Origin of the sequence: Curtobacterium sp. WHRI 8282 (assembly GCF_040223925.2) — a bacterium.
GTDB lineage: Bacteria > Actinomycetota > Actinomycetes > Actinomycetales > Microbacteriaceae > Curtobacterium > Curtobacterium flaccumfaciens.
Map to the genome: position 1 here is coordinate 224544 of NZ_JBEHCD020000003.1, position 229235 is coordinate 453778.

The following is a 229235-nucleotide window of genomic DNA, read 5'->3' on the forward strand; positions in this document are numbered from 1 at the left end:
AGGCCGCCGGCCTCGTACATCGCGGTCGTGAGCTGTGTCGTCGTGGTCTTGCCGTTCGTGCCCGTGATCGTGATCCAGGGGGCGGCGACCGGGCCGCGGACGACCTTGTCGCGCACGCGCCAGGCGAGCTCGATGTCGCCCCAGACGGTGCTGTTCGTCACCGACCACCGCACGGTGGCGTTGTGCGGGGGCAGTCCCGGCGACACGATGACGACGTCGGGTGCCTGCTGCACGAGCGCGTCCGGCACGGTGTCGAGCGGCGTCTGCAGGAACCGGGCACCGATCACGTCGAGCAGCTCGACGCTGTCGGCGGGGGCGTCGGAGGAGTAGACCGTCACCTCGCTGCCGAGCTCCACGAGTGTGTCGGCGACCGAGAACCCGGTGGCTCCGAGGCCGAGGACGGCGACGTTCAGCCCCTTCCACCCCTCGGAGTACCAGCTGTCGAGGGACTGGAGGCGGGACGGCGAGGACACCGGGTCAACCAACGCGTGCGATCCATTCGAGGTAGAAGAGTCCGACCCCCGCCGCGACGAAGAGCCCGGCGATGATCCAGAAGCGGACGACGACGGTCACCTCGGCCCACCCCTTCAGTTCGAAGTGGTGGTGCAGCGGACTCATCAGGAAGATGCGCTTGCCGTGGGTGATCTTGAAGTAGGCCCGCTGCAGGATGACGGAGCCGGTGACGATGAAGAACAGGCCACCGATGAGGATGAGCAGCAGCTCGGTGCGGCTGAGGATCGCGAGGCCGGCCAGGGCGCCGCCGAGGCCGAGCGAACCGGTGTCACCGAGGAAGATCTGCGCCGGCGAGGTGTTGTACCAGAGGAACCCGATGAGCCCACCGCAGACCGCGGCCGCGACCACGGCGAGGTCGAGCGGGTTCGACACGGTGTAGCAGGCGTGTGCGGTGTTCGAGTCGAGGCGGGCGCCGCCGCAGATCTGGTTCGACTGCCAGAAACCGATGATGACGTACGAGCCGATCGCCAGGATGCTCGACCCGGTGGCCAGGCCGTCGAGCCCGTCGGCCACGTTGACGCCGTTCGACGTCGACACCGTCAGCAGGACGATCCAGGCGAGGAACAACACGGTGCCGATGACGGTGCCGAGCGCCATGAAGTCGAGCCACGGCACGTCGCGGATCGCCGAGATCATCGTCGATGCCGGCGGCTTGCCGTTCGACGTCGGCACGACCAGGGCGATCGTGGCGAAGATGACGCCGACGATGACCTGGCCGAGGATCTTGGCCCAGCCGCCGAGCCCGAGGCTCCGCTGACGCCGCACCTTCAGGAAGTCGTCGATGAAGCCGACGAACCCGAGCCCGACCATCAGGAACAGCACGAGCAGGCCGGACAGCGTGATCGAGTCACGCCCGATCAGGTGGCCGACGAAGTACCCGATCACCGCACCGATGATCAGGACGATGCCGCCCATGGTGGCGGTCCCGCGCTTGGTGTGGTGGGACTGCGGACCGTCGTCACGGATGAACTGCCCCCACCCGAGACGGTGGAAGAGCTTGATGAAGAACGGGGTGAGCAGCAACGTGAACACCAGCGACGTGGCGCCGGCGACGAGGAGCGCGATCATTCGGTGACACCTCCGAGGCGGTCGCCGAGGAATCGCAGTTCGGCAGACTTCGAGGACTTGACGAGGACGACGTCGCCGGGGCGGAGCATCTCCTGCATGGCACGGACGGCGTCGTCGACGTCCTCGATGTACACGGACTCGCCGTCCCACGATCCCTCGAGGGTGGCGGCCTGGTGGATGGGCATCGCGCCGCGGCCGACGACCACGAGCTGTCCGATGCCGAGGCGGACGACGAGCCGACCGATGCGGTCGTGCTCCTCGACGGAGAACTCACCGAGCTCGGCCATCTCACCGAGCACGGCGACGGTCCGCTCCCCCGGGCGCACGATCTGCGCCAGGGTCCGCAGCGCCGCCGCGGTGGAGTCGGGCGACGCGTTGTACGCGTCGTTGATGACGGTGACGCCCTCGGGGCCGCCCTGGAGCAGCTCCATGCGCCAGCGCTCGGCGCGCGTCATCGACGCGAGCGCCGCGGCGCCGTCGGCGAGCGGGACGCCCCACAGGTGGGCCACCGTGAGCGCGGCGGACGCGTTCATCGCGTGGTGCTCGCCCAGGATCGCGAGGCGCACGTCGACGTGATCCGGGCCTCCAGTCAGGGTCGCGTCCGTCGGACGGTCGCCTTCGGGGCGGCGGGGAGGCGCGGTGAGGGTGAAGCGGGTGCCGCTGCGGTCCGTCTCGATGCCGGTGATGCGGTAGTCGGCCTCCGCCGACGTGCCGAAGCCGACCACGCGCGCGGCCGTCAGGTCGCGCATCGACGCGACGCGGTCGTCGTCGACGTTGAGCAGGGCCGTCGCGGTCTCGGGAAGGTCGGTGACCATCTCGGACTTCGCGCGCTGCGTCGCCTCGATGCCGCCGAACTCGCCGGCGTGCGCGAGGCCCACCTTGAGGACGACACCGAGGTCGGGCTCGGCGATCGACACGAGCTTGGCGATGTGGCCGACGCCGCTCGCGCCCATCTCGACCACCAGGTACCGGGTGTCGTACGTGATGCGGAGCATCGAGATCGGTGCGCCGACGTGGTTGTTGAACGAGCCCTCGGGCGCGACGGTCGCACCGTGCTGCTCGAGGATCGTACGGAGCATGTTCTTCGTGCTCGTCTTGCCGTTCGAGCCGGTGATGCCGACGACCCGCAGGGGTGCCGGGCGGCCATCGGCGTCGACGCGGTCCGCGGTGCTCATCCGGACGCGCGTGACGACCTCGTGCGCGAGCGCGGCGAGGGCCTCGTACCCGTCGGTGACGACGATCTGCGGCGCGGTCGTGTCCACGCGCTCGGGCGTGATCACCAGGGCGGCACCGGCGTCGACCGCAGCGGGCACGAAGCGTCGGCCGTCGGTGACCTCACCGGGCAGGGCGAAGAAGACGCTGCCGGGGCGGACCAGGCGCGAGTCGGTCTCGACCGAGCCCTCGACGACCAGGTCGCCGGGCTCGGCGACGTCGGTTGCCTGCGCGCCGCCGATCAGCTCGCCGCCGACCGCGGTGGCGATCTCGGCGAGGGTCATGGCGATCATCGGACGTCCTCCGCCGGACCGGAGTTCGGCTCCCAGCCGGCCTCGCGCAGGGCCGCGCGGGCCTCGTCACGGGCGGAGTAGGGCGTGCGGACGCCCTGGATGTCGCGGTAGTCCTGGTGACCCGGGCCGGCCCAGAGGATCGAGTCGCCCTCGCCGACCAGGCTCACGGCCGTGCGGATCGCCGCCTCGGGCGGGCTGACCTCGTGGATCTCGTGGTCCGGGTAGGCGGCACGTGCTGCGTCGACCAGGGTCTTCCGGATCGACGCGGCGTCCTCGAAGCGCGGGTGGTGGTCGGTGACGACCAGGATGTCGCTGCCGGCCGCGGCCACGCGGGCCATGTCGCCGCGCTTCGTGGTGTCGCGGTCGCCGTCGGCGCCGAACAGCATGAGGACCTTGCCGGAGGTGAACTGTCGGACCGCGGCGAGGGTGTTCTCGAACGCGTCGGCGCTGTGGCCGAAGTCGACGTAGACGCTCGGGCCGTGCTCGCCGGAGACGCGCTCGGTGCGGCCGGGCAGGTAGCACTCGATGGCGGAGACGCGGTGCGGCTCGCCGTCGCGCTCGCTCGCGGCGTCCTCGTCCGGGTAGCGGCGGTGGCCCGACTCGAGCGCGTGCGCGATGGCACCGAGCTCGAACCCGCCCTCGACGAGCATCACGATCGCGAGTGCCGCGTTCGCCGCCATGTGCCAGCCGATCAGCGGCACACGGGTCGTCAGCTCGCGACCCTCGGGGCCGGTCAGACGGAACTCGGTGTAGGCGGCGTGCGCCTCGACGATGTCGACGTGCCACTCGGCCTCGACGTCGGGGTGCACCGTGATCGTGGTCACGGGGATGCGGGAGTCCTGCACCACGCGGTGGCCCCAGTCGGTGTCCAGCGAGACGACGCCGCGACGGGCGTGCTCGGGCTGGAACAGCGGGAGCTTCGCCTGGTAGTACTCCTCCATGTCGGCGTAGTCGTCGAGGTGGTCGTGCGACAGGTTCGTGAAGGCTGCGACGTCGAAGACGATGCCGTCGACGCGGTGCCGGCTGAGGGCCTGCGCGCTGACCTCGACGGCGACCGCACGGACCTCGCTCTCGCGCATGCGGGCGAGGAGCGCGTGCATCTCGCTGGCCTCGGGCGTGGTCAGGCGGCTCGTCACGCTGAGCGAACCGATGTGGCGCTCGGCGGTCGAGCTCAGGCCGGTGACCAGGCCGAGCTGCTTGAGGATGCCCTCGAGGATGTACGACGTGCTCGTCTTGCCGTTCGTGCCGGTGACGGCGAACAGCTGCGGCAGGTCGGTGGCCTCGTCGGGGTGGGTGCGGTAGACCCACGCCGCGACGTCGCCGAGGGCGGCGCGGGGGTCGTCGACGACGAGCACCGGCAGCCCGGACGGCTCGACCAGTGCGACGCCGTCCTGGTCGGTCAGGACGGCGACGGCGCCGCGCTCGGCGGCCTCCGTCGCGAACTGTGCGCCGTGCCGGTTGGCACCGTGCACGCCGACGAACAGGTCACCCGGCTGCACCTCGGTGGCGCTCAGGGTGACACCGGTGGTCTCGATGCTGTCGACCGAGCCGACGACTCGCAGACCGAACGCGTTGGCGAGTTCGGAGACGGCCCTCGGGGTCGGGTGTTCGGGTCGGAGGACCGGGGGGATCCGTGCGGACAAGTGTTCCTTCTTCCTCACCACGTGGACGGGTAGAGCTTCGCCTCGGACGCGGAGGGGGCTACTCGGTACTTCTCGAGCACCTGGGACATGAGTGTGCGGAACGCCGGAGCCGCTCCGCTGGACCACTTGTTGGTCTGCGGCTTCGTGAACGTCACCGTGACAACATACTGGGGGTCTTCGGCGGGTGCCATTCCGGCCACCGACGTGATGCGCTGACCGCCGTAGCCCTGCGACCCCTCGGCCACCTCGGCGGTCCCCGTCTTCGCGGCGATGTTGTAGCCGGAGATCGGCTTCATCCCCACCAGCGTGCCACCCGTGACGACGCTCTGCAGCATGCCGGTGACCTGGGTGGCGGCGGCTGCGGAGACGACCCGCTGCTTCTGCACGTCGGGCGCGTCGATCGTCTTGCCGTCCGCCGTGGTGCAGCCCTTGACGAAGTGCAGCGGGATCCGGACACCGTCGTTCGCGATGGTCTGGAACACGCTCGCGACCTGCACCGCCGTGGTCGAGATGCCCTGGCCGAACATCGAGTTGATGTTCGTCTGCTGGTCCCAGTTCGGGGTGGTGCCGTAGTCCATCGAGGGCTGGCCCGGGTAGTCGATGGCCGTCTCCGGCTCGAACAGCCCGAACTTCTTCATGTAGTCGAAGCGCTGCTGCGATGTCAGCCGTGCGCCGAGCTCGGTGATGCCGACGTTCGACGAGTTCTGCAGGATGCCGGTCAGCGTGAGGTTCTCGGTGGCGTGGAACTCGGAGTCGTGGATCGTGCCGCCCCAGGGGAACGTGCGCGAGTACGGCACGACGGCCTGGTCGGTGGGGCTCGACTTGCCCTGGTCGAGCAGCGCGGCGGCGATGGCGGCCTTGATCGTGGAGCCCGGCTCGTACGACGCGGTCAGGGCGCGGGAACCGAAGGCGCCCTTGTCGGTCGTGGCGTCGACGTCGTTCGGGTCCACCGTCGGGTAGTCGGCGACCGCCAGCAGCTCACCCGTCTTGACGCTCGTGACCGTCGCCGTCGCGGACTCCGCCTGCAGGGTCTTGGCGGCGGACGCGATGGTCTGCTGCGCCATGTACTGCAGGTCGCTGTCGATGGTCGTCTCGAGTGTGCCGCCGTCCTTGGCCTTCTTCGTGGTCACGGTGCTGCCCGGGAGCTGCACGCCGTCCTCGCCACGCTCGTACGTCTCGGAGCCGTTGGTGCCCGCCAGGCACTGGTTGTAGGAGTACTCCAGGCCGGCCTGGGCGCCGTCGGTGCCCATGAACCCGGTGAGGTTGCCCGTGGTCGCACCCGTCGGGTACACCCGCGCCGCCTGTGGCTCCGGGTACAGCCAGGGGATGCCGAGCGCGCGCACGGCCTCGTAGTGCTGCACGTCGAGGCCCTTGACCAGGTACGCGAAGTCGGACTTCGGGTTCGCGGCGATGTTCTTCCGCATGGTCGCGACGTCACCGCCGGACGCCTTCGCCAGCGCACTCAGGGCGGTGCCGACACTGACGTCCTTGATGCGGGTGCCGCCGAGCTTGCCCTTGAAGCCCTTCACCAGACGCGGCGAGGTCGTGATGTTGTACCGGGTGACGCTGTCGGCGAGTTCGGTGCCGTTGCGGTCCACGATCGACCCGCGGGTGCCGTAGATCGTCACGGGGATGCTGCGCTTCTGGGCCGACGCCTTGTTCAGCTCCGACGCCTGGACGACCTGGATGTCGACGAGCCGCACCACGAACACCCCGACGAGGGCGATCACGGCGAGCATCACGATGCTGTAGCGCAGGCGTCGGTTGCGGATCGTCTTCGTCACGCGGTGCGGTCCTTCCCGGGCGGTGCTGAGGGTGCGGCGGACCCGCCGGTCACCGGGTGGAGGGCGCCTGGAGCGGGTTCGCGTCGGACTCTACGGACGACTTCGCCGTCCCCTGGTCCGACGCGCTGGCGCCGCTCGTCTTCTCAGACGTGGCGGTGCCGTCCGCGGATTCTGTGGCGCCCGCCGTGTCCTTCGTGCTCGACGTGCCCGTCGTGCCGGTCTCCTTGCTGGTGGAGGTGTCCCCCGGCTTCGTGGCCAGCGGCACGTCGCTCAGCAGTGAGTTCGGTACCTGGTTCTCGGTGGACGCCGTGGCCTCGTCGGGCTTCGCCGGGGTCGGCGTGCCGTACACCCGACCGGTCTTCGGGTCGAGGTACACCGGCGTCGAGTTGGCGATCATGCCGAGCGACTGGGCGTTGCGGGCCAGGTTCTGCGGCGAGTCGAGGACCCGGAGCTGCTCGGACAGCGACTGCTGCGTGCGGGACAGGTTCGTCTGCTCGGCCGACAGCGAGTTGAGCGTGTAGGCGCCCTGGCTGAGCACCATGCTGATGCCGAGCTGGGCCAGCAGCAGGATCCCGAGTGCGGCGACGGCCACCACGGCGTACCCGATGCGGGGGCGTGCCCGGCGCTGGGCTGCGGTCGGGGTGACCTCGACCAGCTCGGGGCGGTGCTGACGGTCGGGGCGCGGGGCCCGCGACGGGACGACCGCAGGGTCGACGAGTGCGAGGTTCGTGCTCATGTCAGTTCCGGATCCGCTCGGCCGCGCGCAGGCGCACGGGGGTTGCTCGGGGGTTGGCGGCGCGTTCGGCCTCGTCGGCCAGCTCGGCGCCCTTGACGATCAGGGAGAAGGTGGGGGCGTGCTCGGGCAGCTCTACCGGCAGGCCGGCGGGGGCGCTCGACTTCGTGCGCTCCACCAGTGCCCGCTTGACGATGCGGTCCTCGAGGGACTGGTACGACTCGACGACGATCCGACCGCCGACCGCGATGGCGTCGAGCGCCGCCGGGATCGCCCGCTCGAGCACGCTGAGTTCGGCGTTGACCTCGATGCGGAGCGCCTGGAAGACGCGCTTGGCCGGGTGCCCCTGGCGCTGGATGGCGACCGGGGTCGCGTCGTGCAGCACCTGGACCAGGTCGCCGGACATCTCGAACGGCTTCGTCGCCCGCCGCTCGACGATCGCTCGGGCGTAGCGGCCGGCGAGCTTCTCCTCGCCGTAGCGCTGGAAGATGCGGCGGAGTTCGCCCTCGTCGTAGGTGGCCAGGACGTCGGCGGCGGTCTGCCCCTCGGTCCGGTCCATCCGCATGTCGAGCGGGGCGTCCTGGCTGTACGCGAACCCGCGCTCGGCCCGGTCGAGCTGCAGCGAGCTCACGCCGAGGTCGAAGAGCACGCCGTCGACCTTCGTGAAGCCCTCGCCCTCGATCGCGTCGACGATGCCGTCGTACACGGTGTGCACGAGCCGGACGCGGTCACCGAAGCGGGCCAGGCGCTCCCCCGCGATGCCGAGTGCGTCGGTGTCCCGGTCGAGCCCGATGAGCGTGAGTTCCGGGAACCGCTCGAGCAGGCCCTCGGAGTGGCCGCCCATGCCGAGCGTGGCGTCGACGACGACCTTGCCCGGGCCCTCGAGCGTCGGCGTGAACAGGTCGACGATGCGCTGGAGCATCACCGGCGTGTGCGGGAAGCGTGGCGTCTCGTTGTCGTTGTCGGCCATGTGCAGCCCCTCGTCTCCTGGGCCGTGGGTCCGGATCCCCATCCATGCGACCTGACACCGGGGAAGTGGCGTCAGGGCTTCACGGCTGGGAGTCCCGATCCGCGGATCAGAAGATCCCCGGGATCACCTCCTCGTCGTTGTCGGCGAATGCCTCTTCGGCTTCGGCGTAGTAGGCCTCCCACGCGGGGGTGGACCAGATCTCGGCACGGTCACCGCTGCCGATGACCGTGAGGTCCCGCTGGAGCCCCGCGTACTCGCGGAGGTTCTGCGGGATCGTCACGCGGTTCTGCTTGTCGGGCTGTTCGGCGCTGGCCCCCGAGAGGAACAGACGCATGTAGTCCCTGGTGCGCTTCGACGTCATCGGGGCGGTCCGGATGCGCTCGTGGAGTTCCTCGAACGTCCGGGCACTGAAGACCACGACGCAGCGTTCCTGGCCGCGGGTCATCACGAGCCCGCCGGACAGTTCGTCCCGGAACTTGGCGGGGAGGATCACGCGACCCTTCTCGTCGAGCTTCGGGGCATGAGTACCGAGCAGCACGTCGGGCCTCCCCTCCGCTCCACCGGACCGTTGCGAGCCCCACTTTACTCCACTCCCCTCCCCAGGCCCAGGATTCCGCTCCCTTTTCGGCCCACGACACCCCTACTGGGGGCACGCAGACCGGAATGGACCAGGCAGAGACGACCTCCAAGGCCCGGAATCATGCGGTTCGACAGCACCGGGGATGGCGTGGAGGAAAGTGGAGGACTTTCGCAGCCGGTGGAGCACCACGGGGCGCGCCGCGGGTGCAGGGTCGGCCCCACCACGCCCGGCTTCCGGTCAGCGCGCGGTCACGACGTGCCGCCGCCACGACCCCGAGTGGTCACGAACCGTCGCCCGCGCTGGCCCCAGCCGACAGTTCCCGCGCCCTCGGCGACCCGCACGCGGCGTGTCGTGACCACTCGCGCACGCACGCGGCGACGGTCCACCCCCGCCTGGAGGCCCACCCCACCCTCGCCGCGGTGCCCACGCGGGCGCATGGTCGGCCCCACCACGCCCGGCTTCCGGTCAGCGCGCGGTCACGACGTGCCGCCGCCGCGACGCCGAGCGGTCACGAACCGTCGCTCGCGCCGGCCCCAGCCGACAGTTCCCGCGCCATCGGCAACCCGCACGCGGCGTGTTGTGACCACTCGCGCACGCACGCGGCGACGGTCCACCCTCGGCCTGGAGGCCCGCCCCACCCTCGCCGCGGTGCCCACGCGGGCGCATGGTCGGCCCCACCACGCCCGGCTTCCGGTCAGCGCGCGGTCACGACGTGCCGCCGCCGCGACGCCGAGTGATCACGAACCGTCGCCCGCGCTGGCCCCAGCCGACAGTTCGCGCGCCCTCGGCAACCCGCACGCGGCATGTCGTGACCACTCGCGCGGCACGATCCCACCCCCGGAAACACGAAACGGGGCCGACCCGAAGGCCGACCCCGTGGAGGAGTGTGGAGGGAGTCCTGCTGACTCCTGTCAGCTACTGACTCTGGTCGTTGCGCTTGTCCCAGCGCTCGTTCAAACGGTCCATGAAGGACCCGCCGCCACCGGTGGACGGACGCGCCGACCCACCGGACGCGGGCTTGCCCGGTCGAGCGGGCTTCGCCTTCGGGGCACGCATGCCCGGGCGCAGCGCGAACAGGACACCGGCGAGCATCACGACGAAGCCGAGGATGCCCAGCAGCGGCGCCTTGATGACGAGGCCGACGATGACGATGGCGACCCCGGCGAGTGCGCCGAGGACCCCGAGCGTGATGGCTGTGTACGTCGGACGACCCTGTCGACGTGTGACACGAGCCACGAAATCGGAATCGTTCTGGTAGAGGCTGCGCTCCATCTCTTCGAGAAGGCGCTGCTCCTGTTCCGAGAGCGGCATCTTGGTTCCCTCTGTTCCTGGGATCGACGCGGGGTTGAAAAACGCGGGTTGAGTGGACCGATTCTATGCCTCGACCACTCCACTAGGGTAGGGATCGTGGCTGAGAGTACGCGATTAGTGGACCTCGTATCGGCGCGTATCGACCGGGCACTCGACGAGCAGCGTGAACGGCTCCTCGCGATCAGCCCCGACCTCGCGCCGTTCGACCGGTACGCACGAGACCTGTTGTCCGGCGGCAAGCGCTTCCGGGCACTGTTCTGCTACTGGGGATGGCAGTCGGTGGCGGGCCGTTCGGGCTCGTTCGACCCGCTGGCCGAAGGGTCCCGGCAGACCACGGCCGAGGCGGTCGTCACGGTCGCCGCCGCGCTCGAGGTCTTCCACGCCGCCGCCCTGGTGCACGACGACATCATGGACCGCTCGGACACCCGCCGCGGGCGTCCGGCCGCGCACCGCCGCTTCGAGTCCCTGCACGAGGAGTCCGGCTTCGTCGGCGACCGCGGGCAGTACGGCACGAACTCCGCGCTGCTCCTCGGCGACCTGCTGCTCTCGCTGAGCGACTCGGTCTTCGACGAGGGCCTCGCACTCCTCGACCCGGTGCGGGCCCGCATCGTCCGCCAGGAGTTCCACGCGATGCGCCTCGACGTCACGGCGGGGCAGTACCTCGACGTGCACGAGGAGACCGCCTGGCCGGTCATCGACGAGTCCGAGCACCTGCTCCGCGCCCAGCGCGTCATCGTCTTCAAGTCGGCGAAGTACTCGATCGAGGCCCCGCTGGTCATCGGTGCCCTCGTCGCCGGCGCGAGCGACTCCCAGCTCGAGGGCCTCCGCGCCTTCGGGCTCCCCCTCGGCGTGGCGTACCAGCTCCGCGACGACATGCTCGGGGTCTTCGGCGATCCCGAGGTCACCGGCAAGCCGGCCGGCGACGACCTGCGCGAGGGCAAGCGCACCGTCCTCATCGCCTCGGCGCGCAAGACGCTGGCGAACGGCCCACGGCAGCTCCTGGACGAGCTCCTCGGAGACCCCGACCTCGACGAGGAGCAGGTGCAGATGCTCCGCGCGACCCTGACCGAGTCGGGCGCCGTGGCCGCCGTGGAGCGGTCGATCGAGCGGCACGTCCAGCGCGCCAAGGCGGCGCTCGACGCCTCGCCACTGACGCCGTCGGCGCGCGAGCAGCTCGCGTCGCTGGCCGACACGGTCAGCCGCCGGTCGTCCTAGACGCGAGGCCAGGACGGACAGGAGGCCCGTGGCGACACCGCCACGGGCCTCCTGTCCGTCCGGATGGCGTCTAGAGCAGCGACTGGGCGACGCGACGCACCTCGGCCTTGCGGCCGGCGCGGAGCGCCGCGATCGGCGTGGTGCCCATCGCGTCGTCGACGGTGAGCATCCAGCGCACCGCCTCGTCGTCGGTGAAGCCGTTGTCGCCGAGCACGATCAGCGTGCCGCGGAGCTCGGGCATCGGCTCCCCGTCCTCGAGGAACTCGACCGGCACGCGCAGCACACCGCCGACGCGGGCTGCCAGCAGGGTCTTCTGCTCGAAGAGTCGGTGGATCCGTCCGGGGCTCGTGCTGAACATGTCCACCAGCTCGGGGACGGTCAGCCAGCGTTCGGAGAGGGACAGGTCGTCGGCGGGTGCGGCACTCACACGCCCATGGTGCCAGAGTGACCGCCGGAGTGAATCCGCCTCGTTCGTCACATTCGTCACATCCACCCCATCTGACTCTCTGGTTGACTTGGGAATCAGGCCATGCCAGCGTTGTGGCACCTGTGAGTGCGCGCATGCGTGCGCACGGCTCAGTCGAGATCAGGAGAAACCCGTGGACCACGCTGCAGACGAAGTCGCCCGGCGCGCACGATCCGCCCGGTTCGCCACCATGCCCATCGTCCTCGCGGGCACGATCGCCGTGACCGCCGGCCTGACCGGCCCGATCGCGCACGCCGAGCCGCGGCACGACGACGCCGACGCGAACCACAAGCGCCACGTCGACCAGGACCGCGCCGTGACCGACCGCCCGGTGTTCGGCACCGCCGTCGCCCGGCCGACGCAGACCGTCGTGCGGACGGTCGCCGCCACCACGAAGGCCCCCACGACCGCTGTGCCCACGAACTACACCGTCCGCCACGGCGACACGGTCTCGGGCATTGCCGCCCGCTTCGGCCTGTCGGCGCAGGAGATCCTCGTGCGCAACGGCCTCGGCTGGAACACGATCATCCACCCCGGGCAGACGCTCCACCTCGCTTCGACGCCCGCCGTCACCACCGCGGCGGTTCGGACCTCCGGGTCGACCGGCGGCTCCGGCTCGGACACCTCGAGCTACCACGTGAAGCAGGGCGACACCGTCTCCGGCATCGCGTCCCGCGTCGGCGTGTCGACCACGGCGCTCCTCAGCGCGAACAAGCTGTCGCAGCGCAGCGTCATCTACCCCGGGCAGACGCTCCGGGTGCCGCACGGCACGTCGTCGACCCCGTCGGTGTCCACCGCCTCGGCCCCGTCGACGAAGACCAGCGTGAAGATCAGCGCCGGCGACACCGTGGCCTCGATCGCCGCCGCGCACCACGTCTCCGTCAAGTCGCTCCTGTCGGCGAACGGCCTGTCGTACACGAGCACGATCTACGCCGGCAAGACGCTCGTCATCCCGTCGTCGAACGCCACCGCCGCGCCAGCGGTCTCCGCGAGTGCGGCGGTCAGCGGTGCCGTCGGCCTGAGCGCCGAGCAGCGCCAGAACGCCGCGACCATCGTGGCCGTCGGTCGATCACTGGGCGTCCCGGACCGCGGCATCGTCGTGGCCCTCGCCGCCGCGATGCAGGAGTCGAGCCTCCGGAACCTGCCGCACGGCGACCGCGACTCGGTCGGCCTCTTCCAGCAGCGTCCGAGCCAGGGTTGGGGCAGCGCGCTGAAGCTGCAGGACCCGGCGCACGCCACCGCGCTGTTCTTCGGCGGGCGACACAACCCGAACGCCGGCAAGACCCGCGGCCTGCTCGACGTGCCCGGTTGGTCCTCGATGAGCATCACCGACGCGGCCCAGGCCGTGCAGCTCTCCGCCTACCCGAAGGCCTACGCCACCTGGGCGAGCGCCGCCGAGGGCTGGCTGGCGACGCTCTGAGCCTCATCCGGAAGATCGAGATTGGGTCACGGGCGGTGCGCCGGTGCGTCCGAGTGCGGTTCCGATTCGTAGAATGCCGCCGATGACCACCAACGCCGCCACGGATCCGATGATCGGTCGCATGATCGATCAGCGGTACCGCGTCCGCTCCCGCATCGCGCGCGGGGGCATGGCGACCGTCTACCTCGCGACCGACGTGCGCCTCGAGCGACGCGTCGCGATCAAGATCATGCACGGGCACCTGGCCGACGACCAGGCCTTCCGTGAGCGCTTCATCCAGGAGGCCCGGTCGGCGGCCCGGCTGTCGCACCCGAACCTGGTGGGCGTGTACGACCAGGGCGCCGAGGGCGAGATCGCCTACATCGTCATGGAGTACATCCCCGGCATCACGCTGCGGGACCTGCTGCAAGAGCACCACGCCCTGACGCCCGAGCAGGCGACCGACATCCTGCGCGCCGTGCTGGCCGGCCTCGCCTCGGCCCACCGCGCCGGGATCGTGCACCGCGACCTGAAGCCCGAGAACGTCCTGCTCGCCGACGACGGCCGCATCAAGCTCGGCGACTTCGGCCTGGCCCGGGCCACGACCGCGAACACGGCGACCGGCGCGGCCCTGCTCGGCACGATCGCCTACCTGTCCCCCGAGCTCGTGACCCGCGGTGCCGCCGACTCGCGCAGCGACATCTACGCGCTCGGCATCATGCTGTACGAGATGCTCACCGGCGAGCAGCCCTACAAGGGCGAGCAGCCCATGCAGATCGCCTACCAGCACGCCAACGACTCCGTGCCGGCACCGAGCGCCGCCGTGTCCGGGGTGCCGCCGGAGCTCGACGAGCTGGTCGCCTGGTCGACCGCACGCGACCCCGAGGACCGCCCCCGCGACGCCCGCGAGATGCTCGACCACATGGCGGGCAACCAGCAGCGTGCGACCGGCCAGTACCGCACGGCCGTGCTCCGGCCCGAGAACGGCACCGCGATCCTGCCCTCGGGTGGCTCCGGCACGCTCGGCGCCGCAGCGGCCGCAGGAGCCGCAGGAGCCGCAGCTGCGGACGAGACCGCCATCATCGACCGGTCCGGCGACCGCGACACCGGCGACCGCGGTCGAGCACCCGCCCGTGCGCGCGGCAACGCCCCGGGCCCCCGTCGCACCGGGGCACAGCCGGGCGTGCTCTCCCCCGCCGGACAGCGGCTCGCCGACCAGTCGGCGAAGCGTCGGAAGCGCGGCTGGATCCTGCTGTCCGTGGTCGTCGTGCTCGCGCTGATCGGCGCCGGCTTCGGCTGGTACTTCGGCCCGGGGCCGGGTGGCAACGTGCGGATCCCGGAAGTCACGGGCAAGTCGGTCTCGCAGGCCCGGCAGCTGCTCGAAGCACAGGGCCTGCAGGCGGCGTCGAAGACCGGGACACGGTTCGACGCCGTCGTCGCGAAGGGGCAGGTCTCCACGACCAAGCCTGCCCCGAAGCGCGAGGTGCAGAAGGGCACGGCGGTGCAGATCGTCGTGTCGAACGGCCCCCGGATGATCCCGCTGCCGGCGATCGTCGGGCAGCCGCTCTCCACCGTGACGGCCGCGCTCGACGACGACTTCGAGCTGCAGGACGACCGGTACGAGTTCTCCGCCGACGCCCCGAAGGACACCGTGGTCGCGGCGACCGGTCGCGCGTCCGGCGGCAAGCCGCTCGACCTCACGACGGTGAAGGCCTACGGCGAGACCGGGCCGGTCACGCTGACCGTCTCGCTCGGCCCCGTACCCGACGTGGTCGGCAAGACGGCCGACGAGGCCGCCGCTGCACTCGACGACGTCGGACTGATCCTCGGCGCCCGCACCGAGGAGTACAGCGAGACCGTGCCAGCGGGCCAGATCGTCTCCGCCGCCGTGCAGGACTCCCCAGCCGTGCGCGGGTCCGCGGTGGACGTCGTCGTGTCGAAGGGGCCGACGCCGATCACCGTGCCCGAGGACGGCGTCGTCGGGGCGACGATCAACGAGGCGACGAAGACCCTCGAGGACCTCGGCCTCAAGGTCTCCGTGCCCGACTGCACGAACATCCTCTGCGGCTTCTACGACTGGAAGTCGTCGCTGCCCGTCACCGGCACCGACCCGGGGGCCGGCGCCACCGTCTACCGCGGCGACACGATCACCCTGTCCTACGACCAGTAGGACGGCCGGGCGCGCGCGGCCCGGAACGTGCGGAGACGACGGACAGGAGGCCCGGTGCCAGCTGGCACCGGGCCTCCTGTCCGGGGGTTCCTGCGTTACGAGCGGTCGGGCTGGTGCGCGCCGAGTTCCTCGGCCACCAGGAAGGCGAGCTCGAGCGACTGCATGTGGTTGAGGCGCGGGTCGCACAGCGACTCGTAGCGCGTGGCGAGGGTGGCCTCGTCGATGTGCTCCGAGCCGCCGAGGCACTCGGTGACGTCGTCGCCGGTGAGCTCGACGTGCATGCCACCCGGGTACGTGCCGACCTGGCGGTGCGCCTCGAAGAAGCCGAGGACCTCGTCCACCACGTCGTCGAACCGGCGGGTCTTGTAGCCCGTCGGCGTGGTCAGGCCGTTGCCGTGCATCGGGTCGGTGACCCACAGCGGGTTGGCGTCCATGCCCTTGATCGCCTCGAGCAGCTTGGGCAGCTCGTCGCGGATCTTGCCCGCACCCATCCGCGTGATGAAGGTCAGACGACCCGGCTCACGGTTCGGGTCGAGCTTGTCGACGAGCGCCTTCATGTCGTCGACGCTCGTCGTCGGGCCGAGCTTCACGCCGATCGGGTTGCGCACCCGCGACAGGAAGTCCACGTGGGCGCCGTCGAGGTCGCGCGTGCGCTCACCGATCCAGATGAAGTGACCGGACGTGTCGTACGCCAGGCCGGAGCGCGAGTCGATGCGGGTCATCGGGCGCTCGTAGTCCATCAGCAGCCCCTCGTGCGAGGCGTAGAACTCGACGTGCTTGAGCGCCTCGAAGTCGGCACCGCAGGCGTCCATGAAGCGGATCGCGCGGTCGATCTCCTTGGCGAGGTGCTCGTAGCGGGCGTTCGCGGGGTTCGAGGCGAAGCCCTTGTTCCACGAGTGCACCTGGCGCAGGTCGGCGAAGCCCCCCTGCGTGAAGGCACGGACGAGGTTCAGCGTCGAAGCAGCGGTGTGGTACCCCTGCACCAGGCGGCGCGGGTCGGCCGTCCGGCTCTCCGGCGTGAAGTCGTAGCCGTTCACGATGTCACCGCGGTAGGCGGGCAGCGTGACGTCGCCACGGGTCTCGAAGTCGCTCGAGCGGGGCTTGGCGAACTGCCCGGCCATGCGCCCCATCTTGATGACGGGCATCGAGGCGCCGTAGGTCAGCACGACGGCCATCTGCAGGATCGTCTTGACCCGGTCACGGATGGAGTCGGCGGTGGCACCGGCGAAGGTCTCGGCGCAGTCACCGCCCTGCAGCAGGAAGGCCTTGCCCTGGGCGGCGGCGGCGAGCCGCTCGCGCAGCTTGTCGACCTCGCCCGCGAACACGAGCGGCGGGAGCGTGGCGATCTCGGCCGAGGCGGCCTCGGCAGCGGCGGCGTCCGGCCAGGTCGGCTGCTGCTTGATCGGGAGCGTCCGCCAATAGTCGAGCCCCTCGATGACGTCCGGATCCTGCAGGGCGACGAAGTCGGTCGACTCGAACAAGGGCGTTACCTCGGTGTTCTGTGCGGGCGGCCCGACGACGCCACCGGCACCAGGCCGCGCGTCGTCGATGGGCGTCCTGGCGGGGTGCCGGGACCATCAGAGCCTAACGTGCAGGCGTCGACTTCCGTTCCCGCATGACGGCCTCGCGCGCGGAGCTCGCCCGCTCCTTCACGCTGGTGGCGTAGACGTCCACGTACTCCTGTCGGCTCAGGCCGGCGAGCTCGTGCATCACCTCGTCCGTGACGCTGCGCAGGATGAAGCGGTCGGTCTCGAACCCCTGGAACCGCGAGAAGTCGAGCGGCTTGCCGAACACGACCCCGACGCGCTTGATCTTCGGGAAGCGCTGCCCGATCTGCTGCACCTCGCGCGTGCCGACCATGGCGACGGGGACGACGAGCACGCGCCCCTCGAGGATCATCCGGGCGATGCCGGTGCGGCCGCGGTAGAGCTTGCCGTCGGGGCTGCGGGTGCCCTCGGGGTAGATGCCGAGCTGTTCACCGCGCGCCAGGACCTGCAGGCCGGTGCGCAGCGATGCCTCGGACGCCTTGCCGCCGGAGCGGTCGATCGGCAGCTGGCCGATGGCGTTGAAGAACGTCTTCGTCGCCCAGCCCTTCAACCCGCGGCCGGTGAAGTAGTCGCTCTTCGCCAGGAACGAGAGTCGGCGGTCGAGCACCGCCGGCAAGATCACCGAGTCGATGAACGAGATGTGGTTCGACGCGAAGATGACCGGACCCTTGGCGGGCACGTGCTCACGCCCGACGACCCACGGCCGGAACAGGGTGAGGATGAGCGGGCCGAGCACGAAGTTCTTCAGCAGCCAGTAGGTCATCGACGACTCCAGGTGGTGAGAAGGTGGTGGCCCGGGTGGGTGGCCCGACCCTACGCCGTGCGGGCGTGGATGCGGGCGAGGTCGGCGGCACCGACGACGCCGGCGTCGTTGACGAGTTCGGCGATCACGAAGTCCGGCTCCGGGTGGTACCCGCGGGCCGGCAGGTTGTTGAGGTACGCCTGCTTGATCGGGTCGAGCAGTCGGTCCCCCGCGCTGGCGACGCCGCCGCCGAACACGAAGAGCTGCGGGTCGAGCACCGCGGACAGCGACGCGCACGCCTCGCCGAGGTGCCGACCGAGCCGACGGAGGGCCGCGAGGGCACCCGGGTCGTCGGCCAGGATCAGGTCGCCGACGATCTTGCCGTCGAGCTGGCCGCCGTTGTCGGCGCGCGCGTCAGCCAGGGCCGAGCCGATGCCACCGGCGTCGGCGACGTCGTTCGCCATGCGCTGCAGGGCACGACCCGAGCCGTACTGCTCGATGCAGCCGCGGGCACCGCAGCCGCAGGGCAGCCCGTTCGGGACGATGCGCAGGTGGCCGATCTCGCCGCCGGTGCCGAAGCCCCCGCGGAACAGACGGTCCTCGGTCACGATGGCGCCGCCGACGCCCGTGCCGATGGTGAGCATCGTCATGTCGGACACGAGACGACCGGCGCCGAACCGGAACTCGGCCCAGCCGGCGGCGTTCGCGTCGTTGTCCACCGTGATGTGCAGGTCGCCGAGGCGCTGCTGCAGCTTCTGCCGGAGCGGTTCGTTCCGCCACCGGATGTTCGGCGTGTAGTAGACGATCGACTGCGAGGCGTCGATGAACCCGGGGGCGGCGACCCCCACGGCGCCGACCTGGTGGAGCGAGCTGAGTCGCTCGACCATCGAGACGACGTCGTCGAGCATGGCGTTCGGGTCCGCAGCGTTGGTGGCCACGCGGTCCTCGGCGACGATCTCGCCCAGTTCCGTCACGACCGCACCCGCGATCTTGGTGCCCCCGATGTCGATTCCGATGGCGTGCACGAGCAACGAGCCTACCGGTTCGCCGCGAAGTCACGGAACGCCCGGTGACGCGTCCTATGCTGGCGGTGTCGCCTCGGTGTTGAGGCGCACTCGAGTCGAACCGGCAGACAAGGGAGTCACCGTGAACGATCAGCGTCCTGCACGCAGCAGCGCCTCCACCGACACGTCCACCGCTGGCAGCGCCGCCACCGGGACCACACCGTCGGCCGGCCGGCACGCAACACCCCCCGGCGCCGGCGCGGCTGCACCAGCCGCACCAGCCGCACCGACCACCCCGGCCCAGGGCCACCCGGTCCCCGCGGGCCACGGCGGTCCCGTCGCCCCGGACCACGGCTCGGCGGCACGGCTGCTCGGCGACCGTGTCCGCCTGACGCCCGACCGTCCGATCCTGGCCCAGCGCCACGGTGACACCTGGACGACCTTCACCGCGGCGGAGACGCTCGCCCGGGTGCGCGGCATCGCCAAGGGCTTCGTCGCCGCCGGGCTCGAACCGGGCGCGCACGTCGCGATCCTGTCGCGGACGCGGCTCGAGTGGACGCTGGTCGACTTCGCCGTGTGGACAGCCGGCCTCGTGTCCGTCCCCGTGTACGAGACGAGCTCCCCCGACCAGGTGCGCTGGATCCTGTCCGACTCCGAGTCGGTCGCGATCGTCGTCGAGCAGGAGGAGCACGCGCGCCGCGTCGCCTCCATCGCGCCCGACCTGCCCTCCCTGGGCCAGCACTGGACGATCGACGGCGGCGGCCTCGACGACCTGACCCGGCTCGGCGAGGACGTCACCGACGACGAACTCGATGCCCGGACCGCGAACGTGCACGGCCACGACGACGCCACGATCATCTACACCTCGGGCAGCACCGGTCGCCCCAAGGGCTGCGTCCTGCGGCACGACAACTTCACCGCCACGGTGGAGGGCGCGAGCGAGGCGATGCCCGAGGTCGTCGCCGACGGCGCCTCGACCCTGCTGTTCATCCCGCTCGCCCACGTCTTCGCCCGGTTCATCGCCGCGATGTCGGTGTCCGCCGGCGTCCTCGTCGGCCACGAGCCGGACACCAAGGACCTGATGCGCGCGGTGTCGACCTTCAAGCCGACGTTCCTGCTCGCGGTCCCCCGGGTGTTCGAGAAGATCTACAACTCCGCCGAGCAGAAGGCCGACCTCGGTGGCAAGGGCAGGATCTTCCGCGCGGCCGCAGACACCGCGGTGGCCCACTCCGAGGCCCTCGCAGCCGGCAGGGTGCCGTTCCTGCTCGGCCTGAAGTTCAAGCTGTTCGACCGGCTCGTGTACGCCAAGCTCCGCGACGCCCTCGGCGGCCGGGTCGGGTACGCCGTCAGCGGTTCGGCACCCCTCTCCCCGCGGCTCTCGCACTTCTTCCGCTCGATCGGAGTGCTCATCCTCGAGGGCTACGGCCTGACCGAGACCACGGCACCCGCCACGGTCAACCGCGCCCGCGAACTCCGCATCGGGACCGTCGGCCGCGCGCTGCCCGGCATCGAGGTCCGGATCGCCGACGACGGCGAGATCCTGATCCGCGGCGTCGACGTCTTCGACCGGTACTGGCGGAACGACGAGGCGACCGAGCAGGCCTTCGCCGACGGCTGGTTCCGCACCGGTGACCTGGGCCAGCTCGACGCCGACGGGGTCCTCACCGTCACCGGACGCGCCAAGGAGCTCATCGTCACCGCGAGCGGCAAGAACGTCGCCCCGGCACCGCTCGAGGACGGCATCCGCGAGCACCCGCTCATCGGCCAGGTCGTGGTCGTCGGCGAGGGCAAGCCGTTCGTCGCCGCGCTCGTGACGCTCGACCGCGAGATGCTGCCCGGCTGGTGCGAGTCCCGCGGGATCACCCCGGCGCTGAGCGGGCACGAGGCCGCGTACGACGAGCGCGTGCTCTCCGCCGTCCAGGAGGCCATCGACGCCGCCAACGGCCGGGTCTCCCGCGCCGAGTCGGTCCGGTCGTTCACGATCCTCGACACCGACCTGACGGAGGCCTCCGGGCACCTCACGCCGAAGCTGACGATCAAGCGGTCGGTCATCCTGAAGGACTTCGCCGCCGACATCGACCACATCTACTCCGGGTCGAAGGTGCAGACGACGGCGACCCCGGTGATCGAGGGTCGGCGCCGCAACCGCGCGTAGCGCCCGTCGGGCGTACCGGGCCGATTCGGGCGTACCGGGTCGGTTCTTCTGACCAGGTACGCCCGATTCCGGTAGGTGAGCGCAGGTCGGAGACGCGACCGCCTGGAGGCCCGGCGCCGGTCCGCCGGACTGGCGCCGGGCCTCCAGGCGGTTGCCGCGCGGTCGGCTGGCAGCTTTCGGTCGTACCGGGCCGATTCGGGCGTACCGGGTCGTTTCTTCGGACCAGCTACGCCCGATTCCGCCAGGTACGCGCGGAGTTGACCCGTGACCGACCATCAGCGGGCGTGCCGGGCCGATTCGGGCGTACCGGGCCGATTCGGGCGTACCGGGCCGACTCGGGCGTACCGGGTCGATTCGGGCGTACCGGGTCGATTCGGGCGTACCGGGTCGTTTCTTTCGACCAGGTGCGCCCGAATCCGCCAGGTACGCGCGGGTGTGCACGCAACAGCCTGGAGGCCCGGATCACGTCCGTCGGACGTGATCCGGGCCTCCAGTCTGTACAGCGGGCGCCGGGGCGCCTGCGGGGCTCAGGCCTCCTGCGACTGCTCCGTCGCGGGGGCGTCGAGGACGGCGGTCGAACCGGTCGTGACGGTGGTCTCGGCTGGTCGACGGTTGGTGCGGGTGCGGTGCGAGCTGAGCTCGTCGTTCTGACTGGTCATGCGGGAGTCCTGGGGGGGATGGGATGGTCGTCGGTGGGAGGCCGACAGCAGCACGGTACCCCCTCGTCAGGACAAAGCGACAATCCCCCGTGGGGGTGTCACACCACTGTTCACAGCCGGCGAACGCGGGCCTGTGCGAGCACTCAGTGGAACCAGTCCTGCGCGCGGATGTCGCGCAACGCCTGACGGCGGATCTCGGGGTCGAGCGTCATCACGTAGACGGTGCCGTCGAGGTGGTCGCACTCGTGCTGGAGCGCCTCGGCCATCAGGCCCGTGCCCTCGAGGACGACCTCGTCGCCGTCGACGTCGACACCCCGCACCTTCGCGTACGGGGAGCGACGCGTCGGGTAGCCGAGCCCCGGGACGGAGAGGCACCCTTCTTCCATGAGCTCAGGCTCCCCGGACACCTCGACGATCTCGGGGTTGAGGACGTAGCCGACCTCACCGTCCACGTTGTACGAGAACGCACGGAGTCCGACGCCGATCTGGGGCGCGGCCACTCCGGCACGTCCGGGTTCCTTGACGGTGTCGATGAGGTCCTGCACGAGGTCACGGACCCCGGCGCTCCCGAGCAGTTCGGGGCGGATCGGGTCGGCCGGCGAACGGAGGACGGGGTCGCCGAACAGGCGGATGGGACGAACGGTCAATTTACTGCAGCACCACCAGGAGGTCGCCGGCGTCCACCTGCTGGGTCACCGGGATCGCGAGTCGGCCGACGGTGCCCGACACGGGCGCCGTGATGGCCGCTTCCATCTTCATCGCCTCGATGCTCGCCACCGGCGTACCGGCCTCGACGACGTCACCGACGGCGACCTTGAGCGTCACCACGCCGGAGAACGGCGCGGCCACGTGCTTGGGGTCGGACGCGTCGGCCTTCTCGGCCGCCTTCGTCTCGACCTCGACCGAACGGTCGCGGACGGCGACCGGGCGGAGCTGCCCGTTCATCGTCGCCATGACCGTGCGGATGCCCTTGGCGTCCACCTCGCCGATCGCCTCGAGCCCGACGAACAGGTCGACGCCCTTGCCGAGCGGGACGCTGTGCTCCTGTCCGGGGCGCAACCCGTACAGGTAGTCGACGGTCGGCACGACGGACAGGTCGCCGTACTGCTCCCGCACGCGCTGGAACTGCTGCGTCGGCTGCGGGAAGAGCAGGCGGTTGAGGGCCTGCTGGCGCACGGGTCCGGGGGTCTCGAGGTGCGCGCGTTCGTCCGCCGGCACCGGGGTGATCTCGAGTCGGACGTCACGACCGGCCAGGACCTTCGAGCGGAACGGCTCGGGCCAGCCGCCGGGCAGGTCGCCCAGTTCGCCGGCCATGAACCCGACCACGGAGTCCGGGATGTCGTACTTGTCGGGGTTCTGCTCGAAGTCGACCGGGTCGGCACCGACCGCGGCGAGCTGCAGCGCGAGGTCACCGACGACCTTCGACGACGGCGTGACCTTGGTCGGGCGCCCGAGGATCCGGTTCGCCTCGGCGTACCAGTCCTCGACCTGCTCGAAGCGGTCGCCGAGCCCGAGGGCGATCGCCTGCTGCCGGAGGTTCGACAGCTGGCCGCCGGGGATCTCGTGCTTGTAGACACGCCCGGTCGGACCGGCGAGCCCGGACTCGAACGGGGCGTACACGCGACGGACCGACTCCCAGTACGGCTCGAGGTCACCGACGGCGTCGAGGGACAGTCCGGTCTCGCGCTCGGTGTGGGCCAGTGCGGCGACCAGGGCGGACATGCTCGGCTGGCTGGTCGTGCCGGCCATGGGTGCTGCGGCCACGTCGACGGCGTCGGCCCCGGCGCGCGAGGCGGCGAGCAGGGTCGCGAGCTGGCCGCCGGCGGTGTCGTGGGTGTGCACGTGCACGGGCTGGTCGAAGCGCTCGCGCAGGGCGGTGACGAGCTTCTCGGCCGCACCCGCGCGGAGGAGCCCCGCCATGTCCTTGATGCCGATGACGTGCGCGCCGGCCTCGACCATCTGCTCCGCCAGGCGGAGGTAGTAGTCGAGCGTGTAGAGGTCCTCGGCGGGGTCGAGGAGGTCGGCGGTGTAGCAGAGCGCCGCCTCGGCGACGGCCGTGCCGGTCGCGAGCACGGCCTCCAGGGCTGGACGCAGCTGGCTGACGTCGTTCAGCGCGTCGAACACGCGGAAGACGTCGACGCCGGACCGAGCCGCCTCGTCGACGAAGGCGTCGGTGACCTCGGTCGGGTAGGGCGTGTACCCGACGGTGTTGCGGCCGCGAAGCAGCATCTGGATCGGGATGTTCGGCATCGCTTCGCGCAGCGAGGACAGGCGCTCCCAGGGGTCTTCACCGAGGAACCGGAGTGCGACGTCGTACGTGGCGCCACCCCAGGCCTCGACGCTGAGCAGCTGCGGGGTGAGCCGCGCCACGTGCGGGGCGACGGCGACGAGGTCCTTCGTGCGGACCCGGGTCGCGAGGAGCGACTGGTGGGCGTCCCGCATCGTCGTCTCGGTCACCGCGAGGGCCGTCTGGGCGCGCAGGGCCTTCGACCACTCGGCCGGACCCATCGCCAGCAGGCGGTCGCGCTGTCCCTCGGGCGCCGGGGTCGTCAGGTCGGTGGCCGGGAGCTTGTCGGCCGGGTCGGTGATCAGCGGCGACCGCTCACCGTTCGGCTTGTTCACCGTGACGTCGGCGAGCCAGGTGAGCACCTTCGTGCCGCGGTCCTTCGAGACGTGACCGCCGAAGAGCTGCGGGCGTTCCTCGATGAACTTCGTCGAGACGTCGCCGCGGGCGAAGTCCGGGTCCTCGAGTACGGCCTGCAGGAACGGGATGTTCGTGCTGACGCCGCGGATGCGGAACTCGGCGAGGGCGCGCTTGGCCCGGGACACCGCCGCCGGGAAGTCCCGGCCGCGGCACGTCATCTTCGCGAGCATCGAGTCGAAGTGCGGGCTGATCTGTGCGCCGGTGGCGACCGTGCCGCCGTCGAGCCGGACGCCGGCACCGCCGGGGCTGCGGTAGGTGCTGATCCGGCCGGTGTCCGGACGGAAGCCCTGCGTCGGGTCCTCGGTCGTGATGCGGGTCTGCAGCGCGGCGCCGTGCACGGCGACGGTGTCCTGGGACAGACCGAGGTCGGCGAGGGTCTCCCCCGCCGCGATGCGCATCTGCGACTGCACCAGGTCGACGTCGGTGACCTCTTCGGTGACCGTGTGCTCGACCTGGATGCGCGGGTTCATCTCGATGAAGACGTGCTGCCCCTCGCGCTCGCCCTCGGTGTCGAGCAGGAACTCCACGGTGCCGGCGTTGACGTACCCGATCGACCGGGCGAAGGCCACGGCGTCGCGGTGCAGCGCCTGCGCGACCGCGGGGTCGAGGTTCGGCGCCGGCGCGATCTCGACGACCTTCTGGTTGCGCCGCTGCACCGAGCAGTCCCGCTCGAACAGGTGGATCGTGCCCGCGTCGGTGCCGGTCGCATCGGCGAGGATCTGCACCTCGATGTGGCGCGGACGGATGACGGCCTGCTCGAGGAACATCGTTGGGTCGCCGAACGCACTGTCGGCCTCGCGCATCGCTGCTTCGAGGGCGTCGCGCAACTCGGGCTTCGTCTCCACCCGGCGCATGCCACGGCCACCACCACCGGCGACGGCCTTGGCGAAGACCGGGAACCCGATCGCGTCGGCGCCGGCGATCAGTTCGTCGATGTCGCGGCTCGCCGGGGTGCTCGCGAGGACCGGGACGCCGGCCGCGATCGCGTGCTCCTTCGCGGTGACCTTGTTGCCGGCCATCTCGAGGACGTGCTCGCCCGGACCGATGAAGGTGATGCCGTTCGCGGCTGCTGCCGCGGCGAGCTCGGGGTTCTCGGACAGGAACCCGTACCCCGGGTAGATCGCGTCGGCCCCCGACTCGCGGGCGACGCGGATGATCTCGGAGACGTCCAGGTACGCCCGGACCGGGTGGCCCCGCTCCCCGATCAGGTAGGCCTCGTCGGCCTTGAGGCGGTGCAGGGAGTTCCGGTCTTCGTACGGGTAGACGGCCACCGTACGGGCCCCCAACTCGTAGGCGGCACGGAACGCGCGGATGGCGATCTCGCCACGGTTCGCAACGAGGATCTTCGTGAACACGACGTCCCTTTCAGCCCGGGTTGAGGTGAGACAACCCTAGTGGCGGTAACGTTGCTCAACGTGCATGTACTCAGCGTGAGCTCCCTCAAGGGTGGTGTCGGCAAGACGACGGTGACGCTCGGCCTGACCTCGGCCGCGTTCGCCAAGGGACTGCGCACGCTGGTGGTGGATCTGGACCCGCAGTCCGACGTCTCCACGGGCCTCGACATCAACCTCGCCGGCCACCTCAACGTCGCCGACGTCCTCGAGAACCCGAAGGAGAAGATCGTCCGTCAGGCGATCGCCCCCTCGGGCTGGACGAAGGGGTCGCAGGGCAAGATCGACGTCATGGTCGGATCGCCCTCCGCCATCAACTTCGACGGGCCCCACCCGTCGATCCGCGACATCTGGAAGCTCGAAGAGGCCCTGGCCAACGTCGAGCAGGACTACGAACTCGTCCTCATCGACTGTGCGCCGTCACTGAACGCCCTCACGCGCACCGCGTGGGCCGCGTCCGACCGCGTCACCGTCGTCACCGAGCCCGGCCTGTTCTCCGTCGCCGCCGCCGACCGTGCGCTGCGCGCCATCGAGGAGATCCGCCGCGGACTCTCCCCGCGCCTGCAGCCCCTCGGCATCATCGTGAACCGTGCCCGGGTGCAGTCGCTCGAGCACCAGTTCCGCATCAAGGAACTCCGGGACATGTTCGGCCCGCTGGTGCTCTCCCCGCAGCTGCCGGAGCGCACGTCGCTGCAGCAGGCGCAGGGTGCCGCGAAGCCGCTGCACGTCTGGCCCGGCGAGTCCGCGCAGGAGATGGCGAAGAACTTCGACCAGCTGCTCGAGCGCATCATGCGCACCGGCAAGATCGGTCCGTACGCCGAGGGTGGCGCCGCGTAGGTCGGTGTTCGTGCGGTCGCGGCGCGGTCGCGGTCGCGTGACATGCCGCTCACGTCCGCCGAACGGTCACCACCTGTCGGCCGACAGCGTCGCAGCCGACGGTTCGTGACCACTCGACGACCCGCACACGGCAGTTCGGGACCAAGCGCAGACTGCCGGGAGGCCCATCCCGGCTCCGGCAGACACGCCCGGCCTCGGCTCGCCGCGCGGTCACAACACCCCGCTCACGGCCGCCGAGCGGTCAACAACTGTCGCCCGGCAGCGTCGCAGCCGACAGTTCGTAACCACTCGGCGAGGCACACACGACGGTTCGCGACCACGCGCACACCGCCGGGAGGCCCGCCCCGGCCCCGGTAGACACGCCCGGCCCCGGCTCGCCGCGCGGTCACAACACCCCGCTCACGGCCGCCGAGCGGTCAACTGTCGCCCGGCAGCGTCGCAGCCGACAGCTCGTGACTACTCGGCGACGCGCTCACGACGGTTCGCGACCACGCGCAAACCGCCGGGAGGCACGCCCCGGTCCCGGTAGACACGCCCGGCCCCGGCTCGCCGCGCGGTCACAACACACCGCTCACGTCCGCCGAGCGGTCACCAACTGTCAGTTTGGAGCGCCGCAGGCGACGGTTCGTGACCACTCGGCGACGCGCACACGGCGATTCGCGACCGTTGGACCCGAACCCGAACCCGAACCCGAACCCGAACCCGGGCCCGAACCCGAACGCGAAAGGTCAGGAAGCGCGGGAAGCACGACGAGCGGCGAGCTCGTCGGAGGGGTCGGCCGCCGCGGTGGCGTCGAGCTCGACCAGGGAGCTCTCGACCTCGCGCAGGACCTTGCCGACCGCGATGCCGAAGACACCCTGGCCGCGTGACACGAGGTCGATGACCTCGTCGTCGGAGGTACACAGGTACACAGAGGCGCCGTCGGACATCAGCGTGGTCTGCGCCAGGTCGGAGACGCCGGACTCACGGAGCTGGTTGACCGCGGTGCGGATCTGCTGCAGCGAGATGCCGGTGTCGAGGAGGCGCTTCACCAGCTTGAGTACGAGGATGTCGCGGAACCCGTACAGGCGCTGCGACCCGGAGCCGGCGGCCCCGCGGATCGTCGGCTGCACGAGTTCGGTGCGGGCCCAGTAGTCGAGCTGTCGGTACGAGATGCCGGCTGCCCGTGCGGCGACGGTGCCGCGGTAGCCGTTCTGCTCGTCGTGCTCGGGCAGACCATCGGTGAAGAGCAGCCCGAGGTCGTACCGGGTCACATCAGACTCGGTGCCAGGGGTGTCGTTCCCACTCATGAGCTTGCCTTCCACGACGATCGAGCTCCCACCCGAAGCTTCAACGACGGGTTGAGAGTTGTTCCGAGGTCCACGGTAGCGACTCCGACCGCTCCCGCGCGGGACATCCGACCCGGCGCGTCCGGCGTGTCGAGGATACGCCTCGGCCACTGACACACAAGCCCCGTCGGAGCACCGGACGGTGTCATGCGTCGAGACGACCGATGGCCTGGCGGATGAGGTTCGACCGGATGATCTCGAGGTGCCCAGCGATCTCACGCGCGAGTTCGGTGGCCTTCGCCCGCGAGGTGGCGTCGCCCCGGCGGGAGACCGGCATGAGGGCGGACTCGATGAGACCGACCTCGCGCTCGGCGGTGCTGCGCAGCGTGCGGAGGTGTCGCGGTTCGATACCCGTGCGCTGCAGTTCGACCAGGGCCTTCAGCACGGAGACGCCGTCGTCGCCGTAGGTGTCGGTGGCTGGGAGCAGCGACGCCGAGACCGCGTCGGCGAGGAGCATCGGGGAGGCTCCGGCTGCCCGGACCGTCTCGTCGCGGGTGTACCGACGCTCACGTCCGAGGATCGACGGCTTCGGCGCGTCGCCTCCGCCGGGCAACACGGGTTCGCGCCCGGCATCGAGGTCGGCGAGGTACTCCTTGATGACCTTGAGCGGCAGGTAGTGGTCGCGCTGCAGTCCGAGGATCACCCGGAGCCGCTCGAGGTCGGCAGCGGAGAACTTGCGGTACCCACTGGCCGTGCGGATCGGGGTGACGAGCTCGCGCTCTTCGAGGAACCGCAGCTTGGAGCTCGACAGGTCCGGGAACTCGGGCTTGAGGCGAGCGAGGACCTGCCCGATGGTGAGCAGGTCCGGTGCCGCGGACCCCGCCCGGGCCGCAGCGGACCGTGCGGCCACTACGCGTTCGCCAGGCGCGCCAGGTCGACCCGAGATGCGTAGAACGTCAGGCGGAACTTGCCGACCTGGACCTCGGCCCCGTCGGTGAGCAGCGCTTCGTCGATGCGGACACCGTCGAAGTACGTGCCGTTCAGGGAACCGTTGTCCTTGACGCTGAAGCTCGTGCCGTGGCGCAGGAACTGCGCGTGCTTGCGCGACACGGTGACGTCGTCGAGGAAGATGTCGGCGTCGGGGTGCCGACCGGCCGTCGTGACGTCGGAGTCGAGGAGGAACCGCGCACCCACGTTGGGGCCACGACGGACCACGAGCAACGCCGAGCCGGAGGGCAGGGCGTTGACGGCTTCACGTTCTTCGGTCGAGACACCGGACTCGGCGGTGAGCGCCGCGCCCATGTCCATGCTGAAGGTCAGCGTGGTGTCGACCAGCCGCTGCTCCGGGGTCTTCTGACCGCCCGGCTGCGGGACCACTGGATCTGGCATCGGTGGACCTCCTCCTCTTGGCCCACCAGCGTATCGGAAACGAAGGCCCGAGCGGCAGCCCCGATCTGGGACTGTGGAGGGACTTCCGCGATCCGCGAACGCACGAGCCGCGTCAGCGACCCGTGGAACCCGAAGTCATCGACTCGTGCGACCCGTCGTCACCGGCCCCGCGCGAGCAACCAGAGCAGGTACGGCGCCCCCACGACGCCCGTGACGACCCCCACCGGCAGCGCGTTGCCGGGGATCACGAACTGGGCGAGCAGGTCGCTGCCGAGCGTGATCGCGGCACCGACGGCTGCGGCCGGCGCGAGTGCGACCCGTCCGCCGCCGACTAGGCGTCTGGCGATCGGCGCGGCCATCAGCGCCACGAACGAGACCGGCCCCGCCGTGGCGACGGCTGCGGCGGTCAGGCACACGGCGGTGAGGAGCAGGAGCACCTTCGCCCGGTCCGGCCGGAGTCCGAGCGCGGCGGCGACCTCGTCGCCGAGGCTCAGCACCTGCAGGCGTGCGGACTGCAGCAGTGCGAGCACGCCGAGCACGACGAACGCGATGGCGAGCACCCCGACCAGGTCGCGGTCGACGGCGTTCAGGCTGCCGGAGAGCCAGAGCAGCGCTGTGCCGGCCTGGGTGACGGTGCCGCTCGTGAGCATCCAGCCGGTGATGCTCAGGCAGATCGCCGCGACACCGATGCCGACGAGGACGACCCGGTTGCCGGTGATCCCCCGTCGCCAGGCGAGCCCGGCGATGACGATCGAGACCACCACCGCGCCGACGAGCACGACCGTGAAGAGCGTTCCACCGCTGGCACCGAACAGCACGATGGCGGTGAGTCCGGCGGCACTGGCCCCCGAGGTGATCCCGATGACGTCGGGACTCGCGATCGGGTTCCGCACGACGCTCTGCACGATCGCGCCCGCGATGCCGAGACTCGCGCCGACGAGGACGGCACCGAGCACCCGCGGCCCGCGGAGCTGCCCGATGACGAAGTCCGAGATCCGGTCCCCCTGGCCGAACAGGGAGGCGAGCACCTGGCCCGGGGTGAGCGGGATCGAACCGGCGCCGAGCCCGACCAGGACGAGCACCACGACGACCACGACCACGGCGACGAGCACCGCGACCTCACGACGAAGTCCCGAGCGCAGCCCGACGGAACCGAACAGCCGCCTCACAGTCCCCGCACCACCCTCGACCGCACGAGCGCGATGAACACCGGCGCCCCGATGAGCGCCGTGACGATGCCGACCTGCAGCTCCCCCGGGTACGCCACGACGCGGCCGATGACGTCGGCGACGAGCAGCAGTGCGGGGGCGACGATCGCCGACAGCAGGATGGTCCAGCGGTGGTCGGGGCCGCTCAGCCGGCGGACGGCGTGCGGCACGGCGAGCCCGACGAAGGCGATCGGCCCGGCGGCGGCCACCGCGGACCCGGCCAGCAGCACCGCGACCAGACCGCCGACGGCGCGGACGAGCACGACCCGCTGCCCGAGCGACGCCGCGAGTTCGTCCCCGAGCGCGAGGGTGTTGAGCGATCGACCGAGACCGAACGCGATCACCAGCCCGACGAGCACCGGCGCCGTGATGATCCCCGCAGTGCCGAGGTCCTTGCCGGCGAGGGCACCGACCTGCCAGAACCGCAGCTGGTCGAGCAGGCTCTGGTCGGTCACGAGCACCGCGGTGGTGACCGACGACAGCGCTGCGGCGACCACGGCTCCGGCGAGGGCGAGTCCGACGGGTGAGAGGCCGCGACGGGCGACGGTCGCGATCCCGTACACGAGCAGTGCGGCCAGGGCTGCCCCGACGAACGCGAACGGCAGGTAGGCCGCCGTGCCGCTCACGCCGAAGAGCGCGATCCCGGCCACCACGGCCAGGGTCGCTCCGGAGTTGATGCCGAGGACGCTCGGGTCGGCGAGCGGGTTGCGCGTCACGCCCTGCATGACCGCCCCGGCCACCCCGAGCGCGGCCCCGGCGAGCAGTCCGACGACGGTGCGGGGCACACGGTTGCCGAGCACGATGAGCCCGACCTCGTCGCTCCGACCGGGGTGCATCACCGTGTCGAGGACGGTGCCGAGCGGGATCGGCCGCGAGCCGTACGCGATCGAGAGCGCACACGCCACGGCGAGGACGACGACCGCCAGCACGGTCGCACCGACGAGTCGGGGGACGGAGCTGGGAGCCGGGGGCGTGGACGTCGACGGAGGCATGGAAGTAAGGCCACCCTAACGCCGGGGCCCCACTCGGCGTCCCCCGAGCAAGCCCGGAGCGTGCGCAGGGTTCGTTCATAGGCTCGTCATGGGGAAGCGCTCTGTACTGGTCTCCATCGACGCCCGACCGGGCCGTCGAGGGACGACCGGAGAGCACCGATGAACGAGACCCCGAACCCCGCAGCCGCCGACCACGACGAGAACGGCACCCCCGCCGCGCAGCAGCAGGCTCCCGGGATGCACTGGGAGGCGCCGCACGCCGACCCGGCCTCCCTGCGCCCGGCGTACGCGTTCGACGGCTCCGGTCCCTACCTCTACGGCCCCGACGGCTCCGGCCCCTACGCCTACACGCCGGACGGCCGCGGCCCCTACCTGATCGGCAGCCCGGCCCTCGCCGGCGCGAACCACGCCTGGGCGTACTCAGCGGCGACCGCGAACCACCCCGGTACGACGAAGCGACCGCGTCGGCTCGGGCTGATGATCGGCTCCGGCATCGCCGCGCTCGCCATCGTCGGTGCGGCCGGTGGTACCGCCCTCGGCCTGTCCTCGCAGGGGACGACCACGACGTCGAGCCAGTCGCAGGGCACCACCACGCTGCCCGGCACCGGATCCGGCACCGACGACACCGGCGGCACGGGCAGCAGCGACGGCACGAACGGCTTCACGGTGCCCGGCGACGGCACCGGGAGCGGCAGCGACACGGGCACCGGCACCGGCACGACCCAGTCCCCCGCCACCGCGGCGACGGCCGCCGACAAGAAGGGCGTCGTCACCATCAACACCGTCCTGAACTACGACGAGTCGTCGCAGGCGGCCGGCACCGGCATGGTCCTGACCTCCGACGGCACGATCCTGACGAACAACCACGTGATCCAGGGCGCGACGAGCATCACCGTCACCGACGAGACCACCGGCAAGGAGTACAAGGCCGACGTGGTCGGGGCGGACGCCACCAACGACGTCGCCGTGCTGAAGCTCGAGAACGCCTCCGGGCTGTCCACGGTCACGCTCGACGACGACGGCGAGCCGAGCACCGGCGACACCGTCAAGGACGTCGGGAACGCCGAGGGCACCGGCAACCTCGTCGCCGCCGAGGGCACCGTCACCGCGACCGACCAGGACATCCAGGTGCAGAGCGAGTCCGGCACCGGCACCGAGTCCCTGACCGGCCTGATCGAGATCTCGGCGGACATCGTCTCCGGTGACTCCGGCGGGCCGGTGCTGGACAGCGAGGGCGAGGTCGTCGGCATGGCCACGGCAGCGTCCTCGGGCACGGCCGACGTCACCGGCTACGCCATCCCGATCACCACCGCGAAGACGATCGCCGAGAAGATCCTCGCCGGGGAGTCGTCGAGCACGATCACCATCGGGCTGCCCGCGTTCCTCGGGGTCCAGGTCAGCAACACCACCGGCACCACGGGCGGCGTCGCCGTCGCCGGCACGGTCGAGGGCTCCGGCGCCGCGAGCGCCGGCCTGACCGCCGGCGACACCATCACGAGCATCGACGGCACCGCCGTGACGAGCTCGGACCAGCTGACCAAGGTCGTCCAGTCGCACTCGGTGGGCGACAAGGTGAGTGTCCGCTACACCGACAGCACCGGCGCCGCGAAGACGGTCACGATCACCCTGAGCGCCGGCCCCGCCGCGTAGCGGGAGAACGCAGGCGCGCTCAGCCCAGCAGCGCCCGCACCACCGACCGGTAGACGTTGGCCGGGGAGTCCGTCCGGAAGGCGGTCTCCCCGGCCTTCGTCGTGCCCACCCGTGCGAATCCGTGACCCTCGGCCCGCACGATCGTGATCGGCTTCGGCTTGCCCGGTCGTCGCAGGTACGAGACGGTCCACGGCGCAGCCCAGAACCGCGCGAGGCGCGGGTCCGCCTCCGCGAGGGCCTCCGGCAGGTCCGGTGCGTCCGGACCGCCGGCCAGCTTGCGGCCGAGCAGGTGCCCTGGGAGCGACCCCGTGCGGAACGGGAAGGTCCACGTCGGACCGATGCCGAGCCTCCCGGCCATCAGCGCGACGGCCCGGTCCGGCGTGACGGACGCGACCACGGCGCCCGCCGCGTCGGTCCCGTCGACGACGGTCTGCGACCAGGCCTGGAGGCGCGGCTCTCCCCCGTCGGACAGGTGCTGTTCCAGCGTGACCGGCTGGGCATCGCCCTGCCAGGGTTCGAGCAGGGTCTGGGTCGACTCCGGCAGCGTGCCGAGCCGGCCGACGAGGCCCGCCTCGATGAGTTCGCGGCCCGCCGCGGTGCGGAGGAGCGTGGGGTTCCACCGGCGTCCGGCGAGGCTCTGCAGGGTGCCGATCGCGTCCGTGCTGAGCCGGGGGCCCTCGAGCGGTGTCGTCGGGGCGGGGGCCGGCAGGGGTTCGAGGTCACGCTCGGGGCGGACCGGAACCGTCTCGGTGGCGCGGACACTCTCGAGGACGGCGAGCACGAGGTCGTCGGTCTCGAGCAGCCGGGCGAGCGGGCGTTCGATCGTCAGGTCGACGCGGTGCCGACCGGTGACGAAGAGCAGGTGGGTGCCGGCGACGTCGCCGTGTTCGTCGGGCCGGACGTACTCGACCAGCCGGGCCGGGGCGCCGGCGGTGGTCCACGGGTCGCAGCCGACGAGCAGCAGGCCCTCGACCGAGCCGGGCAGCCGCGCGAGCAGGCCGGTGTTCTCGTCGCCGATCGCGCGGTCGCTGGGTCGGGATCGAACGGTGAGGACGACGTCGTCGCCGGTGACGCGCAGGTCCGCCTGGGCTGTGTCCTCGCGGCGCCAGGAGTCCGGGCGGCGGAGGGTGAGGCGGGCGGTGCGGTCCTCGGTGCCGAGCGGGACGGGGACTGCCATGGGATGAGCGTATGTCGGGAGCGGGGCGCGGGGGCGTGCGGCTCGCCGGGGTGGCTCGGGTGGGCTCGCACCAGACGCGGCGAGCGCGTCAGCGCCGCGCAGGCCGCGCGGGAGGGGGCGGCGGGACGGGCTTCGCGGCGACGACGTCGGCGAGCCGGACCTCGACCGGGCCGCGGCGGGTCGCGATCGTCACGGCGGCGGGCGTCCGGGCGACCAGGTCGCCGAGGGCGTCCTGCGCACCCTCCCCGTGGTGCGCCCGGACCACCAGGCGGTCCCCGATCGCGGCGTCGTGCAGCACCCCGAGCGCACGGGCCCGGGCGATCGCAGCCTGTTCGTCCGCATGCACCGCCCCAGGGTACGGGCCGCCTAGAGTGTCGGCATGGAGAAGGCCCGGGTCGACAGCTGGATCTGGGCCGTCCGGATCACCAAGACCCGGTCGGCCGCAACTGCCGCGTGCAAGGCCGGGCACGTCCGGGTGAACGGGGAGCGGGCGAAGCCGGCGCAGCCGATCGGCCCCGGTGACGAGGTGCGGGTGCGCCAGAACGGCTTCGACCGCATCGTCGTGGTGACCGGCATCATCCTGAAGCGGACGAGCGCCCCCGAGGCCGCGAAGCACTTCGAGGACAAGACCCCGCCGCGGCTGTCGAAGGAAGAGGCCGGGTTCGTCCCGATGCGCGACCGCGGGGCCGGACGGCCGAGCAAGCGGGAGCGCCGCGACCTCGAGAAGCTCCGCGGCTACTGACGCTTCGGCTTGCCGAACGGGTCGATGACGACTTCGAACTCCGTCTCGCCGTCCCACTCGACGGTGACCGGCTGCCCGGTCCAGCGGGCCTCGAGGTGACCGTCGTCGTCCTCGTCGGAACCGCACAGGGCCGAACCGCTCGGCACCCGCTCGATCGCCACCCGTCCCGCACGGCCGACCGCGTACAGCTCGACGACCCGTCCACGGATCGACTGCGTCCGCTCCGAGTCGTGTCGGACCTCGCCGAACCGCCGTGCTCCGTCCGCGGAGACGACCCAGTACTCCACGGCGTCGCCGATCTCGACGGCCGGGCCACAGCACTCGTGCTCCCAGCCGCCGATCTCGACCACGACGTGCGACGCGGACATCAGACGAAGCGGACGGTCTGCTGCAGGCGGTCGCGGATCTCGAACACGTCGACGGATCCGGCCGGCGACCAGACGCCGCCCAGCACCTGGGCGAGCGCACTGCGACGGACGACGAGCGCGGTGGGCTTCTTCGGGGAGCCCACGAGCTGCACGTCCTCGGTGACGGCGGCGTCCGGCACGACGAGCAGCCGCCCGGAGAACCGAACCCGGGTCTGCTTCTGCACGGCGCGGGCCGCGCGGACGAGTTCCTTGACGGGTCGCTCCCCCGGTGCGAGCGTCTCGCCGACGATCTCGCCGTGCTCGACGCGGACCGGAGCGCCCCAGTCGATGGACTCGACGGCCCAGAGTCCGCTCGGGGTCAGGACGGCGTGGTCGAGCTTGCCCTCGGCCCCGGCGTCGAGGTCGTGCCACACCGTGACGCCGATCCCCATGTCGGAGACGATCAGGGCGGTCGCCTCTTCGGCCAGGGCATCGGCGAGCAGCCGTCGGATGTGCCGGGGTGCGGAGCGGATGAGCGTGGGGTCGTAGGGGTCTTCGATGGGGTCGCCGAGGCCGACCCACTCGCGCTCGGCCTGCAGGAAGACCTCGCGCGACCGACCACCGGGGTGTCCGTGGGACCGTGCCCGGGGGCGGGTGTCGCGACGCGCTGCCGGGGGTGCGTAGGCGTCGCGACCGGTGTCGCCCCTGCCGGTGGAGCCGGAAGCACCGAACGAAGCCGACGCCCGGGACCCGATGTCGTACGCACGCCGGGCTTCCGGCGTGCCGATGCGCTCCCACGCGAGCTGGACCTGGCGGAAGCGATGGGCGTCGCCGCCGAGGTCGGGGTGCGTCTCGCGGGCCGCCCGCCGGTAGGCGCGACGGAGCGCGTCGTCGTCAGCCGTCGCGGGGACGCCGAGGACTTCGTAGGGGGTGGCGTCGGCCGGGCTGTCCGTCATGGCCCTGCGACATTACCGGAGGCAGTGTCGGAGTCCGCCGCATGGTTGCTGGGTACGGTCTGGGCCCACGCCGCCGGTTCCGCACCGACGCGCCAGCGGCGGGGCGGCCGTGCCGGTGCAGTCTCGGACCGTCGGCACACGGTCCGCAGGTGGTCGCGTCAGACCACCGTGGTCACGACCGGAGCTCCGAGGAACGCCGCGTACCGCGCGGCCGCAGCCTCGAGTACACGGACGGACGACGCGTCGAGGGCGACGAAGGGTGTGACGGTGACGAGGTGCTCGCCCCGGCGCTCGGTGCGCTTCCAGGTGCCGACGACGCGACCCCGGACGACGGCCATCGGCAGGAACACGCCGTTGGCCCCGGGGACGACCCGGTCGGCGTGGGCGGGGTCGAGCTGCGCGGACCGGTCGGCGTACCCGAGCAGGTACTCGTCGAAGCCGGGGAGCAGGTGCCCGGTGAGGACGCGCGCGGCTGCCGGCCGGTCGGCGAGGGCGAGGAGCCCGTCGCCGAGGTCCTCGACCGCGTCCCCCGCCACGGCTCGGGCCCGGCGGAGGTCACCGAGCGGCAGCTTCGTCCAGCTCGCGGCGTCGGCCTCGGTCGCGGGGCCACGGCCCCGCAGGTACCCGAGCAGGACCCGGCGGAGGGCTTCGTCGCGGTCCGGCGGGTCAGCGGTGGCGGGTGCCCACTCGTCGAGCAGCACGAGCCCCTGCCCGACGCGGGCGGTGGGACCCCAGGCGACGAGGCGTTCCTGCGCGAGCTGCAGGACCAGGTGGTAGCCGCGACCTCCGGCCGGGTCGATGCCGGCAGCGCGGTACGCGGCGAACAGGTCGTCCCGGACCAGCGCACGGCCGCCCTCGAGGGCCGCGATCGTCGCCTCACGGGCCAGACCGAGCAGGGCGTCGTCGATGCCGAGCTCGGCGGCGCGTCGGGCGATCGTGCGGAGGGTCCGCTCAGCGGTGAGCGAGAGCAGCAGGCGCAGGTCGTCGGGGCGCAGGGCGTGCAGGGTGCCGCGCATCGGCCACGAGCGGACGAGTTGCCCGCGGTCGAAGGCACCGCGGACGTCGTCCCGCGTCGATCCGGGAGCGCGGACCCCGATGGCCCAGAGCACCTGACCGAGGTCCTGCCCCTGCACCGCCAGCATCCGCTCGACGACCTCGGTGGGGCGCAGCCCGGGCGCCGCGATGCCCTGCGCCGCGAACCGCGCCGTCCGGAGCCGCGCGGGGCTGGTGGTCACGCGACGGCGGCGGTGACGGCGTCGGCCTGCTGCTCCAGGTAGGCGACGTCGGCGCGGTACAGGTCGGCGTGGCCGTGCTGCAGGTCGCTGACGAACTTCGGGTTGCCGGCGGCGGCCTCGTGCTCGATCGTCGTGACGAGCGCGACGAGGGACGCGATCATCGTCTCGGCCAGGACGCTCCGGGAGCGGTCGTCGAGGGCGTAGGCGCGGCAGAACTCGGCGGCCCGTGCGAGCCGCTCGTCGAGGTCGGGGGCGGTCGATCCCTCGACGGCGCCGGTGGTGAACGGCGCGAACCGGTAGACGGCACTCGCGACGTCCCAGACGCGGGGCCCGGGGTGCGCGGTGTCGAAGTCGATCAGGCCGACGGCGGCGATGCCGTCGTAGACGCAGTTGTACGGGGCGAAGTCGCCGTGCACGATCGTCTCGACCGGAGCACGGTCGGCCTGCGACCAGAGGTCGTCGGTGGCGCTGCGCGGGAAGCTGGCGGCGGCGTCGTGGAACTGGCGGAGCAGGCGGGCGCTGGTGACGAGGGCCGCCTCACTGGCGATGTCCTCGGTCCAGGGGTACTCCCCCGCGACACCGGGGACGAACGAGACCGTCTCGAGGGTGTCACCGAGGGCGATCGGTTCGGGGGCTGCGACGAACCCCTGCTCGTGCAGGTGGGCGAGCAGCCGGTGCACCGTGGGGGTCCACGGCCCGGCGGGGCGGTGGACTCGGTCGTCGGCCCTGGTGATGCGCTCCAAGGGGAACCTCCTGCGTGTTGCGTCTCCGTTGACGTGAGGGCCAGCGTACCGGCAGCGACCGACGGCCGCTCCGCGACCATCCGGAACACGGCGGTCCGAGTGGCGGCTACAGCTGGTCGCGCAACCAGGACGGCCCGTGGACGACCGCGCCGAGGGCCTCGACGCGGTCGCGGAGCTCGCGGTCGGCCGTCACGACGACGACCGGCCCGTCGCCGGCCTGCACCGCGGCCCGCGCGGACTCGACGATCGCGTCGTCGCCTGATGCCGGAGCACGGACGACGTCGACACCGCCCGTGTCGGCGACGTCCGCAGCGGCCCGGGCCTCCCCCTCGAGCACCACGGTCCACCGCGGCCACCACCGGGCGAACGGCAGTTCGAGCAACGATGCGGACACCCCGCCCGCGGCGAGCGCCGACACCTGTGCGAGCAGGCGTGACGCGGCGCCGGCTCGGTCCTTCCACCAGCCGTCGGGCACGCTGCCGACGACGTTCGCCGCATCGACGACGACGTGCGGTGCGGTCGCGACCGTGGCGCGGAGCGCCGGCCACGACCTGCCGAAGCCGGGGTGCAGGGGCAGGTCGTCGACCTGGTCGATCGGGATCCACGACAGGGCGAGGCTCTCGCGGTCGGCGATGACGGGTTCGAAGGGTCGGGAGGCGCGCCCCACGACGGTCGTGTAGGTCCAGAACCCCAGGTCGAGCAGTGCCGTGTGGCGCAGGGCGATCGCGTCGTCGGGCACACCGGCTTCCTCGGCGGATTCGCGGAGGGCGGCGGTCACGGCTGCTTCGCCCTGGTGCCGTGCGCCGCCGGGGATGCCCCAGGTGCCGCCGTGGTGGCTCCACTCGACGCGGTGCTGCAGGAGCACGCGGCCGGCGCCGTCGTCGACGAGCAGGCCGGCGGCGCCGAAGCGTCCCCACGCCTTGGTGCCGTCGGGGCCGACCGCCCAGGCGTCGCCGGGGTCGCGGGGGCCGGGTGGGGGCCCGGGGGGCGTTGCATCTGGCACGGTCCAACCCTGGCACACGGTGCCCGGAGCGGGCCTCGAAGTGGTCACCGGGCGTCGTGTACGGTGTCGCTCGAGACACGGGGTGCCGCATCCAGCGGCTGAGATCACACCCGTCGAACCTGCTCGAGCTCGTACTCGCGAAGGGATCGTCCATGGAAACCGCTGCGCCCTCCCCTGCCTGGGCCCACCGAACCGCCGAACTGCTCGAGGCCGTGCGTGCCCGGGCCCCGCTGGTGCAGTGCATCACGAACACCGTCGTGCAGAACGTCACGGCGAACGTGCTGCTCGCACTCGGGGCCTCGCCCGCGATGGTCGACGTGGCGACCGAGGCGGGGCCGTTCGCCCGCGTCGCGGATGCCCTGCTGGTGAACACCGGCACCCCGCACGCCGAACCGCGGGTCGCCGCGCTCGAGGCCGTGCACGCGGCCCGTGACGCGGGCACCCCGTGGGTCCTGGACCCGGTGGCCGTCGGTTCGCTGCCGGTGCGGACCGCCCTGGCGCGTGACCTGCTCGCGCTGCGCCCGACGGTGCTGCGGGGCAACGCGTCCGAGGTGCTCGCCCTGCTCGGCGACTCGGCCGGTGGCCGCGGGGTCGACAGCACCGTGGGCACGGAGGACGCCCGGGTCGCGTCCGTCGCTGCTTCGGACGGGAGGCTCGTGGCCGCGGTGGCCGTGTCGGGTGCGGTCGATCTGCTGGTCGCGCCCGGCATCGGTGTGGTCCGGGTCGCGAACGGGACCGACCTGCTGACGCGGATCACCGGTGGCGGGTGCGCGCTCGGCGCGGTCGTCGCCGCGTTCACGTCGGTCGCGCCGGAGGACGCGGGGGCCGCTGCCGTCGCCGCCACCGCGGTGCACACGATCGCCGCCGAGCTCGCGGCACGGGACGCCGGCGGGCCGGGGACCTTCCAGCCGCTGTTCCTCGACCGGCTGGCGTCGCTGACCCCGGAGGACGTCGTCCGCGAGGCCCGGATCACGGTCGAGACGGCTCCTGCGGTCGACGCCCGGGCGGTGTCGGCGTGAGCGGGCTGCAGTCTGCGGGGTTCGGCGTCTACCTGGTGACCGACGGTGCCCTGGCCGACCGGCACGGCATCGGGGTGCTCGGGGTCGTCCGCGCCGCCGTGCACGCCGGGGTCCGGATCGTGCAGGTGCGGGACAAGGACGCCTCGGCGCGTGACCTGCTCGCCCTGACCGCCGCGGTCGCCGACGCCGTCGGGGACCGCGCGAGGGTGGTGGTCGACGACCGGCTCGACGTCGTCCTCGCCGCACGGCACGCGGGACACCGGGTCGCGGGCGTGCACCTCGGCCAGTCCGACGTCCCCGTCACGGCCGCCCGTGCCCTGCTCGGAGCGGACGCCCACGTGGGCCTCACGGCGAACACGTTCGCGCACCTGGCTGCCGTCGAACGACTCCCCCGCGGCACCGTGGACCTGCTCGGCGTCGGGGTCGTGCACCCCACAGCGACGAAGGCCGACCACCCGCCGGCCCTCGGCCACGACGGGTTCGCCCGGTTGGCCGCCGCCACCGACCTGCCGTGCGTGGCGATCGGCGGGGTGACCCTCGACGACGTCGTGCCGCTCCGGGCAGCCGGTGCCGCGGGCGTCGCGATCGTGTCGGGCATCTGCGCCGCGGCCGACCCCGGGTCCGCCGCGGCCGCGTACGTGGCCGCGTGGGGCCCTGGACCCGGCCACGCGACGGAGGCGGGGCGGCCCGCAGAAGGCGCACCGGTCCTCCCGGCCTCCACCTCCACGCGCCACCGGGCGGACGCATGAGCGTCCCACGGGTGCTGAGCATCGCCGGGACCGACCCGACGGGCGGGGCCGGGATGCAGGCGGACCTCAAGGCGATCGCCGCGCACGACGGGTACGGGATGGGGGTCGTGACGGCGCTCGTCGCGCAGAACACGCACGGGGTGCGGTCGGTGCACGTGCCGGACGTCGGGTTCCTGCGGGAGCAGCTCGACGCGGTGTCGGACGACGTCGTGGTCGACGCGGTGAAGATCGGGATGCTCGGCACCGCCGACGTCGTGCGGACCGTGACGGACTGGCTGCGGGAGCACCGGCCGCCCGTGGTCGTCGTGGACCCGGTGATGGTGGCGACGAGCGGGGACCGGCTGCTCGACGAGGACGCGGCGTCGGCCATGGGGGCGCTGTTCGCGCTCGCCGACCTGGTGACGCCGAACCGGGCCGAGCTCGTGGTGCTGGCGGAGCTGGCGGAGCTGGCCGAGTCTGGTGCGGCTGGTTCCGGTTCGTCTGCATCGTCGTCGGCTTCGTCGCTGGATGCCGCGCGTGCCGTGGCGGCGCGGTGGGACGTCCTGGTGCTGGCGAAGGGCGGCCACGACGAGGGTCCGACCTCCGACGACGTGCTCGTGGCACCGGACGGCACCGTGCGGGTGTTCACCGGCCCCAGGGTCGCGACGACGAACACGCACGGCACCGGGTGCTCGGTCTCCAGCGCGATCGCGACGCTCGCCGCACGGCACGGCGACTGGGAGCTCGCGGTCGGGGCGGCGAAGGAGTGGCTGACGGCGGCGCTCCGCGGGGCCGACGCCCTGACGGTCGGGAGCGGCAACGGCCCGGTCGACCACGGGGCGCAGGCGCGGGCGGCCCTGCCGGCGCTGTCGTACACGGACGTGTGGTGGGCGGATGCGGCACCGGTGCTGCAGGAGACGATCGACTGCGCGTTCCTGGTGGGGCTCCGGGACGGGACGCTCGAGCCGGAGGTGTTCGCGGGCTACCTGGCGCAGGACGTCCACTACCTGCGGGCGTACGAGCGGCACCTGGCGGCGCTCGGGGTCGGTGCACCAGGTGCCGGTTCGGATGCGGGTGCTGCCGCTGCTGCTGCGTTCTGGGCGGCTGCTGCGCAGGGGTGTGCCGACGAGGCCCGCGACCTGCACCACCGTCGGCTGGCCGGTTCGCACGCCGACGATCCCGTGCACCCCACGTGCGCCGGGTACCTCGCACACCTGCAGCAGGCGGCCGACTCCGGCTCCGCGGCGGTGCTCGCCGCCGCGGTGCTGCCCTGCTTCCGGGTCTACGCCTGGGTCGGGTCGCAGCTCGGGGTCGCTCCGGACGGGCACGCTTTCGCCGACTGGATCACGGCGTACGGGGACCCGGGGTTCGCGGCGTCGAGTGCCGAGGCGACCCGGCTCGTCGAGGAGCTGGCCCGTGCCGCGACACCCGACGAGCGAGGGCGGATGGCGCGGGCGTTCCGGCGTTCGACGGAGTGGGAGCTGGCGTTCTTCCGGATGCCGACGGAGGCACGCGACCGGGGCGAGCGGGCAACCGGGGCTAGCGGGCGACCGGCGGCAGCCGCACCAGTTCGACGGACAGCTCCGCGCCGCTGACCGTGCCGCGCATCCACGTGTGGTCGGGCTGGCGACGGCGGTCGGTCGGCGAGCCGGGGTTCAGCAGGCGCATCCCCGACGGTGCCACGGTGTCCCACGGGATGTGCGAGTGCCCGAAGACGAGCACGTCGGTGTCCGGGTACTCGGCGTCCATCCGCCGCTCCCGACCGGTCGACGCCCCGGTTTCGTGCACCAGGGCGAAGCGCAGGTCCTCGACGCCGAACCGGGCGACGAGCGGCAGTCGGTCGTCGAACTCCGGACCGTCGTTGTTGCCCCGCACGCCCTCGAAGCGGCGGGACCGCGCCTGCACGGCGTCGAGGGTGGCGAGGTCGACCCAGTCCCCCGCGTGCACCACGAGGTCGGCAGCGTCGACGTCGGCCCACAGCCCGGGCGGCAGGTCCTTCGCGCGCTTCGGCAGGTGCGTGTCGGACAGCAGGACGAACGACGTCGTCACGACTCGGTGGGTGCCGGCATCGGGAGCCCGGCCTCGTCCGAGGCGCCGAGGCGCTCCAGCAGCCCGGCGAGCAACGCGATGTCGTCGTCCGACCAGTCGGCGAGCCGTTCGTCGAGCGCGTCGCGGTGCAGCTGCACCGACCGTTCGAGCGCTGCGCGGCCGGCGTCGGTCGCCTCGAGCGGCTTCGCGTTGCCGCTGCCGCCGTCGGTCGTCCGCACCAGTCCGGTCGCGAGGAGCCCGGACAGCTGCCGCGAGATCGTCGAACGGTTCAGCCGCAGATAGCGGGCGATGTCGATGGCCATGCAGCCCGGGTGCTGCACGACGAAGTCGACGAGGGACTGGTCGACGACGCTCAACACCTGGTCCGAGCCCCGGGCACGGATGCTCGCCCGACGGGTGATGCGGGCGAGCTCGGTGTACGCCCGGCTGATGTCGCTGTTGCGGACCCTCGAACTCGGGTGGTCCATGGTGGCTCCAGCCTGTCTGTGCCGGCGCCGGCCGGCGGTCTTCTCGTCCGGTCACACTACCGGCGGGCCGGCGGAGAGTGGGGTCAGTGACCGGAGGCCGCGGCCTGCAGCGCGGGGATGTCGAGCTTGACCATCTGCATCATGGCCTCGAACACGCGGGCGTTGGCCTCCGGGTCGCCCGATCCGCTCATCAGCTCCCCCAGCATCGACGGGGTCACCTGCCACGCCAGACCCCAGCGGTCGGTCAACCACCCGCACGCCATCGGGCTCCCGCCGTCGGCGAGCAGGGCGTCCCACAGCCGGTCGAGCTCGTCCTGCGTGTCCACGTCGATCTGGAACGAGACCGCGTCGGTGTGCGGGTGCCCGGGGCCGCCGTTCATCGCGCGGTACGGAGCGCCGAGCAACGTGAACTCCACGACGAGGGCACGGCCGTCGGGCATCCGGCTGACGCTGTCGACGCGACTGTCGGGGAACAGTCCGACGTAGTATTCGGCGGCCTGTTCGGCCTGGTCGTCGTACCAGAGGAACGGGGTGATGGTGGGCACGGGAGCCCCTTCGTTCGGTGCTCAGTCCGCGGCGCTGCGGCTGAGCAGGTCGGCTTTCTCGGGGTGTTCGTCGAACCACTTGCCGACGAACCAGCACATCGGCACGATGCGCTTCGTGGTCGACGACTCGACGTCGGCGACGGCGTACTCGACGAGTTGCGCCGCGTAGCCGTGGCCGCGGTGCTTCGGGACGGTGTAGGTGTGCGGGAAGGCCACAGCGTCACCGTTCACCCGGTAGTCGAGCACGCTCACGAGCTCGCCGCCGACGTACATCGCGTAGCGGTCCTGGTCGGTCTCGTCGCGAAACTCGTGGTCCATGCCGCCATCATGCTCCCGGCGAGGCGTTCGTGCCCCCGGGGAATGCACGACGGCGGGCAGCGTTGCAGGGACACCATGACAACCATCGGAATCATCGGCGCCGGCAACATCGGATCCCAGCTCGCACGACTCGCGGTACGGAACGGCCACCAGGTCGTCATCGCGAACTCCCGCGGCCCGGAGACCCTGACCGACCTGGTCACGGAACTCGGCGACGGCGCACGCGCGGCGACTCGCGACGAGGCAGCCGCAGCGGGTGAGATCGTCGTCGTGACGGTGCCGCTCGCCGCGATCGAGACGATCCCCGTCGAGCCCCTCGTCGGCAAGGTCGTCATCGACACGAACAACTACTACTGGGAGCGCGACGGCCACATCGGCGCCCTCGACGACCAGTCGACGACCACCGCCGAGATGCTGCAGGACCACCTGTCCGGCGCCCGCGTCGTGAAGGCGTTCAACCACATCGGCGCCGACGATCTGACCGGCCACGCGACGCCGGCCGGCACCCCGGACCGTCGTGCCCTCGTCATCGCCGGCGACGACGACTCCGCCAAGCAGACCGTCGCCGAGCTCATCGACGCGTTCGGCTTCGACGTCGTCGACGCCGGGCCCCTCGCCGAGGGCTGGCGCATCCAGCGGGACACCCCCGGGTACGGCCCGCGGATGACCGCCGCCGAGCTGCGCGACGCCCTGGCCGCCGCGACGCGCTAGTCCTCGGCTCCGCGCAGCACGCCGCGCCACGCCGCCGTTTCGCGCTGAGCGACACCTCACGGGCTCCGCACCCCGTGACCTGTCGCTCAGCGCGAAACGACTCAGCGCGAAACGGCGCGAAACGAACCGGCGCGAAACGCCCGCTCAGGCCCGGTCGAAGATCGTCGTCATGTCGGCGATGTCGTCCTCGGTCGGCGTCCACGTCGTGCCGGCCTCGACGTTCTGCGTGATCTGCTCCGGCTTCGTCGCCCCCGCGATGACGCTCGACAGCCCCGGCTGCGCCAGGAGCCACGCGAACGTCGCCTGCAGCATCGTCACGCCCCGGTCGTCGCAGAACCGCTGGTAGTCGTCGAGCACGTCCCACGGGGCGTCCTCGAGCACCTGCGGCTTCGACGTCGTCAGCCGCCCGTCGGCCGGGCCGCCCGACTTCGTGTACTTGCCGGTGAGCAGCCCGTTGTACAGCGGGAAGAACGGCAGGAACCCGAGCGCGTACGCGCGCACCGCCGGCAGGACCTCGGCCTCGGCGTCCCGGGCGAGCGGGCTGTACTCGTTCTGCGCGGACACGAACGCGGTGGTGCCGGCGATCGACGCCGTGAGCTCGGCCTCGGCGATCTGCCACCCCGCGAAGTTCGAGTGGCCGACGTACCGGATCTTGCCCTCGCGGACCAGGTCGTCGAGGACCGACAGGGTCTCCTCGATCGGCGTCACGTCGTCGGGCCGGTGCATCTGGTAGAGGTCGATCCAGTCCGTGCCGAGGCGGCGCAGCGACGACTCGACCGCGAGCCGCACGTACCGACGGGATCCGCGGACGCCCCAGTCCGGGCCGTTCGCGCCCTGCATGTCCATGCCGAACTTCGTGGCGAGGACGATCTCGTCGCGCCGGCCGCGGATCGAGCGACCGAGCATCTCCTCGGACATGCCCGGCACGCCGCCGTAGATGTCGGCGGTGTCGAAGAGCGTCACCCCGGCGTCCAGGGCCGCAGCGACGACGGCGTCGGTGCCCTCCTGCGTCTCGGACGCGGTTCCCCGCCGCCCGAAGTTGTTGCAGCCGAGGCCGACGGTGGAGACGACGAGCCCCGAGGGGCCCAGGGGACGGTGTTCGATTCCGGTCATCACCCGAACGTACCGGCGACCCCGAACTGGGGCTGCGATCCGCACAGCGGTTGCCGCTACAACTGAGCATGGATCAGTCGACGGAAGGAGCGCCGCAGTGGCAGCGCATCGCATGCCCGAATCGGACCGGCCCCGTCGGCCCATCCCGGCCTGGGTGACCGCGCCGCCCGTCGACGAGGTCGCGCCCGAGCGGGTCGCCGCCGCCGGTCACGTGAACGCCTCCGGCCGGGAGGCCCGCCCCACCCCCGCCTCGTCACGCGCCGCCCACGCGGCGCCGGTCCCACCGACCACGGTCGCACACGCCAGGACCGTGCCCGCACCGACCGCCGAGCCCGCGTCGATCGCCGCCCTGGTCGAGGCCGACGCCCCGGTGCCCGACTTCCCGCCGCAGCAGGAACTGCTGCCCCCGGCCCCGACGTCGCCGAACGTGCACACCGTGCCGTTCGAGACCCCCGCGGTGCCGCCGTCGTCGGTCGTCCCCGCGTCCGGGCTCGTGGTGCCGGTCTCAGCGGTCGCCGCCGCACCCACCTCGGCGGACGCCGCACCGCTCGTCCCACCGCTCACCACCCCGTCGCCGGAGGCCGCCCCGGCACCGCCGACCGCCGCACCCGCGGTGCCCGTCGCCGGACAGCCCCGGTTCTCGGTGCCCGGCCTGGAACACGTGGTCGTCGAGGGCACCGAACCCGAGCCCGTCGGCCCGATCGGCTACCGGACGCCCCGACGCTTCGCCCACCAGCAGGCAGCCGCACGGTCGGCCGCACCCGCACGATCCTTCGACGCCGTCCTGCACGCGGCACCGGCCGCCGCCGCTCCCGGCAGCCCCGCCGTCGCGACCCCGAACGTCGACGCGACCACGGCCGTGGTCGCACCCACCCCGGTGCCGCAGGGTGCTGGCGGGGGCGAGGCGGGCCTCCCGACCGAACTGCTCGACCAGCCCGTGGCCGCAGCCGCCGCGCCGGAGCCGCGCCGTGCGCTCGGCGCGACCGCCGGTGCGGTGCTCGGTGCCGTCGCCGGGATCGCGACGATCGGTCTGACAGCCTGGTGGTTCACCGCTCCCGCGACCGTGCACGGTGTCGGTGTGGCGCTCGGACTGCTCGCGCTGGTGCTCTCGATCGTGACGCTGCGCGACCGGACGGCCACGTGGCAGCGGCCGGTCGCGCTGCTCGGCGCCGTGCTCGGTGGTGTCGGCACGGTCGTGCTGCTGTGGGCCGTCGCGGCGGCGCTGCTGCCGCTCGCGGGGGTGACGCTGCCGGACGTCACCGGCACCGGCACGACCCCGACGCTCGCTCCTTAGCGCCGCGCGGCCCGCGAGCGCTCGGACGCCGTCGTCTCGGCAGGACGCCGCGTCGACGTCGAGACGCCCCCGAAAGTCGAGGCGTCTCGGCGTCTCGGCGGCGGCGGGACAACACGACGGCGTCTCGGCGTCTCGGCGTCTCGGCGGCGGCGGGACAACACGACGGCGTCTCGTCGCGTTCACCATCCCGGAACACGACGGCGTCTCGGCGCCGATGCGCGCGCTCAGACGGCGCGGACGACCCCGCGGGACAGGATCGCGTTCGTCAGCGCGTCGATCGGCTCCCGCTGCACCGTCGGGTTGGCGATGAGGACGTAGTCCACCGCCGGCAGGTCCGGCAACCCGAGCCGCTGCGACACCTTCACCAGGTCGGCCGGGATCAGCGAGTGCGGGAACACCGCGACGCCGATGCCCGCGCGCACCGCGGCGAGCACCCCGTTGACGTCGCGGGTGTTGCAGGTGATCCGCCAGGTGCGGCCGGCGGCCTCGAGGGCGTCGATCGCCATCTGCCGGCTGATGCTCGGCGCCTGGTACGCGATGAGCGGGACGGGTTCGCCCGGTTCGAGGGCGATGCCGTCCTGCGCCATCCACACCATCTGGTCGGTGGCGACCCGGGTGCCCTCGGCGGACTCCCCCGCCGTCTGCTTGATGAACACCAGGTCGAGCTGTCCGGCGTGCACCCGGCGGAGCAGCGGTGACGACTGGTTCACCGTGAGCTCGAGGTTCACCTGCGGGTGCAGTCGTCGGAAGTCCCGCAGGATCCGCGGCAGCTGCGTGATGGCGAGGTCATCCGCCGCCCCGAACCGCAGCCGTCCGCGGGTGGCTGCGCCCGAGAAGTAGGCGTCGGCGGTGGCGTGCGCGGCGAGGATCGTCCGCGCGAACCCGGCCATCGCGTCCCCGTTGTCGGTCAGGGCGACGCCGCGGGTGTCCCGGGCGACCAGGGTGCGCGCCACCGCGGTCTCCAGGCGCCGCACGTGCTGGGACACCGTCGGCTGGCTGATGCCGAGCCGGGTGCCGGCCTGCGTGAAGCTGCCGGTCTCCGCCACGGCCAGGAACGTCTGCAACAGGACCGGATCGAGCACGGGGCACCTCGTTCGTTCGCGCGGCGTTCGCGGTCGTTCGCGCGGTCGTTTGCGCGGCCATTCGACATCGCAATGGAGTGATAGCCACCATAGGGGTATCGAATGGGCCGGCGCCACGTAGTTTCGTTGGGGTACCAGATCCACACCGACGTCCGGAGAACCCCGCACCGTGAGCGCGTCACCGACGACCCTCCCCCCGCCCACCGAACCGCTCCCGATCCAGGCCACGCGACCGCCGTGGCGCCACACGCTCATCGCCCTGTCCGTGCCGAACTTCCGGCTGTTCACGGCGACGAACCTGGTGGCGATGACCGCCGGCTGGATGCAGCGTATCGCCCAGGACTGGCTCGTGCTGCAGCTCACCGGGTCGGTCGCGCAGGTCGGCATCACGGTCGCCTGTCAGTTCGCACCGATGCTGCTGTTCGGGCTGCTCGGCGGCGTCCTGGTCGACCGGTTCTCGAAGCGCGCGCTCATGATGATCACGCAGGGAGCCTTCGCGGTGCTGTCCGCGCTGCTCGCCGTCCTGACGCTGGCCGGCGTCGTCGAGGCGTGGCACATCTGGGTGATCGCGTTCCTGGTCGGCATGGTCACCGTGATCGACAACCCGGCACGACAGGTGTTCGTCACCGAGATCGTCGGGCACAAGCACCTGCGGAACGCCATCAGCGTGAACTCGTCGGTGTTCCAGCTGGGCGGCATGATCGGTCCGGCGCTGTCCGGGGCCCTGCTCGTGGCGGTCGGCGCGGGGTGGTCGTTCGGTGTGAACGCGATCGCCTGCGTCGCCGTCGTCGTGACGCTCGGGTTCCTGAAGGTCTCGGAGCTGCACCGCACACCCCCGGCGCCCCGCGGCAAGGGGCAGCTCGTGGAGGGCCTCCGCTACGCCGTGCACAAGCCGACGATCATCGTGCCGGTGATCCTCGTCGCGTTCTTCTCGGTGTTCGCACTGACGATGCCCGTGCTGCTCTCCGCCTTCGCGTCACAGGTGTACGACGTCGGAGCCGGCGGCTACGGGGTCTTCAACTCCGCCGTGGCGATCGGCGCCCTGGTCGGCGCGCTGCTGTCCACCCGCCGGGCCGTCGTCCGGCTCCGCACCATCGTCGGCGGGGTGTTCTGGACGGGCGTGCTGCTCGTCGTCTCGGGGTCGATCCCGGCGATCGCCCCGTTCACCGTCGCGCTCGTGGCGGTGGGGATGTCGCAGCTGCTGTTCCAGACCGCGTCGAACTCGCTCGTGCAGCTGTCGTCGAACGTGGCGATCCGCGGCCGGGTGATGTCGCTCTACGTCCTGGTGCTGCTCGGTGGGCAGGCGATCGGCGGGCCCCTGATGGGACAGATCGTCGACCACTACGGCGCGCACGTGGGGATGATGGTCGCCGGTGGCGTGCCGGCAGCGGCCGCCGCGGTGATCGCGCTCGTGCTCGCCCGCCGGGGCGGCCTGCACCTGGCGGTGCGGATGCGCCACCACCTGCCGGTGCCGGCGATCGTCGCCCACTAGCGGGGGCCCTGGCGGTGGCCACCCGCCGGCCTGGAGGCCCGTGGCGGCCCCGCCCCGCGCCTCCCGTCCGCCCGTTGGTCGCGTCGGGCAGTGCGCAAAACACCGGTGTTCACGCTCGACGCCGCGGGATCCCGCGGTGTGTTCTGTGAACACCGGTGTCTTGCGAGGGGCAGTGCCTCAGTAGGCGACGCCGAAACGCGTCTGGTGGTGCGCCGGGGTGACGATCTCGTCGACGAACGCGATCGCGTAGTCGGCGCCGGAGATGTCCGAGTTGCCCTCGGCGTCGGCGAGCAGGACCTCGTCCGAGGCGCGGTAGGTGCCGCGACGCTCGCCCGGGTTGTAGCCACCGAAGGCCGCGGCGGGGCTCACGTAGAACCAGTCGACCTGGGTGTCCGAGGCGCGCAGGGCGTCGAGGATCTGCGCGTGGCTCTTCGCCTCGCCCTTGAAGGCATCCGGGAAGCCGTCGGTGTCGAAGAGGCGGGGGCCGTCCTCGGACACGCGCATCGAACCGGCACCGCCGACGATGCCGAGACGCGCACCCGCTGCGGCGGCGGCGTCGACGAAGTGCTGGAACTTGTCCTTCAGCTCGCTGCCGTCCGCCTGCACGGCGTGGAGCGAGACGACGACGACGTCGGCACCCTTCGTGACCTCGGACACGAAGTCGGCGTCGAACGCGTCACCCTGCGCCAGGGTGAGGCCCTCGGCCGGCTCGAGCTTGCTCGTGTCGCGGGCGACCGCGGTGACGGTGATGCCGCGGGAGAGTGCCTCGTGGGTGATGGCGGAGCCGGCGTAGCCGGTGCCTCCGAAGACGACGATGTTGGTCATGGTGTTCCCTTCGTGGACGTGCTGGGCGTCAGTGACGTTGACAGTCACCGTACAAGAGTTACTCTCTTTGAGTAAGTAGGCACCTGGCGGTGCGTTGCGGAGGACACCATGTCAGCACTCGAGTACAGCCCCTATGCGGCGGACTGCCCCAGTCGGCAGCTGCTCGACCGCATCGGCGACCGGTGGAGCGTGCTGACGATCGGCGCCCTCGCCGACGGTCCCGCACGGTACTCGGCGGTGGCGGCCCGGGTGCAGGGGGTCTCGCAGAAGATGCTCACCCAGACGCTGCGGGCCCTCGAACGCGACGGCATGGTGACGCGGACGGTGTTCCCCGAGATCCCGCCGCACGTGGAGTACGAACTGACCGAGCTCGGGCGGTCCCTGCGCACGGTGCTCGTGCCGCTGGAGGACTGGGCCACCTCGCACATGCCCGACGTCGCCGAGGCGCGCGAGGGGTACGACGCGCGCTGAGCACCGGCGCACTCGGAATCCCCGACGGCGACGAGTGGTTGCCTGGGGACATGCGATCGATCGTCTACACGAAGCCCGGTGCCAGCAGCGTCCTCGAACTCGTCGAGCGGGAGATCCCGGAGCCCGGAGCCGGTGAGGTCCGCGTCCGCGTCGTCGTCTCCGGCGTCAACCCGACCGACTGGAAGGCACGCGCCGGCGGGACCTACGGCGACGGGCTGCCGTTCCCCGAGATCACGCCGAACCAGGACGGCGCAGGTGTCGTCGACGCCGTCGGTGCCGGAGTCGACGGACTGGCCGTCGGCGACCGTGTCTGGCTGTTCATGGCGGCCGCGTCACGTCCGACCGGCACCGCGCAGGAGTACACGGTCGTGCCCGAGTCGCGCGTGGTCCCGCTGCCGGACGGCGTCTCGTTCGACGTCGGCGCCTCGCTCGGCGTCCCCGCCATGACGGCGCACCGAGCGCTCACCACCCACGAGGACGGCCCCGCCCGCCTGGGCCCCGGCGCCCTGGACGGCTTCACCGTGCTCGTCGCCGGCGGCGCCGGTGCCGTGGGGCACGCCGCGATCCAGCTCGCCCGCTGGGCCGGCGCGACCGTCATCACGACGATCAGCTCGGACGCGAAGGCAGCACTGGCGACTGCGGCCGGCGCCCACCACGTCGTGAACTACCGCGACGAGGACGCCGCCGAGCGCATCCGGTCGATCGCGCCGGACGGTGTCGACATCGTCGTCGAGGTGTCGATCCCGCAGAACGCCGCGCTGGTCGCCGACGTGCTGGCGAACCACGGCGTCGTGTCGATCTACGCGAACAACGGCGGTGACGAGGCGAGCCTGCCGATCCGCCCGAACATGAGCGTGAACGCCCGCTACCAGTTCCTGCTGCTCTACACGATCGGCGACGAGGCGCTGTCCGCGGCGGCCGAGGACCTCACCGAGGCGCTGCACGACGGTGTGCTTCCGGTCGGCGAGGACGCCGGTCTCCCGCTCACCCGGTTCGCGCTCGAGCAGACCGCCCAGGCGCACGACGCCGTCGAGCAGGACACGGTCGGCAAGGTGCTCATCGACGTGACCGAGGCGCGGTAGCCCCGACACCGGCTCCGGCTCGGGCGCGGGCTCGGGCTCGGGCTCCGGCTCGGGCTCGCAGACGACGAACGGCTCCCACGCATGCGTGGGAGCCGTTCGTCGTGGACGATGCGGGAGGGGTCAGCGACCCAGACGCGCGGCGATGGCTGCGGTGACCCGGAGCCGGGCTGCAACGCGCTCGCGTTCGATGTTGGCGGCGATGACGTCGAGGTCTTCGTAGTCGGCGTCGGTGGTGGTGTCGTTCCAGTTCGGCGAAGAGATCCGGGCGCGCCCGAACGACGGCGGAGCAGGGTTCACGGTCGTCATGGGGGCATCGTACGTCGAGCGTCCGACAGAGCGTGTGAGCATCACGGGCCTTTCCTTGGATTGCGGTCGCGCTCGGGGAACGAGTAGGTCAGCGAGAACGCGACGGCCATGAACGACGCCATCATCGCGATGTTCTTGGCGTCGAGTTCGGTGAAGGCGTCGGGGACCGGGGAGTCGACGGTGAGCATGCCGAACGAGTACTGGTCCGACCGGATCACCACCGAGACGTACGAGGTGTACCGCGGTTCGAAGCCCGGCAGGTCCTGGTCGACGTCCACGTCGGCCGAGCGGTCACCGACGATCCGGGGTGATCCCCCGACCAGCACCCACTCGAGGTTGCGGTCGCCGTAGGGCGTGCCCGCTCGGAAGACCCCGGCGGTGTCGCCGGCGCCACCGTGACCGATCGGCTCGAGCGCCCGCAGATCGGTGGACAGCTGGTACACGTTGGCGCGGACGTCGGGCACCTTCGGCAGCAGGTAGAACGCCAGGGCCACGGCGACGCGGTCGGCGACGACCGAGAGTTCGCCGTGGCGATCGGACCGGGGCAGCTCGGTGAACCGGACGAGCCGGGTGGCGATCTGGCCGAACGCGTACCGGACCGCCGTCGACTGCTCGAGCTCGGCCGCGGTGGCGTTGTCCTCGGCCACGGACCGTGCGGCGTCGCTGCGCCGGGTCCGAACGACCTGCACGGTCACGGCACCGACGAGCACGACGAGCCCGAACGCGACGAGCGACAGTCGGACCGCCGGCGTGACGAACAGGTTCGGCAGCTGGAACGCCGCGGTGGGCGCAGCAGCCACCACGATCGGCCACACGACCGTGCCGACCCGTCCTGAACGCTGGTTCCCCATGACCACGACGCTAGGTCACGCCACCGACGCGGACGGAGTTGTCCACAGGCGGGTTCTCCACAGGATCCATCGGCCTCCACCGGCCCGTCGCACGCAGCTGGTAAGCAGGACCCATGACCGACGTCAGCACGCCCGTTCCCGGATCCAGAGCCCTCGTCCTCGGTGGCGGAGGTGTCGCCGGCATCGCGTGGGAAGTCGGTGTCCTCGTCGCCCTGCAGGAAGCCGGCGTCGACCTCGACGCCGCCGACCTCGTGGTCGGCACCAGCGCCGGCAGCGTCGTCGGCGCGTTCGTCCGGAACGGCGCCGTCCAGCAGGCCTACGACCAGCAGCACACCCCTGCGCCCACCACCTACGAAGAGCCGGCGCCCATCGACGTCGAAGCCGTGCAGCAGCACATCGGCGCAGCACTGCAGGGTGCAACCGGCGAGCAGGACGCCCGCGCTCGACTCGGCCAGGCCGCCCAGCAGGTCGTCGGCGGGCAGAGCGACGACGAGCGCACGGCGACCTTCGGCGAGACGCTCCCGTCCACCGAGTGGCCGGAGAAGCCGCTCGCCGTCACCGCGGTCGACGCCACCGACGGCACCTTCCGCCTGCTGACGGCGGCCGACGGTGTGCCGCTCCCCCGTGCGGTCGCGGCCAGCTGCTCAGTGCCCTTCGTCTGGACACCGGTCGCCGTCGACGGCCGCCCGTACGTCGACGGTGGCGTCCGCTCGGGCACCAACGCCGACGCGGCCGCCGGGTACGAGCGGGTGCTCGTCATCGCCTGCGGCCCCGAGGGCCCGTCACCGTGCGGGCCATGGCTCGACGTCGCCGTCGAGGCGCTGCGCGCCGGCGGTTCGTCGGTCGAGGTCGTCGTGGCGGACAGCGCGTCCCAGCAGGCCTTCGGCACCAACTCGCTCTCGCTCGCCACGCAGGCGCCGTCGGCCGAGGCCGGTCACGCCCAGGGCACCGCGGTCGCCGAGCAGGTCGCTGCCTTCTGGGCCGAGGACCTGGCGAGCGTGCACGCATGAGCACCCCGTTCTCCGACCTCGACCAGTACATCGCGCTCCCCCGCGTCGACGGCATCGACATCAGCCCCGACGGCACCCGCGTCGCGCTGACGGTCAGTGCGCTCGACCCGGACGCCACCGGGTACCGCCGATCGATCTGGCAGGTGCCCGCGACGCCGACCCCCGACACCGCCGCGCGCCCGGTCCGCCTGACACGCTCCGCCAAGGGCGAGGGCGGCATCGCCTTCACCCGCACCGGCGACCTGCTCTTCGTCTCCGCCCGGCCCGACGCCGACGCCACCGACCTCGAGGCCGCCCAGCTCTGGGTGCTGCCCGCGGCCGGCGGCGAGGCCCGTCCGCTCACCCGCCTGGCCGGGGGCATCGGTGGGGTGCTGGCCACCGCGGCATCGTCGGACCTCGTCGCGCTGACCGCCGACCTGCTGCCGGGGGCCGGCTCCGACCCGGCGACCGTGCTCGTAGCCGACGCGGAGCTCCGGAAGACCCGGAAGGACAAGCACGTCCGCGCGATCCTGCACGAGACCTACCCGGTCCGGTACTGGGACCACGACCTCGGCCCGGCACAGACGCACGTCCTGACCCTCGACACGGCGGGCATCGACACCGACAGCGACGGCGACGCCGCCGGCGTGAGCGCCGAACCCGTCCTGCCCGTCGACCGCACACCGGCCCCCGGCCGTTCGCTCGACCACGTCAGCGGAGCACTCACACCCGACGGCTCGGTCCTGTTGGCATCCGTGGGCGTCCGGGAGGCCCGTGGGGACCGCTCGACGCTCGTCACCATCGACCTGTCCAGCGGCCACCGCACGGTGCTGTTCGACGACGTCGACGTCGACCACGAGATGCCGGCGATCAGCCACGACGGCCGCACGATCGCCTGGGTCCGCACCGTCCGCTCCACCCCGGCCGGTGCGAACCAGCAGGAGGTCTGGGTCGCCGGCGTCGACGGCTCCGACGCCCGTCGTGTCGCGACCGACTGGGACCGCTGGCCGAGCGAGTTGGTGTTCGAACACGGCGACCGCGCGCTCCTGGCGGTGGCCGACCAGGACGGCCGCGCGCCGGTCTTCCGCATCCCCCTCGACGGCGGAGCCGTCGAGCAGCTGACGCACGACGACTGGGCGTACTCGAGCCTGCGCGTGGCGGCGGCGACGGGCGTGGTCGTGGCGCTCCGGGCCTCCTGGGCGGCCCCGCTGCACCCGGTGCGGATCGCGACGGACGGCACGGTGACCCCGTTGGGGACGCCGGCGTCCCTGCCGGACCTGCCCGCGCACCTGGAAGAGGTCGAGACGACCGCCGCCGACGGCGCCCGCGTGCGCGGCTGGCTCGTCGTGCCCGAGGGCGACGGGCCGCACCCGCTGGTCCTGTGGATCCACGGCGGACCGCTCAACTCGTGGAACCAGTGGTCCTGGCGTTGGAACCCGATGCTGCTCGCAGCCCGGGGCTACGCCGTGCTGCTGCCGGACCCCGCGCTCTCGACCGGTTACGGACTCGACTTCGTGAACCGCGGCTGGAACGCCTGGGGGCAGGCGCCGTACACCGACCTGATGGCGATCACCGACGTGGTCGAGGCGCGGGCGGACATCGACGCGACCCGGACCGCAGCGATGGGCGGGTCGTTCGGCGGGTACATGGCGAACTGGGTCGCCGGGCACACCGACCGGTTCCGCGCGATCGTCACCCACGCGAGCCTGTGGGCGCTCGACCAGTTCAACGGCACGACGGACTCGTCGCAGTACTGGTCGTCGATCTTCGACGCCGACGGGATCGCGGCGAACGACCCGCACCGGTTCGTGGCCGAGATCACGTCGCCGATGCTCGTGATCCACGGCGACAAGGACTACCGGGTGCCGATCGGCGAGGGGCTGCGGCTCTGGTCCGAACTCGCGGAGCACCACGCGGCACCGGACGGCTCGATGCCGCACCGGTTCCTGTACTTCCCGGACGAGAACCACTGGGTCCTCGCTCCGCAGCACGCCGTGGTCTGGTACGAGACGGTGTTCGCGTTCCTCGGGCAGCACGTGCTCGACCAGGAGTGGGAGCGGCCGGCCCTGCTCGGGTAGCGCTCGCGCCCGGCGAGCGGGCGCGAGCCGGGCGGGCCGCTAGACGAACGCGGCCTGCCCGGTGATCGCTCGCCCGACGATCAAGGTGTTGACCTCGCGCGTGCCCTCGTACGAGTAGATCGCCTCGGCATCGGCGAAGAACCGAGCCACGCCCTTGTCGAGGACGATGCCGTTGCCGCCCTGCACCTCGCGGCACCAGGCGACGGTCTCCCGCATCTTCGCGGTGGCGAACGCCTTGGCCATCGCCGAGTGCTCGTCACCACCGACCCCGGCGTCCTGCATGGCCGACGCCTGCGTGCACAGTGCGATCGAGGCCGTGATGTTCGACAGCGACTTAACGAGCAGGTCCTGCACGAGCTGGTGCGCAGCGATCGGCTTGCCGAACTGGATCCGCTCGCGGGCGTAGGCCAGCGCGGCCTCGTACGCCCCGACCGCGATGCCGACGGCCTGCCAGGCGACCTCGGTGCGGGTCAGCCGGAGCACCTCGGCGGTCGAGCGGAACGACGTCGCGTTCTGCAGCCGACGCGACTCGGGCACCCGGACGTCCTGCATGACGATGTCGGCGTTCTGCACCCCGCGCAGGGCGATCTTGTCCTCGATCTTGGTCGCGGTGAAGCCCGCGGTGTCGGTGGTGACCAGGAAGCCCTTGACCTGACCGTCGGCGACGTCCTTCGCCCAGATCACGACGACGTCGGCGAAGGTGGCGTTGCCGATCCAGCGCTTCTCGCCGTCGAGCACCCACTCGTCGCCCTCGCGCCGGGCGGTGGTGCGCAGGCCCTTCGCCGAGTCACTGCCCGAGTACGGCTCGGTGAGCCCGAACGCCCCGACGATCTCGCCCGTGGCCATCCGCGGCAGCCACTCACGCTGCTGTTCGTCGCTACCGGCGACCGCGATCGAGTTCATCGCCAGGCCGGACTGCACGCCGATGAAGGTGGCGACGCTCGCGTCCACGCGTCCGAGTTCGAGGGCCGCCCAGCCGCGGTACACGGCCGAGTTCTCGAACTGCCGCACGAGCGGGACGCCGGGCCCGTACATGCCGAGCTCGGCCAGCGGCGCGATCACCTGCATCGGGAACTCGGCGCGCGCCCAGTACGCGTCGGCGATCGGCGCGACCTCGCGCTCGAGGTACTGCCGGAGCCGCCCGAGCGACGCGCGCTCCTCGACCGTGAGCTGCTGCTGGAAGCCGTAGAAGTCCGATTCGAGCAGGGGCGTCGCGGGCATGGTCGTTGACATGGGAACCACGATGCATCATTCTCGAAAACGTTGCAAGAGAGGATCGCGTGTACACATCGGATTCAGCGCTGCGCGCCTTCCGGGAGGCCCGTCACACCTTCATCGCCGGCTCACGGATCGACATGGGGGCGTTGGCTGCCGCACTCGGCGTCGACCGCACGTCGCTGTTCCGGTGGGTCGGCAACCGTGACCGGTTGCTGTCCGAGATCCTGTGGTCCCTCGCAGTCCCGACCCTCGACGGGGCGACCCACGCCGCCGACGAGATCGGGGCGACCGGAGCAGCCCGGCTCGTCGTCGTGCTCGACCGGTTCACCGCCGACCTGATCGACGCCCCGTACTTCCGGGCGTTCCTGACCCGCGAACCCGCTCGGGCGATGCGTCTGCTCACCACCTCGGACAGCGACGTGCAGAGCCGGTTCGTCGCCCGGGTGACCGCACTCATCGAGCAGCAGGAGTCGTCCGGTACGTTCGATCCGGCACCGTTGTCGGCTGAGGAGCTCGCACGGCTGCTCGTCCGGATCTCCGAGTCGTTCACCTACGCCGAGTTCATCTCCGGTGAGATCTCTGATCCCGACCGGGCACGTGCGGCGTTCGAGTACGTCCTGCGGCCCGACGCGGTGCACGCCACACCCGCACCACCGATCGGAGACCGATGACCATCGACGAGTACCCGTTCCGCCGGACCTACCCCACCAGGTGGAACGACAACGACATGTTCGGGCACGTCAACAACACGATCTACTACTCGGCGATGGACAACGCGTCGACGTACTGGTTCCGCGAGGTCGCCGGGCTCGACCCGTTCTCGTCGGAGTGGATCGCCGTGCTGGTCTCGTCGAGCTGCCGGTTCGTCGAGTCCGCCGTCTGGCCGGACGTCATCGAGGTCGGGATGCGCTCGAAGCACCTCGGCACCACGAGCCTGTCGTGGGAGTTCGGCCTGTTCCGCCAGTCCGACGGCGCCCTGCTCGCCACGGGTGAGTTCGTGCACGTCATCATCGACCGCGAGGGCGCCCGCCGACCGATCCCGCTGCCCGCCGAACTCCGCGAGCTCGTGACCGGCTCGATGGTCGCGCAGCAGCCCGCCGTCGCCGACTGACCGGCCGCGCGGCGCACGTCCCGCCCGGAGCCCCGCGCACAACCAAAGTGCTCCCGAACCGCGCATTCGCGTGGTTCGGGAGCACTTTGGTTGCACCGATCGGATCGGCACCAGGTTCCGGCCGAGGGCGGCGCGGACTGCTCAGGACTTGAGGGCAGCCAGCTCGAGGTTGATGTCGTCGGGGTCCTGCACGGACAGGATCACCATGCCGGCGTCGCCCAGGTCGGTGACCGCGCCGTGCTCGACACCCGCGGCATCGAGTCGGGCGGCCGCCTCGTGCAGCTCGTCGACCGAACCCACGACGAAGCTCACGTGGTCGAGGCCGACGGTGTCCGGATCGAATGTCTGCCCTGCGGGAGCGACCGGACGGAGCCCGAACACCTGGTCACCGAGCCGGAACACCGATCCGCCGTAGAAACGCTCGCGATCCTCGCGGACACCCGGCTCGTCGACCTGGTCGCTGAAGTCGATCGCCGGATCCGTGCCGAGCAGCAGCTGGTAGAAGGCCTTGCTCCGGTGGATGTCGGTCACGGTGACACGGACGTGGGCCAGGGCGGTCGGGCGTGCGAACGGCTCGGTCATGGTGGAGCTCCTCAGTGGTTGCGCGCCGTGGTTGCGACGCGCACCCGAGGCAACGCTCGGTCCCTCCGAAGCACCCGAGGCCGTGCGGCGACCGGACAGCCCCGCACACGACGTTCCGCACGCCGCACAACCGAAGTGCCCCCGAACCACGCGATCGCGCGGTTCGGGGGCACTTCGGTTGTGCAAGCGGCGCTGGACCCGAACGCCAGCGCCGCAGTCCGGGGTCAGATCAGGTCGTCGGTCAGGTGGTTCGGCGTGCCGAAGCGGTGCGCCGTGATGGACACCGCCTGCTCGCGGACGAACGGCAGGATCTCGAGCCGCCCGGCCTCGGTCACCGGGCCGCCGTACACGGCGACGTCCGGACGACCACCGACGGCCGAGTACAGCGCCGAGGTGTCCCCACCGATGAGCCGGACACGGGTCGACGGACCCGAGGCGACCGAGCTCGCGAAGGCCTCGTCGGACACCGTCTGCGACAGCGAGCGGACGATCGGCAGCGAACGGATCGCCGCGGCGACGGACGACGGCAGCGTCGCGGCAGTGGAGACCTCTATCGTCGTGCCGGCACGGAGCGCAGCGGCGACGACGCGGACGAGCTCGACCACCGAGGCGTCGGGGTCCGTGTCCGAGCCGGCACCCGCGGCCAGCCGCACCTGCACCGACGGGAACGGCAGGTACCGGGCGATGTTCCGCTCGGCGGAGAGCGCCGACACGTCGGTCGCGGTGCCGAACAGCGTCGCCCACGCCTGCTCGTCCGACGCCAGCGAACGGTCGAGCACCGGCGAGGACACCTCGGCCGCCCGGACGAACGCCGAGACGGGACCCGAAACGGCGACACCGGACGCAGCGACCGCCGGTGCGGGCGTCCACGAACCGAGCCCGAGCAGGTAGTTCAGCCCACCGGCCTTCGTGCCGGCGCCCACGGCCGACTTCTTCCACCCGCCGAACGGCTGACGCCGGACGATGGCGCCCGTGATGCCGCGGTTGACGTAGAGGTTGCCCGCCTGGATCCGCGACAGCCACGTGCCGATCTCACCCGGGTCGAGCGAGTGCAGGCCCGAGGTCAGGCCGTAGTCGACCTCGTTCACGATGTCGATCGCCTCGTCGAGGGAGTCGGCGGTCATCATGCCGAGGATCGGGCCGAAGTACTCGGTGCGGTGGAACTCCGAACCACGGCGGACGCCCTGTCGGACACCCGGGCTCCAGAGCTTGCCGGTCTCGTCGAGCTGCTTCGGCTCGACGGCCCAGGACTCCCCCGCGCCGAGCTTCGTCAGGCCGTCGAGCAGCTTGCCCGAGGCAGGCTCGATGACCGGGCCCATCTGCGTCGCGGCGTCGGTCGGGTACCCCACGGTGAGCGAGGACACCGCGTCGAGCAGCTGGTTGCGGAAGCGCTTCGACTTGGCGACCGAGCCGACCATGACGACGAGGGACGCGGCCGAGCACTTCTGGCCGGCGTGCCCGAACGCGGACGCGACGACGTCCTTCACGGCGAGGTCGAGGTCGGACGACGGCGTGACGATCACGGCGTTCTTGCCCGAGGTCTCGGCGAGCAGCGGCAGGTCGGGGCGGAACGAGCGGAACAGCTCGGCCGTCTCGTAGGCACCGGTGAGGATGACCTGGTCGACCATCGGTGACGCGATGAGCTGCTGCCCGAGGTCGTTCTCCGACACCTGCAGGAACGCGAGCACGTCGGCCGGGGCCCCGTGGGCGTCGAGCGCGGTCTCGATGATCGAGGCGAGCACGGCCCCGGAGCGCTCGGCGGGCGGCGCGGGCTTCAGCACGACCGCCGACCCGGCCGCCAGCGCAGCGAGGGTCGATCCGGCGGGGATCGCGACCGGGAAGTTCCACGGCGGCGCGACCAGGGTCAGCGCCGCGGGCGTGAAGGTCGCACCGTCGACGTCGTCGAGCGAGGACGCCAGGGTGCCGTAGAAGTGCGCGAAGTCGATCGCCTCGGACACCTCGGGGTCGGCCTGGTCGATGGTCTTGCCGGTCTCGGACGCCATGACCTCGACGAGGGCCGCGCGGTTCGCCTCGAGTGCGTCGCCGACGGCGTGCAGCACGGCACCACGTGCACCACCGGACCAGGTCCCCCAGACCGCACCCGCGGCCTTGGCGCGACCGAGCGCGGTGTCGAGCGCCGTGGCGGAGTCGACCCGGGCCTCCTGGACGGCACGGACGCCGAGCGTCGACGAGGCGACGCGCGCGGTGATGGCGTCGCCCCAGGCGCGGACGGCGCCGACCGAGGGGTCGCTGTCCGGGGTGTTCTCGAAGTGACCGGGGCCGGGGCGGCCGACGGCGGCGTAGCGGTCGGCGACACGGTGTGATGCCGGTGCTGCGAGCCCCTCGGGCGTCGCGAGCGGCACGAGGGACGCGCGGAAGCGCTCCTCTTCGCGGGCGAACAGCGGCGGCGAGGACACCAGCGAGAAGACCGCGGACATGAAGTTGTCCTGCGACGCGCCCTCCTCCAGACGGCGGATCAGGTAGGCGATCGCGACGTCGAACTCGCCCGGGTGGACGACCGGCGTGTAGAGCAGGAGCGAACCGACCGTGTTCTTCACGGCCGACGCCTGCCCCTGCGCCATGCCGAGCAGCATCTCGAACTCGATGCCGTCCCGCACCCCGCGTTCGCCGGCGAGCAGCCAGGCGTGCGCGACGTCGAACAGGTTGTGCCCGGCGACACCGACGCGGACGTTCTCGACGCGCGATGGGGTGAGCGCCCAGTCGAGCACGCGCTTGTAGTTGGTGTCCGAGTCCTGCTTGGTGTGCCAGGTGGCGAGCGGCCAGCCGTGCACCGAGGCCTCGACCTGCTCCATCGGCAGGTTCGCGCCCTTGACCAGACGGACCTTGATGCCGGCGCCACCACGAGCGCGGCGGGCGGCGGACCACTCCTGCAGCTCCTGCATCGCGGCGAGCGCGTCGGGCAGGTACGCCTGCAGCACGATGCCGGCTTCGAGGCGGAGGAACTCGGGCTCGTCGAGGAGCTTCGTGAAGACCGCGATGGTGAGGTCGAGGTCCTTGTACTCCTCCATGTCGAGGTTGATGAACTTGGCCGGGCTGGCGGCTGCGGCGCGCTGGAAGAGCGGTCGGAGCTGTTCGACGATGTCGTCCACCGCGTGGTCGAACGCCCACGGCGAGTGCGGGTGCACCGTCGAGGACACCTTGATGGACACGTAGTCGACGTCGTCGCGGGCCAGGAGCTTGTGCGTGCCCTCGAGACGGCGGGCGGCTTCGCGCTCGCCCAGAACGGCCTCGCCGAGCAGGTTGACGTTGAGGCGGACGCCGTCGCGCTTGATGCCGGCGATGGCCGGGCCGAGCTTGGAGTCGGTGGCGTCGACGATGAGGTGGCCGACCATGTTGCGCAGGACCCGTCGGGCGATGGGGACGACGACGTTCGGCAGCACCGGGGCCATGCCGCCGCCGAGCCGGACGAGTCCGCGGAGCGCGGCGGGCAGGAACCCGGGGGCGTCCGGGGCGATCTGCCGGAGCTTGCGGGCGGCGACTGCGAGGTCCTCCGGTCGCACGACCCCGTCGACGAACCCGACGGCGAAGTCGAGGCCGGCGGGGTCGGCGAGCACGCCGGCGAGCTGCTTCGCGGAGCCGTCGACCGGGTACGACTCGGCCTCGGCGAGCCACTGGCGGACGAGCGCGACGGACTGGTCCGCCAGGGCGTCGTGGTCGATGGCGGAGTCCTCGTGCAGCGTCGTCATGGGTTCAGTGTGGAGGTCCGGGATGCGGTAGCGGAAGTGAGCGTTCCTGATGGATACCGTTCAGTTGCGCTACCGTTCCGGTCGTGACCCGGCTAGCGTCGGACCATGCTCGACGTCCGCCGTCTCGTGCTCCTCCGTGAGCTGTCCATCCGCGGCACGATCGCGGCCGTCGCCGAGGCGGTGAACTTCACCCCGTCGGCGGTCTCGCAGCAGCTGAGTGCCCTGGAGCGTGAGGCCGGCGTGCAGCTCCTCCGCAAGGCCGGGCGACGGCTCCAGCTCACCCCGCAGGCCGAGGTGTTGGTGGCCGCGGCGGGCCAGGTGCTCGACGTCCTCGAGCACGCGCAGTCCCAGGTGGAGGAAACCCTGTCGTCCGTGCAGGGCCGCGTGCGGGTCGCCGTGTTCCAGTCGGCGGCCCTCGCCCTGATGCCGAGCGCCCTGCACGAGATGGCCACGGAACACCCCGACGTCCGGGTCGAGATGGTGCAGCGCGAACCGGAGACCGCGCTGAACGAGACGTGGGCTCGCGACTTCGACATGGTCATCGCCGAGCAGTACCCCGCCCATGCCGCTCCGCACCTGCCCGGGCTCGACCGGTCCGACCTGACGACGGACGCGGTCCGGCTCGCCCTGCCCCCGCGCGACACGGCGCTGCGCCCGGTGTCGTCACTCGAGGACGCCCGCACCATGCCCTGGGTGATGGAGCCCCGCGGGACCGCATCGCGGCACTTCGCCGAGCAGGTCTGCCGGCGCTGGGGTTTCGAGCCCGACGTCCGGTACGAGACCGCCGACCTGCAGACGCAGATCCGCCTGGTCGAGTCGGGCAACGCCGTCAGCCTGATGCCGGATCTGATGTGGACCGGTCGGACGACGACGTGCCGGCTGCTCGAGCTGCCCGAGCGGCCGCGGCGGACGATCTTCACGGTGGTCCGCGCCGCTGGCGCATCGTCGCCAGCCGTGCGCACACTCCGCTCCGCGCTCGAACGTGCCGCGTCCGTCGTCGGAGTGTGACAGGGCGGTCTGGAGGCGCGGCGCGGGTCCGGCACGACGGCTGCGGACCTCCGTGCCATCGTGATCGTTCCGTGATCGAGCGATCGTCAGGACTGGTCAGCGGGCGACATTCCCTGAGTAGAGGACGCTGATCCGGCGTCCCACCCAGGCATCCGAGGGGGATCCCGTGAACCAGTCCTGCAAGTACACCTTCCGCCGCAGCGCGGCGATCGGAGCGGCGATCGCGATCGTCACCGCTTCGTCGGCGTTCGGCATCGGGGCGAGCGCCGCCTCCGCAGCGACCGACGAGACGGCTGCACCGAGCACCACCGCGACGTCGGCACCGCAGGACGCGACCACCGCGACCGCCGCAGCCGACACCACGGCGGCTGACACCGACACCGACACCGCTCCCGACAACGCGCAGGCCACACCGGACGGCGAGACCGCCGACCCGGCACCGGCGCCTGCACCGGCACCGGCCGACGAGACGGCGACGCCGGACACCACCCCGGCCACGACCACGACGCCCGCCGCGGGCACCGCGACGACGACCCCCGCCGCCGCCGAACAGCCCGCCCCCGAGGCATCGACGCCCGTCACCTGGGCGGAGCCGTCGACCGAGGACGCGCCGATCGTCCTCACCGCGACCGCCGGTCAGCCGTTCTCGCACACCTTCACGGCCCAGGGCGGTGACGGCCCACTGGAGTACCTGTTCAACCCGCTGAACTTCTACCCGAACAACGACGTCAACGGCTGGTCCTGGAACGAGCAGACCGGCGTCCTGAGCGCCACCCCGAAGAGCACCTTCGACGGGCCCGCACTGTTCGCGGTCACCGCGACCGACCTGCACCAGAGCGCCGTGCAGTACGTCCAGGTCGACATCGAGCCCGGCGCCCCGGTGGGTGTCACGTTCGGCGTCGACAGCTCGGACTCCGACGTCAGCTGGCAGGTCGACGCCGACGGGACGATCCGGGAGTACGCGCCGGGTGGCACCGGTGAGACCGTGGTGTCGGAGGTCCCCGCCACCGTCGGCTCCTCGATGACCCTCGCGGGCCTGGCCGTCGATGCGCTGGGCAACCGCACCACCCCGGGCGACGAGTACCCGCGCTCGACCGTCACGAGCACCACCGCGTCCGACGGCGTGGTCTGGGACCCGAAGTGGTCGGCGAACACGGTGACGTTCTCGGAGCCGGGTACCCGCACGCTGACGGTGTCCGAGGGCGGCGTCTCCACCTCGTTCACGGTCCGCGTCTCCGAGGCCCCCGCTCCCGTCGTCGGCATCACCATCGGGGTGCTCCCGGCGGACGGGACGTCCGGCGACCGGTGGGGCGTCGAGGGTGACGTGATCACCTACTACCCGGCGGACGGCGACGCGCAGCGGGTCGACGCGATCCCGGCCCGACAGGGTGACCGGGTGCAGATCCGCGCCCTGGCCGTGGACGCCGACGGGCAGCCGGTCGGTGACCACACCGACCTCACCTTCACGAGCGACGTGGCGAGCGACCGCATCGAGTACGACCCCGAGGCTGCGGCCACCTGGGTGACCTTCGAGCACGCGTCGCCGCACACGATCACCGTGGCGTCCGGGGACGTGACGAGCACCATCCGCTTCGAGGTGCAGCCGACGGCGACGACGACCACCGTCACGACCGCCCACACGCCGACCGCGTCGGGCACGCTCGCGTACACCGGCGCCGACGAGTCCGGCCCGCTCGCGTGGACCCTCGGCCTCCTGGCATCGGGCGCCGGCCTGCTCGTCTGGCGCCTGCGTCGCCGACTCGGCTGAGGCACGTCACAGCGACCGCCTGACGGACCGGAGGCGCGGGGCAGGACCGCCCCGCGCCTCCCGTCCGTCTTTGCGCAATTCTGTGAAAAACCCCAGATGAGAGGCGGTAGTACCGAGATGAAACCGTGATCTCCGGTCGGGGTCGGAACGGGTCCGCGAACCGTAACGTGAGCACCGAGGAGCGCGCGGGCACCGTGTGCTCGCCATCAGACTCCCGAGGGGGAACCATGCACCAGTCCACCAAGCCGCCCGTCCGCCGCGCGGCGGCGATCGGCATCGTCGTGGCGGCGACCGCCATCGGCTCGGTCATCGGCGTCGGCGCGCCCGCGACGGCGGCGACGCCGACGGGGACGACGACACCGACGAGCACCACGGCGACCTCCACGGCCGCCAAGACGCCGAGCGCCAGCCCGACGCCCGGCGACGGCCCCGCCGCGAAGGCCACGGACAGCGCCACCTCGGCGGCAGCACCGGGTGACGGCAGCGACCTCGCGTTCACCGAGCCGTCGACCCAGGCGGCCCCGATCGCCCTCACCGCGACGGTCGGCACGCCGTTCAGCCACACGTTCACCACCACGGGCGGCAACGGCACCGTCGCGTACGCCATCCAGGACGCCCCGTCGGCGGACTACACGGTGAACGTCGAGACCGGCGTGCTGAGCGGCACGCCGACGACCGCCGGCACGTTCGACTTCGAGGTCGTGGCCCTCAGCGGCTCGACACAGGTGACCGAGTACGTCCGCCTGACCGTCTCGCAGTCGCCGGTCGTCTTCACCGAGCAGTCGACGAAGGCGAAGCCGCTCGCCCTCACCGCCACCGCCGGCGCGACCTTCACGCACACGTTCCGCACCACGGGCGGCACGGGGTCGCTGGCGTACGCGATCCAGGACGCACCCTCGTCCGACCTGACCGTCAACGTCGAGACCGGGGTGCTCACCAGCACCGTCACCACCGCTGGCACGTACGACTTCGAGGTCGTCGCCCTCCGTGGCACCGCGACCGCCACGGAGTACGTGCGCCTGACCGTCCTGCCGGCCGCACCCATCGGGGTCCGCGCGATCGTCGACACCGGCACACCCGGCGCAACGGTCTGGTCAGTCGCACCCGGTGGCGTCGTCAGCGCCTTCTCCGGCGGGGGCGAGCCCCTCGGCACCGTCGCGTCGGTCCCCGTCCAGCAGGGCGGTTCGCTCGTGGTGTCCGGCCTCGCCGTCGACCGGTTCGGCAACCCGACCGCGCCGGCTTCCGTGAGCACCGGGTTCGGCACGACGGTGACGAGCTCGGTCGCGTCGGACAAGGTCGTCACCGATCCCCGGGGCGACGCCTCGAAGGTGACGTTCCCGCACGCCTCGGACCACCGTCTCACCATCACCCAGGGCGGTGCCTCGACCACGATCGTCGTCGCCGTCCGCCCCGTCGCCACGGCCGCGGTCGCGACCACGACGAGCGGCACCGGCGGCACGCTCGCCTACACCGGCGCCGACGAGACCACGCCGTTGGCGTGGGCCCTCGGCCTGCTCGCCGCCGGCGGCGGCCTGCTGGTCCTCCGCCTGCGTCGTCGTCGCGCCTGAGACGCGACCGACGAGCGGACGGGAGGCCCGGTGCCGGCTGGCACCGGGCCTCCCGTCCGTTCGCGGTCGCGCTGGTCCCGGCGCAGGTCGTGACCAATCCGTGACCGAAGGATCGTCAGGTCTGCTCCCCACGGGACATTCCCTGAGTAGAGGACGCTGATCCGGCGTCCCGACCTGGTATCCGAGGGGGATCCCCGTGAAGCAGTCCTGCACATCCACGTTCCGACGCAGCGCCGCGGTCGGCGCAGCCGTCGCGATCGTCGCCGCGTCGTCCGCGTTCGGCATCGGCGCCACCGCGGCCGTCGCCGACACCGCCGACGCCGCCACGTCCAGCACCACCGAGGTGACACCGACGGCACAGCCAGGGGGCACGACCGACCCGGCAGCGCCGGTCGCCTCCCCCGCTCCCGACGCTCCGGACGGGGCCGCCGTCCCCGGCACGCCGGCAGCGGACCCGGCTCCGACGCCGAGCCCGGATCCCGCAGGGCCGGTCGACCCGATCCCCGCGCACACGCCCACGCCGACACCGGCTCCCGCGGCACCGGCTGGAACGGAGTCGACCACGGCGGCCTCGGTTCCGGTCACCTGGTCCGAGTCGTCGAGCCCCGAGGACCGGATCGTCCTGCACGCGACGGCCGGCGAACCGTTCTCGCACACGTTCGTCGCGAACGGCGGCGACCGCCCACTCGAGTACCTGTTCAACCCGCACACCACGCCGCCCGGTCTGCACTGGGACGAGAAGACGGGCGTCCTCAGCGGAACCCTCACCAACCCGGCGGACTCGTTCGACATCGACGTCGCCGCCACCGACCAGTACCAGAGCGCGACCCAGTACGTCCGGGTCGAGATCCAGCCGGGCGCGGCCGCGCACATCGGCGCCCAGGTGTACTCGAACGCCGAGGGGCGCAATCCCTCCTGGTCCGTCGCGGGCGGCCCGGACGGCGGCATCGCCCCGATCGGCGGCGGCGGTCTGATCGACGCGGTGCCGGTCGGACGCGGTGGGTCGCTCTGGGTCAGCGCCGTCGTCACCGACCGGATCGGGACCCCGCTCAACGGCACGGAGATGCCGTCAGAGTCGACCCTGACCAGTGACGACCCCGACGATGTCCTTCGCTACGACGACGAATCCAACACCTGGAAGGCGACCTTCGACGGCACCGGTCCGCGACAGCTCACCCTGCGCTCCGAGGGGCTCTCGCTGTCGATCCCGGTCGACGTCGCCGACACCCCGCTCGCGTTCACGGAGCAGTCCTCCTCCGATGCCCCGCTCGACCTGACGGCGACGTCGGGCACGCCGTTCAGCCACCGCTTCTCGGTGCAGGGCGCGACCGGCCCGGTCGAGTACTCGCTCGCCGGCTCTGACGGCGGCGACGTCATCGGTGACGGGGACTTCTTCCGCTCCGAGTTCTCGATCGACCCCGCCACGGGCGTCCTGTCCGGCACGCCGCGCCCCGCGACGCAGTACGACTTCGAGGTGATCGCACGCAGTGGTTCCGAGACCGCGACGGCGCACGTCACCCTGACGGTCGAGCCCGGCGCCCCGGTCGGAGTCCTGGCGTCGGTCTACCACGGCGCTGAGGGCCCGGAGTGGGAGGTCGCACCCGACGGATCGGTCACCGAGTACACGATCGACGCTGCGGGGTCGGTGCAGACGAAGTCGGTCGACAGCGTGCCGGCGGACCAGGGCATCCCGCTGTTCGTGAAGGCCGTCGCCGTCGACGCCAACGGCAACCGCACGACGACCCCGGGCAGCCCGCACCCCGTCGTGACGAGCGACGTGTCCACTGACCGGATCACCTGGGTCGCGGAGGCGGAGTCCAACCAGGTCGACTTCCCGCACGCGTCGATCCACACGCTGACCGTCTCCAACGGAGGGGTCACGACCTCGTTCCGGGTCGATGTCCGAGCGCACGCCGACGCCGCCGGGTCCTCGACGACCCGTCCGGCGTCCGGCACGCTCGCCTACACCGGTGCCGACGAGTCCGGTCCCCTGGCGTGGGCGCTCGGTCTGCTCGCCGCCGGCGGTGGCCTGCTGGTGCACCGTCTGCGCCGTCGACGCGCCTGACACGCGATCCGATGCGGACGGGAGGCGCGGTGCGGGTCCGCACCGCGCCTCCCGTTCGTGAATCGTGCGGGAACCCCCAACCCGGGTCACATTCCGATCAACCCCGTCGCGCACGTGCGCGGATAACCCCTACGATCCGATCATGCCGAGGATTCTCGGCGAACTCTTACGTTCCGGCACCCGACCGGACTCAAACCCTGGGGGACGAAGTGCGCCGCAGCACCTCCACCGTCCGACGCGCCTGCGCCGTCGGCACCACCGTCGCGCTGATCGGTCTCACGACCGGTCTGGGCGTCATGACCGCGACCGCAGCGACCGCTGCCGAGTCGAACCCGGCCGTCAGCGCTCCTGCGACGGCCGCCGCCGACGGCACCACGCCAAGCGACACCGCCACGGACGGCACGGGCACGCCCGCGACCGGCTCCGAGGCGGACGGCAGCACGCCGCCCGCCGGCGACACCACCGGTGACGACGCCCCCGCGGGCGACGACACCGGCGTGACCGGCCCGGACACCGAGCCGACCGACGCTGGCACTCCCGGCACCGGCTCCACGGCTCCGGCCGGCACCCCCGCCGCCCCGGCAGCGACCACGCCCAAGGAGCCCACCGCCACCGCGACCACCCCGGCCGCCGCAGCCGCCGTGGAGCAGTCGGTCACCATCACCGGCGACCTGTACGTCGGCTCGGACCTCGTCGCACGACAGTCCGGGTTCACCAAGGGCAGCAAGATCTCGTACGTCTGGACCTCCCCGACCGGGGCCGTCCTGTCCGAGAGCGCCACCTACACGATCACGACCGCCGACGCCGGCCAGGAGATCACGGTCACGCTCGAGGGCTCGGTCGCGGGCGAGACCGCCACGGCGACCACCGAGACCGCAGTGGCCCCCGTCTTCGTGGACGAGGACGGCCAGCCGCTCTCCGACGAGGACGGCGACACGTCCGTCGAGGCGACCGCCGGCGAGGCTTTCTCGCAGACCTTCCGGGCGCTGAGCACCCCGGCGCCGGAGCTGTCGGCATCGTCGTTCGACGACGACGGCAACGAGCAGTCCACGCTGCCGAAGGGGATCTCCTTCGACGCGGAGACCGGCGTGCTCTCCGGCACCCTGACCGACGCCGAGCAGTACTACCAGGTCATGATCACGGCGACGTCGACGAGCCCGAGCGGCCCCGTCTCGAACCAGCAGTTCGTCGACATCGACGTCCAGGCCGGTGCCCCCGTCGGCATCGAGGTCGTCACGCTCAACCAGAACGCGCTCGAGGACGGCAGCGACACCACGGCGTGGATCATCCACCCGAACGGTGACGTCTACACGGGTGACCTGCTCAGCGACTCCGAGCCGGTCAAGGGCGGCAAGGTGACCGTCAAGCAGGGCGGCACGCTGCTCGTCTCCGGTGCCCAGGTCGACCGCTTCGGCAACCAGATCATGCCCGACTTCGACGAGGAGACCGGCGAGCCGGAGTTCTTCACGCCGACCGTCACCTCGGACGTCGCGACCGACGTCATCGCCGCGGACTCCGACCTGGGCGGGGTCGGCCTGGTGTCCGTCACGTTCCCGCACGCCTCGACGCACACCCTGACCGTCTCCGGTGCCGCGGTGCCGAGCACGGTCTTCGCGGTGGACGTGCAGCCGACGATCGCCCCGGCCGCCGTCATCAAGCCGATCGTCCCCGCGGCGGTCGCCACGCACCACACCGGCTCCGGCCGGCTCGCCTACACCGGAACCGATGCGACGGGTGCCCTCCCCTGGGCGCTCGGCCTGCTCGTCGCCGGTGCCGGTCTGTTCGGCGCCCGCACCCTGCGCCGTCGCCGCGCTCAGCGCTGACGGTCGCCGTCGTCTCCCGTCCGTCGCGTGCCCGCGTGACGGACGGGAGGCCCGGCTCGGCCCCGCCTGTCCCCGCACGGGGCGGCGGGGCCGTTTCCGTCCCACCGTCGGTAGCGTGGGCACCATGCCCACGCTGCTGCACATCGACTCCTCGGCCGACCTCACCCACTCCCGCTCGCGCGCACTGACCGCGGCCTTCGCCGACGCCTGGCGCGCCCGAGGCCCGGAGTACACGGTCATCCGGCGGGACCTGCACGTCGACCAGCTCCCCCACCTGGAGAGCTCGGCGCTGCACTGGGCCGCCGCCGACCGCACCGCTGAGGAGACCGTCGCGCCCGAGGCCGAGGCCCTGCGCCAGGAGGTCATCGACGAGCTCCTCGCCGCCGACGTCGTCGTGGTGGGTGCGCCGCTGTACAACTACACCGTGCCGTCGACCCTGAAGGCCTGGATCGACCGCATCCACGTCCCCGGCATCCTGACCGGCGGCGTGCAGCCCCTGGCCGGACGACCCGTCGTCACCGTGGTGAGCCGCGGCGCGACCTACGACGCCGGAACCCCGACGGAGGGCTGGGACCACGGCTCCCCCGTCCTGCACATCGTGCTCGGCACCGCGCTCGGCATGAAGCTGTACCCGATCACCGTCAGCGCGACCCTGGCCGACCGGCTGCCGGACCTCGCACCGCTGGCCGACCACGCCGCCGCGGAGTTCGCCGACGCGAAGACGACGATCGAGCGCCTCGCGACCACCCTCGGCTGAGGTCAGGCGGGCCGGATCTCGCCGGCCCGCCCGAGCAGCTCCGCGTGGAAGGCCGTCTGCGTCAGCGCGCTCGCGAGCAGGAACCCGGTCATCGACTCGATCCCGCCGCTGAAGGGCACCCGGGCCGCGACCTCGAACAGCGTCGGACGGTCCAGCGAATCGAGGGCCGCGGCGACGTGACGCGAGCGCTCCTCCCGGTGCCGGGCCAGGGTCTCGGCGCGGGTGACGACGTCACGGAACCGGTACTCGTGCCCCGGACAGACCTCGAGGTCGGCGTACGGATCGAGCCGCTCGAGCGACGCCAAGTAGTCCCCGAGCGGGTTCGTGCCGGTCCGGCCGCCGAGCCCGATGCCGGAGTTGATCCGCGGCAGCACGTGGTCGCCGGAGAAGAGCAGCCCGTCGGCCTCGTCGAGGAAGCACACGTGCCCGGTCGTGTGGCCCGGGGTCCAGAGCGTCCGGATCGTCCGACCGGGGATCGGCAGCAGGTCGCCGTCCTCGAGCAGCACGTCCGCGTACGGCGCCTCGATCCGGCCCATCCCGATGCGACGTCCGCTGCCCCATGCCTCGACGGCCCCGGCCCGCAGGTGTTCGGGCAGCCCCCACGTCGCGATGTCCGCGTCGTTCCGCTCGGCGTCGATCCGCTCCCGTTCGAGCGCGCTGACCTCGAGGCCGTGCATCGCCACGCGGGCACCCGTCGCCCGGCGGATGGCAGCCGCGGCCCCCAGGTGATCGGCGTGCAGGTGCGTCACGGCGACGAGCGACACATCGTCCAGGGTGCGTCCGATCACGGCGAGCCCGTCCCGCAGCTCGGCGAGTCCGCCGTCGGCCGACCACCCGGGGTCGATCACCGCGAGCGAGCCGTCCGACCCCTCGACGACGTACACGAGGGTCGCATCGGGCACCCCGAACCGGAACGGTACCGCGAGGGTCCAGATGCCCGGCCGCACCTGCTCGACGGGTGGCAGGACGCCGTCGCGGAGCGCGGCGGCCTGCACGGGGCTGATCGGTTCCGGGGCCGGCGCTGCCGGCGGGGGCACGGTCGTCACGCCGGCCACCCTACCGACGCGTGTCTGGCCCGCGACGGCCCTGCTCCCGACGCATGGTGAGCAGAAATGGTCGGGTGCGGGCCGTGGACCCGACCATTTCTGCTCACCGAACGCACGTGCCGGGCGGAGCACGGGCCTCCAGGCAGACAGTCGCGCCGACGCGCGCGAGTAGACAGGACGCATGGAGATCGCACCGATGCTCGCCAAGGCCGTCGCCACCGTCCCCGAGCCGGACAGCACGAAAGGCGGGCTGCGGTACGAACCGAAGTGGGACGGCTTCCGGGGCATCGTGACCATCGACGGTGACGATGTCGAGATCGGCAGCCGCGGCGCCAAGCCGCTCACCCGGTACTTCCCCGAGCTCGTCGCGGCGTTCCGCGCGCAGTTCGGCGGCCGCGACCACCCGGTCGTCCTGGACGGCGAGGTGATCCTGCGTTCCGGCGAGCCCGGTGCCGAGCACCTCGACTGGGAGGCCCTGTCGCAGCGCATCCACCCGGCGGCCTCGCGGATCGCCAAGCTCAGCGTCGAGACGCCGGCGCAGTTCGTGGCCTTCGACCTGCTGGCCGTCGACGGGCAGGAGCTCCTCGACCTGCCCTTCGACGAGCGCCGTGAGCGCCTGGAACAGCTCGGTGACGCGATGACCGACCCGCTCTTCGTCACGCGCACCACGCTCGACGTCGAGCAGGCGCGCGAGTGGCTCACTACCTTCGAGGGCGCCGGGCTCGACGGCGTCGTCGCGAAACCCCGCGCGCGGCCCTACGAGCCGAACAAGCGCTCGATGCTCAAGATCAAGCACCACCGCACCGCCGACGTCGTCGCCATCGGCTACCGCGTGCACAAGAGCGGCTCCGGCGTCGGGTCGCTGCTGGTCGGCCTGTACGACGCGGACGGCGAGCTCCGCCAGGTCGGCGGCGTCTCCGCCTTCTCCGACAAGCGGCGGGCCGCGTTGATCGACGAGCTCGAGCCCGTCGTGCTCCGCGATGCGGACGGGAGGCCCGTCACCGGTGACGGGGAACGGTCGCGGTTCTCGTCGGGTCGCGACACGTCGTTCGTCCGGCTGGCGCCGGAGCTGGTGCTCGAGGTCCGGTACGACCAGATGGAGGGCGACCGGTTCCGGCACACCGTGCAGTTCGAGCGGTGGCGGCCCGACCGTGACGCGACGTCGTGCGGGTTCGAGCAGCTCGAGGTGCCGAGTGCGTACGACCTGAGCGACGTGCTGTCCTGACGCGGAACGCACTGCGGTGTCCGTTTGTCGCTGTTCTGTCACGTTCGGGGAAAAGTAGTTAGCCGAACTAGCGAAGCCGTGCCAGGATGATCTCAGCAGCACGAGGCGTCCAGTCCGGATGCCCTGATCGGAGCGGATCGACATGAGCACCAGCACGCTTGTCCGCCACCCTCGGCGGAGCCCCTTCACAGAAGTCCGAGAGGCACGGCGCCAGCGCGTCCTGCAGCTCAGTGCGGTCATCAGCGCCATCGCCGGCGTGACCGCCACGGCGCTCGCCCTCGTCACTATCGGTCTCGGCTCGTGATCGTCGACGGCATCACCGACGTGCACCGCGGCACCTGGTCGCGGCTCACCCGCCTGCACACCGCCAGCATCGGGCTGCCGACGCACACCACGCGCGTCGAGGACCCGGACCGTCAGCGGGACGTCTCCTCCGCAGCCTGAGGCTCGGTTCGGTTCGACCCGGCTGGGCCCGGTTGCTCGGCCGCCCGGCCGCTCGGCCTCAGCTCGGCTTCTTCGCCCGTGAGGGCTGCACGCGCGGTGGCTCCCCGGGCATCTTCGGGAAGTCCGGCGGGAACGGCAGCTCACCCTCGCCGTTCGCCAGGTCCCGCTCCCACCACTCGAGCAGCGGTGCGATGCTGCCCGGCTGCTCCCCCATCGACTCCCACGGGTCGCCGGTGGTGCGCAGCCGCTCCGGCACCGTCCGGATCGTGAAGGTGGTCGGGTCGGCGGTTCGCAGTTCCTCCCACGCAATCGGCGTCGACACCGAGGCGTGCGCGAGGGCCCGGGGGCTGTAGGCACCGGCCATCGTGCGGTCGCGGTTCGCCTGGTTGAAGTCGACGAAGATCCGCTGCCCCCGCTCCTCCTTCCACCACGCCGTCGTGACCCGGTCGGGCATCCGTCGTTCGAGTTCGCGCGCCGCGGCGATCACCGCGTGCCGCACCTCGAGGAACTCGTGCTCGGGGCGGATCGGCGCGAACACGTGCAGGCCGCGGTTGCCGCTCGTCTTGATCCAGGTGGTCAGGCCGACCTCGTCGAGGACCTTCCGCAGCTCCTCGGCCACCGGCACCGTGTCACCGAAGTCCGTGCCGGGCTGCGGGTCGAGGTCGATGCGGAGCTGGTCCGGGTGGTCGCTGTCCTCGGCACGAGAGGCCCACGGGTGGAACACCACCGTGTTCATCTGGGCGGCCCACACCGCCACGGCCGGCTCGTCGATCACGAGCTGCGGGTGCGACCGGGCACTCGGGTAGGTCACCGTCACGGAGCGGACGTAGTCGGGCGCCCCCTTCGGCGGGTTCTTCGAGAAGAACTGCTCGCCGTCGACACCGCCCGGGAACCGCTGCAGCGAGATCGGCCGGTCGCCGTTCGCCCGGACGAAGGCGTCGCCCACCGTGACGAGGTACTCCGCCAGGTCGAGCTTCGTGATGCCCGCCTCGGGCCAGAGCACCCGCGAGGGACTGCTGATCCGGACCTCGCGGTCACCGTCGGATCCGGGCACCCGCACCGTCGTCGCTTCGCTCGCCATGCAGCGGACCGTACACGCGTGCCGGCCGCCCGCCCGCAGCCGGGTGTGCGCCGCCGAGCTCTCGCAAGACACCGGTGTTCCCTGGTCGAACACGCGCACGCCGGTGTTCAGCGCGCGAACACCGGTGTCTTGCGGGCACGGCAGGATGGGCGGGTGAACGCGTACCTCGGCATCGACCTCGCGTGGGGGCTCGGCTCCGAGCGCAAGGCCGCGAACGAGACCGGGCTGGTCGCGATGGACCACGACGGCACGATCACCGACGCCGGGTGGGGTCGCGGGGTCGACGCCGTCACGGACTGGATCGCCGAGCACCTGGGGCCACGATCCCTGATCGCCGTGGACGCCTCGCTCGTCGTGACGAACCCCACGGGCATCCGCGAGTCCGAGCGGCAGGTCGGGCAGCGCTACGGCCGGTGGAAGGTCGCGGCGAACCCGACGAACCAGGCATCGGCGGCGAGCGCCGGCTCAGCGCTGCTCGACCGGCTGACCGCGCTGGGCGTGGGGTACGTCTCCGACACGGACTCGATGCGCCGACGCACCGGTCCGGCGATGTTCGAGTGCTACCCGTACACGACGCTGGTCGGGGTCGAGGAGCTGGGCTACGACGTGGAACGACCCCGGTACAAGCGGCTCGACCTCCGGATCCCCGCCGCCGAGGCACGCGCCCGTCGCGCCGAGGCCTTCGACGAGCTGGTCCGGCGGCTGCGTGAGACCCCGCTCGACCCGCCGCTGCTGCTCGACTCCCACCCGCTGACGCAGCGGCTCGCCGATCCGTCGGTGCTGCACGGTCCGACGCACAAGCACCGCGAGGACCTGCTCGACGGGGCGCTGTGCGCGTGGACGGCGGCGTTCTGGGAGCGACACGGCGACCAGCGCGTGCAGATCCTGGGAGGTGATCCGGGCCTCCCCACCGACCCGCTGGACGAGGCGGGCCGCCGGCCCGTCGTGGTGGCACCCGCACGCCCGTCGCAGCGGAGGCCGCGCGGCTAGGGTTGAGCGGTGAGCACGACGACCGAACCCCTGCACATCGGGCTGGTGTCGCTGCACACCTCCCCCGGAGACGAACCCGGTTCGGGCGAGGTCGGCGGCATGAACGTCGTCGTCCGGCACCAGGCCGAGGCGCTGGCCGACCGGGGCCACCACGTGGACATCATCACGCGCCGTTCCGCTCCGACGCAGCCGGACTCGGTGTCGCTCGTGCCGGGCGTGTGCCTGCGGTTCCTGTCCGCGGGGCCGGCCGAGCCGGTGCCGAAGGGTGAGCACGACGCGTTCATCGAACCGTTCCGTCACGAGCTCCAGCAGCTCGGGCCGTTCGACGTCCTGCACTCGCACCACTGGTTCTCCGGTGCCGCCGCGCTGCCCGTCGCCCGCGAGCGCGGCATCCCCCACGTGCAGTCGTTCCACTCCATCGCCGCCGACCCGGCCACGCCGCTGTCCGAGGGCGAACGCCCCGAGTCGGCCGGCCGCATCGCCGGCGAGGAACTGCTGGCTCGCGAGTCGGACGCCGTCGTCGTGGTGTCCGAGGCCGAGGCGTCGACCGTGCGCACCCGGCTCGGCGGCGACGACGCCCGCATCTGGATCGTGCCGCCGGGGGTCGACGGGTCCGTCTTCCGGCCCGCGGCGGTCGGTGCGCGCCGCGCCGCCACCCCCTACGTGGTCGCGGCGGCGCGCGTGCAACCGCTCAAGGGCCTGGACCTGGCGATCGAGGCGATCGCGGACATCAGCCTGGAGGCCCGCCCCACGTTGGTCATCGCGGGCGACGTCTCGAGTGAGGCGGGCGACTACGTGGACGAACTGCGTCGGCTCGCCGACGCGCGGGGCATCGCCGACCACGTCACCTTCGTCGGGCCGCAGTCGCGTGCCGACCTGGCGTTCCTGTTCCGTGGCGCGGCAGCCGTGCTCGTGCCGTCCCACTCCGAGACGTACGGGCTCGTCGCGCTCGAGGGCTCCGCTTCCGGGGTGCCGGTCGTGGCCGCGGCTGCCGGGGGTCTGCGTGAGGCCGTGGTCGACGGGGAGACGGGCGTCGTGCTCGAATCCCGCGACCCGCAGGCGTGGGCGGACGAGATCGAGCGGATCCTGACGGATGCGCCGTACGCCGCCGGCCTCGCCGCTGCGGGCCGGGAGCACGCGGAGCGCCTGAGCTGGGAGCGGTCGGCCGCGGGGCTCGAGGACGTCTACCGCCGGGTGCTCGGGCGATCGTGAGCGGGACGGGTGGTCGGTTCGCCGCGTTCTGGGCGGCGCTCGACACCGTGCCCGTCGAGTCGGACGCCGAGGCGCTCTACGACGTCGGATCGGCCGAGGGACGGCTGCGGCGCGCGAACCTGACGCGGTACCTTGAGCAGTCCGGGGCGGGGGCCGACACGTTGCTCGTGGCCGAGGCCCCGGGGTGGCGCGGCATGACGAACACGGGTGTGCCGTTCACGAGCATGCGCGAGCTCGCGCCCGGGTACTCGGTGCCACCGGAGCCGACGGCACCGTGGGAGGCCTCGTCCCGCGTCGTGCACGCCGCGCTGGAGAGCTGGCGCGGTGCGCTCCCGGTCGCGTGGGCGATCTTCCCGCACCACCCCTTCGTGGCACCGGACCGGCTGACGAACCGGACGCCACGGCCCGCCGAGGTCCGCTCGGGCGCACCCGTCGCGCTCGCGCTGCTCGAGGCCCTCGGCGGTGCGGACCGGGTCCGGGTGGTCGCGGTCGGTCGGAAGGCGCAGGGAGCGCTCGCCCTGGCCGGCATCGAGGCGATCGCCGTGCGGCACCCGGCGCAGGGCGGCGCGAAGCAGTTCACCGAGCAGCTGCGGGCGCTGGACCGCTAGCCAGCTGTTCGATCGCGTGGGCGTCCCGGTCGCATCCTGGTCGCGTCCCGCTCAGGCGGAGCGGACCTCGACGCCCTTGGCCGCGAGCCGTTCTACGACGTGGGCGGGCAGTGGTGCGGCGGCGTACACGGTACGGAGCTCCGGCAGGTCGAGCAGGTCGTCCCAGTTCTGCGGGTCGAAGCGGTCGTCCGAGCCGTCCCAGCCGGGGTGGACGTCCCGCAGCACCTCGAGGTCGGAGTTCACCGTGATCTCGGTGACGAGCGACAGGTGCGACGGCAGCAGGTCGAGGTCGTCGTAGTACTCGCGCGCCCGGTCGTCCTGCCCGTCGACGTCGAGGTCCTCGTCGGTCTCGTCCTCGGCGTCCGGGTCGTAGGGGTCGAGGACGTCCAGGTCGTAGCAGAGGACGTCGAGCACCAGGAGCTTCGCGTTGAAGTCCGCGAACTCGATGGGCTCCTCGGTGGTGTTCGACAGCTGGTCCATGGCCGGAGCGTATCCGTCGCCGAGCGACCGTGTTGCGATCGCGAGAAACCTTCCTGTGGGACTGGACAGAAAGGCGTCTCGCGCGCAAGGGTGACGCATGGCCACCACCAAGACGGACCGCCCACAGCAGGAGCAGCACGAGCTCCGCCGGGTCATCGGTCCCAAGCTCCTGCTGCTCTTCATCGTCGGCGACATCCTCGGCACGGGTGTCTACGCGCTCACCGGCCAGGTCGCGGCCGAGGTCGGCGGGGCAGCGTGGCTCCCCTTCCTCATCGCGTTCGCGGTCGCGCTGCTGACGGCGTTCTCGTACCTCGAACTCGTGACGAAGTACCCGCAGACCGCCGGTGCCGCCCTCTACGTGCACAAGGCATTCGGCATCCACTTCGTCACCTTCATCGTGACGTTCATCGTGATGTGTTCCGGGATCACGTCGGCGTCGACGGCATCGCGGGCGTTCGCGGCGAACCTCGGCGCCGGGTTCGGCATCGAGCTGCCGAACGGCGTGGTGATGCTCATCGCGATGGGCTTCATGCTCGCGGTGATGTTCATCAACTTCCGCGGGGTGAGCGAGAGCGTCAAGACGAACGTCGTGCTGACGCTGGTCGAGCTGTCCGGTCTCGTCATGGTGATCCTGATCGGGTTCTGGGCGATCGCGGGCGGCAACGCGGACTTCTCGCGGGTCGTGATGTTCGAGACGCCGGAGGACAAGTCCCTGCTGCTGTCGATCAGCACCGCGACGTCGCTGGCGTTCTTCGCGATGGTCGGGTTCGAGGACTCGGTCAACATGGCCGAGGAGACCAAGGACCCATCGCGCATCTTCCCGAAGATCATGCTCACCGGCCTCGGCATCACCGCCGTGATCTACGTGCTCGTGTCGATCTGCGCCGTGGCCGTCGTGCCGATCGGTGAGCTTGCCGGCAACGAGACCCCGCTCGTGACCGTCGTGCAGACCGCCGCGCCGGACTTCCCGATCGCCGACCTGCTGCCCTTCATCTCGATGTTCGCCGTCGCCAACACGGCCCTGATCAACATGATGATGGCGTCGCGCCTGCTCTACGGCATGAGCAAGCAGGGCGTGCTGCCGGGCTTCCTGTCCCGCATCTCCCCCGCCCGTCGCACCCCGTCGACCGCGATCGTCTTCACCACGCTCATCTCACTGCTGCTGATCGGGTGGGTCTCGCTCGACCCGGACTCCCCCATCGTCGTCGTCCTCGGTGGCACCACCTCGCTGTTGCTGCTGACGGTGTTCGCCGTCGTCAACGTGACCGTGCTCGTGCTGCGCCGCGACAAGGTCGACCACAAGCACTTCCGAGCCGGCGTCGTCATCCCGGTCATCGGCATCGTCACGTGCCTGTGGCTCGTCATGCCGTTCTCGTCCGGCCGCGACCCGCAGCAGTACCAGATCGCCGGCGCGCTTCTGGCCCTGGGCGTGCTGCTCTGGGTCCTGACCTGGTTCACGCACGGACGGAAGCAAGCCGAGAAGGCCCCGACCGGACTCGTGACGGAGCCGACGAAGGTGCAGCGCCCGCCGCACGACCACCGCGACGTCTGATGGACGCGACGAGCGTCATCTGGACCGTCGTCGTCGTGGTGATCGCCGCACTGTCCCTGTCCGCCGGAGGCTGGCGCCTTCGTCGGAGTCGACGGGACGACCGACGCGACCGGTGACCGCCGCGCACGGATGACCCGTGACGGTTCTGGTTCGCGAAGCCTGCGCTTCGTGAACCAGAACCGTCACTCGTTGCCGGGAACGCACCTGCCCCGTGGCGAGCAACCGACGGCGAACCCAGAACCGCGGAGCGCGGAGCGGGCGATCACGGCGGGCCGCCGCACGCTTCCCAGGAGGCGCCCGTACGCTCGTGCTGCTCTTCCTGCTCCGCCCGCCCAGCCCGTCGAGAGGTCCCGTCATGCGCCGTGTCGGCATCACACTCGCCTCGGTGTTCGGCGCCGGGATCGTGGCGGTCGGCATCGGTGTGGTCGTCCTCGTCGTGATCGCGGTCAACTCGCTCGCCGGCATCGCGAAGTCGAGCGCCGCCACCCCGACTCCCGCCTGCCCGGCCGTCGCCTCGAAGACGATCGGCGGGATGGTCGTGCCGGCCGGACCCGTCGGTGGCTTCTGCCAGGACCGCCTGGTGAACGCCGCACACGTGATCGAAGCCGCCCAGGCGCTCGGCATCGGCCCGCACACGCAGGCCGTCGGGGTGATGACCGCGATCGGCGAGTCGAGCCTGGTGAACCTGGACCACGGCGACGCCGCGGGCCCGGACAGCCGTGGCCTGTTCCAGCAGCGCGACAACGGCGCCTGGGGCACCTACGAGCAGCGGATGGACCCCTACACGGCCGCGTCGATGTTCTACGCGAAGCTGGTGAAGGTGCCCGGCTGGAAGACGATGAGCCCGACGCAGATGGCGCACGCGGTGCAGATCAACTCGGACCCGGACCACTACGCGAAGTCGTGGCCGCAGGCGAAGGCGATCGTCGAGGAGCTCACCGGCCAGGACGTGCCGGACGCCGCTCCCCAGGGCTGACCACTCACGAGGCCACCGGCTGCGTGTCCTCGTCGAACTCGACGATCGCGGCTCCGCCGGAGTGCACGACGACCTGGGCGCGGAGCCGGATCGAGTGCTCGTCGAGGGCGCACGCACAGGCGTCGACCCACTCCCAGTCCACCGGGTAGAGCCGGTCGGCGTCAGGGCGCTCCCACACGAGCACGACGTCGACGGCGCCGAGCTGCGCCACGATGTCCGCGATCAGGGCCGCGAAGTCGTCGACGTGTTCGTCCGGGGAGTACGGCAGATCGGCGATCGGCAGCAGGAACGGGATCGACATCCCACGGTCGTCGAGGAACAGCACCCAGCACTGCCGGCGCAGCGGTCGTTCGACGACGGCTTCGACGAGTCGGACGACGTCGTCGTCGGTGCGGACGGGTTCACGGATCAGGCGGTCGAGCATCTCGGTGTCAGGCATGGCTCCAGCGTGTCGGTCCGACCGCCGCCACCGAGGCGCGCGTCGGCTTCTGTGGAGAGACGCCCGACACTCCCCCACCTGTGGAGGAAGAAGCGCCTAGATGCCGTGCGTGACCGAACTGTCGACGAGCAAGAGCGAGGCGAAGAACACCGCGACGATCGCCGCCATGCCGACGAGCACCACCGGCCAGGTCAGCCGACGTCGCACGAGCCGCAGCACGCAGACCGCGATCGTCGCGACCAGGACGGCCGCCACGATGATCGGCCCCACGACGACGACCGAGTCACCCAGCGTCTCGTTGCACGTGTTGCCCGGCGCCCCGCACGACACGAACGCGAGCGACATCAGCCGGATCCCCCACCCCGCTGCCAACGCGCCGACCGTCAGCACGACGAGCAGGGCGGTGGAGGCGACCAGGTCCGCGACGCGGCTGCGACCGGCCAGGGGGTGGCGGGCCTCCCGACCGAAGCGTGACGGGCCGGACCCGAGCGGATCCGGATCCGCGCCGCGGGCCGGACCGCTCTGCCGCGCGGGCGCGCCCATCAGGAGCGCCGGCCGCGCGTCGACCAGAGGGCAAGCGCGATGAGGACGGGCTGACCGAACAGGCGGACGAAGCGCTTCTCGTCGCTGTCCAGGCCGAAGGCGTCGCGACGGTTCACCCACTGCGACAGGTTGCCGGGGAAGATGACCGTGAAGAACAGGGCCGCGACCGAGCCGACGAAGCGGCGGGCCGGCTTCGGAGCCAGGACCAGGGCCGAGCCGAGCGTGATCTCCGCGACCCCGGACGCGAGCACCGTCGTGTCGTCGTCCAGGGGGACGAAGTCGGGCACCTGCGCCGTGAACTCCTTGCGCGCGAAGGTGAGGTGGCTCGTGCCCGCGACGACGAGGGCCAGGCCGAGCAGGACGCGGAAGAAGGAACGCATGCCTCCATGGTGCCCGTTCCCGCGATCGGGTGCCCGCGATGCGCGACCTGGACGTGCTCGAAGCGAGGTTCACTCGCTAACATGCGGTCCATGGGAGCAGTTGCTCGTGACCACGAACCGCCGGCAGCCCCGGCGACCTTCGCGGTGCTGCTCGGACCGGTCGCGTTCTACCTCGGCATCATCGTGCCCGCGCAGTCCACCGTGCGGCACGTGCTGCTCGGTGCGGTGTTCGGGCTCGTGTGCGTGCTGAGCGGCTGGCGGGCGATCCGGATCGCCGGGCGTCGCCGCGCGGTGCAGGTGTGGTCGTGGATCGGCATCGTGATCGGGACCGCCGGGCTCGTCATGCTCGTCTGGCAGGTGCTCGTGATCGTGACCGGGGGCGCGTTCCCGCCGCCGTTCTGGTCGCCGTACGCGAACCGCTGACGCGGTGCGGCCGGGAGGCCCGGGGCGGTCCCGCCCCGCCGCGCACGACTCCGGTCGGTCCGGATCAGGGCCGCCCCGCCTGACGACGCCGGGTCACCAGCCGAGCGTGCCGGGCGCGCCCTTGAACGGTCCGACGATGTCCGCCGTGATCCAGCCGCCGTAGAAGTCGCCGTCCTGGGCCTGGACCCGTTCGCCGCCGACCTCGCACGAGTCCATCGCGGACGGATAGATCGCCACGCGTTCCCGCAGCGACTCGTAGCCGGGCACGGGCGTCGGGTAGTTCCAGGCGGCACGGCTCGCGACCGTCCCGTCGCCGCCGACGACGTCGAAGTAGCGCGCCAGGCCCTTGAACTCGCACATGCTCGAACCGGACGCCTTCACGAGCGCGCCCTCGGCGAGGTCCGCCATCGGTAGGTAGTAGACCGGCGGGTGCGAGGTCTCGAGCACACGGACGGCGTCGGTCGTGTCGGCGACGACCGTGCCGCCCAGGCGGACGACGACGCGGGCGGTGACCCGCTCGACGGCGGGTGGGCGGGGGTAGTCCCAGACGGACTCCTGGCCGGGGCCGGGCTCGGTCCTCTTCGGGTGGCGCATGCTCCAGGTCTACGCCCGGTGCCTGCGGTGCAGCCGCGTGCGTGCCTCGCGCCCCCGACCTTTCGCGCTGAGCGACAGTTCACGGGCTCGGCGGCGCGAGAAGTGTCGTCCAGCGCGAAACTCCGCCCGGCCCCACCGCCGCGCACGCGCGCAACCAGCCGCCGGAACGCCCGCAGCCCGCCCGTGCGCACGACCGCCTCCGGGTGCACCATGGGCGGGTGACGACGACGACACGCACCCTGTTCCGACGGAAGCCCATCGACACGATCGATGACGAGGCCGGGGGCGAGGGCGGCCTGAAACGGCACCTCGGTCTGTGGCAGCTCACCGCGATCGGCATCGGCGGCATCATCGGTGCCGGCATCTTCACCCTCGCCGGCACCGTCGCGAACGGCGTCGCAGGCCCCGCGGTGCTGATCAGCTTCCTGGTCGCCGGGGTCGCGAGCGCCGCCGCAGCCCTGTCGTACGCCGAGTTCGCGGGGCTCATCCCGAAGGCCGGCAGCGCGTACACGTACGGCTACGCGGTGCTCGGCGAGATCGTCGGGTGGTTCATCGGCTGGGACCTGCTGCTCGAGTACACGGCGATCGTGGCGGTGGTCGCGATCGGCATCTCCGGCTACGTGGGGTTCCTGGTCGGCCAGTTCGGCATCGACCTGCCCGCGTGGATGCTCGGCGCCCCGGGCACCGGTGACGGGCACGTGATCGACGTCTTCGCGATCGCGTTGTGCCTGCTCACCGCGTTCGTGCTGACGCGCGGCATCCGCAGCGCCGCACGGTTCGAGTTCGTCGCCGTCGGCATCAAGGTGGCGCTCGTCGTGCTCATCGTCGTGCTCGGCGTGTTCCACATCAACAGTGCGAACTACTCCCCGTACTTCCCGTTCGGCTTCGGCGGTGTGATGACCGGTGCCGCGACCGTGTTCTTCGCCGTGTTCGGCTACGACGCCATGTCCACCGCGGCCGAGGAGTCCACCGATGCCCGCAAGCACATGCCGAAGGCGATCCTGCTGTCCCTCGGCATCTCGATGGTGCTGTACGTCCTGGCGACGCTCGTGCTCACGGGGATGCAGAAGTACACCGACATCGACCCGGCGTCGGGCTTCTCGTCGGCGTTCGCGTCGGTCGGGCTCGGTGGTGTCGCCAACGTCACCGCGATCGGTGCCATCGTCGGCATCGTCACGGTGCTCGTGACGTTCATGCTCGGAGCCTCGCGCGTCTGGTTCTCGATGAGCCGCGACGGCCTGATGCCGAAGTGGTTCGCGAAGACCGACCCCAAGCGGCACGTGCCGACCCGGGTGACCTGGATCCTCGGCATCGCGTCGGCGATCCTGGCCGGGGTGCTGCCGATCGGTGTCGTCGCCGAGCTCACGAACATCGGCATCCTGCTCGCGTTCGTGGTGGTGTGCTCGGCCGTGGTGGTGCTGCGCTACCGGCAGCCCGACCTGGACCGCCAGTTCCGGCTGCCGTTCATGCCGGTCATCCCGATCATCGGCGTCATCGCGTCGCTGTGGCTCGTCACGTTCCTGCAGTGGGAGACCTGGGTGCGGTTCGCGATCTGGTTCGCGATCGGGCTCGGTGTGTACTTCGGGTACTCACGACGCCACAGCAAGTTGGCGACGGGCGGAGTGACCGGCGGTAAGCCCCTGCGCGACTGAGCACCCGACGCCCGGGAGGACCTGCCGCGTGCTCGCTCGTGAACAACCGGGTGTCGGCACGTTGCGATTCGGTGACGCCTCTCGCTCCCCATCGCGGGAAGTGCCAGAGTTCGAGTGCTCACATAAGCGAAGGGGACTCATGTACCGCACACTCACTCTCGCCGTGCTCGGCACGGCGCTCGTCGTCGGCGCGGGGGTCGCCGCACCAGCAAACGCTTCCAGCGGGTGCACGGACGGCACCGTCACGTCGACCGATCTGGACGCAGGCTGCACCGTCGGCGCCGGCTCGACCGTGGTGGTCGACGGCCGGACGTTCGTCGTCCCCGCGGCCGGAACGGCCGTCAGGGTCGACAGCGTCAGCGCCGCGGGCGCACAGCCGGCGACCGACGTGACCGTCTTCAACACCGACGCCGGCGTCTCCGTGCAGGTCGGGAGCGACTGGCACGGCACGTCGCCGGCAAGGTCCTCAGCACAGCGTGCGACGCAGGGCGCTGCGCAGTCCAGCAGCGGGACCCAGGCGCCCGCCACCGCGCCCGGCACCTCGATCGGCGCTGCGTCCTGCGCTGGTGACTACAACCTCGCGGGCAACACCTGGAGGACGTCCGTCGAGTGGCGCTACAACGAGGCGAACAGCAAGGGGACGTACGCCTACGACGAGCTCAAGGCAGCGGCGAACAAGTGGGGCGGCAACATCTCGGCGTGCGGTGCGTCGGGGATCTCGGGGGCCCGGAACACTCCGCTGGGCGCGACCGGATCCGACCCGGCAGTGACCAGTGCGCTGTCCTGCTCTGCGCAGGACAACAAGAACGTGATCGGGTGGGGCAGCCTGCCGACCGGGACGCTCGCCGCGACCTGCACCTTCTACAACCTGAGCACGCTCGCCTCGACGGAGTCGGACCAGAAGTACTCGACGCGGTACGCGTGGAACTCCGTGCAGGCATCGTGCTCGGGCGATCGGTACGACGTCCGAGGGGTCGCGGTGCACGAGTGGGGCCACACCTTCGGTCTGGACCACGTCGACATCGCGACGCGTCTGGTCATGAAGCCGTCGTCGGACGTCTGCGAGCTGTCGCAGCGCTCCCTCGGCTACGGGGACTTCCTGGGCATCATCCAGGCCTACTGAGGCCGCCGGACCGATCCGACACAGTCGCGCCAACGCCCCACCGTCTCCTCGAACGAGGCGGTGGGGCGTTCCGCGTGCCCGGAGCACCACCGAACACACGCAGACGAGGGGCCTGCCGGATCGCCGGCAGGCCCCTCGTCCGTGCAGTGGTCGGTGGTCAGCGCTTGAGCTCGCTGACCAGGCCCGCGCGGTTCTTCTTCGCGACCGCGATGATGCCCTCGACGTTGCCGGCGGCCTGGATGGCGACCGGTTCGCCGTACTGCGCCGCGAGTGCAGCGCGCAGGTTGCCGAGCGAACCCGGGACGTTGTAGGCCGACTTCAGCTCGTTGAGGAAGTCGGTGTCGATCTCGACCGCCGTGAACTCGCCGACGAGCCAGGTGCGTCCGTTGTTGGTGATGAGCTTCATGTCTGTGTCTTCCTGTCGTTCGTTGACGGGCGGTGCTGGTTCTTCCGGCTGGTAGGAGCCGTCGTACTCGAAGTGCCACGGTTCACGGAAGTCGAAACCGTCGCCGACCGGCTGCCAGCCGAAGGTCGGGCCGTTGGCGTTCATCCACGCCTTCTCGGACGTGCCGTAGCTGTTGACCCCTCCGCTGAAGTCCACGGCCCGACCCAACCCGTGGATCGAGGTCCCGGGGTACGCCGCCTTGTTGAACCCGGGCTTCCCCTGGATGTACCCCTGGTAGAGGTATTCCTGGCGCGCGTAGTCCCGGTACCCCTCGGCCATCGTCATCGGCTTGTTGAGCGCGGCCTGGTAAGCCTTGCCCAGGGCGATGTAGGCCGTGGCGGCGCTCGCCAGCAGGTACTGCTTGCCCAGGTTGTTCGTCGATTCCGCCACGTAGGTCAGCTCGCTGACCGGGATCTTGCCGTTCGCGTACTCTTCGGCCGCTCTGGCCGAGAACGCGCGATCCCGCGTCGAGGTCGACTCGGGGTACGACGGGTATGTCAGGTTGGACGGCTCGACGGCGAACGCCCGGGACGTGCCACTGAGCGTCGCCGCGGTGACTGCTGCCGCGGCAGCGAAGAGCAGGACGGATCGTCTGCTCGTCTCCCCGAGGAAGACGGGATGGCCGTCGTCCTCGGTCGGACCGGATGGACTGCTCATGGAGCTCCCCTCAGGGGGTACGCCCCTCGCACCCCCTGAGCAGACTGTCAGTTCTACCCCGGAGCGAGGGACCCCCAGAACAAGGGGCGCTCACGCTGCCGCGACGAGCCGCCCCTCAGCGCCGCAACGTCTCCCGCGGGTACTCCCCGAAGCGGCTCGCGTACACCGACGCGAACCGCCCCATGTGCGCGAAGCCCCACCGCCGGGCGACGTCCGCCACAGAGGTCGCCTGCGGGTCGAGGATCCGCAGTTCCTCGTGCACGCGTCCGAGCCGCACCTCGCGCAGGTACGTCATCGGCGAGCGCTCGAACGCCCGCTGGAACGACTCCTGGATCCCCCGGATGCTCAGCCCCGCGGCCTGCGCGATGTCGGCGACGGTGAGCGGTTGGTGGGCGTGCGCCTGGATGAACTCGACCGCGGCGCGGAGTCGTCCGTCGCTGCGGGTGCCGTAGCCCGCGGGGAACCGCTCGGCCTGCAGCGGGTACATGCGGAACAGGGCGCGGGCGACGTCACGCTGCGCCTCGTGCCAGGCGAGGGACTCGTCGCCCTCCTCGCGCAGCGCACGGAGCGCGCCGGACACGGCGGTCCGCCACTGGCCCAGAGCTGCGGAGTCAGGCGTCGTCGTGGTGTCGAACGCCATGGTGCCGTCGACCAGGTGGTCCTCGGCGGCGACGTCGAGCACCAGGTCACGGCGCAGGTGCACCAGGCGCTGGTCCCAGTCCTGGTACTCCATCTCGAACCGGCGCTCGACGGGGAACAGTGTCGGGACGCCGGGCTGCATGCGGACCTCGTCGCGGCCGACGTCGACGCGGGCCTCGCCGCGTTCGAGCCACTGCACGACGACCTCGCCCTCGGTGGCGACGTCACCCCGCAGGTACCCGTGCATCTGGGAACGGCGGACACTCAGCCGTTCGTCACCGACACCGACGTACTTGAACCAGTAGTCCTGGTCGAGGGCTCGGGAGTACCAGGCCTTGCCCGCGTACATGCCGGCGAGCGAGCTGATGGCCTCGTCGGTGTCCTGACCGGCCACGGCGACGAGCGAACGCGGCGAGGTGGGGCGTGCAGCAGGATCGGAACCCGGAGCGGGCGCCTGCGACTCGGTCGTGTCGGTCATCGGAACACCTCTCTCTCCTGGAGCAGAGCGGTGTGGTCACCTCCGGGTGGACCCCGGCCTGCCCTCTCACGCTAGGGAGCAGCGGGTGGACGTACAACCGGGGCGCGCTCTGCGGCCTAACGGCCGGTCCAGCGAACCCAGCCGTGCACCTGAGCGGCCGCACTCTCGAAGGACGAGTGCCCGCCGGTCAACGAGTGGTCCGGGGAATCGACGGTGTACGTGTCGGTCCGGGTGATGTCGCACACGACCTCGGCGTCGATCCACCCGTTCCAGTGGTCGGCTGAGTCGCGTACCCACCGCAGTCGGTCCGGCATGAGGTTCCAATCGATTCCGTGGACCGCTGTCGTCGCGCTCCGCGTTGGACGGTAGTCCTGCCAGATGTCCGTCGCACAGGGTGGCGGCGGGGATCGTCGGTGGCGACTGGCACGATGGTCCCGTGCCTGCTGCCCCGATGATCGACGCCGTCGACGTCATCCGCTTCGTCGGGCCGCAGACCTTCGGCCGCGCACGCGACGTCGTCCGCGCCGGCCTGGTCGACGATGCTACCTGGCACGACGACGACGGCACGGTCACCGCGGTCGTGTCCGGCACCGCCGACGACCCGTACGAACTCCGCGTCGACACCACCCCGGCGCGCGGCGACTTCGTCCGCCCGGTCCGCAGCACCTGCAGCTGCCCGCTCGGCGGCGACTGCAAGCACGTCGCGGCCGCGCTCCTCACCATCAACGCCCGCGCCCTCGCCGCGAACGCCGGCCCACGTCCGGAAACGCCGGCTCCGCCGCCCTCGGACTGGAGGCACGACCTCGCCCGCCTCGCCGGTGACGACGAGCGGGCGCCCACCCCGCAGGGCACCCGGATGGGGCTGCAGTTCGAGTTGCGTGACGCGGTCCCCGCCAAGCTCGCCTCGCGAGCCCGTGCCGCCGGCCGCGCCCTGCCCGCGCCGTCCCGCGGCGTTCGGCTCGGGGTCCGGCCGGTGACCCGCAGCGACGCCGGCAACTGGGTGCGCGGGCAGCTGACCTGGGGCACGCTCCCCTACTCGCAGAACCGGCTCGGGGTCGGTGCCGAGCAGCACGCCTGGTTCCTGCAGCTCGCCGCCCTGCACCGCGCCGGGCAGCTGGCGGGGCTGCCGGGTGAGAGCGACTGGCTGCACCTCGACGACTTCCGGAGCCCCCTGCTCTGGCCGCTCCTGCAGCAGGCCGCGGCGCTCGACATCGCGTTCGTCACCGGCAAGCGCGAGGGCGGTGCGGTGCTCGGCACGCAGGCCCAGGTGCTGCTCGACGTCGCCCGGCACGACGACGCCGTGGTGATCGGCGCGAGTGCGGTGCTCGACGGCCGGCCCGTGGTACCCGGAGCAGCGCGGATGATCGGCGACCACGGCGTCTACGTGTTCCGCGAGAGCCCCGAGTTCACGGTCGCCGTCGCCCCGACCCCGGCGCCGGTGCCCGAGGACCAGCGGCGCATGCTCGTCGAGGGCTCCCGGATCACCGTGCCGACCGCCGAGGTCGACGAGTTCCTGGCCGACTGGTCACCCCGGTTGCGCGGCGCCCTCGGCCTGGTCAGCTCCGACGGCTCGGTGGAGCTGCCGGAGCGCACCCCGCCCGAGCTCGTGCTCACCGCGACGTTCGAGCCGGCCCGGGCGCCGCGCACCGACGACCGCGTGCACCTGCACTGGCGCTGGCACGTCGACGGGCGGAAGGACCCGGTGTCCCTGCACGGCCCGCTGCCCGACCTGTCCGGGCTCCGTGCCGCCGACGATCCGGCCGGCACCGACGTTCCTGCCAGTACCGATGACGCCTCCGTGGCGGACCCGGCCGCGGCGGTGCAGCCGACCACGTCGACGACGGCGGATGACGACGCGACGCAGGCCGGGCCTCCCGTCCGCCCTGCCGGACCCGGTGGCGCGCTGGACTGGTTCCAGGACGGCACCGTCGACGGGGCCGACGTCGCGGTGTTCGCGAACGAGTTCCTGCCCGAGCTGCCGTCGCTCGGCATCCGCACGGTCGTGCAGGGCGAGCGGCTCGACTACGAGCGGTTGAGCGGGCGGCCGCACATCCGCGTCACGACGATGCCGTCGGACAAGCACGACTGGTTCGACCTCGGCATCATCGTCAGCGTCAACGGCAAGCAGATCCCCTTCACGCCGCTGCTCACCGCGCTCGCGGGTCGGCAGCGACGGCTCAAGCTCGTCGACAACTCGTACCTGTCGCTGGCCGACCCCGCATTCGACCGGCTCAAGGAGCTCATCGACGAGGCCCGCGACCTGGACGAGTGGGAGCCCGACCAGCCGATCGCCGTCACGCCCCTGCACGCCGGGCTGTGGTCGGAGTTCGACCTGCTGGCCGACGAGACCTCGCACGACGAGCGGTGGCAGGCGATCGCCTCGGGGCTGCTCGGGGCGACTCCCCCGGGTGACGTCCCCGTGCCGGACACCGTGCACGCCGACCTGCGGCCGTACCAGCACGCCGGGTACGCATGGCTGTCGTTCCTGGTGACGCACGGCATCGGCGGGGTGCTCGCCGACGACATGGGGCTCGGCAAGACGCTGCAGGTGCTGGCGATGGTCGCCGCCCGTCGTGCCGCGGAGCCCGACGCGCCCCCGTTCCTGGTCGTCGCACCGACCTCGGTCGTCGGCAACTGGGCCGCCGAGGCCGCCAAGTTCGTGCCGTCGCTGCGGGTCGCGACGGTGACCTCGACGTCGCTGAAGGACCCGGGGCTCGTCGCCCGGACCGCCGCTGCGTCGGACATCGTCGTCACCTCGTACGCGCTGCTCCGGCTCGACGCCCGTGCCTGGACCGACCTGCCGTGGTCGGCGCTGGTGCTCGACGAGGCCCAGTTCGTGAAGAACCCGCAGTCCCAGACCCACCGTGTGGCCTCGGAGCTGCAGGCACCGGTGAAGTTCGCGATCACCGGCACGCCGCTCGAGAACGGCCTGACGGACCTGTGGGCACTGTTCCACATCGTCGCGCCCGGGCTGCTGTCCACCTGGACCCGGTTCGGCGACGACTACGTGAAGCCCCTCGCCTCCCCCGAGCTCCGCGGCGAGGCCCGACAGGAACTCACCGGGCGGCTCCGCCGACGGATCCGGCCGCTCATGCTCCGCCGCACCAAGGAAGCCGTCGCGGCCGACCTGCCCCCGAAGCAGGAGCAGGTCGTCCGGGTCACGCTCGACCCCGCGCACCGGGAGCTGTACGAGCGCACCCTGAACCGGGAGCGCCTGAAGGTCCTCGACCTGATCGACGACCTGTCGAAGAACCGGATGATCGTGTTCCGGTCGCTGACGCTGCTGCGGATGCTCGCGCTGTCGCCGGCGCTGGTGTCGTCCGGGTCGGCGTCAGCGGACTCGGACGTCACGTCGGGATCGACCCCGATCCCCTCGGCCAAGCTCGACCTGCTGCTCGACGAACTCGAACAGCTCGCGGCTGAGGGCCGTCGCGCCCTGGTGTTCAGCCAGTTCACCTCGTTCCTGCGGATGGTGTCAGACGCCCTCGACGCCCGCGGCATCGGCTACGAGTACCTCGACGGCTCCACCCGCAAGCGCCCGGAGGTCATCGAGCGCTTCCGGCAGGGCACCGCCCCGGCGTTCCTCATCTCGTTGAAGGCCGGCGGGTTCGGGCTCACCCTGACCGAGGCGGACACCGTGTTCGTGCTCGACCCGTGGTGGAACCCCGCCGCCGAGTCCCAGGCCGTCGACCGCACGCACCGCATCGGGCAGACCCGGTCGGTCAGCGTCCAACGGTTCATCGCCGAGGACACCATCGAGGAGAAGGTCCTCGCCCTCGCCGCCCGCAAGGCCGAGCTGTTCGCCACGATGATTGACGACGACGCCCTGTTCGCCGACGACCTGACGGCCGACGACATCCGCTCCCTGCTGACCTGAGCCGCTGCGCACACCGCCGCACCACCGTTCCACCCCGCACCACCGTTCCGCCCCGCACCACCGTTCCGCCCCGCACCACCGTTCCGCCCCGCACCACCTGGAGTCCCACCGCATGACGTCCCGCCGACGCCGCAGCCGCATCACCCTGACCTCCGTCCTCGTCGTCCTGGCCCTCGCCGTCGGCGGGTACGCGCTCGACGCGTCCGGCGTCCTCGGGCCGGACGCCGACGCGGCGGGCACGACCGGGGCGGGCGGTCCCACGGCCGGGGAGACGACCACCATCGGACCGCAGCAGGCGTCGTCGGGGGCGACCCCCGCCTCCAGTCCGACCGTCAGCCGCGGAACCGACGCCGACGCGGTCCGCGCACGCACCCAGCTCGCCGACCTGCCCGTCAAGGGCAAGGCAGCCGGCACCGGCTACGACCGCACCGGTGACTTCGGCAGCGCCTGGCTCGACGTCGACCACAACGGGTGCGACACCCGGAACGACGTCCTCGCCCGCGACCTCGCCGGCATCACCCGCGAGGGCCGCTGCAAGGTCCTCACGGGCACCCTCGTCTCGCCGTACACCGGTGCGACGGTGGACTTCGTGCGCGGCAACACGACGTCGACGCTCGTGCAGATCGACCACGTCGTCGCGCTCGAGAACGCTTGGCGCACCGGGGCCCAGCGGCTCACCGAGACCGACCGGCAGGCGCTGGCGAACGACCCGGTGAACCTGTTCGCCGTCGACGGCCGGTCCAACTCGCAGAAGGGCTCCGGCGACGCGGCGACCTGGCTCCCCGCGAACAAGGCGTTCCGCTGCACCTACATCGAGCACCAGGTCACGGTGAAGGCGAAGTACCGCCTGTGGGTGGCTCCGGCGGAGCGGGACGCGATGGTGCGGGTGCTGGACGCCTGCTGACGTCGGGCGGTCCGGCGCCGCTGGGTTTCAGCGCGGCCGGCGCGGGCGGTCTCCCCGGGCGTGACGAAGCACGCGCCCCTCACGCACCAGCCAGGTGATCGACAGGACGAGCAGCACGAGCGCGAGCCGGGCGAGCCAGAGGAGCGCGGGGTTCGCGGCGTCGCGGAACGGCAGGCCGGCGAGGACCCCCATGGCCTCGAGGAACCTCCCGGCCCGCCCGAGGTACCCGTGGTCGGTGCTCGGGACGGCGACGGTGACCGCGACGGCGAACACCAGGACGGACAGGAACACCGCCCCGGCCGACGCCGCGGTCCTGCTCGATCCCTTCGCGCCGATCAGAGCGCCGACCATCGACACGATCGGCAGCACGACGAACATGTCGACCAGCCAGGCCAGCAGCAACGCGATCGCGGACAGGAAGCCGAACACCAGCGAGAGGAACCACGCGCTCGGGTCGCCCTCGCGGATCGCGAGCACGCCGCCGAAAGGCAAGCCGAGCACGATGAGGACTAGGTCGAGCACCAGCAAGTCGAGGAACGAGCGGCGCGACTCCCGCGACGTCCGCTCCTGCGCGGACCGACGGTTCCGGGTCGCGATGTCGTTCAGCGGGTTGTAGCGCACGCCCACGACGAGCCCGGCGACGGTCATCGCCGCCACCACTCCGGTGATGCCGCGGCCCCAGTCCGGGTCGTGGGACAGCGTCAGCGCAGCCGTCTCCGCGACCGCAGCGAGCACCGGCGCCAGGGCGATCGCGAGCAGCACGCCGTGTCGTCGCGTCCCGTCCCACATCAAACCGCGCATGCCCACGGGACAGCACCTTATCCAGGCATCGAGCGGTCCGGTTCCGCTGGGTGTCGGCTCGGAGGCCCGGCGCACCTCCGCCCCGCGTGGCAGGCTGCGGGCATGGCTGAGCAACTCACGGTCCCACAGGCGTTCGCGCTCCTGCAGGTCGAGCCCGACGGACGCCGCGCTCTCGACGGTTCGACGCTCGACACGGGTCTCGCGGGAGCGGTCCTCGCCGACCTCGCGCTGCGCGGTGCCGTCTCGCTGCAGGACGGACTCGTCACCGTCGTGAACGGCGCCGTAACGGGCGACCCCGTGCTCGACGGCGTGGTCGGCTCCATCGCGGCGGCCGGTGCACCACGCAAGGCGAAGTGGTGGGTGAGCCGACTCGGCAAGCAGCGGCTGCGCGACGACGTGTTCGCCGGCCTCGTCGCCAGGGGCATCATCAGCGTCGAGCAGGGCAAGGTGCTCGGCCTCTTCCCCACCACGAAGCACCCGGAGCGGGACGGAGCCCCGGAGGCACTGCTGCGTTCCGGCATCGGGGACGTGCTGGCTGGCCGGGCAGGACCCACGCCGTTCTCCGCCGCGGTCATCGGCCTGCTCGACGCGACGAACACCCTGCGCAAGCAGTTCGGCGCCGTCGACAAGGACCTGGTGAAGGAGATCACCTCGGGCACCTGGGCGAGCCCGGCGGTGAAGGCCGTGCTCGAGGAGATCGAGGCCGCGACGATCGTCGTGATCATGGCTGCGACCATGGCAACGACGACGTCGATCGCGACGAGCTGAGGCCGGCAGCGTGATGGGGCGCCTGGACGCCTGCTGTCTCCACTCCTAAACGACAGGTGTAGTCTAGGCATCTCGATGCAGATGCATCGATCGGACTCGCTGCCCCACCGCGGACCCCGAGCCCTTCACCGTCGAAGACCTCAGGAGGCCTCCCACCATGCCCGAAACCACCACCGGCGCCACCCGCTTCGCCGACCGCGTCGTCCTCATCACCGGCGGCGGCTCCGGCCTCGGCCGCGCGACCGCCGTCCGCCTGGCCGCCGAGGGCGCTGCACTCTCCCTGGTCGACGTCTCCGAGCAGGGACTCGAGGCGACGAAGACCGCCGTGCTCGAGGCCACCCCGGACGCACAGGTCCTGACCACCGTCGCCGACGTGTCCGACGAGGCCAAGGTCGACGCCTACGTCGCCGCCACGACCGAGCGCTTCGGCCGCATCGACGGCTTCTTCAACAACGCCGGCATCGAGGGCAAGCAGAACCCCACCGAGTCGTTCACCGCCGCCGAGTTCGACAAGGTCGTCTCGATCAACCTGCGTGGTGTGTTCCTCGGGCTCGAGAAGGTGCTCAAGGTCATGCGTGAGCAGGGCTCCGGCATGGTCGTGAACACGGCGAGCGTCGGCGGCATCCGCGGCATCGGCAACCAGTCCGGGTACGCGGCAGCCAAGCACGGCGTCGTCGGCCTCACCCGCAACTCGGCCGTCGAGTACGGCCGCTACGGCATCCGCATCAACGCCATCGCCCCCGGGGCCATCTGGACACCCATGGTCGAGAACTCGATGAAGCAGCTCGACGCGGAGAACCCGCGCAAGGCCGCCGAGGAGTTCATCCAGGTCAACCCGACGAAGCGCTACGGCGAGGCCCCCGAGATCGCCGCTGTCGTCGCCTTCCTGCTGTCCGACGACGCGTCCTACGTCAACGCGACGGTCGTCCCGATCGACGGCGGGCAGTCGGCCGCGTACTGAGTCCGGCACCTCCGACGCCCGGCCCACGTCCGCGTGCGCCGGGCATCGGCCTGGAGGCGCGGCTCGGCCCCGCCGTGTCCGCCGACCGTGACAGCATGGTTGGCGTGAGTACCGATGAGACGAACGGATCAGCCTTCGGCCGAGGCGTCGACAAGGCCCCGCCGACCGCTGCTGCCGAACTCCGACGGAGGATGGCGGCCTCGCCCGCAGGCTTCCTGCGCAGCGCGGCGTGGGTCCCCTGGAAGGCGGCGGGTACCCCGGAGGCCGGCAGCGTCGCCCACGTCATGATCCGCGACAAGCCGTTCGTGCCCGTCTTCACTGACCCGGACGAACTCGCCGCCGGCCTGCCCGACGCCGAGGGGCGTCCGGTGCCGATGTCCGAGCTCGTGTCGGCCCTGCCCGAGGAGTTCGGCATCGTGGTCGACCCCACGAGTGCGGCCGAGGCGAACTTCCTGCACAGTGACGTCCTCGCCGAGATGCGGGCGCAGATGCAGGGCGGCGTCCCCGAAAGCTCGTGATCGTACCGGCCCGCAGTGTTCGGTCGTGGCCAGCCGGTCAACCGAGTTCTGGGGATCGCTCACGTCGGCGTCGCCCATCAAGATGGGTGCGTCGTACGGAGCGGACGGGGGAACGACGATGCCGTTGGGCGGGCCAGGACCACGAGATTGGTCCCCTCCGGAGTACTCGTCAGGACCCTCGCGAAGTGGTGCTCGGCGGCTGCCGACACTCCACGCACCATCACCGCTGCTGAACGCGAAGCCACGCAGGCGCACGAGGCCTTGGGCGTTCGCGACCCTCGCGATGCTGCTCGGCCTCGGCAGCGTGGTCATCGCACTCGTCGAGCCGCAACAGTCCGGGATCCAGACGGGCTTCATCGTCTCGACGATCGGCATCTCGGCGATCGTCTTCGGCGTGCAGGCGGTCAAGACCGCACGATGGGGCTCGGCCACTGCGCGGGCGTTCGGTCGCGGAGGTGCGATCCTCGGCAGCGTCGGGACGGCGCTCATGGCGTACGCGGTCATCGGGTCTGCTCTGGCGGGTACCGGTGTCCACCTGCCAGCACTCTCGCTCCCCCTCGATGGCCGGAGCACTGTCGTCGGGACGGTGGCGGTCCCGTTCCGCTCGGCGGTCGCTGTTCCGGTGGAGTCTGCTGTTCCGGCAGCGACGCCGGAACCTGCCGCGCCGCCGGCTCCGGCTCCGGCTCCGGCTCCGGCGACTGTCGAGACCGAGCGGTCGGCCGTCGTACACAGCGCCGGCACGCTCGCCTTCGTCATGGAGCAGAGGTTCGGCGCCGGTCCGTACCCGTCGACCCTGTCCGTGGGGATGACAGCGCCGGAACGGATCCTGCTGCCCGACGGCACCGGGCTCGCTGCCGTTCCTGACGGCGCACGCGTCCTGTACTCCGTCGCCCCGGACGGCACCGCGTGGTCCATCACGATCATCGGTGCCCAGTTCGGTGCGGTGGCGACCTACAGCTCGACCATCGGCACCGTCGAGTCGGGGTGAGTCACCAGGCAGTCCCGGCGCCGACGAAGATGCTGAGGAACGCCAGGCTCCCGAGGATCAATCCGGTCACGGCCATCCCCATGCCACGGGCACCACGGTTCGCCCGGATCACTCCGCAGATCCCGAACACGATCGCGAGCACATCGGGGACGAATCCGAGAAACAGTCCGATGAAGAAGGGGATCCACGTGACGAGGAAGCCCCAGATGCCGAGCACGAGGGCTGCGACGGCGAACCCGTTGCCCGATCGACGCGGGTACGGACCCGCAATCGGCTGGTACGGGTTCGGTGGCATCTGGTAACTCATCCGGAAATCCTACATGTCACTCCGCTACGGGTCGACGAGCTCGATGAAGCGGGACAACAGAGACAGGCCCGCGATCGACGGGGGCAGTCCGGTGGTCAGCGCCGGTGAGTGCACGAGGTACGCCGCCCACTTCGCCCGCGAGATCGCCACGTTCAACCGGTTCGGCATGAGCAGGAAGTCGAGGCCGCGTGGGATGTCCGCCGCACTCGACGCTGCCAGGGACACGATCGACACGACGGCCTCTCGGCCCTGGAACAGGTCGACCGTGCCGACCTGGGTGCCGGTGAAGCCCGCGCGGTCGAGCTCCTGCCGGATCAGTGCTCCCTGTGCGTTGTACGGCGCCACCACGATGACGTCCTCGTCGGTCAGGGCACGGGTGTCGGAGCCGTCCGTCCAAGTGCGGCCGACGACGTCACCGACGAGTGCGACGACCCGGGCGGCCTCTTCAGCAGAGGACGTCGTGTTGCCCGCGTGCACGACCGGCACGGGGTGCACACCCGCGGCGATGCCGTCGAGGTGCCGGCCGGAGACCATCGAGGCGAGCTGCCCGTCGTAGGACAGGGCCGAGACGGATTCGGTCAGCGCGGGCTCCATGCGGCGGGTGCGGGCGAGGAAGTACCCGAACTCAGGCGGTAGGACGTGTTGTCCGTCAGCGAGCCAGCCGAGCGCGGACTCGTCAACGGGCTCGGGGTGCGAGCCCTGCGACACCTGGGGCAGCTGCTGGGGGTCCCCGAGCAGCAGGAGCCGGGTCGCGGCGACCGACGACGCGATGGTCGGTGCGAGGGAGAACTGTCCGGCCTCGTCGACCACGAGCAGGTCGAGCGAACGACGCTCGATCGTCGACTCGTTCGCGAAGGTCCACGCCGTGCCACCGACGACACCGCCGGTACCCGAGGCCTCGCACGAGGACAGGAACGCGGCGACCGCGGCACCGTTCTTCACGGGGGTCCAGGCTGCGGCGTCGAGCTCGTCCTCGGTTGCACCGGACTTCGGCACCTTCACGACCCGGTCCGCGGGGACGCCGGCGTTCACGACCGAGGTCAGGAAGTTCTCCGACGTCGCGTGCGACTGTCCGACGACCCCGACGCGCCAGCCGTACTCGCGGACGAGTCTGGCGACGACGTTCGAGCCGACGTAGGTCTTGCCCGTGCCGGGAGGGCCCTGGATCGCCAGGTACGACCGGTCGAGGTCGAGCAGGGTCGAGACGACGGCCGACACCGTGTCGTCGCCCTGCACCGGCACGATCGGACCACGAGGGGGCACCCGTCGCAGCAGGTCGAGCGCGGGGTCGGGCAGCATCTCGGGCAGCTCGTCGAGCACGGCCTGACCCCACCACGCGATCGCCTCGGGCTGCGGCTTCGCGCGGGGCGGCGCCGACGGGGCAAGCGCCACGGGGAACTCGTGGTGCGGCTCGCCGCCGACGGGCAGTCCCTCTTTCACGAGGACCTCGACGGCATCGCCGTCGTCCTGGACGTCCACGATCACGGCGCGTGACGAAGCGCCCTTCGACCCGGGGCCCGGGGAGGCGACCGATGGCGGAAGCGGGTCGTCGTACACCAGGTGGGGCGTGCCTCCAGGCCGGAGCCGCGAACCGGGCGCGAGCGTCCCTGACAACCGGAGTTCCCGGGACTGCGACCGGGCACGCGGCAGCGTGTCCCAGTCGCGCTCGACGGAAGCTCGCTCCACGACCAGGACGTCACGCGTGTCGGCCCAGTCGTCGACCGGGTTCCGCAGGCGGTCGAAGTGGTCCTGCCAGAAGGTCTTGGCCTCGCGGCGGTGGTAGTCGATCGCGGCCGCAGCGAGCGCCAACGCGGTCTGGTCAGGGGTGCGGTCGAGGGCGTCGACGTCCTCGAGCTGCGCGGCCAGCGCGACGGACACCGGATTGGGCTCGCGCTCGACGGGGATCGGAGGGACCTCGAGCTCGAGCGCCGGGTCGGCCGCATCGGGGTCGGCGGTGCGCAGCGAGCGGGCCCAGTCGCGCAGGCGCAGGGTCGAGCGGCAGTCGTAGGCGTTGTAGTCGGCGACCTGGTCGAGCATCCGCTGTCCCTCGGCGGCGTCGCCGTTCCGGAGCTCGTCGATCGCGTCGACGTAGGCGGTGATGCTGTCCGCGGCGTTCGTGACGTCGCTCTCGCGCAGGTCCGACCCCATGTACAGCGGTTCGAGCTTCTTGATGGAGTAGCTGTGGCTGCCGACGACCAGGGCCTTGCGGACGATCGGGTACAGGTCGACCAGGACCCCGGCGCGGAGCAGGTCGTCGACGGCGTCCTCGCCCACGCCGTGCCGGGCAGCGAGTGACAGCAGGTGCGTCCGCTCGTAGGCCGCGTAGTGGTAGATGTGCATGCCCGGGTACTGCTGCCGCCGGGCTTCGATGAACGCGAGGAACTGCTCCAGCGCAACTCGTTCGTCGCGGATGGTGTGCGCCCAGAACGCGGTGAACTCGGCGCGGTCGTCGACCAGGCCGAACAGGTAGTCGAGGCCCCAGTGCACGCCGTCCTCGGTGTGCAGCGGGTCGCCCTCGAAGTCGAAGAAGACGTCGCCCGGGTCCGGTGCCGGGATCGCGTCGAGCGCGCGGGCGTCGAGTACCTCGAAGCGCGGCTTGACGGGCTGGTCCGGCCCGTCGGCGCCCTTCCGTCGGGCGTCTTCCGACTCGATCTGGAGGCTCGCCTGACGCACCAGCCGATCCTGCGTCGCGCGGGACAAGCCCGGCACTGCCCGGGTGCGGACCGCCAGGTCGTCGATCGTCCGCACCTCGTGCTTGATCAGCTTCGCCCGTTGGTCGAGGCGCATGCCCGCGACGAGGACGAGGTCGCGGTGCTCGGCGACCTGGGTCGAGCAGACGTCGCAGCGTCCACAGCTCGAGTAGCGCGGGTCGCCCCACCGCAGCGGTTCGTCTGCCGCGATGCGCTCGGCGATGACCCGCTGGAGTTCGGCGCGCTGCGTGCGGTACACCGGCGCGATGTCGGCGAGGTCGTGCGTGGTCGTCGTCCGGTCGCCGAGCACCAGATGCACCTGCTCACCGGTGGGGATGCCGTGCGCCTGCATCTGCTCGGTATACGCGGCGAGCTGCAGCAGGGCGCTGATCTTGGCGTGGCGGGCGAGCTTGGTGTCGTAGACCTCGTACTCGCCGCGGTCGTTGCGGATGATGAAGTCCGCGAAGCCGATGAACCCGGGCTCGTCGGCCGTCGGTGCTGCGTGGAACGTCGGCTGGTACAGGACGTCGGCACCGTCGGCGAAGGCCTGTCGTGCTTCGGCTGCGGCGCGTGCGTAGTCCGGCGGGGCGGGGCGGTCGAACTCGACGACGTTGCGGGTCTGCTTGAGGATGTCGAGGTAGTCGAGCTCGTGCTGGTCCCCGAGCCGAGCCGTGCGTTCGAGCATGTCGTCGTGCACTTCGGGCAGGGCGTCCCCGCGACCGAGCTTGGCGTCGAGGCGGCGGAGGAACGCCCACTCGCAGGCCGACCACGTCGACAGGTCGCTGGGGCTGAGGACGACGCCGCCGTCACTCGTGATCTGCATCCTGCTCCCCCGTCTCGTGTGGTGCCCTGCGAGCCTAGGGGCGGCCGCCGACACGGTCGGCGATCGACGTCACGAACGACGAGCGGGCTGCTGCTACTGTCCCGCTGACGACAGGTGGCGTCGCGACGGACCGAAGGGTTGAACGGTGGGGTTGTTCAAGACCGCAGAGGAGAAGGAGCGAGCCCGAGCGCAGGCTGTCGCGAAGAAGGCTACGAACGCGGAGCGAGCCGCACAGCGACGTCACGACGAATCCCCGATCGGACGCGCAGAACTCGCACTCGCCGCAGGGAAGGCCTTGTTCGAGCTCTCCTTGCCCGTCGAGAGTGACGACGGCCGAACGCTCAGCGATATCGAGGCGATCGGTTGGCGCCTGCAGCACACCGGGTACGTCCATGAGGTGTCGATCTCTTCACTCAGCAACACGCAGAACCAGCTCGATCAGGTGTTCTCGAGCGGGCGAGTCGTCGGCGTGTACGTCTTCCGACGGGACGCTGTCGCACCGACGGACGCTCCTGACTCCGTAGGCTGACCGCGGTTAGCCACGACCGCGGAGGACACAGATGCCAGAACGCCCGACCCTGCTCTTCCTCCACGGTGTCGGGAAGGGAGACCCTGACGGCGCTTGGCGCGTGGCCCTCTCGGGCGCACTGGTGCGCCTCGGCTACCCAGCGATCGGAGCGGACGCCTTCGTTGCGCCGCGGTACGCGCACCTCCTGAACGGCACTGACGACGCCGATCGTGTCCCGCCGATCACGAGCAAGCCACTCCGGCGCGAGGATGCGCGGAGGAACCGGCGGGAATTCGAAGGCCGAACTGCGGCGATGGAGTTCCGCGTCGGTCAGAACGATCTCGGAACGGGCTACGACCAGGCGGAGGCGGTCATCGGTGCTGCGACCGAGCTGCCGCAGTTCAAACAGGCCAGGAACTACCTGGAGCATGACGACATCCGCGCAAGCGTTCTCGTCCGAGTACTCAAAGCGCTCCCCGAGACAGGACGGCTGCTGATTCTCGGGCACAGCTTGGGATCAGTGGTGGCAGCAGACATCGTCAGACGGCTTCCGCCGGCGATCGAGGTCGTCGGGATGGTGACGATCGGCAGCCCCTTGGCGAGCCGACGTTTTTCGATCGACGACCTCACCAATGCGATGGACGAGCCGCCGACGAACCTGGGGTGGTGGGTGAACTTCTGGAACCGCCTGGACCCGGTGGCGTCACACCGCGGTCTGTCATCGGTGTTCCCGTGGCTCCTCGACCACCAAGTCGTGACGGCAGCGAATGTGCACGTCCACGATGCGGTCGCGTACCTGAGCGACCCCGCCGTCGCGACTGCCATCGGCTTCGGACTCTTCGGTTCCCACTCGCAGGAGCTCGTGCCGGCTGCCCGCGGAGTGGACACCCCGGTCGATGAGACTGAACTGCTCGGCCTGCTCGCATTGCGGTACGCCACGCATCTCCGGAACGGGCTCGACGGCGACGACCGCGAGCGTTTCGAAGGTGCCCTTCGTCATGTGCAATCCACGGTCGCGCAGGGCATGTTGACCCGTCGCGCAGCCGAAGGTCGCCCCGCCCCCGCGCGCATCACTGAGCTCACGTTCGACCTGGCCGACGTGCACGCTGCCGTTCCGGAGCCTCCCGTCGTCACGTTGCGTGACCGGAGCGCGGCGGTCGTCCCGCTCATCGTGCTCGCTTCGGGAAACGTCCTGCGGCCGTTCGAGATTGATGTTTCGAAGAAGGTCCGCCAACAGGCGATGCGCGACCTCGCTGCGGAGTCAGGTCTGGGGAGTCCGTTCGGAGATCTCGTGCTCGAGGCCACCACAACCGCTCAGAACGTGCTCAACCCTGGCCGTGGTGCTGCCTGGTGGAAGCTCGGCGCAATCGGCGTCGGTGCGGCAGCGCTGGTGGTCGCAACTGGCGGGCTGGCACTCGCGGCTGCGCCCGGTGTCGTCGGAGCGGCCGCTGTCACGAGCGCCCTCGCCGCGTTCGGCCCCGGCGGCATGATCGGCGGCCTCGTCACCGCTGGAAGCCTCATCGCAGCTGGTGGCGGAGGCATCGCGGTCGGCAGCAGCAGCCTCGCCGCCGGACTCGCCAGCCCTGACACCTCCGCTGAGGCGCTCGAATCCATCGTCACCCGACAGCTCACCGCGGTGGTCCTCCGACAAAAAGCCGGACTCGAGCAAGATCCCGCGGTCTGGCGAGCGCTCGCAGAGACGGAGCGTCAAGTCCGTCGAGAACACGAACGTCTCGATGAGTTCTCGGACCCTTCGGCACCGTCACTCAAAGAGCTGCAGCGGAAAATCTTGGCGATCGAGCGAGCGCTCGAATACATGCGAAAGCACGGCCTCGACCCAGTCAACTGAACTGCAGGAACGTCTTTGGGGCGCTCAGACCTGTACGGTCTCGACACGCACGAACCGCGGCCCGTCGTACCCGTCACGTGTCACGTGTGCCGTGAAGTCGGCGAGCGTGCGAACCCAGTGCCCCCGCTCGCCGTACAGCGCCTGGTACACGACCACGGGCTCCTCGGTTTCCACGTCACGAGCGACGAGCAGCACCTCGTAGTCGTTGCCCTTGAAGTGCCGGTAGCGGCCCGCGGTCACGTCGTCAGTCACCCGACCGAGGGTACGGCCCGAGCGGAGGGACCACGACCCCGCGTTCTGCTTGACTGAGCAGCACGGGGAACGAGCACCACGGGGGAACGACATGACCACATTGAGCACTCGCGAGCGGGACCGTCGCGCACAGCGCGTCTTCTTCGTCGTCATGGCGGTCGTCATGGCGGTCGCGGACGTCTGGCTGCACTTCCACGCCGGCGTCATCCGCCCCTCGGCCTTCTGGGTCCCCACGGTCGTCGGACTCGTGTACGGCGCCGTGGTGTGGCCGCTCGGCCTGCGTCAGGAGTCGAGGTGGTGGCCGAACCTGGTCGGGGCGGGGTTCCTCGGTGGCTTCCTCGTCCTCATCGCGACGAAGACGTTCTCGCCGTACGCCTGGTTCCTCGCGGTCGTGATCGGGACGTTGCTGTTCCAGGCCGCCCTCCCGCCGAAACGATCCGCGGCGCGGGTCGCCGCCAGGCTCCCCCTGACCGACGTGCGACCGTGGACCGGATCGGGAGTCACGGCCACGGCCGTCGAGCGCCCCTTCGGCAAGAGTCGGACGAAGCTGGCAGTCGCCCTCACCACGCAGGACGGGGCCACCGCGTTCCTGGCGATGGAGCTCGCCTCGTTCTTCGACGGTGATGCGGCGATCGCAGAATCGGCGAACGGCGAGCAGCTGACCTTCCTCACCAGGAAGGGCGTCGCGGCGAAGTCGTCCATCCTCGACGACGCGACGCCGGGGATGGCCGACGGCACGCTGTTCCTGCACTCGGCGAAGGACGAGTCGCGGCCTTCCGCCGTCTTCCGCGACGACGACGCCGCCGCGTTCGAGCAGTGGGTCCGCACGCTCCCCGAGGACTGAGTCCCCGCCGAGCCCGGCACGACGCGCGCAGCTCGGCGTCACATCCGGTCACGTTCGACAGCAGTTCGTCGGCTGCGCGTACCGTCGCCGTGTGACCTTCGGAACCGCAGTGGCCGTGCTCGTGGGGGTCCTCGCGCTCGCGACGGTCCTCGGTCTCCTGCTCCGCCACCGGACCGGTCGAGCCCGGTCGGCGGGCAGCGCCGCGTCGACGAGGCAGGACGCAGACGGCCTCGCGCTCGACACCGATTACGGCACCGCCGCCACGTTCGTCCAGTTCTCCACGCCGACCTGTGCGCGGTGCCCGGCCACCCGGCGTCAGCTCGCCTCCGTCGCAGACCAACACGAGGGCGTTCGACGCATCGAGATCGACCTCGCCGAGCACCCCGAACTCGCTCGCCGCTTCGACGTGATGCAGACGCCGACGGTCCTGCTGCTCGACGCCGACCGCGCGGTCCACACCCGCTTCGGAGGCCCACCCCGCCCACCCGAGCTCGCCGCAGCCCTTGACGCCGTCCTGACCGCAGGCAGCACGGACACCTCAAACACCACCGGCACCCAGGAGTCCCGATGACCACCACCACCGACACCGAACGCGGCGTCGACCCGCGCTCCCCCCGCTTCGGCGCCGCCATCACCACGGTGCTCCTCGCCGCGACGATCGTCCTCACGCTGATCCCCGAGACGTGGGTCGCCGGCCTCGTGCTGCTCGCGGTCATCGTCGTGCTGTTCGCCGTCGGAGGCATAGCCGGCATCCGCCGCCACCCCTACGGCGCACTCTTCCGACGGGTCGTCCGCCCACGCCTTGCCCCGCCCGCCGAACTCGAGGCCCCGGAACCCCCGACCTTCGCCCAGCAGGTCGGCCTGTTCGTGACCGCGGTCGCGCTGCTCCTCGCACTGCTCGGCGTGCCGTACGCCGCCCCCATCGGTGCCGCGGTCGCCCTGGTCGCCGCGTTCCTCAACGCCGTCTTCGACGTCTGCATCGGCTGCCTGCTCTACGTGTGGCTGGTGCGCGCGGGGGTCTTCCGTCCGCGACGCGGCGTCGCCTGACGGCGTCCAGCCTGGAGGCCCGCCGCCGCGCGCACAACCAAAGCGCAACTGCTCCACGCACGTCCGCGGCGCGGGCGCACTTTGGTTGTACGAAACCGAGTCGCACCGCCAGCGCCGCCACGTAACACGCAATTTACTTTCAGCACTGGCGCTCGCTCACGAAAGACGCTTTCATGGCGAGATGACGATCACCGAGCGGTCCGAGCGCGCCGACGCCTTCGCCCTCGTCCGCACCCAGTCGGCGAGCATGCCGTCGAGCATGCGCGCCATCGCCGACGCCGTCCTCGACGACCCGGCAGCCGCGGCCTCCACGAACGCCACCGACCTCGCCGGCCGAGCCGGGGTCTCCCCCGCCACCGTCTCCCGGTTCGCCCAGCACCTGGGCTTCGCGAACTTCGCCGCCCTGCAGCGCAGCATGACCCGCGCTGTCGAACGCGGGATCCACGAGCGTGAGTCCACCGAGATCCACGCCGGTGTCGCGGTCGACGACGACGTCACCACCGTCATCGCGAAGGTCACCGAGGACGTCCGCGCGGTGATGGCCGACACCCGCGCCGCACTCGACCCGCACGCACTCGAGGCAGCTGCAGCCGCCGTGAGCGACGCCCGACGCGTCGTCCTGTACGGCGTGGGAGCGAGCGGCATCGTCGCCCGCGACCTGCACCTCAAGCTCGAACGCATCGGCATCGTGAGCTCGATCGCCGACGACCCGCACAACGCCCTGACCCTGGCGAGCGTCATCGGCGAGCACGACGTCCTGGTGCTCGTCAGCCACTCGGGCTCCACCGTCGAGACCCTCGAGGTCGCCCACGCCGCCCGAGCCCAACACGCCACGATCGTCGCGATCACCGGCCACGCCTCCGCCCCGCTCGCCACCACCGCCGACCACGTCCTGCTCGGTGTCGCCGGTGCCGAGAGTGCCCTGCGCCCCGCAGCCATGGGCAGCCGGATGAGCCAGCTCGCCATCGTCGACACCCTGTTCATCGTCGTCGCGCAGCGCACCGACGAGCGCTCCCAGCCGCTCCTCGCCCGCAGCCGCGACGCCGTCCGCACCCACCACCGGAACTGAGCACCACCATGAACCAGACGCACGAAACCCACGACGCCCTCCGCGACGAACTCGCCGCCCTCACCACCGAGGCGACCGACCACTCGCTGGACGACATCGACACGATCTCCACGCTGGAAGCTGCCCAGCGCATGAACGCCGGAGACCGCAGCGTGCCTGCGGCACTGGAGCCGTGCCTCCCGGCCATCGCCCTGGCGGCAGACTCGATCGCCGCAGCGTTCGCGCGCGGCGGCCGGCTCGTCTACGTCGGCGCCGGCACGCCGGGCCGGCTCGGCGTCCTCGACGCCAGCGAGTGCCCGCCCACCTTCGGCACCGACCCGAGCCAGGTGGTCGGCCTGATCGCCGGCGGCGACCCCGCCCTGACCACCGCGGTGGAGGGCGCCGAGGACGACGAAGCAGCAGCCGTCCGCGACCTCGACGCGCTCGGCCTGACGGCCGACGACGTGGTCGTCGGGATCAGCGCGTCCGGCAGGACGCCCTACGTGATCGCGGCCATCCTGGAGGCACGGCGCCGCTCCGCCCTGTCGGTCTCCGTCGCGTGCAATCCCGACTCGGCCGCGGGGCGGGAGGCGGACATCGCCATCGACGTCGTCGTCGGCCCCGAGTTCATCGCCGGGTCGACCCGCCTGAAGGCGGGCACCGCGCAGAAGCTCGTGCTCAACATGCTCACCACGCTCGCGATGGTGCGCAGCCACAAGACGTACGGCAACCGCATGGTCGACGTGCGCGCGACGAACGCGAAGCTCGTCGCCCGGGCGTTCTCGCTCGTGCAGGACGCCACCGGCGCTCCCCCCGCCGAGGTCCAGGCGGCGCTCGACGCCTCGGACGGCGAGGTGAAGACCGCCATCGCCGTGATCCTGACCGGCGCCTCGGCTGCCGGCGTGCGTGCGCGCCTCGAAGCTGCTGCTGGCTCGTTGCGCGCCGTGCTGTAGACCCCGTTCCCCCTTTTCCGTTTCCTTTCCCCCGAGGAGCACGCCATGCCCGATGCACAGCAACTCGCCCAGCAGATCCTCGACGCCGTCGGCGGTTCCGCGAACATCGCCGACGTCGAGAACTGCATGACCCGCCTGCGGGTCGAGGTCGTGTCCGACTCCTCCGTCGCGCTCGAGGACCTCAAGGCCACCGACGGCGTCATGGCCGCCATCGCGGCCGGCTCGAACCTGCAGATCGTGCTCGGCCCGGGTCTCGTCGACCGCGTGGCCGACGGCCTGGAGGCCCTGCGCGCGGCCGCCCTGGCGGCTGCGGCTGGCGAGTCTGGTGCGTCGCCCGAGGAGCTCGCTGCTCGCGGTGCGTCCATCAAGGCGGCCGCGCGGTCCCGTTCCGACGGCCACACGATGCGCGCGGTCCGGAAGATCTCCGCGATCTTCATCCCCCTCATCCCCGCACTGATCGCTTGCGGGCTGATCGCCGGGATCAACGGCATCCTGACGAACCTGGGGTGGGTGCCCGGGGTGACGCCGTTCCTCGGTGTGCTCTCGTCCGGCTTCCTCTCGCTGCTCGCCGTCTTCGTCGGGATGAACGCCGCGAAGGAGTTCGGCGGAACGCCCATCCTCGGTGGTGCGGTCGGCGGCATCATCGTCGCGGCGGGTGTCGCGAACGTCACGGTGTTCGGCGAGACCCTGGCTCCCGGACAGGGCGGTGTGCTCGGTGCTCTGGCCGGCGGCATCCTCGCCGCGTACGTCGAGCGCTTCATGCGCCGGGTCACGCCGGACGTCATCGCGCTCATCGTCGTGCCGACCGTGACCGTGCTCGTCGCCGGGTCGATCACCCTCGGCGTGCTCATGTCCGTCGCCGGTGTCGTCTCGGTGGCGATCGGGACCGCTGCCACCTGGCTGCTCGCGAACGGTGGGGCCTTCGCCGGCTTCGTGCTCGGAGGGCTCTTCCTGCCGCTCGTCATGACCGGCATGCACCAGGGGCTCATCCCGATCCACACCACGCTGATCGACCAGACCGGGTGGACCGTGTTGCTGCCCGTGCTGGCGATGGGCGGTGCCGGGCAGATCGGTGCGTGCATCGCGCTGTGGGTGCGGTTCCGGTCGAACGCTTCGCTGGTGCGGACCATTCGGGGTGCGCTGCCTGCTGGGTTCCTCGGTGTCGGCGAGCCCCTGATCTACGGTGTGACGCTCCCCCTCGGGCGGCCGTTCATCACCGCATGCATCGGTGGGGCGTTCGGTGGCGGTGTCGTCGGGCTGTTCGACCAGCTCGGGCACTCCGTCGGGGCGATCGCCATCGGGGCCTCGGACCTGTCCCTGCTTCCGCTGCTGAACGGCTCGTCCGGGTACGGGTGGGCGTTGCTCGGGTACGGGTCGGGGCTCATCGTGGCGTACGTCGTGGGGTTCGTGGCGACGCTGTTGTTCGGGGTGTCCGACTCGGTTCGAGCTGATCTGGAGGAGAAATCGGCAGCCCCGGCTGGCCGTGGTACCGAAACCACGGCCAGAACATCGCCTCGAGGTCCCGTGCCACCGTCGACAAGCTGCCGCAGCCCGTCGCCCGATGACAGAACATCCGACTAGAACGGCCGGCCGGGCCCTACTGCATGCCAGAACCGCCGTTCGTCCTCTCTGGGTCATGAACGACTCATGGTGTGCACCTCGTCTGGAGTCGGTCAACTCAAGTAATTCGCGGTGCGGACTGGACTCGAACATATATACCGCTTCGCACGACCAACGCCGTCCACGAGGCCCGCGCCGACCTCAAACTCACCACCCGAACCTCCCGGACGATGCGGCCAGGTCCCCGGCGGCCAGATGCAACCTGCCGAGCGGACGCTGACGCCGGTCGAGAAGCGGACCCGCCGATGCCGAAGTAACGAATGTCACGCAGCGAGTTGGTACGTTGGAGGGCTGGCGCTTCATCGCCCAGCAGGAATGGGAAGGTTGCCGTGCAGGCTGTAGAAGACTTCATCGCGTGGTCGATTGCGCATCCGCAATCACCAGTACCCGCCGATTGGGTCCCAGGTGCAACCCTTCAAGAACGGACACGGCTCAGCGCCTGCGGCAGTCTAATGAAAACCCTCACGCACGCGACGTCCTGGAAAACATTCTTCAGTGAGCCGGACATCCGGAACTGGCTAGAGGAAGCAACGCTTCTTCCCGAAGAACTCGCGAAACCACTAAGAAACCGAACTGTCCAACAATCGGTAACTGAATTCGCTTTCCTTTACTCTGCCGCCATGAGTGGACCGAGCCGCCGCCCTTTGGGGACATTCTTCACCCCACAGCCAGAGGCGGAGATGATGCTCGACCTCTGGGACGGAATGGCTGATCCCCCGACTAACGTCGTCGATGTAGGAGCCGGAGTCGGAGTATTCACTCACGCTAGCCTTGATCGTTGGAAGACAGCAGCGGTCACCGCCGTTGACATCAATCCGATCACGCTTGGGCTTCTTCTCACTGCCCTAGAAGCCGATCCAGCAGCAGCAGCGCGTGTTGACACGGCTTTGGACGACTACATCAGCTGGACGACAAACGCCAGCTTCAAGAAATTAGATCGCGTATTATACCTCGGAAACCCCCCTTACACCCGAGCGTCATTGCTGAAGCCTGAGACTCGGGCTCGCCTTGTGGAACATACAAACGGCCTCACGAAACGCCGATCCAACCTCGCCTCGCACATGACGGCGCTCACACTCCTGCGGCTACGACCGCAGGATGGATTGTGTTTTGTAGTACCTGCGAACTGGACAGAAACCGACAACACAGCCGGACTTCGCAACTATTTAACCAAACTGACTAACCGCGACATTGCAGTTAGATTCGTCGAGTCATCAATGTTCGACGACGCCGAGGTTGACGCGGTGGTCATCGCGGTGAGCCCAGAGCGTGAAATCGGGACATTCTATGCCGGATGGTGGTATGAAAGGGAGAATATCACAGACGAGCGACCTGGCAACGACCAAGAATGGAAGAATCTCGGATCGAAGCGATCTGGTGAGCTCGAACTGTCGCCTCCCTCAGGGAAGCGATTGGGAGACTATTACGCGATTTCCCGCGGAGTCGCGACGGGCGCGAATGCCTTCTTCATCGCAAGCTCAAATGAGAGCCCTAGCTTCGGCGCAATACCAATAATCACTAAAATCCGGGTGGATGAGAAGGGCCGCGACACACCGGTCCAAAGGTACCTTCATGTCATTCGCCCGGATAGTATTCCTGGACATTCAGAGCTCAGCGAACTAGTGACGGAAGGTGAAAAGTTAGGCGTCGACAAACGCACGCTGTGCGCAAAACGAAAGAACTGGTACGACTTGAGTGCAGAAATCAAGATTCCGGACCTCATAATGAGCCCAATGTCACGGACTCGATTCCGATTTATCTATAATTCTTCGGGGGCCACTCTAACGAATAACCTTTACGGCCTAACGGCCAAAGAGGGAAACGACACCGAGACGCTCCGGAAAATATACGCCTGGCTCAACAGTGAAGAAGGGCAAGCGGTAATAGCTCACCACGCGCGTCGACAGGCAAACGGCCTACTGAAGATCGAACCAAAGGCGCTCCTCAACCTGCCGGTGACTGACGTTTTGTAACTAACTTTGCCCCAATGAACCCTGTGGCTCTCCAATCGAAGAACGAGGCCCCCGAATACCATAGGGGCGTCGACACAGGCTACTAGGGGCACGATGAACCGAACGTTCAAGGTTCAAAATGCGGAACACCTGGCCAAAGCAGAGCGACTGGATAGTCGACGCGGGCTTGCGTCCAATAACCGCTACCCCCCTGCGGGAGGAATGGCTCCAACAAATCCGCGCGAGTCCAACCTGCAATCGATTGCGAATCAACCCAAACGCAACAGATCGCCCATGATCTAGTATTTCGTGAACCTACTTCGTACTCGTGCCTGGTCAGATGGAACCTGAAGTCGGCCTCTCCCAAACCACTACGTTCGGTAGCTTTCACCTCGATCTGCCTGGGAAAACCGTCGAGCGCCGTAAAGCTCACATCCCAACCGAAGCCATCGCTTATCTTACTGTCATGGCTAATGAGCGGAATGAGTTCCTGCGCGCCAACGGAAGCGAGGCGATCTTGCAGATGGCCAATCACGAGCAGCTCGCCCTCCAATCCGACACGAGCTCTGCGCTCTAGATCTGGCAATGGCGAGGGACTTACAACTTGCACGCTTGCGAGGATGTCGGCGAGCCGCTGCTTCGCCTTGGCAACATCCAGCTCTAGAAGGCGTCGCAGGACGACGCCTCTGCGGACAGTCCCGGACTCCTCGACGAGGAGGTTGCCATCGAGTAGGTACTCTTCTGCGGCCAGCAGCTCAGGATACCGGAAACCCGCTGTCGAGCTGATTGTTCGCAGTCTTGAGTGCAATCCCAGCACGTCGACGCCTCGGTCCCCCAGCAGCTGGGCGTACCAATACATCGCATCTATCTGACGCGGCGCCAGCACCTTCTCCTCGGGCATCAACGGCCTGCGAGGTGGTGAAATACTTCTTCGAGGTCAGCGAGATCTTCCTCGAATACTGTCGTGTCGTCCTCATCGGGCAGAGCGAGGGCGGTAAGTAGAGGGTCGGCAAGCATCAGCCCGAGCCACTCCGTCTTGGCTGCCAATCGAATCGAAACCGCATCGTCAACGGTCTCTGCGGCAGTAACAATAGAAATCGTTGTGTTCTGCTTTTTCTTCAAACCGAGACGATGGATGCGGTCGATCGATTGAAGGTATTGCCCTGCATTGAAGGTGCGATCGACATATACGGCATTATGACACCAGTGATGGAGACTTACACCCTCGGCTAAAGCTGCTGGATTTGCGAGCAACACACGGCAATTGTCGTCATTCCTGAAGCGGGCAAGCTCAGACTCCCTTGTACGCTCCCCAGGTCTGGCATTCTCAGCGGTGGGAACGCCGCCCCAGATAACTGCAGGCTCCAACGCGGCCAACTGCATCTCCAGATCGAGGAGGTTCTCGGGGAAATTCGACCAGACTAAAGTCTTCTCGTCAACGGCGCTGTTGCGAGCGACTATCTGGCAAGCTACTCGAATCTTGCCTGGCATTTCGAAGTCCGGGTAGTTGTTGATCAACTCACCGAGGTGAGATCGTGGGTCGATACCCAGCGGTGGATACCGATAGGAGCGAGCCGGATCAGTGATTCCCCGCAACAACTTCGGGCTCGACGCAGCTTGAAGCAGGTGAATCGCGACTTCGCCCATCTGCGCCAGCCGGTTTCGGTCGAACCTCCGAAGGTCAAACAGGCCAGAATATTGGCTCCGCATTGCATCGTAGATCTGACGCTGTACTGGCGGGAGTTCGACGGAAACGGGTTCAAAGTCGATAGGCGGTAAATCTAGCATCGTCTTCGTAGTTCGCACGAAGAAGGGAGAAACCACCTCACTGACTCTCGCCATGGCGGAATGAGTCGGATCTCGGATGAGGGCATCGGAAGGTATGCGAGCCGAAACTCGGCGAGATGGCCACAATACATCCATGAGGGACACCAAATCGGAAGGATGATTGGGCGCGGGCGTTCCAGAGAGGATGTCTCTTCTAGAAGCTAAGGGAGCAAGCGCCATAGCCGCTCTACCCCATTCGCCAGCGGTCCCTCGCTTCACTCGGTGGGCCTCATCGAAGACGAGATGCGTTTTACTCGTCATCATTGCTGACGCGAGGACGGGCTGAGAGCTAGCCAACCGTTGGTAGTTGATCAGAACTATGTCCGCGGCGGGGAGTCTGCCTCCGCTGTACCGAGCTACGGTCGGAGGGGGATCAAGAACGGCAATCGAGTCCTCCTCCCACGACCCGAATGCAGAGAGTGGGGCGATCACTATTAGACGATCCGCTATGCCACGCGCTCTCGCAAGGGCGTGAAGAGCGAGAGTAGTTGCAGTCTTACCGGCGCCCGGAACCGAAAAGTTCGCTCCATGCTCAAGTTCGGCGAGGCGTTTGAGGTCATTGAGTTGGAACGACCGCAGCGGACGCGCAAGTTGGAAGGGGCCCCCCGCGAGGATGTCGTCGATGCGGAATTCAACGCCCTCGGTGGGGTCCCGCAAAGCAGCGGCGAAGCCTCGCGAGTCTGACACAGCGCGCGCTAGGAGGTTCGTGGCCTGATCATCCGCGCTGAACTCTACGTTGAACTCAACGCAGACGCCCCTTAGACGCTGCCGGTTCTCCACGAGATCCCTCGGCTCGACCACGTACGAGCCGTCATACTGCTCCTTGAGGCCATTGAAAATCAAGCTTACCTCGTACCAGATGGCATCTGAAACGCCTTCGCGGATTAGTGAGACGACGGGCGGACTACCGCTCACCGCGGCGTGGATACGGTTCACGCTTCGCCCCCTTCCGTTTCAAGTCGGGAGCGGAGTCTCTCCAGATCAGTCGTAATGCCTTCGAGAGACGACTCCAGGGAGCTACGGTACGAAGCAAATTCGACGTCGCCATCCACATCGGCAAGGACTTGAAGCGCAGACCGGAGATTTTTTGCGGCTTGCTCAACGAGTGTTTTCGGGCGCGCCATGCGATTCTGCCCCGCGGTTCGACGACTAGAGGAGTCAAGCCCAACCCTCACCGCCGCTTTAACCACTGCTGCGACTTCCTGTGGCTCGAGCTCACGTCCATTCACGAGGACCTTTTCATCCTTCCGATCCAGCGAAGTCACCGTCAAATCGAGCAGACGCTCTGTGACACTTCGTGTTGAAGGTTTGACCTCCGAATCCTCGGCCAAGAGATCGACTCCGACCGGCAATTGCCCAGATTGGTCCGGCTCGCTCTGCGCCCAGAGAGACGAATCCGCTGCAATCGCTTTGCCAATCTCGTCTCCATCCTTGAGCTCCGGTAGGACATCCCGCATGACCCACTGATCGCGTGCGGAACGAAGGATGTGCACTGAGCTTTCACCGTTGTAGTACGCCAGCAGCCAGCCGCGAATATGCTCATCCGCCTCCGAGCGGCCGACGCTTTTCTCGATTTCATTGACGTCCCGCAGCAACTCTAGCCAGTTTTGCTGCTGACTCTTCTCCGACACGAAGGAGGTGATGGGCTGAGCAGGCGCTGTCAGTGCACGGGCTCGATGCATGAGCGCGAGCACTTCCCGCAGCTCTTTGATGCGCTTCGCTCCTTTTGTCTCTCGCAAGGACGTTGCGATTGCCCTATCCGACATTCCTCCCTCGGAGTGCAGCTTATTGATCATCATCAGCTTGCTCACAAGGTTATACTCATCCTTATGCTCTTGCTGTTGCTGCAAAACACTCTCGAGTCCAAGCTCTTCGCCATTCGTCGTGTCAGGCGGGAGTACAGCAACTCGTATCGTACTTGCGCTTGTGACCCCTTCGTCGAAAAGCTCACGCAACAAGACGCAGCGTGTGTTCGCGTTGATAAGCTTGCCTGAGCGGGTAATCAGCCCAGCAGTATCTTGACCCTCAGCGCGCAGGCTGTTCTTCAGGTCGTCTGCGTGGCGATGCGCCCGCCGCACCATACCTGAAACGATTTGCTGCGATTCTGCACTTTCAGGATCCGCAAGTATGGACTCCCGAGAGGGGTGGTCTTCGAGCAGAGGCGCTATTCGGAAGCTATCGGTGTTCAGAACTGGGATGCCAACCGGAAGCTCGATCACTGGCAGAATACGTGAAGAGCTTCTGAATGGGATTCGGTCCGTGTCAGCGGCTCCAGGCGCTAGGTCCTGATACGCCGCAAGTGCTTGCGTAATTTGGTCGGCTCGAAGATCGGCACTCATTCCACACCCCTTGTAGTTCCTCGAATCGTAACAAGCTCGATCCTCAGTGAGTAGTCCGCCACGCTGCAAGGGCACATGGCGCAGACGCAGACGCAGACGCACCAAGATCATGGCTCACCCCTCGGTTGGACCTCGACGCCCCGCGGAGCCCGCATTCCATTTAGTCCGGGTGCTGGACTTGATCGTGTGTCCGGGCTCGAACCCAATCTGCGTATCTCGGGAGCGGCAAGCGGTTTCTGTAGCGGCGAAGAGGCAGCGGTGGTGTGCGAACTAGCACAGCCCTAGAGCTGCGCAGCCACCGAACGACGAAAGGCACGGCACCAACCGGCACCGCGCCTCCCGTCCATCACCGCGTCATTAACTCACCAGGTCAGCACGAACCGCCCCCGCGTCCCCCCGGCCTCCAGCCGCTCATGAGCCTCCACAGCCCGAGCAGCCGGCAGCACCTCAGCCATCCGCGGCGTCAACGTCCCACTCTCCACCGCGTGCCGCAGCTGCTCGAGCTTGTCGAACGACCGGTACTCCGAGAACACCATCACCTGCACGAACTCGATCCCCCGAGCCCCATTGCCCTGCCACCCCCGCACGTCGAAGAAGACTCCCCCGTCGCGAACGGCGTCCACCACCTCGTCCCGCTGCACGGCAGCATCGGCGAGCGCGTCGACCCCGTCCGGCACGAGCTCCCGGACAGCGGAGGCGAAGGAAGCACCCCGTGGCACCACGTGGTCCGGCCCGAGCGACCGGACCAGGGCTTCGTCGGCCGGAGCAGCATCCGCGATCACGGTCAGCCCGGCGGCCTTCGCCAGCTGCACCACGTAGTTCCCGAGCAGCCCAGCGGCCCCGGTCACGGCGAGCGTCTGCCCCGGCGCGAGCGAGGCGTGCGACAGGATCTGCAACGCCGTCAGCCCGTTCATGGGCACGGTCGCCGCAGCCTCGATCGACGTCCCGCGAGGGATCCGCGCGAACGACCCCACCGGCGCGACGAGCTCCTGCACGTAGGCGCCACCGTGGGCGCTGAGCGGCAGCGCCATCGCCATGACCTCGTCGCCGACCTGCCAGCCGGTGACGTCGGGCCCGACCTCGTCGATGACGCCGGCGGCGTCCATCCCCGGCACGTACGGCGGCGAGGCCTGCGAGCTGTCCCGCTGCCCGGCACGCACCCCCGTGTCGGTCGGGTTCACGGCGAACGCCTGCACCCGGATCCGCACGGACCCCGCACCGGCGTGCGGCTCCGACACCTCGTGGACGGCGAGGGCCTCGGGCCCTCCGAACTGTTCGACTCCGACGACCTGCATGGTCCCGGTCTACGCGCACGTTGCTTGACGCAACCTGACGCGACCACCCCACGGCCTGGAGGCCCGGCACCAGCCCGCCCCGTCGGCTTAGCTCGGCCGATGGACGGGACCCGGCGAGACGAACGCGCCGAAGACCGCATGGCCCGTTCGGGGGGTGGAAATGGTGTTCTACTCCCTGACAGAGTTCCAACGGCCGCCACCGTCGGCGGTCGTTGAGGGGAAACACATGAAAAAGATTCTCGCCTTGTCGGCGACGGTTGCCCTGGCAGCCGGATTGAGCCTGATCGCTGTGGGACCAGCGCAGGCAGCAACGGGGGATGTCATCGTGCCGGCGTCCGGAACGGTGACGGGGTACGTGGGGGCCCATTGCGATGGCACGCCGCACTCGGGCATCGACATCGCCGCTTCGGGTGGTTCGTCGATCGTCGCGGGCGCGGCCGGTACGGTCCGCACGGTCATCAACAGCTCGGCTACGACCGGCTACGGAACCTACGTGGTGATCGACCACGGCGCGGGCTACCAGACGCTCTACGGACACATGATCAACGGCAGCCCGCTCGTCTCGGTCGGGGAGACCGTCACGAAGGGCGAGCGGATCGGTTCGGTGGGGACCACTGGCAACTCGACCGGCAACCACCTGCACTTCGAGGTGAAGCGTGACGGAACGAGTCAGACCGGACTGAACGACTACTTCACCTGCGGTCGCTCCGTCAGCCAGGGCACACCGATCCCGTGGTCGTTCCCGAACTTCCCGGGCACGATCGTCCAGTCGCACGTCGCTGTCCGAGCGAACACCGGCACGCTGTGGACGTGGACCGGCGAGGCGGGCAGTGAGGGCTTCGCCGCGAACTCAGGGCGAGCCGTGCAGGAGGGCACGTCGCCCGCCATCGCCTCGACCGGCACCGATTCCGCTGCCGCGTTCGCGGCCCCGGACGGCTCGCTGATCACGTGGCGAGGGAAGGCCGGGCAGACGGGGACCGCGGGTTCGGCGAACGTCGGCATGAAGCTCGGCACGAGCCCGGCGATCGCTTCACTCGGTGGGGGCCAGTACGCGGTCGCGTTCCAGGCCAACACCGGCGAGCTCTGGACCTGGACGGGGACGCCCGGGTCGGCCGGGACGGCGATGTCCACCGGCTACGGCATGAAGGCCGGCACGAACCCGTCGATCACGACGGTCGGCAGCGGCGTTTCCGTGGCGTTCCAGGCGAACAGCGGCAAGCTGCTGACCTGGTACGGCACCGCAGCCCAGAAGGGCACCGCAGCCGACACCGGTCTCGGCATGAAGGACGGCACGAGCCCCTCGGTCACGCGCGTCAACGGCTCGACCATCGCGGTCGCGGCGCAGGCGAACACCGGCAAGCTCTGGGTGTGGAGCGGGACGCCGCGCACTGCGGGTCTCGCGAAGGAGACCGCGCTGGGCATGAAGGCGGGCACGAACCCGTCCATCACCCTCGTCGGTTCCCAGCTCGCCGTTGCGGCGCAGGCGAACACCGGCGACCTGTGGACCTGGCGCGGTGCGCCCGGTGACGCCGGCTTCGCACACACCGCGGGTGTCGGCATGAAGGTCGGCACCAGCCCGGCCGTCGACACCGTCGGCGGTGACGTCGCCGTCGCCGTGCAGGCCAACACCGGCTCACTGTGGACGTGGGTCGGAACCGCGGGCACCGACGGATTCGCCCACACGGGCGATGTCGGGATGACCGCGAGCCCGAGCATCGGCTGATTCCTCTGCCCGACCGTGCCCGCCGATCACCACGATCGGCGGGCACGGTCATGTCGCACCACCCCGCCCCGCGCCTCCAGCCCGTCACGGGGTGTGGTCCACGGCACCCGGTGCGCCATGCTGGCACGGTGCGTTTCGACGAACTCCTCACCCGGTCCGACGGTCCCGCGATCGCCGAGGAGCTCGCCGCCCTCCGCCGACCCGCACGGTACGTCCTCGAGGGCATCCACCAGGAGTCCCGGCAGAAGTTCTGGCAGTTCCGTGTCGACATCGACGAGCCCGCGCAGACCTGGACCTTGGTCCGACAGCGTGCCAAGCCGGTCTCCTACCGCGACGGCGTGCTGCACGAGCCCGACGACGGCCCGATCGACGTGTCGTTCGCCCGGGGCATGGTCTCGTCCCCCGTCGTCCGGATGGCAGCGCCCGATCTGATGCTCCGGTGGGGTCGCGCCACGGACGACGTCCACCCGATCTTGATCCAGCACATCGGCGAGCACTCGATCCTGCTGACGTTCGAGCACCACGAGGACCCGGCGTCCCGCTCGACACTGGTGATCGACGAGCGCGACGGCATCGCTCGCCGTTCGTACGAGCACGGCGAGGCCACGATCATCACGAGCGTGCGGACCGCGGAGCCCGACGAGGTCCTGCCCCGCGCCCGCTTCGTGCCACCGACGGACTGGATCCGCCCGCAGTACTGAAGTCGTGACGGTTCCGGTTCACGATCCCCGACGATCGCGAACCAGAACCGTCACCGGCCGGAAACCGAACCACCTTCCCCGCCGGCACCATCCCCCGATCGGACGATGCCGACACCACCGCCCCGGTCGATCCCCCACGGCGACCCGGCGGCGAAGCTGGACCCATGCCCGAGTCCCCCGCCATCGAGGTCCAGCACCTCGGCAAGCAGTACGCCACCGGCAAACGTGCCGTGGACGACGTCTCCTTCACGATCGACCGGGGCGAGACCTTCGCGCTCCTCGGCCCCAACGGTGCCGGCAAGTCCACGACGGTCGAGATCCTCGAGGGGTACCGCTCCCGCACCGCCGGAGAGGTCCGCGTCCTCGGTCACGACCCGGCACGGACGAGCCGCAGCCACAACGCACGCATCGGCATCGTCCTGCAGACCAGCGCGGAGTCCCCGAACGTCACCGTCGCCGAGCAGCTGAACCACTTCGCGACGCTGTACCCGAAGCACCGCAGCGTCGAGGAGCTCCTCACCGCGACGGGGCTCGAGACGCAGCGCAACGCCCGCATCAGCCGCTTGTCGGGTGGCCAGCGCCGCCGCGTCGATGTCGCCCTCGGCATCATCGGTCGCCCGGAGGTCCTGTTCCTCGACGAACCGACCACGGGCTTCGACCCCGAGGCCCGCCGGCAGTTCTGGGACCTCCTGCGCCGGGTGCAGCACGAGGGCACGACGATCCTGCTCACCACGCACTACCTCGACGAAGCCGCCCAGCTCGCCGACCGGGCGGCGGTCATCGCCGACGGGAAGCTCCTCGACCTCGCCCCCATCGACGAGATCGGCGGCGCCGAGGCCCGCACGCCCCGGGTCCGCTGGCGGGACGACGACGGCGGACACCACGACGAGCGCACGACCGACCCGACGGCGCTCATCCGCAGCAGCACCTCGCCCATGCACGACCTCGAAGTCATCCGTCCGTCCCTCGAGGACGTCTACCTCGACATGGTGGGCCAGCAGTGAAGACAGCGACCAGCCGCATCTCGTACGAGATCCGCACCTACTTCCGCGCTCCCGACGCGGTCTTCTTCACCTTCCTGTTCCCGATCATCATGCTGGCGCTGTTCTCGGTGGCGTTCTCCGGCGCCGCTGACATCCAGGCCGGTCCGGACGTCAGCGTCGACTACGCCACCTACTACCTGCCCGGCCTGGTGGCGACGGGCATCCTGCTCTCCGGCACGCAGTCGCTCGGCGTCGACATCGCCACCGAGCGCAGCGACGGCACGTTGAAGCGCCTCGGCGGCACACCGCTGCCCGTCCTGTCGTACTTCGTCGGCAAGATCGGCATGGTCCTCGTCACCACGCTCGTTCAGACGGCCCTACTGCTGGCGATCGCGAGCCTGGTGTTCGGCGTCGACCTGCCGACCGACGCGAGCAACTGGGGTGTCTTCGCCGGGGTGATGGTCCTCGGCATCGCCACCAGCTGCGTCCTCGGCATCGCGGTCTCGGCGCTCCCCCGCGAGGGCCGGCGCGCCACCGCCACCATCGTCCCGATCGTCCTGGTGCTGCAGTTCGTCTCCGGCGTCTACCTGCCCTTCACGCAGCTCCCCACCTGGTTGCAGGACGTCGCGTCCGTCTTCCCCCTGCGCTGGATGGCGTCCGGCATGCGGTCCGTCTTCCTGCCCGGTGCGTTCGAGTCGGGTGAGCCGGGAGGCGCGTGGCACCTCGGCCTCGGCGCCCTCGTGTTGGCAGCGTGGCTGGTCCTGGGCACGGTGGCCTGCCTGCTGACGTTCCGGTGGAACCGCAAGGACGCCTGATGGCGCCCCGCTGGTGGGATGCTGGGCACATGAGCGGTGAGACGTGGATGCGCAACCGGTGGCTGCACGTCTTCTTCGCGGCCACGATGCTCCTCACCGCCGTGATCACCGTGTTCGGGTGGTCCCCGTGGTCGATCCGCTGGCCGGCCTACACCGCGGTCGTGGTGCTCGTCGTCGCCTACGCCGTGTTCGGCCACCGCGGCTACGACAGCGCCCGTGCCGCCGCGGCCTTCCTGCCGCTGGTCCTCGTCGCCGCCCTGGTGCTGCCCGCCATCGTGCCGAGCACCGCGTTCGTGCAGTGCATCGCGTTCCCGCTCGTCTGGGTGCAGTCCGAACGGGTCCGCACCGCCGTCCTGCTCTCGGTCGCGGTCGGCGTCGCGAGCGGCATCGGCCTGCAGGTCTCCGGCGGCCAGGACGCCCTCGTCAGCACGCTGCTCATCGAGGGCATCAGCGTCATCGGTGCCTGTGCGATGGGCGTGTGGATCTCGAGCGTCGCCGGCCTGTCCGAGGAGCGCCGCCAGCTCCTCGACGAACTCCGCGCCACCCAGCAGTCCCTCGCCGATGCCCACCGCAGCGCGGGCGTCGCGAGCGAACGGGAGCGCCTGGCTCGCGAGATCCACGACACCGTGGCGCAGAACCTCGCCGGCATCGTCATGCTCACCGAACGTGCCCGCAAGGACCTGGCGAACGACCGCGGTGCCGCGCTCGACGAACGACTGATGGTCCTCGAAGAGTCCGCGCGTGCCGCCCTCGAGGATTCCCGCGCCCTCATCGCCGCCGGGGTCGCCGGTGCCACGAGCGGCAGCCTGGCCGGGGCCCTGCACCGTCTGGCGGAGCGCTACACCCGCGAGACCGGCACGCCCGTCGCCGTGGACGCGACCGACGGCCCGCTCGACCGCGACGCCCAGGTCGTGCTGCTCCGGGTCGTCCAGGAGTCCCTCGCGAACATCCGTGCGCACGCCGATGCCGGCTCCGTCCGCATCGTCCTGCAGCACGCGCCCGAACGCGTCGGCGTCCGTGTGACCGACGACGGCGTCGGCTTCGACACCGGCGTCCCGACGGCCGGGCACGGTCTCCGGGGCCTCCACGAACGGTTGGCGCTCTCCGGCGGTGCCTGCACGATCACGAGCAGCCCTGGCGGCGGCACCGTCGTCGACGCGAGCCTGCCCACCGGACCCGAGCCGAGCCTCCCGGCCGTCGATCGTCACCCCGTGGCGGAGGTGACCCGGTGATCCGCGTCGTGGTCGCCGACGACCACCCGATCGTCCGGTCGGGCATCGTGGCCCTGCTGCAGGACGCCGACGACGTCGAGGTCGTCGGCCAGGCCAGCGACGGCCGCGCCGCGGTGACGGTGGCGCTGGCCGAACGCCCCGACGTCGTGCTCATGGACCTCCGGATGCCCGTGCTCGACGGCGATGCGGCGACGGCGGAGATCCTCGCCGCCGCCCCCGGCGTCCGCGTCCTGATCCTGACCACGTACGAGTCCGACGACCAGATCCTCGCGGCCATCGAGGCCGGCGCCACCGGCTACCTGCTCAAGGCCGCCCCCGAGTCCGAGATCCTCGCCGGCGTCCGGGCGACCGCACGGGGCGAGACCGCACTCGCGCCCTCCGCGGCCGCAGCGCTCGTCCGCCGAGCGACGGGCACGCTCCCCGCCGCGGCCGGCCCTTCGCTGACCCCGCGCGAGCTCGACGTCCTGCGCCTCGTCGCCCAGGGCAACAGCAACCCGGCGATCGGCCGCGCGCTGTTCCTCAGCGAGGCCACGGTGAAGACGCACCTCGGCCACGTCTTCGAGAAGCTCGGCGTGAACGACCGCACCCGCGCGGTGACCCGGGCGATGGAGCTCAGTCTGCTCCGCTGACACCTCGTCGATCTATTCGCTCTTGACGAAGCTGAGTTCGAACGGCGAGGATCCGCCCGGACTACTGAGCCTTCGACCCGTCCGGCGCGCGGAAGACCGCCAGCACGGATCGGAGGACGGACCCGGACGGCATCGGCTCCAGCCGCACCCGTCCGTCGTCCAGCACGTCGCGGCGGAACCATCCAGCAGCACCGGCAGCGATGACGTCCAGCCCGTACGGCGTCCGGTCTCCCCACAGACGGAGGCGGATCCAGACGGGCTCACGCCACAGGCGATCTGCCACGAACCCGGAGATCGGGGCGGCACCGTCGGGCATCCCGACTGACGCGATCCGTGCGTCGACGACCTCCGCCGGGAGGACGAGTTCGTCGTCGCTGGCGATCGCCCAGGCCGGCGATACCCGCGCCCAGGCGAGCAGGTGCCCGACGGCGCGGCCCGCGGGCACCACGTCGTACTGCGCGATGGTGTCGTCACGCAGCCGGTCGTCGACCAGGTCGGCGACGTTGCCTCGTGCGCGCACCAGCGCGGTGTCGCCGCCGAGCCACATGCTCCACTCGACCGAGCGACCAGCGTGGTCCGCCGCGGCTCCGTACCGGTAGCCGGGTCGTTCGAGCAGGTTCGCGATCCGCTGCCCGTCGCCGACGAGCGCACCGAGCGCGCCGGTGAGACCTGCCTCGGCGAGTTCGACGCCCTCGGGCGACCGGCGCTTCCCGCGCGAGATGATGCCCCGGCCCCGTAGCGACCACAGGTGCTGGAGCGCTTCGTCGCTGAGCATCCAGCGGCCCACCGGGCGGGGCTGGGCGAGGACGACACCGTCGAGGGCTTCGAGTGTCGCGCCGATCCGGCCCGATGCGCCCGGATCGATCCGTGGCGACGCCGACGGGTTGTCGTCGGGGACGTCGGAGTGGTCGATGCGTCCGGTCGAGGGGTCGTCGTCCGCCCCGGTGTCGGCGATCGATGCCGCTGCCAGCACACTCCGGAAGAACGGGACGAAGTCGATGAACTCCTCGACCGCACAGCTGCCGGTGACGTGCACCTGGTGTCGACCGATCACGGCGATCCACTGGCGCACCAGCACCGTGGTGTGCTCCGCTTCGTAGCCCCACTCGACGGTCCGGGACGGCACGCCGAGCACGTCGTCGAGGTCGTTCGGTTCGACCGCGAACACCTGTGCGCGAGGCTGCAGCGCGAGGATCGACGCGATCGCGTTCGACGACACCACGTGCAGTGGCGCCTCGGCGAGCGCCGTGGTCAGCACGATGTTGGGGCGGAACCTCGCATCGGGGACCTCGGGCGCGGCGAGGACGACGACGTTGTCGGACGACTCGATCCGTTCCCAGTTCGACGGCGATGGCAGGCTCAGCGGCCCGACTTCGGTCGGGGCGCTCACCGTTCACGCTCCACGCGGTACCAGCGGGGCTGAAGCCGTCGCGGCACGCCGGACAGCAGGATCCACAGGCCGAGCGCACCGGTCACGGCTGCGGCAATCGCGAACACGAAGGAGAACCCGAAGACCGGCGTTCGGATGAAGCTCGCCGCGAGTCCCATCGACAGCACTGCGAGTCCCAACCAGAACCACCCGAAGACGACGTTCTGGTGGAGCCGACCGATCCACGAACGCCAGACGCCGGCGTAGGCCAGCGCTCCGAGGCCGCCGAAGAGGAGCCCGATGGCGAACAGCACGACGACGAACCCGAGCGGGGTCATCCGAACACCTTCTTCCACGTGTCTCGCACCCATCGCTGGGCTTCGGACCCATCGTAGAAGTTCTCCTTGCCCCAGGTGCCGAGTGCTTCGCCTGCTTCGCCGCCCGCCCAACCTCCGGCAGCACCGCCGACGACCCCGCCGACGGCTCCACCGAGTGCGCCCACACCGATCGTCCCGATGACCGGCAGGACGACCGTGCCCCCGCCCGCTCCCACTGCCGCACCGGCAGCGGCACCGACCGATGCGCCGACGGACGCTCCGATGGTTCCGAGGATGACCGAGGGCCCGCCGACGATGACGACGTTCTCGAGGCTGCTCTCGATGCGCTGTGAGGTCGACCACTCCGGGTGTTCTTCCTCGTCCTCGACCCACTGCTCCTGGCCGGCGGAGTAGAGGGTGAGCGCGGCGCCACCGATGCCGAGCGCTTTCCCGAGGTGCTTCGCCCAGGTCGGGAGCGCACCGCGCGACACCTCGGGATCGGTGACGAACGTGCTGTGACTCGACGTCGGTCCGGTGAGCCGGAGTTCGGGCGGCGTCGGAGGATGCGGCGAAAGCACACCGCTCGGCGTCTTCCAGTACTTGACGCCGTTCTCCATCTCGTCCCACATGGGGATCGTCAGCTGCACGTTGATCGACGATTCCGGCACGATGTGGATGCGCCGCCACCGCTCGAGCGCGCCCTCCGCGACCGACGATCCGACACCGACACCGGTGCCGACGACACCGGATCCGCCGACGACTTCGACGAAGGACTGCACGGCGGTCTTGCTGTACTTCTCGAGCCGACCGAGTGCGTCGGCGCAGTCCTGGTCGGCCTGCTGCGCGTTCGCGTTGAAGGTCGCGATGAGCTCTCGGACGTGACTCGACGACGTCGCGGGATCAGGGCCGGGGGTCGGGGACGGTGTGGGTTCCGCGCTGTTCGAATCGGGCTGCTGCGCCGCTTGCCGCTCCGCCTCGTTGGCATCGGCGATGTCCGTGAGGATCGAGGCCCGTCGGGTCTCCAGTCCGGACACGGTCGACGCGTAGGTCTGCAACGCCGTCGCCGCGAAGTCCGCGTTCTGCTTGATCATCTCGGCGATGAGTGCAGGGTTGTTCATCGCGTCGAGCACGATGTCACGTTCGGGCGTCTGGTAGACGTCGGCGGCGGCGAGTCCCTTCCACTCGGTCGACACCGCCTCGACCCGCGCGACGACGTGTGATCCGAAGGTACCGAGCGCTGTGGCCGCCGATTCGAGTGCAGCAGGGTCGGGCAGTTCCTGCAGGTCGCTCGTGGAGATCACTGCGGGATACCGTTCTCGTAGGTCGCCGCCATCTGCTCGTCGCCGGCCTCGTAGGCGCCGATCGCTTGTCGCGTGGCACTGATCGCCCGCTCGATGTGCTGCTGCGCGGCGAGCAGGTCGATCTCGAACGGGTTCGACTGGATCGACGCGAGCTTCGCCGCGGTCGAGGGCCCGTGTCCGCCGAGCGCCGCGAGGGCGTCGCTCAAGGCCGACACGAGGTCCGTCTCGAGGGTCGGGAACTCCTGGGTCTGCCCTTCCGCGTTGTCGATGGCGCCGCGCGCGGGTCCCGGGTCGATTCGCCAACCATCAGTCACGTTCTGCTCCCCCTGTCGTGATGCCCGTCCACGATAACGAGTCCGGCGCGCGCGGGCGAGTTTCTGTCGCTCACCGCTGGTCGTCCCCGGGATCATCCAGAGGACACCGTCCGCGTTCACGTGCCTCCCCGTCTTGCAAGGCCGATGTCCTCCATTGCACGGTCGATCGGAAGGCGGCATCGTCCTGATCCTGACCACGTACGAGTCCGACGACCAGATCCTCGCCGCCATGGAGGCCGGCGCCACCGGCTACCTGCTCAAGGCCGCCCCCGAGTCCGAGATCCTCGCCGGCGTCCGGGCCACCGCACGGGGCAACAGCAACCCGGCGATCGGCCGCGCGCTGTTCCTCAGTGATGCCACGGTGAAGACGCACCTCGGCCACGTCTTCGAGAAGCTCGGCGTGAACGACCGCACCCGCGCGGTGACCCGGGCGATGGAGCTCCAGCTCCTGCCGCGAGTCCCCGGTCCGCCCGTCACCGGAAGCGGGTGTACCGTCAGGTCGTCAGCATGCTGATCATCTGAGAGGAACCACCGGAATGAGCGCTCCCGCCGCAGCACCACCCACCACGCCGGACCGTCGTCGCTGGCTCGGCCTGGTCGTGATCAGCCTCGCCGTGGCGCTCATCATCGTCGACTCCACGATCGTCAACGTCGCGATCCCGAGCATCGTCGCCGACCTCGACATCGGCTCGACCCTGGTGCAGTGGGTGCAGGAGAGCTACACGCTCGTGTTCGCCGCCCTGCTGCTCGTCTTCGGGTCCGTGGCCGACCGGTTCGGCCGCCGACGCCTGCTCACCACCGGCGTCATCGTGTTCGCGGTGGCGTCGGTGCTCGCCGCGCTCTCGCCGACCGGTGAGCTCCTCGTCGTGTCCCGCGTGCTGCAGGGCATCGGCGGCGCGATGGTCCTCCCCACCACGCTCTCGATCCTCAACGCGACGTTCACCGGCCGGGAGCGTGGCATCGCCTTCGCCGTGTGGGGCTCGACGATCGGCGGCATGGTCGCGGTCGGCCCCCTGCTCGGCGGCTGGCTGACGACGGACTTCTCGTGGCGGTGGGCCTTCGGCATCAACGTCCCGATCGTCGCGGTCATCCTCGTCGGGCTCGCCGTCGCCGTACGGGAGTCGCGAGAAGCCCGGCACACCGGCCGCATCGACCTCGTCGGAGCGCTGCTGTCCGTGATCGCGAGTGCCGCCCTGGTGTTCGGGCTCATCGAGGGCCGCACCTACGGCTGGTGGACCCCGTCGTCGACGTCGCTCACCATCGGCTCGTGGTCGTGGGACGGCCCGATCTCCCCGATCCCCGTCGCGTTCGTCGTGGCCGTCCTCGCCGGAGTCGCCTTCGTGGTCCGTTCCCTGCGCCGTCAACGAGCCGGACGCTCGACCCTGATCGCACTCGACCTGTTCCGCATCGGCTCGTTCCGGAACGGTTCCGTCGCAGCGCTCATCGTGTCGCTCGGCGAGTTCGGCATCATCCTGTCGCTGCCGCTCTGGCTGCAGAACGTGCTCGGGTACTCCGCCCTGCAGACCGGCTTCGTGCTGCTCGCACTGGCGATCGGTTCGTTCGTCGCGAGTGGGTTCGCCGCCACGGTCGGGCAACGCGTCGGAGCACTGCCGATCGTCCGGATGGGCATCGGCGCCGAGATCGTCGGGGTCGCCGCGATCGGGTTCGTCGTGACGTCGTCGACGCCGTGGTGGGCGATCGTGCCGTGCCTGTTCGTCTACGGGTTCGGCGTCGGGCTCGCGACGGCCCAGCTCACCGGTGTCGTACTGCAGGACGTCCCGGTCGAACGCAGCGGTGAGGCGTCCGGGGCCCAGAGCACCGCGCGCCAGATCGGCTCGGCGCTCGGCATCGCCGTCCTCGGCACCGTCCTGTTCACCTCGACCGGCAGCATCCTGGAGCACCGCCTGCAGGACGCGGGCACCCCGGCCGCCACCGCGACGAAGATCGCCGACGCCGTGGTGCAGTCCTCCGGCGGAGCCATCTCCGGCCTCGACGGGGCCACCCGTGCCGACGCCGCCGACGCGTTCTCCGACGGCACCCGCGCCGCCGCGTTCTCCGCGGCCGGCTTCCTGGTCATCGGCCTCGGCGCCACCCTGCGCCTCCGCGCTCCGCGACGCCCCGACGACGAGGAGCAGGTGTGACCGGAGACCCCGTCCTGCAGCGCTCCTGACGGTTCTGGTTCACGATCCCCGAGGATCCTGAACCGGAACCGTCACCGCGCGGACACGAACCCGCGTGCCCCGCGCCGTGGACGCGACCACCGACGAAACGGGAGGCACGGTGCCTGCCCGCACCGTGCCTCCCGTCCGCTCCGGCGCGCGCCCTGCCATCGCGACGCGCGCCCGCTCAGGCCTCCGCGTCCGCCTCCTGCGACCGGACGCGGAGCACCCGCGCTGTGGGGGTCGACCCGCCGTTCACGACCTCGAGCGAGCCCGAAGCGGCGTCCCACGCCACGGACCACGACCCGAGTGCCGTCGGGAACAGCGACTCGACGACCACCGCCTGCCCGGCGAACGCCGGCAGCGACAGCGACACCGACGCCGACGCCGACGCACCGGGTAGCGACCACACCGACAGGTACAGGTCGCCCGAGGCGGTGTGCAGGCCGAGTGCGACCCACGGGTCCTCCCAGGCGGGCAGCCCGAGGGGCCAGACCGGGACGGACCCCTCGACGACGTCGAGGACCTGCCGGTGTGCCGCGATGGCGTCACCGACCACCGCGCGCTGCGACGACGTCATCTCGTTGAGGTACCCGGACAGGTACATCCGCCCGAGCACCCCGTTCACGAGCGACAGCGTGAACAGCTCCGGGTCCATCGTCGGCGCCGGGTACGCCCAGTTCCCCGCCTGCTCGGGCAGCATCGCGGCGGGAGCGGCGGCGGCGATCGTGGCGGACAACACCGGGTCCTGCTGGTCCGACGTCGACTGCATGTGCAGGCGGGACAACACGGCCCAGTCGGCGCGCATCGCTCCCGAGGCGCAGTTCTCGATGAGCAGCGCCGGGTACCGCTCCTGCACCGCGTCGAGCCAGTCGAGCAGCGCCCGCTGGTGGTCGAGCATCCCGGCGAACGGCCCCGTCATGGTGTTGTTGTCCATCTTGAAGAACGTCACCCCGAGCTCCCCGACGAGCCGGTCGACCACCGCGTCGAGGTGCGCGCGGGCCTCCGGCGAGCGCAGCTTGAGCAGGTGCCGCCCGTGCTCCGCGACCCGGACCCCGTGGTGCTCGACGAACGCGGCCGGCGGCAGGGTCGAAGCCAGCGGCGAGTGGATGCCGATGACCTCGGGTTCGAGCCAGAGGCCAGCCTGCATGCCGCGCGCACGGATGTGGTCGATGACGGCCCCGAGCCCCGTCGGGAACCGCGACGCCGCTTCCTCCCACGCTCCGACGGTGTCCCACCAGTGCCCCTCGGCGTACCAGCCGGCGTCGATGCAGAACAGGTCCGCTCCGGCGTCGGCGGCCGCGTCGATGAGCGGCAGGAGCTTCTCGGTGGTCGGGTCGCCCATGAGCGTGTTCATGTAGTCGTTGAACACCAGGGGCAGGGCGCGGTCGGCCTCCCGCACGTGCCGGAACGCCCGACGCTGCCGGGTGAGCACCCCGAAGGCGTCGTCGATCGACCCGGCGATCCCGACGGACACCGGCACCGAGGTGAACGGCTGCTCGGGCGTGACGACGGTGGTCCACTGGTGTTCCTGGTCGGTGGGGCCACTCACCAGCAGGTACGCGTGCCGCCGGGTCTCCCCGAGCTCGTACAGCCACGGCCCGTTGTGCTCGACCTGCCAGACGAGCGCGTACGGAAGCGACACAGCGTCCTCCGCCCGCAGCACCCCGATCGGCAGCGCCTCGCCCGTCGACCACGAGCCGCGGTTCTGCACGACGGCGCGGCTGCGGGGCGGGTGGTGCTGGGCCTCCCGGTCGATGCGCGCAAGCCCGATCGACCGCAGCGGATCGGTCCGCCAACGGCTCTCCGCTGCCCAGTCGTTGTCGGCGTGCACGAGGGCGAGCTCGTCGACGGTGGCGCCCGAGTCGGTCAGGAACGCCCCGGTCGCGAACGACGAGACGAAGTCGACGACGTGCTCGCCGTGCTCGGCAGACACCTCGGTCCACGTCTGGAACGCGGGCACGCCGGCGCGCGCCCGGAACACCGACTCGGCCTGGAGGCCCGTGGCCGCGTCCGCCTGCACGATCCGGAACCACAGGTCGGTCCCGTCGTCGTGCACGTGGTGCGACACGGGGCGCAGTCGCGCCCCGATGGTGGAGTCCACGTGCCGGAACCCGCCCGGGAACCGCCCGTGCCCGATCGTCGTCAGCTCGACGAGCGGCTGCGGGTCGTCCGGCCCGTCGGCGAGCGCTCTGCCGGCCGACGCTCCGCCGGTCGGCACGAACGACACGAGCGCCGCGGGCTGGTCCGCACCGACGCGGAACCGTGCCGCGAACCCGTCGGTGACCCAGTCGACGAACGTCGGCCCGTTGCTCATCGCGCCCCGACCGGTGCGGGCTCGCTCGACACCCAGTCCCCGACCGTGTGGTCGTAGCAGGTGGTGTTGTCGATCTTCGTCCGGTCGAGCGGCGGCCCCGCGGTGATCCGGCGCTCGGTGCGCTCCGGGTCGGGGGCGGCCTCGGCGAGCAGCCGGGTGTAGTCGTGGTGCGGGTCGAGGATGACCGCGTCCGACGGACCCCGCTCGACGACCCGGCCTCGGTAGAGCACGAGGATCTCGTCGGAGAAGTGCCGCGCGGTCGCCAGGTCGTGCGTGATGTAGAGCACGGCGAGCTCGTCCTCGCGCTGCAGCCGGCCGAGCAGGTTGAGCACGCTCAGGCGGATCGAGACGTCGAGCATCGACACGGGTTCGTCGGCGATGAGCACCTGCGCGCCCGGGGCGAGTGCACGGGCGATGGCGACGCGCTGCCGCTGCCCGCCGGAGAGCTCGTGCGGCCGCCGCGACGCGAAGTCCTCGTCGAGGTTCACCCGGCCGAGCAGTTCCCGTACCTTGTCGGCGGTCTCGTCGGCGCCGCGGGCCCGGTGGTGCAGCTGCAGCGGCCGGGCGATGTGGTGCTCGATCGAGTGGAACGGGTTGAGCGAGGCGAACGGGTCCTGGAACACCATCTGCACGTGCCGCCGGTACATGCTGCCCTCGACGGGGGTGCCGTCCTCGAGCCGCACGTCGATCGAGCCACGCGTCCTGGTCTCGAGCTTGGCGAGCATCCGCGCGATGGTGGACTTGCCCGAGCCGGACTCCCCCACGAGCGCGACGGTCCGGCCGGGCAGCAGGTCGAACGACACGTCGTCGACGGCCCGCAGGGTGGTGCGCTTCAGGCCCTTGCGGGTGTGGAAGTCCTTGCCGAGGTGGCTGACGGTCACACTGGTCATCGGTCCGTCTCCTGTGCTGCCTGGACCACGACGGCCCGGGTGTCGGTCTCGGGTTCGGCGCCGTCCTCGACCCCGGTGCGGATGAACGCGCCGCGGGCTCCGGACAGGCTCGGGAACGACTGCAGCAGCTTCCGCGTGTACGGGTGCTGCGGGTCGTGCTGGATCACGCTGGCACGGTCGCACTCGACGACCTCGCCGCGGAGCATGATCGCGATCCGGTCGCTGATCTCGAGCAGCAGCGGCAGGTCGTGCGTGATGAACACGACGGCGAACCCGAGCTCGTCGCGCAGTCGGACGATCTCGCGCAGGATCTCCCGCTGCACCACGACGTCGAGCGCGGTGGTCGGCTCGTCCATGATCATGATCTGCGGTTCGAGCAGCATCGCCATCGCGATCATGACGCGCTGCCGCATGCCGCCCGACAGTTCGTGCGGGTACGCGGTGATGCGGGACGGGTCGACGCCGACGCGGCGCAGGGCGTCTTCGGCGATCGCCCGTCGTTCCTTGCGGGGCAGGCCCTTGCGGTGTTCGACCAGGGCGTCGTCGAGCTGGGCGCGGATCGTGGTGACCGGGTTGAGCGCGTTCATCGCCCCCTGGAACACCATCGACAGTTTCGACCACCGCACGGCCCGGAGCTGCTCGTGCGGCAGGCCGAGCAGGTCGACGTCGGTGCCGTCGCGGTCGTGGAACGTGATGCTGCCCGACGTGACCTTCGCCGGCGGCCGGTGCAGCCGGGTGATGGCGTACGCCAGCGTCGTCTTGCCGCAGCCCGACTCCCCCGCGAGCCCGAGGATCTCGCCGGGCGCCAGGGTGAGCGAGACGTCCTTGACGGCGTGCACGGGGTGCTCGGTCTCGTAGACCACGTCGAGGTGGTCGATCGTCAGCACGGCCGGCCGGCGGCCGTCGCCCGTGACGTCGGAGGTGACCGGTCGTGCGGTGTCGGTGGCGCTCATCGGGCGACCCCCTTCGTGTCGTGACCGGCGGTGGCGACGCGGGCCGGGCCTCCCGAGCGGGCCGCACGCTTCGCACGACGGTCGCGCCGTCGCTGCGCACGCACGTTCGCGAGTCGCGGGTTGATGACCTCGTCGATCGAGAAGTTCACCAGCGACAGGCCCATGCCGAGCAGGGCGATGAGCAGGCCCGGCGGCACGAACCACCACCAGGCGCCGTTCGCCAGCGCGAAGCCGTTCTGGGCGTAGAAGAGCATGGTGCCGAGCGTCGAGGAGTTCGACGCCCCGAGCCCGAGGAACGACAGCCCCGCCTCCCCGAGGATCGCGGCGATCACCGCGAACACGAACTGCGACGCGAGCACCGGCAGCAGGTTCGGCAGGATCTCGACGGCGATGACCCGCCAGGGCCGTTCGCCTGCGACCCGGGCGGCGGACACGTAGTCGCGGTTGCGGATCGACATCGTCTGCGCCCGCAGCACCCGGGCGGACCCGGCCCACGACGTGATCGCCAGGACGACCGCGATGGTCCACAGCCCGCGGGCCTCACGCGGCACCAGGCCGGAGATGACGATGACGAGCGGCAGGCCGGGGATGACGAGGAACACGTTCGAGAACAGCGAGAACGCCTCGTCCATGATCCCGCCCAGGTAGGCGCCGAGGATGCCGAAGAACGCGGACAGCACCGTGGCGAGGACGCCGACGATGAGCCCGATCTGCAGGCTGCCCCGGGTGGCGAAGGCGAGCTGCGCCAGGACGTCCTGACCGGTCTGGGTGGTGCCGAGGACGTTCGAGCCGCTCGGTCCCTGCAGCCCGGTGTCGCGGATGGTGGTGGGGTCGCCGACGAGCAGCGGCCCGATCACCCCGAACAGCGTGACGCCGGCGACGAGCGCGATGCCCGTGACGAGCCACGGGGTGAGGGTGGGCAAGAACCTGCGGATGCCGCCCTTCGACGCGCGCCGGGTGGCGATCGACGTGGTGCTGTCGGCCTCCTCGGTCAGCGCGCCGATGGTGGGCTCGGTCTCCTGCTGGATGTTGGTCATGGTCGTCTCCTCCCCTAGCTCCGGGCCCGCGTGCGCGGGTCGATCAGTCCGTACAGCAGGTCGACGACGAGGTTCGCGCCGAGGACCGCCAGGGTGATGAACAGGAAGATGCCCTGCATGAGCGCGTAGTCGTTGTTCGTCACGGCGGACAGCAGCTTCGACCCGATGCCCGGGTACGAGAACACCTGCTCGGTGACGACGGAGCCGGACACGATGAACCCGAGGGAGATCGCGAACCCGGCGACGGACGGCAGCACGGCGTTCCGGGCGGCGTAGTTCCGCAGGATCTTGCCGTCGGACAGGCCCTTCGCCTGCGCGGTGGTGATGTAGTCCTCGGACAGCGTCGACACCATCATGTTGCGCATGCCGAGCAGCCAGCCGCCGAGCGATGCGAGCACGATCGTCACCGCCGGCAGCACCCCGTACTGCACCGCCGAGACGATGAAGTCCCAGTTGAACCCGGGCGTCAGGATGACGTCGTAGCCGCCCTGCGCCGGGAACAGGTGGAGTCCGGTGGCGAAGAAGTACACCAGGATCAGCGCGAGCCAGAAGTACGGCACCGCGGCGAGCAGGGTGGTGGCCGGCACGAACGAGTCGAGCCAGGTGCCGGGCCGCCACCCGACGAAGGCCCCGAGGCCGACGCCGATGATCGCGGCCACGATGGTGGCGATCCCGACCAGGGCGATGGTCCACGGCAGCGAACTGCCGATCACCTCGGTGACGGGTGCCGGGAAGTAGCTGACGGACACGCCGAGGTCACCGCGGAACACGTTGACCAGGTAGTGGCCGTACTGGGAGATGAGCGGCTCCGAGGAATCGCCACCGAGGAGCAGCTCGTACGCCTCCCGGGTCGCCGGGGTCACCTGCCCGCCGCGCTGCTGGAGCTTGGCGAGCAGGATGTCCACCGGGTTGCCGGGCAGGAGCCTGGGGATGATGAAGTTCAGCGTCAGGGCCGCCCACAGTGCGACGACGTAGAAACCGATCTTGCGCAGGAAGTAGGTCATCGTCGAGTGCCCCTCGGTCGCGATCCCATCGGTGTCAGCCCTTCGCCGGCTTGAGCGCCTTGAAGATCTCGGCGTTGTCCGGGCTCGCCCAGACCGCCGGGAACGCGTACAGGTCGTCCTTCGTCGGCCAGCCGGTGAACTTCGCCGCGTGGAACTCGCTCGTCGTGCCGCCGGTCATCACGGGGATGTAGGGCAGGTCCTCGACGATGTGCTCCTGGATCGTGTCGAGCTCGGGCTGGGTCGCCGCGGTGTCCTCGGGGTTGATCGTGGCGAGCTTCGCGATGGCCTTGTCGACGTCGGGGTTGCTGTACCGCGAGATGTTCATCGGGGCCGCTTCACCGACCTTCGCGGTGTTGGCCGTCGTGAAGTAGTTGTTGTACAGGTAGTACGGGTTCGCCGTCGGGCCCTGGCCGAGCGAGTCGATCGCGAGCTCGAAGTTGCCCTTGGTCTTCTTGTCGGTCCACTCGTTCCACGACGACTGCTGCGCCTTGAGCTCGATGCCCGCGGCCTTGAGCTGCTGCGTCATCGTGTCGATCGCGGTGATGTAGTCGGTCCACCCGGTGACGACCTCGACCGTCAGGGACAGCTTCTTGCCGTCCTTGGCGTAGATGCCGTCGGAGCCCTTCTTCCACCCGGCGTCCTCGAGGGTCGAGGCGGCCGCGTCGGTGTCGGCGGTCTCCGGCATCACGGCCGGCTCGATGTCCTTCGAGATGGTGTCCTTCTGCGTCGTGGTGAGCGCGAAGGTCGGCGAGATCTCGCTCGCCGTGTTCTCGAACGCCAGCGAGTTGAGCTGCTTCCGGTTGATGGCGTCGGCGATCGCGTGGCGGACGGCCGGGTCGGTCTGCGGGCCGGCGCAGCCCAGGTCGGTGTTCGCGCAGGTCAGCAGGGCCATCTGGTTCTGGCCGACGGTGATGCCGTCGTAGCCGTTGTAGTTGGCGGGGATGTCGTCCATGTTCGGCACCGGGCCGGTCTGCCAGTCGATCGACCCCTGCTTCAGTGCGTCGGCGCCGGCGGTGTTGCCGGAGAGCGACAGGTAGCGGATGGTCTTCACGGCCGGGGCGCCGTCCCAGTACTTCTTGTTCGCCTCGAGGGTGAACGCCTGCGCCTTGAAGGTGCCGAGCGTGTACGGGCCGGTGCCGACGGGCTCACGCACGACGTCGGTGGTCGGGTCGATGTCCTTCCACAGGTGCTCGGGCACGATCCAGGTCTTGCCGAGCAGGTTCGGGCCGAGCACGAACGACGGCTTGTCGAACGAGACGACCACCTTGTCGTCGCCGTCGGCCTTCGCGGTGCCGTCGTAGCCGATCGAGTTCAGGGCCTTCTGCTTCTTGAGCATGTCGAGCGTGAACACGACGTCCTTCGAGGTGAAGGGCTCGCCGTCGCTCCAGGTGGCCCCGTCGCGCAGCATGATGGTGAGCTGCGTGCCGTCGTCGTTCCACTCGTAGGACTTGCCGAGCAGCGGCTTCGGGTCCTTCGTGTTGACGTTGGTGATGAAGAAGAGCGACTCGTAGATCGTGCCGACGCCGCCGATGTTGGACGGCGACCACGGGTTGAAGTTGATCTGGTAGTCGCCGGACTGGCCGGTGTACGCCACCAGGGTCGAGGCAGCGGCGTCGTTCGTGCTGGCGGTGCCGCTGGAGCTGCAGCCGCTGAGCGCGAGGCCGGCTGCGAGGAGAACGGCGCCGCCGATGGCGAGCCGTGAACGGGTTGGGTTGAACATCGTTGTCCTCTCGGTCTGCGTCGTCGCAGGGTCCACGTTGTGAGCGTGATTGTTACACGCGTAAACTAAGGCGGTCAAGGGGTCGGGTCACGGCCCCGTAACGATGAGGAGACGCAATGGAGCGGACCACCCTGGACGGCACGTGGACCCTCGAGGCGGTGACCGGGCCCGAGCAGTCGGCGGAGCACCGCGAACCGGTCGAGGCGCAGGTCCCCGGCTGCGTGCACACGGACCTGCTGCGGGCCGGCCGGATCCCCGACCCGTTCGACGGCGACGGCGAGGCCGCCACCCAGTGGATCGGCGACACCGTCTGGCGCTACCGCCGCACGTTCGAGTGGACCGCGCCGGACGAGACCCGCCACGACCTCGTCGCCGAGGGCCTCGACACCCTCGCCACGATCGAGCTCAACGGCATCGTCGTCGCGACCACCGCCAACCAGCACCGCTCGTACCGGTTCCCCGTCGGGCACCTCCTCCGACCGGGCACGAACGAGCTCGTCGTCACGTTCGACGCGCCCGTCCCCGCAGCCGAGCGTCTGTCCGCACTGCACGGCGGCGAGCTGCCCCACGTCAACCACCACCCCTACAACGCGCTCCGCAAGAACGCGTCGAACTTCGGGTGGGACTGGGGCGTCGACGTCGCCACGAGCGGCATCTGGAAGTCGATCGGCATCGAGTCCTGGAGCGGCGTCCGCATCGCGGCCGTCCGCCCGCTCGTCAACCTCGACGGCACCACCGGGGTGCTGACAGCCCACGTCGACGTCGAGCACGCCGGCTCCACCGGCTCCTTCTCGCAGGCGATCGGCAGCGCGCCCGTCGCGTCCGCGGACGGTTCCGCGGGCACCGGCCTGAAGGCCCGGATCACCCTGGCCCCGCACCCCGCGTCCGCAGGGCACCCGGGTTCCGACACCGCCGGCCGGGTGGTCGGCGCGCGCCCCGTCGTCGACGGCGCGGCGACCGTCCGCCTCGAGGTCCCCGACGTCGCCGTCTGGTGGCCCCGCGGCGAGGGCGACCAGCCGCTGTACGACGTCCGGGTCGAGGTCGGCGACGACGTGTGGACCGGCCGCGTGGGCTTCCGCACGGTCACGCTCGACACAGCTGCCGACGCCGGCGGCGCGCCGTTCCTGCTGCGCGTCAACGGCCGTCCGGTCATGGTGCGCGGGGCGAACTGGATCCCCGACCACGCCTACCTGACCGAGATGACACCCGAGCGGTACGCGGACCGGATCCAGGACGCGATCGACGCGAACATGAACCTGCTCCGCATCTGGGGCGGCGGGATCTACGAGTCCGACGACCTGTACGACCGGTGCGACGAGCTCGGCGTCCTGGTGTGGCAGGACTTCCTGTTCGCCTGTGCCGCCTACGCCGAGGAGCCCTGGCTCGCCGACGAGGTCGAGCCCGAGGTCCGCGAGGCCGTGACCCGCCTCAGCCCGCACCCCTCGCTCGTGGTGTGGAACGGCAACAACGAGAACCTCGTCGCCTACGCCGAGTGGGGCTGGCGGCCGTCGCTCGTCGGCCGGACCTGGGGCAACGGCTACTACCGTTCCCTGCTCCCGTCGATCGTCGCCGAGCTGGACCCGACCCGGCCGTACACGCCGGGCAGCCCGTTCTCGTTCGACGAGTACCTGACGCCGAACGACCAGCGGAACGGCAGCGTGCACATCTGGGACGTCTGGAACCGGCTCGACTACCGCGCCTACGCCGACTGGGAGCCGCGGTTCGTCGCCGAGTTCGGGTTCCAGGGCCCGCCGGCGTGGTCGACCCTGACCGCGGTGGTGCACGACGAGCCCCTCGACCCGGACGGCCACGAGATGCTCGTGCACCAGAAGGCCGACCAGGGCAACCGGAAGCTCGCCGACGGCATGCGCGGGCACCTGCCCGAGCCGGCCTCGATCGAGGACTGGCACTTCGCCGCGCAGCTCAACCAGGCGCACGCGATCCGCTTCGGCATGGAGTGGTTCCGCTCCCGCACGCCCGACAACACCGGCATGGTCGTCTGGCAGCTCAACGACGACTGGCCCGTGGTGTCCTGGGCCCTCGTCGACCACGCCGGCATCCGGAAGCCCGTCTGGTACGCCGTCCGGCAGGCCTACCAGCCCGTGCTGCTCACCGTGCAGCCGTCGTCCGGTGGCCAGGGTGGGCTCGACGTCGTCCTCGTCAACGCGTCCGGGGCGTCGGTCGCCGACGAGGTCACGGTCTCCCGCGTCGCCTTCGACGGCACCGTGCTCGAGTCGTCGTCGTTCACGCTCGCGGCCGACCCCGCCGATGCCGCCCGGGTGCAGCTGCCGTCGTCGCTCGCGGTGCCGGGCGACCCCGGTTCCGAGGTCCTCGTCGTCACGGGAGCCGGCACCCGCACGGTGCACGACTTCGCCGAGGTCGTCGACCAGGCGCTCGAGCCCTCGCCCCTGTCGACGGTCGTGTCGGCGACGGACGACGGCGCGACGGTCACCGTGACGGCGACGGCGTACGCGCGCGACGTCTCGCTGTTCCCCGACCGCGTGGATGCGGCCGCCCGCGTCGACGACGGGTTGGTGTCCCTGCTCCCCGGCGAGTCGGTGACCTTCACGGTGACGGGTGCGCCGGGCATCGCCGCACAGGAGCTCGTCCACCCGCTCGTCCTCCGCCACGCGGGTTCGCTCCTGCCCTGACCGGGGCGTCGCGCTGACGGTTCCGGTTCACGATCCCCCCGGGTTCGCGAACCGGAACCGTCGGTCGAACGTGCTCAGTCCAGGGCGCGGAGCTCCAGCACGATCGCGGTCGCGGGGGCGAGCAGCGGGAGCCGTGCGCCGACGTCCTCGAGCACGGCGCCGGTCAGTTCCAGGTGCCCGCGCACGAGCCACTCCGGCGGCACCATGTCGAGCCCGTGCGGCACGGCGAGCCCGGCCACCGGGGCGAGCCGGTAGCGCCGCGACCGGTCGAGTCCGCGCACCCGGAGCGGCACCGGCAACGACCTCGGCCCCGTCTCCGTCCGCGCCACCCGCACGAGCGCCCGCGAACGGTCGGTGGCCACGACCGATGTCGCCACCGTCCCCGGGTCCCCGAGGTCCAGGTGCCGCAGCCGCCCGGAGTGCAGCAGCCCGCGCTCCCGTCGGTACAGCGCCGTCCAGGCCCGGAGCCGGTCGAGCTCCTCGGGTGACAGCTTCGTGATGTCGGTCTCGATGCCAGCCGCGCCGAACAGCGACACCGCCATCCGGAAGTCCAGGTCGAGGTGCCGGCCCGTGGTGTGCGAGACCTCCGGCCCGACGTGCGAACCGATCAGCTCGAGCGGGAGCAGCGCCTCGGTCCAGCGCTGGATCGGCAGTCGCTCGAAGGCGTCGTTCGAGTCCGACGGCCACACCCGGTCGGTCCGCTCGAGCACGCCGAGGTCGATCCGGGCACCGCCGCTCGCGCACGCCTCGATCTCGAGCCACGGGTGCCGCGCACGCAGCTCGTCCATCAAGGCGTACACGCCGCGGGTGTGCGCGTCGATGCCGGCGCGACCCGCGTGCACCGCGTGCACGATGTCCCGGTTCTGGTCCCACTTCACGAAGTCGACGTGGTGCGCACCGATCACGCGGGACATGCTCTCGAGCACGTGGTGCCGGGCCAGCGGGTTCGCCATGTCGAGCACGTACTGGTTCCGCCACGTGCGGACGTCGTCCTCAGGGCGCTGCAGCATCCACTCGGGGTGGGCCTCCGCCAGCTCGGACACCGGGCTGACCATCTCGGGCTCGAACCACAGGCCGAACTCCATGCCGAGCGCACGCACCCGGTCGACGAGCGGTGCCAGCCCGTCCGGCCACACCGTCGGGTCGACGCGCCAGTCCCCGAGCGAGGTCGAGTCCGACCGCCGGCCGAGGAACCACCCGTCGTCGAGCACGAACCGCTCGACGCCGATGTCCGCCGCCGTCTCCGCCAGTGCCACCAGGGGTTCGAGCTCCTGCCGGTAGTAGACGGCCTCCCACGTGTTCAGCACCACGGGCCGGGGTCGTCGCGGGTGCCCCGGACGGCTGCGCAACGAGTCGTGCAGGCGGTCGGACAACCCGTCGATCCCGGTGTCGCTCCAGACGAACACGGCGTCGGGGGCGGTGAACGACTCCCCCTCGCCGAGCACGACCTCGCCGGCGCGCAGCAGTTCCCCGGCACCGAGCAGCGGTCGCGCCTCGGCGAGCTGGTCGTACCGGTACACGGAGTCGGCGCTCCAGGCCAGGTGCACCGCCCACAGCTCGCCCTCGGCATCCGAGAACCCGGGCGTCCCGAGCACGAGCAACGTCGGCGAGTCGTGTCCGGTCCGCCCGCGACGGCTCTCGCGCGCGTGGCTCCCGGCGGTCGCTGCCCGGCGCTGCGGGGTGCGCTCACGGGTCCACCGTCCGCCCAGGTCGAGCACTTCGGTGATCCGCTCCCCCACCGGCAGCGTCGCCTCGAGCGCCTGCACATGCACGGGGGCGGCGTGCGTGTTCGTCACCGTGTGCCGCACCCGCAGCACCCCGGCGGTGTCGAGTGCGAACTCGCTCCGGAGCGCCACCGAGTCCGACTCGGCGGTCACGACGATCCGCTCTTCGTCCGCGACGGAGACGACAGCCGTGGCGACCTCACGCCATCGCGGCACCAACGGCAGCCCGTCCACGTGGCCCGCGATCCCTGGTCGCCCCTCCCACCCGTCGCGCTCGGTCGGCAGCACCGTGAGGGGCCACCGCGCGTCGAGCGCACTCGGTCCGAGCGGCCGGCCGAGTGCGAGCAGCAGGTCGGCCGTGTCGTCCGGCGCGACGGGCCCGACGTCCCGACCCCAGTGCAGCGCCTCGGGCAGCCCGTCCGCCGCGGAGGCCAGCACCAGCGACACCCCGGCTGATCGCAGCACGTGCACCCGTCGATCGCCTGCACCGACGGCTGTCGACTCGCGCTCCACGACGGTCACGAGACCCGCTCCTCGCGCAGCACGCGGACGCGTCCGGCCGGCACGACGGTGTCCGGCCCGTGGCCGGACCCGTCGAGCAGATCCGTCCCGGACGCGACGACCGTGACGTCGTCAGCACGGTGGTTGACGAGGAACAGGAAGGCGGAACCGTCGTCGCAGACGCGACGCACCGCCTCCAGGCCGGGAGGCCCGGTGACCGTCCGCAGGATCCCCCGCTCCGCGATCACCCCGTCCACGAGCCGTTGGATGCTGTCGTCCGCGAGCATCGCGGACACGTACCAGGCGCCGCCGCCGACGGCGCGGCGCGTGACGGCGGGCCGGCCCGCGAGCGGGCCGTCGGTGTACCGGAGCACGGACTCGGCGTCCTCGAGCACGACCGCTTCGGCCCAGTCGGTGACGACCTCGCCGTCATCGAGGGTCCAGCGTTCGTCGCGCTGCAGCGGGGTGAACTCCTCGCTCCAGGCGCCGAGCACCTGGCGGAACGCTCCCGGGTACCCGCCGGTGCGGATGCGCCCGGTCTCGTCGGCGACGCCCGACAGGTACGTGACGATCAGGGTGGCGCCGCGGTCCACCACGGCGGACAACCGCGCGGCGGTCGCATCGTCGACGATGAGCATCGTCGGCACGACGACCACGTCGTAGCCGTCCAGGTCGGCGTCGGCGGGGACCACGTCCGTCAGCACCTGCCGGTCGTGGAACGCGCGGTGCCAGGCGCGGAGCTCCCGGCCGTAGCGCAGGCCCCGGTGCGGCTTGAGCCCCGACTGCACGGCCCACCCGGAAGCCTCGTCCACGACGATCGCGACCCGGGCCGGCTCGACTCGGGTGCCCTGCACGGGTGCGAGGTCCTGCAGCGCCCGGCCGAGGGCGAGCACCTCGCGCCAGATGCGTGTGCGGGTGCCGGCGTGCGGGAGCATCGCCGAGTGGAACTGCTCCGCGCCCGCGGTCGAGGCCCGCCACTGGAAGAACAGCGCCCCGTCCGACCCGTGCGCGACGTGCGCCAGGGCGTTCCGGACGAGCTCGGCCGGTTCCTTGGCGCGGTTGCGCTGCTGCCAGCTCGGGCCGCCCGTCGAGTGCTCCATCAGCAGCCAGGGACGGCGGTCCGCCGACATCCCGCGCATCCGGTCACCGGCCAGCGCGAGGTCCTGCTCGCGGCGGGCGTCGTCGACGAGCGTGTAGTGGTCGTTCGCGACGATCGCCACGTGCTTGGCCCACCCGGCGTAGTCGACGACCTGCGACCCGGCACCCACCATGAAGTTCGTCGTGACCGGCACGTCCGAGTGCTGCTCGATGACGGCTTTCTCAGCGTCGTACTGGCGGAGCAGCGCGTCGGACGAGTACCGCTCGAAGTCCAGCGCGAGCCCGGGGTTCGGCGCTCCGCCCACACCGCGCGGCGGCGAGACCTCGTCGAACGAGGTGTAGGTGTGCCCCCAGAAGGCCGTGCCCCACGCGTCGTTCGCGGCCTCGACGTCGCCGTACTTCGCAACGAGCCAGTGCCGGAAGTCCGCTGCCGACTCCTCGCAGTAGCACCGGCCGTTGCCGCCGCCGAGCTCGTTGCTCACGTGCCAGAGCCGCACCGCCGGGTGCCGGCCGTACCGCTCGGCCAGCGCGCCGACCATGCGGAGCGCGTGTTCCCGGAACAGCTCGGAGGCCGGGCACCACCCGAGTCGCCCGCCCGGTCGTTCCCGCCGCTCCGTGGCGTCCACGGGGAGGATCTCCGGGTGTGCGGTCAGCAGCCAGTTCGGTGGTGCAGCGGTCGGCGTCGCGAGGTCCACCGCGATGCCGTGCTCGTGCAGCAGCGCGAGCACGTCGTCGAGCCACTCCCACGTGAAGTCCCCCGGCGACCGCTCGAGCAGTGCCCACGAGAACACCCCGACGGTGACCAGGTTCACCCCGGCCTCACGCATCAGTCGGACGTCCTCGAGCCAGGTCTCCCGGGGCCACTGCTCGGGGCTGTAGTCGCCGCCGAACGACAGGCCGTCGGTCGGCCACGGGACGGTGGGGGCAGCGGTCACGGCATCTCCTTCGATGGTGTGGACCGCTCAAGCCTCCCGTCTGCGTCCGCGTTTGTCAATGTGTGTAACTAACGCGGCGACACCTCTACCGGTTCCCTCGGCCGATCACTCCCCCAGCAGCCGACGGATGGCGAGGACCGCCCCGGCGCGTGCCCACTCCGAGAACTCGAACGGCTGTACCTCCACCGTGACCGGCTCGGTGTACGGCGCCAGGGCGGCCCGCATCGACTCATCGACGGTCGCCCGCGCCAGGTCGTACACGGGCAGCCCGTCGCCCGTCAGCACGATCGCTGCGGGGTCGGCGATGTGCACCGCGGTGGCGAGCAGGACCCCGAGAGCACGGCCGGCATCCTCGAACGCAGCGAGGGCTGCCTCGTCGCCGTCCCGGGCGAGCTCGACCACCTGGTCGTAGGTCTTCCCCTCGTGGCCGGCGTTCCGCACGATGACCGGGCTGGGCAGGTAGCTCGAGGCACACCCGGCGTGACCGAGGCCACAGTCCGGGCCTCCCCCGAGGACCGGCAGGTGCCCGATGCGCCCCAGTCGCCCGTGCTCCCCGGTGGAGACCTGACCGTTCGCGATGAGCCCGAGGCCCAGGCCCTCACCGACCGTCACGAGCACCATGGACCCGCGGCCGGCACCCGCACCGAACCAGTGCTCCTTCGCCGTGAGCGCGTGGACGTCGTTCGCGGTGAACGTGGCGATCCCCGTCCGCTCCTCGAGCATCCGGGCGAACGGCACCTCGTGCCACCCGAGGAACACCGACGCCGCGACGACGGACTCCCCCGCGCGGACCATGACGTCGCCGGGCAGGGAGACGCCGATCGCGCAGATGGCCGGGTGCGCAGCACGGAGTCGGCCGAGCACCGCCGTGATCTGCTCCGCGAGCGACTCGGCGGCGGTGTCGTCGATGCCTTCTTCGTGCAGGGCGAGGACCCGGCCACCCAGGTCCGTGACCGCGGCGTACAGGCGGTCCTTCGTGAGCTTGATGCCGAGGAACTCCCACTGCCCGCTGCTCACCTGCAGGAGCTCCGACGGCCGGCCGGTGGCGCCGCGCACATCAGTGCCGACCTCGACCACCAGCCGCTGTGACACGAGGATGCGCATCGCCCGCGTGAGGCTCGCCCGTGAGAGCCCGAGTGACCGAGCGATCTCGGCACGGGAGAGCACCCCGTGGATGAGGATCTCCCGCAGCGCCAGTCGGGAGCCGTCGGGCAGGGCCGGCCAGGCTTCGGTCATCGTTCCTCCGTCGTCGGCTGATCCTACGGCCTGACCGGTGCCCGTCGACAAGGACCCAGAACGGGCCGTGAACGCAGAAAACCCCTGACCATGAATGGTCAGGGGTTCCCTTGTTCTTCTACGTTAAGTCCGGCGGCGTCCTACTCTCCCACAAGGTCCCCCTTGCAGTACCATCGGCGCTGAGAGGCTTAGCTTCCGGGTTCGGAATGTGACCGGGCGTTTCCCTCTCGCTATGACCACCGGAACACTCTCGACCAGATCATGCATTTGGTCTCAAAGCTGTCCCAGCTACCATCTCCCGTGAAGAAGACAGAGCGGTGTATTCAGTTTCGATTCCCGATCGTCTGTCGGGAACCACAAAGTGGACGCGAGCCCGTGCAACAAGTGCACGGAAATCAGTGTGTTATCAAGTCTTCGGCTTATTAGTGCCGGTCAGCTCCACGGGTCGTTAGTCCCCGCTTCCACATCCGGCCTATCAACCCAGTAGTCTGCTGGGAGCCTCTCACACTCAAGGTGCATGGAAATCTCATCTCGAAGACGGCTTCCCGCTTAGATGCTTTCAGCGGTTATCCGGTCCGAACGTAGCTAATCAGCGGTGCCCTTGGCAGAACAACTGACACACCAGAGGTTCGTCCATCCCGGTCCTCTCGTACTAGGGATAGATCTTCTCAAATTTCCAACGCGCGCAGCGGATAGGGACCGAACTGTCTCACGACGTTCTAAACCCAGCTCGCGTACCGCTTTAATGGGCGAACAGCCCAACCCTTGGGACCTACTCCAGCCCCAGGATGCGACGAGCCGACATCGAGGTGCCAAACCATGCCGTCGATATGGACTCTTGGGCAAGATCAGCCTGTTATCCCCGAGGTACCTTTTATCCGTTGAGCGACAGCGCTTCCACAAGCCACTGCCGGATCACTAGTCCCGACTTTCGTCCCTGCTCGACCTGTCAGTCTCACAGTCAAGCTCCCTTGTGCACTTACACTCGCCACCTGATTGCCAACCAGGTTGAGGGAACCTTTGGGCGCCTCCGTTACTCTTTGGGAGGCAACCGCCCCAGTTAAACTACCCATCAGGCACTGTCCATGAACCCGATCAGGGTCCTACGTTAGACATCCAAAGTGACCAGAGTGGTATTTCAACAATGACTCCACGAACACTAGCGTGCCCGCTTCACAGTCTCCCACCTATCCTACACAAGCCACTCCGAACACCAATACCAAACTGTAGTAAAGGTCACGGGGTCTTTCCGTCCTGCTGCGCGTAACGAGCATCTTTACTCGTAGTGCAATTTCGCCGAGTTCGCGGTTGAGACAGCTGGGAAGTCGTTACGCCATTCGTGCAGGTCGGAACTTACCCGACAAGGAATTTCGCTACCTTAGGATGGTTATAGTTACCACCGCCGTTTACTGGGGCTTAAATTCAGAGCTTCGCCCAAAGGCTAACCCTTCCTCTTAACCTTCCAGCACCGGGCAGGCGTCAGTCCGTATACATCGTCTTGCGACTTCGCACGGACCTGTGTTTTTAGTAAACAGTCGCTTCCCACTGGTCTCTGCGGCCTTCAACGCTCACGGAGTAAATCCGGTCACGTGTCCGGCCCCCCTTCTCCCGAAGTTACGGGGGCATTTTGCCGAGTTCCTTAACCACGATTCTCTCGATCTCCTTGGTATTCTCTACCTGACCACCTGAGTCGGTTTCGGGTACGGGCGGCTGCAACCTCGCGTCGATGCTTTTCTCGGCAGCATAGGATCACTGATTTCCCCTTACGGGTACGCGTCGGATCTCAGGCACACAGACGACGGATTTGCCTATCGTCAGCCCTACATCCTTACACCAGGTTCACCTTACGGATACCATCGCCTGGCTCAGCTACCTTCCTGCGTCACACCTGTTCATACGCTAACCGCACCAGCATGGGGTCGAGCGTTAGACCGGCCACCATCACCCCGAAGGGATCCGGTTGTACCGGGTTAGGACTCTTAGCACCACTGGATTAGCTTGGGCGGTTGTTCGCCGGTACGGGAATATCAACCCGTTGTCCATCGACTACGCCTGTCGGCCTCGCCTTAGGTCCCGACTTACCCAGGGCGGATTAACCTGGCCCTGGAACCCTTGGTCTTTCGGAGGACGGGTTTCTCACCCGTCTTTCGCTACTCATGCCTGCATTCTCACTCGTGTAGCGTCCACGGCTGGATCACTCCGCCGCTTCACTCGCCACACGACGCTCTCCTACCACTCCGCACGACTGAACCACGAAGGCTTGTCTATAGTGCGAAATCTACAACTTCGGTGGTGTGCTTGAGCCCCGTTACATTGTCGGCGCGGAATCACTTGACCAGTGAGCTATTACGCACTCTTTCAAGGGTGGCTGCTTCTAAGCCAACCTCCTGGTTGTCTGTGCAACTCCACATCCTTTCCCACTTAGCACACGCTTAGGGACCTTAGTTGGTAGTCTGGGTTGTTTCCCTCTCGACGATGAAGCTTATCCCCCACCGTCTCACTGCTGCGCTCTCACTCACCGGCATTCGGAGTTTGGCTGACGTCAGTAACCTGTTGAGGCCCATCGGCCATCCAGTAGCTCTACCTCCGGCGAGAAACACGCAACGCTGCACCTAAATGCATTTCGGAGAGAACCAGCTATCACGAAGTTTGATTGGCCTTTCACCCCTATCCACAGCTCATCCCCTCCATTTTCAACTGAAGTGGGTTCGGTCCTCCACGACGTCTTACCGTCGCTTCAACCTGGCCATGGATAGATCACTTCGCTTCGGGTCTAGAACATGCGACTCAAACGCCCTATTCAGACTCGCTTTCGCTACGGCTGCCCCTCACGGGTTAACCTCGCCACATATCACTAACTCGCAGGCTCATTCTTCAAAAGGCACGCCGTCACCCCTACTAAGGAGGCTCCGACGGTTTGTAAGCAAACGGTTTCAGGTACTATTTCACTCCCCTCCCGGGGTACTTTTCACCTTTCCCTCACGGTACTTGTCCGCTATCGGTCATCTGGGAGTATTTAGGCTTATCAGGTGGTCCTGACAGATTCACACGGGATTTCTCGGGCCCCGTGCTACTTGGGATACACATCCGGCCATAACACCATTTCGTCTACGGGGCTGGCACCCACTACGGCCCGGCTTTCAAACCGGTTCGACTATGATGCGCTGTAACCGTCCCAGTCCGGCAGAACTGAGTGACGTGTCCCACAACCCCGACCATGCAACGCCCGCCGGCTATCACACATGATCGGTTTAGCCTCATCCGCTTTCGCTCGCCACTACTCACGGAATCACATGTTGTTTTCTCTTCCTGTGGGTACTGAGATGTTTCACTTCCCCACGTTCCCTCTACCCGCCCTATATATTCAGGCGGGAGTCACCAGGTCGCAAAACGCCTGGCGGGGTTTCCCCATTCGGAAATCCTCGGATCGAGGCTCGATTATCAGCTCCCCGAGGCTTATCGCAGATTTCTACGTCCTTCATCGGCTCCAGATGCCAAGGCATCCACCGTTTGCTCTTAGAAACTTGACCACAAAGATTAAAATTGCGATCCAACGTCACCAATCAACAACCTAAAAGTCTGATCATGGATGACGCGAATCAAAGATGCTCGCGTCCACTGTGTAGTTCTCAACATACGATCGGCACCAGCACTCCCCCACCACAACGGTAGGTTCACCCTGGCCCGAAGAAGGACCCGTAGGCCCAACCCCCACCACCACTCACGTGACGACAGGAAGCCTGGTCCCTCAGGACCCAACAACGTGCACCAGCCAGCAGCTCCACCCCGACCCGTCCCAACCCTGCAAGCAGAGCGTACTGAGGTCGGAAGCATCACTCCCAACTGCACTGTCAATGTTCCACCCATGAGCTACCCGTCGGACACGTTCGGTCCGAATCAGGCGCCTGGACCATGCGTGCCCCGATAAGGGACAACACGAGGCCAGATGCTCCTTAGAAAGGAGGTGATCCAGCCGCACCTTCCGGTACGGCTACCTTGTTACGACTTAGTCCTAATCACCGATCCCACCTTCGACGGCTCCTTCCACAAGGGTTAGGCCACCGGCTTCGGGTGTTACCGACTTTCATGACTTGACGGGCGGTGTGTACAAGGCCCGGGAACGTATTCACCGCAGCGTTGCTGATCTGCGATTACTAGCGACTCCGACTTCATGAGGTCGAGTTGCAGACCTCAATCCGAACTGAGACCGGCTTTTTGGGATTCGCTCCACCTTACGGTATCGCAGCCCTTTGTACCGGCCATTGTAGCATGCGTGAAGCCCAAGACATAAGGGGCATGATGATTTGACGTCATCCCCACCTTCCTCCGAGTTGACCCCGGCAGTCTCCTATGAGTCCCCGGCATAACCCGCTGGCAACATAGAACGAGGGTTGCGCTCGTTGCGGGACTTAACCCAACATCTCACGACACGAGCTGACGACAACCATGCACCACCTGTACACCGACCACAAGGGGGCGACCATCTCTGGCCGTTTCCGGTGTATGTCAAGCCTTGGTAAGGTTCTTCGCGTTGCATCGAATTAATCCGCATGCTCCGCCGCTTGTGCGGGCCCCCGTCAATTCCTTTGAGTTTTAGCCTTGCGGCCGTACTCCCCAGGCGGGGCGCTTAATGCGTTAGCTACGACACAGAAACCGTGGAAAGGTCCCTACATCTAGCGCCCAACGTTTACGGCATGGACTACCAGGGTATCTAATCCTGTTCGCTCCCCATGCTTTCGCTCCTCAGCGTCAGTTACGGCCCAGAGATCTGCCTTCGCCATCGGTGTTCCTCCTGATATCTGCGCATTCCACCGCTACACCAGGAATTCCAATCTCCCCTACCGCACTCTAGTCTGCCCGTACCCACTGCAAGCCCGAGGTTGAGCCTCGGGATTTCACAGCAGACGCGACAAACCGCCTACGAGCTCTTTACGCCCAATAATTCCGGACAACGCTTGCACCCTACGTATTACCGCGGCTGCTGGCACGTAGTTAGCCGGTGCTTTTTCTGCAGGTACCGTCACTTTCGCTTCTTCCCTACTAAAAGAGGTTTACAACCCGAAGGCCGTCATCCCTCACGCGGCGTTGCTGCATCAGGCTTTCGCCCATTGTGCAATATTCCCCACTGCTGCCTCCCGTAGGAGTCTGGGCCGTGTCTCAGTCCCAGTGTGGCCGGTCACCCTCTCAGGCCGGCTACCCGTCGTCGCCTTGGTGAGCCATTACCTCACCAACAAGCTGATAGGCCGCGAGTCCATCCCCAACCAAAAAATCTTTCCACCACCAGACCATGCGGCCAGTGATCATATCCAGTATTAGACGTCGTTTCCAACGCTTATCCCAGAGTCAGGGGCAGGTTACTCACGTGTTACTCACCCGTTCGCCACTAATCCACCCAGCAAGCTGGGCATCATCGTTCGACTTGCATGTGTTAAGCACGCCGCCAGCGTTCGTCCTGAGCCAGGATCAAACTCTCCGTAAAAAAATACAGACCCAACACCCGAAGGCATCAGACCGAGTTGATTCTGACTGTTGACTGTCTACTGACAATCTTCAATCCAAAAGGAATTGCTTCATGACCCAGTCAGCAAGCCGACCAGGCACGAGGTCAATCAATAAATTGGCATTGACAATGTGCACGCTGTTGAGTTCTCAAGGACCAGACGCACTCCCCGCTCGACCCACAAAAGGTTCCGCCAGAGAGGCATTCGTCTTGTTCCACCGTCAGACACGTCGAATCACTTCGACTTCTTCGGGGGATGTTGCCTGAGCGGGACCCCGTCCGGACTGCGCATCCAGGGCTTGCACCCTGTGACCGTCTCGGCTGTTCCGTTCTCCGCCTCAGCGGCAACGAGTGATTACTTTACACACGCCCCGGGGGCCCTGCCAACCGTCGTCCCTCCCGGGCGTGTCGCAGTCGGGTGAACGGCACGTGTCCCCCGGGTTTCCGGGGATCGACGGGGTGAGCGCGCCCCCGGGAACGACGGAAGGCACGGTGCGAACCCGCACCGTGCCTCCCGAACGAACGAACGAACCGGACCGACCTACTCGGCCGCTGCCAACTGCCCGCACGCCCCGTCGATCTCCTTGCCGCGGGTGTCGCGCAGGGTCGTCGGGATGCCGGCGGCGTTGAGTCGGCGGACGAACTCGTCCTGCACGTGCACTTCGGACGAGGTCCACACGGAGCCCGGCGTCGGGTTGAGCGGGATCGGGTTGACGTGCACCCAGCCCTTGCCGCGCTTGTTGAGCTTCTCGGCGAGCAGGTCGGCTCGCCAGGCGTGGTCGTTCATGTCCTTGATGAGCGCGTACTCGATCGAGACACGACGGCCCGTCTTCACGTAGTAGTTGTGGGCGGCGTCGATCGCTTCGTCGGCCTTCCAGCGCGAGTTCACCGGGATGAGCTCGTCGCGGAGCTCGTCGTCGGGTGCGTGCAGGGACAGCGCGAAGGTGAGCGGGATCCCTTCGTCCGCGAGCTTGATCATCGCCGGCACCAGGCCGACGGTCGACACCGTGATGCCGCGGGCACTCATGCCGAGACCGTTCGGCTGCGGTGCGACCATCAACCGCACGGCGTCCATCACCCGCTTGTAGTTCGCGAGCGGCTCCCCCATGCCCATGAACACGATGTTCGTCACGCGCTCGGCGTCGACGCGGTCGTGGCCGCCCTTGCGCGGATCGCCCCCGAGCTCGCCGGCGGCGATCGCGGCGTTGGCCCGGACGATCTGCTCGATGATCTCGGCGGTGGACATGTTGCGGGTCAGCCCCGCCTGGCCGGTGGCGCAGAACGGGCAGTTCATGCCGCACCCGGCCTGGGACGAGACGCACAGGGTGATGCGGCCCGGGTAGCGCATGAGGACCGACTCGACCAGGGCGCCGTCGTGCAGCTTCCAGAGGAACTTGATCGTGTCGCCGTTGTCCGTCGCCAGCCGCCGGGTCTCGGTGAGGAGCGGCGGCAGCATCCCGGCGACGAGCTGCTCCCGCTGGGCGGCGGGCAGGTCGGTCATCTTGGCCGGGTCGGACGTGTAGTGCTGGAAGTAGTGGGTCGCGAGCTGCTTGGCGCGGAACCCGGGCAGGCCGAGTTCCTTCACGCGGGCCTCGCGTTCCTCGGCCGTCAGGTCGGCCAGGTGCACGGGCGGCTTGCCACGCTTCGGGGACGCGAACTGCAGCAGCGGGCGACCGTCGGTGTCGGTGGCCTGCTTCCAGCCCTCGGTGCGCGGGCGCACCTGCGGTCGAGCAGACTGCTGCTGTTCGAACGGGGTGCGGGTGTCGGAAGCCATCACTCCAGGATACGGGAGGCCCGTGATCGGTGGGGACGCCCCGTCCGGGTGGTCCTGCTGGTCACCACCACGGCCGCACCACGGCTGGTCGGGTCAGCTGCCGGCGGGCAGGACGCGCGCGAAGTGGTGCGCCGCCGAGTACATCGGGACGATGTCGACGACCTCGCCCGGGTGCGGTGCCTGCAGCACGAGCCCCTGACCGAGGTACAGGCCGACGTGGTCCTCGTCGTCGTACACGACGAGGTCGCCCGGCAGTGCCTCGGACTCGGGGATCGTGGTGGCGACGGCGTCCTGCGTCGGCACGTAGTGCACGAGCTGTATCCCCACCGCCTGGTAGGCGACCATCGTGAGCCCGGAGCAGTCTATGCCCTCGTGGCTCGCGCCGCCCTCGACGTACGGGTCCCCCATGTACTGCAGGGCGGTCTGCACGATCGTGGCCCGGTCGCCCCCGGCCGAGAGTGCGGCGGACAACGCGGACTGTGCCTGCGCGGTCGTCACCCCGAAGCGGAGGTCGAGCGTCGGGTAGGACACGATCGTCGTCGTGGTGGTCATGCCGTCGGTGGAGACCACGGGGACCTGGACGTCGTGCGCCACCGTGAAGGTCTGGGCGTCCTGCGCCGTGGTCGTGCCGGAACGGGTGTCCGCGGGCAGGGTGTCGGCGTTCGCGGGCAGAGCGAGCGTCAGGCTCGAGGTCACCGCGATCGCGGGGGCGAGCAGGATGGCCGCGCGCTTCGCGTTGGCGGAACGGCGGATGTGCCGCGGGTCGACGGCGCGCTCGGCACGCAGGGTGGCGGTCCGGCTCAGCACCGCACTGCCCGCCGACGACGCGACGGGGGCGGGACGCGGCTGCATCCGCACGGTCCGGGTCGGCTTCGGGTGCTCGACGAAGGTGGAGCGGGCGGCCGCGGGGCCGAGGGCCGAGCGGCGACCACGGGGACGGGACTGCTGCGTGTCCGGCGTCAGCGGCGCGGGGTCGACCGCGGGGTGCGTGTGCGTTCGCGCGGGCTGACGGTCGTCGGCTGCTGCAGGCAGGGTGTGGCGTCCCATGGGTCCTTCCGGGTCGGGACCACTCGGCGGTCCGGAAAGTAACGTATTGGTCACGACGGTGCCCGCGGCTGGGCAGCGCCGGAGTGTTCCTGCAGCTGGTCACAGGAACGAGCACCGCTCGCAGGCCACTCTGACGGCGCGCACGGGCGTTCCGGAGCCGGCCCGCGGCGGTGGACCCGGGCTCAGACCGGCGTGACCCGCATGACGGCGGCGATCCGGGCCTCCCGGTCGGCCGCCAGGCGGTCGAGGCGAGCCGACAGCGCGACGACCGAGGCGTCCACCGGGCTGTCCCCCGAGATGTCCCCCGGGATCGGGACCCCGGCGCGGACCGCGAGTGGCAGCACGCCCGCCCAGACGGTGTGGTCCTCACCGTCCGCCGGGTCCTCGCCGACACCGTGGGCTCGGACCTTGACGCTCGCGCGGTCGAGGGGCAGCTGGAGGACCTGGGTGGCGCGGACCTCCTTCGCGGTCATCTCGCGCACCTCGGCTCGGCGGCCCGGCATGAGGTGGTCGGCCACCTGCCAGAGCGCTTCGGTGCGCAGGTCGGTCGGCACCACGGTGGCGCGGCCGGCGACCATCGCGCTGCGGTAGTTCGCCGAGCTGTCGTTGGTGGAGCGTGCGAAGACGAGACCGTCCAGGTGGGTGATGGTGGCGGCGACGGGGACGCCCTCGGCCCCGGCGTCGAGGAACAGCCCACCACCGGTCGAGCCGTGCAGCAGCAGGACGGGGCCGTCACCGAGGTCCCCGACGGCGCAGAGGAACGGCAGGACGACGGGCTGGCCACCGCGGACGATGCCGACGTGGGCGACGTGGGCCTCGGCGAGGATCGCGTGCAGGACGGCGGGGTCGTCGGTCTGGCGGTCGCGCAGGCGGCGGACGCGGAGCGAAGGGCCGTCGGTGGGCGGTTCCGGTTCGGGGCTCGAGGTGGGCATGTCGTCACGCTAGGGTCACCAGTGGTCCGGTGCCTGGACCAGATCGGGGCGATCACGATGGACCAGTCGAGCAAGGTGTCCGGTGTCGTGGCACGGGTGCGCGGGATGGTGCACGACGGCACCCTGCGTGAAGGCGATCCACTGCCGTCGACGCGGGCGCTGGCGGCGGAGCTCGGGGTGGCCCGGGGCACCGTCGTCGCGGCGTACGAGCAGCTCGACGGCGAGGGGTACCTGCGGACGCGGCACGGTGCCCTCGCACGGGTCACGGCGGACCTGCACGGTCGGACCGCGGGTGCGCCGTCGGCCGTCGGCACGGACACCGCCGGCTCCGGCGCGGCCGGCGCGGTCGGCGTCGCGGCCGCTCCGCCGTCCGCTCCGCTCGTGGACTGCCGTCCCGGCATCCCCGCGGTCACCGCCATCCCGCAACGGGACTGGCGGGCAGCCTGGCGCGCAGCGGCATCGGCCCCGCTCCGGAACGCGATCGCGGACCCGCTCGGCTCCCCCGACCTGCGGGCACAGGTCGTCGCCCAGCTCGGCATGACCCGCGGGTTCACGGCGACGATCGACCGGGTGCTCGTGACCGCGGGGACCTCGGAAGCGCTGTCGCTCGTCACCGAGGCGCTTCGGGGGCTGCTGGGTCGCGCTCCCGTCGTCGCCGTCGAGGACCCCGGCTACCGCACCGGACACCGTGCGATCACGAGCGCTGGTGGATCCCTGGTGGGCGTCCCGGTCGGCGAGGACGGCCTCGACCTCGACGCGCTCGAGGCCGCCGGACCGGTCGACGCCGTCCTGGTCAGCCCGACGCACCAGTACCCGCTCGGGTCGGTGATGCCCGTCGCCCGGCGCCGGCGGCTGCTCACCTGGGCCGCCACCACCGGCACCGTGGTGGTGGAGGACGACTACGACTCGGAGTTCCGGCACCGCGGCGCTCCCGTGCCCGCGCTGGCCGCACTCGACGCCGAGGGCGTGGTGCTGCACGTCGGCGGCTTCTCGAAGACGCTCGACCCCCGGCTGCGCTGCGCGTACGTCGTGCTGCCGACGGTCGCGGCGACGGGTTCCCCGGTGACGGAGGCGGTGCTCGCCGCCCGTCGGGCTCGTGGCGCGGTCGTCGCCGAACCGGTGCAGGCCGCGCTCGTGCACCTGCTGCGGACGGGTGGGCTGCGGCGGCACCTGGGTCGGGTGCGTCGCGACTACACGCACCGCCGGGCCCGGATCGCGGCTCGGCTCGGCGACGTCGCCGGCCTGGAGGCCCGTGCTCTGAACGGCGGACTGCACGCGGTGGTCACGTGGTCGGGTCCGACCACGGGGGCGCAGATCGCGCGTCGGCTGGCGGATGCCGGGGTGCTCGTGGCGTCGCTCGAGGAGTACGGGCTCGCTCCCGGCAGCACGCCGCCGGGCATCGTGTTCGGCTACGGCGCCGTGACGATGCCGGAGCTCGACCGCGCGCTCGACGCGCTCGTGAAGGCGGTCACGGGACCCTGATCCGGGTCGTCAGCCGCCGTACTGGGCGGTGCCCACGACGTTCGACCCGGCACCCCGGCACGCGGTGATCAGGGTCCGCCCGACGAGTTCCCATTCGGGGGTCATCTCGAGCGCCGGCCCGGACTTCGGTGCGGGGTGCGCGTCGAGGTACTCGTGCGCGTAGTCGATCGCGTCGTCGAGCTCCTCGTCGGTGCTCGACAGGTGCTCGTAGCCGAAGCGTTCCGCCGCGATCAGTGCCTGGTACTGCGCCTCGGAGAGATCGCCCTGGCTTCGCCCGACCGTCGCGTTCAGCGAGATCGTCGTCAGCGCAGTGATCTGGCCGCAGATCGCCGCAGCACTCCGGTCTTCCTCCATCGGGTCCGTCGCGCCGCCCGCTGGCTGGGCGTCCGAGGTCTCCGAGGTCGGCGTCGGGGTCGACGTCGGCCGCGCCGCTGCGTCGGCGTCGGCGTCGGCCGAGCAGCCGGCGAGTGAGCCGGACACGAGGACCGCGCTCACGACGACCAGGGGCAGTGCGGACCGGAAGGAGACCATGGACGTCATCGTGACAGCACCCTCGTGCTGCTCGCGTCGTCGTGTCCCGATCGAGACCTGGTCGAGACCGGATCGTGAGCTTGCGTCAACGGGACTCGGCGGTGCCGTTCTTCCGGGCGTTCACCAGGTCGGCCAGGGACGGCTCACCGGCGTCTCCGGGCAGTGCGTGTCCGCGGCGGGCGGCCTTGCGGACCTGTCGGTAGGTGGTGACGTGCAGGGGGTCCACACCGTCGGCGGACTCGTAGTTCGACGGGGCAGTGGTGGTGGGTGATTCGGTCATCGCGACGGACGGTACGCGTGCCGGGAGCCGCGGAACCACGTGCTGCGTTCCGCGGCCAAACAGGGTCCGAACGGGTGGAGCAGCCCTGGTGCGACGTCGGATTGTTCGCATAGAATGCGAACATGTTGATCACCGTCGACCCGCGTGCGCGAGCGACCCTGGCGGAACAGGTCGCCACCCAGATCCGGCACGCGATCGCCCGCGGCGAGCTGCGGAACGGCGAACGACTGCCCGCTGCGCGGGACCTCGCCGCCTCGGTCGACGTCAACATGCACACCGTCCTGCGCGCCTACGCGCTGCTGCAGGAGGACGGACTGATCGAGTTGCGGCGCGGCCGCGGCGCGACGGTCCTGCGATCGGGCAACGCCTCGTTCGACCGGTTGCGCACGCTCGTCGACGAGCTGCGCGACCAGGCGGACACCCTGGGTGTCTCGCTCGACGACCTGTTCACGATGATCAAGGGGGCACGATGACGACTCGACCGATGACCACGGGCACACGGCTGGCCGTGACGGCACCAGGGCTCCTGGTCGCGGTGGGACTGGTGCTCACCGCGGTCCTCGCGGCGTCCACCATGCCCGCGCGGATCGCGATCCACTTCCGGACGGACGGCACCGCGGACGGTTGGGGGTCACCGTGGATGGCTTTCTGGGTCACCCTGGCGGTGGCACTGGTGGCCGTCGTCCTCGCGTTCTCCGCGCTGCGCTGGCGCGACAGGCGGACAGCAGCCACGGTCCTGCTCGTCGCGAACCTGCTGGCCGGGACCCTCGGCTCGGCCTGGGTCGTGCTCGCGTGGACGAACACGGCCGGCGACGGCACCCTGTCCCCCTGGTGGACGGTCCCGTTCCTGCTCGTCGCCGTGGTGGTCGCCGCCGTCCCCGTGCTCGCACTGTTCCGGGTCGCTGCACCCGTGCCGGCCCACGAGGTCGCTCCCCTGGTGGTCGGGCCCGACACCCGCGTCGCCTGGCGCGCACGCGTCGGCAGCCGGTGGTTCGCGGTCATCGGGGCGGTCGTCGTGGTCCTCGGCGTCGGCACCGCCGTCTGGACGGCATCGGCCGGGGTGACGACGGCGGTCGTCTCCGGACTGGCGATGGTGATCGCGGGGATCGCCGTGCTGGTGCTGGCGCGGGTGGAACTCACCGTCGACCGTCGCGGCATGCGGCTCACGTCCACCTGGACGAGGATCCCCCTCATGCGCGTCCCGCTGGAGCGCATCGAGTCGTGCGGGTGGGAGCAGGTGACCCCGGGCCAGTGGGGCGGCTGGGGCTACCGGATCTCGGGCCGCGGCGTCGCCTACGTCGTGCGGTCCGGGCCGGGGCTGGTCGCGCGGCTCCGCGGCGGGCAGGCGCGGATGGTGACCGTGCCCGACGCTGCGGGCGGTGCCGCAGCCCTGGGCGCGCTGCTCGCCGGGCGCGAGACGGCCTGACGGGGCCGCACCGGGCCTCCAGGGCGGTGCGGGGGGTTCGGCGGCGGGCGTGAGACGGGTCAGAGGCTCGTCATGCCGCCGTCGACGCGGAACTCCGCGCCGGTGGCGTAGGACGACTCCGCGCTGGCCAGGTAGACCATGATGCCGGTGACGTCGTCGGGGGTGCCGGGGCGGCCGAGGGGTGTGCGGGCGACGATCGCGGCTCGGGCCTCGGGGTCACCGGAGATCGCCGACACGAGGCCGGTCTCGGTGTAGCCCGGCACGACCGTGTTCACCCGGATGCCGTCCCGCGCGTAGGCCATCGCGGTCGCCCGGACGAGTGCGTGGATGCCGCCCTTGGTCGAGGAGTACGCCGCGAAGTCGGCGCCCTCGCCGTTCAGGCCGGTCGGCGACCCCGTGGCGATGACCGACCCGCCGGTGCCGCTCGCGAGCATCGCCCGGACGGCGTGCTTGATCGTCAGGAACGTGCCGGTGAGGTTGACCGCGACCGTGCGGTCCCAGGTCTCCAGTGACAGGTCGGCGACCTTCGCGTCGTGGCCGAACAGCTGCACACCGGCGTTCGCGACCACCACGTCGGGGCTCGCACCACGGTCGGCCAGTCCGGCGAACCCCGCGGCCACGCTCGTCTCGTCGGCGATGTCCATCGTCAGGCCGGTCGCGGTCTGGCCGGCTGCGGCGGCGGCACCGGCGGCCGCATCGGCGTCGCGGTCGGCGTAGACGACGGTGGCCCCCTCGGCCACGAACCGGTCGGCGATCGCGCGGCCGATGCCGGACCCCGCTCCCGTGACGAGTGCGGTCCGGCCGTCGAGTCGTGCGGTCATGTGGGACTCCGTCCTCGGAGCAGCGCTGCTCCGTCACACCCATCATTGCCCAACCGGTTGACCGGTGCTAGGCATGCACCATGACTGCGACGTCGAACGACGAGATCGTGTCCGTCTGGCCCTGGCGTCTGGCCCTGCGCGGAGCCGAACTCGCCGACGTCACGTTCCGGGGCACGCTCGTCCTGCGCGCCGTCCGGTTCGTCGTCCGCGACCACGACTGGCGCACCGCCGACGACACCGTGCTGACACGCAAGGTGGACGGTGACGATGGGCGCATCCGCATCGAGACCAGCGCACGGTACGACGGCGTCGAGGTCGTCCGCACCGTCCTCGAGGTCACGGTCGACGACGACACCCTTCGGGTCGCCGCGGTCGGGACGGTCACACGGGCCTTCCGCCGCAACCGCATCGGGCTCGTCGTCCTGCACCCGCCGACCCTGGCCGGGCAGCCGCTGACGGTGCGGCACCCGTCCGGTGGCGTTGCCGCGACGGCGTTCCCGTTCTGGATCGCGCCGCACCAGCCGGCCGTCGACATCGCCGGGCTCGACTGGGCTGCGGGTCCGGTCGTGCTGTCGCTCGACCTGACCGGCGACGTGTTCGAGACCGAGGACCAGCGGAACTGGACCGACGCCTCGTTCAAGACGTACTCGACGCCGCTCGCCGAGCCGTTCCCGGTCGCGATCACGCCGGGGACGACGATCCGGCAGGGGCTCACCCTGCGTGCGACGGCGGTCGGCTCAGCAGGGGGTCGGGGCACCCGGTCGGGAGGCGCGGCCTCCCCCACCCCGGACCTGGCGGCGCTCGACGGGCCCGCTCCCGGTGCCGTGGTCACGCCGCCGCCGACGCTCCAGCTGCTCGCGGGTTCGGCACCGGTCGCTGCGCGCCCGGACGACGCCGACCTGCTCCGCGGGTTCCCGATCCTGGTCGAGCCGACCCTCGGCGCCCCAAACGTCGAGGCGGTGCTCGCCTCGGCCCGCCGGGACGCGGGTGGCGCTCCCCTGGACGTCCGGTTCGTCACCGACGACCCGGTGCTGCTGCGCGCGGCGATCGACGCGGTGCTCGAGGGCGGGCCGGTGGCGCGCGTCGGGGCGTTCGACCCGGTGTCGCACGTGACGACGCCGGCGCTGCAGCGGGCACTGCGCGAAGCGGCGGCAGCGGTCGGCGCGCTGGAGGTCGTCGCCGGTACCTGGGCCCACTTCACCGAGCTGAACCGCTCGATCGCGGTGTTCTCGGGTTGGGACGGCCCCCTGACCTGCAGCGTGACGCCGCAGATGCACGACCGGTCGCCCGAACAGGTGACCGAGTCGATCCGGATGCAGCGCTGGGTGGTGAGCAGCGCCTCCAGGCTGGCCGCCGGCAGGGCGCTGCACGTCGGACCGGTGACGCTGCGGCCACGGTGGAACGCGGTGGCGACGGCGCCGACCCGGGTCGTGACGGACGCGACCGTGGAGCACGGCTACCGCCCGGAGACCGTTCCGGACGCGACGGACCCGGCGCAGCACACGTCGGCCGCCGCGCGGTGGTTCGCCGACGCGGTGCGGGCGCTGACCGTGCCGGGCGTGGCCTCGATCACGCTGGCCGAGGCGTGGGGGCCGCGGGGGTTCGTGGCCGCCGACGGCATGGGGAACGCCCCGCCGGAAGGGGGTCGGCGGGGCGTTCCGGTCCGGGCACGCTGACGGGTCGGCGCGGTGGTCGGTGGCGGTCCGGCTCAGCGCCGGACGGCGTCGATCTTGAGCATCTTCGCGATGACCGAGTCGAGCTCGCTGTCGTCGAAGACCTGCTTCCAGTCCTCCTTGATGAGCTTCTCGCGGCCGTAGCCCATCGCGATGTGGCAGGCGTCGGAGAACGGGTTCGAGCCGCGCAGGCCGTTGGTCAGCGCGATCCAGGTGTGGCCGTAGAGCATGGCGCGGGCGGCCTCGCGGGGCACGCCGACACCGGTGACGGTTTCTTCGAGGGCGTCGTTGAGGAAGTCGCCGATCATGCAGGCGATCGTCTCGACCAGGGTCGGCTCGAGCACGGCCAGCTGCTTCACCGTGACCCAGTGCACCTGGATGACCGGGGCGTACATCGTGGTGATGACGGCCTCGGCGACGGCCTTGGCACGGTCGCCCTCGTCGCCGAGCGACTCCGAGGCGTCGAAGGCCGCGATGACCTCCTGCGGGGCGGCGATGCCACCGAAGGTGTCGTCCCACTCGGCCTTGGTGGTGCGCTCGAGGAACACCGACGGGTGGCACGGGTGCGCCACGGCGTAGTGGATGTCCTCGCGCTTGGCGAGGAGACCCGCGTAGGCGGCGGCCGGGTCGAGCGTCAGGATGCTGGCGCCTGACTTCATGACGGGGACGAGCTGCTCGGAGATGGTGCCGAGCAGGACGTCCGGGACGGCGAGGATGACGACGTCGGCGGCCTTCGCGGCGTCGAGGCTGTCGGTGATCTCGCGGCCGAGGGCCTGGATGCGCTCCTGGCCGGCGGGCGAGGCCTCGCTGTAGAGGGTGGTGTACTCGCTCTTCGCGAAGTTGTTCGAGACGCGGGTGCCCATCTTGCCGCCGGCACCGATCACGGCGACGGTGACGTCGGCCGTGCCGGATCCGGCAGCGACGGTGTGGGGGGTGGTGACGGTGTCGGTCATGATTCCTTGCTCCTGATGTACTCGATGGTGTGTTCGGTCCACGCCGCTTCGATGCGGGTGGTGGTCTGTGCGGGGGGCTCCCCCGGCAGCGGTTCGGCGCCCGCGTGCTCGTCCTGCCACGGCAGCCAGAACTCGATGACGCGGTTGATCCCCCGGGTGTCCGGCTCGAGCGCGGCGCGGACGGCGTCGTGGTCGAGGACCCCGGTGCCGATCGGGACGCCGGTGTACTGGAACCCGACCCAGCCCGGTGAGCGGGTGAAGGCGGAGTCCTTGACGTGCCAGTTGACGACGTGCGGGGCGGTCATCGCCACGACGTCCCCCGGGTGTTCGAGCCGGGCGACGGTGTTCGCCGGGTCGAGGCAGATTCCGAGGTTGTCGGAGCCGATCGCCTGGACGACCGCGACGAGGTCGGCGGTGGCGACGACCTCGTAGGTCTCCAGCGCGAGGGTCACGCCCGCGCGCTCGTAGGCGGGGAGCGCCTGCCGCAGGCGTCGTTCGGTCTCGGCCGCGTCGGGCTGGTCGTCGCCGCTCGTCCACATGCTCCGCACGAGGGTCGCGCCGAGCTGCTCCGCGACGTGCAGGTACCGGGCGAGGTGCTCCGGCCGGGTGCCGCGGGTGCCGACCTCGAGCGTGAGACCGAGGTCGGCGGCCAGGGACCGGATCGAGGCCAGGCGCTCGTCGGTCGCGGTGTCGAGCGGCAGGTGGTCGCAGATCTGGAACAGGTCGACGCCGTCGTGCGACGCGGCGTCGCGCAGGGCGTCGTCGAGGGACATCGGCGACGGGGCGCGGTCGGACATGCGCCAGAAGTAGGCGTAGGTGGAGAGGCCGAGCAGGGAGGTCATGCCGGTGCTCCGTCCTGCGTCGCGGCCAGCGCCTCGGCTTCGTCGAGGATCGTGCGCATCGCCTCGGGGTCGTGGGCGAAGCGGCCGAGGAACAGGCCGCCGATGCGTCCGGCACCCCGGGTCAGCAGGCCCGGACCGGCACTGCCGCCGTAGATCGCGACGGAGCCGGCGAGCTCCCGCCGGGTCGCCAGGTGCTGCTCGATGCCGGCCAGGACCGCGACGATGTGCTCGTCGGGCGCGGGCTGCGGGGCGCCGATCGCCCACACCGGCTCGTACGCGGCGATGAGCGGTCCGGCGATGCCGTCGGCGGTCGCGGTCGCCAGGAACCGGTCGAGCTGCGCGGTGACCTCGGAGATCGCGGCCGCGGGGTCGCCGTCGGCGGCGCGCTCGGTCTCGCCGATGCAGACCAGGGGCCGCAGGTGGTTGCGGTACGCCGCGTGCACCTTGCCGGCGATCTCGTCGTCCGTCTCGTGGAACAGGGAGCGGCGCTCGGCGTGTGCGATCTCGACGAGGTCGACCCCGATCTCACGGAGTTCGGCGCCGGAGACCTCGCCGGTGAAGGCACCCTCGTCGGCCCAGGCGAGGTCCTGGGCACCGAGCAGCACCGGAGCGCCTGACCCGGTCAGGATCGCTCGGACCGGGACGAGCGACGGGAACGTCGGCACCACGAAGAGCTCGACCGCGCCGGACCGCACCGCCGGGTGGCTCCGGGCGATGTCGGCCACGGCGGCCGCCCACTCGAGCGTCCGGGCATGGCTGAAGTACATCTTGAGCGACACCCCGATCGTCACCGGGGCGGCCACCGTGGTCGCGGGCATCAGGCGTCGGTCCCGACCGGGGCGGAGCCGTCGTAGGCACAGATCGCGTTGACCTTCTCGGCGCTCGCGCTCGTCCGGTCGAAGGTGTAGCCGAGCCACTCCTTCGCCATCCGGCGCGCGACCTCGACCCCGACGACGCGCTGGCCCATGCAGAGCACCTGGGCGTCGTTCGACAGGATCGAGCGCTCCACCGAGAACGAGTCGTGCGCGGTCACGGCGCGGATGCCGGGGACCTTGTTCGCCGCGATCGCGACGCCGAGGCCGGTGCCGCAGATCAGGATCGCGCGGTCGGCCTCGCCGTTCGCCACCAGACGGGCGGCGTCGACGGCGACGTGCGGGTAGGCGGTGTGGCCGTCGGCGTCCACGCCCACGTCGACGACGGAGGCCACGCGGGGGTCCTTCGCCAGGTCGGCCTTGATGACCTCCTTGTAGTCGAAGCCGGCGTCGTCCGAACCGACGACGATGCGGAACTGCTGCTCACTCATGCGGGTGTGCCTTTCGTGGTGGGGGTCAGGCGGGGACGGCGATGGACGAGCGGACCGCGGCGGTGATGAGCGCGAACGAGATCGCGCCGGCGTCCGGGGTGCCGACGGCGTCCTCGCCGTGGGTGCGGGCACGGCCCATCCGGGGCAACAGGTCGGCGGTGGCGTCCGCCGCGGTCTGCGCTGCGGCCGAGGCGGCCGACCAGGCGTCGACGAGTTCGTCGCCGGCGTCGACCCGGGCGGAGAAGACCTGGTCGAACGGCACGAGCGCGTCGACCATCGTCTTGTCGCCGGGGACGGCTCCGAAGGCCAGGACGGCTTCGGCGGCGGCGTGCACCGCGCTCTGGACGGTGGCGGGTGTCGGACGGGACTCGTCCCCGAGGACGCGACCCAGTGCCTCCAGGGCGGCGCCCCAGATCGCACCGGACGTCCCACCGGCCTTGTCGGACCAGGCGTCGCCGGCGATCGCGAGGACCGAACCGGCGCCGGCGCCACGTGCGGCGGCGTCCTGTGCCGCACGGTCGGCGGCGGTGGAGCCGCGCTGCATCCCGATGCCGTGGTCGCCGTCACCGGCGACGGCGTCGATGCGGCCGAGCTCGTCGGCGTGGTCGTCGATGGTGGCGCGGATCGCGGTGATCGCGGCCGCGACGCGGGCGGCCGAGGCCTGGGACGCCTCGCTGCCGGGTGTGACGGGCACGACCACGCCGGCTTCGAGCACCTCGACCGGCACCGGCTGCTGCGGGACGGCGCCGCCCTTGCGGTAGGCGGGGGCGTCGGCGGGGGCTGCCCAGAGCTGCTCGAGTTCGTCGTCGAGCCAGAACAGGGTGAGCGAGACGCCCGCCATGTCGAAGCTCGTGACGAGTTCGCCGACCTCGGGCTCGACGACGACGATGCCGGCGTCGGTGAGCTTCCGCTGGACGGCGCCGAAGACGACGAAGAGTTCCTCGTACTTCACCGAGCCGAGGCCGTTGAGGATCGGGACGACGCGGGGGCCGGCGGGTGCTGTTGCGGTGCCGTGTGTTGTGGTGCCGGTGCCGGTGCCGGTGCCGGTGCCGGTGTCGTCGGGTCGCTCGGTGAGGAGCTTGTCGACGAGCAGGTCGGCCAGGCCGTCCGCGGTGGGGACGTCGGCCTCGGCGATGCCGCGTTCGCCGTGGATGCCCATGCCGATGGCCATGCGCCCCTCGGGGACGGTGAAGAGCGGCTCGTCGGCGCCGGGCAGGGAGCACCCCGAGAACGCGACCCCGAAGCTGCGGGTGCGGTCGTTGGCCCTGGTCGCGATCGCGGTGACCGCGTCGAGGTCGTCGCCACGCTCAGCGGCCGCGCCGGCCACCTTGAACACGCAGAGGTCCCCCGCGATGCCGCGACGCTTGTGTGCCTGGTCGGCGGGCGCGGACGCGACGTCGTCGGTCACGCGGACCGTACGGACGTCGATGCCCTGTGCCTCGAGTGCCCGTGCCGCGGCGTCGAAGTTGAGGACGTCACCCGCGTAGTTGCCGTAGCTCAGCAGCACGCCGCCGCCGTGCTCGGACGCCTTCGCCACCGCGGTGACCTGCTGGGCACTCGGGCTGGCGAACAGGTTGCCCATCGCGGCACCGGCAGCCAGGCCGTGCCCGACGAGGCCACCGAAGGCCGGGTAGTGGCCGGAGCCACCGCCGACGACGAGCGCGACGGTGCCCTCGGGGCTGGTGGTGGAGCGGGCGACCCCGCCGTGCACCTTGCGCACCCGGGCGCGGTTGGCGGCGACGAAGCCGTCCACCATCTCGTCGGCGAAGTCCGCGGGGTCGTTGAACAGGCGGGTCATGCGCCGGCCTCCTTCGCGATGGCGGTCGGTCCGTCCGTGGCAGCGACCGCGGTGTCGGCTGCGGACGCCGCGGCGGCCGCTTCGTTGCGCTTCGTGTTCCGGCCGAGCACGAACATGAGCACGCTCGACAGCACCATGAAGAACCCGACGATGAACATCGGCACCTGGTACCCGCCGGTCCACTCGCTGACCGCACCCGTGATGTACGGGGCGGCGAACCCACCGAGGTTGCCGACGGTGTTGATGAGGGCGACCCCCGCGGCTGCGGCGGCACCGGTCAGGAACTGCGTGGGGACCGTCCAGAAGTTCGGCAGGGCCGCGAAGATCGCACACGCCGTGATCGCGATGACCGCGACGGTGGCGGCCGGGCTGTTCATGTAGAGCGCGACCGGGATGCTCAGGCCACCGACCAGGGCCGGGACGGCGATGTGCCAGACCCGGACGCCACGACGGAAGGCGTCACGCGACCAGAAGTACAGGACCACCGCGGCGGGCACGTACGGGATGGCCGTGATCAGGCCCTTCTGGAACAGGTCGAACGTGGTGCCGAACTGCTCCTGGAAGCCGTCGATGATCGTCGGCAGGAAGAAGCTGAGCGCGTAGAGGCCGTAGATGAAGCCGAAGTACACCGCGGCGAGCATCCAGACGCGGCCGGAGCCGAAGGCCGCCCGCAGGCCGCCCTTGCCGTGACCGTCCCCGCCGCCCTTCGCGGCACTCTCGGCAGCGAGCGTCGTCTCCAGCCAGACCTTTTCGTCCTCGTCGAGCCACTTCGCCTGCGACGGCTTGTCCTTGAGGACGAAGAGGCACAGGACGCCGACGATGATCGCCGGGATCGAGACGCAGAGGAACATGAAGCGCCATCCGGCCAGGCCGCCGAGGATCCCCTCGTGGGTCATCAGCCAGCCGGCGAGCGGGGAACCGATGACGCTCGTGAGCGGCTGCGCCAGGTAGAAGAGCGCGAGCATCTTGCCGCGGTGACGGGCCGGGACCCAGGTCGACAGGAACAGGATCGCGCCGGGGAAGAAGCCGGCCTCGGCGATGCCGAGCAGGAAGCGCAGGCCGACGAGCTGCGGGTAGTTCTGCACCCACGTGAAGAGCAGGGACACGATGCCCCACGTGATCATGATGCGGGCGAGCCAGATCCGGGCGCCGAACTTGTGCAGCGCCAGGTTGGACGGCACCTCGAGCACGAGGTAACCGATGAAGAACACACCGGACGCGAAGCCGAACTGGGCGGCGGTCAGGCCGAGGTCGGCCTCCATGCCGTTGGGGGCGGCGAAGGAGATCGCGGTGCGGTCGAGGAAGTTGATGAAGAACATCAGTGCCACGAACGGCACGATGCGGATCGCGATCTTGCGGATGGCCGTCTTCTCGACGACCGAGGTGGGGATGCCTCGCGTGGCGGGGATGTCCACGATGACTCCTGCTCGGTGGGGGTGGTACGACTCCCGTCCTGGCGGCTTCGCCGGGACGGTCCTGGCGGCTGCGCCGGGACGGTCCTGGCGGCCGGGCCGGGATGTTCCGGTCGGCTTCGCCGGGATGCTCCGTGCTGCTGCGCGGATCGAGAGCGGGCGCATCGGTGCGCCTGATCCAGTGTGCGTCGCGGTCGGTCAACTTGTCAACCGGTTGACCATTCCGCGCGTTCCGCGCTGCTTCTTGCGCAATGTCGGTCGCCTGAGCGACGCTCCCCAGGCAACCGGTTGACCGACCGGTACGCTCACTGCATGCCCGCGTTCAGCCCGGACGACCCCCTCAACATCCGACTCGAACTCGAGTCCGTGCCCGTCGGGTCCCCCGCCTCGGTGGTCGCCCGACAGCTCGTCTCGCTGCTCACCGCCGGCGAACTGGCCCCCGGCTCACGGCTGCCCTCGGAGCGGATCCTGTCCGAGCGGCTCGGCGTCGGACGCTCGGCCGTCCGTGAGGCCCTCGCCGCCCTCGAGATCCTGGGCATCGTGCAGATCCGCCCCGGTTCGGGCACCTACCTGCGCGGAGGCACCTCGGACCTGCTCCCGACGACCCTGTCGTGGGGCCTCATGCTCGCGTCGAACCGCACCCGCGAGCTGCTCGAGATCCGGTCCTCGCTGGAGCGCACGGCCGCGATCCTCGCCGCACAGCGCGCCACCGACGAGCAGATCACCGAACTCGGCGAGTACCTGGTCCGGCAGGAGGCGACGCTCGACGACCCGCAGGCCTTCATCGACGCCGACGTCCGGTTCCACGTCCTGCTGGCGCGGGCGTCCGGCAACGACGTGCTCGCCGACCTGCTGCAGAGCCTGCGCTCGATGCTGAGCGTCTGGGTCGCGCGGCGCGTGCAGACCAGGCAGGCGACCGAGGCCGCGTTCCACGAGCACCGCGCTGTCTTCGAGGCCTTGCGCGTCCGCGACGTGTCCGCCGTGCAGCGCGCGATGGACGCGCACATGGCCACGGCGAGCGCACGCATCGAGCACGCCGAGCCGCTGCCCGCCGACGAGTAGGGCGTGCTCGCACGCTCGCTCGCTCGAGCTCGCTCGCTTCGCCCGCTTCGTGAGCAGGAATGGTCGGGTCCGTCGAGCCGACCCGACACCTTCTGCTCACGATCGGGGCGGACGGGAGGCCCGGGTAGCGCCCGCCTCGCACGGTGCGGTGTTGCCGGGTCGGCAACACCGCTTGGGTCCGGCCCGGCACGTGCGCTGGAGTAGGTGCATGCACACCCACCACGACGGCTCCGCCGCCGGATCTGCCACCGATGTCACCGATGTCACCGCCGCACCGTCCGCCCGGGAGTGGTGGGAGGCCCGCTACGCCGAGCGCGACGGCATCTGGTCCGGCCGGGTGAACGCCGTGCTCGCCTCGGTGACGTGGGGGCTGCCGGTGGGGCGGGCGCTCGACCTCGGCTGCGGCGAGGGCGGCGACGTGGTGTGGCTCGCCGAGCAGGGCTGGGACGTGACGGGCATCGACCTGTCCGTGACGGCGCTCCGGCGTGGTTCGCGGGCTGCCGTCGCCGCCGGGGTGCAGGACCGGACGGCGTTCGTCGCCGCTGACCTCGGCCGGTGGGACACCGCCGCGCGGTTCGACCTGGTGACCGCGTCGTTCCTGCAGTCGTGGCCGGTGGAGATCCCCCGAGCCGACATCCTGCGTCGGGCCGCCGGCTTCGTCGACGTCGGTGGGCACCTGCTCGTCACCGCACACGCCGCTCCCCCGCACGACGACCTGCCGCCCGAGCTGCGGGAGTACCGGTTCCCCGCGCCGGCCGATGACCTCGCCGCCCTGCAGCTCGACGACGGGTGGGACGTCCTGGTCGCCGAGGTCCGGCCGCGCACCGCGACGACACCGGAGGGTGATCCGCACGAGGTGCTCGACAGCGTCGTGCTCGCCCGGCTGACGCGCGGGTAGCGTCGGCGGTGTGAGCACCGACGACGGCATCCGCGCACTCGTCGTGGACGGTGTCGAGGTTGCCGTCGAACGCAGCGGCGCCGGCACGATCGCCACGTCGTCCCCTCGGCCGTACCTGCACCCGGTCCGGACCCTCGGCGGCACCGTCGTCAGCGCGCACCGCCCCGGCGACCACGACTGGCACTGCGGTGTCGGCGTCGCGATCCCCGACGTCAACGGCGTGAACTGCTGGGGCGGCCGGACCTACGTCGCGAGGCTCGGCTACGTGTGGCGCGACGACCACGGCTCGGTCGATGTCGTGCAGGCGGAGCAGCACGACACGATGTCCGCCGAGGCACTCGTCTGGCGGGGTCCGGACCGCACGGTGGTCCTGCGCGAGGACCGCATTCTCCGCTGGCGCGCGGTCACCAGCGGGTGGGAACTGTCCTGGTCGTCGTCGTTCCGCACCCCGGGTGACACCCCGGTGCACCTCGGGGGCCCGGGCAGCAACGGCCGGACCGGAGCCGGCTACGGCGGCTTCTTCTGGCGGTTCCCCGAGTGCACGGGGGTCGCCGTCCGGACCGCCGACGCCGAGGGCGAGACCGCCGTGCACGGCTCGGTCACACCCTGGATCACCTGGTCGGCGGTGTTCGACGGCGGTCCGGCGACGATCCGGATCGAGGCCGTCGACCACCACGACCCCTGGTTCGTCCGCGCTGAGGAGTACCCCGCGATCGGCTCGGCCCTGGCGTGGGACACCCCCGCCGTCGTGCAGCCCGGCGAACCGCTGGTCCGCTCGTTCCGCGCGACGATCACCGACGGCGCTACGCTCGCTGGATGAGCACAGGGGACTGGGAGTCACGCGTCGCGGCGCTGTGGGACGACGAGACGATCGACGACCAGCAGCGGATCGAGCGGATGCGCGACCTCGCCGCCGACGCTCCGCACGCAGCGCTCGGCGCGTTCGAGCTCGGGGGTGCCTTCGACTCAGGCGGACACGAGGCCGATGCCGACGTGCAGTACGCCGCCGCGACCGCAGCCGGCCTGGACTCCGTCGACCCGGACCGCGCAGCCAGGATGGTCGTCCAGCACGCCTCGACCCTGCGGAACCTCGGCCGGATCGACGCGGCCATCGCGATGCTCCGCGACGCGCCGGAGCACCCGGCCACCGGGGCGGCACCGCGGGTGTTCCTCGCGCTCGCCCTGCACAGCGCGGGACGCTCCGCCGAGGCGCTGCGCGTCGCGATCGAGGCCGTCGAGCCGACACTCCCCCGGTACCACCGGTCCGTCCGCGCCTACGCTGCGGCCCTCACCGAGGACTGACGCGCGTCAGGCGATCGCGACCTCACCCCGTGCGAGCAGTGCACGGGCCCGACCGGCGTCGGCAGCCGGTGGCCGGCCGTGCAGCGCGCGGTAGTCACGCGAGAAGTGCGAGGCGCTCCGGTACCCCACCGCCGCCGCAGCCTGGGCGGCGGTGTCACCGAGCACGATCATCCGCCGCCGGGCCTCCCCCAGACGCAGCCGCCGCAGGTACTGCACGGGGCTCATGCCGGTGACCTGCCGGAAGCGTGCGAACAGTGTCGACTCGCTCGTCCGGACCGCCGCAGCCAGGACCGCCACCGACCACGGGTCCGCCAGCCGCTCTGTGAGCAGGGCGGTTGCCGCGGCGACGACGTCGCCGTCCCGGTTGCCGATCGCGGCCAGGATGCGCGGTGCCTGGTCCGTCTGCAGCAGGCGGAGCACCACCTCGCGGGTGACGAGCGGGGCGAGGACGGCCATGTCCTCCGGAGCATCGAGCAGTCCGACGAGTCGGGCGAACGCGTCCGCCAGGGCCGGGGTCCAGCTGCCGAGTCGTGCCGGCGGCGCCTCGTCCTGGTGCGGGCGGGACATCGCCGTCGCGACCTCGGCCACCACCGCGGGGTCGAGCTGCCAGACGACCGCGACGAACCCCGCGGGTGGTTCGACCTCGACCACCCCGGCGATCACGGGCAGGTCGACGGGCGTGATGATGAAGCGTTCCCGACCCCAGAGCTGGTCGTCGTCCCCCACTATCGAGCGCTTCCGTCCGGCGAGCACCACCGACACCGACGGCGTGTAGCGCTGGTACCCGAGGTCGGTCGGACGGTCGACCCGGGCCAGGCGGAGGCCGAGCCGTCCGGCGCGCTCAGTGTCGTCGAGGTGGGCGAGGACGCTCTGCAGCGCACGGTCCAGCCGGTCCGAGGTGACGTCGTCCATGTGCCCATTCTGTCGAGGCATCCGGCGCGAGTGGTGCCCGTGCGGGATCCGGCAAGCACTCCGGAGTCCTGGGCAATCACCGCCGGGTCCGTCGGACCGAGCATCGGAGCATGCAGACCAACGAAGCACTCCTCGACTCCCTGACCACCGACGACCGACTGGCCGGCCGCACCGCGCTGGTGACCGGCGCCTCGAGCGGCATCGGTGAAGCCGTCGCCCGTGTCCTCGCCGCCTCCGGCGCCACCGTCGCGGTCGCCGGCCGCGACCCGGAGCGCACGCAGGCCGTGGTGGACACCATCACCGCGTCCGGAGGCACCGCCGTGGCCGTGATCGGCGACCTGAACACCCACCCCGACGCGGTCCGTGACCTCGCCGCCCGCGCAACCGAGGCCCTCGGCGGCCGGGTCGACGTGCTCGTCAACAACGCCGGCGTCTACCCGGTCGGCCCCACCGCACTGCTCGCCGACGACGACGCGGAAGCCCTCTGGGCCACGAACGTCCGCGCGCCGCACGTGCTGGTTGGAGCGCTGGCCCCTGCGATGGTCGAACGCGGCTCGGGCGTCGTCGTGAACATCGGCTCGTGGATGTCCCGCGTCGGTGTCCCGTTCACGGCGCTCTACCCGGCGACCAAGGCCGCGGTCGAGCAGCTGACCCGCGCCTGGGCAGCCGAGTTCGGACCGCACGGCGTCCGGGTGTCGACCGTGTCGCCCGGGGCCACCGCGACACCGGGCAACGCGGACTCGCACGACGTCCTCGCGCAGATGACGGCGGGCACCCCCGCCGGAGCACCCGTCCGCCCCGTCGACGTCGCCTTCGCCGTGCGGTGGGTGGCCTCCGACGAGGCGACCTTCGTGCACGGCGCCACGATCGACGTCGACGGCGGCCTCGCCGCGACCCGCCTCGGCTGAGCGCGCCCCGCGCGAGCGGGCGGAACACCCGGGTCGGCGCACGGAGACACCCGGGCATTTCGCCCGCTCGGCAGCGCCAACCGACGCGCACGAACCCCCACCACCGCGAACGGGCGGAACACCCGGGTCGACACACGGAGGCACCCGGGCATTCCGCCCGCTCGGCAGCGCCAACCGACGCGCACGAACCCCCACCACCACGAACGGGCGGAACACCCGGGTCAGCACGCGAAGGCACCCCGGCATTTCGCCCGCTCGGCGGGAGTCGGTCAGCCGGGCATCGGATCCGCGAGTGGTCACGACGCACCGCTGGCAGGTGGTCGAGCGGTCACGGACCGTCGCGCGGGAGCGCGCCAGGCGACGGATCGTGACCGCTCGGCGGACGGCGTCGGCGCGGCGGTGGGCGCGACCACCGCACGGTCGGGAGGCGCGGTGCGGCCTGGCACCGGGCCTCCCGTCAGGCGGTGTGGTCGCCGACCACCCGTGGGACCGGCAGCGAGTCGCTGGTCGTGCGCAGGGACTCCTGGCGGATCTCGAGCTGCGAGACGGCGAGCGCCGCCAGGTCGCGGAGGTTCGCGAGGTCGTCCTCGGTGGCCTGCCGCGGGCGGGTGTCGAGCACGGCGAGGGTCCCGATCGGTGCGCCGTCGTGCTTCACGAGCGGGACGCTGACGTAGAAGCGGATGCCGAGCGGGCCGGTGACCAGGGGGCTGTTCCGCATCTCGGGGTGCGCGGAGCCGTCCGGGATAACGACGGGGACGGGGACCGGGGCGAAGCCGTTGCGGAAGCTGATGCTGCGGGCTGCCTCGTCGATGCCCTCGGCGATGTACGACTGGGACCACTCGCGGTCCTCGTCGAGGACCTCGACCAGGGCGATCGGTGCGTCGAAGAGCCGTGCGGCCATCGCCGTGGTGCGCTGCAGCGACTCGTTGGGCAGGGTGTCGAGGGTCGCCGGGCGGTCCGTCTCGGGGCGCGTCGGTACCTGGGCTGTCTCGTCGGTCGGCTCGACCACGTGGTCGCTCGTGGCGGTCTCCGCGATCACGACGTCGCGGAGCATCGTGACCAGCTCGGCGCCGAGCGGGCGGGCCGCGGGGTCCTGCGCGGTCATGGCACGGAGCAGGTGCTTCCAGTGCTCGGGCAGGGGTTCGGGGACCACGGGGTCGCGGGACAGCCGGGCGACGGCGGACTCGACGAGCGAGCCCGGGAACTCGCGGCGGCGGGTGAAGCACTGCAGCAGCACGAGGCCGAGCGAGTACACGTCACTCGGCGGGCCGACCTCACCGCCGCGCGCCTGCTCGGGGCTGAGGTACGCGGCGGTGCCGGTGGTCACACCGTCAGCGGTCAGGCGTTCGACGCCGGCGGCGAGCGCGATGCCGAAGTCGGTCAGGCGCGCGCGGGCCCGGTCGGAGCCGTTGCCGTAGTCGACGAGCAGGATGTTCGACGGCTTGATGTCGCGGTGCACGACGCCGTGGGCGTGGATGTAGTCGAGGGCCTCGGCCATGTCGTAGCCGATCTCGGCGATGTGCCGCGAGGCGAGCGGGCCGACGGCCAGGCGCTCCTCGAGGTCCTGCCCGACGACGAGCGACATCACGATGTAGCGCTGCTGCGTGCCGTCCTGCCCGGTGACGACACCGGCATCGAGCAGGCTGACGAGGTTGTGGTGCTCAAGGGACGCCAGCACGCCGAGTTCGGCCTCTTGCCGGGCAATGTCGACGATGCCCGCGTGGAAGAGCTTGATCGCGACCGGGCGGTGCAGGCTCTCGTCCACACCCCGGTAGACGACGGACATGCCGCCCTGGCCGATCGCTTGCTCCACGCGGTACCGACCGTCGAGCAGCGGCGCGCTCGCGTCGTGTTCTTCCGTCGGGATCATCCAACCCTCGTTCTCGGCTCCGGCACCAACGATGCATCTTCGCATCCCGACGGGTATCTCGTTGACGGGCGACGTTTCGCGGCTGAACGGGGCCCGTGCGGCGGCGCGGCCGTGCGGCGGCGCGGCCCTGCGGCGGCGCGGCCGTGCGGCCGTGCGGCGGCGGCCGTGCGGCTTGCAAGACACCGGTGTTCGCGGGTCGAACACGCGCAGACCGCGGTTCAGCCTGCGAACACCGGTGTTTTGCGGGTCCACCCCGTCAGCGACGCGTCGCGACCGTGCTCACGCGGAGGTCCTCGAAGGTGCTGGTGAAGCCGGAGCCTCCGAGCGAGATGAGCCCGACGCGGGGTGCGCTGCCGAGGTCCGCCGTCCAGGTCCCGCCCCGGACGAAGTGCCGACCGTCCAGGCTCGTGTACGCGGTGTACCGGTCCTCACCCCGGACCTCGCGGTGGACGATCCGGAGCGTTGTGGTGTCCCCGACCGGACCGACGACCATGTTGCCGTAGCTCGGCGCCCCGGCCGGTTGCCCGGACACCTGCTTGCCGAACTCGGTCTGTCGCGTGTTGAAGATCGAGTTCGACGTGAGCCGGACGTAGTTGCCGTCGTCACCCCAGACGATCAGGCCGCCCTGCACGTAGTTCAGGCCGTCGCCGGTGGCCGGAGTGTCCACCCCGACCGTGGTCTGGAGCACGTAGTCACCACGGGGCGCCGGTTCGGACAACACCGATGCGAGCGGCGTCGACGGCGGGTGGATGTCGGCGTCCTGCGTCTGCCAGCGGAACGTGCCGTCGGCGACGGACCAGGTGGACGGGTCGGGCGCACGCGTCCACGTGAGCGCGGCGGGCAGCGCGGCACCGTCGAACGAGGTCGACAGCCCACGGATCGTCCGCCCCGGCACGTCGACCGGGGCGGTGGACGCCCGGTACGTCGGCCGTTGCCCGGGCTGCGCGACCGGCCCCGGCTGCACCGTGTCGGACGGCCCCGCACCACCGCGGACGACCGGCCAGCCGCCCTGCCAGTCGAGCGGGTCGATCAGCGCCGGCCGCTTCGTGTAGGTCGGCTGCCCCGCGTAGTACGGGTCGGTGCGGTCCGCCGCGTGGTAGATGATCCAGTCCTGGCCGGCGAAGTCGGTGACCACGGTGTTGTGCCCCGTCCCCACCCAGCGGTTGCCGTTCTGCGCGAGCAGGGGCGTCCCGCCGACCCGGGTGCTCGTGATCGCCACACCGTCGCGGTCCGTGAACGGCCCGAGCGGGCTCCGTGACCGGGCGACGAAGACGCCGTAGCCGGTCAGGGCGCCGTTGCAGCAGTTCGTGGCGGAGCCCATGAAGTACCACCAGCCGCCGTGCCGCATCAGGTACGCGCCCTCGTAGCGGTTGTCGATCGCGATCTGCCGCTCGGTCGACGGGTCGGATCGCAGGCCGTCCGCGCTGAGCCGCCGGACGTTCACGCCGCCGAAGTAGCTGCCGAAGTACAGGTAGGTCGTGCCGCCGTCGGTGATGACCTCGGGGTCGAAGGCCCACCGCGCGCCGTCGCCGTTCGGTGCGGTCTGCGGTGCCACAACCGGTCCGCCGGAGTCCTTCCACGGACCCGTCGGGCTCGAGCTCGTCGCCACCCCGACCGCGGAGCCGCCGCCGCTCGGGCCCGTCGCCGACGGGGTGTCCGACGCCGCGTAGTACAGGTACCAGGTGCCAGCCCGGCCACGGTCCCCGGCGCGGTACACGACGTCCGGCGCCCAGATCCCGTTCGCGTCGCCCACCCAGGCGGGCTTCGTCGGGAAGGCGTCGTTCACGTACGTCCAGTGGGTCAGGTCGGTCGACCGGTACGTGGGCACGGCGTGCTGCACGAGGGACCCGTCGGGGTTCTGCTCCGTCGTGGTGAGCGCGTCGGTGGTGCAGTACAGGTACCAGTTGCGGTCGCGTCCGGCTCCGTGGATCACGGTCGGGTCCGCGCAGCTCGCGGCCGTCTGCCCGTCGGGCAGGCTGAGCGCGACCGGGTTCTGGTGGTTGGGTGCCGTGCGGCCGTGCCGGCTGGCGGCGCTCGACGCCACGGTCGTGGTGGTGGTCGCCCGGATGGTTCCGCCCGGCACCGCGGACGCATCCGCTGGTGCAGCCTGGAGGCCCGTGGTCGCGACGCCGAGGAACGTCACGACGGCGAGGAGTGCGGTGGACGATCGGCGCATGCCTGACCTGCTCTCGTCGTTGAGGGAGGTGCTGCTGGAGGGACTGCGGGTGTCGACGGGCGACGTGCGCGAGCGTACGCTCGGCTCGACGAAGGAGTCATGCCATGCCCGCGAGGTTCGTCTACTGGATCAACGTCTCCGTCGACGGGTTCGTCGAACGGGCCCCAGGCGAGCACGACGGCCTGGACGGACCCGACTGGATCCGGATCGACGAACCGCTGCACCGCGAGTTCAACGCCCGCGCCGCGGCGATGACCCTGTCCGTCGAGGGCCGGGTGGTGCGCGACATGATGGACCCGTTCTGGCCCGACGCCCGGCACGACGAGTCGATGCCGCAGTACCTGCGCGAGTACGGCGAGATCTGGACCGCGCAGCCGAAGATCCTGGTGTCCCGCACACGGACCACCGCCGACCACGACACCCGGGTCATCGGTGGTGACGGCGACGCGATCGCCGAGCTGGCTTCGATCCGTGCCTCCGGCGAAGGCGACATCGGCGTGGGCGGGCCGAGCATCGCGAGTCAGCTGCTCGATGCCGGGCTGCTCGACGAGGTCATGCTCTTCACGCACCCGTCGGTGCTCGGCGCCGGCCGCCCGTTGTTCGATCCGCCGCTCTCGGGGCACCGCTCGCTCGTGCAGCTCGACCTGCTCGAGCAGCAGCGCTACGACAACGGCGTCACCCTGCACCGGTACGACGTCCGGCGGTCCTGAGCGCTCGGTCAGTCCTCGACGGGCTCCGCGCCGATCACGCGGACGTTCCAGGCGCTGTCGCGGTCGCTGTCGAACCCGTTGAAGGAGATGCTGTCGACGTCGGCACGCCAGGTCCGCCGCAGGTCGATGCGTTGCGCTCCGTCGCCGCAGGGCATCGACTCGGTGATGTTGTTCCGCGACGTGCTCCCGGAGACGACCGTGACGGAACCGCTCATGTGCCCGTCACCGAAGCACGAGAACTCGAGGTGGCCGACCGTTTCCGGGTGCGCGAACGTGATCGTGATGCCACGGTCGATCTCGTCGTCGTTCCCCGTCGCGCTCTGCCCGGCGGATTCCGGGGCGTACATCGCCCCGAGATCCCGGTCCGAGTGGGTGGCCATCTGGCGCTTCTCCCAGGCGTGCAGTGCCGCCTCGTCGACGGGCGGCGGCCCGGAGCAGGCGGCGAGCAGGAGCACACCCGCGATCGCGGGCAGGAGCAGGGCGGGGACGGAACGCACGCTGTGAGCCTAGTGACGCTGTGGACCCGCACCGCGGAACGACGGGAGGCTCGGTGCCAGCTGGCACCGCGCCTCCCGTCCGTGGGTGGTCGCGTCAGACGTCGCGACGGCGCGCGAGCGTCAGGGCGAGGCCACCGATGACCAGGACCTCGGCCGCGAGGACGCCGAAACCGCCCCATCCGTTCAGCACGACTCCGCTGTTGTCGGCCGCGCTCGCGCCGTCGTACGCGTAGGCGTACAGCTGCCCGCCGGCCATGTCCGGCAGGAACGCCGCGATGTTCGTCGGCCACTCGACCTTCATGAGCCCGGCCATCAGGCTCAGCACCACCGGCAGGACCAACAGGATGCCGAGCGTGATCGCGATACCACCGGCGCTCGAGCGGACGAGCAGGCCGATGCCGTAGGCGAGGAGCGCCAGCAGGGTCAGGAAGACCGACGAACCGAGGATCGGCATGAAGACCGACGGGTCGCCGATCTCCGGCTCGACACCGTTGCCGGCCAGCAGCGGGAGCGAGATGAGGACGCCGATCCAGGTCGCGACGGCGCTGACCACGAACGTCGTGACGGCGAGGACGGTGGCCTTCGCCAGGATCACGCCGGTGCGACGGGGGTCGGCGGTGAAGGTCGAGCGGACCTGGCCCGTGCCGTACTCACCGGTGATGATGAGGACGCCGAGCACGCCGACGACGAGCGACGAAAGCAGGACGCCGACGGTGTTGGCGTTGACGAACGTGCCGTTGGCGATGTCCGTCGGCAGGTCCTGCCCGCCGCTGTTCGTGTTCGCTCCGACCAGCGCGGCCATGCCGATCGTGACGACGACCAGGATCGCGTAGCACCAGAACGTGGACCGGATGCTGCGCAGCTTGATCCACTCGCTCCGCACCAGGTGCGGGAACGACAGACGGGTCGAGCCGCTCATCCGGGTCGACGGCGTGGTGGGCGAGGTGGTGGCGCTCATCGGGTGCCCTCCGATCGGTACTCGACGTCGTCGCGGGTGAGGGCCATGTAGGCCTCCTCAAGGCTCGCGCCGGTCGGGGTGAGTTCGTGCAGGGGGACGCCGGCCTGCGCGGCGATGTTGCCGACCGTCGGGGCGTCGGGCCCGACGACGAGGAACGATCCGTCCTCGCGCTGGGTGACCGCGGCGTTCGGGCCGATGGCGGTGAACAGGCCGTTCGGGTCCGGCGTGCGGACGATGACGCGGCTGACGGCCGCATCGGTGCCGGCAGCGGCGCCACCACCGGCGACGAACTCGGCGATCGGGGCGTCGGCGAGGACCTTGCCCCGGCCGAGCACGACCACGCGGTCGGCGGTCTGTGCCATCTCGCTCATCAGGTGGCTGGAGAGGAACACCGTGCGGCCGTCGGCGGCCATGCGGCGGGCGAGCTGACGCACCCAGAGCACGCCGTCGGGGTCGAGGCCGTTGACGGGCTCGTCGAGGATCAGGGTCTTCGGGTCACCGAGCAGTGCGGCAGCGATTCCCAGGCGCTGCCCCATGCCGAGCGAGAACCCGCCGACGCGCTTCTTCGCGACGGAGTCGAGGCCGGTCATGTCGATGACCTCGTGCACACGGGACTTCGGGATGCCGTGGGTCGCCGCGAGGGAGAGCAGGTGGTTGTAGGCGCTGCGCCCCGAGTGCACGGCCTTCGCCTCGAGCAGGGCGCCGACCTGCCGGAGCGGGTCGCGGAAGCTCGTGTAGGGCTGGCCGTTCACGGTGGCGCTGCCCGACGTGGGCCGGTCGAGCCCCATGATCATGCGCATCGTGGTGGACTTCCCGGCGCCGTTGGGCCCGAGGAAGCCGGTCACACTGCCGGGACGCACGACGAAGGAGACGTCGTCCACGGCGGTCTTCGGACCGTACTGTTTGGTGAGATGGCTGACTTCGATCACGGCCTCGACGCTACGGGAGCGCTCGGCGTCGCCGCGTCCGCCGTTGGGGGGAGATGTGTGCTCCCACAGGGTGACGCGGGCGCGGGCGGGCCGGGCGCGCGCGGGTTTTCGCGCTAAGCGACAGTTCACGCGCGCGGCCGGCCGTGAGGTGTCGCTGGACGCGAAGTGATCAGGCGGGGTGGTGCGCCGGGCGTTCGTCGCCAGGGTCACGAGCGAACGCGAGGCTCTCCTCGATGATCGACAGCACGACCGCGAGTTCCTCGACGTCGCGCGGGCCGTAGACCATGAACTCGGTTCCGTGGTCCTCGTACTGGTGCGGGATCGCCCAGCCGAGCTCGGTCAGTTCGGCTCCCCGTGCGACCGGGAGGCAGAGGTGGACCGAGGTGTCCTCGACGCCGTGCAGGTGCACGGGCTCGAGTCGTCCGTCCGGTGCCAGTGACGTCCACGGGACGACGTGGTCGCGCTGATCGCGCAGGAACAACGCGCGTGACGACGCCGGCGACACCTGGCTGTGCCCCTCTTCGACGCCGGGCAGCGCGACGGCGCTCCCGACGAGCGCTCCCCACAGTTCGGGGGTCGCGCGGTCGGTGAGCTGACGCTGGGGACCGGCGTCGGACACGGCGGGCCGTTCGCCGCGGCGGATGGACCTGATCATTGCTCGACGATACCGTCTCGGCCGGGCTGCATCGCTCCTGTTCGGGCCCTCACGAGGACAGGGAAGCGTCCGCGTCGACCTCGTACGCCTCGAACCGGGCATCGGCGAGGATCGCGTCGACGAGCGACCGCGACCCGGCGACGATCGTCGAGTCCCAGTCGATCTCGGTGGCGAGCACCCACTCGTGCCCCTCGGGCCAGAGCATCTGCGGGGTGTGCCCGAAGCCGACGTACGTGCCGACGCGGGCGTCGTCCGTCCAGGACGGGTCGCTGAGCTGCGGCAGGGACATGGAGAGCAGGAAGCACTCGCGAGCCGGCCACAGGAAGCGCGGACCCGCGAGCGACTCCCGGAGCGCAGCCTGCTCCCGCCGGTGCTGCGCCTGCCTCCGGTCGATGTGCGCCTGCATCTCAACGCGCTCGGCCGCCGTCGGCTCGCCGCTCCCCTGCCACCCGAAGCCCAACGTCGACGTGCCGTTGAGGTCCCCCCATCCGTCCCAGATCGCCCCGACCAGGTCGTCCGGGGTCGACGTCGCCTCGGCGAGGAGCTCGGTGAGCGCGGCGAGTTGCCTCGGCTCGTACCAGCCCTCTTCGGGTGGATGGACGACCCAGCCGTCCTCGAAGGGCAGGTCCGACTCGTCGTCCCGACCGCTGAGCGTCTGCCACGACACGAGCGGGTCGATCGTCCGACGGGTGCGCTCGGCGACGTCGGCCCAGCGCCACTCGGTCGATTCGAGGACCGGGTGCTCGTCGTACTCGTCCACGGTCGTCCGGTCCTCGCGATCCGCTCGGAGCGGGTGCAGGATCCGGGCGTACGCCTCGAACCCGGTGCCCGCGACGCCGCCGAACGTGGCGAACGGGCCGGCCCGGGCCAGCAACCAGTCGCCCCGCGAGACGTCCTTGATCAGTTCCACGTGTCGAGCCCTGGGTGCCCGTGCGGGTCAGCTCGCCTGCGGGCGGGGTGCGCGGAGGCCGGGGAACTCGTCGTCGCGCCACTCCCCTTCGGCGCGCGTGCCGTTGCTCACCGACTGCTCCTCGCGCTCCCGGAGCTCCACGCGGCGGATCTTGCCCGAGATGGTCTTCGGGAGCTCCGCGAACTCGACGCGGCGGACGCGCGCGTAGGCGGGGAGAGCCGTGCGTGCGTACTCCAGGACCTGCCTGGCGGTGTCGGCCGACGCCTCCCATCCGGTGGCCAACGTGACGTACGCCTTGACGACGTTGAGACGGGCGTCGTCAGGGGCCGGGACGACCGCGCTCTCGGCCACGGCCGGGTGCTCCAGCAGGGCGCTCTCCACCTCGAACGGCGACACCTTGTAGTCCGAGGACTTGAACACGTCGTCGGTGCGACCGATGAAGGTCAGCTCACCGTCTCCGTCGCGGACGGCGATGTCGCCGGTGTGGAAGAAGCCGTCGCGCATCGACGAGGCCGTGCGGTCGGGGTCGCCGAGGTACTCGGCCATCAGGTTGACGGGCCGCTCGGTGAGGTCGAGGCAGACCTCACCCTCGTCGCCCGGTTCGCCGGACACGGGGTCGAGCAGCGTCACGGTCACACCGGGGAGCGGCTTGCCCATCGCGCCGGGCGTCACGGCGGCACCAGGGGCGTTGCCGATGATCGCCGTCGTCTCGGTCTGCCCGTACCCGTCGCGGATGGTGAGGCCCCACGCCGCCTCGACCCGGCCGATGACCTCGGGGTTGAGCGGCTCGCCGGCCGAGATGAGCTCGCGGAGCGCCCGCGGCTTCACGCCGAGGTCGGACTGCAGCATCATCCGCCACGCGGTCGGCGGCGCGCAGAACGTGTTGACCTCGGCCCGCTCGAGCTGCGCGAGGAGTGCAGCGGGGTCGAAGCGCGCCGTGTTGTGGATGAACACGGTGGCCTCGGCGATCCACGGCGCGAAGAAGCAACTCCAGGCGTGCTTGCCCCACCCGGGCGAGCTGATCGTCAGGTGCACGTCACCGGGCCGGACTCCGAGCCAGTACATCGTGCTGAGGTGTCCGACCGGGTACGACGTCTGGGTGTGCACGACCATCTTCGGCTTCGACGTCGTGCCGGACGTGAAGTAGACCAGGCACGGGTCGGTCGTGCGGGTGACGACGTGGGGACGGACCTCGTCGGCAGGAGCGGGCTCGCCCAGGTCGATCGGGTACTCCGTCCACCCGTCAGCGGGACCGCCGATCACGATGCGCGTGAAGGACCCGCGGACGTCGTCGTACTTGTGCGTCTCGCTCCGGTTCGTGACGACGTGCGCCACGGAGCCCCGGTCGACGCGGTCCTGCAGGTCCGCGGTGTCGAGCATGGTCGACGTCGGCAGGATGACCGCACCGAGCTTGATCACGGCGAGCATCGTCTCCCAGAGCTCGAGCTGGTTGCCGAGCATGACGAGGACGTGGTCGCCCTGCTGCACGCCGAAGCCGTGCAGGCGCGCGGCGAGCCGATCGGACCGTGCGGCCAGGTCGGCGTAGCTGAGCCGCTGCTCACGACCGTCCTCCTCGACGATCCAGAGCGCGGTGCGGTTGTTGTCGGTCGCGATGACGTCGAACCAGTCGGTCGCCCAGTTGAACGTGTCGCCGACGTCCGGCCAGCGGAACCCGGCGCGTGCCGCTTCGGGAGAGTCCGCGGCGAGGAGCTGGTCGCGGGCGGCACGGTACGCGGCGGTCGGGTTCACATCAGGCACGGACCGATCATGCCGCATCCGTCTCGGCATGCTCACGAAGACCGCCGTCAGCGCCCGGTCGCCCGGCCGCTCCCCCGCACGACCGCACCGAGCACCCGGATCGTCTCGTCGGTGTCGACGTGCAGGTGCGCCCCCATGCCGAGCGCACGTGCGGCCTCGATGTTCTCGGGTACGTCGTCCACGAAGAACACCTCGTCCGGGTCCGCCCCGAGGCGCTCGAGGGTGATCCGGAACGCGTCGGCATCGGGCTTGTTCACACCGATCTCGTGGGAGTAGCAGATCGGGTCGAACACCGACGAGAACCGGAAGCGCCGTTCCTCTTCCTCTCGAGCACCATCGCCCGAGTTCGACAGGATCGCGAGGCCGATCGTGCCGCGGAGTCCGGCGAGGAAGTCGTACAACGGCTGGTTCAGGGTTCCGCAGTACGCATCCCAGAAGTCGGCCCGCATGACGGCGAGCTGATCGGCCCCCAGCCCGAGCGCCGTACCGATCGCGCCCCAGTACCGGTCGACGACGCCGGTCCGACGGGAGGCGTCGGGCAGGTCGGCCGCGACGAGGCGAGCGGAGAAGTCGTCCGTCGTCATCCCGAGACGCTCGGCCCACCGCGCCCGGAAGCGTCCGGGCCAGGCGGCGTCGTCGACGAGCTCGAGGACGCCGCCCACGTCGGACAGCAGCCACCGCACGACGGGCCCGGCAGCCCCGGCCGTCCCGCCGCTCACAGCGATCCCCGCAGCTGCCGGATCATCTCGACCTCGAGTTCGCTCGGTTCGAGGACGTACGCCTCGGTCGCACCCGTCGGCTCGTAGCCACGTCGGGCGTAGAAGGCCTGCGCACGAGTGTTCCCCTCGTGCACGTGCAGCCGAAGTGCCGACCCGTGTGCAGCCGCCCACACCTCGATCTCGTCGAGCAGCGCATCGGCGACACCGGCGGTGCGACCCCGGTGCGACGGTGCGACGTAGACGCCGACCAGGAGCGGCCCGACCCGGGGGCCGGGCACGAACACCCCCATCGTCCCGAGCCACCGGCCGTCGGCGTCGATCGCGGCGAGGGTGGTCCCGCCGACGTCGTGCTCACGGCGGCCGCGTCGACGCCAGTCACGCTCCTGCAGCCGCTCCGCGTCGGCGAGCCGCTCCCCGTACGCCTTCGGGGTGTCCCGGAGCATCTCGAGCCGCAGTGCCCGGACGGACTCCCAGTCGTCCTCCGTGGTCGGTCGGATCGTTGTTCCCCGCATGACCCGAGCCTAGGGGCGACAGGCCCGGAGAACTCGTTCCAATCCGTCTGGCGGACGACGCCGAATCACCTGCAACGACCGGGAAACACCCGGAGCGCTCACCAGCCGCACATCGCTGGTTCTCCACCCCACCAAGGGTGTGTTCGGCGCGCACACAGCAGCCGCGCCGAGCGCGACAACAGCAAAGGACTGATCACGATGCGTAAGAGCCTCAAGACCTCCATCACCCTCGCCACGACCGGCGCCCTCGTCCTCGGCGGTGCCGCGTTCGGGATCTCCTCCGCCCAGGCCGCGACCCCGAACGTGCACACGGTGTCCTCCTCGTCCGAGTCGAAGATCCCCGCACCCGTCGCCTCGGTCCCCGAGGTCCTCGGTGGCTCCACCGCCGTGAAGCTCGACTCCGGCTTCACCGACGCCCTCACCGCCCTGAAGCTCACCCCCGGCGTCTCCGGCGATGCGACCCTCGCCGACGGGTCGGTGTCGTTCCCGATCACCGCCGGGTCGGTCACCTACTGGTCCCCCGACGGCAACTACCGCCCCTACGTGCAGGGCCTGCTGAACCACGACGACTCGGGTCTGACCCTGAAGGCCGGCGACACCACCGTCACGCTGGAGAACTTCGTCGTGAACCCGGGCTCGTCCAAGCTCTACGGCGACGTCCTCGTCAACGGCAAGGTCGCCGCGGCCAACGCGTTCCTGTTCGAGCTGCACGGCGGCTCCCTCAAGCCCCTCCAGCTCGAGGGCGACAACGCCATCCTCACCGGCACCACCGTCCACATCTCCGAAGACGCCGCCGGCCTCCTGAACAAGACCTTCGGCACCGACGCCGTCAAGCGTGGCCTCCTCGTCGGCACCGCCACCATCACCGCCCAGATCAAGTAACACCTGCCGCAACACCAAATCGGCCCGGACCACGCAGCAGCGCGGTCCGGGCCGACTTGCGTTGCGCGCCGAGCGTCGTGCGCCTGGTGGAACCGGGCGTACCTGGCAGAACCGGGCGTACCTGGTGGAACCGGGCGTACCTGGCAGAACCGGGCGTTCTTGGTGGAACCGGGCGTACCTGGTGGAACCGGGCGTACCTGGTGGAACCGGGCGTACCTGGTGGGTTCCTTCGACCAGGTACGCCCGTTCTTGCGAACCAACGCGCGCGCGATGGGAAAGAACGGGCGCACAGGCGGACGGGAGGCCCGGCGCCAGCTGGCACCGGGCCTCCCGTCCGTCTCGTCGCGCGCCGGGCCGGCGGCCGCCGTCGTCACGGGCTGGGCGACACCCCACGCGCTCACGTTCGCGAGAACTGTCGCTCAGCGCGAAACACAGCCCAGCCCGCAGGCGGGGGCGCGGGCCGTTGCCGAGAATCGGTTCCGCGGTCACGTTGCGGGTACCGGCAGCCGCCGTCTGTCCGGCAGGGCGAGACTCGGTCGGCCGCGGCCACTCGCGCAACGAGCAACGAGCAACGCCCCGACCGGACCGGTCGGGGCGTTGCTCGTGGTGGTGCCGATCAGCGGATGATCGATATGTTGTCCGCCTGCGGGCCCTTCTTGCCGGGCCCGATCTCGTACTGCACGTGGTCGTCCTGGGCGAGCGGCGGGGAGCCGGTCGCCGCGACGATGCTGGAGAAGTGCGCGAACAGGTCTTGGGACCCGTCATCGGGGTGGATGAAGCCGAACCCCTTGCTGTGGTCGAACCACTTGACGGTGCCCGTCGGCATGGCGGTCAGCACGGCGTCAGTGGATGCGCAGCTGCGCGACCATGGGGCACGCGAAGGGGTCGCGGGCGGCGAGGCCGACGCGGTTGAGGTACCGGACGACGATGCCGTAGGAACGCAGCAGCGTGGTCTCGGTGTAGGGCACGTCGAGGGTGTCGCAGTGGTCACGGACGAGCAGACGGGCCTGCTTCAGCGCCGGACGCGGCATCGACGGGAACAGGTGGTGCTCGACCTGGTAGTTCAGCCCGCCCATCAGGAACGACACCCACCAGCCGCCACGGATGTTGCGCGAGGTGCGCACCTGACGGGAGAAGAAGTCGACCTTGGCGTCGTGGGCGATGGTCGGCATGCCCTTGTGGTTCGGGGCGAACGAAGCACCCATCATCACGCCGAACACGGCCAGCTGCACGCCGAGGAACGCGCACGCCATCCCGAACGGCAGGAACCAGAACACGACCGTCAGGTAGATCGCGAAACGCGCCACGAGCAGGGCGCCCTCGATGAGGCGGTGCTTCTTGTCGGCCTTGGTGCCGTTGCCGGTGACGATCGACATCACGGCGTAGCGGTGCAGGTTCAGGCCCTCGAGCGTCAGGAGGGGGAAGAAGAGCCACCCCTGGAAGCGCATGAAGGTCTTCATCGCGCCGCCCTTGACGGCGGCGGCGTCCTCGGGGAGGAACCGGATGCCGTCGGGGGCGATGTCCGGGTCCTTGCCGACGGTGTTCGGGTTGCCGTGGTGACGCGTGTGCTTGTTCATCCACCACGAGTAGCTCAGGCCCACGAGGAACGTGCCGAGCCAGCGGCCCGCGCGGTCGTTCCACTTCTGGGACTCGAACACCTGACGGTGCGCAGCCTCGTGCGACAGGAACGCGAACTGTGTGAACAGCACGCCCAGCGCACCGGCCACGATGAGCTGGAACCACGAGTCGCCGAGGAACGCGAACGCGACCCAGGTGAGGGCGAGGCTGCCGACGAGTGCGCCGAACAGTGCCCAGTAGAAACCGGTACGACGGCGCAGGAGGCCGTTCTCCTTCACCTGCGCCAGGAGCGCGGAGTAGGTCGAGGTGCCCTTGCGGGCACCCGTAGCGGGACGAGTGCGGGTGTAACCCGGAGCGAGCGGAGTGGTGGTCATGTGGACCGCCTTCCGGTACGGATCGGTCCTTCAACCGGTTCGAGGGAGTTCACGCGATTGCGCTTGCGGCGACCCTAGGGGCCGAACTTGCGTGTTCACCGTGGTGTCCAGAACACGTTGCGTCGTGCACGAACTCAGCCCGCGTGGCGCTCCGGACCGTCCGCGCACCGACCGGACGATGCACGCAACGTCTGCCCCGGGTACTCCCCGAACCGACGGAAGTACGTCCCCGAGAACCGCCCCAGGTGCCGGAAGCCCCAGTCCATCGCGGCCTCGCTCACACTGGTCTCGTGCCGGCTGCCGGACTCCAGCACCGCGTGCACCCGGTCGAGCCGCATCCGCAGCAGGAACGTCATCGGCGAGACGCCGTGTTCCCGCATGAAGGACGTCTGTAGGGTCCGCGGGCTCACACCCACGGCATCGCAGATGTCGGCCAGGCACAACGTCCGCTCGCAGTGTCCTTCGAGGTAGGCCTCGGCGAGCTCGACCGTCGACGGCGTCACAGCACGGCGGAGGACCGCGGGCGTCCGCACCCCGAAGGCTCCGAGCACGGCCTCGACCAGCGCGACCTGCGCGGCGGTCCGGGCGCCGGAGGTGAACCCGTCGCGTGTCGCGGTGACGGCCACCTGCTCGACGCACCGGCGCAGGTGTTCGAGGGCCGCGACGGCGGGCTCAGCACCCCGCGTCGGCAGTTCGGACGCTGCTCCCAGCGACGAGCGCACCTGGTCGAGGAGCGACCGGTCGATGCTCACGAGCTGCAGCGTGCCCTTCGGGGCGCGCACCGAGAACTCCCCGGCCGTCGGCATCAGGACGGGCGTGCCGGGGCGGGCCTCGAGGACGACGCCGTCCTCGACGGCGATGTGGACACCGCCGGTGCTCGACCACCCGACGACGATGCGGTCGATGGGCTCGAAGACCCCGGAGAAGCCGGAGGTCGTCGACGCTGTGACGAGGCTCACGCAACCGTCGCGGCGGGTCCGGTAGCGGAACCGGAACGGCAGCCGGAAGGCGTCGTCCTCGACGTCGAACCGCACGTCACGGCCGTGCCCGGCCTGGGCGAGCACGCGTGCGGCGAAGGCCCGGTCGGTACCGGATCGTTCGGTGCGGCGTCGCTGCGCGTCGATCCTCGCGGTGACGGTCCGGGCGCCGTCGGTCCCGTGGACCGCGGTCAGCACGGTGCCTCGTCGACGTGCTGTCCGCAGCGGTGTTCGAACCAGGCGCGGGCGTCCTGCAGGCTCGCTCGCCGGTCGTGCTCGTGCAGCGCCGCCATGAGCGTGCAGTCGAAACCGTCCACCGTGCGCTCGATGAAGCCGAGGAGCATGTCCGGGTCCCCCATGCAGCTGCGGCGTCGACGACCCGCCAACACCCGGCGTCGACCGGCTGGACACGGATGTCCGTCGGGTCCGTCGCGGCGAGCGCACGGATCCGATCGCTGTGGACGACCTGCTGCCAGACGGCGGCCTCGGTCATCACGGTCGTGGATCCCTGGCGGTGTCCCATCGCGCCCTCCCTGCCGGTTCGATGTGGCGCACCGATTTCGACGGCGGTGCACGAGACACTTTCAGTATCGACAGGACGATTCCGGTCATGTCAGGGGTTGACTTCGTACCGCGCAAGGTGGACCATCCGCGGCCTCGATCGGAGCCCTGGGAGCGCGCCATCGGCGGGTCCCGTACGGTCGGCACATGAGCGACGGGAGCAGCGCGACCCAGGACGGCCCGCCCCGACTCTCGCGTGCGGTCCGGGATGCGATGCGGTTCGTCCACGAGCAGGCGGCGACCCACATCACCGTCGCCGACGTCGCCGCGGCCGTGCAGCTGTCGCCGCGGAGCCTGCAGAAGCGGTTCCAGGCCGAGATCGGACAGTCCCCGGGAACCTTCCTGCGCGCCGTGCGCCTCGAGGGGGTCCGTCGCGATCTGCAGGCGGCGTCCGGTGCGCCGGACCGGCGGACCATCGCGGAGATCGCCGAGCGCTGGCAGTTCAGCAACGCGGGCCGGATGGCTGCGGCGTTCCGCGCGGCGTACGGCATCGCGCCGTCGTCGGCGCTGCGCTCCTTCGTGCCCGAGGACGACGAGGACGGCGCACCGAGCCTGTCGGACCGGAGCCAGCGACGCTTCCGCCTGGTGCTCGACTGCGAGGTCGACGTCGACGACGCGAAGGCGGTGCTCGCCGGTGCCCTGCAACGCGCGGGGGCCGGGCCGTGGCGTGATTACCGACCGGATGGGGGCAGCGAGGACCTGATGGCGTTCCTGCTCGGCAACGCGGTGCGGACGGTGGTGCGTGAGACCCCGGGCGTGAGCCTCGTCGCCCTCGATGCGATGCTCCGGGTGCAGGACGAGCAGGGGTCGTACCCGCCCGCAGAGCTGCCGGCCTGGCGCGCCGGCCCACCGCCGAACGTGCCTGCGCCGTCCGGATCGTCCGACACCGCCCAGCGCGTAGGATCGAGAGACGGCAGGGAAGGCGCCCATGGATGACGCATTCGAGCGTGCACTCCGTGCGCTCCGGTCGGCGGAGATCGCCGACGACGAACTCAGTCGGCCGTTCGCGCTCGCGCTGCCGATGGGCGGTGTCTCGATCTCGACGTTCGGTGAACTGTGCCCGAGCGAGACCGTGTCCGCGACCGACGAGGTCGCCACCCGGGTCGACGAGATCCAGCTCGACCTGTCCGAGGGACCGTGCTGGACCGCGCTCGCGACCGATGCCCCGGTGCTGGAGACGGATCTCGTGCAGCGTCCGAACGCCGCGTGGCCCGCCTTCAACGATGCCGTTCGGAGCGAACCCGTCGGCGCGGTGTTCGCGTTCCCGGTCGCCTTCGGGCCGTTCCCGCTCGGCGCGATCGACGTGTACGTGCCGGAGCCCGCGACGATCGAGGACGACACGGTGCGGCAGGCGATGACCCTCGCCTCGGCCGTCAGCCGTCGGGTCCTGCGCCGGGCACTCCGCTCCATCGCGGACGAGGACGACGCACTGCTCGATCGGAGCCCGTCGTCGCGGCGCGTGGTGCACCAGGCCACCGGGGTCGTGCTCGCGCAGCTCGACATCAGCCCCGAGGACGCCTACCTGCTGCTGCAGGGCCACGCCTTCGCCCGCCGGACGACGATGCGGCGGGTGGCGGAGGAGATCCTCGACGGCACGGTCCGGTTCGAGAAGCGAGGCGACCTGATCGAGGAGGTCCAGTGACGACGGCAGGCCGAGAAGCCCGGATCCTCGAGACGTTCACGTCGCTCGCCGACACCCTGGTGGACGCGTACGACGTCGTGGAACTGCTGCAGACCCTGGTCGAGACGTGCGCCGACGTGCTCGGCATCGACGCCGCGGGCATCCTGCTGGCGAACGACGACCAGGAGCTCGAGGTCGTGGCCTCCACCTCCGAGGCGACCCGTCTCGTCGAGGTGCTGCAGCTCGACGCCGAGGCCGGCCCCTGCATGACCTCGTTCGCGACCGGACGGGTCGTGACGTGCCCGGACATCGAGGTCGCACCGGCGGATTGGGCGATGTTCCGCACGGGTGCGCTCGCGCTCGGGTTCCGGTCCGTGCACGCCGTCCCGCTCCGGCTGGGGAGCAACGTCATCGGCACGCTCAACCTGTTCGGGGCCGGCGTCGGTGCCCTCGCGGAGTCGGACCTGCGCGTCGCCCGGGCCCTGGCGGACGTGGCGACGATCGGCATCCTGCACGAACGGTCCCTGCGCGAGCACGAGATCGTCCGCGCGCAGCTGCAGCGGACCATCGGGTCGCGCGAGGTGATCGAGCAGGCCAAGGGCGTCGTGTCGTACCTGCGCGGCGTCTCGATCGAGGACGCCTTCGCGGTGATCCGCGGGTACGCGCTCGAGCACCACGAGCCGCTCTCCGAGGTCGCCCGCGCGATCGTGCAGCGCCGACTCGTCCCCTGACGACCACGAGCGAGCACGGCCCGGCCGGTCCGACGCGTCCGGCGAGTCCCGCCCGCTACGGTGAGCGGATGGGCAAGGTCACGCTGCAGGACGTCGCCGCGCACGCCGGCGTCTCGATGAAGACCGTGTCCAACGTCGTCCGCGGCTACCAGCACGTCAGCGACCCGATGCGCAGCCGAGTGCAGGCCGCCATCGACGAGCTGGGCTACCGCCCCAACGTCTCGGGCCGGTCCCTGGCGACCGGACGCTCGAACATGCTCGCCTTCGCGTTCCCCGACCTGCGGCGTCCGTACTTCGCCGAACTGGCCCACGTGTTCTCGCGGGTGTGCGCCGACCGCGGCTACCAGCTCCTGCTCGAGGAGACCGGCGGCGACCCCGACGGTGAACGCTCAGCGGTGCGGGGACGTGAGGCCGGTGTGGTCGACGGGGTCGTGATCCACCCGCAGGTGCTCACGCCCGAGGCCATCGACCGGATCCGCGGGGACACCGCCGTGGTGTTCCTCGGCGAGGACGTCCGGCCCCCGCACGCCGACCAGGTCGTCATCGACAACGCCGGGGCCGCCACCGAGGCCGTCGCCCACCTCGTGGCGCTCGGCTGCCGCCGCATCGGGTTCTTCGGGCACGAGACCGGCCCGTCGTCGCGCACCTCCGGACTGCGTCTGGACGGCTACCGCGCCGGACTCGTCGCCGCGGGCCTGCCGCTCGACGACGCGTTGCTGGTCCCCCGCGAGGTCGGTGACGCCGCCGGCGCCGAGGTCGCCTTCGGCGCCGCGCTCGACGCCGGACTCCGCGTCGACGGTCTGCTCTGCCGCGACGACCTGGCCGCGCTCGGGGCGCTCCGGGCGATGCGCCTGCGCGGCCTGGACGCCCCCGGCGACGTCGCCGTCGTCGGGTGGGACGCGGTCGGACTCGGGTCGAGCCTGGTGCCGAGCCTGACCTCCGTCGCGCCCGACACGGTCGCCCTCGCCGGGACCGCGCTCGACCTGCTGGTCGAGCGGATGGACGGCTCCGACGTCCCCGGCCGGTTGGTCACGGTCGGCCACCGCCTGCTCGTCGGCGAGAGCGCGCCGTACGCGGACGGCACGTCCGACCGGGCGGCGCACCAGCGCGCGTGAACGGCGGACTGGAGGCCCGTGGCGGTGCGGCCACCCCTCCCTCGCAGGCTCGGTCGGCGCGGCCCGCGTGCCGCTGGCGCGACACTGCTGAGCGAGCCGCGCCCGTCCGCCTTTTCCCCCGTCGCGTGCCGTCAGCGGCCTGCGGGAGCCGACTCCCCCGGGTGCACGCTGCCGAGCAGCTCGACGACGACGTCCCGCAGGGCGTCGGGCAGCCCGACGGTGCCGAGCTCGACGATGCGGTCCGCACGCGGCAGGTCCTTCGCCACGACCTCCCACGCCTCGAGCTTCTCCGGGTTGCCGGCCTGCGCGCCCTCGAGGACCCGCCGCGCGGCCTCCCGCGCGTCGACGCCGACGACCGGAGCGCCGACCAGCGTGACCGATCCGCCCGACGCCGAGTCGACGGACAGGTCGACCGAGAACCGGTCGGCCGCACGTGCCGACGTCGGCTGCCCGTCGGCCGGCGCGGCGAGGAACGTGATCCGCCAGTCGCGGTGGGCGGGAACGACGTCGAGGGCCCCGGTGGTGGCGTGCACCCGGAACTCGGCGTGCGCTGGGTCCCAGGTCAGGCGGGTCCTGGCGGTGCGGCTGCCCTCGCCCTCGTGGTCCTCGACCAGGGTGAAGTCACCCGGCGCACCCGGCGCGACGAGGACCTCGAACGCCGTCGGGTTGACGGTGGCGTCGAGCTGGTCGGCCGCCGCGAGCGGCAGGATCCCACCGGCGCGCAGCAGGACCGGCACCGTGTCGAGCGTGCGGTGCAGGTCGATGAACCGGTCACCTGCGTACACCGTGCCGGTGAAGACGTCGGTCCAGGTGCCGGGCGGCAGCCAGGCCCGGGCGACCCCGTGCCGGCTGACCGGGTCGCGCGGCGTCACGATCGGGGCGACGAGCAGCTCCGAACCGAACGCGTAGGTGTTCGGCACCCGGTACGCCTCGTCGCGGCGCGGCTCCAGGTGGTACATCGGCCGGACCAGCGCGGTGCCCTCGGCGGTGCCGTGGTTCATGGTGTGCAGGTACGGCACCAGGCGGTGACGGAAGCGGAGTGCCTCGCCCATCGCGGCGCGGGCCTCGGCGGGGAACACCCACGGCTCCTTGCGGATGAACGGGTTGTTCGCGGAGTGCAGGCGCATGATCGGTGAGAACACCCCGAACTGCACCCAGCGGGTGGCGAGCTCGTCGTCGCGGACGCCACGGGTGTGGCCGCCGATGTCGTGGCTCCACCAGGGGTAGCCGATGTTCGCGGCGGTGGCGGTGAACTCGGGCTGGAACGCCAGGGACGCCCACGACACGACGGCATCGCCGGAGAACCCGACGGCGTACCGGTGGCTGCCGGGGCCGGCGTAGCGCGAGAAGGTCATGCCGTCGACGGGAGCCGGGGCCGAGGCCGTGTCCGCGCCGTCGTCACCCCTTGCGTCGGAGTCCCCCGATGCCGCGTGCCGCGCCGAGTCGAGCAGGTGGAAGTGGTTGAGCAGCCACAGCGGGTCGACCCCGGGCAGCCCGGTCTCACGACCCTGCTGCCAGTCGATCCACCAGAAGTCGACCCCCTGCTCCTCGAGCGGGCGGTGCAGCTGTTCGAAGTAGGCCTGCAGGAACCGCCGGTCCGTCGGGTCGAACGCGATCGGCTGCTCGGTCTCCGGGTCGACGCCCATCGCCCGCGCCACCGCGGGGTAGGCGTCCTCGAACGCCCGGACGCCGTCGGCCGGGTGCAGGTTCAGCGTCGTGCGCATCCCCCGGCGGTGGAGCTCTGCGAGGAAGGCCCGCGGGTCCGGGAACAACGACGGCTCCCACGAGTACCCCGTCCAGCCGTTGCCGAAGCGCAGCGGGACGGAGTCCACCCGGTGCCAGTCCATGTCGATGACGGCGACCGAGAACGGCAGGTGTTCGTCGGCGAAGCGGTCCAGCAGCTCGAGGTACGAGGTGTCGCTGTACGGGTGGTACCGGCTCCACCAGTTGCCGAGCGCCCACCGCGGCATCCGCGACGGCGGCCCGGAGACGGCGTGGTACGTGCGGAGCGCAGCGTCGTAGTCGCGGCCGTACGCGAAGACCGTGACGTCGCGGCGCCCGGGGACCCGCGTGCCGATCCAGCCGTCGTCGGCGAACAGGAACGACTCGCTGTCGTCGAGCGCGGTGATGCCGTCGCGGGCCAGGATCCCCGGTTCGAGCGGCATCCGGCCGTCGACGTCGTCGAGGGTGCGGCCGGTGCCGCCGAGGTCGCGCGGCTCCTGCCCCCAGCGCCAGCGGTTGGCGTCCGGGCCGGTGGTCTCGACGACCAGGCCGCTCGGGCTGAAGGGACGGCCGTCGTAGCGCAGGCGGGCGCGGTCCGTGGTGACGACGAGGCCGGCGGCGCCGGAGCCGTCGGCGTCGGCCGTCCGCTCCACGGTGAACGCCGGTACGGGAAGGCGGCGGCGCATCGCGAAGGTCGATGCGCGGTCCTCGAACCCGCCGTCGTCGCTCCACTCGATGCGGAAGGCCCCGGCGTCGAGCACGGTGATGCGCCAGTGGTCGCCGGTGACGACGGCTGCGGGGTCGGCGACCGGGTCCGAACCCGGGAACGGACGGATGGTGGGGAGGACCGCCCCGGTGGTGCCGGTGGTGCCGGCGGTGCCGGCGGTGCTGCTGCCGGTGGTGCTGCTGCTCACGTGGTGCCTCTCAGCTCTTGACCGCGCCCTGCGTCACGCCGCTGATGACCCAGCGCTGCGCGAACAGGTAGACGATGATCGTGGGCGCCATCGCCATCAGGTACGAGGCGAAGGCGACGTTGTAGTTGGTGCCGAACTGACTCTGGAAGATGTTCTGCACCACGGGCAGGGTCTGCAACCCCGGATCCGCCGTGATGAGCGACGGCATCATGAAGTCGTTCCACGATGCCAGGAACGCGAAGATGCCGACCGTCGCGTTCATCGGGCCGAGGAGCGGCAGGATGATCCGCCAGAAGATCTGCCACGTGGACGCCCCGTCGATGCGGGCGCTCTCCTCGAGTTCGACCGGGATCGACCGCAGGTACGCCGAGTAGAGCAGCACGCTGAACGACAGTTGGAACATGGCGTGCAGGATCCCGACGCCGATCGGGTTGTCGAGGCCGATCTCGGCGGTCAGCTTGATCTGCGGCAGCGCCACCACCGGGAACGGCAGGAACATCGCCGCGAGCAGGTAGACGAACGAGTACCGGAAGAACCGCTTGTGCCAGTTCCGGACGATCGCGTACGAGGCGAACGAGCTGAGCAGCAGCGTCGCGACGACGGTGAGCGCCGCGACGCCCAGGGACACCGAGAAGGACACCGGGAACCGGGTCAGCTGCCAGGCCTCGGCGAACGAGCCCGGGTTGAACGGGAACGGCAGCGAGAGCGCATTGCCGTCGACGGACTGCTCGGTCGTCTTGAACGCCATCGAGAGCGTCACGTACAGCGGGATGAGCACGGTCAGCGACGCGAGCCCGAGGACCACGGTCAGCGTCCAGTTCGTGCCGCCCAGTCGTCGGCGGTGGCCGCGGCCGGAGCGACCGGTGCCGCCGGTGGTCACGGCGCGGGTGTCGGTCGGGGGTCGTGTGTCGATGGCGGTCATGCGAGTCGCAGGTTCCTTCCGCGGGTCGCCACGAGCTGCAGCACGGAGATGAGGACGGTGATGATGAAGAACACGGTCGCGTTCGCCATCTGGTAGGCGTAGTCGCCGCCGGTGAAGCCGCCGAAGATGGTCATCGCGACGCTGCTCGTCGCGCTGCCGGGGCCGCCGTTGGTCAGACCGACGATCACGTCGTAGGCGCCGAGGTAGCCCTTCACGCCGAGCACGGTGTTGATGACGATGAAGCCGCCGAGCAGCGGGAGCGTGATCGAGCGGAGCTGCTTCCAGCCGGTCGCACCGTCGAGCGCACTGGCCTCGTACAGCTCCTCGGGGATGGACGTCAGCCCCGCTGTGTAGATGAGGAGCGCGCCGGGCACGGTCTGCCAGGCGGACACGATCACGATCGCGAGCCAGGCGAGGTTCGGGTCGCCGAGGATGCTCTGCTCGAGCGGGCCGAAACCGACGCTCGTGGCCAGGGCCGGCACGGTGTTCGAGAACAGGAAGTTGAACACGTAGGCGACGATGATCCCCGAGATCACCATCGGGATGACGAACACCGACCGCAACCCGGCGGCGAACCGGATCTTCTTCGCCAGGGCGATCGCCAGGGACAGCGCGACGACCTGCGTGACGACGACGGTGACGGCCGCGAAGCCGAGCGTGAACCCGTACGACGCCAGGATCGCCGGGTCGGAGACGAGCGCCCTGTAGTTCTCGACGCCGATGAAGTCCCACTGCCCGAACCCCAGGTAGTCGGTGAAGCTGTAGAAGACGCCGACGCAGGCGGGGGCGACGACGAACGCCGTGAAGAGCACGAGGGCCGGCACGAGGAACAGGTAGTACATGCCCTCCGTCCGGTGGAGGGAACCCACACGACGGTGCGTACGGGACGCCGCGGTCGCCGGTCCGGACGTTGCCGGGTCGGTGTCGCGGGAGAGCGGGGTCTGCATGGTCATGGTGACTCCTGTGTCCTGGTCCGGCTCAGACCGTCGCGGAACGGCCGGCGAGCCGCCGCCAGTCCGAGTCGAGCCGCTGCAGCATCGAGGTGAAGTCCCCGCTCCGGATCGCCGACTGCAGGTAGTTGCCGAGCGGGATCGACGTGGGGATGAAGGTGCCGGCGCCCTGGTAGAACGCCGCGTCGTCGACGTACTGCTGCAGGCCGGCGAGGCGCTCGTCCTGCTGCGGCGGTGCGTCGATGCGGGGCGAGTACGCCAGGTTGTCGCGGTTGTAGGCGTCGATGACGTCGGGCTGCATGAGGAACTCGACGAGCTCCTTCGCCTGCTCCGGGTGCTCGGACGCCGTGGGGATCCAGAGCCCGAGGTCGATGTTGACCCGGGCCTTGCGGTCGGCCGGGTCGTTCGACACCGGCAGGGCGAAGGTGCCGACGGGCAGCTTGTCGTCGATCAGCGCGATCTGCCCGAGCGCCCACGGGCCCTGCAGGTACATCGCGGCCTCGCCCTTGCCGAACGCCAGGTTGCCGTCGGCGTAGGCCCGGGTGGCGTGGTCGCGGTTGAAGAACGACGAGATGGTCTTCGCGCGCTCCATCGGCACCGCGAAGTCCTTCTCGAACGACACCTCGGAGTCCGGGCCGACGTCGGCGCCGAGGGCCTTCATCTTCCGGAAGAACGAGCCGGTGTCGACGAGGCTGCCCACCGAGTAGTCGAACAGGCCCTGCCAGAGCGTCCAGGTGTCCCGGTCAGTGGCGTAGATCGGCGTGATGCCGGCCTTCTGCAGTGTGCGGCAGACCTCGACGAACTCGTCCCACGTCGTCGGGACCGGCAGGTCGTGCTCGGCGAAGATCCGCTTGTTGTAGATCACCCCGGCCGCCGCGAGCGAGTACGGCAGCACGCTCGTGCGGTCCTCGAACTTCGCGTACTGGTTCGTCAGGGTGTCGATGTCCGGTCGGACCCGCGCTGCCGACGGCAGGTCGCTGAGGTCGCTGAGCACACCGCGCGAGATGTACCGGGCGAGCTCGAGGTTGTCGTTGAAGCACCCGACGTCCGCCGGTTCGCCACGCACGAACTGCGGGGCGATGGCCGCCGTGCTGTCGTGCACGACCGACATGCCGGTGTGCTCCCCCTCGAACTGCCGCAGCAGCTTGTCGAAGTACGCGATGACCTCCTGCTTCTGCTCGTAGAAGCGGAGCGTCGTGGCACCACCGGCGGCACGCCCCGGGGTCGCGCACCCGGCGAGCGCCATCGTGCCGAGTGCGATGCCACCGGCCGCGCCCGCGAGGAACCCCCGCCGGCTCACCGCCGCCTGGAGTGTTGCGGTCCTGCTTCCCACCATCGGGTCTCTCCCTCGTCGCGCATCGTCGCGCAGGCTCCTGTTTACAGCGCTGTAAAGCGTACGTCAACGTTGTAATCGCATGTGGCAGTGGTCGGTGCGCCCCACGGACGGGAGGCACGGTGCCAGCCCGCCCCGCGCCTCCCGGCCGCCGCGCCACGCGTCCACGGCCGCAAGCCGCCGCCTGGTGCGCGGTTGCGCACTCCGTGCGGCGCCCGCAGCGCCGCACGGAGTGGGGAACCTCGCACGGAGCGCGCCGTGCCCTCGGGACGAGCACGGCCGCTCGGACGGACACGCCACGGAGCTGGCAGGATCGTCTGATGGCTGAGGACGAACGGGACATCGCACTCCGGGTGGGGCACGAAGAGCTCCGCATCCGCGGGGTCTACGAGACGATCAGCATCATCAACGACGTGATGGTCGCGCTCTGGTTCATCGTCGGCAGCGTCCTCTTCTTCTCCGAGAGCACCACGACGGCCGGCACGTGGCTGTTCCTGATCGGGAGCATCCAGCTGCTCATCCGTCCCGTCATCCGGCTGTCGCGGAGACTCCACCTCGGACGGGTCGGCCGGGGGAACCCCACGGAGTCCGCGCGCGATTTCTGAACCACGACACGCCTGGGCGAACACACAGGATCGCGAGCAGGCACCATGGACTGCATGGCAAGCACCACTCCTCCCCTGCCCGGACCCGTGACCACGACGCCGCAGTTGCGGCGGTGGGTGTTCTGGCCCGCCGCCGTCATCGTGCTGGGGTTCGTGGCCTTCACCCTGATCTCCCCCTCCACCGCCGAGGCGCTGTTCCTCGGTCTGCAGGACGGCATCGTCAAGAACTTCAGCTGGTACTACGTGCTGATCGCCGCGTTCTTCGTCGGCTTCTCGCTGTTCGTCGGCTTCAGCCGCTTCGGTGACATCAAGCTCGGCAAGGACCAGGACGAGCCCGAGTTCTCGACCGGTTCGTGGTTCGCACTGCTCTTCGCCGCCGGCATGGGCATCGGCCTCGTCTTCTACGGCGTCTCCGAGCCGCTCAGCCACTTCGCTTCCCCGCGCCCCGGCGTCACCGGCACCGAGAAGGAGCTCGCGCAGCAGGCACTGACCCAGACGTTCCTGCACTGGGGCCTGCACGCGTGGGCGATCTACGTCGTCCTCGGCCTGGCCCTGGCGTACGCGATCCACCGCCGGGGTCGCCCGGTGTCGATCCGCTGGGCCCTCGAACCGCTGCTCGGCAACCGCGTGCGCGGCGGCTGGGGCAACCTGATCGACGTGATCGCCCTGGTCGGCACGCTGTTCGGCGTCGCGACCTCGCTCGGCCTCGGGGTCATCCAGATCGGCGCCGGACTCGAGAGCGCCGGCATCGCCGACAGCAGCATCGTCAGCCAGATCGCGATCATCGCGGTGATCACCGCCGTGACGATCGTCTCGCTCGTCACCGGCGTGACCAAGGGCATGAAGATCCTGTCGAACTTCAACCTGCTGCTCGCCGCCGCACTCCTGCTCTTCGTGCTCATCGTCGGCCCGACGCAGTTCCTGCTGCGCGACTTCGTGCAGTCGATCGGCTCCTACCTGCAGAACATCGTCGGCCTGTCGTTCAACGTCACGGCCCAGCAGGGCGCCGAGGGCGAGGCCTGGCAGGGCGCCTGGACCACCTTCTACTGGGGCTGGTGGATGTCGTGGGCGCCGTTCGTCGGTGTCTTCATCGCCCGCATCTCCAAGGGCCGCACCGTCCGCCAGTTCGTGTTCGGTGTGCTGCTCGTGCCGACCGCGCTCACGTTCCTGTGGTTCGCCGTCCTCGGTGGCACCGCGATCCACCGCCAGACCGACGGCTCTGGCGGCCTGATCGGCTCGGACGGCTCGGTCGACATCGAGGGGTCGCTGTTCGCGGTCCTCGGCGACCTGCCCGCCGGCATGGTCCTGACCTACGGCGCGATCCTGCTCATCGGCGTGTTCTTCGTGACCTCGTCGGACTCCGGGTCGCTCGTGATGGCGATGATCGCGTCGGGCGGTGACATCGAGCCGAAGAACTGGCTGCGGGTCTTCTTCGCCGGTGTCGCTGCGCTGCTCGCCGTCGCCCTGCTGCTCAGCGGTGGACTGAACGCCCTGAAGACGGCGGCGATCACGACCGCGTTGCCGTTCAGCATCGTCCTGTTGCTCACCTGTTGGTCGACGATCATCGCCTTCACCCGCGAGCGCCGTGCCTACGACAAGGCCGAGCGCGAGGTCCTGCTCGAGCACGTCGGCGCCTACTACGGCCTCGAGGTCGAGGCGCCGAACGAGCGTCCGGCACGGTCCGGCCTCGGCCGTCCGTGGGCCGCGGTGAAGAACCGCGTGCGCGGCGGCCGCGGAACCACGTCCCCGACGGTGGAGGCCGGCGCGCTCGACGACTTCCCGGTGCGGCCGTCGTCGATCTCGGCCGACCCGGCGGTCGACCCGAGCCTCGACGCGCGTCCGACGTCGGACGACGGGCCCGCGACGGAGCAGCCCGAGCGCTGACGCGGCGCGGCGCGGCGCGGCAGGCGCCACGCGCCACGCGCCACCCGCGCCGTGTGGTGCGAGGTTCCGTGTTCGGTGCGACGAACGTGCCCTCGCACCGGAGACGGAACCGCGCACGGGCCGTCGACGCGACCACCTGACGGACGGGAGGCACGGTGCCAGCTGGCACCGTGCCTCCCGTCCGTCAGTGCGTCAGGTGTCGGTCCGTGCGGACGCGACCTCGAGGGTCACGACGACCGCCACCACGGCGAGCGCCGTGACCGGCAGCGACACCGCCGGCACCGCGATCGACGCGAGGACCACGAGCACCAGGGCCACCACGACGGCGTTGGCCCGTGCCGACAGCGACGGCCGGATCGCGAGCGCCCAGATCGACAGCACGAACACCGCGACCGGCACCGCGACGGTCGCGGCGACCGAGGCGGACGACAGCTCGACGTGGCCGGCGTCGGCGCTGACCGCGACCTCGATGCCGGCCGGCAGGGCACCGGCGGCGGCGAAGACGAAGTAGTGGCCGTAGCCGAACACGAGCGCGGTGGGCAGCGAGCGGATGTGCGCGTGCTGCTCCCGGGAGAAGTAGATCCACCACATGCCGACGGTGATCACGAGCCCGCAACCCGCGAGCGCCAGCAGGGGTCCGAGGTGCTCGGTGTGTGCGACGGCGTCGATCACCGCGCCGGCCGAGGCCACCAGCCCCTCGCCGAGGACGATGAGGGTGAACAGGGAGAACCGCTCGGCCAGGTGCCGGGTGTGCCACGGGGCTGTCCCCGTCGAGGTCTGCGCCCAGATCGGCACGGACAGTTCGGCGAGCACGAGGAACGGTGCCGCGTGCCCCCAGAGGTCGTCGGGCAGGGCCAGGGAGACCACCCAGAGCACCTGCACGACCGTGATGCCGACGGCGTGCAGGGTGGCGGTCCGGCGGTGGCGGGTGGAGGACGCAGCGGCGCGGATCCACTGCCCGACCAAGGCCAGCCGCATGACGACGTAGCCGATGATGCCGATCGTGAAGTCGTTCTCGACCATGGCCGCGTGCACCCCGGCGGCGAGGACGAGCACCCCGGCCATCTGCACGAAGGTCATCACGCGGTAGAGCCAGTCGTCGGTGTCGAACGACGTGGCGAACCACGTGAAGTTCATCCAGGCCCACCAGATCGAGAAGAACACCAGCCCGTAGGCCAGGACGGCGGAGGTGACGTGTCCCTCGAGCTCGATCTCGTGCAGGTTCGTGGCGGCGAAGCCCACCGCGACGACGAACATCAGGTCGAACAGGAGCTCGAGGGGGCTCGCCGCCCGGTGTCGCTGGTCGGGGTCGCGCGGCACCATCCGGCGCAGTCCGATGGTCGGCATGGGGCCAACGGTAGGGCATCCCCAGAACGCGGACCACTGACGGCGGGACCGGCCCTGCCGATCTGTCCGTGTGCAGGTCCCGCACCACCAGACCAGCCCGTCTCGGCCGTGGACGTCGTGTCCGGCCGAACCCCTCCGACAGGAGTCCCGGTGACCTCACCGCGTCCCGCCGTCCGTCCCAGGTCGTTCCGCCGAGCGGCCGTCAGCGCCACCGCCGGCGCACTGACCGCCGCCACGCTGCTGGCGTTCGCCGTCACCCCGGCGCACGCCGCGACCTCGGACACCCCGCGCTCACCGGCCGATCCGACCGCTGCGGTGGCCGCACCACAGGAACAGCCTGGAGGCTCGTCCCGCGTCGGTCCGGCCGCGGACGGTGTGCAAATGGGTTCCGGCTCCTACGCGCCGGCCCCGCCGGACGAGATCACGGACATCGCCGACGTGCGGAAGACGCTGGACCAGCGGCTGTACATCGACCCGTCGAAGGCCGGCGAGCCGGTGCCGACGAACCAGTGGTGGACGGACCTGCTGGTCAGCAAGTACTCCGGCGACATGTGGGCGTACCCGTTCGTCTCGTCGAACAGTGCCGCGGGCACGAAGCTCACGATCCCGACGCGGTGGAACAGCGACGGCACGGCGATGCGCCTGGAGTCCCCCGTGACGGTGGGCGGGACGGTGGAGCCGACCCCCGACGCGAGCGACCGCACCCTCGCCGACTTCGAGGACGGCCTGCCCGACGGCTGGACCGCGACCGGTGACGCCTTCACGGCCACCGCCACCGGGACGGCCAGCGGGCAGAGCGCGGTCTCCGGGTGGCTCGGCGGACGCCTCCTGAACTCGTTCAGCGACGAGGACGGCGACGGCGCGACCGGCACGCTCACCTCGCCGGCGTTCACGATCGACCGTTCGACCCTGGCGTTCCTGGTCGGCGGTGGCCGGCACCCCGACCACGAAGCCGTGCAGCTCCTGGTCGACGGCGACGTCGTGGCGAGCAGCACGGGGACGGACAGCGAACAGCTGCGCTGGGACAGCTGGGACGTCTCCGCACACCGGGGGCAGTCCGCGCAGCTGCGGATCGTCGACGACCTGCGGGCCGGGTGGGCACACGTGCTGGTCGACCAGGTCCTGCTCACCGACGCCCCGGACGGCCTCGCCGACCGCTTCGCGACCACGTTCCGGGCGAAGCAGGCCGATGCGCTCCGCTGGGGCGACTGGAACGTCAGCTGGCGGATGCCGCAGGACGGCCCGGGCGGACAGTACATGGACGTCACGAGCGTGCAGGGTTCGCCGTACGAGTGGTTCGAGTTCCACGGCATGACCCCGCGCCTCACCCTGCAGGACGGTGCCGAGATCACCGACGGAGACGGCGAACCGCTCGACCTGCCGGTGACGACGGACCGGTTCGAGATCCGCCAGGACGGCCACGTCTTCGGCGTGCACGCCCCCGACGGGACGACCTTCACCCGGGTCGGCAACGCGCTGGAGGCCTCGTCGGGCACGCCCTACCTGGTGCTCAGCGCGGTGCCCGAGCATGGCCTTTCTCTGGACGACCTGCACCGCACCGCCTTCGCGGTCCCCCGTGACACGACGATGACGTACTCGTACGACGCGGCGGCGGCGAACGTCCGCCAGCAGTGGTCGATCCGCACCGACACGCTGCAGGGCGACAACCACGACACCGTGCAGGGCTGGCTGCAGCACCAGTACGCCGACGCCACCACGAACCTGCGCTTCACCGGCGCCACTTACGAGACCCCGCGCGGCACCATGCGGACCACCGTCGGCCACGACGGCTGGACCCTGGACTACGCGTTCACGGGCATCACGCCGATCGGTGCCACGCCCGAGGCGGTCGGCGACGACCCGTACTCCGAGGAGGTCATGCGCGAGTACCTGCACGAGTACGCCGCGAAGACGACGTACGGCGGGGACACCTACTGGGGCGGCAAGGACGTCCTGCAGCTCGCCGAGTACATGACGATCGCGCGGCAGATCGGTGCCACCGAGGACGCCCGGACGCTGCAGGACACCCTCGAACGCGCCCTGACCGACTGGTACACGTACACGGACGGCGAAGCGGAGCACTTCTTCGCGATGTACCCGACGTGGAAGGCCCTGATCGGGTTCGCCGACTCGTACGGGTCGGCCCAGTTCAACGACAACCACTTCCACTACGGGTACTTCGCCGTCGCGACCGCCATGCTCGGCCGGGTCGACCACGAGTGGGCCGCGAAGTACCAGGGCATGGCGACGCTCGTCGCGAAGCAGTACGCGAACTGGGACCGCGACGACGCCCGGTTCCCGCACATGCGCACGTTCGGGGTCTGGGAGGGCCGGTCGAACGCCGGTGGTGTGTCGTCACCCGGCGGCAACAACCAGGAGTCGTCGTCCGAGGCGATCCAGTCCGAGGCGGGGCTCTTCCTGCTCGGCTCGGTCCTCGGCGACGAGGAGATGCAGGCCGCCGGTGCGGTGCAGTACGTCACCGAGCGGGCCGCCGTCCGCGACTACTGGCAGAACGTCCGCGGCAACCCCGCCTCGGCGTCGTACGACGGCAACGGCGCGTTCCCGGACGAGTACGAGCACGGGCAGGCGGGGATCCTGTTCGACTCCGGCCAGGCCCACGCCACGTACTTCTCCGGCGACCCCGCCTGGATCTCCGGCATCCAGTGGATGCCGGTCGCCCCGTGGTTCGACTACTTCGGCTGGGACCCGGGCTTCTCAAAGGCCCTGATGCGCGAGATGATGGCCGCCCGCCCGGAGTCCATCGGGCAGGCCGGCGTCACCGACGGCAACGCGGCACGCATCCAGATGCTCACGAAGAAGTGGTGGGGCGTCGGCAGCTACGGCGACGTGAAGATCACCCGCGACCGCCCGGCCGCGATCGGTGAGCTGCAGGACGCGATCCGCGCGGTCGAGACGAACCACCCCGGGTACGTCACCCGGCGAACCGCGGCGAACCCCCTGTACGAACCGGCCACCGACACCCTGCTGGTGAGCGTGGACGACGACGGACGGGTGGTGTTCCCCGACCGGTACTGGACCCCGGAGAACCTGCCCGACTCGCTGGTGCCCATCGAGCTCGACGGTCCCACCGCCGACCGGAAGCCCCAGGACTGGCCGACGCCGTCTCCGCTGATGCCGTTCCTGGTGGACGACTTCCGCGCCGACACCGCGACCATCGACCAGCTGTACGGCGTCGATCTCACCGACCACACCCCGGGCGAGGACACCGAGCACGCCGCGCGGGTGTTCAGCGGCATGGGTGACGCCCTCGGCAACGTCGTGCTCGGGTTCCTCGGGCAGTACGACCCCGACACCTACGCCGACGTGCACGCCGCGCTGTGGGCCGCCGACGACCCGGCCGTGACCGGACAGTCGATGGCCGGCCTCGTCTACCACCAGGCGATGTCGAACCGGACCGTCGGCACCGAGGTGACCGACCGGCACACCTCGGACCCGCTCAGCCAGGTGTTCCGCGCACCGGACGGCACGATCAGCTACGTGCTCGACAACCCCGACACCGTGCAGCACACCTACGAGGTCTACGAGGGCACGGAGGTGATCGGCCAGATCGCGGTCCCGGCGCAGACGCAGATCACGTCGCACCTGGACGCGCGGCTCACCGAGGTGGTCGTCAGGACGAAGGGGGCCCCGAAGACGATCGTCCCCGGTGCGACCACGACCTTCACCGCGACCGGCTACGACCAGTACGGCGCAACCGTCGCCCTGGACGACGTCACCTGGTCGACCGACACCGGCACGATCAGCGCCGACGGTCTCCACCGCGCATCGGAGCGCGCGGAGCGGGCGACGGTCACCGCCACGGTCGGCGGCGTGCACGGGTCGTACGCCTTCCGGGTCGCACCGGCACCGGTCCTGACCGGGTTCGACGTCACGCCCGGCTTCGACCGGCTCGTCGTCGGGACACCACAGCGGTTCCGTGCCGCCGGCCACGACCAGTACGGCGACCCGGCGGACCTGCCCGCCGACGTCGCCTGGTCGTACACCGGCGCCGGGAGCGCCGGGACCGACGGCACCGTGACGACGACCGCCGCGGGTTCCGGCTACGTCGTCGCGACCGGGGGCGGGGTCGAGGGCTCCGCGGTCGTCGCCTCGGTGACCTCGATCCCCGACGCCGCAGCGGGTGCCGACGTCGACGCGAGCTCCTCGGACGGCGGCAACGTCGCCGGGAAGGCCGTCGACGGGGACCGCAGCACCCGGTGGGAGAGCGCGCACGGTGTGGACGAGGTCGACTACACCCTCGACCTCGGGCGTCTGACCGACGTCGACACCGTGCGGGTGGACTGGGAGAACGCGGCCGCCGCACGGTACGTGCTGCAGGTCCGGGACACCGACGGCGCCCCTTGGCGCGACGTGCGGACCGTCGACAAGACAACGGCCGACGCGGACACGGTGGCCGTGGGCGAGACCGCCCGGTTCGTGCGCCTGCACCTGACCGATCGCCTCACCGGGTACGGGTACTCCATCTGGGAGGTGCACGTGTCCGGCACACCGGCGGCCTCGACCGTCGACGTCGAGGACGTGCTCGTCGCGCCGCGCACCGCGACCGTTCGCTCCGGTGACACGGTCCGGATGACGGCCTACGGGTTCGACCGCCACGGGTTCGGCGGGCGGCTCGCCGCGGACCGCCCGGAGTGGGCCGTCGACGGCGGCGGCAGTGTCGAACCGGACGGCGTCGTCACGGCAGCGACCGAGGGCGGTGTGACCGCGACGGTCACGGCCACCGTGTCGGGAGCATCCGGGACGGCCACCGTCACGACCCTCGACGAGGCGACCGACGGTGACGACGACGGCGGAACCGTACCCGCCCGCTCTCGCGACGTGGCCGCCGGCAAACCCGTCACCACGTCGTCGGACGAGCGCAGTGACCTGTCCGGTGGCAAAGCGGTCGACGGCGACGCCCGGACCCGGTGGGCCAGCGCAGCACGCGACGGCGAGTGGTTGGCAGTCGACCTCGGGCAGGTCGTGCCGATCGACCAGGTGCAGCTCGACTGGGAGGCCGCGTGGGCCGAGGCCTACCGCGTCCAGGTCCGTGACGACGAAGACGCCCCCTGGCGGACCGTCGCGGGGGAAGCACACGGGACCGGCGGCGAGGTGACCCACCGGCTGGAGGGCGACGACGTCACCGGCCGCTGGGTCCGGGTCGTCGCAGACCGCCGGCACACCGCGTTCGGCGTCTCGCTCTGGGCGCTCCGCGTCACCTCGACGCAGGGCGAACCGACGCCGGACCTGGCACGACGGGCGAGCGTGTCGGCGTCGGCCGACGAGGGCGACGGCGTGCCCGCGCACAACGCCGTGGACGGCGACCCGGGATCGCGCTGGGCGAGCGGACACACCGACGACCAGTGGCTCGCCGTCGACCTCGGCGCGCCGCACAGCCTGCACGGCGCGGTGCTCCGTTGGGAGGACGCCTTCGGACGCTCCTACCGGATCGAGGCGCGGAACGCGGGCGACGACGGGTGGACGACGCTCGCCACCGAGACCGACGGTGACGGCGGGACCGACCGGCACGCCCTGGACGGCTCGTGGCGGTACGTCCGCGTGCACGGTGTCGAACGGGCGACCCCGTACGGCTACTCGCTGTACGACCTCGAGATCCGGTAGCGCTGACGCCCCCGCTGCACGCACACTCGACCGAACAGCCGACAACCGACGGAGACACGATGTCGCAACCGCTCGAATCGCTCATGCACGCCAACCTGTTCGAGGTGTTCGGGGAACGGGACCCGGAGCGCCGCCGCGCCGCGATCGAGCGGACCTACGCCCCGGACGTCGTCTTCCTGGACCCTGACGAGGTCGTCACCGGCCACGAGGCCCTGCACGCCAAGGCGCAGCGCCTGCTCGACGAGGCCCCCGGGTTCGGGTTCTCGCCTGCCGGCCCGGTCTACGAGAACCACGGGATGGGGTACCTCGCCTGGCACTTCGGCCCCGAGGGAGCACCGCCCGTCGTGTCCGGCATGGACATCTGCTTCATCGAGGGCGACGTCATCGCGAAGGTCTACACGATCCTGACCGACTGACCACCATCTCCCGCAGGTCGCTGACGGACTGGGGGCCCGGTGCCAGCTGGCACCGGGCCTCCAGTCCGGCGTGCGGCATGGTCGAGCCACCGGCGCCGTCGTGCTCGCGGTCTGCGTGTGGCGGATCATCCGGGCGGTCCGGTGTGACCGCGTGCCGAGGGACTGATGCCGCTCCGGGAATGTGCGGTGGAACGGCCGTGCGAGGATTCGTCAACCGCAATCCCGAGGGGAACGACCACCATGGCCACAGCTCGCACGCTCCACTGGATCAGCACCGTGCTCCTCGCCGTGGGGTTCCTCGGCGTCGGCGCCCTGATGTACGACGCGTCCTACGGCCCGGAGGGCGGCGGCGCGAACATCGGCCTCGGCCTCGTCCTCATCCCGTGTCTCGGATCAGGCGTCGTCGGGCTCGCGCTGGGGGCAGCGGCCTTGGTCGCGACGTGGTGGGACGCCCGGGCCGAGCGCTCGCGTGCCGCGGTCCGGTGACACAGGTGTCCGCCCCGTCCGCTCCGCGGCCGTGGACGCTGATCGCCGTCGTGGTGCTGGTGGGCTGGACGATCGTGACGGCGCTGCTGTTCCCGGTCGCCGGGGCCGACGAGCACGAGGGGCCCGGCGACCAGGTCTGGCGGACTTCGGCGAGCACGCTCGGCGTGCCGCTCTCACCCGAGTGGGACGTGCTCGTCTGGCTCGCCGCGCTCGCGCTGGTGCCGGCCGTCGTCGTCGGTCTCGCGTTCCTGTTCCGCCGCCGACGACCGCACACCGCGCCCGTCAGTCCGTCGCCGGGTGGCCCTGTCCGCTGAGGTGTGCGCGGAGCACGTCACGGACACTCGTCCACGACTGCACGCCGTAGCGGTCGTTGTCGACGTGGTGCAGCTGGGCCTGCCCGCTGAACATGCTGACGAAGTACTGCATCCCCTGCCATGCCGGGAACGTCTCGTCGGGGGCCTTCGACAGGCGCCGGCCGACGGCGCTCATCGCGGACAGGGTCCCGGTCGTGCCGGCCCACTGCAGCCGGAAGCGCTCCCCCGTCAGCTCGCTCATGGTGCGTGCGACGTCGCGGGCGGTGACCTGGTCACCCGCCATCTCGATCACCCGCGGAGCATCGTCATCCAGGGCGGCGAGGGCCGTCACCCGGGCGACGTCGTCCTTCGTGGTGAAGTCGAGCACCTGGTCCGCCGACGACCAGAACAGCACGAGCCGTCGGCCAGACAGGATCATCGGGGCCTCGCCGGTCAGCAGGTCGGTGAACATGCCGGTCAGGATCGAGGTCGCCTGCACCGGGGCCGCGTCGAGGTCGGCGGCGAACTCGCGCCGCAGCTCGAAGTTGCGGTTGGTGCCTGGTGCGATCCGCCGGTAGTCGGCCGAGTAGTCGGACGGGATGAACCGCCGGACGCCCGCCGCCACGGTCGCCGCGAGCAGCGCGCGCTGGGCGTCGACGATCACCGGACGTGTCCCGCTCACGGCGGAGACCACGACGTCGGCCCCGCTGACGGCCCGGGTCAGGGCGTCGTGGTCGCCGTACTCGGCGGCGACGACGTCGACACGGGCGTCGTCGCCGAAGCGTTCTGCGGCGGTCCCGCTGCCGGGCCGGGTGAGGACCCGGACCCGCACGTCGTGCTGGGTGAGCTCGCGGACGATGCGGTGCCCGAGGTCGCCGGTGGCGCCGGCGACGAGGATGGTGGTGGTCATGGGCGGGGCCTCACTGCAGTGGTGGTCGACGTGGTCGTCGCGGTGCGCCGTCGGGATCGCTCCGGGACGGCGAGGGGGTGTTGGAACGTGGGGTCCGCCTGGTCCGGTCCGGCGGTGCCGAGCCCGGCGGTGAGCGCGACGCGGGCCAGCAGCCGGCGCAGCGTCGTCTGCTCGTCGTCGTCGAGGTGCCGCATGAGCACGCCCTCGGCGCCGCGCAGGGCGGACCGTGTCCGGGCGAGCAGGGCACGGCCGGCGTCGGTGGGGTGGACCTGCCGCACCCGCCGGTCCGTCGGGGCGGGGCGACGTTCGACGAACCCGCCCGCCTCGAGCGCGTCGACGATGTAGGTCATCTGGGTCTTGTCGATGCCGAGGCGCTGCGCGAGTCCGAGTTGCGACGACGGTTCCTCGGTGGTGGTCGCGACGAGCACCTGGTAGCCACGGGGACCACCCGGCACGTCGGCGACCGCCTCACTGCCCAGCCGCGTGAAGCCCTGGAGCGCCAGCGGCAGCGCCCACCCGAGTTCGGATTCGATGCCCTCGGCACCCCAGTCGATCTCGGGGAGTGCATCGGTCGGCGTCGGACTGTCCATACCGGAGACCGTACCGGAACAAGATCGTCTTGTGCAAAGATCATCTGTGATCAAGACGGACAGCCGCCGAGACGCTGAGCACCGAGGACCGAGGACCCCATGTCGGACACCGCAGCCATCACCCCGTTCACCCTCGACGTCCCCCAGGCGGAGCTCGACGACCTGCGCCGCCGCCTGCTGGCGACCCGCTGGCCCGATGCCGAAACCGTCGGGGACACCTCGCAGGGCCCCCGACTCGAGAAGGTCCGCGCCCTCGTCGAGCACTGGAGGACGGAGTACGACTGGCGCCGGACCGAGGCGCTGCTGAACGGCTGGGGCCAGCACACGACCCGGATCGACGGGCTCGAGGTCCACTTCCTGCACGTCCGGTCCGCCGTCCCCGGTGCCCGCCCGCTCCTGCTCACCCACGGCTGGCCCGGTTCCGTCCTGGAGTTCCGCCACGCGATCGGCCCGCTCACCGACCCGGTGGCGCACGGCGGCGACGCGGCGGACGCGTTCCACGTCGTGATCCCGAGCCTGCCCGGGTTCGGCTTCTCCGGGAAGCCGACGACCACCGGGTGGAACACCGCCCGGACCGCGAGGGCCTGGTCGGTGCTGATGTCCCGGCTCGGCTACACGGACTGGTTCGCCCAGGGCGGTGACCTCGGCGCCACCGTCACCGCGGAGCTCGCAGCCCTGCAGGCCGCCGGGGACATCGGACTCGCCGGGATCCACCTCAACATGGCGCTGTTCATGCCGACGGACGACGAGGCCCGGAACGCGTCCCCCGACGAACAGGTCATGCTGCAGGAGAGCGGCCACTACTGGCAGGAGCTGTCGGCCTACTCGCAGCAGATGTCGACCCGCCCACAGACCATCGGGTACTCGTTGGCGGACGCCCCCGTCGGGCTGGCGTCGTGGATCTACGCGATGTTCCAGGACGTCGGCGGCTCGCACGACGAACACGGCGATGCCGAGCGGCTCTTCCCGCTCGACGAGATCCTCGACGACGTCATGCTGTACTGGCTGCCGAACACCGCCGCGTCCGCGGCGCGCATCTACTGGGAGGCGACCCGCACCGGCTGGGCCACCCCGGGCACCGTCGAGGATCCACTGACCCTGCCCGTCGGCCTGAGCATCATGCCGGGCGAGTACGTCCGCCGGTCGCGCCGCTGGGCAGCGCGCCGGTACACCGACCTGGTGTTCTTCAACGAGGTGGCGCGCGGCGGGCACTTCGCGATGCTCGAACAGCCGGAGCTGCTCGTCGACGACGTCCGTGCGACGTTCCGGAACCTGCGCTGATGCCTTGTGGATCGAGAGTAGATACCACTAGTCTCCGATAGTGCGAATATCTGAACTTGCCCGAGCGGCGTCCACGCCGGTCACCGCCGTCAAGTACTACCAACGCGAAGGCCTCCTGCCCCCCGGCGAGAAGTCGGCGCCGAACCAGACCGCCTACGACGACCGGCACGTCGAACGGGTCCGGCTCGTCCGGGCACTGCTGGAGACCGGCGGACTCTCGGTCGCCGTGACGAAGCAGGTCCTGGCCGTGCTCGACGCCGAGACCGCACCGCTGGCCGAGGTCTTCGCCGTCGCCCAGTACGCCATGACCACCCCGCGCTCCCCCGAGTCCGAGGCGACCCCGGAAGCCCGCGCCCGGATCGAGGAACGGGTGTCGGCCGCCGGCTGGTGCGCGACGTCGGACAACCCGGGACTCGAGACCGCGGCCCGGGCGCTCGACGGGCTGCGCACCATCGGGTTCGACGCTCCGGACGACTACCTCGACGCCTACGTGTCGGCAGCGGCGAGCGCGGCACGGGCCGACGTCGCAGCACTGCAGCACCGCGACGGCCGGACCGCGATGGCGGAGCTGATGGTGATCGGGACCGTCCTCGGCGATCCGCTCTTCGCGGGACTCCGGCGCCTGGCGCAGCAGGACGCCACCCACGACCTGTTCCCCGTCGCCGACACGGACGAGGCCGGCGCATGACCGCTCCGCTGCACGTCGTCCTGGGCGGCAACGGTGTCGTCGGGCGCGAGACACTCCGTGCACTGCGCGAGCACGACGTCGCCGCCGTGTCCGTCGGCCGGCGCCCGTCGACAACAGCAACGGCAGGCAACAACGAGAGCGAGAGCGGCAACGCCCGCACCGACCACGTCATCGCCGACCTGCTCGACCCCACCGCCGTCCGCCGCGTGCTGCACGGCGCCGACGTCGCGTACCTCGTCGCCGGCCTGCCGTACTCGTCGGGGGTCTGGGCGGACCAGTGGCCGAGGATCGTGGACAACACCGTCGGAGCAGCACTGGCCGAGGGCACCCACCTGGTGTACCTCGACAACGTCTACGCCTACGGCCGCGTGTCCGGGCCGATGACCGAGGCGACCCCGATCAACCCCGCCGGTCGGAAGGGTGCGGTGCGCGCGGCGGCCCTCGAGCAGCTGCGGACCGCGGCCGACCGCGGACTGGCCGTCACCGTCGGGCGGAGCGCCGACTTCACCGGCCCCGGCGCGACGACGAGCGTGTTCAACGGTTTCGTCGTCGACCGGATCGCCGCCGGCAAGCGCCCGACCTGGCTGCTCGACGCCGACCAACCGCACTCCCTCACCGCCACGACCGACATCGGCGACGCACTCGTGACCCTCGGTACCGACGACCGTGCGACGGGCCGGACCTGGCACCTGCCGACCGCTCCAGCGCTGACCGGTCGGCAGTACGTCGAGCTCGCCGGGGTCCCCGCCGCCGACACCGCGGTGATGTCGTCGGCCACGCTGCGCGTCGGTGCGCTCTTCACCACGTCCGCCCGGGAGACGCTCGAGCTGCGCTACCAGTACACCGCCCCCTACGTCTTCGACTCGTCGGCGTTCGAGCAGACGTTCGGCGTGCAACCGACCCCCACCGCCGACGTCGTGGCCGCCGCCCTGCTGCACGCCCGGAGCGTGGCCCGGTGATCGCCGCCGTCCGCCGAGCGGTCGCGTGGCACCCGGCACTCATGGCCGTCGCCGGCCTGATGGTCGTCTCCACCGCGGTCTGCCTCGTCGGACTCGTCGTGGATCCCCGGACCATCCTCGGGGCACCGGCGTGGATGAAGCCCCTGAAGTTCTCGCTGTCGATCCTGCTTTACGCCGTCACGTGGGCGTGGCTCATCGCCCACCTGCCGAAGTGGCGGACGCTGGCTCGCCGACTCGGCACCGTGGTGGCCGTGGCCCTGGTGGTCGAACAGGTGCTCATCGTGTGGGCCGCCGCGACCGGCACGACGAGTCACTTCAACGTGTCGAATAGCGTGCACGTGGTGGTGTGGGCGGTGATGGCGGTCGCGATCACGACGCTCTACCTCTGCACCTTCGTCACCTCGATCGCACTGTTCTTCCTGCGCCTGCCCACCCCGGCACTGACGGTCGCCGTCCGCGCCGGTGCCGTCATCGCGCTCCTCGGCATCGGGGTCGCGTTCCTGATGACCAGCCCGACCCCCACCCAGCTCACCGCCCCGGACGGGATCGTCGGCGCCCACACGGTGGGGATCGCGGACGGCGGACCCGGGGTGCCGCTGCTCGGGTGGAGCACCGTCGGCGGTGACTTCCGGGTCGCCCACTTCGTCGGCATGCACGCCCTGCAGGTACTCCCGCTGGTGGCGCTCCTCGTCGCCGCCGCGGGTCGGCACGTGCCGTGGCTGGCACACCCGACCACGCAGGTTCGGATCGTGGTCGTCGTCGCGGTCACGTGGGCGGCGGGCACCGTGCTCCTCACCGTGCAGGCCGCGGTCGGACAGTCGGTCGCCCACCCCACCGGCACGGTGGCCGCGGTGGCGTGGTCACTCGTCGTACTGGCTGCGGCTGCGAGTGTGGCCGTCCTGCTCCGCGCCCACACCACTCCGGTGGCGCGACCGCGCTGACGGATCAGCGGGCCCGGAGCCCGCGGGAGACCAGGTCGGCGGCAGCACGGGCTTCCGCCGCCCACCCGGGGCGATCGATCCCGGCCCCGATGCCGTGCAGCAGCATGAGCACCGTCCCGGGGGCGACGTCGGACCGGATCGTCCCGTCACCTGCCGCGCGCGCCATCAGCTCGGCGAGCGTCCGCTCCAGGTCGCCCCCACCCTCGGCCTGCGTGGTGGCGTCGACCACGGCGGCGAGGGTGCGGGCGAGCGCCGCGTGGTCGACCACGTACTCCACGAAACCGCGCAGGAAGTCGTCGAGGCTCTCAGCCGCTGGCCGCGTCGAGTCACGAGCACGCTGGCAGAGGACGTCGACCTCGCCCCGGTAGACCGCCGCCGCCAGCGCTTCACGCGTCGGGAAGTGTCGGTAGAGCGTGCCGACACCGACGCCGGCGCGTCCGGCGAAGTCGTCGAAGCGCAGCTGCTCGTCACGCTCGAACGCCGTCCGGGCAGCGGCCACGATCGCGTCGCGGTTCCGACGGGCGTCGGCGCGCATCGGCTTCGCGGCAGGCAGGGGTTCCTCGACCGGCACAGAGACTCCTTGACAAGTGGAAACAATCTCCATATCTTCCAAATGGAGATCGTCTCCAGACTAGCGAACAGGTGCCTGATGCGGATCCTCATGCTCGGACGGGGCGTCATCGCCACGATCTACGGCCAGGCCTTCCAGCACTCCGGGCACCAGGTCGACCACCTGGTGCGGCCCGGGCGCGCTGCCGAGTACGGCGACAGCGTGCAGACCGACGTCATCGACGGCCGCCGCGGCCCCCTGGGTCGGCGGATCCGATCGACGTCGCCGACGCGACTGGTCGAGTCGATCGACACGGACGACGCGTACGACCTCGTCGTCCTCAGCGTCGGCCACCACCGACTGCAGGAGGCCGTGTCCACCCTGGCGCCCCGCATCGGCGACGCCACGGTGCTGGTCCTCGGCAACGTGTGGGACGAACCCCTCGCCGCGGTCGCACCGCTCGCCGCGGACCGGGTGCTGTTCGGGTTCCCGGGCGCCGGCGGCGGGTTCGACGCCGACGGGGTCCTGCACGGTGCCGTCCTCCGTTCGGTCCGGCTCGGGACGACGGGCGCGGCTCCAGATCGGCGGGAGCTGGTGCGGTCGGCGTTCCGCCAGTCGGGGTTCACCGTGCAGGACGATGACGACATCCGCGGGTGGCTGTGGCTGCACTTCGTGCTCGACGCCGGCATGTTCGCACAGGCCCTGCAGAGCGGTGGCCTGGCGACGATGGTCGGGGATCGGCAGGCGCTCCGCGAGGCGTTCCTGATCGGTCGGGAACTCCTCCCGGTCCTGGAGGCACGGGGCGTCGACCTCGTTCGGCACCGCTCCACGACCCTGCCCGTCCGACGCCCGGGGGTGACGGCCGCCGTGGTGGCCGCGGCCACGGCGCTCGTCCCGATCGCGCGTGCGAGCCTCGCTGCGCACGACGACCCGACCGCCGCGGAACCCCTGGCGGTCCTCGCGGACGTCCGGCGCACCGCCGAGACCCTGGGCATCCCGACCCCGCGCCTCGACCAGCCGACGCGACGCGTCTGACGACGGGTGCGGGCGGTGGACGCGACCACCCACGGCCTGGAGGCGCGGTGCCAGCTGGCACCGTGCCTCCAGTCCGTCACGGCGAGCGTTCCGGACCCGCCCGTTACGCTGTCCCCGTGTCAGAGCCGCGCCGGAGTCCGGGGAACCAAGCTTCACTGCGTGAAGCCAACCGGGGTCGGGTCGTCAGCGCGGTGAAGCGGCACGGCGGGCTGACGCAGGTCGAGCTCGCCGGGGTGACCGGACTCTCCCCCGCGACCGTCTCGAACATCGTCAAGGAACTCGTCGCGACCGGTGCCCTGCACGCGACGCCGAGCACCTCGAGCGGCCGTCGGGCGCTCCGCGTGACCCTGCCGCACGGCCTCGGGCTGGTCGCCGGGGTGCACGTCTCGCCGCGGCACCTGCGGCTGGCGCTGTCAGACCTGAACGGCGCCGTCCTGGCCGAGCGGCACATGCCCCTGGCCCGTGACCACCGCGCCGACGCCGAGCTCGACAAGACCGCGCTGCTCGTGCTGGACATGGTGGAGTCCATCGAGTCGTCGATGGACGAGGTGCTCGCCGTCGGCCTCGCCGTGGCCGCCCCGATCGACGCCCGCACCGGGATGACGGCGCGCGGCGGGATCCTGCGGGGTTGGGACGGCATCGCGCTCGGCCAGTCGCTCGCCCGGCGGATGGACAAGCCCGTGCAGGTCGACAACTCGGCCAACCTCGCCGCCCTGGCGGAACACCGGAGCGGGGCGGCCCGCGGCCGCGACACCGTGGTGACGCTCGACGTCGGCAACGGCATCGGCGCCGGACTCGTGCTGGGCGGGCACCTGTTCCGTGGGCACCACGGCATCGCCGGCGAGTTCGGGCACACCCCCGTCCTGCCGAACGGACCCCTGTGCCGGTGCGGCAACCGCGGGTGCCTCGAGGCGATCGCCGGCGCACCCGCCGTGCTCGAGGGCGTCCGTGACGAGGTCGGCACCCTGAAGCTGGCTGACCTGATCCTGCGCGCGATGGGCGGCGACCAGGTCTGCATGCGCGCCGTGGCCGACGCCGGGCGGGCGATCGGTTCGGCGGCGGTGGGGCTCTGCAACGTCCTCGACCCGGAGCGGGTCGTGGTCACGGGCGAGTTCGCACGGGCCGGGGAACTCCTGCTCGGCCCGATGCGGCACGCCCTCGAGTCGTCGTTGATCGTCGACGTGGACGGCACGCCGGACGTGGTGCAGGGGCAGCTCGGCGAGAAGGCCTCGGTGACCGGCGCGCTGGCCCTGGCGATCGAAGCCGTCGACGTGACGCGCGCACGATAGGCGCGGGCGAGCCGGGGCGCCCCGCGCCCTCCGGATAACGTTTTCGTCACGGCGCGCGGTCCTTGCGTTCAACTCTTGCAGCCAAGAACGCTCGCTGTCACACTCAGGGCACCGCCGATGGGGGCGGTCCACTGTTGGAGGACGTTTCAATGAAGAAATCCACCACACGAGCGATGCTGGGCGTCAGCGCGCTGCTGCTCGCGATCACCACCCTGGCGGGCTGTTCCAACGGCGCGGATGCCGGGACCGGTTCCGGCGGAGGCGGCGGGGACGCGTCGAAGGCCAAGATCGGCCTGCTCCTGCCCGACTCCGTCACCGCCCGCTACGCCAGCGCCGACCGGCCGCTCTTCACCGCCGAGGTGAAGAAGCAGTGCAGCGGCTGCTCGGTCATCTACGCGAACGCCGACGGCGACGCGTCGAAGCAGCTGCAGCAGGCTCAGTCCATGCTCACGCAGGGCGTCAAGGTCCTGGTCCTCGACCCGTTCGACGGCGAGGCCGCAGCGTCCATCGTCCAGCAGGCGAAGGCCAAGAAGGTGCCGGTGATCTCCTACGACCGGCTCATCAACAGCCCCGACCTGAGCTACTACATCTCGTTCGACAACGAGAAGGTCGGTGAGCTGCAGGGTCAGGCCCTGGTCGACGCCCTCAAGGCGAAGAAGGTCCCGGAGGGCTCGGGCATCATCATGGTGAACGGCTCCCCCACCGACAACAACGCCTCGCAGTTCAAGAAGGGCGCGCACTCGGTCATCGACGACAGCGGCTACAAGGTGCTCGCCGAGTACGACACCCCCGGATGGGACCCCGCCAAGGCGCAGGACTGGGCAGCCGGCCAGATCAGCAAGCTCGGCAAGGACAAGATCACCGGCGTCTACGCGGCGAACGACGACACCGGCGGCGGCGTCATCGCGGCCCTGAAGTCGGCCGGTGTCACCGAGCTCCCGCCCGTCACCGGGCAGGACGCGTCGCTCGCGGGCATCCAGCGGATCCTCGCCGGTGAGCAGTACATGACCGTCTACAAGGCCTTCAAGCCCGAGGCGTCGAAGGCCGCCGACCTGGCGATCCAGTTCGCGAAGGGTGAGACCCCGAAGGGCGACACCACCGTCGACACCGCCGGGGGCGCCAGCGTCCAGTCGACGCTGCTCGACCCGGTCGCCGTCACCACGGACAACGTCCAGTCGACGGTCGTCAAGGACGGCCTGTACGAGGTGTCGAAGATCTGCACCGCGCAGTACAAGGCAGCCTGCGACAGCGCCGGCATCAAGTAGGTCCGACCCCCTCTGCCCGCCCGGTCCGACTGCGGACCGGGCGGGCCTCACCGATCGAGGACGACACCCGTGAGCACGACACCCGTGAGCAACGCGTCACCAGCAGCACACCCCTCCGCCGACCCGGTGATGTCCCTGCGCGGGATCACCAAGCGGTTCGGCGCCGTCCAGGCCCTCAGCGACATCGACTTCGACGTCTACCCGGGCGAGGTGGTCGCCATCGTCGGCGACAACGGCGCCGGCAAGTCGACGTTCGTGAAGATCCTCGCCGGGGTCTACACGCCCGACGGCGGCACGATCACCTTCGGCGGCGACGAGGTCACGGTCCCGAACCCCGCGGCGGCCCAGACCCTCGGCATCGCCACGGTGTTCCAGGACCTCGCCCTCGCCGACAACCTCGACGTGGTCTCGAACCTGTTCCTCGGGCGCGAGATCGCCCACCCGTTCCTCGACGAAGAGGAGATGGAGCGCCGATCGTGGGAGCTCCTCCAGCAGCTCGCCGCCCGGATCCCGTCGGTTCGCATACCGATCGCGTCGCTGTCCGGTGGGCAGCGACAGACCGTGGCGATCGCCCGCTCGCTGATCGGTGACCCGCAGGTGGTCGTCCTCGACGAGCCCACCGCCGCACTCGGTGTCGCACAGACCGCCGAGGTACTGAACCTCGTCGAACGCCTGCGCGAGCGCGGACTCGGCGTCGTCCTCATCAGCCACAACCTCGCGGACGTGCAGGCGGTCGCCGACCGGGTCGCGGTCCTGCGACTCGGCCGCAACAACGGCACCTTCCGCATCGACGACGTCTCCTACGAGGAGATCATCGCGGCCATCACCGGTGCCACCGACAACGCCGTCACCCGTCGCGCCGCCGCCCGCACCGAGCAGGAGACCTCCGCATGAGCAAGACCGACGAGACCCTCACCGCAGCGACCCCGACGCCCTCGGCCGCGGACCTGCAGGACGAGCGGCTCCTGCGCGACCAGGGGATCGGCGGCGCGGCGAAGGCGTTCGTCCGCCGGGTGCGCGGCGGCGACATCGGTTCGCTGCCGGTGGTCGTCGGGCTCATCGTCATCTGGGCGGTGTTCCAGGCGCTCTCCCCCGACTTCCTGTCCCCGGGCAACCTGGTCAACCTCGCCCTGCAGTGCGCCGCGGTCGGCACCATCGCGATCGGCATCGTCCTCGTGCTGCTGCTCGGCGAGATCGACCTGTCCGTCGGAAGCGTCAGCGGACTCTCCGCCGCGATCCTCGGCCAGGGCCTGACCACACTCGGCTGGCCGCTGTGGCTCGTGCTCACCGTCGCCCTGGCCGTCGGTGCCGCGGCCGGCCTGCTCTACGGCCTGCTGTTCACCCGCTTCGGGGTGCCGAGCTTCGTCATCACGCTCGCCGGTCTGCTCGGGTTCCTCGGGCTGCAGCTGCTCATCCTCGGGCCGAACGGCTCGATCAACCTGCCGTACGACTCACCGATCGTGCAGTTCGCCTCGGCCTCGTACCTGCCGCCGTGGCTCGCGTACCTGCTGGCCGTCCTGGCCGCCGGCGGCCTCTTCTTCACCGAGGTCCGCCGTGCTGCCCGTCGCCGTCGTGCCGGACTGTCGACCGGAGCGATGTCCCTGACCGTCGTGAAGGCAGTCGCCCTGTTCCTCGGCCTCGCGCTGATGGTCTGGTACCTGTCGCGCGACTTCGGCACCGGCACCTCGTTCGTGTTCTTCGTCGTGCTGGTCGTGCTGATGAACTTCGTGCTGAAGCGCACCCGCTGGGGCCGCTCGGTCTTCGCGGTCGGCGGCAACGTCGAGGCCGCACGGCGCTCCGGCATCCGGGTGAACCGCATCTACATCTCGGTGTTCATGCTGACCTCGCTCTTCGCCACCGTCGGCGGCATCCTCGCCGCGGCACGCCTCAACTCGGCGAGCCTGTCTTCCGGCGCCGGTGACACGAACCTCAACGCGATCGCCGCGGCCGTCATCGGCGGGACCAGCCTGTTCGGTGGCCGAGGCAGCGCCTGGTCGGCACTGCTCGGCATCATCGTGATCCAGTCGATCTCGAACGGGCTCACCCTGTTGAGCCTCGACTCGTCGATCCGCTACATGATCACGGGCGCGGTCCTGCTGCTCGCCGTCATCATCGACTCGCTCTCGCGGCGCAGCCGCGCCAGTCACGGCGCGGCCTGAGCGGGGCCCTGGACCCCGCCACACCGACGGACGGGAGGCACGGTGCCAGCTGGCACCGTGCCTCCCGTCCGTCGCGGTGCGCGTCTCGGATCCGGAAGACGCCGTCGTGTTGCCCCGACGCCGCCCCGTGTGCGAAACGCCTCCGAAAACGGAGGCGTCTCGGCGACCGGGCGGCGTCTCGGCGCGCGCTACTTGCTCTTCGAACCCGAGGTGCCCGGCAGGCTGAGGATGTTGTCGGTGCCCTGCGGCACGACGATGAGCGAGCCGTTGTCGCCGGCGCTCTTGAGCGCCTCGATCTCGCGCTGCTTGAGGGCGGCGTCGGAGAGCGGGTGTCGTCTGGTGCGAGGTTGCGCACCTGGTGCGACCCTCGATGCCTCGCACCAGGAGTGCAACCTCGCACCGAGCGTACGTCCATCGACCCCGAGCCGCCCGCCCGGCCACGCGTCGGGGGTCAGACGTCAGTACTCCGCACGACGTGTCGCCTCGGCGAGGTCGCTCGGGTTCACCACCCCGGCACCTCGACCCGGACCGAACTGATCCGGCCGGCACGCGTCTGCGCCGTCACATTCGGGTCGTAGCTGTCGGCGGTCGCCAGGTACAGGGTGCGACCGTCCTCGCCACCGAGCGCACAGTCGATCGCGCAGTCCCCGGGTGCGTCGATGCGGTCCGTCACCTCGCCGCCCTCGACGACCCGCAGGAACTCCCCCGTGTCGACCGAGCAGACCCAGATCGCGCCGTCACGGTCGACAGTGCTGCCGTCCGGGGTCACGCCGCCGGGCAGGGCTGCCCACTCGCGACGTCCGGTCAGTGAGCCGTCGTCCTCGATGTCGAAGGCGCTGAGGCGGCCACCCCACGTCTCGCTGACCACCAGGGTCCGGGTGCCGGGCAGGATGTTGGCGCTGTTCGGGAACACCAGGCCCTCGGCGGCGAGGCGGACCGAGCCGTCGGGGTCGATCACGTAGAGCGGGCCGGGGCGCAGTTCCTCGCCCGCGTACAGGTCGTACCCGAAGGCACCGATGTAGGTCCGGCCGGTCTGGGCGTCGACGACCAGGTCGTTCACGAGCGACGACTCGATCGTGGACAGGTCGGCGAACACCGAGGTGCCGCCGTCCGGGTCGACGGCGACGACCGTGCGGGACTCCATCGAGCTGACGATCAACCGCCCGTCGGCGAGCCACCCGAGCCCCGACGACTGCCCGTCGACCGTCGCCTCGAGCCGGGGGCCGTCGGTCGAGGACGGGTCGACCGAGAACACCTCGCCGGTGTGCATGTCCGAGTACCAGAGCCGCCCGTCGTGCCAGCGGTTCCCCTCCGGGAAACGGATGCCGGAGATGACGATGTCGGTCGCGGAGTCCAGGGTGATGTGCACGGATCCAGCCTGCCAGCGGGACCGGGATGCTGCCCGGACGGATGCCGTGACGGCGGCCTAGGGTCGTCCCATGCCGGGTCGTCACCTCATCCACCACCTGGGCGTCTTCGCCAGCGACTTCGCCGCGAGCGACGCGTTCTACACCGCCGCCCTCGCGCCTCTCGGCATCGGAGCGGGCTACCGCACGGACGCCGTCGCCGAGTTCTGGCAGCACGGGGACGACACCCCGAGTGTCTCGCTCGAGACCGCCCGGACCCCCGGAGCGACGACGCGCGGACTCCATCTAGCGTTCGAGGCCGGGTCACGGAGCGAGGTCGACGCCTTCCACCGCGAGGCCGTCGCCGCCGGCGGGGTGTCACGGCACGAGCCGCGCTACTGGCCGGAGTACGGCGCGTACACGACGTTCGTGTCCGACCCGGACGGCAACAACGTCGAGGCCCTGGTCAAGGAGACCCGACCCTGACCCACAGGACCAAGGTCTCGGCGACGCACCGGGCACGACGGACCGGCACGACGCATCTGGCACGATCGACCCACGCCCCTCGACGGAACTCCCCTGCACCGGCTCGGCTTCCTGACGATCGGGTCGTTCGACCCCGCACGACCGTCCGAGGGCCACGAGGACACCCTGCGCGTGATCGAGCGCGCCGAGGCCCTGGGCTTGGACAGCGCCTGGCTGCGCCACCGGCACCTGCAGCACGGCATCTCCTCCCCCGTCGCGGTGCTGGCCGCGGCCTCGCAGCGCACCTCGCGCATCGACCTCGGCACCGCCGTCACCCCGATCGGCGCGGAGAACCCGTTCCGCCTCGCGGAGGACCTCAGCACGGTCGACGTCCTGCTCGGCGGCCGCCTGAACCCCGGGTTCTCGGTCGGCACCCCGATGAACTTCGACCTGTACCGCGACGCGATCTACCCCGACACCCTGGAGCACGAGGACCTCGGCAACGACCGGCTCCTGCGCTTCCGTGCCCTGGTGCGCGGTGACCCGGTGACGGCCACCGAGACCGTCGAACGCCGCGGCATCGAAGAGTTCGCGAGCACCGTCCAGCCGCACAGCGCCGGCCTGGCCGAGCGGATCTGGTACGGCACCGGCAGCACGAAGTCGGCCGTCTGGGCGGGTGAGAACGGCTTCCACCTGCTCACCTCGAGCGTCACCCGCAGCGAGAACGGCACCGACTTCGCCACGAACCAGCGCGCCCAGATCGACGCCTACCTCGACGCCCACCCCGACCCCGCTGCCGCCCGCGTCTCGCAGGGCCTGGTCGTCATCCCCACCGACACCGCGACCGCCGAGCAGGAGGCCCGCTACCGCGCCTACGTCGACAGCCGCTCGGTCCGCGTCGGCGTGCCGCAGGGCCCCGCCGGGATGCTCTTCGCCGCCGACCTGGTGGGCACGTCGGCCGAGATCGCGGACCGGCTCCGGGCCGACGTCGGCTACCAGGCGGTCACCGAGGTCGCCTTCGCGCTCCCGTTCTCGTTCGAGCCGGACGACTACGCCCAGATCATCACGGACATCGCCGAGCGGCTGGGTCCGGAACTCGGCTGGTCGCCGGAGCGCGCAGTCTGAGAACGGCGCCAGAACGGCGGACGGGAGGCACGGTGCCAGCTGGCACCGTGCCTCCCGTCCGCCGTTGACCCGCGCCCAGGGCGCGCTCACAGCGCCAGATCAGTCCTGCTGGTCCGCCTCCACCGCGTCCCGCAGCCGGTCGAGCACGTCCGGCACCGCTGAGCGCACCCGGCTCCAGCTCGGGATGAACGGCTTGTCGTTCGGCCGCGCCGTGAAGGCGCCGCCGGCGTCGAGGATCGCCTTGGTGAAGAGCTCCACCGCGGCTTCCTCGGCGTGCTGGTCGAACGCGAGCCCGCTCATCTCGGCTTCGTGCCGGTACACCTCGACGATGTCGAGCGCGTTCCGGTAGTACGTCGCCTTGAGCACGCGGAACGAGTCGGACGTGAGCGGGACGCCCATGGTCGCGAGCTTCCGGAGCAGCGACTGCACGATGTCGTTGCCCATCCGGGCGAGGCCGCCGGTGCCGTCGGCCTCGGCGAGGGGCTGGTGCTTGTGGTCGTACGCGTCGGCGATCTCCACCTGGCACACCTGCCGGGTCGCGTAGTCGCGGTACACCTCGGAGAGCATGCCGATCTCGAGTCCCCAGTCGCCGGGGATCTTCAGGCCGTTCAGCACGTGGGCACGCATCGCGAACTCGCCGGACAGCGGGTACCGGAAGCTGCTCAGGTACTCCAGGTACTCGGACTCCCCGTAGACCTGGCGGAGCGAGCGGAGCAGCGGCCCGACGAGCAGCCGCGCGGCGCGGCCGTTGATCCGACCGTCGGCGACGCGGGCGTAGTAGCCCTTCGAGAACTCGTAGTCGAACGCGGGGTTCGCGACCGGGTAGAACAGCCGCGCGAGCATGCCCCGCTCGTAGGTGGTGATGTCGCAGTCGTGCAGGGCGATGCAGTCCGCCCGCTCCGACGCCAGGGCGTACCCGGTGCAGTACCAGACGTTCCGGCCCTTGCCCGGCTCCCCCGGTGCCAGTCCCGCGCGCTCCAGTTCGGCGTCGAGCTCGCGCAGCCGCGGCCCGTCGTTCCACAGGATCCGGTGCCGCTGCGGCAGCCGCGAGAAGAACTCGCGGGCGTGCTCGAACTGCGAGCGGTCGGCCCGGTCGAGCCCGATCACGATCTCGCTGAGCCAGTCGGCCTCGGCCAGCTCGTCGACGATCCGCGACAGGGCCGGACGCTCGAGCTCGGAGTACAGCGCCGGCAGGATCAGGCTCATCGGGCGTTTCTCGGCGAAGCCCCGCAGGTCCTCCTCGAGGCTCGCGGTGCTGCGGCGACCGAGGTCGTGGAACGTCGTGATGACGCCGTTCTGGTGGAAGTCGCTCATCGGTGGCTCCTGACGGACGGGGTGGTGAACCGGGTGAGGCCCTCGGTCCAGCCTTGCGGGCCGGGGGCGGTCGTGCGGTGGACGCGCTCGGGGCGGTCGTCGGCGAGTGGTCCGGGTGCCGGGCCGTGCCCGCGGACCACGACGGCGAAGTCGACCGCGTCGAGCAACGCGGTGTCGTTCGGGCCGTCACCGAGTCCGATCGTGCGCGGGATGGTCCCCGTCCGACGCTCGTGGTCGGCGATCAGCGTCCGGACCGCCGCGCCCTTGTCGCGGCCCGCCGGCAGCACGTGCCAGAACCGACCGCCCCGCACCAGGTCGAGGCCGACCGCGGCGAGCGCCGCGCGGAACGCGTCCGCCCGGTCGTCGTCCTCGGCGTGCCAGAGCAGCACCTCGGACGCCTCGCGCTGCTGCGCGCGTCCGGCCGCTTCGAGGTCGAGCCCGGTCCACGCGGCGACGACCGCATCGGTCACGCCGCCGAAGGTCTCGAACCGCAGATGCAGTGCCCGGCGGACGCGGGCGAGTTCGGCGTGCAGCCGCTCGAGGTCGTCGTCGACCGGTCCGACCAGCACGTCGCCCGCCGGTCCGACCACGACCGCGCCGTTCTCCGCCACGAACGCGTGCCCGTCGAGCCCGGTGCGCGCCTGCAGCGCCGTGATCTCGGCGCGCGTCTTGCTGCTGCAGAACACCACGGGGACGTCGTCCGCCCGCAGCTGTTCCAACATCGGCAGGGCCGCGTCGAACGAGTAGTCGTGGTGGTCGAGGAACGTCCCGTCGAGGTCCGTGACGATCATCAGGTCGGGTGTTGGCATCGTGCTCCGCTGGCGGCTGGCTGGGCTGCGGGCGACGATGCCCCGGACCACCCTGCCACGCGCATGCGTCGGTTGGGTGAACAAGCCGGCGTCGGTCGCGCGACGCGACCAGCGGACGGACTGGAGGCGCGGTGCCAGCTGGCACCGCGCCTCCAGTCCGTCGTCACGCACGCTCAGAGCCAGTGCCGCCGCTTGAACACCGCCCACAGCACGACCGCCAGCAGGACCATCGCGACGATCGCCGCGGGGTACCCCCACGCCCACCGCAGCTCGGGCATGTGCTCGAAGTTCATGCCGTAGATCGACGCCACCAACGTGGGGGCGAACAGGATGGCTGCCCACGACGAGATCTTCTTCACCTCTTCGCCCTGCTCCATCGACGCCCGCGCCAGCCGCCGGCTCTCCTCCCCCTGTGCCAGGCTCGCGCTGGTCATCCGGCGCATCGCGTCGTTCTGCTCCTGCGTCACCAGGGTCGAGTGCAGCGTGAGGGCGTTCTCGAGCAGCGTCCGGAACGTGTCCACCCGCTCGGTGACGCGGATCGCGTGGTCGAGGACGTTCCGCAGCTGGTTCTGCACCTCGGTGTCCGTGCCGTACTTCTCGGCACCCCGCAGCAACGCGTTGAGCATCCCGGGCAGCGGGCCGATGGCGCGCTGGAACCCGATGACCTCGCTGAGCAGCTGGTAGATCCGCCGCGAGGACGCCGGGTCGACGTCACCGTCGAACAGGTCGTCCTCGATGTCGTCGATGTCGTCCTGCAGCCCGGCGACGACCGGGGCGTAGCTGTCGATGACCTCGTCGAGGACCGCGCAGAGCACCGCCTCGGACCCGCGCCCCAGGGCGTCCGGGTCGGCTTCGAGTCGCTTCCGCACGTCGGCGAGGTTCGGCCGTTCCGCCTGCCGGACGGTGACGACGAAGTCGCGGCCGGTGAACAGGTGCACCTCACCGAACTCGACCGTCTCCTCGTCCTCGTCGTACCAGGCGGGTCGCAGCACCACGAACAGGGTGTCGCCGTACCGCTCGAGCTTCGCCCGCTGGTGCCCCTTGTGCGCGTCCTCGACGGCGAGCGTGTGCAGCCCGAACTCGTCGGCGACGGACGCCAGCTCGGTGGCGGTCGGTCGGAACAGCCCGATCCAGGCCATCGCGCCCCTCCCGGCTGCGGCGAGCGCTTCGTACGTGCGCCCGAGGTCCGCGGGCGAGTCCGTCCGCGTTCCGTTGACGTAGATGCCGTTGTCGATGAGGGCCACCGGTGTCCTCCTGGTTCCGTGGTGCGTGCGGGCAACCTGCCGAGCATGCCGGACCGCCGACGGCGCGAGCGCTTCCCTGACGGACCCCTCACGCTGCGCGCCGGATTCCTGTCGGAGTCCTGACACGCCCTGGGCGCGACCCCGGGACGGACTGGAGGCACGGTGTCAGCTGGCACCGTGCCTCCAGTCCGTCAGCCGTTGCGTTCAGAACCGCCGGCAGCCGGATCCGCTCGTTGCGTTCAGGGGACGTCCTCGCCGAAGGCGAGCAGCGTCCACGGCTCCAGGTCGTACATCCCGACGCTGGTCTCCCGCTCGGTACGATCCGGCCGGAACTCCCGCTTGACGTAGTCGACGAGATCATCGCCGTAGATGACCACGTCCGTCTGGTACACCGAGAAGACCGGCGCCCCGCGGCCGACCGGCGCGGCAGGCAGGTAGCGGTGCGAGTACAACGGCACCAGCTGCGGCCACTGCAGCAGGTGCCGCTCGGCCGCCTCGAGACGCTGCGACTCATCGCTGGGTCGTTCGCCCCACGACCCGGGCCAGAAGGCGTCGTGACGGACGTCGAACAGGACGCCCTCGACCGGCCACCGGATCGCCCGTCGCAGCCGTTCGTCGTTCCGAGCGCGCCAGTCGAACCAGCCGTCCCCGCTCGGCACTGCGAGGGAGAGGAGGGCACGATGGTCCGCGCCGAACCGGACGCCGTACCGACGCTCGGCCCGGGCCAGTTCCCGTTCGGACAACCCGCGTTCGAGCGCAACGCCGAACGTCCGGAGGAGTTCGACGGTCAGGGCTGCAGACACCCCCGCAGCCTAGGCGGACGGTTGCGAGCCCCACGAGCACGTGGCCGACGAGACGGCGTGGATCTGACGGAACCCTCGGCACGACGGCGAAGATGGCCAGGTGAATCGCACCGACCGGCTCTACGGCCTCGTGGAGGAGTTGCGCGCCGTCTCCCCGCAACCGCGGAGCGCGCGTCGTCTCTCGGAGCGGTTCGAGGTGTCGGTCCGGACCATCGAACGGGACATCTCCGCGTTGCAGCAGTCGGGTGTGCCGATCTGGGCGGAGCCCGGCCGGACGGGTGGGTACGTCATCGACGCGTCCGCGACGCTCGGTCCGGCTGGCTTCACGCCGGATGAAGCCCTCGCGGTGCTGATCGGGCTCGGCTCGCTGGGGCGCAGTCCGTTCCGGCACGCGGCGCACACCGCGGCCAGGAAGACGCTCGCGGTGATGCCCGCCGGCGATGCCGCACGAGCCAGCGCGCTGGCCTCCCGGGTGCACTTCCTGGAGGACGACGAGGACACGGTCGTCCCGGCCGAGTTCGCGGCGGCCCTGCGTGCCGATCGAGTCGTGCGACTCCGGTACCGGGACGCCGACGGAGCGGAGTCCGTCCGGGACGTCGAACCGCTGGGGTCGATCGGGAAGGACGGTCAGTGGTACCTGATCGCCTGGTGCCGGATGCGCGACGGGGTGCGGGCGTTCCGGGGCGACCGGATGCTGTCGGTCGAGGTCACCGACGAGCGGCCCGCGCAGCGCGTCCTGCGATCCGAGGACCTCGCGATCCAGTACGGACGACTCCGGCCGGTCCTCGACGAGTAGCTGCGCCGTCGGTTTCCGGAAACACCGACAGGACGGTGTCGCGGCGGCCGGTGAAGCTGGTCGCTCCGAGTCAGCAGCACCACCGTGAGGAACCCCATGTCGTTCGCATCCGTCCGCATCATCACCGACGACCTCGAAGGCATGGTCGCCTTCTACGAGCGGATCACCCGCCAGCCGGCCGAGCGCCCCGCACCGGTCTTCGCGCAGTTCAGCGGCACGGGTGGGACCCTCGCGATCGCCAGCACCGCCACGGTCGCCAAGCTCGGCGGCGCGCTGGTGCCCGCGACGAACCGTTCCGCGCTCATCGAGTTCGAGGTCGCCGACGTCGACGGCGACTTCGCCGGACTGGAGCTCGGCAGCGACGACGTCGTCCTGGAACCGACCACGATGCCGTGGGGCAACCGCTCCGCACTGGTCCGCGACCCGGACGGCAACGTCGTCAACCTGTTCAGCAGGCCCGCCGCCAGCTAGTCGGGGGTGCTCAGGCGGCGGCGGCGTTCGCCGACGAGCGGCACTCCTCCGGCGGCCGCCCCGCGATGGACTCCGCCGCGATGTCGCGGAGCCGCGCGAGGCGGTCGTGGGTGGCACCGAGGGCCTCGATCTGGCGTCGGATGCGATCGCTCTCCTCGTCGAAGTGGTCGAGCATCGTCCGCGTCGCGACCCCGGTGTCGAGGAAGGGCAGGATCTCGACGATCCGACGACTCGGCATGCCCGCCGCGTAGAGCATCTGCATGAAGCGCACCCGCGCGACATCGGGCTCGCGGTACTCCCGGTGTCCGCCCGTGGTCCGCTCGGACTCGAGGAGGCCCTGTTCCTCGTAGTACCGCAGCGACCGGACGCTGACGCCGGCCCGTTCTGCGAGTTCACCGATCCGCATCGTTCTGTCCCTCGGGCTTGATTCTCACGTTGACGTCAGGTTCTACCGTAGCGGCATGAACCTCTCTGGAGCCACCGCCCTCGTCACCGGCACGAACCGCGGTATCGGACGCCACCTCGCCGCGCAGCTGATCGGACGCGGGGCGAAGGTCTACGCCACCGCCCGACGCCCTGAACTGATCGACCTCGAGGGCGTCGAGCGCCTCGCCCTCGACATCACCTCCCCCGCGTCGGTCGCAGCGGCCGCCGCGGTCGCGACCGACGTCGATCTCCTGGTCAACAACGCCGGGATCGCGACCACGGCGACCCTGCTGGGCGATCTGGACGCAGCGCACGCCGACATGGACACGAACGTCTGGGGCACCCTGTCCGTGATCCGCGCGTTCGCGCCGGTCCTGGCGGCGAACGGCGGTGGGGGCATCGTGAACATCGCCTCGGGTGCCTCCTGGCTCGCCATGCCCGGCGCCTCCGCGTACGCGGTGTCGAAGGCCGCGCTGTGGAACATGGGCAACGCGTTGCGTCACGAACTCGCTGGCCAAGGGACCGCGGTGATGTCCGTGCACCTCGGAGTGGCCGACACCGACATGACGGCGGGGATCTCGATGGCCAAGACCGACCCGGCGGACGTGGCGCGCGCGACCCTGGACGGGGTCGAGCGCGACGACTACGAGGTCGTCGTCGACGAGCAGGCCGCGTTGATCAAGCAGATGCTCGCCGGCGACCCGAAGGAGCTGTACGCGGTGGTGGCGCAGATGCTCGCGTCGTAGGAGCCGGCTTCACGCAGCCTTCGGCACGGCCGCCAGCGTGCGGCCGTGTCGTGCTGCCTGCTCTTCAGCCCGGACCCGCAGCTCGTCGGCCAGCTCCGTGAACTGGTCGAGGGCGGGGTTCACCCCGACGAGCGTGAACTCACGCGTCACCACGTCGAGGTCGAGCTGCCAGACGTCCTCCAGGATGCGCCGCATCCAGGCCGTGGCGTGGTCCCAGCCCTCCCTTGGCGTTCCGGCGGA

At 70.7% G+C, this 229235-nt stretch carries 207 protein-coding genes, 3 rRNA genes, 2 pseudogenes and 1 riboswitch (2 of these 213 cut by a window edge); of the genes and pseudogenes, 96 read left to right on the forward strand and 116 right to left on the reverse strand.

From position 1 onward, the window contains the following. The 9 genes from murD to ABRP24_RS12025 all read right to left on the reverse strand — a co-directional run. Window positions 1-473: the beginning of a UDP-N-acetylmuramoyl-L-alanine--D-glutamate ligase gene (gene murD, locus ABRP24_RS11985; protein WP_027465247.1), read on the reverse strand. The gene continues 1063 nt to the left of window position 1, outside the view; 473 of the gene's 1536 nt are visible here — the first part of the coding sequence; its start codon is at window positions 471-473; its stop codon lies off the left edge, out of view. A 4-nt stretch (window positions 474-477) separates the two neighbouring features. Further along, window positions 478-1581, reverse strand: a complete 1104-nt coding sequence (mraY, locus tag ABRP24_RS11990; protein ID WP_027465246.1) for a phospho-N-acetylmuramoyl-pentapeptide-transferase — start codon at window positions 1579-1581, stop codon at window positions 478-480. Further along, complete coding sequence (gene murF, locus ABRP24_RS11995; RefSeq protein ID WP_349848384.1) at window positions 1578-3086, reverse strand: UDP-N-acetylmuramoyl-tripeptide--D-alanyl-D-alanine ligase; 1509 nt, start codon at window positions 3084-3086, stop codon at window positions 1578-1580. Before murF ends, mraY begins: the two co-directional genes overlap by 4 nt. Further along, complete coding sequence (locus tag ABRP24_RS12000) at window positions 3083-4729, reverse strand: Mur ligase family protein (RefSeq protein ID WP_259410618.1); 1647 nt, start codon at window positions 4727-4729, stop codon at window positions 3083-3085. The genes murF and ABRP24_RS12000 overlap by 4 nt, the downstream gene beginning before the upstream one ends. Window positions 4730-4743: 14 nt before the next feature. Beyond that, entirely contained in the window at window positions 4744-6513 is a 1770-nt protein-coding gene (locus tag ABRP24_RS12005; RefSeq protein ID WP_083404250.1) for a penicillin-binding protein 2, read from the reverse strand. Between the two features lie 49 nt (window positions 6514-6562). Continuing rightward, the gene (locus ABRP24_RS12010) at window positions 6563-7249 is read right to left on the reverse strand and encodes a hypothetical protein (RefSeq protein ID WP_349848388.1); all 687 of its coding nucleotides are present in this window, start codon (window positions 7247-7249) and stop codon (window positions 6563-6565) included. 1 nt (window position 7250) lies between these two features. Continuing rightward, window positions 7251-8216 carry a 16S rRNA (cytosine(1402)-N(4))-methyltransferase RsmH gene (rsmH, locus tag ABRP24_RS12015; protein WP_071405412.1) on the reverse strand — a complete coding sequence of 322 codons (966 nt, stop codon included), beginning with the start codon at window positions 8214-8216 and terminating at the stop codon, window positions 7251-7253. A gap of 106 nt (window positions 8217-8322) precedes the next feature. Continuing rightward, on the reverse strand, window positions 8323-8754 hold the full coding sequence (gene mraZ, locus ABRP24_RS12020; protein WP_349848391.1) for a division/cell wall cluster transcriptional repressor MraZ: 432 nt from the start codon (window positions 8752-8754) through the stop codon (window positions 8323-8325). Window positions 8755-9711: 957 nt separating this feature from the next. After that, on the reverse strand, window positions 9712-10107 hold the full coding sequence (locus ABRP24_RS12025) for a DUF3040 domain-containing protein (protein WP_349848393.1): 396 nt from the start codon (window positions 10105-10107) through the stop codon (window positions 9712-9714). A 96-nt stretch (window positions 10108-10203) separates the two neighbouring features. Between ABRP24_RS12025 and ABRP24_RS12030 the strand changes: the two genes are divergently transcribed. After that, the gene (locus ABRP24_RS12030; protein ID WP_027465241.1) at window positions 10204-11322 is read left to right on the forward strand and encodes a polyprenyl synthetase family protein; all 1119 of its coding nucleotides are present in this window, start codon (window positions 10204-10206) and stop codon (window positions 11320-11322) included. 70 nt (window positions 11323-11392) lie between these two features. Here the strand turns inward: ABRP24_RS12030 and ABRP24_RS12035 are convergent, their stop codons facing one another. Continuing rightward, a complete protein-coding gene (locus tag ABRP24_RS12035) occupies window positions 11393-11749 on the reverse strand; it encodes an Rv2175c family DNA-binding protein (protein WP_173033316.1) in 357 nt (118 codons plus the stop codon). Between the two features lie 172 nt (window positions 11750-11921). Between ABRP24_RS12035 and ABRP24_RS12040 the strand changes: the two genes are divergently transcribed. Both ABRP24_RS12040 and pknB read left to right on the forward strand, forming a co-directional pair. Then, a complete protein-coding gene (locus ABRP24_RS12040; protein ID WP_349848395.1) occupies window positions 11922-13208 on the forward strand; it encodes a LysM peptidoglycan-binding domain-containing protein in 1287 nt (428 codons plus the stop codon). Between the two features lie 82 nt (window positions 13209-13290). Further along, window positions 13291-15357, forward strand: a complete 2067-nt coding sequence (pknB, locus tag ABRP24_RS12045; protein ID WP_349848397.1) for a Stk1 family PASTA domain-containing Ser/Thr kinase — start codon at window positions 13291-13293, stop codon at window positions 15355-15357. A 95-nt stretch (window positions 15358-15452) separates the two neighbouring features. Here pknB and ABRP24_RS12050 read toward each other — a convergent pair whose 3' ends face one another. The 3 genes from ABRP24_RS12050 to ABRP24_RS12060 all read right to left on the reverse strand — a co-directional run bounded on the left by ABRP24_RS12050 (window position 15453) and on the right by ABRP24_RS12060 (window position 18671). Next, window positions 15453-16838, reverse strand: a complete 1386-nt coding sequence (locus ABRP24_RS12050; RefSeq protein ID WP_051596677.1) for a class II 3-deoxy-7-phosphoheptulonate synthase — start codon at window positions 16836-16838, stop codon at window positions 15453-15455. Between the two features lie 103 nt (window positions 16839-16941). Beyond that, window positions 16942-17667: a 1-acyl-sn-glycerol-3-phosphate acyltransferase gene (locus tag ABRP24_RS12055; protein WP_027465236.1), complete on the reverse strand. Its 726-nt coding sequence runs from the start codon at window positions 17665-17667 to the stop codon at window positions 16942-16944. A gap of 50 nt (window positions 17668-17717) precedes the next feature. After that, complete coding sequence (locus ABRP24_RS12060) at window positions 17718-18671, reverse strand: ROK family glucokinase (RefSeq protein WP_017886608.1); 954 nt, start codon at window positions 18669-18671, stop codon at window positions 17718-17720. 121 nt (window positions 18672-18792) lie between these two features. Here ABRP24_RS12060 and ABRP24_RS12065 point away from each other — a divergent pair, with 121 nt between their 5' ends. Beyond that, entirely contained in the window at window positions 18793-20805 is a 2013-nt protein-coding gene (locus tag ABRP24_RS12065; RefSeq protein ID WP_349848400.1) for a long-chain fatty acid--CoA ligase, read from the forward strand. A gap of 527 nt (window positions 20806-21332) precedes the next feature. Here ABRP24_RS12065 and ABRP24_RS12070 read toward each other — a convergent pair. The 3 genes from ABRP24_RS12070 to ABRP24_RS12080 all read right to left on the reverse strand — a co-directional run bounded on the left by ABRP24_RS12070 (window position 21333) and on the right by ABRP24_RS12080 (window position 25523). Next, window positions 21333-21464 carry a hypothetical protein gene (locus ABRP24_RS12070; RefSeq protein ID WP_258366694.1) on the reverse strand — a complete coding sequence of 44 codons (132 nt, stop codon included), beginning with the start codon at window positions 21462-21464 and terminating at the stop codon, window positions 21333-21335. A gap of 143 nt (window positions 21465-21607) precedes the next feature. Further along, complete coding sequence (locus ABRP24_RS12075; RefSeq protein ID WP_027465234.1) at window positions 21608-22111, reverse strand: peptide deformylase; 504 nt, start codon at window positions 22109-22111, stop codon at window positions 21608-21610. Window position 22112: 1 nt separating this feature from the next. Then, window positions 22113-25523, reverse strand: coding sequence for a pyruvate carboxylase (locus ABRP24_RS12080; protein WP_349848403.1), 3411 nt, complete (start codon window positions 25521-25523; stop codon window positions 22113-22115). A 60-nt stretch (window positions 25524-25583) separates the two neighbouring features. On the opposite strand from ABRP24_RS12080, the gene ABRP24_RS12085 reads away from it, so the two are divergent. Then, window positions 25584-26396, forward strand: a complete 813-nt coding sequence (locus tag ABRP24_RS12085) for a ParA family protein (protein WP_027465232.1) — start codon at window positions 25584-25586, stop codon at window positions 26394-26396. A 728-nt stretch (window positions 26397-27124) separates the two neighbouring features. Here the strand turns inward: ABRP24_RS12085 and ABRP24_RS12090 are convergent. From ABRP24_RS12090 to ABRP24_RS12110, 5 genes are all read right to left on the reverse strand, one after another. Beyond that, window positions 27125-27685, reverse strand: a complete 561-nt coding sequence (locus ABRP24_RS12090; RefSeq protein ID WP_027465231.1) for a MerR family transcriptional regulator — start codon at window positions 27683-27685, stop codon at window positions 27125-27127. A 184-nt stretch (window positions 27686-27869) separates the two neighbouring features. Then, complete coding sequence (locus tag ABRP24_RS12095) at window positions 27870-28574, reverse strand: MerR family transcriptional regulator (protein ID WP_027465230.1); 705 nt, start codon at window positions 28572-28574, stop codon at window positions 27870-27872. Next, entirely contained in the window at window positions 28574-29053 is a 480-nt protein-coding gene (locus ABRP24_RS12100) for an FHA domain-containing protein (RefSeq protein WP_051596676.1), read from the reverse strand. Before ABRP24_RS12100 ends, ABRP24_RS12095 begins: the two co-directional genes overlap by 1 nt. A 158-nt stretch (window positions 29054-29211) precedes the next feature. Further along, complete coding sequence (locus tag ABRP24_RS12105; protein ID WP_349848407.1) at window positions 29212-30222, reverse strand: iron chelate uptake ABC transporter family permease subunit; 1011 nt, start codon at window positions 30220-30222, stop codon at window positions 29212-29214. Next, window positions 30219-31253, reverse strand: coding sequence for an iron ABC transporter permease (locus ABRP24_RS12110; RefSeq protein WP_083404249.1), 1035 nt, complete (start codon window positions 31251-31253; stop codon window positions 30219-30221). The genes ABRP24_RS12105 and ABRP24_RS12110 overlap by 4 nt, the downstream gene beginning before the upstream one ends. 159 nt (window positions 31254-31412) lie before the next feature. Here ABRP24_RS12110 and ABRP24_RS12115 point away from each other — a divergent pair, with 159 nt between their 5' ends. Next, window positions 31413-32903, forward strand: a complete 1491-nt coding sequence (locus ABRP24_RS12115; protein WP_349848409.1) for a trypsin-like peptidase domain-containing protein — start codon at window positions 31413-31415, stop codon at window positions 32901-32903. Between the two features lie 19 nt (window positions 32904-32922). Here the strand turns inward: ABRP24_RS12115 and ABRP24_RS12120 are convergent, their stop codons facing one another. Both ABRP24_RS12120 and ABRP24_RS12125 read right to left on the reverse strand, forming a co-directional pair. Further along, entirely contained in the window at window positions 32923-34080 is a 1158-nt protein-coding gene (locus tag ABRP24_RS12120) for a hypothetical protein (protein WP_349848411.1), read from the reverse strand. 88 nt (window positions 34081-34168) lie between these two features. Next, entirely contained in the window at window positions 34169-34426 is a 258-nt protein-coding gene (locus ABRP24_RS12125) for a hypothetical protein (protein WP_231495650.1), read from the reverse strand. A gap of 33 nt (window positions 34427-34459) precedes the next feature. Here ABRP24_RS12125 and ABRP24_RS12130 point away from each other — a divergent pair, with 33 nt between their 5' ends. After that, entirely contained in the window at window positions 34460-34822 is a 363-nt protein-coding gene (locus ABRP24_RS12130) for an RNA-binding S4 domain-containing protein (RefSeq protein ID WP_027465224.1), read from the forward strand. Here the strand turns inward: ABRP24_RS12130 and ABRP24_RS12135 are convergent. The 5 genes from ABRP24_RS12135 to ABRP24_RS12155 form a co-directional block, all read right to left on the reverse strand. Next, window positions 34816-35190, reverse strand: a complete 375-nt coding sequence (locus tag ABRP24_RS12135) for a hypothetical protein (RefSeq protein WP_349848414.1) — start codon at window positions 35188-35190, stop codon at window positions 34816-34818. The two genes, ABRP24_RS12130 and ABRP24_RS12135, sit on opposite strands and share 7 nt — an antisense overlap. Further along, window positions 35190-36125, reverse strand: coding sequence for a DnaJ domain-containing protein (locus tag ABRP24_RS12140; protein ID WP_349848416.1), 936 nt, complete (start codon window positions 36123-36125; stop codon window positions 35190-35192). The genes ABRP24_RS12135 and ABRP24_RS12140 overlap by 1 nt, the downstream gene beginning before the upstream one ends. A gap of 158 nt (window positions 36126-36283) precedes the next feature. Then, window positions 36284-37360 (reverse strand): winged helix DNA-binding domain-containing protein, encoded by a 1077-nt coding sequence (locus ABRP24_RS12145; protein ID WP_349848418.1) that lies wholly within the window; start codon window positions 37358-37360, stop codon window positions 36284-36286. Next, window positions 37357-38103, reverse strand: a complete 747-nt coding sequence (locus ABRP24_RS12150) for a phosphotransferase (RefSeq protein ID WP_349848420.1) — start codon at window positions 38101-38103, stop codon at window positions 37357-37359. The genes ABRP24_RS12145 and ABRP24_RS12150 overlap by 4 nt, the downstream gene beginning before the upstream one ends. Before the next feature lie 106 nt (window positions 38104-38209). Beyond that, window positions 38210-39106 carry an NUDIX domain-containing protein gene (locus tag ABRP24_RS12155; RefSeq protein WP_349848422.1) on the reverse strand — a complete coding sequence of 299 codons (897 nt, stop codon included), beginning with the start codon at window positions 39104-39106 and terminating at the stop codon, window positions 38210-38212. 68 nt (window positions 39107-39174) lie between these two features. Next, window positions 39175-39270, forward strand: a riboswitch (TPP riboswitch). On the opposite strand from ABRP24_RS12155, the gene thiM reads away from it, so the two are divergent. From thiM to thiD, 3 genes are all read left to right on the forward strand, one after another. Beyond that, window positions 39259-40125: a hydroxyethylthiazole kinase gene (thiM, locus tag ABRP24_RS12160; protein WP_349848424.1), complete on the forward strand. Its 867-nt coding sequence runs from the start codon at window positions 39259-39261 to the stop codon at window positions 40123-40125. Its footprint overlaps the riboswitch before it by 12 nt. Further along, on the forward strand, window positions 40122-40874 hold the full coding sequence (locus ABRP24_RS12165) for a thiamine phosphate synthase (protein WP_349848426.1): 753 nt from the start codon (window positions 40122-40124) through the stop codon (window positions 40872-40874). Before thiM ends, ABRP24_RS12165 begins: the two co-directional genes overlap by 4 nt. Beyond that, window positions 40871-42448 (forward strand): bifunctional hydroxymethylpyrimidine kinase/phosphomethylpyrimidine kinase, encoded by a 1578-nt coding sequence (gene thiD, locus ABRP24_RS12170; RefSeq protein WP_349848428.1) that lies wholly within the window; start codon window positions 40871-40873, stop codon window positions 42446-42448. Before ABRP24_RS12165 ends, thiD begins: the two co-directional genes overlap by 4 nt. Here the strand turns inward: thiD and ABRP24_RS12175 are convergent. From ABRP24_RS12175 to ABRP24_RS12190, 4 genes are all read right to left on the reverse strand, one after another. Then, the gene (locus ABRP24_RS12175; RefSeq protein ID WP_152378054.1) at window positions 42393-42902 is read right to left on the reverse strand and encodes a metallophosphoesterase; all 510 of its coding nucleotides are present in this window, start codon (window positions 42900-42902) and stop codon (window positions 42393-42395) included. The genes thiD and ABRP24_RS12175 overlap by 56 nt on opposite strands. Then, a complete protein-coding gene (locus ABRP24_RS12180; protein ID WP_051596672.1) occupies window positions 42899-43369 on the reverse strand; it encodes a MarR family winged helix-turn-helix transcriptional regulator in 471 nt (156 codons plus the stop codon). The genes ABRP24_RS12175 and ABRP24_RS12180 overlap by 4 nt, the downstream gene beginning before the upstream one ends. A gap of 83 nt (window positions 43370-43452) precedes the next feature. Further along, window positions 43453-43914 (reverse strand): VOC family protein, encoded by a 462-nt coding sequence (locus tag ABRP24_RS12185; protein ID WP_111033788.1) that lies wholly within the window; start codon window positions 43912-43914, stop codon window positions 43453-43455. A 21-nt stretch (window positions 43915-43935) separates the two neighbouring features. After that, window positions 43936-44232, reverse strand: a complete 297-nt coding sequence (locus tag ABRP24_RS12190) for a GNAT family N-acetyltransferase (RefSeq protein ID WP_027465216.1) — start codon at window positions 44230-44232, stop codon at window positions 43936-43938. A gap of 75 nt (window positions 44233-44307) precedes the next feature. Here ABRP24_RS12190 and ABRP24_RS12195 point away from each other — a divergent pair, with 75 nt between their 5' ends. Further along, window positions 44308-44943 carry an NAD(P)-binding domain-containing protein gene (locus ABRP24_RS12195; protein ID WP_349848431.1) on the forward strand — a complete coding sequence of 212 codons (636 nt, stop codon included), beginning with the start codon at window positions 44308-44310 and terminating at the stop codon, window positions 44941-44943. A gap of 144 nt (window positions 44944-45087) precedes the next feature. Here ABRP24_RS12195 and ABRP24_RS12200 read toward each other — a convergent pair whose 3' ends face one another. Then, complete coding sequence (locus tag ABRP24_RS12200; protein ID WP_349848433.1) at window positions 45088-46056, reverse strand: aldo/keto reductase; 969 nt, start codon at window positions 46054-46056, stop codon at window positions 45088-45090. A gap of 97 nt (window positions 46057-46153) precedes the next feature. Here ABRP24_RS12200 and ABRP24_RS12205 point away from each other — a divergent pair, with 97 nt between their 5' ends. Next, a complete protein-coding gene (locus tag ABRP24_RS12205; RefSeq protein ID WP_371836753.1) occupies window positions 46154-47350 on the forward strand; it encodes a hypothetical protein in 1197 nt (398 codons plus the stop codon). Between the two features lie 224 nt (window positions 47351-47574). Here ABRP24_RS12205 and ABRP24_RS12210 read toward each other — a convergent pair whose 3' ends face one another. Next, window positions 47575-48432 carry a LysR substrate-binding domain-containing protein gene (locus ABRP24_RS12210; RefSeq protein ID WP_017886578.1) on the reverse strand — a complete coding sequence of 286 codons (858 nt, stop codon included), beginning with the start codon at window positions 48430-48432 and terminating at the stop codon, window positions 47575-47577. Window positions 48433-48601: 169 nt separating this feature from the next. On the opposite strand from ABRP24_RS12210, the gene ABRP24_RS12215 reads away from it, so the two are divergent. Then, the gene (locus ABRP24_RS12215; RefSeq protein ID WP_071247258.1) at window positions 48602-49924 is read left to right on the forward strand and encodes an MFS transporter; all 1323 of its coding nucleotides are present in this window, start codon (window positions 48602-48604) and stop codon (window positions 49922-49924) included. Window positions 49925-50101: 177 nt separating this feature from the next. On the opposite strand, the gene ABRP24_RS12220 is transcribed toward ABRP24_RS12215, so the two are convergent. Beyond that, window positions 50102-50749 (reverse strand): NAD(P)-dependent oxidoreductase, encoded by a 648-nt coding sequence (locus tag ABRP24_RS12220; protein WP_111058181.1) that lies wholly within the window; start codon window positions 50747-50749, stop codon window positions 50102-50104. A 108-nt stretch (window positions 50750-50857) separates the two neighbouring features. Between ABRP24_RS12220 and ABRP24_RS12225 the strand changes: the two genes are divergently transcribed. Then, a complete protein-coding gene (locus ABRP24_RS12225; protein ID WP_071247254.1) occupies window positions 50858-51220 on the forward strand; it encodes a helix-turn-helix domain-containing protein in 363 nt (120 codons plus the stop codon). A 50-nt stretch (window positions 51221-51270) separates the two neighbouring features. Next, window positions 51271-52302 carry an NADPH:quinone reductase gene (locus ABRP24_RS12230; RefSeq protein ID WP_301603352.1) on the forward strand — a complete coding sequence of 344 codons (1032 nt, stop codon included), beginning with the start codon at window positions 51271-51273 and terminating at the stop codon, window positions 52300-52302. A gap of 120 nt (window positions 52303-52422) precedes the next feature. On the opposite strand, the gene ABRP24_RS12235 is transcribed toward ABRP24_RS12230, so the two are convergent. Next, window positions 52423-52608, reverse strand: coding sequence for a hypothetical protein (locus ABRP24_RS12235; protein WP_027465208.1), 186 nt, complete (start codon window positions 52606-52608; stop codon window positions 52423-52425). A gap of 41 nt (window positions 52609-52649) precedes the next feature. After that, window positions 52650-53459 carry a GAF domain-containing protein gene (locus tag ABRP24_RS12240; protein ID WP_071247251.1) on the reverse strand — a complete coding sequence of 270 codons (810 nt, stop codon included), beginning with the start codon at window positions 53457-53459 and terminating at the stop codon, window positions 52650-52652. A gap of 113 nt (window positions 53460-53572) precedes the next feature. Here ABRP24_RS12240 and ABRP24_RS12245 point away from each other — a divergent pair, with 113 nt between their 5' ends. Further along, window positions 53573-54469 (forward strand): patatin-like phospholipase family protein, encoded by an 897-nt coding sequence (locus ABRP24_RS12245; RefSeq protein WP_027465206.1) that lies wholly within the window; start codon window positions 53573-53575, stop codon window positions 54467-54469. Further along, window positions 54466-56526, forward strand: a complete 2061-nt coding sequence (locus tag ABRP24_RS12250; protein ID WP_349848440.1) for an alpha/beta fold hydrolase — start codon at window positions 54466-54468, stop codon at window positions 56524-56526. Before ABRP24_RS12245 ends, ABRP24_RS12250 begins: the two co-directional genes overlap by 4 nt. Before the next feature lie 39 nt (window positions 56527-56565). Here the strand turns inward: ABRP24_RS12250 and ABRP24_RS12255 are convergent, their stop codons facing one another. Continuing rightward, window positions 56566-57747: an acyl-CoA dehydrogenase family protein gene (locus ABRP24_RS12255; RefSeq protein ID WP_027465205.1), complete on the reverse strand. Its 1182-nt coding sequence runs from the start codon at window positions 57745-57747 to the stop codon at window positions 56566-56568. 59 nt (window positions 57748-57806) lie between these two features. Here ABRP24_RS12255 and ABRP24_RS12260 point away from each other — a divergent pair, with 59 nt between their 5' ends. Both ABRP24_RS12260 and ABRP24_RS12265 read left to right on the forward strand, forming a co-directional pair. Continuing rightward, window positions 57807-58415 (forward strand): QsdR family transcriptional regulator, encoded by a 609-nt coding sequence (locus ABRP24_RS12260; RefSeq protein ID WP_027465204.1) that lies wholly within the window; start codon window positions 57807-57809, stop codon window positions 58413-58415. Then, window positions 58412-58855 (forward strand): thioesterase family protein, encoded by a 444-nt coding sequence (locus ABRP24_RS12265; RefSeq protein WP_027465203.1) that lies wholly within the window; start codon window positions 58412-58414, stop codon window positions 58853-58855. The genes ABRP24_RS12260 and ABRP24_RS12265 overlap by 4 nt, the downstream gene beginning before the upstream one ends. 141 nt (window positions 58856-58996) lie before the next feature. On the opposite strand, the gene ABRP24_RS12270 is transcribed toward ABRP24_RS12265, so the two are convergent. Beyond that, window positions 58997-59437: a VOC family protein gene (locus tag ABRP24_RS12270; protein ID WP_349848443.1), complete on the reverse strand. Its 441-nt coding sequence runs from the start codon at window positions 59435-59437 to the stop codon at window positions 58997-58999. A 224-nt stretch (window positions 59438-59661) separates the two neighbouring features. Further along, window positions 59662-63144 (reverse strand): bifunctional proline dehydrogenase/L-glutamate gamma-semialdehyde dehydrogenase, encoded by a 3483-nt coding sequence (locus tag ABRP24_RS12275; protein WP_349848445.1) that lies wholly within the window; start codon window positions 63142-63144, stop codon window positions 59662-59664. Between the two features lie 105 nt (window positions 63145-63249). Between ABRP24_RS12275 and ABRP24_RS12280 the strand changes: the two genes are divergently transcribed. From ABRP24_RS12280 to ABRP24_RS12305, 6 genes are all read left to right on the forward strand, one after another. Further along, window positions 63250-64152, forward strand: coding sequence for a LysR substrate-binding domain-containing protein (locus tag ABRP24_RS12280; protein ID WP_349848447.1), 903 nt, complete (start codon window positions 63250-63252; stop codon window positions 64150-64152). A 166-nt stretch (window positions 64153-64318) separates the two neighbouring features. Beyond that, a complete protein-coding gene (locus ABRP24_RS12285; protein WP_349848449.1) occupies window positions 64319-65920 on the forward strand; it encodes a hypothetical protein in 1602 nt (533 codons plus the stop codon). A gap of 227 nt (window positions 65921-66147) precedes the next feature. Continuing rightward, window positions 66148-67488 carry a hypothetical protein gene (locus tag ABRP24_RS12290; protein WP_349848451.1) on the forward strand — a complete coding sequence of 447 codons (1341 nt, stop codon included), beginning with the start codon at window positions 66148-66150 and terminating at the stop codon, window positions 67486-67488. A gap of 196 nt (window positions 67489-67684) precedes the next feature. Then, window positions 67685-69553: a putative Ig domain-containing protein gene (locus tag ABRP24_RS12295; RefSeq protein WP_349848453.1), complete on the forward strand. Its 1869-nt coding sequence runs from the start codon at window positions 67685-67687 to the stop codon at window positions 69551-69553. 209 nt (window positions 69554-69762) lie between these two features. Beyond that, on the forward strand, window positions 69763-71376 hold the full coding sequence (locus ABRP24_RS12300; RefSeq protein WP_349848455.1) for a putative Ig domain-containing protein: 1614 nt from the start codon (window positions 69763-69765) through the stop codon (window positions 71374-71376). Window positions 71377-71500: 124 nt separating this feature from the next. Further along, a complete protein-coding gene (locus ABRP24_RS12305) occupies window positions 71501-72133 on the forward strand; it encodes an NAD(P)H-dependent oxidoreductase (protein ID WP_349848457.1) in 633 nt (210 codons plus the stop codon). A gap of 2 nt (window positions 72134-72135) precedes the next feature. Here ABRP24_RS12305 and ABRP24_RS12310 read toward each other — a convergent pair whose 3' ends face one another. Beyond that, window positions 72136-73179 (reverse strand): MBL fold metallo-hydrolase, encoded by a 1044-nt coding sequence (locus ABRP24_RS12310; RefSeq protein ID WP_349848459.1) that lies wholly within the window; start codon window positions 73177-73179, stop codon window positions 72136-72138. Window positions 73180-73360: 181 nt separating this feature from the next. On the opposite strand from ABRP24_RS12310, the gene ABRP24_RS12315 reads away from it, so the two are divergent. The 3 genes from ABRP24_RS12315 to ABRP24_RS12325 all read left to right on the forward strand — a co-directional run bounded on the left by ABRP24_RS12315 (window position 73361) and on the right by ABRP24_RS12325 (window position 74848). Then, window positions 73361-74404, forward strand: a complete 1044-nt coding sequence (locus ABRP24_RS12315) for an ATP-dependent DNA ligase (protein ID WP_349848461.1) — start codon at window positions 73361-73363, stop codon at window positions 74402-74404. A gap of 142 nt (window positions 74405-74546) precedes the next feature. Continuing rightward, window positions 74547-74708, forward strand: coding sequence for a hypothetical protein (locus tag ABRP24_RS12320; RefSeq protein ID WP_155896789.1), 162 nt, complete (start codon window positions 74547-74549; stop codon window positions 74706-74708). Next, window positions 74705-74848, forward strand: coding sequence for a hypothetical protein (locus tag ABRP24_RS12325; protein WP_155896788.1), 144 nt, complete (start codon window positions 74705-74707; stop codon window positions 74846-74848). The genes ABRP24_RS12320 and ABRP24_RS12325 overlap by 4 nt, the downstream gene beginning before the upstream one ends. A 58-nt stretch (window positions 74849-74906) precedes the next feature. Here the strand turns inward: ABRP24_RS12325 and ligD are convergent, their stop codons facing one another. Then, a complete protein-coding gene (ligD, locus tag ABRP24_RS12330; protein ID WP_349848463.1) occupies window positions 74907-75929 on the reverse strand; it encodes a non-homologous end-joining DNA ligase in 1023 nt (340 codons plus the stop codon). A gap of 153 nt (window positions 75930-76082) precedes the next feature. Here ligD and ABRP24_RS12335 point away from each other — a divergent pair, with 153 nt between their 5' ends. From ABRP24_RS12335 to ABRP24_RS12345, 3 genes are read left to right on the forward strand one after another with little or no spacing between them, the layout of a single operon-like run. Continuing rightward, window positions 76083-76919: a DUF429 domain-containing protein gene (locus ABRP24_RS12335; RefSeq protein WP_349848465.1), complete on the forward strand. Its 837-nt coding sequence runs from the start codon at window positions 76083-76085 to the stop codon at window positions 76917-76919. Between the two features lie 9 nt (window positions 76920-76928). After that, entirely contained in the window at window positions 76929-78131 is a 1203-nt protein-coding gene (locus ABRP24_RS12340) for a glycosyltransferase (RefSeq protein ID WP_349848467.1), read from the forward strand. After that, on the forward strand, window positions 78128-78739 hold the full coding sequence (locus ABRP24_RS12345; RefSeq protein WP_349848469.1) for a uracil-DNA glycosylase: 612 nt from the start codon (window positions 78128-78130) through the stop codon (window positions 78737-78739). Before ABRP24_RS12340 ends, ABRP24_RS12345 begins: the two co-directional genes overlap by 4 nt. 51 nt (window positions 78740-78790) lie before the next feature. Here the strand turns inward: ABRP24_RS12345 and ABRP24_RS12350 are convergent, their stop codons facing one another. Continuing rightward, entirely contained in the window at window positions 78791-79219 is a 429-nt protein-coding gene (locus tag ABRP24_RS12350; RefSeq protein ID WP_349848471.1) for a hypothetical protein, read from the reverse strand. A 97-nt stretch (window positions 79220-79316) separates the two neighbouring features. On the opposite strand from ABRP24_RS12350, the gene ABRP24_RS12355 reads away from it, so the two are divergent. Both ABRP24_RS12355 and ABRP24_RS12360 read left to right on the forward strand, forming a co-directional pair. Next, entirely contained in the window at window positions 79317-80771 is a 1455-nt protein-coding gene (locus tag ABRP24_RS12355) for an APC family permease (protein ID WP_027465189.1), read from the forward strand. Window positions 80772-81126: 355 nt separating this feature from the next. Further along, the gene (locus ABRP24_RS12360) at window positions 81127-81747 is read left to right on the forward strand and encodes a hypothetical protein (RefSeq protein ID WP_051596669.1); all 621 of its coding nucleotides are present in this window, start codon (window positions 81127-81129) and stop codon (window positions 81745-81747) included. Between the two features lie 4 nt (window positions 81748-81751). Here ABRP24_RS12360 and ABRP24_RS12365 read toward each other — a convergent pair whose 3' ends face one another. The 3 genes and pseudogenes from ABRP24_RS12365 to ABRP24_RS12375 form a co-directional block, all read right to left on the reverse strand. Then, entirely contained in the window at window positions 81752-82186 is a 435-nt protein-coding gene (locus tag ABRP24_RS12365) for a hypothetical protein (protein ID WP_027465188.1), read from the reverse strand. Window positions 82187-82282: 96 nt separating this feature from the next. Continuing rightward, window positions 82283-82762: pseudogene (locus ABRP24_RS12370) on the reverse strand (DUF6264 family protein); the annotation flags it as partial. Continuing rightward, complete coding sequence (locus ABRP24_RS12375; protein ID WP_027465186.1) at window positions 82729-83109, reverse strand: membrane protein; 381 nt, start codon at window positions 83107-83109, stop codon at window positions 82729-82731. The pseudogene ABRP24_RS12370 and the gene ABRP24_RS12375, both read right to left, overlap by 34 nt. Before the next feature lie 90 nt (window positions 83110-83199). On the opposite strand from ABRP24_RS12375, the gene ABRP24_RS12380 reads away from it, so the two are divergent. After that, complete coding sequence (locus tag ABRP24_RS12380; protein ID WP_035808197.1) at window positions 83200-83532, forward strand: hypothetical protein; 333 nt, start codon at window positions 83200-83202, stop codon at window positions 83530-83532. 93 nt (window positions 83533-83625) lie between these two features. On the opposite strand, the gene ABRP24_RS12385 is transcribed toward ABRP24_RS12380, so the two are convergent. Beyond that, window positions 83626-84126, reverse strand: coding sequence for a DUF427 domain-containing protein (locus ABRP24_RS12385; RefSeq protein WP_031259408.1), 501 nt, complete (start codon window positions 84124-84126; stop codon window positions 83626-83628). A gap of 218 nt (window positions 84127-84344) precedes the next feature. Here ABRP24_RS12385 and ABRP24_RS12390 point away from each other — a divergent pair, with 218 nt between their 5' ends. After that, on the forward strand, window positions 84345-85778 hold the full coding sequence (locus ABRP24_RS12390) for an amino acid permease (RefSeq protein ID WP_349848475.1): 1434 nt from the start codon (window positions 84345-84347) through the stop codon (window positions 85776-85778). Between the two features lie 139 nt (window positions 85779-85917). After that, a complete protein-coding gene (locus tag ABRP24_RS12395) occupies window positions 85918-86901 on the forward strand; it encodes a matrixin family metalloprotease (RefSeq protein WP_051596667.1) in 984 nt (327 codons plus the stop codon). Between the two features lie 157 nt (window positions 86902-87058). Here ABRP24_RS12395 and ABRP24_RS12400 read toward each other — a convergent pair whose 3' ends face one another. Together ABRP24_RS12400 and ABRP24_RS12405 are read right to left on the reverse strand one after the other, a co-directional pair. Further along, window positions 87059-88003 carry a D-alanyl-D-alanine carboxypeptidase family protein gene (locus ABRP24_RS12400; RefSeq protein ID WP_301603321.1) on the reverse strand — a complete coding sequence of 315 codons (945 nt, stop codon included), beginning with the start codon at window positions 88001-88003 and terminating at the stop codon, window positions 87059-87061. Between the two features lie 115 nt (window positions 88004-88118). Further along, a complete protein-coding gene (locus tag ABRP24_RS12405; protein ID WP_071247206.1) occupies window positions 88119-89120 on the reverse strand; it encodes an AraC family transcriptional regulator in 1002 nt (333 codons plus the stop codon). A 436-nt stretch (window positions 89121-89556) separates the two neighbouring features. On the opposite strand from ABRP24_RS12405, the gene ABRP24_RS12410 reads away from it, so the two are divergent. Together ABRP24_RS12410 and ABRP24_RS12415 are read left to right on the forward strand one after the other, a co-directional pair. Further along, entirely contained in the window at window positions 89557-92997 is a 3441-nt protein-coding gene (locus ABRP24_RS12410; RefSeq protein WP_349848477.1) for a DEAD/DEAH box helicase, read from the forward strand. Between the two features lie 112 nt (window positions 92998-93109). Beyond that, a complete protein-coding gene (locus ABRP24_RS12415; RefSeq protein WP_301566594.1) occupies window positions 93110-93901 on the forward strand; it encodes an HNH endonuclease family protein in 792 nt (263 codons plus the stop codon). 27 nt (window positions 93902-93928) lie between these two features. Here ABRP24_RS12415 and ABRP24_RS12420 read toward each other — a convergent pair whose 3' ends face one another. Next, window positions 93929-94663: a hypothetical protein gene (locus tag ABRP24_RS12420; RefSeq protein ID WP_027465179.1), complete on the reverse strand. Its 735-nt coding sequence runs from the start codon at window positions 94661-94663 to the stop codon at window positions 93929-93931. A gap of 141 nt (window positions 94664-94804) precedes the next feature. Here ABRP24_RS12420 and ABRP24_RS12425 point away from each other — a divergent pair, with 141 nt between their 5' ends. From ABRP24_RS12425 to ABRP24_RS12440, 4 genes are all read left to right on the forward strand, one after another. After that, window positions 94805-95470, forward strand: a complete 666-nt coding sequence (locus ABRP24_RS12425; RefSeq protein WP_349848480.1) for a GPP34 family phosphoprotein — start codon at window positions 94805-94807, stop codon at window positions 95468-95470. A gap of 157 nt (window positions 95471-95627) precedes the next feature. Continuing rightward, a complete protein-coding gene (locus tag ABRP24_RS12430; protein WP_349848482.1) occupies window positions 95628-96431 on the forward strand; it encodes a glucose 1-dehydrogenase in 804 nt (267 codons plus the stop codon). Window positions 96432-96535: 104 nt separating this feature from the next. Then, window positions 96536-96949 carry an SseB family protein gene (locus ABRP24_RS12435; protein WP_349848484.1) on the forward strand — a complete coding sequence of 138 codons (414 nt, stop codon included), beginning with the start codon at window positions 96536-96538 and terminating at the stop codon, window positions 96947-96949. A 283-nt stretch (window positions 96950-97232) separates the two neighbouring features. Continuing rightward, window positions 97233-97937, forward strand: a complete 705-nt coding sequence (locus tag ABRP24_RS12440) for a hypothetical protein (RefSeq protein WP_349848486.1) — start codon at window positions 97233-97235, stop codon at window positions 97935-97937. A gap of 1 nt (window position 97938) precedes the next feature. Here the strand turns inward: ABRP24_RS12440 and ABRP24_RS12445 are convergent, their stop codons facing one another. Both ABRP24_RS12445 and ABRP24_RS12450 read right to left on the reverse strand, forming a co-directional pair. Further along, window positions 97939-98244 carry a DUF4190 domain-containing protein gene (locus ABRP24_RS12445; RefSeq protein ID WP_349848488.1) on the reverse strand — a complete coding sequence of 102 codons (306 nt, stop codon included), beginning with the start codon at window positions 98242-98244 and terminating at the stop codon, window positions 97939-97941. 24 nt (window positions 98245-98268) lie between these two features. Next, window positions 98269-101757: a TM0106 family RecB-like putative nuclease gene (locus tag ABRP24_RS12450; RefSeq protein ID WP_349848490.1), complete on the reverse strand. Its 3489-nt coding sequence runs from the start codon at window positions 101755-101757 to the stop codon at window positions 98269-98271. Window positions 101758-101902: 145 nt separating this feature from the next. Here ABRP24_RS12450 and ABRP24_RS12455 point away from each other — a divergent pair, with 145 nt between their 5' ends. Continuing rightward, the gene (locus ABRP24_RS12455) at window positions 101903-102286 is read left to right on the forward strand and encodes a hypothetical protein (RefSeq protein WP_111058127.1); all 384 of its coding nucleotides are present in this window, start codon (window positions 101903-101905) and stop codon (window positions 102284-102286) included. Between the two features lie 100 nt (window positions 102287-102386). Continuing rightward, window positions 102387-104114, forward strand: coding sequence for a hypothetical protein (locus ABRP24_RS12460; RefSeq protein ID WP_301630114.1), 1728 nt, complete (start codon window positions 102387-102389; stop codon window positions 104112-104114). A gap of 24 nt (window positions 104115-104138) precedes the next feature. On the opposite strand, the gene ABRP24_RS12465 is transcribed toward ABRP24_RS12460, so the two are convergent. Next, complete coding sequence (locus ABRP24_RS12465; protein WP_258373722.1) at window positions 104139-104366, reverse strand: DUF1653 domain-containing protein; 228 nt, start codon at window positions 104364-104366, stop codon at window positions 104139-104141. A gap of 91 nt (window positions 104367-104457) precedes the next feature. Between ABRP24_RS12465 and ABRP24_RS12470 the strand changes: the two genes are divergently transcribed. The 7 genes from ABRP24_RS12470 to ABRP24_RS12500 all read left to right on the forward strand — a co-directional run bounded on the left by ABRP24_RS12470 (window position 104458) and on the right by ABRP24_RS12500 (window position 111851). Further along, on the forward strand, window positions 104458-105210 hold the full coding sequence (locus tag ABRP24_RS12470; protein ID WP_349848494.1) for a hypothetical protein: 753 nt from the start codon (window positions 104458-104460) through the stop codon (window positions 105208-105210). 91 nt (window positions 105211-105301) lie between these two features. Beyond that, on the forward strand, window positions 105302-105781 hold the full coding sequence (locus ABRP24_RS12475) for a thioredoxin family protein (protein ID WP_349848496.1): 480 nt from the start codon (window positions 105302-105304) through the stop codon (window positions 105779-105781). Next, window positions 105778-106257, forward strand: coding sequence for a DUF4395 domain-containing protein (locus ABRP24_RS12480; RefSeq protein WP_349848498.1), 480 nt, complete (start codon window positions 105778-105780; stop codon window positions 106255-106257). Before ABRP24_RS12475 ends, ABRP24_RS12480 begins: the two co-directional genes overlap by 4 nt. 181 nt (window positions 106258-106438) lie before the next feature. Next, window positions 106439-107326: a MurR/RpiR family transcriptional regulator gene (locus tag ABRP24_RS12485; RefSeq protein WP_349848500.1), complete on the forward strand. Its 888-nt coding sequence runs from the start codon at window positions 106439-106441 to the stop codon at window positions 107324-107326. 8 nt (window positions 107327-107334) lie between these two features. Continuing rightward, window positions 107335-108258: an N-acetylmuramic acid 6-phosphate etherase gene (murQ, locus tag ABRP24_RS12490; RefSeq protein WP_349848502.1), complete on the forward strand. Its 924-nt coding sequence runs from the start codon at window positions 107335-107337 to the stop codon at window positions 108256-108258. Between the two features lie 45 nt (window positions 108259-108303). Further along, window positions 108304-109839, forward strand: coding sequence for a PTS transporter subunit EIIC (locus ABRP24_RS12495; RefSeq protein WP_349848504.1), 1536 nt, complete (start codon window positions 108304-108306; stop codon window positions 109837-109839). 368 nt (window positions 109840-110207) lie between these two features. After that, window positions 110208-111851, forward strand: a complete 1644-nt coding sequence (locus ABRP24_RS12500) for an Eco57I restriction-modification methylase domain-containing protein (protein WP_349848506.1) — start codon at window positions 110208-110210, stop codon at window positions 111849-111851. Window positions 111852-111957: 106 nt separating this feature from the next. Here ABRP24_RS12500 and ABRP24_RS12505 read toward each other — a convergent pair whose 3' ends face one another. Together ABRP24_RS12505 and ABRP24_RS12510 are read right to left on the reverse strand one after the other, a co-directional pair. Next, entirely contained in the window at window positions 111958-112731 is a 774-nt protein-coding gene (locus ABRP24_RS12505; RefSeq protein ID WP_349848508.1) for a protein NO VEIN domain-containing protein, read from the reverse strand. Next, complete coding sequence (locus tag ABRP24_RS12510; protein WP_349848546.1) at window positions 112731-114236, reverse strand: DEAD/DEAH box helicase; 1506 nt, start codon at window positions 114234-114236, stop codon at window positions 112731-112733. The genes ABRP24_RS12505 and ABRP24_RS12510 overlap by 1 nt, the downstream gene beginning before the upstream one ends. Here ABRP24_RS12510 and ABRP24_RS12515 point away from each other — a divergent pair. Continuing rightward, window positions 114186-114341: a hypothetical protein gene (locus ABRP24_RS12515; RefSeq protein ID WP_349848548.1), complete on the forward strand. Its 156-nt coding sequence runs from the start codon at window positions 114186-114188 to the stop codon at window positions 114339-114341. The two genes, ABRP24_RS12510 and ABRP24_RS12515, sit on opposite strands and share 51 nt — an antisense overlap. 248 nt (window positions 114342-114589) lie before the next feature. Here the strand turns inward: ABRP24_RS12515 and ABRP24_RS12520 are convergent, their stop codons facing one another. Next, a complete protein-coding gene (locus ABRP24_RS12520; protein WP_349848510.1) occupies window positions 114590-115876 on the reverse strand; it encodes a hypothetical protein in 1287 nt (428 codons plus the stop codon). A 482-nt stretch (window positions 115877-116358) separates the two neighbouring features. Beyond that, window positions 116359-117291 (reverse strand): NADP-dependent oxidoreductase, encoded by a 933-nt coding sequence (locus tag ABRP24_RS12525; RefSeq protein WP_349848512.1) that lies wholly within the window; start codon window positions 117289-117291, stop codon window positions 116359-116361. Window positions 117292-117646: 355 nt separating this feature from the next. Between ABRP24_RS12525 and ABRP24_RS12530 the strand changes: the two genes are divergently transcribed. The 6 genes from ABRP24_RS12530 to ABRP24_RS12555 all read left to right on the forward strand — a co-directional run bounded on the left by ABRP24_RS12530 (window position 117647) and on the right by ABRP24_RS12555 (window position 123374). Beyond that, window positions 117647-119014, forward strand: coding sequence for a M23 family metallopeptidase (locus ABRP24_RS12530; RefSeq protein WP_349848514.1), 1368 nt, complete (start codon window positions 117647-117649; stop codon window positions 119012-119014). A 128-nt stretch (window positions 119015-119142) separates the two neighbouring features. Continuing rightward, window positions 119143-119715, forward strand: a complete 573-nt coding sequence (locus ABRP24_RS12535; protein ID WP_349848516.1) for a hypothetical protein — start codon at window positions 119143-119145, stop codon at window positions 119713-119715. Window positions 119716-119879: 164 nt separating this feature from the next. After that, a complete protein-coding gene (locus ABRP24_RS12540) occupies window positions 119880-120719 on the forward strand; it encodes an ABC transporter ATP-binding protein (protein ID WP_349848518.1) in 840 nt (279 codons plus the stop codon). Further along, a complete protein-coding gene (locus tag ABRP24_RS12545; protein ID WP_349848520.1) occupies window positions 120716-121513 on the forward strand; it encodes an ABC transporter permease in 798 nt (265 codons plus the stop codon). The genes ABRP24_RS12540 and ABRP24_RS12545 overlap by 4 nt, the downstream gene beginning before the upstream one ends. A 29-nt stretch (window positions 121514-121542) precedes the next feature. Further along, window positions 121543-122745: a sensor histidine kinase gene (locus ABRP24_RS12550; RefSeq protein WP_349848522.1), complete on the forward strand. Its 1203-nt coding sequence runs from the start codon at window positions 121543-121545 to the stop codon at window positions 122743-122745. Further along, window positions 122742-123374: a response regulator transcription factor gene (locus ABRP24_RS12555; RefSeq protein ID WP_349848524.1), complete on the forward strand. Its 633-nt coding sequence runs from the start codon at window positions 122742-122744 to the stop codon at window positions 123372-123374. The genes ABRP24_RS12550 and ABRP24_RS12555 overlap by 4 nt, the downstream gene beginning before the upstream one ends. A gap of 61 nt (window positions 123375-123435) precedes the next feature. Here the strand turns inward: ABRP24_RS12555 and ABRP24_RS12560 are convergent, their stop codons facing one another. The 4 genes from ABRP24_RS12560 to ABRP24_RS12575 are packed head-to-tail and all read right to left on the reverse strand — an operon-like array spanning window position 123436 to window position 126675. Next, a complete protein-coding gene (locus ABRP24_RS12560) occupies window positions 123436-124764 on the reverse strand; it encodes a hypothetical protein (protein WP_349848526.1) in 1329 nt (442 codons plus the stop codon). Then, entirely contained in the window at window positions 124761-125081 is a 321-nt protein-coding gene (locus ABRP24_RS12565) for a hypothetical protein (protein ID WP_349848528.1), read from the reverse strand. Before ABRP24_RS12565 ends, ABRP24_RS12560 begins: the two co-directional genes overlap by 4 nt. After that, the gene (locus tag ABRP24_RS12570; protein ID WP_349848530.1) at window positions 125078-126361 is read right to left on the reverse strand and encodes a hypothetical protein; all 1284 of its coding nucleotides are present in this window, start codon (window positions 126359-126361) and stop codon (window positions 125078-125080) included. Before ABRP24_RS12570 ends, ABRP24_RS12565 begins: the two co-directional genes overlap by 4 nt. Beyond that, window positions 126358-126675, reverse strand: coding sequence for a hypothetical protein (locus ABRP24_RS12575; RefSeq protein ID WP_027465158.1), 318 nt, complete (start codon window positions 126673-126675; stop codon window positions 126358-126360). Before ABRP24_RS12575 ends, ABRP24_RS12570 begins: the two co-directional genes overlap by 4 nt. A 181-nt stretch (window positions 126676-126856) precedes the next feature. On the opposite strand from ABRP24_RS12575, the pseudogene ABRP24_RS12580 reads away from it, so the two are divergent. Both ABRP24_RS12580 and ABRP24_RS12585 read left to right on the forward strand, forming a co-directional pair. Further along, window positions 126857-127189: pseudogene (locus ABRP24_RS12580) on the forward strand (DNA-binding response regulator); the annotation flags it as partial. A gap of 22 nt (window positions 127190-127211) precedes the next feature. Further along, the gene (locus tag ABRP24_RS12585) at window positions 127212-128816 is read left to right on the forward strand and encodes a DHA2 family efflux MFS transporter permease subunit (RefSeq protein ID WP_349848532.1); all 1605 of its coding nucleotides are present in this window, start codon (window positions 127212-127214) and stop codon (window positions 128814-128816) included. Window positions 128817-129021: 205 nt separating this feature from the next. Here the strand turns inward: ABRP24_RS12585 and ABRP24_RS12590 are convergent, their stop codons facing one another. The 6 genes from ABRP24_RS12590 to ABRP24_RS12615 are packed head-to-tail and all read right to left on the reverse strand — an operon-like array spanning window position 129022 to window position 136755. Then, a complete protein-coding gene (locus ABRP24_RS12590; protein WP_349848534.1) occupies window positions 129022-131151 on the reverse strand; it encodes a glycoside hydrolase family 36 protein in 2130 nt (709 codons plus the stop codon). Next, window positions 131148-132041 carry an ABC transporter ATP-binding protein gene (locus ABRP24_RS12595; protein ID WP_111023915.1) on the reverse strand — a complete coding sequence of 298 codons (894 nt, stop codon included), beginning with the start codon at window positions 132039-132041 and terminating at the stop codon, window positions 131148-131150. The genes ABRP24_RS12590 and ABRP24_RS12595 overlap by 4 nt, the downstream gene beginning before the upstream one ends. Beyond that, window positions 132038-132994, reverse strand: coding sequence for an ABC transporter ATP-binding protein (locus ABRP24_RS12600; RefSeq protein WP_111055606.1), 957 nt, complete (start codon window positions 132992-132994; stop codon window positions 132038-132040). Before ABRP24_RS12600 ends, ABRP24_RS12595 begins: the two co-directional genes overlap by 4 nt. Beyond that, window positions 132991-134031, reverse strand: coding sequence for an ABC transporter permease (locus tag ABRP24_RS12605; RefSeq protein WP_111023919.1), 1041 nt, complete (start codon window positions 134029-134031; stop codon window positions 132991-132993). The genes ABRP24_RS12600 and ABRP24_RS12605 overlap by 4 nt, the downstream gene beginning before the upstream one ends. A 14-nt stretch (window positions 134032-134045) precedes the next feature. Then, window positions 134046-135035: an ABC transporter permease gene (locus tag ABRP24_RS12610; RefSeq protein WP_071247140.1), complete on the reverse strand. Its 990-nt coding sequence runs from the start codon at window positions 135033-135035 to the stop codon at window positions 134046-134048. Window positions 135036-135069: 34 nt separating this feature from the next. After that, complete coding sequence (locus tag ABRP24_RS12615; RefSeq protein WP_349848538.1) at window positions 135070-136755, reverse strand: ABC transporter substrate-binding protein; 1686 nt, start codon at window positions 136753-136755, stop codon at window positions 135070-135072. A gap of 116 nt (window positions 136756-136871) precedes the next feature. Here ABRP24_RS12615 and ABRP24_RS12620 point away from each other — a divergent pair, with 116 nt between their 5' ends. Beyond that, window positions 136872-139406 carry a glycoside hydrolase family 2 protein gene (locus tag ABRP24_RS12620; RefSeq protein ID WP_349848540.1) on the forward strand — a complete coding sequence of 845 codons (2535 nt, stop codon included), beginning with the start codon at window positions 136872-136874 and terminating at the stop codon, window positions 139404-139406. 74 nt (window positions 139407-139480) lie between these two features. On the opposite strand, the gene ABRP24_RS12625 is transcribed toward ABRP24_RS12620, so the two are convergent. The 9 genes from ABRP24_RS12625 to ABRP24_RS12665 form a co-directional block, all read right to left on the reverse strand. Then, entirely contained in the window at window positions 139481-141652 is a 2172-nt protein-coding gene (locus ABRP24_RS12625; protein ID WP_349848542.1) for an alpha-galactosidase, read from the reverse strand. Next, entirely contained in the window at window positions 141649-143664 is a 2016-nt protein-coding gene (locus tag ABRP24_RS12630; RefSeq protein ID WP_349848543.1) for a beta-galactosidase, read from the reverse strand. The genes ABRP24_RS12625 and ABRP24_RS12630 overlap by 4 nt, the downstream gene beginning before the upstream one ends. A gap of 105 nt (window positions 143665-143769) precedes the next feature. After that, on the reverse strand, window positions 143770-144900 hold the full coding sequence (locus tag ABRP24_RS12635) for an ROK family transcriptional regulator (RefSeq protein WP_051596651.1): 1131 nt from the start codon (window positions 144898-144900) through the stop codon (window positions 143770-143772). A 127-nt stretch (window positions 144901-145027) separates the two neighbouring features. Then, a 5S ribosomal RNA gene (gene rrf, locus ABRP24_RS12640) occupies window positions 145028-145144 on the reverse strand. Between the two features lie 158 nt (window positions 145145-145302). Continuing rightward, window positions 145303-148430: ribosomal RNA gene (locus tag ABRP24_RS12645) — 23S ribosomal RNA — on the reverse strand. A 427-nt stretch (window positions 148431-148857) separates the two neighbouring features. Continuing rightward, window positions 148858-150379, reverse strand: a 16S ribosomal RNA gene (locus ABRP24_RS12650). Together the 16S, 23S and 5S rRNA genes form the textbook arrangement of a ribosomal RNA operon. Before the next feature lie 562 nt (window positions 150380-150941). After that, complete coding sequence (gene rlmN / locus ABRP24_RS12655) at window positions 150942-152174, reverse strand: 23S rRNA (adenine(2503)-C(2))-methyltransferase RlmN (protein WP_027465106.1); 1233 nt, start codon at window positions 152172-152174, stop codon at window positions 150942-150944. Window positions 152175-152267: 93 nt separating this feature from the next. After that, window positions 152268-153221 carry a C40 family peptidase gene (locus ABRP24_RS12660; protein WP_349850052.1) on the reverse strand — a complete coding sequence of 318 codons (954 nt, stop codon included), beginning with the start codon at window positions 153219-153221 and terminating at the stop codon, window positions 152268-152270. A 182-nt stretch (window positions 153222-153403) separates the two neighbouring features. Beyond that, a complete protein-coding gene (locus ABRP24_RS12665; protein ID WP_301603259.1) occupies window positions 153404-154153 on the reverse strand; it encodes a pyridoxamine 5'-phosphate oxidase family protein in 750 nt (249 codons plus the stop codon). Between the two features lie 21 nt (window positions 154154-154174). Between ABRP24_RS12665 and ABRP24_RS12670 the strand changes: the two genes are divergently transcribed. Next, the gene (locus ABRP24_RS12670; RefSeq protein ID WP_349850049.1) at window positions 154175-155635 is read left to right on the forward strand and encodes a PLP-dependent aminotransferase family protein; all 1461 of its coding nucleotides are present in this window, start codon (window positions 154175-154177) and stop codon (window positions 155633-155635) included. A gap of 9 nt (window positions 155636-155644) precedes the next feature. Here the strand turns inward: ABRP24_RS12670 and ABRP24_RS12675 are convergent, their stop codons facing one another. Both ABRP24_RS12675 and ABRP24_RS12680 read right to left on the reverse strand, forming a co-directional pair. Next, window positions 155645-156166 (reverse strand): hypothetical protein, encoded by a 522-nt coding sequence (locus tag ABRP24_RS12675; RefSeq protein WP_214520730.1) that lies wholly within the window; start codon window positions 156164-156166, stop codon window positions 155645-155647. 85 nt (window positions 156167-156251) lie between these two features. Continuing rightward, entirely contained in the window at window positions 156252-156446 is a 195-nt protein-coding gene (locus tag ABRP24_RS12680) for a hypothetical protein (protein ID WP_071246336.1), read from the reverse strand. A 122-nt stretch (window positions 156447-156568) separates the two neighbouring features. On the opposite strand from ABRP24_RS12680, the gene ABRP24_RS12685 reads away from it, so the two are divergent. Continuing rightward, a complete protein-coding gene (locus tag ABRP24_RS12685; RefSeq protein WP_259410534.1) occupies window positions 156569-156919 on the forward strand; it encodes a GntR family transcriptional regulator in 351 nt (116 codons plus the stop codon). Continuing rightward, window positions 156916-157872 (forward strand): DUF1648 domain-containing protein, encoded by a 957-nt coding sequence (locus ABRP24_RS12690; RefSeq protein ID WP_349850046.1) that lies wholly within the window; start codon window positions 156916-156918, stop codon window positions 157870-157872. Before ABRP24_RS12685 ends, ABRP24_RS12690 begins: the two co-directional genes overlap by 4 nt. A gap of 59 nt (window positions 157873-157931) precedes the next feature. Here ABRP24_RS12690 and ABRP24_RS12695 read toward each other — a convergent pair whose 3' ends face one another. Further along, entirely contained in the window at window positions 157932-158693 is a 762-nt protein-coding gene (locus ABRP24_RS12695) for an SDR family NAD(P)-dependent oxidoreductase (protein ID WP_349850044.1), read from the reverse strand. Window positions 158694-158773: 80 nt separating this feature from the next. On the opposite strand from ABRP24_RS12695, the gene ABRP24_RS12700 reads away from it, so the two are divergent. Further along, a complete protein-coding gene (locus tag ABRP24_RS12700) occupies window positions 158774-160369 on the forward strand; it encodes a hypothetical protein (RefSeq protein WP_349850042.1) in 1596 nt (531 codons plus the stop codon). Window positions 160370-160401: 32 nt separating this feature from the next. On the opposite strand, the gene ABRP24_RS12705 is transcribed toward ABRP24_RS12700, so the two are convergent. From ABRP24_RS12705 to ABRP24_RS12730, 6 genes are read right to left on the reverse strand one after another with little or no spacing between them, the layout of a single operon-like run. After that, complete coding sequence (locus ABRP24_RS12705) at window positions 160402-161319, reverse strand: phosphogluconate dehydrogenase C-terminal domain-containing protein (protein ID WP_051596643.1); 918 nt, start codon at window positions 161317-161319, stop codon at window positions 160402-160404. After that, a complete protein-coding gene (locus tag ABRP24_RS12710; RefSeq protein WP_232750869.1) occupies window positions 161316-162161 on the reverse strand; it encodes a sugar phosphate isomerase/epimerase in 846 nt (281 codons plus the stop codon). The genes ABRP24_RS12705 and ABRP24_RS12710 overlap by 4 nt, the downstream gene beginning before the upstream one ends. Then, window positions 162158-162979, reverse strand: coding sequence for a triose-phosphate isomerase family protein (locus ABRP24_RS12715; protein ID WP_349850040.1), 822 nt, complete (start codon window positions 162977-162979; stop codon window positions 162158-162160). Before ABRP24_RS12715 ends, ABRP24_RS12710 begins: the two co-directional genes overlap by 4 nt. Continuing rightward, window positions 162979-163464 (reverse strand): ribose-5-phosphate isomerase, encoded by a 486-nt coding sequence (locus ABRP24_RS12720; RefSeq protein ID WP_027465116.1) that lies wholly within the window; start codon window positions 163462-163464, stop codon window positions 162979-162981. Before ABRP24_RS12720 ends, ABRP24_RS12715 begins: the two co-directional genes overlap by 1 nt. 25 nt (window positions 163465-163489) lie before the next feature. Next, complete coding sequence (locus ABRP24_RS12725; RefSeq protein WP_349850038.1) at window positions 163490-165262, reverse strand: dihydroxyacetone kinase family protein; 1773 nt, start codon at window positions 165260-165262, stop codon at window positions 163490-163492. After that, entirely contained in the window at window positions 165259-166677 is a 1419-nt protein-coding gene (locus tag ABRP24_RS12730) for an MFS transporter (RefSeq protein WP_214520738.1), read from the reverse strand. Before ABRP24_RS12730 ends, ABRP24_RS12725 begins: the two co-directional genes overlap by 4 nt. Before the next feature lie 309 nt (window positions 166678-166986). On the opposite strand from ABRP24_RS12730, the gene ABRP24_RS12735 reads away from it, so the two are divergent. From ABRP24_RS12735 to ABRP24_RS12750, 4 genes are all read left to right on the forward strand, one after another. Further along, a complete protein-coding gene (locus ABRP24_RS12735) occupies window positions 166987-167736 on the forward strand; it encodes a FadR/GntR family transcriptional regulator (RefSeq protein WP_027465119.1) in 750 nt (249 codons plus the stop codon). 208 nt (window positions 167737-167944) lie between these two features. Further along, window positions 167945-168634 carry a bifunctional 2-polyprenyl-6-hydroxyphenol methylase/3-demethylubiquinol 3-O-methyltransferase UbiG gene (locus tag ABRP24_RS12740; protein WP_301566547.1) on the forward strand — a complete coding sequence of 230 codons (690 nt, stop codon included), beginning with the start codon at window positions 167945-167947 and terminating at the stop codon, window positions 168632-168634. A gap of 10 nt (window positions 168635-168644) precedes the next feature. Continuing rightward, complete coding sequence (locus tag ABRP24_RS12745) at window positions 168645-169454, forward strand: PmoA family protein (protein WP_301600137.1); 810 nt, start codon at window positions 168645-168647, stop codon at window positions 169452-169454. Further along, window positions 169451-169936: a tetratricopeptide repeat protein gene (locus ABRP24_RS12750; protein ID WP_071246354.1), complete on the forward strand. Its 486-nt coding sequence runs from the start codon at window positions 169451-169453 to the stop codon at window positions 169934-169936. The genes ABRP24_RS12745 and ABRP24_RS12750 overlap by 4 nt, the downstream gene beginning before the upstream one ends. 6 nt (window positions 169937-169942) lie before the next feature. On the opposite strand, the gene ABRP24_RS12755 is transcribed toward ABRP24_RS12750, so the two are convergent. Continuing rightward, window positions 169943-170848 carry an AraC family transcriptional regulator gene (locus ABRP24_RS12755; RefSeq protein WP_027465123.1) on the reverse strand — a complete coding sequence of 302 codons (906 nt, stop codon included), beginning with the start codon at window positions 170846-170848 and terminating at the stop codon, window positions 169943-169945. A gap of 110 nt (window positions 170849-170958) precedes the next feature. Here ABRP24_RS12755 and ABRP24_RS12760 point away from each other — a divergent pair, with 110 nt between their 5' ends. After that, window positions 170959-171756, forward strand: coding sequence for an SDR family NAD(P)-dependent oxidoreductase (locus tag ABRP24_RS12760; RefSeq protein ID WP_232750876.1), 798 nt, complete (start codon window positions 170959-170961; stop codon window positions 171754-171756). Between the two features lie 457 nt (window positions 171757-172213). Here ABRP24_RS12760 and ABRP24_RS12765 read toward each other — a convergent pair whose 3' ends face one another. Both ABRP24_RS12765 and ABRP24_RS12770 read right to left on the reverse strand, forming a co-directional pair. After that, entirely contained in the window at window positions 172214-173626 is a 1413-nt protein-coding gene (locus ABRP24_RS12765) for a GAF domain-containing serine/threonine-protein kinase (protein ID WP_349850034.1), read from the reverse strand. A 256-nt stretch (window positions 173627-173882) separates the two neighbouring features. After that, window positions 173883-175802 carry a family 43 glycosylhydrolase gene (locus tag ABRP24_RS12770; RefSeq protein WP_349850032.1) on the reverse strand — a complete coding sequence of 640 codons (1920 nt, stop codon included), beginning with the start codon at window positions 175800-175802 and terminating at the stop codon, window positions 173883-173885. A gap of 104 nt (window positions 175803-175906) precedes the next feature. Here ABRP24_RS12770 and ABRP24_RS12775 point away from each other — a divergent pair, with 104 nt between their 5' ends. After that, the gene (locus ABRP24_RS12775) at window positions 175907-176512 is read left to right on the forward strand and encodes a dihydrofolate reductase family protein (protein ID WP_301582293.1); all 606 of its coding nucleotides are present in this window, start codon (window positions 175907-175909) and stop codon (window positions 176510-176512) included. Window positions 176513-176520: 8 nt separating this feature from the next. Here ABRP24_RS12775 and ABRP24_RS12780 read toward each other — a convergent pair whose 3' ends face one another. From ABRP24_RS12780 to ABRP24_RS12815, 8 genes are all read right to left on the reverse strand, one after another. Beyond that, window positions 176521-177009: a hypothetical protein gene (locus ABRP24_RS12780; protein WP_301582292.1), complete on the reverse strand. Its 489-nt coding sequence runs from the start codon at window positions 177007-177009 to the stop codon at window positions 176521-176523. A 94-nt stretch (window positions 177010-177103) separates the two neighbouring features. Next, entirely contained in the window at window positions 177104-177967 is an 864-nt protein-coding gene (locus tag ABRP24_RS12785) for an ABC transporter permease (protein WP_301582291.1), read from the reverse strand. Next, window positions 177964-178896 carry an ABC transporter ATP-binding protein gene (locus ABRP24_RS12790; RefSeq protein WP_027465129.1) on the reverse strand — a complete coding sequence of 311 codons (933 nt, stop codon included), beginning with the start codon at window positions 178894-178896 and terminating at the stop codon, window positions 177964-177966. Before ABRP24_RS12790 ends, ABRP24_RS12785 begins: the two co-directional genes overlap by 4 nt. A 169-nt stretch (window positions 178897-179065) precedes the next feature. Further along, entirely contained in the window at window positions 179066-179551 is a 486-nt protein-coding gene (locus tag ABRP24_RS12795) for a luciferase family protein (protein WP_027465130.1), read from the reverse strand. A gap of 49 nt (window positions 179552-179600) precedes the next feature. Further along, entirely contained in the window at window positions 179601-180461 is an 861-nt protein-coding gene (locus ABRP24_RS12800) for a hypothetical protein (RefSeq protein WP_349850029.1), read from the reverse strand. A 27-nt stretch (window positions 180462-180488) separates the two neighbouring features. Then, entirely contained in the window at window positions 180489-182237 is a 1749-nt protein-coding gene (locus ABRP24_RS12805) for an AMP-binding protein (RefSeq protein ID WP_371836754.1), read from the reverse strand. 29 nt (window positions 182238-182266) lie between these two features. Then, the gene (locus ABRP24_RS12810; protein ID WP_349850027.1) at window positions 182267-182938 is read right to left on the reverse strand and encodes an HAD-IA family hydrolase; all 672 of its coding nucleotides are present in this window, start codon (window positions 182936-182938) and stop codon (window positions 182267-182269) included. Beyond that, a complete protein-coding gene (locus ABRP24_RS12815) occupies window positions 182935-183450 on the reverse strand; it encodes an N-acetyltransferase (protein WP_071246381.1) in 516 nt (171 codons plus the stop codon). Before ABRP24_RS12815 ends, ABRP24_RS12810 begins: the two co-directional genes overlap by 4 nt. 198 nt (window positions 183451-183648) lie before the next feature. On the opposite strand from ABRP24_RS12815, the gene ABRP24_RS12820 reads away from it, so the two are divergent. After that, window positions 183649-184332, forward strand: a complete 684-nt coding sequence (locus ABRP24_RS12820; protein WP_110865654.1) for a hypothetical protein — start codon at window positions 183649-183651, stop codon at window positions 184330-184332. A gap of 616 nt (window positions 184333-184948) precedes the next feature. Here the strand turns inward: ABRP24_RS12820 and ABRP24_RS12825 are convergent. The 4 genes from ABRP24_RS12825 to ABRP24_RS12840 all read right to left on the reverse strand — a co-directional run bounded on the left by ABRP24_RS12825 (window position 184949) and on the right by ABRP24_RS12840 (window position 187620). Beyond that, window positions 184949-185170 (reverse strand): cold-shock protein, encoded by a 222-nt coding sequence (locus tag ABRP24_RS12825; RefSeq protein ID WP_307858961.1) that lies wholly within the window; start codon window positions 185168-185170, stop codon window positions 184949-184951. A 4-nt stretch (window positions 185171-185174) separates the two neighbouring features. Then, a complete protein-coding gene (locus tag ABRP24_RS12830) occupies window positions 185175-186284 on the reverse strand; it encodes an acyl-CoA desaturase (RefSeq protein WP_110864824.1) in 1110 nt (369 codons plus the stop codon). 134 nt (window positions 186285-186418) lie between these two features. Next, window positions 186419-187459 (reverse strand): helix-turn-helix domain-containing protein, encoded by a 1041-nt coding sequence (locus ABRP24_RS12835; RefSeq protein ID WP_349847802.1) that lies wholly within the window; start codon window positions 187457-187459, stop codon window positions 186419-186421. After that, the gene (locus ABRP24_RS12840; RefSeq protein ID WP_349847803.1) at window positions 187453-187620 is read right to left on the reverse strand and encodes a hypothetical protein; all 168 of its coding nucleotides are present in this window, start codon (window positions 187618-187620) and stop codon (window positions 187453-187455) included. Before ABRP24_RS12840 ends, ABRP24_RS12835 begins: the two co-directional genes overlap by 7 nt. Before the next feature lie 349 nt (window positions 187621-187969). Between ABRP24_RS12840 and ABRP24_RS12845 the strand changes: the two genes are divergently transcribed. The 4 genes from ABRP24_RS12845 to ABRP24_RS12860 all read left to right on the forward strand — a co-directional run bounded on the left by ABRP24_RS12845 (window position 187970) and on the right by ABRP24_RS12860 (window position 191289). Continuing rightward, window positions 187970-188758 (forward strand): helix-turn-helix transcriptional regulator, encoded by a 789-nt coding sequence (locus ABRP24_RS12845; RefSeq protein ID WP_349847804.1) that lies wholly within the window; start codon window positions 187970-187972, stop codon window positions 188756-188758. Continuing rightward, window positions 188751-189464 (forward strand): GAF and ANTAR domain-containing protein, encoded by a 714-nt coding sequence (locus tag ABRP24_RS12850; protein WP_301630017.1) that lies wholly within the window; start codon window positions 188751-188753, stop codon window positions 189462-189464. Before ABRP24_RS12845 ends, ABRP24_RS12850 begins: the two co-directional genes overlap by 8 nt. Next, window positions 189461-190174: a GAF and ANTAR domain-containing protein gene (locus tag ABRP24_RS12855; protein WP_027464836.1), complete on the forward strand. Its 714-nt coding sequence runs from the start codon at window positions 189461-189463 to the stop codon at window positions 190172-190174. Before ABRP24_RS12850 ends, ABRP24_RS12855 begins: the two co-directional genes overlap by 4 nt. 68 nt (window positions 190175-190242) lie before the next feature. Continuing rightward, window positions 190243-191289, forward strand: a complete 1047-nt coding sequence (locus tag ABRP24_RS12860; RefSeq protein WP_214520756.1) for a LacI family DNA-binding transcriptional regulator — start codon at window positions 190243-190245, stop codon at window positions 191287-191289. 131 nt (window positions 191290-191420) lie between these two features. On the opposite strand, the gene ABRP24_RS12865 is transcribed toward ABRP24_RS12860, so the two are convergent. Genes ABRP24_RS12865 through ABRP24_RS12880 form a run of 4 tightly spaced genes read right to left on the reverse strand, consistent with a single transcriptional unit; the run spans window position 191421 to window position 197097 of the window. Next, the gene (locus ABRP24_RS12865) at window positions 191421-193925 is read right to left on the reverse strand and encodes a TIM-barrel domain-containing protein (protein WP_349847805.1); all 2505 of its coding nucleotides are present in this window, start codon (window positions 193923-193925) and stop codon (window positions 191421-191423) included. Window positions 193926-193935: 10 nt separating this feature from the next. Then, window positions 193936-194847 carry a carbohydrate ABC transporter permease gene (locus tag ABRP24_RS12870; protein ID WP_111057388.1) on the reverse strand — a complete coding sequence of 304 codons (912 nt, stop codon included), beginning with the start codon at window positions 194845-194847 and terminating at the stop codon, window positions 193936-193938. Further along, the gene (locus ABRP24_RS12875; protein WP_349847806.1) at window positions 194844-195800 is read right to left on the reverse strand and encodes a sugar ABC transporter permease; all 957 of its coding nucleotides are present in this window, start codon (window positions 195798-195800) and stop codon (window positions 194844-194846) included. The genes ABRP24_RS12870 and ABRP24_RS12875 overlap by 4 nt, the downstream gene beginning before the upstream one ends. A gap of 25 nt (window positions 195801-195825) precedes the next feature. Next, on the reverse strand, window positions 195826-197097 hold the full coding sequence (locus ABRP24_RS12880) for an ABC transporter substrate-binding protein (protein WP_176708492.1): 1272 nt from the start codon (window positions 197095-197097) through the stop codon (window positions 195826-195828). A 353-nt stretch (window positions 197098-197450) separates the two neighbouring features. Between ABRP24_RS12880 and ABRP24_RS12885 the strand changes: the two genes are divergently transcribed. Together ABRP24_RS12885 and ABRP24_RS12890 are read left to right on the forward strand one after the other, a co-directional pair. After that, window positions 197451-197735: a YrhK family protein gene (locus ABRP24_RS12885; protein ID WP_027464831.1), complete on the forward strand. Its 285-nt coding sequence runs from the start codon at window positions 197451-197453 to the stop codon at window positions 197733-197735. Between the two features lie 54 nt (window positions 197736-197789). Further along, the gene (locus tag ABRP24_RS12890) at window positions 197790-199619 is read left to right on the forward strand and encodes a BCCT family transporter (RefSeq protein ID WP_232536619.1); all 1830 of its coding nucleotides are present in this window, start codon (window positions 197790-197792) and stop codon (window positions 199617-199619) included. Between the two features lie 192 nt (window positions 199620-199811). Here ABRP24_RS12890 and ABRP24_RS12895 read toward each other — a convergent pair whose 3' ends face one another. After that, window positions 199812-200966, reverse strand: coding sequence for a low temperature requirement protein A (locus ABRP24_RS12895; protein WP_349847807.1), 1155 nt, complete (start codon window positions 200964-200966; stop codon window positions 199812-199814). A gap of 150 nt (window positions 200967-201116) precedes the next feature. Between ABRP24_RS12895 and ABRP24_RS12900 the strand changes: the two genes are divergently transcribed. From ABRP24_RS12900 to ABRP24_RS12915, 4 genes are all read left to right on the forward strand, one after another. Then, window positions 201117-206588 (forward strand): discoidin domain-containing protein, encoded by a 5472-nt coding sequence (locus ABRP24_RS12900; RefSeq protein ID WP_349847808.1) that lies wholly within the window; start codon window positions 201117-201119, stop codon window positions 206586-206588. Window positions 206589-206647: 59 nt separating this feature from the next. Further along, window positions 206648-207004: a nuclear transport factor 2 family protein gene (locus tag ABRP24_RS12905; RefSeq protein WP_301582259.1), complete on the forward strand. Its 357-nt coding sequence runs from the start codon at window positions 206648-206650 to the stop codon at window positions 207002-207004. 240 nt (window positions 207005-207244) lie between these two features. After that, window positions 207245-207490, forward strand: a complete 246-nt coding sequence (locus ABRP24_RS12910) for a hypothetical protein (protein ID WP_071246768.1) — start codon at window positions 207245-207247, stop codon at window positions 207488-207490. Between the two features lie 5 nt (window positions 207491-207495). Continuing rightward, entirely contained in the window at window positions 207496-207804 is a 309-nt protein-coding gene (locus tag ABRP24_RS12915; RefSeq protein WP_176708490.1) for a hypothetical protein, read from the forward strand. On the opposite strand, the gene ABRP24_RS12920 is transcribed toward ABRP24_RS12915, so the two are convergent. Next, window positions 207773-208693 carry an NmrA family NAD(P)-binding protein gene (locus ABRP24_RS12920; RefSeq protein WP_176708489.1) on the reverse strand — a complete coding sequence of 307 codons (921 nt, stop codon included), beginning with the start codon at window positions 208691-208693 and terminating at the stop codon, window positions 207773-207775. The genes ABRP24_RS12915 and ABRP24_RS12920 overlap by 32 nt on opposite strands. Continuing rightward, a complete protein-coding gene (locus ABRP24_RS12925) occupies window positions 208690-209283 on the reverse strand; it encodes a MarR family winged helix-turn-helix transcriptional regulator (protein ID WP_071404274.1) in 594 nt (197 codons plus the stop codon). Before ABRP24_RS12925 ends, ABRP24_RS12920 begins: the two co-directional genes overlap by 4 nt. Window positions 209284-209382: 99 nt before the next feature. Here ABRP24_RS12925 and ABRP24_RS12930 point away from each other — a divergent pair, with 99 nt between their 5' ends. The 4 genes from ABRP24_RS12930 to ABRP24_RS12945 are packed head-to-tail and all read left to right on the forward strand — an operon-like array spanning window position 209383 to window position 213152. Further along, complete coding sequence (locus ABRP24_RS12930) at window positions 209383-210564, forward strand: epoxide hydrolase family protein (protein WP_301582256.1); 1182 nt, start codon at window positions 209383-209385, stop codon at window positions 210562-210564. A gap of 40 nt (window positions 210565-210604) precedes the next feature. After that, a complete protein-coding gene (locus tag ABRP24_RS12935; protein WP_111057399.1) occupies window positions 210605-211252 on the forward strand; it encodes a MerR family transcriptional regulator in 648 nt (215 codons plus the stop codon). Further along, window positions 211249-212211: an NAD-dependent epimerase/dehydratase family protein gene (locus tag ABRP24_RS12940; protein ID WP_301582255.1), complete on the forward strand. Its 963-nt coding sequence runs from the start codon at window positions 211249-211251 to the stop codon at window positions 212209-212211. Before ABRP24_RS12935 ends, ABRP24_RS12940 begins: the two co-directional genes overlap by 4 nt. Then, entirely contained in the window at window positions 212208-213152 is a 945-nt protein-coding gene (locus ABRP24_RS12945; protein WP_349847809.1) for a hypothetical protein, read from the forward strand. The genes ABRP24_RS12940 and ABRP24_RS12945 overlap by 4 nt, the downstream gene beginning before the upstream one ends. Before the next feature lie 4 nt (window positions 213153-213156). Here ABRP24_RS12945 and ABRP24_RS12950 read toward each other — a convergent pair whose 3' ends face one another. Continuing rightward, a complete protein-coding gene (locus ABRP24_RS12950) occupies window positions 213157-213723 on the reverse strand; it encodes a TetR/AcrR family transcriptional regulator (protein WP_301566521.1) in 567 nt (188 codons plus the stop codon). 78 nt (window positions 213724-213801) lie between these two features. Here ABRP24_RS12950 and ABRP24_RS12955 point away from each other — a divergent pair, with 78 nt between their 5' ends. The 5 genes from ABRP24_RS12955 to ABRP24_RS12975 all read left to right on the forward strand — a co-directional run bounded on the left by ABRP24_RS12955 (window position 213802) and on the right by ABRP24_RS12975 (window position 219450). Further along, window positions 213802-214737, forward strand: a complete 936-nt coding sequence (locus ABRP24_RS12955; RefSeq protein WP_349847810.1) for a 2-dehydropantoate 2-reductase N-terminal domain-containing protein — start codon at window positions 213802-213804, stop codon at window positions 214735-214737. A gap of 116 nt (window positions 214738-214853) precedes the next feature. After that, entirely contained in the window at window positions 214854-216026 is a 1173-nt protein-coding gene (locus ABRP24_RS12960; protein ID WP_071246751.1) for an ROK family transcriptional regulator, read from the forward strand. Window positions 216027-216175: 149 nt separating this feature from the next. Further along, complete coding sequence (locus ABRP24_RS12965; protein ID WP_111033134.1) at window positions 216176-217291, forward strand: sugar ABC transporter substrate-binding protein; 1116 nt, start codon at window positions 216176-216178, stop codon at window positions 217289-217291. Between the two features lie 129 nt (window positions 217292-217420). Then, on the forward strand, window positions 217421-218185 hold the full coding sequence (locus tag ABRP24_RS12970) for an ATP-binding cassette domain-containing protein (protein WP_111038920.1): 765 nt from the start codon (window positions 217421-217423) through the stop codon (window positions 218183-218185). Continuing rightward, window positions 218182-219450 (forward strand): sugar ABC transporter permease, encoded by a 1269-nt coding sequence (locus ABRP24_RS12975; protein WP_035807698.1) that lies wholly within the window; start codon window positions 218182-218184, stop codon window positions 219448-219450. Before ABRP24_RS12970 ends, ABRP24_RS12975 begins: the two co-directional genes overlap by 4 nt. A gap of 188 nt (window positions 219451-219638) precedes the next feature. Here the strand turns inward: ABRP24_RS12975 and ABRP24_RS12980 are convergent, their stop codons facing one another. Continuing rightward, window positions 219639-219842, reverse strand: coding sequence for a hypothetical protein (locus ABRP24_RS12980; protein WP_176708484.1), 204 nt, complete (start codon window positions 219840-219842; stop codon window positions 219639-219641). Between the two features lie 110 nt (window positions 219843-219952). Beyond that, on the reverse strand, window positions 219953-220819 hold the full coding sequence (locus tag ABRP24_RS12985) for an SMP-30/gluconolactonase/LRE family protein (RefSeq protein WP_349847811.1): 867 nt from the start codon (window positions 220817-220819) through the stop codon (window positions 219953-219955). Window positions 220820-220889: 70 nt separating this feature from the next. On the opposite strand from ABRP24_RS12985, the gene ABRP24_RS12990 reads away from it, so the two are divergent. Both ABRP24_RS12990 and ABRP24_RS12995 read left to right on the forward strand, forming a co-directional pair. Further along, window positions 220890-221282 carry a VOC family protein gene (locus ABRP24_RS12990; RefSeq protein ID WP_027464808.1) on the forward strand — a complete coding sequence of 131 codons (393 nt, stop codon included), beginning with the start codon at window positions 220890-220892 and terminating at the stop codon, window positions 221280-221282. 54 nt (window positions 221283-221336) lie between these two features. After that, entirely contained in the window at window positions 221337-222386 is a 1050-nt protein-coding gene (locus ABRP24_RS12995; protein WP_349848131.1) for an LLM class flavin-dependent oxidoreductase, read from the forward strand. Between the two features lie 99 nt (window positions 222387-222485). Here the strand turns inward: ABRP24_RS12995 and ABRP24_RS13000 are convergent, their stop codons facing one another. From ABRP24_RS13000 to ABRP24_RS13015, 4 genes are all read right to left on the reverse strand, one after another. Continuing rightward, entirely contained in the window at window positions 222486-223700 is a 1215-nt protein-coding gene (locus ABRP24_RS13000) for a glycosyl transferase (RefSeq protein ID WP_027464806.1), read from the reverse strand. Continuing rightward, on the reverse strand, window positions 223697-224509 hold the full coding sequence (locus ABRP24_RS13005) for an HAD-IIB family hydrolase (RefSeq protein WP_349847812.1): 813 nt from the start codon (window positions 224507-224509) through the stop codon (window positions 223697-223699). Before ABRP24_RS13005 ends, ABRP24_RS13000 begins: the two co-directional genes overlap by 4 nt. Before the next feature lie 173 nt (window positions 224510-224682). After that, window positions 224683-225753 carry a magnesium and cobalt transport protein CorA gene (locus ABRP24_RS13010; RefSeq protein ID WP_176708479.1) on the reverse strand — a complete coding sequence of 357 codons (1071 nt, stop codon included), beginning with the start codon at window positions 225751-225753 and terminating at the stop codon, window positions 224683-224685. A 239-nt stretch (window positions 225754-225992) separates the two neighbouring features. Further along, window positions 225993-226556, reverse strand: a complete 564-nt coding sequence (locus ABRP24_RS13015) for a hypothetical protein (RefSeq protein ID WP_349847813.1) — start codon at window positions 226554-226556, stop codon at window positions 225993-225995. A 100-nt stretch (window positions 226557-226656) separates the two neighbouring features. Between ABRP24_RS13015 and ABRP24_RS13020 the strand changes: the two genes are divergently transcribed. Both ABRP24_RS13020 and ABRP24_RS13025 read left to right on the forward strand, forming a co-directional pair. Then, window positions 226657-227352, forward strand: a complete 696-nt coding sequence (locus tag ABRP24_RS13020) for a WYL domain-containing protein (RefSeq protein WP_349847814.1) — start codon at window positions 226657-226659, stop codon at window positions 227350-227352. Between the two features lie 96 nt (window positions 227353-227448). Further along, on the forward strand, window positions 227449-227823 hold the full coding sequence (locus ABRP24_RS13025) for a VOC family protein (protein ID WP_349847815.1): 375 nt from the start codon (window positions 227449-227451) through the stop codon (window positions 227821-227823). A gap of 10 nt (window positions 227824-227833) precedes the next feature. On the opposite strand, the gene ABRP24_RS13030 is transcribed toward ABRP24_RS13025, so the two are convergent. Beyond that, window positions 227834-228229, reverse strand: a complete 396-nt coding sequence (locus tag ABRP24_RS13030; protein ID WP_173035433.1) for a MerR family transcriptional regulator — start codon at window positions 228227-228229, stop codon at window positions 227834-227836. Window positions 228230-228284: 55 nt separating this feature from the next. Here ABRP24_RS13030 and ABRP24_RS13035 point away from each other — a divergent pair, with 55 nt between their 5' ends. Then, window positions 228285-228995 (forward strand): SDR family oxidoreductase, encoded by a 711-nt coding sequence (locus tag ABRP24_RS13035; protein ID WP_349847816.1) that lies wholly within the window; start codon window positions 228285-228287, stop codon window positions 228993-228995. A gap of 9 nt (window positions 228996-229004) precedes the next feature. Here the strand turns inward: ABRP24_RS13035 and ABRP24_RS13040 are convergent, their stop codons facing one another. After that, window positions 229005-229235, reverse strand: the end of a protein-coding gene (locus ABRP24_RS13040) for an NAD(P)H-dependent oxidoreductase (RefSeq protein ID WP_349847817.1). The gene runs 423 nt beyond the window's last position; the window shows 231 of its 654 coding nt (coding positions 424-654); the start codon falls outside the window, past its right edge — the gene reads right to left on this strand; the stop codon is at window positions 229005-229007.

Excerpts from the sequence above, each read along its gene's own strand:
- ABRP24_RS12220 (WP_111058181.1), bottom strand. The coding sequence starts at position 50,749 with ATGACCAACATCGTCGTCTTCGGAGGCACCGGCTACGCCGGCTCCGCC.
- ABRP24_RS13000 (WP_027464806.1), bottom strand. The coding sequence starts at position 223,700 with ATGAGCGACTTCCACCAGAACGGCGTCATCACGACGTTCCACGACCTC.
- ABRP24_RS12395 (WP_051596667.1), top strand. The coding sequence starts at position 85,918 with ATGTACCGCACACTCACTCTCGCCGTGCTCGGCACGGCGCTCGTCGTC.
- ABRP24_RS12245 (WP_027465206.1), top strand. The coding sequence starts at position 53,573 with ATGACCGACGTCAGCACGCCCGTTCCCGGATCCAGAGCCCTCGTCCTC.
- murF (WP_349848384.1), bottom strand. The coding sequence starts at position 3,086 with ATGATCGCCATGACCCTCGCCGAGATCGCCACCGCGGTCGGCGGCGAG.
- ABRP24_RS12605 (WP_111023919.1), bottom strand. The coding sequence starts at position 134,031 with ATGACCAACATCCAGCAGGAGACCGAGCCCACCATCGGCGCGCTGACC.
- ABRP24_RS12540 (WP_349848518.1), top strand. The coding sequence starts at position 119,880 with ATGCCCGAGTCCCCCGCCATCGAGGTCCAGCACCTCGGCAAGCAGTAC.
- ABRP24_RS12970 (WP_111038920.1), top strand. The coding sequence starts at position 217,421 with ATGTCCCTGCGCGGGATCACCAAGCGGTTCGGCGCCGTCCAGGCCCTC.
- ABRP24_RS12600 (WP_111055606.1), bottom strand. The coding sequence starts at position 132,994 with ATGAGCGCCACCGACACCGCACGACCGGTCACCTCCGACGTCACGGGC.
- ABRP24_RS12785 (WP_301582291.1), bottom strand. The coding sequence starts at position 177,967 with ATGAGCGCCACCACCTCGCCCACCACGCCGTCGACCCGGATGAGCGGC.
- ABRP24_RS12595 (WP_111023915.1), bottom strand. The coding sequence starts at position 132,041 with ATGACCAGTGTGACCGTCAGCCACCTCGGCAAGGACTTCCACACCCGC.
- ABRP24_RS12070 (WP_258366694.1), bottom strand. The coding sequence starts at position 21,464 with ATGACCAGTCAGAACGACGAGCTCAGCTCGCACCGCACCCGCACCAAC.
- ABRP24_RS12305 (WP_349848457.1), top strand. The coding sequence starts at position 71,501 with ATGCCCACGCTGCTGCACATCGACTCCTCGGCCGACCTCACCCACTCC.
- ABRP24_RS12710 (WP_232750869.1), bottom strand. The coding sequence starts at position 162,161 with ATGACCTCCCTGCTCGGCCTCTCCACCTACGCCTACTTCTGGCGCATG.
- ABRP24_RS12850 (WP_301630017.1), top strand. The coding sequence starts at position 188,751 with ATGGATGACGCATTCGAGCGTGCACTCCGTGCGCTCCGGTCGGCGGAG.
- ABRP24_RS13005 (WP_349847812.1), bottom strand. The coding sequence starts at position 224,509 with ATGCCAACACCCGACCTGATGATCGTCACGGACCTCGACGGGACGTTC.
- rlmN (WP_027465106.1), bottom strand. The coding sequence starts at position 152,174 with ATGGCTTCCGACACCCGCACCCCGTTCGAACAGCAGCAGTCTGCTCGA.
- ABRP24_RS12910 (WP_071246768.1), top strand. The coding sequence starts at position 207,245 with ATGGCCACAGCTCGCACGCTCCACTGGATCAGCACCGTGCTCCTCGCC.
- ABRP24_RS12695 (WP_349850044.1), bottom strand. The coding sequence starts at position 158,693 with ATGACCGCACGACTCGACGGCCGGACCGCACTCGTCACGGGAGCGGGG.
- ABRP24_RS12010 (WP_349848388.1), bottom strand. The coding sequence starts at position 7,249 with ATGAGCACGAACCTCGCACTCGTCGACCCTGCGGTCGTCCCGTCGCGG.
- ligD (WP_349848463.1), bottom strand. The coding sequence starts at position 75,929 with ATGGCGAGCGAAGCGACGACGGTGCGGGTGCCCGGATCCGACGGTGAC.
- ABRP24_RS12515 (WP_349848548.1), top strand. The coding sequence starts at position 114,186 with ATGCTCAAGTTCGGCGAGGCGTTTGAGGTCATTGAGTTGGAACGACCG.
- ABRP24_RS13030 (WP_173035433.1), bottom strand. The coding sequence starts at position 228,229 with ATGCGGATCGGTGAACTCGCAGAACGGGCCGGCGTCAGCGTCCGGTCG.
- ABRP24_RS12225 (WP_071247254.1), top strand. The coding sequence starts at position 50,858 with ATGTCAGCACTCGAGTACAGCCCCTATGCGGCGGACTGCCCCAGTCGG.
- ABRP24_RS12635 (WP_051596651.1), bottom strand. The coding sequence starts at position 144,900 with ATGACCGAAGCCTGGCCGGCCCTGCCCGACGGCTCCCGACTGGCGCTG.
- ABRP24_RS12140 (WP_349848416.1), bottom strand. The coding sequence starts at position 36,125 with ATGACGGACAGCCCGGCCGACGCCACCCCCTACGAAGTCCTCGGCGTC.
- ABRP24_RS12720 (WP_027465116.1), bottom strand. The coding sequence starts at position 163,464 with ATGAGTGAGCAGCAGTTCCGCATCGTCGTCGGTTCGGACGACGCCGGC.
- ABRP24_RS12885 (WP_027464831.1), top strand. The coding sequence starts at position 197,451 with ATGGCTGAGGACGAACGGGACATCGCACTCCGGGTGGGGCACGAAGAG.
- ABRP24_RS12505 (WP_349848508.1), bottom strand. The coding sequence starts at position 112,731 with ATGCCCGAGGAGAAGGTGCTGGCGCCGCGTCAGATAGATGCGATGTAT.
- ABRP24_RS12055 (WP_027465236.1), bottom strand. The coding sequence starts at position 17,667 with ATGACCTACTGGCTGCTGAAGAACTTCGTGCTCGGCCCGCTCATCCTC.
- ABRP24_RS12275 (WP_349848445.1), bottom strand. The coding sequence starts at position 63,144 with ATGACGACGCTGCACGAGGACTCCGCCATCGACCACGACGCCCTGGCG.
- ABRP24_RS12795 (WP_027465130.1), bottom strand. The coding sequence starts at position 179,551 with ATGATCAGGTCCATCCGCCGCGGCGAACGGCCCGCCGTGTCCGACGCC.
- ABRP24_RS12405 (WP_071247206.1), bottom strand. The coding sequence starts at position 89,120 with ATGACCGACACGACCGAGTCGCAGGCGCCCGCTCCGGGTTCCGATCCT.
- ABRP24_RS12365 (WP_027465188.1), bottom strand. The coding sequence starts at position 82,186 with ATGCCTGACACCGAGATGCTCGACCGCCTGATCCGTGAACCCGTCCGC.
- ABRP24_RS12830 (WP_110864824.1), bottom strand. The coding sequence starts at position 186,284 with ATGACCACCACTCCGCTCGCTCCGGGTTACACCCGCACTCGTCCCGCT.
- ABRP24_RS12975 (WP_035807698.1), top strand. The coding sequence starts at position 218,182 with ATGAGCAAGACCGACGAGACCCTCACCGCAGCGACCCCGACGCCCTCG.
- ABRP24_RS12700 (WP_349850042.1), top strand. The coding sequence starts at position 158,774 with ATGACTGCGACGTCGAACGACGAGATCGTGTCCGTCTGGCCCTGGCGT.
- ABRP24_RS12350 (WP_349848471.1), bottom strand. The coding sequence starts at position 79,219 with ATGGACCAGCTGTCGAACACCACCGAGGAGCCCATCGAGTTCGCGGAC.
- ABRP24_RS12615 (WP_349848538.1), bottom strand. The coding sequence starts at position 136,755 with ATGTTCAACCCAACCCGTTCACGGCTCGCCATCGGCGGCGCCGTTCTC.
- ABRP24_RS12025 (WP_349848393.1), bottom strand. The coding sequence starts at position 10,107 with ATGCCGCTCTCGGAACAGGAGCAGCGCCTTCTCGAAGAGATGGAGCGC.
- ABRP24_RS12130 (WP_027465224.1), top strand. The coding sequence starts at position 34,460 with ATGGAGAAGGCCCGGGTCGACAGCTGGATCTGGGCCGTCCGGATCACC.
- murQ (WP_349848502.1), top strand. The coding sequence starts at position 107,335 with ATGAACCAGACGCACGAAACCCACGACGCCCTCCGCGACGAACTCGCC.
- ABRP24_RS12765 (WP_349850034.1), bottom strand. The coding sequence starts at position 173,626 with ATGATCCCGACGGAAGAACACGACGCGAGCGCGCCGCTGCTCGACGGT.
- ABRP24_RS12715 (WP_349850040.1), bottom strand. The coding sequence starts at position 162,979 with ATGCCCGCGACCACGGTGGCCGCCCCGGTGACGATCGGGGTGTCGCTC.
- ABRP24_RS12890 (WP_232536619.1), top strand. The coding sequence starts at position 197,790 with ATGGCAAGCACCACTCCTCCCCTGCCCGGACCCGTGACCACGACGCCG.
- ABRP24_RS12815 (WP_071246381.1), bottom strand. The coding sequence starts at position 183,450 with ATGCGGGGAACAACGATCCGACCGACCACGGAGGACGACTGGGAGTCC.
- ABRP24_RS12680 (WP_071246336.1), bottom strand. The coding sequence starts at position 156,446 with ATGACCGAATCACCCACCACCACTGCCCCGTCGAACTACGAGTCCGCC.
- ABRP24_RS12690 (WP_349850046.1), top strand. The coding sequence starts at position 156,916 with ATGACGACTCGACCGATGACCACGGGCACACGGCTGGCCGTGACGGCA.
- ABRP24_RS12280 (WP_349848447.1), top strand. The coding sequence starts at position 63,250 with ATGCTCGACGTCCGCCGTCTCGTGCTCCTCCGTGAGCTGTCCATCCGC.
- ABRP24_RS12430 (WP_349848482.1), top strand. The coding sequence starts at position 95,628 with ATGCCCGAAACCACCACCGGCGCCACCCGCTTCGCCGACCGCGTCGTC.
- ABRP24_RS12270 (WP_349848443.1), bottom strand. The coding sequence starts at position 59,437 with ATGACCGAGCCGTTCGCACGCCCGACCGCCCTGGCCCACGTCCGTGTC.
- ABRP24_RS12265 (WP_027465203.1), top strand. The coding sequence starts at position 58,412 with ATGACCATCGACGAGTACCCGTTCCGCCGGACCTACCCCACCAGGTGG.
- thiD (WP_349848428.1), top strand. The coding sequence starts at position 40,871 with ATGAGCGTCCCACGGGTGCTGAGCATCGCCGGGACCGACCCGACGGGC.
- ABRP24_RS12375 (WP_027465186.1), bottom strand. The coding sequence starts at position 83,109 with ATGCGTTCCTTCTTCCGCGTCCTGCTCGGCCTGGCCCTCGTCGTCGCG.
- ABRP24_RS12440 (WP_349848486.1), top strand. The coding sequence starts at position 97,233 with ATGCTGCTCGGCCTCGGCAGCGTGGTCATCGCACTCGTCGAGCCGCAA.
- ABRP24_RS12895 (WP_349847807.1), bottom strand. The coding sequence starts at position 200,966 with ATGCCGACCATCGGACTGCGCCGGATGGTGCCGCGCGACCCCGACCAG.
- ABRP24_RS12485 (WP_349848500.1), top strand. The coding sequence starts at position 106,439 with ATGACGATCACCGAGCGGTCCGAGCGCGCCGACGCCTTCGCCCTCGTC.
- ABRP24_RS12090 (WP_027465231.1), bottom strand. The coding sequence starts at position 27,685 with ATGAGTGGGAACGACACCCCTGGCACCGAGTCTGATGTGACCCGGTAC.
- ABRP24_RS12100 (WP_051596676.1), bottom strand. The coding sequence starts at position 29,053 with ATGCCAGATCCAGTGGTCCCGCAGCCGGGCGGTCAGAAGACCCCGGAG.
- ABRP24_RS12135 (WP_349848414.1), bottom strand. The coding sequence starts at position 35,190 with ATGTCCGCGTCGCACGTCGTGGTCGAGATCGGCGGCTGGGAGCACGAG.
- ABRP24_RS12725 (WP_349850038.1), bottom strand. The coding sequence starts at position 165,262 with ATGACCCGCCTGTTCAACGACCCCGCGGACTTCGCCGACGAGATGGTG.
- ABRP24_RS12445 (WP_349848488.1), bottom strand. The coding sequence starts at position 98,244 with ATGAGTTACCAGATGCCACCGAACCCGTACCAGCCGATTGCGGGTCCG.
- rsmH (WP_071405412.1), bottom strand. The coding sequence starts at position 8,216 with ATGGCCGACAACGACAACGAGACGCCACGCTTCCCGCACACGCCGGTG.
- ABRP24_RS12920 (WP_176708489.1), bottom strand. The coding sequence starts at position 208,693 with ATGACCACCACCATCCTCGTCGCCGGCGCCACCGGCGACCTCGGGCAC.
- ABRP24_RS12955 (WP_349847810.1), top strand. The coding sequence starts at position 213,802 with ATGCGGATCCTCATGCTCGGACGGGGCGTCATCGCCACGATCTACGGC.
- ABRP24_RS12250 (WP_349848440.1), top strand. The coding sequence starts at position 54,466 with ATGAGCACCCCGTTCTCCGACCTCGACCAGTACATCGCGCTCCCCCGC.
- ABRP24_RS12755 (WP_027465123.1), bottom strand. The coding sequence starts at position 170,848 with ATGGACGACGTCACCTCGGACCGGCTGGACCGTGCGCTGCAGAGCGTC.
- ABRP24_RS12320 (WP_155896789.1), top strand. The coding sequence starts at position 74,547 with ATGAGCACCAGCACGCTTGTCCGCCACCCTCGGCGGAGCCCCTTCACA.
- ABRP24_RS12875 (WP_349847806.1), bottom strand. The coding sequence starts at position 195,800 with ATGACCATGCAGACCCCGCTCTCCCGCGACACCGACCCGGCAACGTCC.
- ABRP24_RS12675 (WP_214520730.1), bottom strand. The coding sequence starts at position 156,166 with ATGGTCTCCTTCCGGTCCGCACTGCCCCTGGTCGTCGTGAGCGCGGTC.
- ABRP24_RS13035 (WP_349847816.1), top strand. The coding sequence starts at position 228,285 with ATGAACCTCTCTGGAGCCACCGCCCTCGTCACCGGCACGAACCGCGGT.
- ABRP24_RS12760 (WP_232750876.1), top strand. The coding sequence starts at position 170,959 with ATGCAGACCAACGAAGCACTCCTCGACTCCCTGACCACCGACGACCGA.
- ABRP24_RS12940 (WP_301582255.1), top strand. The coding sequence starts at position 211,249 with ATGACCGCTCCGCTGCACGTCGTCCTGGGCGGCAACGGTGTCGTCGGG.
- ABRP24_RS12610 (WP_071247140.1), bottom strand. The coding sequence starts at position 135,035 with ATGACCTACTTCCTGCGCAAGATCGGTTTCTACGTCGTCGCACTGTGG.
- ABRP24_RS12870 (WP_111057388.1), bottom strand. The coding sequence starts at position 194,847 with ATGACCGCCATCGACACACGACCCCCGACCGACACCCGCGCCGTGACC.
- ABRP24_RS12120 (WP_349848411.1), bottom strand. The coding sequence starts at position 34,080 with ATGGCAGTCCCCGTCCCGCTCGGCACCGAGGACCGCACCGCCCGCCTC.
- ABRP24_RS12840 (WP_349847803.1), bottom strand. The coding sequence starts at position 187,620 with ATGGGGGACCCGGACATGCTCCTCGGCTTCATCGAGCGCACGGTGGAC.
- ABRP24_RS12685 (WP_259410534.1), top strand. The coding sequence starts at position 156,569 with ATGTTGATCACCGTCGACCCGCGTGCGCGAGCGACCCTGGCGGAACAG.
- ABRP24_RS12735 (WP_027465119.1), top strand. The coding sequence starts at position 166,987 with ATGCCCGCGTTCAGCCCGGACGACCCCCTCAACATCCGACTCGAACTC.
- ABRP24_RS12115 (WP_349848409.1), top strand. The coding sequence starts at position 31,413 with ATGAACGAGACCCCGAACCCCGCAGCCGCCGACCACGACGAGAACGGC.
- ABRP24_RS12180 (WP_051596672.1), bottom strand. The coding sequence starts at position 43,369 with ATGGACCACCCGAGTTCGAGGGTCCGCAACAGCGACATCAGCCGGGCG.
- ABRP24_RS12400 (WP_301603321.1), bottom strand. The coding sequence starts at position 88,003 with ATGAGCAGTCCATCCGGTCCGACCGAGGACGACGGCCATCCCGTCTTC.
- ABRP24_RS12565 (WP_349848528.1), bottom strand. The coding sequence starts at position 125,081 with ATGACCCCGCTCGGGTTCGTCGTCGTGCTGTTCGCCATCGGGCTCCTC.
- ABRP24_RS12425 (WP_349848480.1), top strand. The coding sequence starts at position 94,805 with ATGGCTGAGCAACTCACGGTCCCACAGGCGTTCGCGCTCCTGCAGGTC.
- thiM (WP_349848424.1), top strand. The coding sequence starts at position 39,259 with ATGGAAACCGCTGCGCCCTCCCCTGCCTGGGCCCACCGAACCGCCGAA.
- ABRP24_RS12290 (WP_349848451.1), top strand. The coding sequence starts at position 66,148 with ATGCACCAGTCCACCAAGCCGCCCGTCCGCCGCGCGGCGGCGATCGGC.
- ABRP24_RS12775 (WP_301582293.1), top strand. The coding sequence starts at position 175,907 with ATGCCCGCGAGGTTCGTCTACTGGATCAACGTCTCCGTCGACGGGTTC.
- ABRP24_RS12585 (WP_349848532.1), top strand. The coding sequence starts at position 127,212 with ATGAGCGCTCCCGCCGCAGCACCACCCACCACGCCGGACCGTCGTCGC.
- ABRP24_RS12380 (WP_035808197.1), top strand. The coding sequence starts at position 83,200 with ATGGGAGCAGTTGCTCGTGACCACGAACCGCCGGCAGCCCCGGCGACC.
- ABRP24_RS12235 (WP_027465208.1), bottom strand. The coding sequence starts at position 52,608 with ATGACGACCGTGAACCCTGCTCCGCCGTCGTTCGGGCGCGCCCGGATC.
- ABRP24_RS12525 (WP_349848512.1), bottom strand. The coding sequence starts at position 117,291 with ATGCAGGTCGTCGGAGTCGAACAGTTCGGAGGGCCCGAGGCCCTCGCC.
- ABRP24_RS12705 (WP_051596643.1), bottom strand. The coding sequence starts at position 161,319 with ATGACCGACACCGTCACCACCCCCCACACCGTCGCTGCCGGATCCGGC.
- ABRP24_RS12740 (WP_301566547.1), top strand. The coding sequence starts at position 167,945 with ATGCACACCCACCACGACGGCTCCGCCGCCGGATCTGCCACCGATGTC.
- ABRP24_RS12470 (WP_349848494.1), top strand. The coding sequence starts at position 104,458 with ATGACCACATTGAGCACTCGCGAGCGGGACCGTCGCGCACAGCGCGTC.
- ABRP24_RS12930 (WP_301582256.1), top strand. The coding sequence starts at position 209,383 with ATGTCGGACACCGCAGCCATCACCCCGTTCACCCTCGACGTCCCCCAG.
- ABRP24_RS12965 (WP_111033134.1), top strand. The coding sequence starts at position 216,176 with ATGAAGAAATCCACCACACGAGCGATGCTGGGCGTCAGCGCGCTGCTG.
- ABRP24_RS12845 (WP_349847804.1), top strand. The coding sequence starts at position 187,970 with ATGAGCGACGGGAGCAGCGCGACCCAGGACGGCCCGCCCCGACTCTCG.
- ABRP24_RS12925 (WP_071404274.1), bottom strand. The coding sequence starts at position 209,283 with ATGGACAGTCCGACGCCGACCGATGCACTCCCCGAGATCGACTGGGGT.
- ABRP24_RS12820 (WP_110865654.1), top strand. The coding sequence starts at position 183,649 with ATGCGTAAGAGCCTCAAGACCTCCATCACCCTCGCCACGACCGGCGCC.
- ABRP24_RS12495 (WP_349848504.1), top strand. The coding sequence starts at position 108,304 with ATGCCCGATGCACAGCAACTCGCCCAGCAGATCCTCGACGCCGTCGGC.
- ABRP24_RS12110 (WP_083404249.1), bottom strand. The coding sequence starts at position 31,253 with ATGCCTCCGTCGACGTCCACGCCCCCGGCTCCCAGCTCCGTCCCCCGA.
- ABRP24_RS12240 (WP_071247251.1), bottom strand. The coding sequence starts at position 53,459 with ATGGGGAACCAGCGTTCAGGACGGGTCGGCACGGTCGTGTGGCCGATC.
- pknB (WP_349848397.1), top strand. The coding sequence starts at position 13,291 with ATGACCACCAACGCCGCCACGGATCCGATGATCGGTCGCATGATCGAT.
- ABRP24_RS12230 (WP_301603352.1), top strand. The coding sequence starts at position 51,271 with ATGCGATCGATCGTCTACACGAAGCCCGGTGCCAGCAGCGTCCTCGAA.
- ABRP24_RS12860 (WP_214520756.1), top strand. The coding sequence starts at position 190,243 with ATGGGCAAGGTCACGCTGCAGGACGTCGCCGCGCACGCCGGCGTCTCG.
- ABRP24_RS12385 (WP_031259408.1), bottom strand. The coding sequence starts at position 84,126 with ATGCGCCACCCGAAGAGGACCGAGCCCGGCCCCGGCCAGGAGTCCGTC.
- mraY (WP_027465246.1), bottom strand. The coding sequence starts at position 1,581 with ATGATCGCGCTCCTCGTCGCCGGCGCCACGTCGCTGGTGTTCACGTTG.
- ABRP24_RS12990 (WP_027464808.1), top strand. The coding sequence starts at position 220,890 with ATGCCGGGTCGTCACCTCATCCACCACCTGGGCGTCTTCGCCAGCGAC.
- ABRP24_RS12255 (WP_027465205.1), bottom strand. The coding sequence starts at position 57,747 with ATGCCCGCGACGCCCCTGCTCGAATCGGACTTCTACGGCTTCCAGCAG.
- ABRP24_RS12750 (WP_071246354.1), top strand. The coding sequence starts at position 169,451 with ATGAGCACAGGGGACTGGGAGTCACGCGTCGCGGCGCTGTGGGACGAC.
- ABRP24_RS12190 (WP_027465216.1), bottom strand. The coding sequence starts at position 44,232 with ATGGACCACGAGTTTCGCGACGAGACCGACCAGGACCGCTACGCGATG.
- ABRP24_RS12360 (WP_051596669.1), top strand. The coding sequence starts at position 81,127 with ATGCGCCGTGTCGGCATCACACTCGCCTCGGTGTTCGGCGCCGGGATC.
- ABRP24_RS12665 (WP_301603259.1), bottom strand. The coding sequence starts at position 154,153 with ATGCCCACCTCGAGCCCCGAACCGGAACCGCCCACCGACGGCCCTTCG.
- ABRP24_RS13025 (WP_349847815.1), top strand. The coding sequence starts at position 227,449 with ATGTCGTTCGCATCCGTCCGCATCATCACCGACGACCTCGAAGGCATG.
- ABRP24_RS12450 (WP_349848490.1), bottom strand. The coding sequence starts at position 101,757 with ATGCAGATCACGAGTGACGGCGGCGTCGTCCTCAGCCCCAGCGACCTG.
- ABRP24_RS12590 (WP_349848534.1), bottom strand. The coding sequence starts at position 131,151 with ATGAGCAACGGGCCGACGTTCGTCGACTGGGTCACCGACGGGTTCGCG.
- ABRP24_RS12660 (WP_349850052.1), bottom strand. The coding sequence starts at position 153,221 with ATGGGACGCCACACCCTGCCTGCAGCAGCCGACGACCGTCAGCCCGCG.
- ABRP24_RS12805 (WP_371836754.1), bottom strand. The coding sequence starts at position 182,237 with ATGCGGCATGATCGGTCCGTGCCTGATGTGAACCCGACCGCCGCGTAC.
- ABRP24_RS12415 (WP_301566594.1), top strand. The coding sequence starts at position 93,110 with ATGACGTCCCGCCGACGCCGCAGCCGCATCACCCTGACCTCCGTCCTC.
- ABRP24_RS12905 (WP_301582259.1), top strand. The coding sequence starts at position 206,648 with ATGTCGCAACCGCTCGAATCGCTCATGCACGCCAACCTGTTCGAGGTG.
- ABRP24_RS12550 (WP_349848522.1), top strand. The coding sequence starts at position 121,543 with ATGAGCGGTGAGACGTGGATGCGCAACCGGTGGCTGCACGTCTTCTTC.
- ABRP24_RS12355 (WP_027465189.1), top strand. The coding sequence starts at position 79,317 with ATGGCCACCACCAAGACGGACCGCCCACAGCAGGAGCAGCACGAGCTC.
- ABRP24_RS12315 (WP_349848461.1), top strand. The coding sequence starts at position 73,361 with ATGGAGATCGCACCGATGCTCGCCAAGGCCGTCGCCACCGTCCCCGAG.
- ABRP24_RS12620 (WP_349848540.1), top strand. The coding sequence starts at position 136,872 with ATGGAGCGGACCACCCTGGACGGCACGTGGACCCTCGAGGCGGTGACC.
- ABRP24_RS12200 (WP_349848433.1), bottom strand. The coding sequence starts at position 46,056 with ATGACCGGAATCGAACACCGTCCCCTGGGCCCCTCGGGGCTCGTCGTC.
- ABRP24_RS12195 (WP_349848431.1), top strand. The coding sequence starts at position 44,308 with ATGACAACCATCGGAATCATCGGCGCCGGCAACATCGGATCCCAGCTC.
- ABRP24_RS12770 (WP_349850032.1), bottom strand. The coding sequence starts at position 175,802 with ATGCGCCGATCGTCCACCGCACTCCTCGCCGTCGTGACGTTCCTCGGC.
- ABRP24_RS12480 (WP_349848498.1), top strand. The coding sequence starts at position 105,778 with ATGACCACCACCACCGACACCGAACGCGGCGTCGACCCGCGCTCCCCC.